Origin of the sequence: Streptomyces sp. NBC_01622, from assembly GCF_045209635.1 — a bacterium.
GTDB lineage: Bacteria > Actinomycetota > Actinomycetes > Streptomycetales > Streptomycetaceae > Streptomyces.
Map to the genome: position 1 here is coordinate 10120355 of NZ_CP109293.1, position 230686 is coordinate 10351040.

The window sequence follows — 230686 nt, forward strand, 5'->3', positions numbered from 1 at the left end:
GACCAGGAGTGACGTCCATGAGCACGACCTTCCGCAACTACATCGACGGTGCGTTCGCGGACGCCTCGGACGGCCGCACCCTCGATGTGGTGGACCCCACCACCGGTGACGTCTACGCGACCTCCCCGCTCTCCGGGGCGGCCGACGTCGACGCGGCGATGGCCGCCGCCGCAGCGGCGTTCCCCGTCTGGCGCGACACCACCCCGTCCGTACGGCAGCGCGCGCTGTTGAAGATCGCCGACGCGATGGAGGCGAGGGACGACGAACTGGTCGCCGTCGAGAGCCGCGACACCGGCAAGCCGCTGCACCTCACCCGCAGCGAGGAACTCGCCCCCGCCATCGACCAGATCCGCTTCTTCGCGGGCGCGGCGCGGATGCTCGAAGGGCGTTCGGCAGGCGAGTACATGGAGGGCATGACCTCGATCATCAGGCGCGAGCCCGTCGGTGTGTGCGCACAGGTCGCGCCCTGGAACTACCCGCTGCTGATGGCCGTTTGGAAGTTCGCGCCCGCGCTGGCGGCCGGCAACGCGGTGGTCCTCAAGCCCTCGGACACCACCCCGGCCTCCACCGTCCTGCTGGCCGAGATCATCGGCTCGATCGTTCCCAAGGGCGTCTTCAACGTGGTCTGCGGCGACCGCGACACCGGCCGGCTGATGGTGGAGCACCCCACCCCCGCGATGGCCTCCATCACCGGCTCGGTACGCGCCGGCATCCAGGTCGCCCAGAGCGCGGCGAAGGACGTCAAGCGCGTCCACCTGGAACTCGGCGGCAAGGCTCCGGCGGTGGTCTTCGAGGACGCCGACCTGGACAAGGCGGTCGAGGACCTGGTCGTCGGCGGCTTCTTCAACGCCGGCCAGGACTGCACGGCCGCGACCCGGGTCCTGGTCCACGAGTCGGTGCACGACGAGTTCGTGGCCGCGCTCGCGAAGGCGGCGGCGGAGACGAAGACGGGCCTGCCGGACGACGAGGACGTGCTCTACGGCCCCCTCAACAACGCGGGCCAGCTCGCCCAGGTCAGCGGCTTCGTCGAGCGCCTCCCCGAGCACGCCAGGATCGAGACGGGCGGCCACCGGGTCGGCGACAAGGGCTACTTCTACGCCCCGACCGTCGTCTCCGGCCTCCGCCAGGACGACGAGATCGTCCAGAACGAGGTCTTCGGCCCGGTCATGACCGTCCAGTCCTTCACCGACGAGGCCGAGGCCGTGCGCTACGCCAACGGCGTCGACTACGCGCTGGCCTCCTCGGTGTGGACCAGGGACCACGCGCGGGCGATGCGGATGTCGAAGAACCTCGACTTCGGCTGCGTCTGGATCAACACCCACATGGCACTCGTCGCCGAGATGCCGCACGGCGGCTTCAAGAAGTCCGGCTACGGCAAGGACCTTTCGGCCTACGGCTTCGAGGACTACACCCGGATCAAGCACGTCATGACGTCACTCTGACCTGAGGGCGGCCAGAGCCTGCCAGCGGTCCTCCCGCGCCGGATCGACGCTGCTGCGCCACACCAGCGTCCCGCCGATCAGCCCGGGCTCGTCCCGGGGCGCGAGGGCCGGGGCTTCGAGCGCGTCGGCGATCTCTTCCAGGTAGGTCACCAGCGTGTCGCGCTCGTCGTCGGCGTGGTCGTCGTAGCGCGACCACCGCCCGAGGAAGCCGGTCTCCGTGTCCAGGTAGAGCCCCGAGACACGGTCGGCGGGACTGTCCGCGGCGACCGGAATCCAGCCCGGCCGCCACACGGTGATCCGCTCCTCCTCGGGACGACCGGCGTTCGCGGTGTCCAGGTGGGCCTGGGCGTCCGTCTTCATCCGGTGTACGGCGGCCACCGCGTCCAGGGGCAGCAGCGCCCGGTTGCCCGGCAGACAGCCCCGACCGTCGGACCCGTCGTCGCCCGCGCTCAGCAGCCACAGGACGGTCAGCTCGACCGGTATCCGCACCCCGAGCTCACTCTCCAGCGCGGCGACGGCGGCCGGTTCGGCGCCGGTGCGGAGGGCGGCGTAGGAGTCGGGCGCGTTGTCCCGGAGCCACAGCGTGATCCGGCGCCAGGCATCCGCGACCTCCCGCACGGTGACCGCGGTGACATCGGGACCGGCGGGCAACTCCCGTTCCTGCTCCGCCTCTTGCGCGTCATAGGGTTCGGCGGACGGAGCCAGGGCGACGTACCGGATCTCGATCCGGTCGGGTTCGTGGAGGTAGCCGACGGTCAGTGCGGGACAGTCCTCGAACAACTCGCCGTCGACCAGCACCGTACGGATTCCGGGCAGGTGCGAGGGCACCCCCATCTCCGGGTCGTCGGCGAGCTGCCCCGCCACGGCTTTCAGCGCGTAGGGAGCACCGGCCCCGAACCGGGCGGCGGCGTCCCGCACGAGTGCGGGTATCTCGATGTCCACGGCCTGGGGCTCCTTGCGGTCGGGGGGAAGAGCGATGCGCCCCACACCCTAGGACGCCGCCGGCTCCCGACGGCTGCGGGTCATGTCCTGCGGGGTCGCCCGCAGGGCGAGGGCGCGGGGGTAGATCGCCTGGAGGAGCGGACCTGTCATGGCGGTGGTCAGTACCGCCATGACCACCATCAGCGAGTACAACCGCTCGTCCAGGATGCCGAGTTGGCGGCCGACGCTCAGGATGATCAGTTCGGTGAGACCTCGGGTGTTCATCAGGACGGCCAGGGCGGACGAGATGCGCCGGTCCAACCCGTTGGCGTAGGCGCCCGCGTACGCGCCGGCGAGCTTGCCGCCCACCGCCACCAGCAGGATCAGCGCCAACTGCCCGAGGTCGGACCAGTCGAGTCGGGACAGGTCCACCTGGAGACCGGCGACCAGGAAGAACACCGGGAGCAGCAGCACGTTGTTCACCGGCCCGACCCGTTCGTGCAGATCGGCCCGCAGCCGCTCCGACCCCGAGCGCGGGACGACCGCCCCGAACAGGAACGCCCCGAAGATGAAGTGCAGCCCCATCCACTCGGTGGCCGCCCCCGACACCAGCAGCCCGGCGAACGCCGTGGCCAGCAGCACCGCGGTCGGCTGTGCGACAACCCCCGGCCGCTTCAACAGCCGCCCCAGCAGCCACCGTACGGGGTAGCGCATCAGCAGCAGAAACGGCAGGAACAGCAGCGCCCGTTCGGGGTTGCCGCCCGGCGCGACGATGGCCACCACCACGGCCAGCAGCGACCAGGCCAGTACGTCGGCGAGGGCGGCGCAGCACAGCGCCAGTGCGCCCAGCGGGGTGTGGTCCAGGTTCCGGTCGGTGAGGATCCGGGCCAGCACCGGGAACGCGGTGATGGACATGGCGGCGCCCATGAAGAGGACGAAGCCCAGATGGTTGGGGCTGGGATGGTCGCGCAGGAGGTACGAGCCGAGCGCCATGCCCAGGCCGCACGGCAGCAGCAGTGAGGCCAGCGAGACGGAGGCGGCGATCCGGCCGGTGCCGCGCACCATGCCGCGGTCGAACTCCAGGCCCACCAGGAACATGAAGACGGCGACCCCGACATCGGCCAGGGCGGTCAGGAACGGCCGGATGCCGTTCGGCAGCAGCGCGTGCGAGACGGCGCCGTCGAACAGGGTGGGGCCGAGCAGGACGCCGGCCAGGATCTCGCCGACGACCGGGGGCTGCCCGAGTCTGCGCGCGAGCGCGCCGAACAGGGCTGCCGCGACGATGACGACGGCGAGGCCGGCCAGTAAGGCGGATGCTTGGGAGGAGGTCATGGCGCGATGGACTCCTTGTGCCGGGGGGCGCCGCGACGGGTGCCGGGGGTGCCGCGACGTGGGGGTCCTCGTTTGGCCCGGACGAAATCGTGCCACCTCGGGCCGAAGCTACGGTGCCGGTCCTCCGACGGCATCGGTACTGCGTTAACGGGATGGCGACGCGGTGGGACGGGCCCGACCCGATCGAGGAGCCGACCTGTGCATGAATCCGCGATTGAGGATTTCGTCGGCGACACCTCGCTCTTCCTCTTCGAAAACCCTGTGCAATTCACCGACCGGCATAGAGAAGTGGCCGGCGATTGGGTCAGTGCGATTGTTCGCGGGCGCGGCTCCGTGTCTCCCTGAGATGACAGTCGACGGAACGGGCCATGATCAGCCCGCTCTTCGGATCGTCGGCCGCCAAGCTGAAGCGGCGGATCAGGGAGACCCTGTCCAGCGCGACGCCCTCGCGGGCGAGGACGAAGACGAGGGCGAGGAAGGCGGAGCGGGCGTTGCCGTCGTCGAAGGGATGGAAGAAGCACACGTCGAGACAGGCGCGGGCGGCACGGGCCGTCAGCGGAAGGGGGCGTTCGCTGTCCCGCGCGCTCTCGGCCAGGCAGGCGTCCAGGAGTTGACGGGTGTCGGGGCCGATGCCGTAGCGCTCCCTGCCGCTCTTGGCGAAGGCGGGCAGGGTGCGGAACGACGGGGGTCGGGGTGTGCCGAGGACGTACTGCTGCCAGCCGCGCAGCAGCTCGAAGTCGAGCGCGGCACCGCGCGCCGCTTCGGCCCGCACCAGTTCCAGAGCGGCGAGCAGTCCCTCCCCGCGCGCGGTGTCCACGGCGCTGTCGAAGGTACGTACGCTCTCCGCGGCCCCGTCCCGCGACGGGACCACCGGCTCGTCCCCACCACCGTCCGGCACGTCCTCCCACGCCGTGGCCGCACGCACCGCGAGCCACCTCCGCAGATGGTCGGGCAGGGGCCCGAGGGCGGCCGCCCCTACGACGTCCTCGGGCCGCAGGGATTCCGCGATCCGTTCCGCTATGTCGTCGAGCAGTACCCGGTCGGGTGCCGTCCAGCTCTGGAACCGTCCGCCGACGGCCTGCGTGACCAGCCGCTGCGCCGCCTCGGGGTCGACGTGCCGGCTGGCGAGGAACCAGGTGAGGACCTGATCGCAGTGCCCGTACCAGCCGCTGCCGGCGCCGGTGCGGTCGGTCACGTGCAGAATCAGGTTCCGGGCGGTGGACTCCCACAGGATCCGCTGGTCCGTCAGGGCGGACAGGTCCAGCGGATACGCCTCGAACCAACTGGCCAGCTGCTCAAGCCAGTTCCGCCACTCGCACAGCCCGGCGACCACCCGGTCCAGGGTCGCCTCCGGGGTGTCCACCGAGTGCGAAGGACAGCACCAGCTCCCGACCGGCCCGCCGTCGAAGTCGCCCTCGTCGTGCGCCCACCGCCAGCCCACGGCCCAGCCGCCGTAGCGCTCATCGAGGGCGTACGACATGGCGTCGGCCCAGGGCCCGGCCACGGTCCGGTTCCAGTCGCGCAGGTCGGGGTCGCCGTAGGGGAGGTTCGGGCGGACCGGTACTTGGCGGGCCGGTCCGAGGGAGCGGACCACCCGCGCCGCGGACCCGCTGTCGAAGGGATGACGGGCCGGGTCCACCTCGTCCCAGCTCAGGGTCCTCGGGTTCAGGTCGGTCGGCACCGCGCAAGCCTGCACACCCGCCCGGCGCACGTTCAACCGAATTAGCGGCGGGCGCTGCCGGTCAACGCGGCCTCGCCGACGGCTCGTTGGAGAGGGCGGCCCTCGGCGGCCGGTCGGCGGTCGCGCGCAGCGTGGGTTCGTTGCGCAGTCGTACGAAGGTGATGGCCAGGGCGACCGCCTGGACGGCGGCGCAGCACAGGACGGCCGTGCCGAGGTGGGCAGGCGGGGTGAGGGCGACGAGGATGCCGGCCACCGGGAACGGCAGCAGCAGGAGCAGCATGGTCAGGGAGAGCGTAGTGCCGAAGGCCGTGGCCGGGATGACCAGGGAGCGCAGGGTGCGCAGTACGACGGTGAGGCCGCCGTCGCCCGCCATGAACAGCGCGACGAGGACCGTGTAGGCGGCGTAGGACGGGGCCTGCGGGAGAGCCAGGCAGGCCGCCGAAGCGAAGGTCGCGCACACCACCCCAACACCCCACAGGTCGAGCCGGCTCAGCGCCAGCCGGCAGCAGGTGACCGCCAGCAGGGTCGCCGCGGCGGCGGCGGACCACAGGGTGCCGACATCGGCGGAGGAGCGGCCGAAGTTCTCCACCACGATCACGGGGCTGGCCGACTGGAGCAGTCCGAGCGCGAGATTGGAGCAGGCCAGACCGGCCACCAGCCAGCGCAGCGCGGGCAGTCTGCGCAGCATGCGCAGCCCGGTCCGCAGCCCGCCCGGTGTCCGCTCGCCGTCCGGTCGCGCGGAGCGCAGCGGGGTGGGCGGGGTCTGCAGACCGAGCACGGCGGCCAGCAGGGACAGCGCGGTCAGACACCCGAGCATCCAGCCGGGTCCCACCAGCAGCAGGAAGCCCGCGAGCAGGGGACCGACCAGCATGGCGGTCTGGTCGATGCCGATGAGGACCGACTGCACTCCGTGCGGCCGGTGTTGGGCCCGCCGGGTCACGATCGCGCCCACCGCCTCGTTGGCGACGAAGCTGAACTGGGTGAGCGTGCCGGTCACCGCGGCCAGCACCAGCACGGTCACCGTCTCCGCGGTGCCGCGTGGCAGCACGGCCAGCGTGACCGCCGCCCCGGCCAGCACCAGGGACCGCAACAGCGAGGCCAGGAAGCACACGATGGCCGCGCCGCGCCGGTCCACGACATTGCCGGCCAGTACGAACGCGGCGATCCGGGGCGTCCACTCCAGCGCGAACGCCAGACCCGTCAGCGACGGGGACCGGGTGATCGCCAGGACGAGGAGCGGCATGGCGTACGTCGACATCGAGAACGCCAGGGCGTCACTGGTGCGGGGTGCGTAGATCCGTCGGAAAAGGCTGCCGGACGGAACGGCTGCATGGCGACCGGCGGGCGGCCGGTCCTCGTGCAGGGTCATGGCCACGGAGTGGAGGGCTTTCGGTGAGGCGTATCACGGAGGGGAAACGGGCGGCCCCCGCCCACGGCGAAAGGAATTCGCGGAGGGCGGGGGGCAGGGTAAAACGCCTACGGGCAACGGCAGTTGGGGCGTGAAATATATCGCAGCCGAGGGGTTGGGCATATCCCGCGCGCACATCTCCGCACCTTCTGTGCAAGGGATTCGCGGCATTCCCGATGCCGATATCGGAAGTGTCCGCAGATTCGTGGCCCGGGGACCGAAAGGGAAGTCGTCGCGCTCGTGTTTTCGTGGCTCCGCAGGTCTGACAGAGTCCGGAACGGAGTCTCTCCCGTTGGGCACCTGTCAATGGAGTGATGAAATCAAGACGTGCGGGTCTGTGAGCAGGGAATGAGCCTTGTTCCCCGGCCCTGGACAGTGGTTGCGTCACCTGTCAATATGGACACGTGGATGAGTTCGTTTTTGTGAGCGGGCGACTGTGTCTCGACCTGGCGGGCACCAGGCTGTGGCGCCGCAGTCTCCGTACCGAACTGCTGGGCTCTCCGGACGACCTGCGGCGCTGGATCGGCGCGGCGGGGCTCGTGGACGATCCCGGTGCCGTGGACGCCCGGGCGCTGGAGCGGGTCCGTCGGCTGCGCGAGGACGCCTACACGCTGGTCCGCAACTGGCCCCTGGGCGACAGCCCGGACAGTGCCGTCGAGGAAGCAGTCGCGGAGGTGAACGAAGCGGCTCGTCTTCCGCTGCCCAGGCACCAACTCGACGCGTCGGGGCGGGTGTCGCGCACCGGTGGCGTGGACGAGGTGCTGGGCGCGGTCGGCCGGGACGCCGTGGACCTGGTGGGTTCGCCCCAGTTCTCCCGGATGAAGGAGTGCGCCAACGACGAGTGCACGCGCCTCTTCGTGGACCTGTCCCGCTCCGGCGCCCGGCGCTGGTGCGGAATGGCGGAGTGCGGCAACAAACACAAGGCGGCCAGCTACCGGCAGCGGAAGAAGGAGCGGTCCGGGGAGTGACCCGGCGTCAAGCTCCACCGGCAGTCCGGCGGGAAGTCCGACGCGTGGGACTCGGGGACGACGGCGGTCTTCGTGGCCGGGTGGTTCACGGCGCGTATTCCTTCCGGGGCTGCTGCGGGGCGAGCGCGAGGGCCCGGGTGAGGCCGGTCAGGATGTCCTCCAACACGGCATGGGACGTGGCGAAGTTGAGCCGTAGGAAGCCGTCGGCGCCGGGTCCGAAGGGGCTGCCGCCGTCGAGGAGGACGCCGCCGGTCTCCAGGACCCGTTCCACGGGCGGTTGTTCGAGCCCCAGCGGGCGGGCGTCGATCCAGGCGAGGTAGGTCGCCTCCGGCAAGTGGTGGCGCAGGTGCGGCAGTCGGGTGTGCAGCACCTGCTGCACCCGGCGGCGGTTGCGGTCCAGGACGGTCAGCAGGTCACGCTGCCATGCGTCGCCGTCCCGCCACGCGGCCTCGGTCGCGACCACCCCGAGCGGGGACACCGTGCCGTACAGGTCCGGGGGTTGGGCGTCGCGCAGCGCGAGGAGCCGGTCCGGGCCGTAGTGCGTGACGGCGCAGCGGATCGCGGCGAGGTTGAACGACTTGGTGGCGGACGTCAGTGTCACGGTCCTGCGGGCCGCGTCGGGAGAGAGGCTCGCGAAGGGGATGTGCCGGTGCGGGGCGTGGACCAGTTCGGCGTGGATCTCGTCGCTGACGACCAGCAGGTCGTGCCGCCGGGCGATGGCGGCGGTCTCCTCCAACTCGGCGCGGGTCAGGACGCGGCCCGTCGGGTTGTGCGGGTTCACCAGCACCAGGACCTTGCAGCCCGACCGGGAGACCGCGGCGTCCAGCGCTGCGAAGTCCATCCGCCACCCCTCGTCCGTGTCCTCCATCGGGACGGGCACGGCGACGCGCCCCATGGTCGTCAACGTGGCAAGGAACGGCGGGTAGTTGGGGGTCTGGATCGCGACCGCGTCGCCCGGGCCCGTCGCCAGGTGGAGGACGAGTTGGAGGCACTGGATCAGGTCGGTCTGCTCGCGTACCCGGTCCGCGTGCGCCGTCCAGCCGTAGCGGTCGGTCATCCGCCGGGCGAAGGCGGTGCGCAGCGGGCTGCCGTCGGGCCAGTCCGGGTAGCCGAGGTCGCGTCGCTCGACGGCGGCGCGCAGCGCGTCGGTCACGGCCGGCGGGACCGGGAAGTCCATGTCGGCCACCCAGGCGGGCAGTACGTCCGGCGCCGGTCGGTGCCACTTCACACTGGAGCGGGCGCGCAGCCGGTCCCGGTCCAGGTCGTCGAAGCCGGGCAGCCGTGGCGTCCCGGTGCTCACGTCGGTGCTCGTGTCGGCGCTCATGAGGAAGCTCCCTGCTTCAGCAGATCGCGGGTGATCTGTATCTGGCCGTGGTGCTGGGCGAGTTCTTCGAGGACGTGCAGTTGCACGCCCGCCACGCTCAGGGGGCGGTCCGGTCCCTCGAATTCGGCGGGCGGCGTGTTGCGCGGCACCGAAGTGGGGGTGACCGGAGCGAGATCGGCCGCCAACTGCTCGCACAGCGCGTCGACCTGCTTGCGCAGGTCGGCGGCGCGCCCCGTGGCCGTGAACTCGGCGGCGCGGTCACGGTCGACCTCGCGCCCCGCGACGACATGGCCGGTCCAGTAGTCGGCGACCGCCGCACAGTGGTACGCGATCGCGTAGACGGAGTTCGCGCCGGGCAGCGGCGGGCGGGTGTTCCCCAGGTCGTCGCCCAGCTCCTCCAGCACGCCGAGCATGCCGTCGAAGGCGCGCCGCAGGAAGTACAGGTACTCGTTCTGATCTTGCACGGCAAGGATTCCTCATCGGTGGGCCGTGTCACCGTTCTGTGTGGTGACGTCGCCAGAGTGATGCACGCCGCGTCACCTGTCAACGAGGTAACAGCCCTGAGGGAAATGCAGACCACAGCCAGGAAGGCGGAGCGTCACTGTGCGGGAGGGCGAGAAACGCTCACCCCATGGACAGGTGATTTTCGGGCTCCGTCGGACATGCCCGGTGTGACGGTGCGGCCCGGGAGCGGCGTGCCCTGGATGAGCCGGCGGAGGTGCGGCCGGCGCATCGCCCAGGACCGGTAGGCGAGGGCGAGGCGGTGCTGCCGGGCCCCAGGGTGGGTCTGAGCCCGGACGATTCGCCGGACGCGAGTTGTCGCAGCGCGAGCTCCTTGATCTCCGACCGTGTCTGTTCCCTGAAGCGCTCCCGGGGCGTGGGGATGCGTGTCGTCACGGTGACCTCCTCTGTCGGTCACGGCCGTGCCGGTCGTGGCCGATGGGCGCTACTGTGTACCTCGTTAGTTATTGCATGTAGCGAACATTAGTGACGATCCCAGGAGGATGGGGCATGGCAACCCAGGCGCGCAGTCCGCGGGAGCGGTACCGGGAGCAGACCCGCTCGGAGATCAAGGAAGTGGCCGTACGCCAGCTCGCCGCCGGTGGTGTCGAGAGCGTGGCCCTGCTGCGGATCGCCAAGGAGATCGGGATGTCGGGCCCGGCGCTCTACCGCTACTACGCGAGCCGGGACGACCTGCTTGCCGAGCTGGTCCTCGACGCCTACACGGATGCCGCCGAGACCGTCCACGCGGTGGACATCGAAGGCGGCGGACGCGCGGCGCTGCATGCCCTGACGAGGGCCTATCGGGCGTGGGCGGTGGTGAATCCGCATCTCTACCTGCTCGTCCAGGGCACCCCGGTGGCGGGCTTCACCACTCCGCCCGAGACCGTGTTGCGGGCCCGGTCCGTCCTCGGGCCGTTCCTGCCGGTCTTCGCGGAGGGCCGGCCGCTGGCCGGTCTCGACCCGCTGCTGGCGGAGTTCCAGGTCTGGCTGCGCGAGGAGCGGGACGTGACGGCGTGGGTCGCGCAGTGGACGGGCCGGGACCCAGCCGACCCGGCGGCGGCCGTCGCGCTGACCGGCGCCATCATGGCCTGGCCGCAGATCCACGGCACCGTGGGCCTGGAGACCGCGGGCCAGTTCACCGGCATGGGGCACGACCCCGCCACGCTGCTCGACGTGCAGACGACGATCCTGGCGGACGCCTTCCAGCTCCGCTGACACCCTCGCCCTCGCGGGCGCAGCACCACTGACCAGCTCTTTCGAGCCCTGTCGGCCATCGCCGGCAGGGCTCTTTCGCGTTTCGCCCCGGGGCATCTCCAGGAGCATCTTGCTAGATACAGTCGTGACAGTTACGCTCTATAACGGAAGCGTCGATGTGTCGCGCAACAACATGCGTTTTGTGTGTGCGTCACGCCGTGCCACCCCTCGCCTCATCTCGCCCATAGGAGGAGCCCACCGTGATCGAAGCAATCGGACTCACCAAACGCTACGGAGAGAAGGCCGCCGTCAACGACCTGTCCTTCACCGTGCGCGCCGGGCAGGTCACGGGCTTCCTGGGCCCCAACGGCGCCGGAAAGTCGACCACTTTGCGCATGCTGCTCGGCCTGGACCGCCCGACGTCCGGCACCGCGCTCATCGACGGCCGGCCCTACGCCTCGCTGACCCGACCCCTGCACACGGTCGGCGCACTGCTGGACGCCTCCGCCTTCCACCCCGGCCGCTCGGCACGCAGCCACCTGCGGGCCATCGCCCTCTCGAACGGCATCGGCGCCGCCCGCGTGGACGCCGTTCTCGACGAGGTCGGGCTGTCGAGTGTCGCCGGACGCCGGGTGGGCGGCTTCTCCCTCGGTATGAAGCAGCGGCTCGGCATCGCCGCCACCCTCCTCGGCGACCCCCAACTCCTCATTTTCGACGAGCCGGTGAACGGCCTCGACCCCGAGGGCGTGCACTGGATCCGCACCCTCATGCGGGACCTCGCCGCGCGGGGCCGTACGGTCTTCGTCTCCTCGCACCTGATGAGCGAGATGCAGTACACCGCCGACCACCTGGTCATCGTCGGCCGAGGCCGGCTCATCGCGGACAAGCCGCTCACGGACCTCATCGACTCCGCCGCGGGCACCCACCTGACCATCCGCACCCTCCCCGCGCGACGCGGCGAACTGGCCGCCGCCCTGGAGGCCATCGAGGCCCGGGTCGAGACCCGCGCCGACGACGCGCTCGCCGTCCGCGGCACGACTCCCCAGGAGGCGGGCATGCTCGCCCACCACCGCGGTATCCCACTCACCGAACTGTCCATCCAGCGCTCGACGTTGGAGGACGCGTACATGGCCCTCACCGACGACGCCGTCGAGTACCGGGCGAAGGAGACAGTGTGATGCGTGACGTGATCGCCTCGGAGTGGCTCAAACTCCGCTCGGTACGCTCGACCTGGTGGGCGCTGGGCGCCGCCCTCGTCCTGATGCCGCTGACCGGTCTGCTCATCGGCATGAACACGAGCTCCGATCAACTCGGCAACCCGTCCTACGACGCCCTCGACACCCTGACGGGCACGGCCATCGTGCAGTTCGCCTTCGGCGTCCTCGGTGTGCTGGCCATCTCTCCCGAGTACGGCACCGGACTGATCCGTACGACCTTCGCCGCGGTGCCGTCGCGCAGTCGGGTGATCGCGGTCAAGGCGGGCCTGCTCGCAGTGGTGTTCGCGGTCTCGGGCACGGTGATCTCGCTGGTCACGTTCCTCGTCGGACAGGCCGCTCTCCCCACGGGGCTGGGTGTCTCGCTGGGCGACCCGGGCGTCCTGCGGGCCGTGTTCGGAGCCGCCTTGTACATGGTGTTCATCGGGATGTTCGGCTTCGCGCTCGGCGCGTTGATCCGGCACACACAGGGCGCCCTGTCCGTATTGATGGCGGTGGTCTTCGTGATCATGGGCATCCTGCCGTCCCTGGTACCGCAGTCCCTCCAGGACAGCGTCGCCGCCTACTCGTTCACCGGAGTCGGCCGCTCCCTGATCGTGGTCAAACACGTCGACGGCGTGACCACTCCGCTCACCGCGCTGGTGCTGTGCCTGGTGTACGCGGCCGTCGTCCTCGTCCCCGCCTTCATCCTCACCAACCGACGCGACCCCTGAGATCCCCCAACACACTTCCCCTGTACAGCACTTGACGGAGGCCACCATGTCCCACACCACCTACAGCCAGCAGCGGTCCGCAGTGAGCGTCGTCCTCGACAACCGTCTGTCGTACGTCAGTTTCGGCCTCGCCTGGCTCGTCGGGCACGGCGTGAACGCGCTCACCCACGGCGACGATCCCGTCGTCGACCTGCCGTCCGCGCTACCGGTCTCGCTGCTCGTCGTGGGCCTGCTCGTGGGCGTGGTCGTCACCGGCGTCGTCACCTCCAAGGCGCTGCGCGGAGTCCGCGGCCCCGACGCGCTGGCCGGGAACCTGCTCGCCGCGTCCTGGCCGATCGGCTTCGGCGCCCTGTTCCTGATCATCACCGCGCTCAGCGCGGCCCTCGACGAGCAGAAGGTGCACACCCTGATGTGGCCCACGGCGTCCGGGCTCGTCGTGGGGCTCCTGTACCTCGCCGGGGGCGCCGTCTACCGCGACCGGCTCCAGTACATACTCGGCACCTGGCTCGCCCTCACCTCCTCCGCCGCGCTCTTCCTCCACGGCGCGCCCCTGTACTGGGTGCTCGCCCTCGCGGGCGGTGGCAGCTACCTCGTGGCGGCGGCCCTGGAACCCCGCCGCCACGCCAAGGCCCTGCTCGCCAGGGCGAGTTGAGACGGCGCCTGCGGACGGCGGTCACCGGCACCACGCCGGTGGCCGCCGCTCCGTGTTGTCGTCCTAGTAGCCGTGCCCGGACTTCCTCACCTTGCGGGAGACCGTGAAGCGGTCCACCTCGGCGCCGGTCGCGGCCGGCGCCCGGACCGTGAGGGTCGTCGTACGGCCCGGTGCTGCGGGGGCGACGTCGACGCGGATGAACGAGTAGCCGGTGTAGCGGGCCCGGGACCAGTCGACGTTCTCGGTGACCTTGCCGTCCTTGCCTGTCCAGTACGTCGGCACCGAGTCGATCGCGTCCTCGTGGCCCTCGTAGCTGTCGGCCACCGGGAAGCTGTACACGCTCTCGCCGCCCGCGCCCGCCGTCACGTATCCGTACGGGCCCGCAGCTCGCCGAGCCGCTTGTCGAGCCAGGCTGTCTGCTTGCCGCCGGTGTAGCCGATGTTGGCGGGGATCTCGTACGACACGTCGTTCGCGTCGACCGAGACCACGCCCACGTTGCCGTGGACGAAGGAGTAGACGCCGGGAGCTGACGTGGCGTCAAAACCGTTGCCGGGCAGGGTGAACCGTGCCTCGTTGCCGCCGTACCCGTTGGGGGAGTACCACGACTCCATGTCGTGGTTGCCGAACGCCACCATCCACGGCACCCGGCTGGAGAGCGGCTCGATCTGCGCAGATGGAACGCCGGACTCTGCGCCTGGACAAGGGCGTTGAGGCCGATCGAGGTGTAACTCGGGTTCTGGTGGTCACCGAAGGCGGTGAACGTGAACGGCCGGGTGCTGTGCGTACGGGGCGCGGTGGTGAAGGAGTAGATGGTGTGCGCCGCGCCCGGGTCGGCGGGGTCGAAGCCGTCGTGGCCGACGCCGTAGTAGTACGTCGTGTCGGGGCTCAGGTTGTCCAGCGCCGCGTGCACGTAGTACTGGTCGATGTCGGCGCTCCTGCCGATCCCGGACGGTGTGAACAGGTCACGCACCTCCGCCGGTATCCGGTGGCTCAGGTCGAGGGGACTTCTGCCGATCCGCAGGAACGGCTTGCTCACCGGCAGCGGCACCTGCCACGACACACGCATCTGGGTCCGGGGATCGGCGCCGTAGGCCAGGTGCCGGCCGAACGGCGCCACCAGCGAACCGTGCACGGTGGACGTGGTGGACGCCGGCACCAGCGTGGGCGTCGCCGCGGCCGCGACACCCCCCCCGCGCCCGCGAGGGCGGCACCGGTGGCGGCGACCGCGCCACCGCGCAGCAGACCGCGACGGGAGAAGGCGCGGCGGAGGTACTCGTGTTGCTCGGGCATGCTCAGGGTGTCGGCGAGCCGGTTGAACGACCGATTGCCGCCTGCCCATGGACTGGCCATGTCCCGCCCATCGCCTGGCTTGTCTCCTACGCCCCCGATGTCCCCAGCGGCCGGGTGAAGTGCCGGGCCCCGGCCAGGACGAGCAGCGCCAGGGCTGCCGGTGCTGCGTACGCGAGCCGGAACTCGCCGGTGGAACCGAGCAGTCCGCTCACCGCGCCACCGGTGACGACGCCCGCGTAGTTGAAGAGGTTCAGCCGGGCCAGGACCGCTTCCGAGGCGGCCGGGCGCAGCCGCGCGGCGGAGGCCAGACACAGCGGGGCCAGAACCGACGCCCCCAGGCCCACCACCCCGGCCGCGAGCACGGCGAACGGCCAGCCCGGAGCCATGGCCATGCCCGCCAGAGCAGCCGCCACCACCAGGGCTGCCGTGCGGACGACGGCGACGGTCCCGACCCGCTGCACCAGCCGGTCCACGCTCGCGCGGCCGACGACCGTGCCGGCCTGGTACGCCGCGTACGCCATCGGCGCGACCGTGAGGGACGCGGCGAGGGTCTGCCGCAGATAGACCGCCGACCAGGCGGAGACCGTCGAGTCCACGACGTAGACGACGAGCAGGACCAGCCCGAAGGGGAGCAGTCGCAGCCACAGCCGACGCCCCAACGGCGGTTGCACCGACGGCTCTTGGGAGGAGGGAAGGACGTGCGTGCGCAGACAGCCGGCGACGAGCAGCAGGATGCCCGCCTGCACGGCAAGGCCGTCGCCCACGGGCCGGTCGAGACGGGCCGCCCCGGCGGTGAGCAGGGCCGCGAGCACACCGCCCACGCTCCACGCCGTGTAGAAGGAGCCGAAGACGCTACGGCCGTAGGCATGTTCGATCGCGGCGGCCCGGGTGTTGATCCCGACGTCGAGGCCGCCCACCGCGAGACCGAAGAGGACGTACGCGCAGACGGCGGTCTGCGGACCGGGCGCCCGTCCGATCAGGGTGAGCGCCAGCGCGGCCGTGAGCAGGGCGCCGCGCATCGTGGCGACCGGACCGGTGACACGGACCGCGACCAGCCCGAGAAAGCTGCCGAACCCGGCTGCCAGGGCGACCGCGACCAGCGTGGTGGTCGTCAGGAGCGTGGACAGCCCCTGGTGCTCGGTGACCGCGGGGACGGTCGTGTACACGGCGGCGACGGACACACCCTGAGCGGCGAACGCGAGCGTCGCCACCCTCCGGGCGCCCGCCCTGGCGGCGCGACGCCCGCTCTCCGCCCGGTCTGGAGCGCTGACTGACATGCACAGACCGTAGTCGGGCGGTGCGGGACGGACGCAGGACGCCGGGGGCCGTTGAGGGGACCTCGGCGGCCAGCGACTTCGACCGGTGAGGCCCGGGTGCTTACGGTGGTCGCCCACGAGGAGGTGAGTGCGATGTTCCCCGACCCTGCCCCGGCGGACCCGCACGGGACCAGCCGCAGCACATCGGCGACGATCCAGCCGAACATCCTGCGCTATCTCGTCACCGTCGCCGACGAGCGCGGCATCGACCTACGGCCCCTGCTGAGCCAGGTCGGCCTGGACGAGACGCTCATGCGGTCCGCCGCGCTACGGGTGTCGTACCGGCAGGGCAGCGCGGTGATCCGGCGTGCGGTGGAGCTCACCGGGGACGAGCGACTGGGCCTGAGGGTCGGCGCGGCGCAGCACCTCACCGCGTGGGGCCTGCTCGGCTTCGCGCTGCTGGCCGCCGACACACTGCGCCACGCCATCGAGACCGGTGTGAAGTACCAGAACATCTCCGGCGCGATGACCGTGTGGTCGACCGGCGTGGACGAGGACGGCGCCTTCGTCCTGCGTGCCGACCTCCCCGATCCCGCCGTCGACCCGAGCGTGGCCTCCTTCCTCATCGAGGAGGGGCTCGCCTCCGTGGTCACCGTGTCCCGACTGGCCATCGGCCCGGACTTCGCCCCGCGCGTGGTGGAGTTCTCCGCCCCGCCACCCCGTCAACACGACCTGTACGGCGCCCTGTTCGGCTGCCCGGTCCGCTTCCGTGCCCCGGCCGACCGTATCGTCATCGACCCCGCGTGGGCCCGCGCCCCGATGCCCGGCCGGGATCCGGTGACGTACGCCTCGACCCTGGAGACACTCGACGCCCAACTCGCCTCCCGCACCGGGCAACAGGACCTCCTCGAAGTGCTGGAGGTGTCCGTCGCGCAGAGTCTCCCGGTGATCCCGTCCTTCGGTGAACAGGCACGACGGCACGCGACCAGCGAGCGGACGCTGCGCCGTCGGCTGGCCGACTGCGGCACCACCTACGAGGCACTGGCCGAAGGCGTACGCCGGGAACGCGTCGAACAGCTGCTGCTGCGCCCGGAGTCGACCCTGCGTGACATCGCCCACCGGGCGGGCTTCTCCGACGAACGCGCCCTGCGCCGCGCGGTACGCCGCTGGCACGGCACCTCCCCGGTCCAGTTGCGGGAGCAGCTGCTCAGGGCGGCTGCGCACCGCGAATGACCGGTCAACGGGTGCGGATCCAGACCGTCTTCTCCCGCGTCCACTGGTCGAAGGCGTTCGTCGACTTCTCCGCGCCGCCGAACCCGGACTGCTTCCAGCCGCCGAACGGGGTGGTGATGTCCCCCTCGCTGTAGGCGTTGACGGAGACCACGCCCGCCTCGATGCCACGGGCCAGCCGCAGCGCGGTGTCGAGATCGCGGGTCCACACGGAGGCGGCGAGCCCGTACTCGGTGGCGTTCGCCATCCGTACCGCCTCCTCCTCGGAGGCGAAGGTCTCGACGGTGACCACGGGACCGAACAACTCCCTTGTGAGTACGTCGCTTTCGACGGGGGCGCGGGTGATCACGGTGGGCGGGTAGTAGGAGCCGCGCGCGGGGAGCCCGTGGGGGAGTCCCGCCGTGTGGATCTGGGCTCCGGCCGCGCGGGCGGCGTCGACGGCGCCCGCGACCCGGTCGAAGGCGGCGCGGTCGATGAGCGGCCCCTGCTGGGTACGCGGGTCGGCCGGATCGCCGACGACGAGGTCACGTGCCGCCGCGGTGAACCGCTCCACGACCTCCTCGGCGATGCTCCGGTGCACCAACACCCTTGAACCCGCGGTGCAGTTCTGCCCCATGGTCAGGAACGCGGCCTCGATCATGTCGCCGATCAGCTCGTCGCCGTAGGAGAGCGCGTCGGCCATCAGCACCTGGGGGCTCTTGCCGCCCATCTCCAGGGAGACGCGTTTGAAGTTGCTGTCGGCGGCTGCCCTGAGGATGCGGCGGCCGGTGGCGGTGGAGCCGGTGAAGGAGAGCGCCCGGACGAGGGGGTCGTGGGCGAGGGCGGCGCCGGCCTCCTCGCCGTAGCCGGGCAGTACCGTGAGCACGCCGTCGGGCAGGCCGGCCTCGGTGGCGAGGGCGGCGAGACGGAGGGCCGAGCGCGGGGTCGCCTCGGCGGGCTTGACGAGGAGACAGTTGCCGGCGGCCAGCGCGGGACCGACCTTCCAACTGGCCATCGCCAGCGGGTAGTTCCACGGGAGGATCGCCGCGCCGACACCGACCGGCTCGCGGCTGACGAGACCGAGCGCGTCGGCCCCGCCCGGCGCGACCCGGCCGAAGACCTTGTCGGCGGCCTCCGCGAACCAGCGGATCGACTCGACCGCCCCCGGCACGTCCCCCGTACGGCACTCCGTGATCGGCTTGCCCGCGTCCTCGCTGTCCAGCCGGGCGAGGAGTTCGGCGTCCCGTTCCATCAGGTCGGCCAGCCGCAGCAGTACGGCGCTCCGCTCGCGGACCGGCAGCCGCGACCACACCCCGGAGTCGTAGGTGAGTCGGGCCTGTTCGGCGGCCTTGGTGACGTCGTCGGCGCTCGCGGCGGGCAGGGTGGTGAGCGGCTCGCCGGTGGCCGGGTCGACGACGGTCAGCGTCTCGTTCCTGGTCATGCCTCCTCCACCAACTCCCAGCGCCCGTCGGTCTGTCGGGCCAGTCCGCGACGGCGGAGCTCCTCCAGATAGCGGGCCATGCCGCGGTCGCCGCGCTTGCGGAACAGGGGGAAGATCCTGGGCAGCAGGTTCGGTACGAGCATCGCGCACCGGACCAGACGCGACTCGCCGGACCGGGGGTAGGCCTCAAGGCGTGGCCTGTCCAGCAGGCTCACCACGGCCGCGACGACGTTCGCTGGCTGCTGCGGCCGGTCCTGGAACTGCATCGAGTTGCCGCCGTCCACGGCCTCCTGGCGCAGCATCCGGGTGTCCGTCGCCGAGGGCAGCACCGACCCGGCGAGGATGCCCCTGCCGCGCAGATCCAGGCCGATGGCGAGCATCGCGCCGCGCAGCCCGAACTTGGACGCCGTGTAGATCGGGGTCTCGCCCAGCGGGAAGATCCCGCCCAGGGAGACCGTGGTGACCACCCGGGCGTCCCGCGAGGCCTTCAGCAGGGGGATCGCGATCCGGGTGGCGACCAGCGGGGAGGTCAGGTTGAGGGTGATCTCCTGCTCGATGCTCTCGACGCTGCGCGCGTCGAAGCGCTCCGAGCTGGTCATGCCCACGTTGTTCACCAGTACGTCGAGCCGGCCGTGGACCTCGGCGACCCGCTCGAACAGCCCCTCCAGCTGGGCGCGTTGGGTCAGATCGCAGCCGATGCCCGCGTGCCCGGCACCCGGCAGTGCGGCGGCCACCTTCTCGGCACGGACCCCGTCGATGTCGACGACGACACAGCGCGCGCCGCCCGCCGCGAAGCGCCGGCACAGCGCACTGCCGATACCGCCCGCGCCACCTGTCACCAGCACGACCTTGTCGGTGAAGTCGAACCGCCTCATGCCGCCGTCTCCACCCGTCGCGGGGACCGCACCGGCGGCGCCTGGCCCTCGGTGCGCCAGCCCATCTGCCGGGCCACCCGGCCGAGGTACTTCACGAACGCCCCGCTGTCGACGTAACCGGTGTGCCGGGGCGAGGCGACGAACTTCAGCCCGCCGGACAGATCCGGCCGGTCGGCGCGGATCATCTGGGTGAACCGCTCCGCGTTGGCCAGACCGTGACGCGCGTCGTGCAGATACCCGGCGATCAACTGCGCCTGCATGTCGAAGAGTTGGTACGCCCCGGCGTTGGTCTCGACGAACCCGATGCCGAACAGGCCCTGGTGCTGGCGCGAGAACGACGACAGATACAGGTCGGGATGCTGTTCGTCGCCGAAGTACCGCTGCGCGACCGGGACTTTGTGGACGAAGCCGGTGGCCAACAGGATCAGGTCGAAGTCGTCGCTCGTGCCGTCCGCGAAGTGCACGGTGCTGCCCTCGGCGCGGGCGATGCCGGGCCGGGCGGTGATGTCGCCGTGCTGGAGGTGGTGGATCAGCATCGAGTTGATGGCCGGGTGCGTCTCGAACAGCTTGTGGTCCGGCTTCTGCAGCCCCAGCCGTGTCGGATCGCCGTTGATGATCCGCAGCAGACCGCCGAAAACCCGCTGCGCCAGCCACATCGGCAGATGCGGACCGCTGCTGGCGATGGTGTCCACCGGCCGCCCGAACAGATGCTTGGGGATGAACCAGTACCCGCGCCGCATGCTGATCACCGCACGGTCCGCCGCCCGGGCCGCGTCGCACGCGATGTCACAGCCCGAGTTCCCCGCACCCACGACCAGCACCCGCCGGCCCCGCAGCTCCTCCGCGCTGCGATAGCCGACCGTGTGCCGGACCTCGCCGCTGAACTCCCCGGGGATGTCAGGGATGTTGGGGTGCCACTGGGAGCCCGTGCACACCACGACCTGCCCGTGCAGGCTCTCGCGCCCGTCGGTCCGGACGACCGTCCAGGTGCCGTCCGCGTTCTTCTCGACGCTCTCGACCCCGACGCCGAACTCGATCCGGTCCGTCAGCCCGTAGGCGTCGGCGAAGGACCGCAGATACGACAGGACCTGCCGGTGCGGCGGGTAGTCCGCGAAGTGATCGGGCATGGGGAAGCCGCTGAAGCCGGACAGGGTCCGGCTGGAGATGAAGTGCGCCGACTCGTACATCGGCCCGCCCGGATTCTCGATGTCCCAGATCCCGCCGACCCCGGTGTGCCGCTCCAGATGCGTGTACGGCAGCTTCCGCTCGGTCAGTGCCCTGGCGACCGCCAGCCCGGCGGGCCCCGCCCCGATCACACACGTGTCCAACTGGCTTTCCGTCACGAGCCTGCCTCCTCGGTCGTCCCGATTCACGGGTGGTGGAGGAAACGTATGCACCCGCTGTCCTGCCGGAACTGACCCGCGCGGCCAGGGACGGGACCTCAGCGGCCGCGCCACGGCCGCCGGCGTCCAGCCGGGCGAGGACCGACTTGTTCGGACGACTTGTTCGTAGGACTCAGTCGCTACACTGGTGTCATGGCTCACGTGTCCGCGGCCGAGCGCCGCCCCCAGCTGATCAAAGCGGCCATCGACCTCATGACGAGGGAAGGGGTCGCGGCCGGCAGCACACGGGCCATCGCCGCCGAGCTGGGGGTCGCCCAGGCCACCGTGCACTACACCTTCGGCACCAAGGAAGGACTGTACCGAGCGGTCATGGACCAGCTCACGCAGGATCTGGTGGCCCAGGTCGAGCGGGCGGCGCCGACCGACGGCGGTTTCGAGGAGACGGCGAGCGTGTTGGCCGCCGCGCTGTGGCGGACGGTGCGGGAGCAGCCCGCGAGCCATCAACTCCTGGCGGAACTGACCATGTTCGCGCTCCGCTCGCCCGCTCTGAAAGAGGCCCTCGAAACCCACTACCGGGGGTGGACCGAGGTGACCGCGCGACTGATCACGGAGGCGGCCGAGCGAACCGGCCAACCCCTCGCCCAGCCCGTGGACACCATCGCGCGATTCTTCCTCGCCGGTTTCGACGGGCTCACACAGCAACACCTCGCGCTCCCGGACGAGGAGGCCGAACACACCTGCCTCCAGGCCTTCGTGTCCGCCGTGGTGGCGATGGCCGGAGGTCGGCTGGAGCTGGTGGCGGTACCTGCGGACTGACAGCAGCACGGGCGCGCCCCCCAGGGCGCGCGAAGCGAGCATCGAGCGTTTTGAAGGCGACCTTGTCAATCGACAAGGTCGCCTTATTTTGTCATCTGCGTATAGGGCTTGAGCTGGGCTTATGGAGTAGATGGTGGGTATCACGGTCGAGAGACTCGGTCGCTCGACTTGAGCGGGTGATAAAGTCGGCCCACCGCCAACCGTTCGAGGGAGTTCGTCATGGCCGTCCTGCTTCACCGGCTGGGCCACAGCGCCTACCGGCACCGCAAACTCGTCCTGGGTGTCTGGCTCTTCGTGCTGGCCGCGCTCATCACCTGCGTCGGCGTCTTCGGCGGCAAGCTCGACGACCGCTTCTCGGTGCCGGGCACCGAGTCGCAGCGGGCGTTGGACAGCCTGAGCAAGAACCTTCCGGAAGCCTCGGGAGCGAGTGCCCAGATCGTCTTCACGGCGCCCGAGGGGCACCGGATCACCGAGGCGCCCTATACGGCGGCCATCGCCCGGGCCGTGACGGAAGCCAAAGAGGCGCCCCAGGTCGGCGAGGTCGTCGCCCCGCAGTCCTCCGGGGCCGTCTCGACCGACCGGACGACGGCGATCGTCCAGGTCCAGTACCCCGTGCAGAACGCGGAGGTGCGCACCTCGTCCGTGGACGCGATCAAGAACGCGGCCCGCGCGGCGGAGCAGGACGGGCTGCGGACCTCGGTGGGCGGTTCCGTCTTCAACAGCAACGGAGTCCACATCGGGCCGTCCGAGATCATCGGGGTGGCCGTGGCGCTGCTCGTGCTCGTCGTCACGTTCGGTTCGCTGCTCGCCGCCGGCATGGCACTGCTGCCCGCACTGATCGGTGTGGCGGCCGGACTGACCGGGCTGCTCGCCCTCGCGCCCGCGGTGAGCATCTCCTCCACGGCCGTCACACTCGCCCTGATGCTGGGACTGGCCGTCGGCATCGACTACGTCCTGTTCATCCTCTCGCGCCACCGGCAGCAACTGGCCCGCGGTACCGACCCGAAGGAATCCGTCGCGCTGGCCGTCGGCACGGCCGGAAGCGCCGTGGTCTTCGCCGGCACCACCGTGATCATCGCGCTCGCCGCGCTGAGCGTCATCGGCATCCCGTTCCTGACCACCATGGGTCTCGGGGCCGCCGGCGCGGTCCTCGTCGCCGTACTGGCCGCCATAACCCTCGTCCCCGCCATCGCGGGATTCGCCGGCACGCGACTCGCCCCCAAGCCCGGCACCCGCGCCGCCCGGCGGGCCGCCGACGCCGAGGGAACCACCGGCCGCACCACCCTGGGCACCCGCTGGACGAAGTGGGTCATAGCCAAGCCGCTGCTGACCGTGCTCGCCGTCGCGGGCATCCTGGTCACCCTCATGCTGCCCGCCGCCGACCTGCGGCTGGCCCTTCCCGACAACGGCTCCGCACCCCAGGCCTCCACCCAGCGCACGGCCTACGACACGATCAGCGCCAAGTTCGGCCCCGGCTTCAACGGCCCGCTGCTCGTCCTGGCGGAGACCAACGACGGGACGGCTGCCGCGAGTTCACGGGCCGGTGCCCAAGTGGCCGCGAAACTGCGGACCATGAAGGACGTCAAAGCCGTCCTGCCGCCCCAGCCCACCGACGACCCGACGCAGAGCGTCATCACCGTGCTCCCCGCCTCCGGCCCCGACAGCGTGCGCACCGGCCAACTGGTCCGCGCGATCCGGGACATCGCACCCGACCTCCGTTCCACCACCGGCGCGTCCATCGCGGTCACCGGCACCACCGCCGTCAACATCGACGTCTCCAACCGGCTCAGCGACTCCCTGCTGCCCTTCGTCGCCATCGTCGTCGGCCTCAGCCTGCTCCTGCTGACGATCGTCTTTCGGTCGCTTGTCATCCCCGTCAAGGCCGCCGTCGGTTTCCTCCTGTCGGTGGGCGCCTCGCTCGGCCTGGTCGTCGCCGTCTTCCAATGGGGCTGGCTGGCCGACGTCCTCGACGTGCCGCACAGCGGTCCTGTCGTCAGCTTCCTGCCGATCATCCTGATCGGTGTGCTGTTCGGACTGGCCATGGACTACGAGGTGTTCCTCGTGTCCGGGATGCGCGAGGAGTGGGCCCACACCGGCCGGGCCCGCCAGTCGGTCGTCGACGGCGCGCGGCACAGTGTGCGGGTCGTCACCGCCGCCGCACTGATCATGTTCACCGTCTTCGCCGGGTTCTTCCCCCTGGACGACTCCCTCATCAAGCCCATCGCGTTCTCCCTCGCCGTCGGCGTGGCCGTCGACGCCTTCGCCGTCCGCATGACGCTCGTACCGGCGGTGCTCGCGCTCGCCGGCCGGGGCGCCTGGTGGCTGCCCGGCTGGCTGGACCGGATTCTGCCCGACCTCGATGTCGAGGGAAGCAGCCTCCGGAAGGCGGTACCGGCGGACCGCGGGGAACCCGAGCCCGCGGTTGTGGGTGGGGCGGGTGGGAACTCCGGGCCGTGACGGGCCGTTGCCCAAATGCCGAGCCTTGGCGTGGAGTTGAAGAAGATTTCACCCGAGTCCCAGGGCTCGCCCGAGTCGCCGAGTTCGTCCAACCGCACCCTCACCCCACTCGTCCCCGGAGGCCCGAACGATGACCCGGAACCATCCCCGGCCCAGCCGGCGCGCCGCCTTACTCGGCGGCGCCGCCCTGACCGCCCTCGCCGTCACGGCCGGCACCGGCACGGCACGCGCCAACTCGGCCACCCCAGTGGCCAGTTGGCCGACGGAGTTCCCGCTGCCCAACGGCTGGCTCCCCGAAGGCATCGCCATCGGCAGCAGGCCGTACGCCTACCTGGGCTCCCGCTCCAACGGCGCCATCTACCGCACCGACCTGCGCACCGGCGAGGGCAAGGTCCTCTCCGAGGGCGCCACCGGCCTGGTCTCCGTCGGCCTGAAGCTCGACCACGACGGCCTGCTGTACGTCGCCGGCAGCACCGGAGCCGCACGAGTCGTCGACTCCCGCACCGGCGAGATACTGACGACCTATCAACTCACCCCCACCACCGGCCACTTCATCAACGACATCACCCTGCTCGGCGACCGTGCCTGGTTCACCGACTCCCTCGACGCCGTGCTCTACGGCGTCCCCCGCGGCCGTACGGGCGAGGTCACCGCCCTGCCGCTCACCGGCGACTGGGTGCAGACGCCCGGGGTGAACAACGCCAACGGCATCGTCGGCACCCCGGACGGCCACGGCCTCATCGTCGTCAGCAGCACCCCCGGCAAGCTCTACCGGGTGTCCCTCAGGACCGGCGCCGCCACCGAGATCGTCCTCAGCGGAGCGTCCGACGTGGCCAACGGCGACGGTCTGTTCCGGATCGGCCGGACGCTGTACGTCCTCCAGAACCGCCTGAACCGGATCAGCGTGTTCGACCTCGACGCCGAGGTCACCACCGCGACCCTGCGCAGTACGATCACCGACCCGCGCTTCGACGTCCCCACGACCGCCGCCCGCTTCGGCAACCGGCTCTATCTGGTCAACGCCCGCTTCACCACCCCGCAGACGCCCGACACGACGTTCACCGCCGTCGCCGTGTCGATCTGACGCGACAGCGGGCGGGGCTCCCTTCGCGAAGAGGTGCGAAGGGAGCCCCGCCCGCAATGAATCAAGGGTGCGGCGTCGGCTCAACTGCCGCTGCGACAGCCGCCGTTGCTGCACCAGTGGTGGTCGTGCCGGCGACCGGAGCCGTCGTAGAAACGGCCGTCTGGCGCGGGCGGAGCAGGAGTACGCAGACCAGCGCCGCGAGGAGGGTCAGCGACCCGGCCACCACCAGGCACAGCCGCATGCCGTCCAGGAAGGAGTCGCCGAGTGCGCCGAGCGCCCGCCCGGTGTTCACGCCGAGGTTCATGTGGGCGACGGCACCCAGACCACCGGCGTCGGCTGTCGCGACGATGCTGTGCTGCGTCGCGCCCGTCACCCCGGCGTCGGTCAGATGGCCGGGCAGGGTGTCGAGCGCCTTGGTGGTGAGCAGGGCGCCCAGGACGGCCGGGCCGAGCGCGCCGCCGACCTGCCGGAACGCGTTGTTGCCGGCCGCCGCCATCCCCGCCTGCTGATACGGCACGGAGGCCACGGCGGTCGCGGTCATCGGCGTCAGGACGGTCCCGATGCCCAGCCCCAGCAGCGCCAGCCGCCAGGCGATGGACCCGAACGAGGTGCCGGCGTCGACGCCGGTCAGCGAGAACAGCGCGCCGGAGATGACCAGCAGACCACCGGTGATCAGGACGCGCGGGGCGACCCGGTGCATGAGCCGCCCGACCGGCTGGCCGACCACGATCGCCGCCGCGGTGACCATGAGCAGCCGCCAGGCCGCCTGCAGCGTGTCCAACTGCTGCACCAGGCCGAAGTAGAGGCTGAGCAGGAAGAAGAAGCCGATCAGCGCCAGGAAGGTGATCATCGCGACCAGGGTGGTGGCGGTGAACGCCGGGCTGCGGAACAGCGTCAGATCCAGCATCGGACTGTCGCTGCGCCGCTCCGCGAACACGAAGGCGACTCCGCCGACCACGGCTGTGAACAGGGCGACCATGACCTTGCCGTCCGTGAAGGAACCGGCGCCGCCCTCGATCACGCCGTAGACGAGTGCGGTGATGGAGAGGGTCGCGGTCAGCTGGCCGGGCCAGTCCAGCTTCCGGCCGTGCGGGGCCCGTGAGTCGGGGAGCAGCCGGGCCGCGACGACCAGCGCGATCAGCGGGACGGGGACGGACAGCAGATAGATCCAGCGCCACGAGGTGTGGTCGAGGATGACGCCGGCTATCAGCGGGCCGATGGCCAGCGCGGCCATGAGGGCGGTCGCCCACAGGCCGATGAACTTGCCGCGCTCCCGGTGGTCGGGCACCGCGTGGCTGATCAGCGCGAGTGTGGTGGGCAGCAGGGTCGCGGCGCCGAGACCGGCGAGCGCCTGGCCGATCCAGAGCACCTGCACCGACTGCGCGCACAGCGCCACGGCGGCACCGGCGGCGGCGAACAGCAGGCCCGCCTGGAACACCTTCTTGCGTCCGTGCACATCGCCGAAGACACCGGCGGTGAGGATGAACGCGGCCATCGGCAGCACGAACGCGTCCTGGACCCAGGACAGTTGGGCGGTCGAGGCGTTCAGCGCCGCCTGGATGGCGGGCAGGCTCACGGCGACCGTGGTCACCGGCAAGTAGGCGACGAAGACGCCGAGGCAGGCCATGACGAGGGTGGCCGCCCGCCGGTCGGCCGTCCCGCTCGCCGGGGTCGTGACGTTCACGGAGAACTCTCCTTCTTGACTGCGGTGCCCTCGAACGGGCACGCGCCTCAGGATCGGCTCCGCCATGGACAATCACCAACGCTCGACCGGAAAGCGACCGGAAACCTCCAAGCTGGTCCAGATGGGTGCCAGACTTTCCCCATGACAGACGCAGTCGACGGAAAAATCCTCCGTGCCCTGCAGTGCGCGCCACGCGCCTCGTTCCGGCTGATCGGCGAGGTGGCCGGGGTCTCGGAGCAGACCGCGGCCCGGCGTTTCCACGCGCTGAGGCGGGCCGGGGTGATGCGGGTGGTCGGCCTCGTCGACCCGGCCGTCCACGGCGACGCGCGCTGGGTGGCCCGGATCCGCTGCCGCCCCGACCGGGTCGGCCCGCTCGCCGACGTGCTCACCCGTCGGCCCGACATCGCCTACGCGGGACTGGCGTCCGGCGGTTCGGAGATCATCTGCGTCATCAGCGCACCGGTCCACGTACCGCGCGACGACGTCCTGCTCCGCCAACTGCCCAAGTCGGCATCGGTGTTGGACGTCAGCATCGACCTGCTCATCCATCCCTTCGGCACGACGGGCAGAAGCGACTGGACGGGCTACGGCGGCCACCTCACACCGGAGCAGATCCAACTCCTCGCCGGCGAGAGGCCGTTGGTTCCCGCCGGCCCACCTGTACGCCTCACCGACGAGGACACCCCGCTCCTCGACGCGCTCGCGGAGGACGGCCGCGCCACCCACACCCAGCTCGCCGACGTCACCGGCTGGTCCACGGCCCGCGTGGCCCGCCGCCTGGACGCGCTGGAGAGCTCGGGGGCTCTCGTCTTCGACGTCGAACTGCTCTCCGCCCGCCTGGGGTTCGCCCTCAACGCCACCCTGTGGCTGCGCGTCGCCCCGGCCCGGCTCGCACACGTCGGCGAGGAACTCGCGGCCCACGACGAGGTCGCCTTCGCCGCCGCCATCAGCGGGGAGTCCAATATGATGGTCGTCCTCATCTGCCGCGACACCGAGGACCTGTACCGCTACCTGACCACCAAGGTCGCCGCGGTCCCGGGCATCGACGGCTACGCCGTGAGCATCCACGTCCACCGCCTGAAGCAGGCCACCTCGCTCATCTCGCGCGGGCGGCTGGTGCCCTCGGCGTTCGCGTAGGTCGGCCGGAGCGCACCGGGCCGGATCACCCGCGGCGGCGGGTGATCCGGCGGACGGGACCCAGGCGCTACGGCGGGTCAGCGCTTGGTGTAGATGAAGCCGACCTTGTCCAGCTCGTCTCCGGAGCGTCCGTGGAAGCCGGCGATCTGCCAGCCGGACGGGGCGGTGCGGGTCACGCAGTCCGAGGTGGTGGTGCCACCGGCCAGGGTGTTGCCCAGGTTGGTGGTGAACTTCGCGTAGAAGATCCGCGTGGTGTCGTTGTACTTGCTCTCGCACAGGTACGCCGACGTCACGTACTCGCCGCTGCCCAGCGTCAGAGAGGACGCGGTGCCGCCCGTGCCGCCGTGGGTGAGTGTGGTGCCGTTGGCCAGGGTGATGCCGACCTGGTCGACACGGGAGCCCGAGCGCAGCGAGATCGTGGTGGCGCGGGCGGCGGCCGGGACGCTGGGGAGGTCCTGGTAGTAGTCGCCGTGCGGGCCGCCGAACTGGTCGCTGAGCTGGAAGTCCGCGCTCTGCGACCAGGTGAAGCCGACCGTGATCGGGTCGTGGTCGGAGAGCATCAGCCCGTCCGAGGTAAGGAACTTGGCGTGCTCGTTGTTGTACGAGGTCGCGTTGAGCGTCACCAGTTTGCTGCTGCGGTAGAGGACCTTGTCCACGACCTCGCAGGTGTTGGGCACCGTGGCCCCGGTCTGGTCGCACACCAGCGCGTCGCTGCCCTTGGCCGGCGCGACGCCACCGCGGATCACCTTGACCCAGGCGTCGGTGAGCCCGTTGGCCGCGCCGAACTCCGCGATCGTGTCGGCGGTGCGGGTGTAGCGGGTGTTGGTGTCACCCATCACCACGACGGCGTTGCCCGCCGAGTGGGTGTTGATGAACGAGGTCAGCTGGCTGAGGTTGTCGGCGCGGGAGGCCTCGTCGCCGTCGTTGGTACCGGCGTTGGTGTGCAGGTTGTAGAAGTCGACGTACACGCCCTCGGAGAGGCGCTCGCGCATGAACGTGAAGCCCTTGGGGGTGAGGCAGTCGCCCGAGTCGACCTGGCAGGAGTTCCAGTGGACGCGCTCGAAGTCGTCCCCGTCCCAGGCGTAGTTGGAGACGGTGTTGAGCCCGCTGCCGATGCCCGCGCCGCCGCTGGTCGCGGTGCGGTAGGGGTGGGTGTCGGTGGAGTACAGGTAGGCGTGGTAGTTGAAGTCCTCCTGCACGTTCACGATGTCGTACGGGGCGATGCGCGTGCCGATCGCGGTGGTGCTCGTGTCGCGCGGCGTCGAGGCGCTGGACAGCGACTCGGGCAGCCCGGCGATGTTGTAGCTGAGCACACTGAAACTGCCCGAGGTCGCGGCGGCGGCCGGTGTGGCGGCGGCCACCGTGAGCCCGCCCAGGGCCGCGGCAGCGGTCGCCAGACAGGCGAGGAGTCTGCGCATGGGGAAGTGCCTCCTGCGGAGTGACAGAGGGGGAGGGTGGTGCGGCGGTCATGTCAAAATGTAGCGACAAGCGCTTGCTGTGACTCCCCTCCGGCCGCACCGAATCGGGAATTCCGCGTGACGCCGGGATGGCCAAGTCCCCTTGTGTGCCCGTTTGTTGACGGTGCGGGGGGATAGCGTCCCGGGTGCGGGCCATCAGTAACCGCTCAACCGGCCGCCCCGGCTGCTACGGCCGCGCCAAATGCCGCATCGTCAGCGCCAGTTGCAGCCGCAGCCGCCCCTGCGGAGTGCGTACCGGCCAGCCCAGCAGGGACTCCGCGTGGGTCAACCGGTCCTGGAGCGTGGAGTGATGGACGTTGATCTCGGTGGCCGCAGCGCGCAGGCTCGTCGTGGCGGCGACGGCGTTCAGAGTGGCCAGCAGCCAGGGCGCGTTCGCCGCCGCCGCTTCCAAGTCGTGGACGTCGGGCGGCGGTTCGGCACCCGGTGCGACCAGGCCGGCGAGGAGCGCGATGCCGCCGAGCGCGTCGGCGTGCACGATCCGCTCGCCGGGGTCCTGCGCGGTCCCGTCGGCGGTGAAGCGGAGGGCGGTGCGGGCGGCGGCCCAGGAGCGGGGCAGGTCCAGTACGGGGACGGCCGGGCCGATACCCAGCCGGCCGGCGGGCAGCCCGGCGTCCGTCGGGACCCCGAGCGCGTGCGCCGGAGTCGGCTGCGGGCCGCCGTCCGGGTGCGGGGGGACCGACACGGGCCGCCCGCCGCCGCCCGTACCGGTGTCCCGCGGTGCGGCGACGACCTGGGGCGGCCGGTCGAGCGGGGCGACGACACGGGCCCGGGTCGCGGGGTCGGCCACGTCCAGGCCGAGGCGGCGGGCCGCGTGCAGCCGGGCCGGCTCCGGGGCCGTGGCGTCGAGCAGCGTCTCCACCAGCTCCGGGTCGTCGGCGGGTACCCGGCCCCGGGTGCGGTCGAGCACGAGCCGTACAGCGCCGGCCGCCCGCTCCAGGATCACCGCGTCGACGACACTGGGCGCCGTCTCCGCCGTACGCTCCAGCCACAGCGCGGAGGCCCCGCCCGGTGTCAGCGCGACGGACGGCCAGGAGGGATCCGGCGGTGACTCGCTGTCCCTGCGCCTGCCGTCCGCCTCGACCCGCACCCGCACCCGCCGTTCGGCGTCGACCAGCCGCGCGGCACACCCGGCCAGCACCGCCGCCCCACGCACCAGCGCCTCAAGACCGGCCCGCGACTCGGCGAGCCGATCGAAGTAACCGATGACCTGGACGGCGGCACCGGCGTCCGGATCCAGCGCGGTCAGGCGTCCGGCCAGCTCTTTCATATCCCCATGGTGCGTCATGGAACGGGTGTGCAGGAGTTCGCGGACAAGGTTCCGTCGAGGGCGTGGGGCACGGGGGTGGCACGAGGGTGTTTCCGGCCGGAGCGTGCCGTCCCGTCCTCGGACTCAGGGAAACGCGGACCACCCGCCCCGACCGGGACGACCCGGCACCGTACGCGCCGACAGCGGCCACCGCTCGCCCCCGCGCGGCCTCGTACGCAAGCCGCCCGAACCCCCTACGCCCCCAACAGCCGCCGCAGCCAGGTCAGATGCGCGGCCCGGGCCGCCTGCGACAGGGCCGCCTGCGGAGCGAAGCCGTCGAAGCCGTGGAAGCCGCCGGGCCAGACGTGGAGTTCGGCGACGCCGCCCGCCTGCCAGAGGCGGGACGCGTAGGTGACGACCTCGTCGCGGAAGGTCTCCGCCGAGCCGACGTCGAGGAACGCCGGGGGCAGTCCGGTGAGGTCCTCCGCGCGGGCCGGTGCGGCGTACGGGGACACGTCGGGGCCGCCGCGGCGGTCGCCGAGGAGCGCGGTCCAGCCGGTCTCGTTGGCCGTGCGGTCCCAGACGCCCACGCCGACCATCTGGTGCGCGGACGGGGTGTCGTTGCGGTCGTCGAGCATCGGGCACAGCAGCAACTGGCCGATCGGCTGCGGACCGCCCCGGTCCCGTGTCAGCAGGGCCAGCGCGGCACACAGGCCGCCGCCCGCGCTCGCGCCCATGACGATGATCCGCTCCGGGTCGCCGCCGATCTCCTTCGCGTGCTCCGCCGTCCACAGCAGACCCGCGTACACGTCCTCGATCGGCGCGGGATGCGGATGCTCGGGCGCCAGCCGGTACTCCACCGACACCACCACCGCGTCCAGTTCCCGCGCGTACTCCAGCGCCCCGCTCACCCCGACCCGGTTGTCGCCGATCACCATGCCGCCGCCGTGCACGTGGTAGATGACGGGCAGCGGTCCGGCGGTCGCGGGCGCGGTCGGGCGGCAGATCAGCATCGAGATGTCGGGCTCCCCGACCGGCCCCGCCACCTCGCGGTCCTCGACGGCGAAGGCCCCGTCCAGCGTTATGTCCAGCTGTCCCAACTGCGTGATGGCCGGTCCCTGGCGGATCTCGGCGATGTCCTCCAGCGACATCCCGGGCGAGATGAACTCCTTGATCAACTCCAGTGCTGCGGCGAGTTCGGGGTCGAACGGGGGCGGCGGGACGGACGTCATGCGCTTCTCCTCACGCTGGGCGCGGCGGCTCGTACGGCCATACTCCGCGCGGTTACCCCCGATCCGCCCGCCGCCGTCCGGCGGAACCTCCCCGCCGGACGGCGGGTGCCCTACCGTCCCGTCCGCCGTACAGCGCTTGACTTCGAGAGCGCTCGAAGACCTACCGTCACGAAAGACGGTGAAGGTCCGGGCGAACTGTGAAACGGAGTCGGACATGCGGGTCGGCGTACACATCAACCGGTTCAACCATCCGGGAGGGCCGGCGGCGGTCGGGCCCGAGCTGGCCGCCGCGGGCGCCGCGGCCGAGGCGGCGGGCGTCAGCTGGCTCTCGGTGATGGACCACTACTTCCAGATGGAGTTCAACGGCGGCGCCCAGGACGCCATGCTGGAGGCCTACACGACACTGGGCTTCCTGGCCGGCCACACCTCCACGGTCCGGCTCGGCGCGCTGGTGACCGGTGTGACGTACCGGAATCCGGGGCTGCTCGCGAAGATCGCCACCACGCTCGACGTGCTCTCCGGCGGCCGGGCCACCCTCGGTATCGGGGCCGCCTGGTACGACCGTGAGCACCACGGTCTCGGCGTGCCCTACCCGCCGGTCGCGGAGCGTTTCGAGCGGCTGGAGGAGACTCTGCGGATCTGTCTGCAGATGTGGGACCCGGAGGCCAACGGCCCCTTCGAGGGCAAGCACTACCGGCTCGCCGAGACCTTGTGCGTGCCCGCGCCGGTCAGCAGCCCCCACCCCGAGATCATGATCGGCGGCGGCGGTGAGAAGAAGACGCTGCGGCTGGTCGCCCAGTACGCCGACGCCTGCAACCTGATCGTGTCTACGCCGGACGAGCTGCGGCACAAGCTCGAGGTGCTGCGCGGGCACTGCGACAGGCTGGGGCGCGATTACGACCGTATCCGCAAGACGATCGTCCACACCGGAGAGTCGGTCACCACGGGCGACCTCGACGCCTTCCTGCGGGAGATCGACGGCTTCACCAAGCTCGGTGTCGACACGGTGATCCTGGGCCCGCGCACCGGGGAGCCGGCTGAGTGGATCGAGCGGTTCGTGGCCCCGGCGGTGCCGCGCCTGGCCGAACTGGACTGACGTGAACTGACGTGAAAGGGGCCGGAGTTCATATGAACTCCGGCCCCTTTCACGGTGAAGCAAGGTGCCTCGATCAGGCGGCGACGGCCTCGCCCGCGTGGCCCTTCAGCTGGGAGAGGACCTCGGTCAGCTGGGCGACGACCTCGGCGTCCTCGGACGGGTGGGTCTCGGCGAAACGGGTCACGGAACCGGGGATCGAGAGCTTGATCTCCTCGATCACCTTGCCGCCGGCGATGCCCACGGCCTTGCGGGCCTCGTCCTGCGCCCACACGCCGCCGAACTGGCCGTAAGCGGTGCCGACCACGACGACCGGCTTGCCGCCGAAGCCGCTGGCGCCGTAGGGGCGGGACAGCCAGTCGATGGCGTTCTTCAGGACGGCCGGGATGGTGCCGTTGTACTCGGGGGAGAAGAAGAGGAACGCGTCGGCGGCACCGGCGGCGGCGCGCAGCTTGGCGGCGGCGGCCGGGACATTGCCCTCGACGTCGATGTCCTCGTTGTAGAACGGGATGTCGGCGAGACCCTCGAAGATCTCGATGTCGGAGCCCTCGGGCGCGAACTTCACGGCGGCCTCGGCGAGCTGGCGGTTGTGCGAGCCGGCACGCAGGCTGCCGACGAGCGCGAGGATACGAACAGACATGGGGACTCCAAGGGGGGCTGAAACACTGCTGTAACGATCCGGACCGAGGTCCGCTTAAAAGTTGTACCAGCCTAAGCGGACCGCGGTCCAGTTTTGTTCCTGGTGCTTTACGCTGTCTTCATGTCCAGCGCCCTGCCGCCCTTCCCGAAGCCCGAGGAGTCCATGGAGGAGTCCATGGGCGAACCCCAGTTGCTGGAGGTCCGCTCCTTCGGCGACGAGCCGTGCCTGCGTGCCGACGCGGCCCGCAACCGGGCCAAGCTGCTGGAGGCCGCCGCCCGCCTGATCGCGGAGCACGGGGTGGCCGGCGTCACCATGGAGGCGGTGGCCACCGCGGCCCAGGTCGGCAAAGGGACCGTGTTCCGCCGCTTCGGCGACCGTACCGGTCTGCTGATGGCCCTGCTGGACCACTCGGCGAAGACACTCCAGGCCGATTTCATGGGCGGACCGCCGCCGCTGGGCCCCGGGGTGCCCCCGGTCGAGCGGCTGCGGGCGTTCGGTGTGGCGGTTCTGTACCGCTCGGCGGAGCAGCTGGACCTGCAACTGGCCGCACAGCCGGACCCGGCCCGCCGGTTCTCCCACACCGCGCTCCTGGCGCTGCGCACCCACGTCACGATGCTGCTCCGGCAGATCCTGCCCGACGCCGACTGCGAACTGCTCTCCCAGCCGCTCATGGCGTATCTCGACCCCGCCCTGATCAACCATCTGACCAGGCAGTGCGGGATGCCCATGGAGCGTCTTGAGGCCGGCTGGATCGACCTCGTCGCCCGCCTGACCGCTACGCCCCCGCCCTGCTGAGTCCGCCTCAGGCGTGGCCGGCGAACATGTCGAGGATGCCCTGCGGGGCGTCGGCCCGGAACATCAGCTCGCCGTTCGCCGCCGAGTCCGCCGCCGACTCCTCGCTGCGCGGGAACAGCTTCTCCTCGTAGGCGGCGAGCGCGGCCTCGGTGTCGCCCGGGTGCGCGGCCAGCGCGAGGCCGAGTTCGGCCCCGTCGAGCATCGCCAGGTTGGCGCCGACGCCCGCGAACGGCGACATCAGATGGGCCGCGTCACCCAGCAGCGTGACGCCGGGCATCCGGTCCCAGCGGTGCCCGATCGGCAGCGCGTGGATCCGCCGCGGGGTCAGCGGCCCGTCCGCGTCGCCGAGCAGCGCCCGCAGGCTCTTGTCCCAGTCGGTGAAGTGCCCGAGCATGTACGCCTTCGCCGCCTCGGTGTCCGTGAAGTCGACGCCGTCGAACTCGTCCTCGGGGACGGCGAGCGCCACATAGATGTGCAGGCTCCCGTCGGTCTCGCGGTGGCCCAGGAAGCCCTTGCCCGCGCCGAGCGCCATCAGCATGCCGCCGCCGACGACCTCGGCGCTCAACGGATGCCGTAGGTCGGCGTCCGGCAGGTCCACTTCGACGAACGAGATGCCGGTGTACGCGGGCCGCGCGTCCGAGAGCAGGGATCGCACCCTGGACCAGGCGCCGTCCGCGCCGATCAGCAGATCGGTGGTGAAGGAGGTGCCGTTCGCGAACGTCACCTCGTGCCGGCCGTCGTCCAGCGGGCGGGCGCCGGTGACCTTCGCGCCCCAGCGGACGGTGCCCTCGGGCAGGGAGTTCAGCAGCAGGTCGCGCAGTTGGCCGCGGTCGATCTCGGGGCGCCCGCTGGTGCCGTCGTCGGGATCGTCCAGCAGGACCGTGGCGGCCTTGTCGAGGACGCGGGTGGCCTCGCCGCCCGGGTGGACCAGCGCGCGGAACTCCTCGTACAGGCCTGCCGCGCGCAGCGCCGGCTGACCCGAGTCGTCGTGGATGTCGAGCATGCCGCCCTGGGTGCGCGCGGCGGGGGAGGCGTCCAGGTCGAAGACGGCGGCCTCGATGCCGTTGACGTGCAGGACCCGGGCGACCGTGAGCCCGCCGAGTCCGCCGCCGACGACGGCGACGGGGTGGTGGGGGGTGGTCATGATGAGCCTCCTTGAAGTGGCCGTGAAACAAGGTCAGTTGGGGACGGCGGTCCGCTCGATCCCGTTGATCAGGGCCTGGAACCGCCAGGACAGGCGGGCCTCGTGCGCCCCGGACAGGAGTTCGCCGGAGCGGGCCGCGATGTGCGGGTGGGTCCGGTCGGAGACGTTGCGCAGGGCGTCGGTCAGGGCGTCCCAGTCGTCCTGGGTGGTGTCCTCGGCCGAGTGCTCGGCGGCCGTCGCGGTGGCCTGCTGGAGCAGCAGGTCCACACCCCACGCGGCCTGCGCGGGCGGGACGCCGCCCTCGTCGAGCAGGGCGAGCAGGGTCTCGATCAGGTTCAGGTAGTGCGGGCCGCTGGGCCAGGCCGTCAGTGCCGAACGGGCGAGGCTCGGGTGCTGGAAGAGCATCGCGGTGTACGCGGTGAGGACCTGCGCCAGGCGCTCGCGCCAGGAGCCCTCGGCCGGGACGGGCCCGATCGTGCCGAGCAGTTCGTCCAGGACCGCCGCATGCAGCTCCGCGGTGTTGCGGACGTACACATACAACGAGGCCGGACCGGTGTCGAGCTCTTGGGCCAGGCGCCGCATGGTGACCTTCTGCAGACCTTCGGCGCGCAGTACGGCCACGGCGGCGGCGACGATGGCCGCCCTGCTCAGGGCGGGTTTCGCCGGGCGTTCACGGCGGCTGCGCGGGGTGTCGGGGCGAGCTGTCATGCCTTCACGGTAACGAACATGTTCGCTCCGAACAAGTTCGTGACGAACATGTTCGTAAAATCCCGGACCATGTTGCTGTTGTGACGACCGTTCCCCCGCCGCGCTGCCCGCCCCCGGCTTCTGCCAAGATGCCGTACGTCATGGTGCAGATACCGAAAACGCCCGCAGCCCCGTCGCCCGCACCGCGCTCCGTTCCCACGAGCGCCGATGTGGCCCGCCTGGCCGGCGTCTCACGCGCGACCGTCTCCTACGTCCTCAACAACACCAGCGCCGTCCGGATCAGCGAGCCCACCCGCCGCCGCGTCCACGAGGCCGCCAAGGAACTGGGGTACGTCCCGCACGCGGCGGCCCGCAGCCTGCGCGCCGGACACACCCGGATGGTGCTGATGCCGGCGCCGCCCATGCAAGTGGGGCTCCTCTACAGCCAGTTCATCAACGAACTCCAGTGGGCGCTCAGCCGCCTCGACTACACGGTCGTGCAGCACGGTTCCGTCGGCCTGCGCGGCGACGACGCCGCCCGCGCCTGGGCCGAACTCCGCCCGGTCGCCGTCCTGGTGCCCGGCGCCGGACTCGGCCCGCAGGGCGTCGCGGTCCTCAAGCGCTCCGGGGCGCGGGCCGTCCTCACGCTCGGCCCCGAACCGATCGAGGGCGCACACGTCCTGCTCCTGGACCACGAGGGCGTCGGCCACTGCGCCGGCACGCACCTCTACGGCCGCGGCCGGCGCCGGATCGGCGTGGTCGTGCCCGAGGAGCCGGGCATGGGGATCTTCTCCCGGCCCCGCATCGAAGGAGTGCGCCGCGCCCTGTTCGGCACGGACGCCACGGTGACCGAACTCCCGCTCGCCTACAGCGAGGAGAGCGCCGCCAAGACCGCCGCCCAGTGGCGCGCTCTCGGCCTCGACGCGGTGTTCGCGTACAACGACGAGTACGCGATGCTGCTGATGCGCGCCCTCCAGGACGAAGGCATCCGCATCCCCGAGGACACCGCCGTGGTCGGCGCCGACGACCTCATGATCGGCCGGCTGCTGCGACCGCGCCTGAGCACCGTCCACATCCAGCTTCCGTCCGGCCGCGATCTCGCCGAACTGGTCGACAACGCGGTGCGTGACCCCGGCACGGTGCCGGCCGTGCACGAACTGCTCGGCGCCTCGGTGGTGCACCGCGACTCCAGCTGAACCGGATCCGCCGAGCGCGGGCCGGGGCGAACCCGCCGTACGCGACTAGAATGTTGCGGGCTCAACCAGACGGGGGTGCGTTCGATCCCGGATGCGGTCCAGACGTCTGCGCCGGATCACCGCATCCCGTCACGCGAACGCCCCGGGACTCCCACTACCCGCGCGGGTCCCGCCGTTGACGGATCGGAGAGCCGCCATGCCCCTGCTCGACCCCAAGATCTGGCAGTCCCGCCCCCTGTCGGGCCCCGAGTATGCGGTCACCGAGCCCGCCACCGGCGACCCGCTCGCCACCGTCACGCTCGCGGCGGCCGAGGACATACGCCCCGCCGCACAGGCGGCCGGAGCCGCGCAGACCGAGTGGGCGCGCGTCCCGCACTTCGTCCGGGCCGGCGTGCTGCGCAGGGCCGGCGACCTGTTCGCCGCGCACGCCGAGGAGTTGCGCGAGTGGCTCGTCCGGGAGTCCGGGTCGATCCCCGGCAAGGCGGACTTCGAACTGCACGTCGCCGCCCAGGAGTGCTACGAGGCCGCCGCGCTCGCCTCCCGCCCCGCCGGCCAGGTCCTCCCGTCGGAGGCGCCCCGGCTGTCGTACACCCGGCGCGTCCCGGTCGGCGTCGTCGGCGTGATCGCGCCGTTCAACGCCCCGCTGATCCTCTCCATCCGCTCGGTCGCCCCGGCGCTCGCGCTCGGCAACGCGGTCGTCCTCAAGCCGGACCCGCGCACGGCGGTCTGCGGGGGACTGGCACTCGCGGCGGTCCTCGCGGAGGCGGGTCTGCCCGACGAACTCCTCCAAGTCCTGCCCGGCGGCGCCGAGGTGGGGGCCGCACTGGTCGCCGACCCGCAGGTGCCCGTCATCTCCTTCACGGGCTCAACTGCCGCAGGGCGCGCGGTCGGTGAGGCGGCGGGGCGTCATCTCAAGCGCGCGCACCTGGAGTTGGGCGGGAACTCGGCCCTGATCGTGCTGGCGGACGCCGACCTGGACGCGGTGATCTCCACGGCGGCCTGGGGTTCGTTCTTTCACCAGGGCCAGATCTGCATGACGACGGGCCGTCATCTCGTCCACGAGTCGCTCTACGAGGAGTACGTCGAACGCCTCGCCGCCAGGGCCGACCTGCTCACCGTGGGCGACCCGCACCGCGCACAGGTCCACCTCGGACCGATCATCGACGGCGCCCAACTGGCCAAGGTGCACGGCCTCGTCGAGGCCAGCACGGCAAGCGGCGCCAGGCTCGCGGCGGGCGGCACGCACGAGGATCTCTTCTACCGGCCGACCGTCCTCGCGGGCGTCGACGACGACACCCCCGCCTACGCGGAGGAGGTCTTCGGCCCGGTGGCGCCGGTACGGTCCTTCGCCACCGCCGAGGAGGCGGCGGCACTGGCCGCGACCGGACCCTACGGTCTCTCGCTCGGCATCGTCACACGCGACGCGGCCCGCGGCCTGGACCTGGCGGAACGCATCCCCACCGGGATCGTCCACATCAACGACCAGACCGTCAACGACGAGGCCGTGGCACCCTTCGGCGGGGTCGCCGCGTCCGGCACCGGCGCCCGCTTCGGCGGCGAGGCCAATATCGAGGCCTTCACCGACGTGCGCTGGACGACGGTGCGCGGAGACGTGGCGTCGTACCCGTTCTAGGGAGTGGTCGAACGGCGGTGCTTACTGACTGTTCTGCTCGGCCTGCGCCTGCTGTTCGGCGACCGACTTGCGGACCTCGTCCATGTCGAGCTTGCGGGCCTGGCCGATGACGTCTGTCAGGGCGGCCTCCGGCAGCGCGCCGGGCTGGGCGAACACGGCGACGCGGTCACGGACGATCATCAGCGTGGGGATCGACTGGATGCCGAAGGCCGCGGCCAGCTCGGGCTGGGCCTCGGTGTCGATCTTGCCGAAGACGAGGTCCGGGTTCTCGTCGGCCGCCTTCTCGTAGACCGGGGCGAACTGACGGCACGGCCCGCACCAGGACGCCCAGAAGTCGATCAGGACGAAGTCGTTGTCCGTGACCGTCTGGTCGAAGTTCTCCTTGGTGAGCTCCACGGTGCTGCTGCTCATGACGTGATTCCCTCTTCCTCGATGTGGGGCGAAGCCGTCCCGGACAACACGGTCGTCCGGGCCCGTATTCCGCGCCCCTACCCGTGTGGCCTCCGCGCACACCACCCAGCAGACTGACCCCATGACGGAAACGGAATCCATCGTGTACGACGTCGTGGTGGTCGGGGCCGGGCCCGTGGGGGAGAACGTCGCCGACCGCACCCGTGCGGCCGGTCTCTCCACCGCGATCGTGGAGAGCGAACTCATCGGCGGCGAGTGCTCGTACTGGGCCTGCATGCCCAGCAAGGCCCTGCTGCGCCCGGTGATAGCCCGCGCCGACGCCCGCCGCGTGCCCGGCCTCGGCCATCTCGTCCAGGGCCCCCTCGACACCGCCGCGGTACTCGCCCACCGCGACTACGAGGCCTCGGGCTGGAAGGACGACGGCCAGGTGCGCTGGCTCGACGGCATCGGCGCAGACCTCTACCGCGGCCACGGCCGCCTCGACGGCACCCGCCGGGTGACGGTCACCGGCCCCGACGGCGTGCGGCACGTCCTCACCGCCCGGCACGCCGTCGCGGTCTGCACCGGCACCCGCGCCCTCCTCCCCGACCTGCCCGCACTCGCCGACGTCCGGCCCTGGACCAGCCGCGAGGCCACCAGCGCCAAGGCCGCGCCCGGCCGGCTGATCGTGGTCGGCGGCGGGGTCGTCGCCGTCGAGATGGCCACCGCCTGGCAGGCCCTCGGCTCCCGGGTCACCCTCCTCGTCCGCGGCAAGGGCCTGCTGCCCCGCATGGAGCCCTTCGCAGGCGAACTGGTCGCCGACGCGCTCACCGAGGCCGGCGTCGACCTGCGCACGGGCACCTCCGTCACCTCGGTGACCAGGGAGAACGGCACCGTCGTCGCCGTCACCGACGGCGGCGACCGCATCGAGGCCGACGAGATCCTCTTCGCCACCGGACGCGCCCCGCAGACCGACGACATCGGCCTCGACACGATCGGCCTGGAACCGGGCTCCTGGCTGCCGGTGGACGACTCCCTGCGCGTCCAGGACAGCGACTGGCTGTACGCCGTCGGCGACGTCAACCACCGCGCCCTCCTCACCCATCAGGGCAAGTACCAGGCACGCATCGCGGGCGCCGCGATCGCCGCCCGCGCCTCCGGAGTACCGCTCCTGGAGACCGACCCCTGGGGCGCCCACGCGGCCACCGCCGACCACGACGCCGTACCCCAGGTCGTCTTCACCGACCCGGAGGCGGCGGCCGTAGGCCTCTCCCTCGCCGAGGCGGAAGCGGCCGGCCACCGCGTCCGCGCGGTCGACGTCGAGTTCTCCTCGGTCGCAGGCGCCGGCCTCTACGCCGACGGCTACCGGGGCCGCGCCCGCATGATCGTCGACCTCGACGACGAGACCCTGCGCGGCGTCACCTTCGTGGGCCCCGGCGTCGGCGAGCTGATCCACTCCGCGACCATCGCGGTAGCCGGCCAGGTCCCGATCAACCGCCTGTGGCACGCGGTCCCGTCCTACCCGACGATCAGCGAGGTGTGGTTGCGGTTGCTGGAGGCCTACCGGGGCTGAACACCCCTGATGTCCTACGGCAGTTGAAAGCCGAGCGCAGCCGACGCCTCGACCGGTGTCGGCTGCGCCCAGCGCTCCGCCATCGCCTCGTTGGACGACAGCGAGCGGAGCTCGGCCCGGTCCAGGTAGAGCATGCCGTCGAGGTGGTCCGTCTCGTGCTGCACGATCCGCGCGGGCCACCCGGTGAACACCTCGTCCACCGCCCGCCCGTACTCGTCCTGCCCGGTCAGCCGCACCTCGGCGTGCCGGGCCACCACGGCCTGCCAGCCCGGGACGCTCAGGCACCCCTCGAAGAACGCGACCCGGCCGTCGCCGACCGGCTCGTACGCCGGATTGACCAGCACCCGGAACGGCTGCGGCACCCGCCCGCGCACCAACCGCACCTCGTCCGGCACCGGCGCCGGATCCTCGATCACCGCGATCCGCAGCTCCACGCCGACCTGCGGGGCCGCGACGCCCACACCCGGCGCCGCGTGCATGGTCACGCGCAGCGCCTCGACGAACCGGGCCAGCAGCGCCGGCTCCAACTGGCCGTCGAACGGGTCGGTTCCGCGCCTGAGCACCGGGTCACCGGCCGAGACGATGGGCAACGGACCGCCGGCGGCGAGGAGTTCCTCCACCCGCTCGGCCAGGGGCGCGCGATCACTGGGAAGTGCCATCGCGCCAGGATGCCATGGCCTCCACCGCGGCCCGAACGTGACGCACGCCACTCCAACCCGCGGGAACTCGGCGCCTTCACCCGCCGACTACTGGACCACTACGGCTACGACACACCCCCGCCCGCCTCCTCGTCCCCTGCCTCCCGGAGAAGCCCGCCCATGTCCACCGCTCCCTCGACCGCCCCGGCCGAGGTCCCGCAGGAGCCCGCCCCGGCGCCGTCCCCCAGCCGCTGGGCCCCGCTCCGACCACTGATCCTGCGTCTGCACTTCTACGCCGGAGTGCTCGTCGCCCCGTTCCTGCTCGTCGCCGCGACCACCGGCTTCCTGTACGCCGGTGCCTTCCAGGCCGAACGGATCGTGTACGCCCATGAGTTGACCGTTCCCGTCGGCGACCGCGAGCTGCCGATATCGGAGCAGGTGGCCGCCGCCCGCAAGGCACACCCCGAGGGCACGGTCTCGGCGGTCCGGCCCTCCCCGGAGGCCGGCGCCACCACCCGCGTCATGCTCTCCGGCGTCGAGGGCGTCCGCTCCGACCACACCCTCGCGGTGTTCGTCGACCCGTACACCGGGAAGGTGCGCGGCGCGCTGGAACAGTACGGCTCGACCGGCGCGCTCCCGCTGCGCACCTGGGTCGACGACCTGCACCGCAATCTGAACCTCGGCGAAACCGGCCGCCTGTACAGCGAGTTCGCGGCCAGCTGGCTGTGGGTCATCTCGGCCGGCGGCCTGGTGCTGTGGTTCTCCCGTCGCCGTGCCCTGCGCAAGCTGCGCGGCACCAGCGGACGGCGCCGCACCCTCGGACTGCACGGCACGGTGGGTGTCTGGGCCGCCGCCGGTTTCATCTTCCTGTCGGCGACCGGACTGACCTGGTCGACGTACGCGGGCGCCAACATCGACGAACTCCGCACCTCCCTGGGCCAGTCCACGCCCTCGGTGTCCGCCGCGGCGAGCGGTGAGCATGCGGGCCACGGCGGCTCCACCGCGCCCGGCGACGCGGAACACGGGGTGGGCCTGGACAAGATCCTCGCCGCCGCGCGGGCCGAGGGGCTGGGCAATCCCGTCGAGATCGTCCCGCCGGCCGACGCGAACTCGACGTACGTCGTCAAACAGGTCCAGCGCAGCTGGCCCGAGAAACAGGACGCGGTCGCCGTCGACCCCACCACGGGCAAGGTGACCGACGAACTCCGCTTCGCCGACTACCCGTTGCTCGCCAAGCTGACCCGCTGGGGCATCGACCTGCACACCGGCGTCCTCTTCGGGCTTGTCAACCAGATAGCCCTGATGCTGCTCGCCCTCTCCCTGATCCTGCTGATCGTGTGGGGCTACCGCATGTGGTGGCAGCGCGGCCGGGGCTCCTCCTTCGGCCGTCCGATCCCGCGCGGTGCCTGGGCCCAGTTGTCCCCGCTGGTCCTCGTCCCGTGCCTGGCGGTGATCGTCGTACTCGGCTATTTCGTCCCGCTGCTGGGCATCCCGCTGGCCGCGTTCATCGCGGTCGACGTGGTGCTGGGCGAGGTGGCCCACCGCAAGGGCCGCCGGACCTACGCGAAGTAGCGGCACGCGCGAAGGGGCCCGGTTCCGTCACGGAACCGGGCCCCTTCGCGCGTGTTGCCGCGTCTCAGACCTGTTCGAAGTCGCCCGCGAGCGCCGAGGCGATCCGCAGATGCGAACCCGCCTCCTCGTGCCGGCCCTGCCGCTCCAGCGTGCGGCCCAGCATCAGCCGCGCGTAGTGCTCGACCGGGTCACGCTCCACGAGGACCCGCAACTCGGTCTCGGCGCGCCGGAGTTGGGCCGAGTGGTAGTAGGCGCGCGCCAGCAGCAGGCGCGGTCCGGTCTGCTCCGGCACCTCCTCGACCAGTCCGCCCAGCACCCGGGCCGCGGCGGCGTAGTCCTTGGCGTCGAAGAACATCTGCGCGCGCTCCCAGCGCTCCGCCGGTGTTCCGTGGTCGTAGTACGTCATGTCCACTTGACCTCCTTCGACGCCCTCAACGGACCCAGTTGGTTGAATATTCCACTACCGTGCTACGGCGGCCAGCTCGGCGTTGGCCCGTTCGGTGATCAGGGTCAGCACCCGGCCGGTGGTGGCGAGGTCCTCCTCGGGGATGTCGCCCCAGATCCTGGCGCTCGCCGCGCTCGTCTCCTTCGTGATCCGCTCGAACAGCTCCCGGCCCGTGTCCGTGATCCGCACGTCGGACGCGTCCGTCCCGAGCAGCCCGGCAGTGATCAGTTCGTCGATGGTGCCCTGCACGGAGTCCTCGTCGACCTTCAGGCCCGCCGCGGTGTCCGCGGCGAGTTGCCCACGGTCGACGGGCCCGGCCGCGAGGGCGACCGGCCGCAGGGTGATCTGCTGCTGGAAGCCGATGCCGTGGCGGGTGAGGACGCTCTCCAGGACGGCGCGGGCGGCGTAGTGGGCCAGGCCGAGTATGCGGGCGTTGGCGGGGGTCGTGGTGGCGGTGGTCATGACTGCTCCTTCTCGTGCTCACTCGCGGGGTTGAGGGGGGTGTCGAGCAGAATCGCCAGGTCCCGGCTGAACTCCCGGGTCCGTTCGCTGCCGAGGCCGCCGAGCGGCTCCAGCAGTTGCTGCAGGAGACCGTGGACGACCTTGATCGCCTGCCGGGTCACATCGCGGCCCTCGTCGGTGAGGGCCAGTTGGACCGCGCGCGGATCGCGGGGGTCCCGGGTGCGCTCGACGAGGCCCGCCGACTCCAGGGCGCGGGCCAGCTTCGACACATAGAGGGCTTCGAGTCCGGTCTGGTCGGCGAGATGCCGCTGGCTGGGGCGCAGCCCGGAGCGCTGCATGCCGTACAGCGACGCCACCAGGGAGTACTGCGCATGGGTCAGTCCCAGGGGTGCCACCGCGCGGTCGACCGCCACACGCCACTTCATCGACAGTCGCCAGACCAGGAAACCGGGCGTCGCGCCCTCGGATACCGTACTCATGACCAATACGGTACATGGCTACTATGTCCATGGCTACTATTTTTGGAACGGAGCGCCAATGGCGGAGGAGAGGCCCCGGGGGACGGACCGGCGGTTGACGGACTGACGGAACCGCCTCGACGGGACTAGGTTGTCGCCATGAGCAATCTTGATCGCGAAGCGGTTCCGGCCCTGTGCGGCGGCCGCGGTTTCGTGGTGGCGGAGCCCGTCCGTGAACTCCTCAGCCCTCGCAAGGTCCAGCTCGGCGAGTCCACCGAAGTCCGCCGGCTGCTGCCCAACCTGGGCCGCCGCATGGTCGGCGCCTGGTGCTTCGTCGATCACTACGGCCCCGACGACATCGCCGACGAGCCCGGCATGCAGGTGCCGCCACATCCCCACATGGGGCTGCAGACCGTCAGCTGGCTGCACGAGGGCGAGGTGCTGCACCGTGACTCGACCGGCAGCGTCGCCACGATCCGCCCGCGCGAACTCGGCCTCATGACCTCAGGCCGCGCGATCAGCCATGCCGAGCAGAGCCCGAAGACGCACGCCCGCCTTCTGCACGGCGCACAGCTGTGGGTCGCCCTCCCCGACAGCGACCGTCATGTCGAGCCGCACTTCGAGCACCACGCCGAGCTGCCGGTCGTCACGGCGCCGGGCCTGCGCGCCACGATCGTCCTCGGTGACGTCGACGGCGCGGCCTCGCCCGGCACGACGTACACCCCGATCGTCGGCGCGGACCTGGCGCTCGCGGCCGGCGCGGACGTACGCCTGCCGCTGGAACCGGACTTCGAGTACGCCGTCCTGGCCATGTCCGGCGAGGCCCACGTCGACGGCGTCCCGGTCCTCCCGGGCTCGATGCTCTACCTCGGCTGCGGCCGCACCGAACTCCCGCTGCGCGCCGCGTCGGACGCGGGCCTGATGCTGCTGGGGGGCGAGCCGTTCGAGGAGGAACTGATCATGTTCTGGAATTGGATCGGACGGTCCCAGGAGGAGATCGTACAGGCGCGTCTGGACTGGATGGAAGGGCGGCGATTCGGCGAGGTGAAGGGGTATGAGGGTGATCCGTTGCCCGCGCCGGAGTTGCCGCCCGTGGGGTTGAAACCGCGCGGGCGAGTGCGCTGACCTGCGGAAACCTTTGAGTGCGGGTGGTGTTGTCGGCTGAGAGACGTCTGGGTGGCGCTGCTCGTGCGGAACGGCTTGCCGGAAGGCGGTCGGGCGGGTCAGTGCCTTGCCGGGGGATGGCCGACGGTTCCAGTGTGTGGCTCGCTGTGGTCGGTTGTGGCAGAGCTCTTGCTGACTTTTGCTGACTTTTCTGATGGGTCGTCAGAGGTGTGGTGAAGGTCCTTGCGAACTCGGCTGATTGTGTGAGGTGCCGGGGGAGTGAGGTCGTGGACGAGGCGATGCTGGCGTGACTCGTGGTTGGTCGTGCACTGTTGTGCATTGGCGGTCCTCGTACGGCTGCCTTGTGCAGGGTCTACAAAGCTAGGTTCACTGCTGCTCGTTACGCTCTTTCGACCCGAGGGAACTGCGCTCAGCCGGACGAGCATCAGCGGTTTCTTGGCACGCTGGTCGCACACCGCAAGCGGCGCCCTCGCCAGCGTGAATGCAGTGTTCGAAGAGGAGCCAGGGAAGTTTGGTCCCTGTATGACCCAGATCTTGGTCGCAGCTGAGTAACGGACGTATGCACTCCGCCCGTTCGGGGTGTGGATGTCCGACCTGGCCTGGCACGTCGTGTGATGGTGTCGCTCCGAGCGGATCGTGCTCGTCTGACTGCGTCTCGGACGGAGCTCGGCGTACAGCCCGGCTCGTCCTGCCGCACACCTCCTGCCCGGGCCGGAGGGGGATGCCCTCTTCCCGATGCATCCGGGGTCGTATCGGGCGAGTTGGCCGTTCCACGGGTCCAACTTGCCCCTCGGGCCTCGATGGTTAGCCTCGTTGAGTCAATGGGTCTTGCACAGCAAGGCCGCCACCAGGCGTTTCCTGTCAGAGCGCCATATTCCCTCGGCGTGCTCCTACCAAGCACAGGGTGCTGAGGAGGCGATGGAGATCGCCCCTGGCTTGGGCTCCCCCGTCGTCGTCAAACCGGCGGCGGAGCGGGAAGTACAGGAGTCCTGCGTGCCGACAGCGACGACAATGTACGTGGACCTTTTCATCGGGCCCTGGTGGACAGCATCCCTGGCTTGACCGGGCTTTATCGAAACCACCACGGTGTCAGGGTATGCAGGTGTGCCCGGACGGCATCGATATAGGCGGTTTCGAGGGGCTGCAGCGCACTGAGGTCGATCACGGCCGGCGGGATGTTCACAGCGGTGTCGGTCTCGATGGCCGGCGCTTCCCAGGCGGCATGCATGGCTAGCCCCGCTGTCCTGCGCAGCTCCTGTATGAGCTCCGCATAGGCGGCACCCACGGTTTCTGACTCGATTTTCGTCCAGGCAAGGTGATATGAGAGGTTGGACTGGATGTCCCGCAGGGCTTCCGACAGCCGCACCCTCTCCTCGGCGGGGACATCAGAGCGTCGACGCCGGATGGCGTACGGCATTTCCTTGTAGGCGCTGTGGGCCGCGAATGCTTCGGAGAACGCGGTCCGTAGCCGGTCAAGTTCTTCTTCACGGCTTTTGCGTCGCGCGAGCCAGATGTTGATAGTCGCCGTGATCATCGCGGCGAGGAACGCTCCGGACAGTACGGCCGACAGGACGACGCCGGATTCGAGCGAGGAGGTGTTGGAGCCCGTCGCAGGAGGAGCCGAGGGAACGACGGTGGTCGCCGACGTGGTGGGAACCGGTGACGGCACTGCCATCTGCGCGGACGTCATGCGGCCCTCCAAGTCGTCATGCGGCACTACGTTCTACGTGCCGTGTGGAGCCTCCTCCCCAGGCCACTCGCCAGTACGGCGCCACCATTCTTCGCGCAACAGGTGGGCCACGACATGCCCCAGCAAGGCAGCAGGTCCGTTGCTGCGGATCCACCGCTGTCCGGGAGGATCGTACGGAAACCACATACACAGCGCGCCATCGGAGTACCGGTGAGGAGACTCGGACGGCCCGTCGGTGTACACATACGGCACCTCGGGCGCCCCGGGGCTGAAGACGATCGAGACCGTCTGTTCCGTGACATCCGGTACGCGCAGCCGGACTACCAGGGCGAAGCCGCCGCGGTGCCGATGCGGCGGACGGGTAACGCGGACCTGCTGGCCACAGGCGGCGAGCCGGTGTTGGAAGGCGATACGGGCCGCCGGCCTGGCGAACCAGGCCGGCCTGCGCCACGCGGGGCGGCGTGTCACGCGTGATGTCCGGTTTCGCCGTAGGCACGAGTGGGCCGCACGGCGGCCGCCGCACCGCCGAGCCCGAGGGCCACCGTCGTGACGGGGGAAGGCTGGCGCAGCGCGGAGATCTTGCCCGCCAGACTGTCGGACGCCGGGGCATCGACGTACCGGTAGAAGACCCGCGCCAGCGCCGACAGCACCGCTTCGCGGTCGTTGTCGTTCGCCAGCGCCTCGGCCACGCCGTCCGCCGCGATACGCAGTCGCCGGGCCGCGACGTCGCGTCCCACCAGCAGCTTCACGTTCGGCGAGACCCCCGCCGGGTCCCGCGTAGCTCCACCGGTCTCCACCCGGAGTGCGGCCTTGGACAGCACGGTGCTCAGGGCCTTCGCCATGCCCATCCCGGGCTCGACGAACTCCCACGCCCAGACCGTGAGGTTGTGGGAGGAGAAGCCCGGCTGACCGTACTGCTTGTTCCACGCCTTCAGCAGACGCACCACGCGCCGTCGCGTACGCCGAAGCGACTCCTCCCCACCGGTGAAGAGCACCACGTGGTGCTCGGGGTCGGACGCCTCCCAGCTGTTGGTCTCCAGGTTCGGGATCCACAGCCCGGCACCCTCCTTCCGGGTGAGGGCGACGACCAGGTCCACGGTCGGGTCCTGGTCATCGACGGGCTGCCCGAAGGTGATCTTCGGGCCGCGCTTGGAGGTGCCGCAGCGGGCCTTCGGATAGACCTTGCGCACCGCGGGGCCGAGCAGAGCGCACAGGTCATCGGTGATGTCGGCGGGCGTCTCGCCGCCTCCGTCGGGGCCGAGCTGCGGGTACACGCGGCGGTCGAGTACGACTCCGCCGTCGCCGTCTCCGACGGGGTGGATGAAGGTGTGCTGGGGCAGCGAACCGCTGCGGTAGGTCCGCTGTGCGCCCCTGAAGCCGATGGCGCTGGAGCGGACCAGGTCCAGGCGCGTCCGGGCCTCCGCCAGGGGCTGCGGGTGGGCGTCGATCTGGCTGCGGACGTCGTTGAGGATGTCTTCGGTGTGTCCCACGGTGGGGTTCCCTTCGAGTGAGAGGCGCCGAGCGCCACGCGTCGCCTGGGACTTCCCCGGGCGGAGCCGCCACTTGGCGGCTCACCCTCCTCTGACGTCACACCGCTGAGATCGTCCGGACCGCACGGGGATCTTCGTTTCGGGGAGTATCCGAACAGCTCAGGAGCAGTCGAGGCAGGTCATACTCGCGCCCTCGAACCGGGACGGAGCCAGGACCATGGAGCAGCGCTCGCACGTACGGTCACTCCGGGTCCTGGCGGTCGTGCACCCGCAGTGCTCCTGTCCGCACCGCGGCTCGCCGCACTCCCCACACGCCGACTTAGTGACCTTGAACGCGTCCCCGCACGTCTCGCACTCCCACCAGGAACCGAACCGGGAGTTCTGCGTGTTCGGGCGCGACGGGGTGAAGGCCCGCCATGCCACGCTGTCCTCGGCGAGCACCGCGATCAAGTAGTCCTCGTCGCACCATGCCGCCTGCCCATACAGCAGATCGCTGTGCCCGCCGGACCGGTAGACGATGAACGTCTTGTCGCGCTGGATTGTGGCTCGGGTGCGTAGGGCCGCGGAGACGAGCGGCGTCCGGGACTGGTCGGAACCTCGGGCCGGCGGGATCATGCCCCGAGGCGCAGCGAAGAGGACCTCACCCGTGATGTCGAGCAGTACGACGGCGCCACCATCCGTCAGATACTGCGCCGCTCGCACGCAGCACGCCTCACGTGATGCCTGGGACGTACCAAACATGGTGACGACGTCGTCTGCGGACGGACCTCTGCGGCGTACTTCCTCAGAAATCCGGTCATCGGGTACGAGGATGCGTGCTGCGAACGCGTCGCACGCCGCTTCCTCGAAGGCCTCCGAGTCCTCCCAGTCGAAAAGCCGTTGGCCCAGCGCTGGGTCGGTCTGCTGGAGATGGTGGCCGAGTTCGTGCAGCCCCGTGAATCCCCGGCGACGAAGTGAGCGTGCTGCCCCGACCACGAGGGTCGGGGGATCGGAGTCCGGCTGATAACTGCCGGCGACTGAACAGCGGCCGCCGTCGCCCACCTCGGACTGCATCGACACCCGGATATCCGTCCAGCGGTGCAGCTCGGCCAGCGGATCCGCGCGCAGTGCCTCCAGCGCACCGGGGTGGAGGCGCTCGACGGTTGAGATCATTGCCTCCGCTTGACGGGGCGACTCCTCGATAAACCGGTGACGTGTCATCTGTCCTCCGCTCCGTCTTCGCCCTGGAGAAACTGCCTCAGGCGGGCGTCCCAGGCGGCAGGCTCGCCGCCCGTCTGACGAGCAGCCAGCGCGAAGGCGCCGTAGCCACCCGTGAGCCGGGCCTGCGTTTCGCTGACCCCCAGGCGCTGGGCCCGGCGTACCCAGACAGAACGCCACCGTGGGTGCTCTGCGACGAGCACAAGATCAGCAGGCAAGGGGCGAACCGTTTGGGCGATCTCCGCCGAGGGCAGCCCTGTGGCCGACGCGACCGTGTCGATCTGGTCTGGTGACAGCGGCGTCTTGCCTCGCAGTAGTTTCATGACCTGCGGCTGCGGCAGATGCAAGGCCGCGCACAGCGTCCCCAGGTCCAGCCGGTCACCAAGCAGCGACGCCAGGGTTCCAGGCGGTTGCCCGTCCTCCTCAACAGGCAGGCCAAGTGCATGCTGGAGAAACTCCAGATCATCGGCGAGGGCGGCGCGCACCTCCGCGGCCGGCTCCAAGGCGGAACGGATCGGCAGCCCCTCGCGTACTCCCGTCGGAACCGGCCTCGACTGGCCTCGGGCCCTCATTACGGTGAACTCCACGAGGTCCTCACCCCAAGCGTCGACCACGCGTTCCAGCACCCGCATCGGGATGCAAGAGGCCAGGCTCGCCCACACCGTGGCGTCGACGCCGAATGCAGTCCGCGAACCGGCCACCACCACGCTGATCTCGTCCTCACCCGGCGGATCGATCGTGACCGGCACCACGCCTACTTCATGGGACTCGACGTTCAGGACCAGCACGAGCATGCTGGTGTCCTCCCAGCGAGCCCGCCACAGCTGACCGACCCCAAGCTCAACCTGAGCCGGATCACCGAACCGCTCTCTCAGCCCTGCCTCCGACAGGGCTTGCGGCCCACCAGTCCGCTGGGCCAGATCCAGGAAACGCTGCGGTACCCCCTGGTCACTCATGGTGTCCTCCTGCATCCATCGACTGAGCAGGTCTCCACCCTTGACTGACGTCATAGCGCTCACGGTGTCCGGCCCTGGTCCTGCTCATCGTGTCTCCGCTACTCCGCTGCAAAACCGGATCACCTCCGCCCCCACGGAAAGTACATCGTCGCCGTCCCCGACGAGCTGACGCAGCTTCTCCCGCAGACGTGCTGCACGGTGATACGCCTGGGAGCGACCGCAGCCCAGAAGCGTCTGAATCTCTCCGGGAGCGTCCAGATACGGCACCATGCGCTGTTCCTCGGGGCTAAGCATGCTCACGACCTCTTCCGCCCTTGACGCGGTCTCGGCGTCGTCAATGCGTGCAAAGACGATCTTTTCCGGAGAAGACTGAGCATTTTCCGTGATCTCTGACCCGGCGTCGGCCGGGAGTGAGACCACAACGGGATCCAGCACCGCGGGAAAGCGAGCGGTGAACACCTCGACCAGCTGGGCGACCTCCATCGAGCCAGAGGCGGCGGTCAGAACCGCAATGATTACAGCTTCTATCGATGCCCTGTCGGCGACTGGGGCACGGCGCGTTTCGCTGCTCCACCTGGGAATCTTGACGTTCGGTACGGCGTACGCGGCCTCGACCAGCGGTGTGACGGGGCCCGACCACGGTTGTGCCGCGGTGCCGGCCAATCTCCACCTGCCAGCGCCCGCAGTGCCCAGAGGTACTGCCTCCAAGGCATCGCTGTCGGTCAGCACCTTCTCCAGCGCACGGCCCACCGATACGACCGCAGTCTTACGAGAGCAGTCGATCAACCAGTACCGGATGGACGTGCGCAGCAGCTTGCCGACAGAGTCGTCATCCCTGGCCAGAGCGAGCAGTTTAGCCGTGACGGGCTCGATTCGGTCTGCCAGGAAATCACCTAGCAGATTCTCCAGGTCGGCCTCCTGCCACCCACTCGGCGGAGACAGAACCGGCAGCCGCCGCGCTTCCTCCCGGATCAACTTGTAGATCAAAGACAGACAGACGGGACCGATGTGCCCAAGCTCGTGCAGCTCATCGAACGTGGAAATGGCCGGTACCTCCCTTGACAAGCAAACCGTATGCCGGGGAAGTAGGTGTGAGTGCGGGTTTGATGCATTTTCACTCTGTGCCATCAGGCTCTGAGGCGTTCACGCGGACACCCTGGAAGAAGGCTGAGAGCGGCGGAATGTCTGCCGACTTTCACACGACAGTTAAGCGGGAGCACCTGGCCTCCGCAGCATGCCCACGCTGTTCGTCGCCGCATGGCACGGCGCTGCCCCGCGTCACCCGAACCTGGAGGCGACCGGCCTTCCAGCTGTCGACCCGGCCGGCAGTGCTCAACTGAAACCGTGCATGACAAGTATGGGTCGTCGCTGACTTTTGGTGCCCATTACAAATGGCGGTCGGAACTGGGTCGCCTGCGGCACGGGCGTCGCGTGGAGTTGCATTCTCTAGCCGAATGCTCTCGGTGCGGAGTTGGCGGAGTGGCGGCCCGCTGACTGTTTGTCGTCAACGGGCCGCCGGCGCCTCAACGGCGGCTGGGTGCGGACTCAGAGGGGTCTACGGGTGTCGGCGCTCCCAGTATCGAGGTGGGGCGGTACTGCGGTGTGGGACTTTTTGATATGGACTGCCTTGCTGCCCCTTTCGCCTCGGTCGCCGTTGTTTCGCCTGACGCTGTAGCCGCATACACCAAACACGGTATGCATGCAAGCGCGATCAAGGATATAGCGACTCTATTTCGCGTGTTCAAGTTCTGGTCTCGCTTCTTTCCGCTTCCGATTGAAATGATCAACGATTTCTAGTCGAACTGATGCGTTTATGCAAGTCGCTTGACGAGTGCCCTGGATTCCCGTAGTGGGGTGAGTGCTGTTGATGCGCGTAGAACTCGTCTCAAGCGAGGCCGTGCGTCTCAAATTCGAGATAGAGGCTTAGGGCTCGCAGAGAATCAACATGCGGGTTTGATCTTCTTCGGGGGGTGTGTTCCGTACCGGTCGAGGTGGACGGCCACATCAGTAGGGGTGCGGAATCTGGCAGTTGAGGGGTGGACCGCGTGATCGTGCTCGGCCAGTAGCGGGCGCGCTTCCTGGACGGCCCGTGTGAGAGTGCTTCCGGTGACGCCAAAGAGCCGGGCGAGCAGGTCGTGGGTGCCGATCTTGCGGAGGCAGAGCACGGTGGCGAGGATCCGGTCTGCGTCGGAGAGCTTGTCCTTGGCACCCGCGCCTCGCCGCCGTCGGCGCTCGCCGCCCCGGCGCTCGTGGCGGATTTGCTCGCGTTGTTGTGCGAGCGCCGGGATCAACGCACTGACCAGAGCGTCGAGTTGGGCAGTGGTCATGCCGGTCAGCTCCGGGTCGCGGAGAGCTTGGGTGTCAACGCCGGCCGGGTGGGCGGTTGTGGCGGTGGCGGCTTCGGATTCCGTCTCATGGTGTGGGGCCGGGCGAGGACCAGCAGGGCGGAGCGTGTAGTTCCAGTCGCCGTGGAAGCGGTGCCGGCTCATTGCCAGTGCATCGATCTCGGCGTCGGTGACCTTCACACCGGTGTCGTAGGTGCCGGTGTCGAGTTCAGCTTCCACTTTCAGACCGGTGCGGGTCGTGGTCGCCGCGATGCTGTCCACGATGACTTCATGGCTGGTCAGCGGTCTGCCGCGCCAGTTCATGGAGATGTGGGAGAACAGCCGGTGCTCGATCTTGTTCCACTTCGAGGTCCCGGGCGGTAGGTGACAAACAGTGATCTTCAGACCAGTTCCGGAGGCGAGAGCGGCCAGTTCACTCTTCCAGGCCCGGGTGCGGTAGCCATTGGAGCCGCCCGCGTCCGCGGTGATCAGAAGACGGGTGGCGTGCGGGTAGTCGTGACGGCCGCGGGCCTGCCACCAGCGGCGGATCGAGGCGACAGCGAATTCGGCGGTGTCGTGGTCGGTGCCGACACTGACCCAGCCGGTGTTCGCCGCAAGGTCGTAGATGCCGTATGGGATCGCCTTGCCCGGTCCCTGCCGGTCCAGGAAGTCATGCGTTTTGACCAGCACTGGTTCGCCCGCCGGCCGCCACTCACGCCCGGCATTCTTGTAGTCGCCGACCAACTCCTTCTTCTTGGTGTCCACGCTGATCACCGGGTCCCCGGCACCGATGTGTTCCTTGGCCCGGTCGTTGATATAGCGGAACTGGGCATCACGGTCCGGGTGCTGTGCGCCCTCGATGGTCTTCGCGTTGGCCTGCAGGCTGAAGCCCTCCTCCCGGAGCAGGTCCCCGACCGTGTCCGCGCTCACCTTGTGCCCCTGGCGGGTGAGTTCGGCGGCGAGCTTCCTCGTCGACTTGGTTGTCCAGCGCAGCGGCGATATCGGATCCCCGCGTACGTCCGGCTCGACCAGTGCGAGCAGGGCCGGCCGCAGCCCCGGGTCTACCTCGGCGGCCTTCTTGCGCCCGCCGCCAGGACGGCGAACCCGCCCCAGCGGTCCCTCGCCCGCCTCCAACTCGTCCACGCCCTTGCGAACCGTGGTCTCGCTGACCTGAGCCGCCTGCGCGACCACCCGGATACCGCCGTGTCCCAGGGCCCGGGCCTCGGCTCCCATCAGCAGCCGACGCTGCCGCTCGTCCAGATGCGGGAACAACACCCCAAACTTGACGGCCAGTTGGTCACGAGTCGCGTCAGGGATGCCCATACCAGGTGAACGAGCCCGGATGCGGGAAGCAACACCTTGATTCTCTGCGAGCCCTTACGACCTCGTGCTCGGTTGACCGCGGGACGTCGAGGTGCGCGACGTTGTCTGGGTCCACGTTCGAACGGTGCCGCAGGGCGGGGGCGGTGTGTTGGTGTGAAAGCAGACCGGCGACGGCCTCGACGATGTTGTTCGGGGCGGGATCACCACACGTCCCGCGGTCTGCGCTCCCATGCTCTGGTAGCTGGTATCAGTGAGGATCTCCAGGAACGGACCGTCGTCCAGGAGCTGAGCCCGTCCCAGCTGTCACGCCTGGGTTGTGTCGGTGCAACTGCCCTGCTGTATCGCACTGCAGAACAGCACTGCCGTTCGGCATCGGTGAGGGCCATGAACTTCACGGCGTTCTGCTTGGTCGGATTCGGAAACGAACTTGTTCCGGTCCTTGCGCCCTACGGTCGCGAGCCGCACACGGATCTCCGTGTTGTCGATGGCCCCGGTCCGACGACCCGCGCCCAGGTACTCGACGACGCCGGCAGGAGCGCGAGCATGCAGCCGGAGGTGGGGGGGCGACCATGCGCCCCCGTTGAGCGAGCAGGGCCGCACGCCTTTTGATGGCGCGCGTGATGGCGGAGCCGTTCACACCAAACCAGCAGGCCAGCACACCGTGAGCGGTGTCATGGTGCACACTGATCCAATCGCAGGCAGCCGGTCGGCGTACACGAACCTGTGCTTCGCCCCGGCACCTACAACCCGTCGCCGCGGCCGGGCCGCCAGGCGTGCCTGATGTTGTTCGTGCAACAACGGCCTCACCTCAGCGACGAGTTCCGCACTCACCTCGGCGACGTCCCTGTGGTGCGATACGACCCCACGATCAACTCACGTGCCCAGTCCAACCATGTCGAGTGCAATGCGCTACCTGGGCACCGAACCACTATCAACCGTGCACGAGGCCGCTGGGCCAGTTCGGGATGGTCCTGGCCGCACACAGACGTTGCTGTCACCCTATGTGCAGATCTCCGCCCACGTTGCCCGGCGGGTGACCGGTCGGTGAGAACCGGCGCCGCTGATTGTGTTGCGCATGAAGTCTGAGCCAGAGCAGGTCTCGGCGATGAGCTTGTCCAAGGCGGTCTCTGTGGAGGGGCTGTCGTGCAGCAGCCGGCGCAGCCGCGTCCGCCAGACGGCCTCTATGTCAGCGACGGCGGCCATGTCGCCACTGTCCCGCGCCGCGACTACCTCGCGGCGCTCCAACTCCAACTCGTGCTCGATGCGGAGCGCATCCTCCTGAGCCCGGTCGCCTTGCCGCAGAAGCGCGACGACGCGTGGCCTGACGGCGTTCCACGCATCGGTGGCCATCAAGCCGACCACCGTTGAGGCTCCCCGCGGCACGACCGGCGTCAATTCGCTCTCCATGTCCCCTCCTTGGAGGCCACACCGGGCTCCTGACCCTTCCGAGACGTAAGTGCTTCCTCTGCACAGAACATCTGGTGGGCCGAGAAGGTGAGTGGTGGGGGTGAGCGTACTGTGCCTCCGTCGTTTGCCGCTGCTGTCTTCTCTGTCTCCTTCACGGAGGACCTCGCTTTTCGGCCAGGTGTCCTCGATTGCAAGGTTTCTCCAAGGCCGGTGCAAGCCTTTCGTTTTGTCCCCCGGGGAGTCTCGCCCCCAGGTCGCTTCGCGCGACATCGACGCTTGATCGGTTACGGGGAGAAAGATGACTGGGTCTGGAAGAGACCTTGAGCAGTGGGCAACGCTGCCCGGGTGCAGGAAGGTGCTGGTGATCGTCCACTCCGAGGTCTACGGAAAGCGGCTGGAGGATGTCCTCCCGCTGATGGAGGCGGATTTGCGGTTGCAGGTGGTGTTCACAGTGGCGCCGCATCCGTTCAATGACGGCGCGGAGCGGTTGGTGCGTCGGCTGGGCGGGTCGGTCCTGCCGTGGGCGCAGGTGGTCCGCGAACGGTTCGATCTGGCACTGGCAGCCGGGGCACGGGGCATAGACCAGGTACGGGCACCTGTGGTGCTGCTCTCGCACGGGGCGAGGCGCATGAGACTCGAAAGGGCGGTCGAGGGCGTCCTGCCGCCGATGCGCAAGGTCACCGGGCTCAGTCCTCGGTACCTGACGCGGGAGAATGAAGTAGTGCCGGTCTCGATTGCCCTGGCTCACGATGAGGAGCGCGACGAACTAGCGCGATCGTGCCCGCAGGCTGTGCCTCGGGCCGAGGTGGTCGGCGACCCCTGTCACGACCGGATCGCCGTCAGCTTGTCGTCCCGGGACCGCTACCGTGCCGCGTTGGGCCTGGAGGAGCGGGAGAAACTGGTCCTGGTGACCTCCGCGTGGGGCAGACACTCCGCATTCAGCCGACTGGACGGTCTGCTGCCCCGCCTGATGACAGAACTGCCGCGGCCGGAGTATCGGGTGGCCGTCCTCGTCCACCCGAACGTCTGGGCCTGGCACGGGAAGTGGCAGGTTCGGGCCTGGATGGCGGGTCAGGAGCGGTCGGGAATCACGTTGTTGTCGCCCGATCAGGAGTGGCGTCCGGCGCTCATCGCGGCGGACTGGATAATCGGCGACTACAGCAGTGTGACGCTCTACGGCACGATGACGGGAGCGCCGGTGCTGTTGTCGCGCTACCCCCAGGAGAATGCCAATCTCGCGTCACCAGGTGCGGCGATGGCACTGACGGTGCCTTCCTTGTCGGCGCACTATCCGCTGACCGAGCAGCTGGCGTACGCGGCCGAGGAGTACAGGCCGGAGGAATACGCGGCGCTCGCGGCACGCATCTGCTCCGGGCCGGGAGAGTTCAACCGCCGTTTCCGGCGGGTGATCTACCGGATTCTCGGCCTCGGCCAGCCTGCGTGCAGGCCGGAGATCCTGCCGTTCCCGCTTCCGCCGTCGTTGTCCGCGCTCGCTGTGGCGGTTCCTGGATGACTACTGCCGGAGCGATCGCGGTGACCGTGGAATGGCAGCTCGATGACGGTACTGGCTGGTCCACGGGGCAGTGCGGCTGTCAGCCGGCGACACTGCTCTGTGGACGGTACGCGGCCCTGGTGCACGAGGCGGACGTACTCCGGCCGGTCCGCTGTCCTCGGTCCCTTCGCCACCTGGACGAACACGTTCGGCTGTACGTTGGGGGCGGCGCCGACCGGGCATGGCACACGTGTGCCGACGTGGTGTGCGGCGAGGGCCTGATGGAGCCGGAGGCGGCAGCCCGGTTGGTCCCGCGGTTGGTGCGGGAGACGGGTTGCCTGGTGGCCGGAGTGCGGTTGGCGAGCGGCGGGTGCCTGGTGCTGGCCCGTGACGGGCGGTGTGTGATGGCAGCCGGGGCGGTGCTGACTCCTCGTGAGCACGGCTGGGTGGCTTCTCTCTGGCATGCTTGGGCGGCTGCGGGTGTTCAAGCCGGTGCCGGAGGCTCACGCAGGCTGCTGATCCGGTCGAGCAGCCGACGGGTGTCCCTGGGACTGATGGAGGCGTAGACGGCAAGCGACCGCTCGAGCCATGCCCGGGCGGTTGCCTGCGCACCACGGTCCAGCGCCGTCAGCCCAAGCATTTCCATGGTGCGGCCCTGCCAGTGGACGGATCCGATCGAGCGGAATTCGTCCAGGGCTGCTTCGAGGTGTGATTCGGCAGCGGTGAAGTTTCCACGCGCAGCTTGGGCGCGCCCGAGGAAGGCCAGCGCCCGTGCCGCGTCGTGAGGGTCTGGTAAGGCCGCCAGTTCACGATGCGCTGTGGTGAGCTCGGTGACGGCTTGGTCCGAGCGGCCCTGAGCAATCGCGATCTCGCCCAGGCACACCCGAGTGAGTGCGGCGCCTCGTACGTACCCGATGGCCTCGCGTCGAGTCAGAGCGCGAGTGAAGAAGGACGTGGCCTCGGACAGGTGCCCCAGCATGTGATGGGCCCGGCCGATGCCGTGCAACGACTGTGCCTCGGCCTTTCGGTCCTGATCCGCGCGGGCGTGGTCGAGGGCCTCGGCGTACCATGCCAGTGCTTCTTCGGGCTGGCCGGAGTTGAGGAGTGCGCCGCCGCCGCTCGTCAGCATGCGGCTCAGCGCGCCCGGGCGCCCGTCCCGGCGGGCTGCGGCCAGTCCCTTGTGGTGGGCTTCGAGCCACAGATCGTACGGGCGCAGTCGGTGCCATAGAGGCCACAGCGCGTCCGCCAACTGCCAGACGGCGGCGTGCCAGTCGTTGTCGGCGGCGGTCCTCAGGGCCGTTGCCAGCTGGCCCTGTTCTCTGCTGAGCCAGTCCAGCGCAGCGTTGGGGTCGTCGAAGGAGAGCGGTGGCGGCGTACCTCGGGGATATTCGCGGGGCAGGTTGCGGTGGCTGGGGGTGAGCAAGGCCTCCGCGGCAGTGGCGGTGGCCAGATACCAGCCGACGGCGCGTCGAGTCCCGTCCAACGTCGCGACGGACTGGTCCTGGGAGGCCCGTTGGGCGGCATGCAGGCGGACCAGTTCATGGAACCGGAAGCGGTTCGCTCCCAGGTCTTCCAAGAGGTTGACCTCGATCAGTCCGTCGGCCACAGCCTCCGCCTGTCGGATCGGCAGGTCACAGGCGGCGGCGATCACCTCGGTTCCAAAGACGGCGAACGGCAGGCCGCCCAGGCAACGGTATCCGTGGGCCATGTCCGGTGGGAGCGAGGCGTACGACTCGTCGAGAGCGGCTTGTACCGCCGAGTGGCCGTCTGCGTGGAGTGCTGCCAGCCGGCCGCCCTCGCGGTTTAGTGCGTCCACCAGGGAGGCGACGGTCCGTCGGGGCCGCGCCGCCATCCGGGCACCAGCTAGACAGAGCGCGAGAGGCAGCCCCGCACACAACTCGGCGACGGCGGTGACGGCGTCACGTTCGTGCTCTGCACGGTGGTCGCCGATCCTGCCGACGAGTAATTGCACGGCAGCGGCCGGCTCCAGGAGACCGAGTTCGTGGAAGGCCGCGCCGTCGGCAAGCAGACCGCTGAGCTTACGGCGGCTCGCGACCACGGACAGACTGCCGGACCCACTCGGCAGCAACGGCCGTACCTGCGCCGCGCTTACCGCGTTGTCCAACATCACCGCGATCCGCAGGTCGCCCGCGACCGAGCGCCACAGTGCCGTCTGCTCGGCCTGGTCGGACGGCAGGTCGGTAAAGCCGTAAGCACGCAGGAACTGGCCGAGGGCTTCCTGCGGCGGGACCGGTGTACCGGTTGCAGTGACACCTAGGTCGGCGTAGAGCTGGCCATCGGGAAAATCGTCGCGTAGTTGACGCAGCCAGTGCGAGACGAATGTCGTCTTTCCCACCCCAGCGGGTCCACTGACCACCACGAGATGGGTGCTGTGAAGGGAGTTCAGCGCGGTGATGTCCTTTTCGCGGTCGACGAAACGATTCGGCACCGGAGGGAGTTGGCGAGGCACCGGGAGAGGGCGAAGTGGTCCACGAGTGGTGAGGTGGACACCTCCGGAGATGGTGTGAGCCTGGATGCTCGGTCCGTCGATCCGGGCCGACCCGCCTATCGTGTTGGAGTGATCCGGCGTGGCGTCGCTGTGCGCGTGGATGCCGCGCCCGGTGGGGCCCGAACGGGTCACTACCGTGTCCTGAGCTGCCATCCAGTGATGCAGTCGCGCGGTCACTTCGGGCTGTCCGTGTGCCGCGTCTAACAGCGACCCAGCCAGCGCCCCGGCCAGCGCGCGATCGGCGGGTGCTGCCTCCAGTGCCGCCAGGGCTCGGTCGACAGCGCTGTCGGGCTCGGATCTTGCTCCGAGGGCTGTGACAGCCTCTCGCGGATCGGCGCAAACGAGTAGCGCGGCGGCTAGCAGCGCGACCGTCACCTCAACCATCGATCGCCCCCGTCAGTCGGCCCAGGCTTGAAGGTCCGCACCCGGATGGCCTGTTGGATACCCGGCACCTGGCTTCTTAAGACCGTTCGCGCAGATAAAGAAAGCGTTTTCAGTCATTTAAGGACGCTCCTGTTGACCGAAGTTGACAATATGTCACCCTATTTTGAACGGCACCTTTGTGCGCTGCTGGCGAGGGGAGAGCGCTGGTGGACTGCAGGATTCTCGGCCCTGTCGAGATCGGCCACGATCGTCGTGTTCTGGCACTCGGTTCCACCAAGGAAGCCCTGCTTCTTGCGGCGCTGGCTTACGACGTGGGTCGGCCGGTCGGCCTGGACACCCTGGTCCGCCGAGTGTGGGACGGTGACCCTCCGGGCAACCCGCTGAACAGCCTGTACGCCAATGCGACCCGATTGCGTAGACATATGGAGGAGGTCCTGGCGGGCGACGGAACGGTTCCCACGATCAAAAGACGGTCGCACACCTACACACTGGAGGCAGCTCCCGAGGCCGTTGACTGGCACCGCTTCCAACGGCTGGTGGGCGAGGCGCGTGCGCTCTCGGAGGATGAAGACGACCCTGACCTCCATCAGGCACTCGACCTTTTCCAACAGGCGGAAGCACTCTGGCGGGGAGAGGCACTCGCCGGACTGGGCGGTCTGTGGGCCGAGGGGCTCAGGACCACGTTGCGGGGAAAGCGTGTCGAGGCCGCCGTCGCAAGGATCGCCCTCGAACTCAGGTTGGGGCACTTCGCCGACGTCATGGGAGAACTGACGGAACTCGTGGCCCGGCGTCCCACTGACGAGATCCTCGTCGGACAACTCATGATCGCTCGTCACGGACGTGGTCTGCATGCCGATGCGCTACGGCTCTACGCGGACCTGCGTCGGCGTCTGCGCGAGGAACTCGGCTCCCAGCCCGGACCCGAGCTGGCGGGAATTCATGAACTGATCTTGTCGCACGCTCCTGTCAGCGCCCTGCTCCCTAGGGGGCGACGCCCGGTCGACCGCACCCCAGCCCCGCAGGTTCTGCCCCAACATGCCCAACTCGTAGGGCGGGAAGACGAGATGGGCACGCTGATGGACCGGATTGACAGGTCCGCCTCCGGCTCTGCATCGACGGTCACCGTCGCAGCCATCTCCGGCATGGCCGGCGTAGGCAAGTCACTCATGGCCTGGACCGCGGCAGAACGGCTCGCTGGTCGATTCCCCGACGGTCAGATCAGTCTGGATCTGCGTACCCACGGAACGGCCCAGGAGCCAGTAACGCCGCAGTCTGCCTTGACACAACTGCTCCGCACCTTGGGCACCTTGCAGAGGCCCTTACCGGGCAGCTTGGAGGAGTTGACCGCCCTCTGGTACGGAACGTTACGCCAGCGTCGCGTGGTCGTCGTCCTCGACGACGCATCGAGCCCGGAGCAGATCAGACCGCTCCTGCCGCCGAGCTCGCCCTCGCTGTTTCTGATCACCAGCCGTCGTCGTCTTTCCGGCCTGCCCGGTGCGTTTCCGATCGTTCTCGACGTGCTCCCGCAGCACGACGCCGCCGTGCTGTTTCGGCGGATGATCGAGGACGACCGCGCCGACCATCCCGAAGAAGTCGAGAAGATCGTCTCCTTGTGTGGGCAGCTTCCACTTGCTGTGGAGATCGCTGCAAGTCGGTTAAATTCACGTCCCAGTTGGAGTCTGCAGTATCTGATCGAGCGCCTGTCGCGTGAGCATGCGCGTATCGAGGAACTGCATGACACCGACCGTGAGATAGCGGGCGTCTTCCGTCTCTCCTACGCAACCCTGGGCATTGAGGACCGTACTGTCTTCCGGATGCTGCGCTTGCATCTCGCGCCGGAATTCGGTCCGCACAGTGCCGGCGCGCTCATCGGTCTTCCGTTGTTTCGCGTCGAACGGGCCATGGATGCTCTGGTGGATGCCCATTTGCTGCAGGCCCCTGCGGCGGAGCGGTACCGCTACCACGACCTCCTCGGCGATTTCGCGGAGGGCCTCGGATCTGCCGAGGACTCGGCAGCGGACCGGAGCGCCGCGCTGCGCCGCCTCGTCGACTTCTACATCGTGGCCGTCGACGCTGCCGATCGCCTGATCCGTCCTGAACGCTCCCGACTCGACCTGATCGACACCGGCACGGACACGGGCGGCCTCCCTTCGTGGCGGGATGCCGCGGACGCAGAGAACTGGCTCATGACGGAACACCTCGAACTCATCAATGTCGCCCGCTACGCTCGTCACCACGGAATGTTTCGGCAGGCCGCAGTCCTTGGTCATGTCATGGCGGGGTTTCTCGGCGCCGGTGGATTCTGGGCCGAGGCCGAGCGGATTCACCGGCACGCCGTCCACTACTGGCACGAGACCGGTGAACAGGCGGCCGAGGTCCGGGCCCGCATCGACCTTGGGACCGTATACAGCAGCTCGGGCCATTACGAGCGGGCGATGGCCGCGCTCAGCTCCGCAGCCGCTATAGCCGCGGACGCCGGCGACGTTGACGCGGAGCTGGAAGCCCTGCATCAACTGGCCACCGTTCACTGGCACCAGGGCCGACTCGACGCCGCTCGCGCGGTCCAGCGTGACGTACTCGCCGTGAGAGAGAAGCAGGGCGACCGGCGTCAAGTCGCCCGTTGCCTGAACAATCTCGGCATTACCTCCCTCTATCTGGGCCAGTACGGCATGGCACGGATTGCACTGAGCGAGGCATTGCGAGAATTTCGGGCGATCGGTGACGGAGTGGACCAGCGACGTACTTTGAACAACCTCGCCGATCTCAACGTTCGTGTCGGAGAGAAAGAGGCTGCGCGTCAGATCCTGAAGGAGGCCCGGAATATCAGTCCTTTGAATGTCAACAAGTCTGATCTCGCGGTTATCGATATCACGCTGGCCGGCGCACTGCCCATTCCGGGACAATCGGACGAAGCTCTGCGTCTTCTGAGGGATGCGCTCGAATCATTCCGTGAGCTCGGCGATCTGCGGAACCAGGTCATCTGTCTGAACGAGACAGGCAGGGTTCACCGCGAATCTGGTCACGCGGACGATGCGGTGAGGCTGCACGTCAGCGCGCTTGACCTCGCTCGATCCATCGGCGCAATGATGGAGGAGGCGCAGTCCCTGCTTCTCCTCGGAACAGCGGAGCGTGTGCTCGGCCAATACAGGTCGGCCATCGGGCATCTGGATTCTGCGCGCGTACTTGCCCAGAGCATCCACCTTCTTCCCGAAGAGTCGGAGGCGGCCGCAGAACTCGTGCGTGCCCGAGCTGGAATGGCAACTGGGCTGGGAGAGCAACGTCCTGACGCGAGACACACGCCGCCGACACGGCGGATGAGGCTGGGCGGTGAAGGGGAACCAGGAGCAGTCGGGTGAACGCCCGCCCAGTAGCAGGTTTCCTGCCTCTGATGGTTGGGATGTCCAGCGAGGACACGTCAAAGTCTGCGTGCGGGCCGCCCCGGTGTTCAGACTGTTCGGTCCGGAGGAGTGCGTCCGGGGGTACCGATCGTCAGACTCGTGAAGGTGTGGCCCTGGATCACCGGACCTTGCTGTGTGCCGCCAGTGATGCTGTTCTGAACAGTGCCCGGTGATATGGGTGGGACTGTTGGGGCGAACTCGTCGACGAGACGCCGGAGTTCGTCTGCCGCGCCGGGCTCCTGTTCCAGGAGGCGGCGCAGTTGGAGGCGTAACGCCGCTGTCAGGTCGGCCGTGAGGGTCTCCTCGTCGGTGGTTCCGGCCACCGCGATCAGGGAGGCGCGGGACTCGGTCAGCTCCGCGACCACGGTGTCGGTCTCGCGGCCGCGCGCGAGGAGACGCGTCATGTGCTGCTTCGCGCCTTCCCATGCGTCGGTGGCCATGAGGCCGACCATCGTGGTCGCGCCGGTTCCGATCAGCGTCACCAGTTCTGCTTCCACAGGCTCCCTCGCTCCTTCCGGGCTGCGACCTACTGGGGGTCGGCTGTCCCCACGGTATGCCGCGATCCGAAGCCGGTGTGCCAGGACTCATTCCTCGGGCCGGACCGCTGGTCTAGGCGGCAGGATCAAGATCCGTGATCTTCCCGGAGCCACTTGCAGCTCGGAGACCAAATCGACTCCATCGGCCGGCACGCGGCGGCTCGAGTCCCACCCCTCCAGTCGCTCCTACTCGTCCTGTACCTGCCGAGAATGCTGGCCGTGCTTGAGGCAGTAGCGGCCGTCAGCAGTGACCACCGGATGTACCGGCTCCGCGCCAAAGGAGTCGTGTTCTGTGAGCTTGCGCCAGGACCCCGAGGCCTGGACTCCGTTCGTGCCGTGCGCGACGGAACGTGCGCGCCGCCTCATTCCCCAGACCGGCGAATTAGGACGGCGAGCTGGGCCTGAACGGAAGTGTTGGTCAGTTGACAGCATGGGACGCAGGCTGACGGACGGTACTGACAAAGGGTTTGAGGCGCGCTGCCTCCGCGCCTGATGTCTGGTCAGCAAGGGGCGTGCCGTGGCTAGAACAGGGAATCGGTGGAGGGAATGTCCCAGCGGGTCCGGGGAGTAGACGGCCTCCCCGTCGTGGTCATGGCCGCCGTCGGACCATCCCCGCCCCTGTCTCGCCCGACACAATGCTCACCCTGAGACACGTCACCGTTCTGTCGCTCCGCGGCCCGGATCGCCAAGGACCAGCGCTGTTCCTCTCCCGAGGGCTTCGCGATCTTGACCCTGTGTTCAGCGTTTGGCCCGGGCGCTGGGCCGAGGGAACCGGTCCCGGGACGAGGGGTGTCGATAGTCAATCCGCGATACGTGCTTGCGGCTGTCGTCTTGAAATTGAACGCTCAACCGTCCGTCGCCGATGGAGGGAACTGCCTCTGTAGTGAAGCCGGGCCCGATCCTGGTGTGTTCACCACGAACGCGCACTTTCGATGAAAGAAGGACTGTAGCGCAGGGGGTGTCTGGCAGTATCTGAGGGACTCGATGCGCTTTGTGACGTGGGGGCGGGGGTGGCGCACGTGGCCGCGTTCGGCGGACGTATGGAGATCGTGGCTTACCTCAACCACGAGAAGGCGCTGTTCTACCGCCTGGTCCTGGACGTGCTGCTGGAGGAGGAGGCCCGACTCGGCGTCCATCTCAGTACGGAGCAGATACGACAGCGGGTACAGGACGAGCTCGTCGGTGAACCGGAACTGCTGGAGACGCTTCCGGCGGTCGAGAGGCTGCTCGAGGACTTGTATGACTGGCGGAACGTGGACCGGATTCAGAACACCCGGTACACCACCACGCCCGAGGAGTACCTTCAGCGGGACTTCCTGTACCAGCTGACCTCGGCCGGCGCTCGGGTCCATCGTGAGATGACCCGGATCGACGAGGACATGTCTCATGCGGGGTCGCTGCAGACTTCGATGCTTCCGGAGATTCTCGAATCCCTCGCGGCATTGTTGCGTGCCATTCGCGAGGAGGATGGCGACCTCAGCAGCGCGCTCGGCGCTTTCCGGCGCACGACGGAGGGATTCGCGCAGCTGTCGGAGGATGCCAAGCTCTTCGTCCAGGGTCTCAACGGCTCGCTGGCTTCGAAGGAGATCCGAGATCCCGAAGTGTTCATCGCTTACAAGAATGTCGTGGTGGGGTATCTGCAGTCCTTCACCGTCGTCCTTCACGAGAGTGCTGCCCCGATCGCGAAGCTGATCATCGGGCTGGAGCAGGCGGGGCTCCTGACCCGGTTCACCGAGCTGGCGGCGCTGGAGGCCGCGCCGGTCCTGGGCGTCAGCCATGAGGAGGTCGTCGTCCGCGAGGCAGAGCGGATGGGGGAGATGTGGGAGGGCTTGCGCCGCTGGTTCGTGGCCGCCGGAGACCGCCCGCCCGTCGCCGAGTTGCTGCTCGACCGGGCTTCCGACGCGATCGCCTTCATCGTCATGACCGTCGGGCACATCAACGACCAACGGTTCCGGCGAGCCAGCCGGACGGCGGACCTGGTGGCCCTGGCCGGCTGGTTCGAAGGGTTCGACATGATCGGCGGCGGGCGCGCGACCATCGCCTTGTGGCGTACGGCTTTCGGCGCCTACTCGTCCCGGCACCTCGGCCATCCCGCTGTGTACGAGGATGACGACGATCCCCGGCCGGAGATCGGCTGGTGGCAGAGCGAACCGGCTCCGGTGTCGGCGGAGCTGCGCGCGCGGGGGCCCCGGGCACACACGGGATCCCCGCCGCGCATTCGCGACCCGCGCCGAGCCAAGAGTCTGCTGGCAGCCCGGCAGAAGCAGGAACACGCCACCGTGGAAGCCGCTGAACGGTCGCTGGCGGACAGAGGGCCTGTACGGCTGTCCGAGCTCGGCCGGCTGGATTCTGCCGAGGCCGAGGTGTTCCTGACCTGCCTCGGACTCGTCCTGTCGGCGCGGGCGCGAAGCGGGGGTGTCCGGCGCACCCGTACCCCTGACGGCCGTCTGCTGATCACGTTGCGTCCTGCGGTGGACAGGACGGCCGCCGCCGCTGTGGAACTGCGGGGCGGTGTGGTGAGCACGCGGGACTTCGAGTTGACGCTGCTGGTGGAGGAGCGTGGGCGCCGGTGAAGGGCTGGACCGGACAGGAAGGCCACGAATGCCGCGAGGTGGTCCGGGCCCTGCTGCGCACTCCCGTGCTCCGGCGTGAGGGTCGGCACAGACGGCTGGTGGATCAGGCCCGCCGGCACGAGGAGCAGCTGCGCATCTGGTTCGACCGGCAGTTGGGATGGCCGCTTGTGGTCGAGCGTGACGTGATACGGCTGCTCAAGATCCCTGAGGATCCCGGTCGCATTCCCGATCCGGCCGTTCCCAGTTCACGGCAGTGCGCCCTGTACTGCCTGCTGCTGGCGGTCCTGGCCGACTGCGACCGGCAGACGGTGATCAGTGAGCTCGCCGAACGTGTCACTGCCCTCACGACCGCGCACCGCGGTCTGCGCAGGTTCGACGCCACCTCGACCCGGGAGCGCCGTGATCTGGTCGCGGCGCTCCGGCTCCTCGCTGCGGGTGGTGTGCTCCGGTCTCCCCGGGATGCGGGCGTCACCGCCGACTCCGAACAGGCTTACGTCGCGGGCCTCGGAAACGCCATCTACGACGTCGACCACCGCCTGGCCACGGCCGCCGTCGTCTGTCCGGTCCCGCCCAGCCAGGCGCACGGCCCGGAAACGCTGCTGCGCGTCACCGAGGGCGAGATCGGGGGTGGCACCAGGACCGACACCGAACTTCGGCAGGCACTCATGCGCCGTCTGGTCGACGACCCGGTCGTCTATCTGGAAGACCTGCCGCCGGACCAACGGGAGTACCTGTCGGTTCACCGGGAGGAACTGACGGCGGAGCTCGTCCTCGGACTCGACACCCGGGTGGAGGTGAGGGCCCAGGGCCTTGCGATCGTCGACTCTCGCTTCTCCGACATCGAATTCCCGGCGGCCAGCGCCGTCTCGATGGCGGCGCTCGCACTGGCCGACCTGCTGGCCGGAGAAGCAGATCCGGCGCAGACGGACAGCTTCGTGGTGGAGCACGACCGACTCTTCGAGCTGGCGAGTCTCGTGGCGAAGCGGATTTGCCGCGTCGTGCCGAACCTCGAACGCAAACCCGTGGACGGCTCTGTTGTGCTGAAGCATTCCGTGCCCGTGCTGATGCAGTTCGGACTTGTCGATCCTCATGAGGACGGCATACTCGTCCGCCCTGCTCTCGCACGCTACCGCGACCCTTCCGGACGCGGGGTCCGTGTCACCGGGCAGGCATTGCTGCTCTTCGGCCAGGATCTCGACGCGTCGCCCCGCCAGGACAAGCCGCAAGCTCGTCCCACGTCGATCTCGGAAGGCCGGGCCGATGGCATCGTCGACTGACCGAACCCCGACGCCCGCTCTTCAGCGCATACTCGACGGGGAGCTACCGGTACCGGAACGGGAACGGTTCCAGCAGCTGCGCCTGGGTCTCATCGGGATGTGGGAGTACGAGGAACAGGAGTTCGTCTCCTACCGCAACGGGCTGATCCTGCGCGGACGCAACGGCGCCGGCAAGACCAAGGTGATGGAGGTCACCAGCCCGCTGCTGCTGGACGCGCGGCTGACCGCTCGGCGGCTGGACCCGTTCGGCTCGACCGCACGACCGATGCGGGACAACCTGCTGCACCGGGGGCGCGGCCACCGCGTCGGGTACACCTGGTGCGAGTACGGACGCGTGACCGAGGACGGCAGCTACGAATTCATCACCGTCGGTATCGGGATGAGAGGCAGTACGTCTGCCAAGGGAGGCGTCCACAAACCCTGGTTCTTCGTCACTGCCAAGCGGATCGGCGAGGACTTCAACCTGCTGGACGAACGGAGACAGCCGTATTTGCGCAAGCAATTGGCGGCGCGGCTCGATCCCGGCGACGTCTTCGAGGAGCGGCGCGCGTACCGGACAGCTGTCGCGGAGCGCCTGTTCGGCTTCGGCGTCGGGAAACTGGCGGCTCTGGTGGAGCTCCTGCTGGTCCTGCGCAAGCCGAAGCTGAGCGAGAACTTCAACGGCGAGCGGCTCAGCCGGATGCTGACCAACGGTCTGCCACCGGTCAGCACGGCATTGTTGGACGGTTTGGCCGTCCGCTTCGACCAGCTGGCCCGTGACCGCGCCGACCTGGAGCAGCAGGAGCGGCATCAACTCGGCATGTCCACCTTTCTGTCGGTGTACTCCCGCTACGCGCGCCGGTGGACCAGGAACATTGCCGAGCGGTTGACCGAGGCGGACGCTCAGCTCACCGAGGCACAACGCGGTCGTGAGGAGGCTGTTGAGAAGACCGACGGGGCCAAGAAAAGGCTGGAGGAGGGGAAGAAGGCGCGCCGATACTTCCTCGAAGAACGCGAGACGCTCCGGATCGCCGTTGAGGAACTTCGTGCCGACCCGCTGATGGACCAGCACGAACTCCTCAAAAAGCTTCAGGAACAGGCTGAAGAGGCGGAAGAAAAGCTCCCCGGGTTTCTGGAGCGTCTGGATACTGCAGTAACCGCTACGGGCAAGGCGGAAGGTGAGGCCACCGAGCAGACCCGGCTTCTCGAAGGAGCTGCCGCTGTTCTCCTGGCCGCCGAAGAGAAGGCGTTGGTACAGGCTGCCAGGACCCGCATCGGGGATGCTCACATCGAACTCGCCGCTGCCGTCCGCGAGGACCCCGAGCGGACGGAGAAGATGCTCCTGGGCCATGTGGAAGCCCGCGCGAACGTTCTCCGGCGTGCGGTTGACCTGGCCAAGACGACGCAGGACGCCAAAGCCGTACGCGATCAAGCAGACGAGGTCCTCCAGAGGGCATTGGGGCTGTGTGAAACGGCGAAGCGGGCCGTGGACGACCGAGGGCAACAACTCGCCGACGGGATGGACGAGTTGCGCATCAGACTCGTCGACTGGAGTGAGCGATGCCAGGAGTTGCGATTGAGCGACGTTGAACTGGAAGCACTCCAGTCACTGGTGCCGACCTTCGGCCTCAAGGGCGCCACCACCCTCTCCCAGGAGGTGGAGAGCCTTTCCCGCCCCCGAGGGGCCCTGCTTGTCCAGCAGGCATCCGACCTGGTCGCCGAACTCCGTGGTCTCCAGGAGAAAAGAGACAAGACGGCCGCCCTGCGGTCGAGTGTCGCCGACGAGAAGGATCCCCTGCCTGCGGCCCCGGTGCATCAGCGGCGAGATCGGAGCAGTGCTGCCGATGGTGCTCCACTGTGGCGGCTGCTCGACTTCGCACCGGGCGTCGACGACACGACCCGAGCGGGCCTGGAAGCCGCCCTGCTCGGTTCGGGAGTGCTCGACGCATGGCTCACCCCCGAGGGATCTCTGCTGGACGGAGACACGCTCGACAGCCTCCTGGTCGCCGACCGGGAACCGGTTCTCGGCCGATCTCTCGCCGACGTTCTGCACGCGGTCGATCACGAGATGGTCCCGTCGCGAGTGACCACGAGCCTCCTGGCCGCTGTCGCGCTCGCCCCCGCCGAGACGGAGCACCATCCGGGTGACTGGGTGTCGACCGACGGCTCGTGGCGCATCGGCCCGATCCACGGCCGTACCACGGTCACGCAGGCTGCCTACATCGGTGCCGCCGCCCGCCAAGCCGAGCGCCGCCGTCGGCTGAAGGCGCTGGACGATCAGCTTGTCGAACTGGACGGCCGGATCGTACGGCTCAATGAGCGGCACCAGCGCCTCACCGAGCGGCAGGGCGACCTGCGGGCCGAGTGCGAAGAGGCTGCTGCCTTCGACCAGCCAGTGCGTGACTGCCAGTTGAGTCTTGCGCAGGCCAGGAGCCTGTTCCAGACGTACGTCCTGGCAAGCCAGGAGGCCAAGGCCACGCTGGACGAGCGAGAGATCACTTGGAAGGAGGCGCGCGCGGAGCTTGAGCGATACGCCAGGCAACGCGCGACCGCCACTGGGCTGGAGGCGCTTGCCCAGGAGCAGCGGGTACTCGCGGAATACGGGTCGAGTCTCGGCGATCTCTTCCGACGGCTGGGCACCTGGTCGAGCCGGGTGGAGCAACGCAACGGTGCCGACGCACTGTTGACCACCTGTCGAGGACATCAGAAGCTGGCCGAGACCGACGTGGACAGTGCCGCGCGCGATGCGAAGAGAAAGCGCCAACAACACGATGTGCGCCGCAGCGCTGTCGGGGCCGATGTCGACGACGTGTTGAAGAGACTCGGTGTCGCCCAGGCCGGCCTCAAGAAGAACGAGGCCATGGAGGAGAAGAGCCTCGCTGCCTTGGAGGGGCTGGTCAAGGAGGAGACTCGCGCCCAATCCGCTTGCACGCAGGCCCGTGAACTCGTGGGGCAACGAGAACTCGTCCTGGAGGAGCGACGAGGACAGTACCGGGAGCTCGACCGGCTCGGGCTCCTCGCGCTGGTCTCCGGAGACGAGACAGATGCCGACACTCTCGACGCGGTCGCCGCCGCACAGGCATTGATCCGGCAACTCGTCGACGATCCTTCGGATCCGCACGCCCTCGACCAAGCACGCGATGACGTGGACCGCGCCCGGCAGGTCCTTGAGGAAGTACTGGCAGGTCCGGACTGGAAGGTACGGGCCGGAAACGAGAACCGCCTCGTCTCTGTCCGTTTGTTCCACAACGGTCAACACCTCACTGTCGCTGAAGGACTCGCGATCGTGCAGAGAGAGGTCCACGAACGGAACCGCCTGCTCGACGCGAATGAACACGACCTGTTCACAGAGGTCTTGCTCGGACAAGTGGGCGACCATCTACGCCGTCGCCGTGCCCGGGCCAAGGCGCTCATCGAAGAGATGAACAGACTTCTCGCACTGCGCCGCACGGCCTCCGGGCACGTCATGCGCCTGGTGTGGGAGCCGGACCCCGGCAAGGGCGAAGAGACCCGGGAAGCCCTGGCGACACTGGACCGGCAGGCCAGCAGGTTCCTGCCCGACGAGGCCCGTGAGCACTTGATCGCTTTCCTCGGCCGCCAGATAGCCGTGGCCAGGGAGGCGGAGGGCGGAATGGACTGGAAGAGCCACCTGCGCATCGCCCTCGACTACCGGACCTGGAGCCGGATCCGTGTCCAATACAAGACCGGCCCGCAGCAGAGATGGACCGACATCGACGCTGGCATGCACGGCAAGGGGTCCGGCGGTGAGAAGGCCGTCATGCTGCAACTCCCGCTCTTCGCCGCCGCGGCGGCCCACTACGCGGGAGCCGCACGGACCGCTCCACGCCCGGTCTACCTGGACGAGGCGTTCGCCGGAATCGACGCCGAGATGCGAGGCGAGTGCATGGGACTACTCGTCCAACTCGACCTCGACTTCGTCATGGCGAGCCACGACGAATGGGGTTTCTACGAAGAAGTCCCTGGCGTGGCCACCTACCAGCTGTTCCGCGACCCACAGGTGGAGGGCGTACTCACCACCCCCATCGTCTGGGACGGCGCCGAGCGGCACCTCATGCTCGACCCGGCGCTGCTCGGCGGCAGCGGCCTCGATTTCGACGCCGACGATCAGCTCGGCGACGACGAACATGCTGACGACGAAATCGACATCGACGAAGAAATGGACGAAGGACGGGACGACGAGCCCGAGGCCGAGGAGGAGTACGAGGAAAGGGACGTGGACGCCACCACCCATGGCCGGGCCGGTGGGCTGCTGGATGACCTGGACCTCGACTGACATGGGACATCGCGTCGCCCTTCACCCTGATCTCGCGCAGTGGGTGGTCAGCCCGGGGGGAGTCCTGTTCTGTACCCGAGTGCGTGAGCGTCTCGCCAACGGGGGAAAGCTGAACCGGCGTCTCACCCTGCGCATGACCGACCGTGAACGCGCCGATCTCATCGACCTGTTCGGTGACGCCGTCAATGCGAAAGGCATCCACCTTGCACGCGCCGATACCGTGCTGCGCGCCAGTCGGCACACTCTGCCGCTCCGCATGCTGATCATCGGATCCGGCGGGCCGATCCGGACGAAACGCGGCCAGGCCCGGTACCGGGCCATCGTCAAACGCGACCGCCTGATGCGAGAGCGTACGGAGACTCTGGACGCCATCGCCGATGTGCCCGAGCTGGCATTCGAATACGAGCTACTCGCGGCGCTCCCTGATGACAACAGGCGCGTACCTCCCGACGGTTCACGTGCCGCCACTTCTCACTGGATCACGTACTGTGCCGCGTTGCGGGCGGCAGCCGAGTGGTTCCGCACCGAGAGCCGCGGCTGGAGATGCAGCGAGCGTGAACTGGCAGCGCTGGCCCTCGGCGGAACCAAGACGTGGACCGATGCCGCCAAGGCCGCCTTCTCCAACCTGATCGGCCGCCCGTTCACCGAGGCCGTCCACACCAGTGACACAGGCCTGAGGATGACCGGCCCGGCCGAATGGCACCGGCAAGGCCTCGTGGCGGACCTCGCCCTCGCTGAACCCTTCATCGAACTCCCAGGCTGGACGGTCACGAGAGACGGTAGGTTCGACCTCCAGGCCTGTGGCGTCTTCCTCATCGAAAACCAGGAGACTTTCGAAGCGGTCGCCTCGCGCACCACCGTCCCCAGGAACTGGCTCTGTGTCTGGACCGAAGGATTCGCCTCCGGGGCGCTGGTTCACTTCCTGGGCAAGTGTGTGCCCGAGTCCCTGCCGATCGCAGCCTGGGGAGACCTCGACCCGCCAGGAATCGGCATCATCCTCGACCTCGCGGAAAAGAGCGGCCGCAGCATCCAGCCCATCGCCATGGACGCGGAACTGTACCGCCGCGGACGCAAACTCATGGAGGAGCCGTCGCAGCTCGAAAAGTGGTTAAACGAGGCGACGCGGCAGGCGGAAACCGTCCCGGATCACTTCAAGGACCTGGTGGCCGCGATGATCGAGCACGGAGGACTCCGCTGTGAACAAGAGGGCATGCATGAACAAGTCCTCCCGAACCTGCACCTCTGGCTGGCCGAACTGAAGTCGCTCTGAGGCTGTTCGGTTCGCAGAGGATCACAGGGCTTGAGTCAGTCTTGTGATCCTCGTTGCGCTTCGACAGGCCGACAAACTCACGACTGTGCTCGGCGCCTCCCTCACCTTTCCCGATCTCCTGACACAGGTCGGTGCCTGGCTGGCCGACACCGAGCAGACCGAAAGGACCAAGGCGGGCGCGTGACAGCCACCCGGGGGCGAGCGCGCCGTGCTCGTCCTGCGGCGTGCCGCCCCCCTCCAGTCCTGGGGTGGTCCCGCCCGATACAACCGGCGTGACACGCTGTCCCAGTCCGCCAAATCCGACATCCTCGGCCTGTTCGCCGCAGCCCAGGGCCGTCCCCGCGAAGCATCCCTGACCGACCTGCTCGGCCTGCACCTTGGCACCCGCGTCGACCAGCCCGGCACGCTGCTGCGTGACTACCACACCGTCGGCGACCACCGCGAACTTCCCATGGCCTCCGCCGAAGTCGAAGGCAAGGGCAGCAAAAGAGGACCAGCCCGCCCAACCCCTCGCTGAAGCGCTGGACCAGGCGGTCCGTCACCCCCCCGTTCCCGCTCTTCCCGGGCCGCCGCTCCTGCCCGCCCACCGGCCCCCTCAGCCTTGGCCTGCGCTCCGACGCCGACCTGCCGCAGATCCTCGGCGCCATCGACTGGCAGGCCGGAAGACACCACCGCGACCAGATCAGCACCCCCACAGTGGCGCTGGAAGCCACTGTCGAGGACTCCACCGGCGGCCACCTGGTCGACGACGTCCCCGACAGCTACGACCTCAAGACCGGCACCTTCTTCGGCCGACGCGCCTTACGACACCTGTGGATCGACATTCCCAGCGGCCACCCGGCGACCGAGAACCCGCCCGGCCTCGACCCTTTCGCCCTCCTGGGCTGGTGACAACATGCCGCATCTCTCGAAGATCGCCCTCAACCCGCGCCGCCGCAGCGCTCGGCCTGCTCGACGGGCTTTGAGGCCCCGCGCACTGACTTCGCCGCCCGCTTCCGTTTCCTGCGCAAGTCCGCCGACCTGCGATTCCGGTTGCTCGGGCCGAATCGCTGGGGGGCTTCAGTGAACTCACGGTCCGCGCGAATGAGTTCACCGTGCCGCCGTCAGGCATCCCAACCACGCGAGTGCGGGGAGCCGTTCGAGTCCGTCGTGAACAGGTCTGACTCGGCGGGAGCAACCCGGCAGGTCAAGGCGCTTGCCCTGACTGTTGAGTGATGTATCTGGGCTATGGCATCCCGGTCTGCCAGCGGTGTCTGTTGCTGTGCAGGGCCCAAGGGAAGAGAGGCGACCAACTTCAGTCTGTGGTCCATCCGGCGTGCTGCAGTTGCACGTTGCGCGCCTCGATCGTGGGGTGTTGTGACGAGTGCCGGCGGCGGATGGAAGGCATGCGGCGACGAATTGACCGCAACGGAAACCTCGGCGACTAAAACCGCCAACTAAGGGCAAATCGCACTCATGGGTGACGACTAGGATGCTGACTTTTGCTGACTTTGAGGGACTCGCACGCTTCTGACCTGCGGAAACGCCCGATGATGCAATGGTTCTGGAATTGGATCGGACGGTCCCAGGAGGAGATCGTACAGGCTCGTGAGGACTGGATGACAGGGGCACGGTTCGGTGAGGTGAAGGGGTATGACGGGGCGCCGCTTCCGGCTCCTGAACTGCCTCCGGTGGGGTTGAAGCCGCGGGGGAGAGTGCGCTGACCTGCTGGGATGCGCCGATGAGGTTGGCCAGGGCGGGAGTGCGTGCACTTCCGTCTTCGTCGCCCGGGCGGTGCCGGCGGTTACGCGAGAGCCGGGGCTAGAGGGGTCGGCGTGGGCGAGGCCTCGATTCCGTGTTGTGGCTGTGTGTGGGCGGCTGTGGCAGTCCGCTTGCTGACTTTTGCTGACTTTCCTAACGGTGCGTCAGTTATTGTCTGCTGTCTGTGGGTGGACGCCGGTGGCGGCACATGTGGCAAGTGGCTCTCTCGGCGCCTGGCTGGGTGGGAGGGGCTTCGGGGGCCTGATGGTTGGTTTGGTCGGGGACTGAGCCTGGCTGTCTCGCAGTTGGCGAGTATTAACAAGATGCGAGAACCAGGCAGGTTTCTTGGCTTGGCAGTCCTCTGACCGGCATTGAGCTTGCAGCGGGCACCTCCAGGCCCCTTGGAGACCCGGGCCTGCCGACCGCCCGAAGCCAACGCTCGACGCCATCGGTTCGCCGACATCCGAGTCACTCTGAACCGCCGGGCCACCTCCCTGTCGCTCGCCCCTGCCTCGATCAAGTCAGCTGCCGCGAAACGGGCTTGCCCGCGCCGAGCCCATTCCTGGGCCGTCAGACCACCGCCGTCGGGATGCTTCGTCCCTCCGGCTTAGCGCGGCCCACCCCAACCGCCACGAGCCGACGTATCCCACACTCTTAAAGATCTCTAGAGGGCGTCTGAAAAGCTTGTCAGCGGGCTGGGCTTGCGAGGCGGCGCACGAGGAGCATGGCCATGGACAGGTAGATGGCGTTCTCCGAGCAGACGCGCAGGTACTCGTAGTCCTTTGACAGGCGACGGCACCGACCCAGCCAGGCGAACGTCCGCTTCACCACCCAACGGCGCGGGACCACCGCGAAGAGGGGCACTGCCGGTGGTGGTGTCCCTAAGGGCTGTCCCGTAATTGATCTTGTGCGCTCCTGGTTGCCGGTCGGCCGTCCGATCAGCGGGCCTGGCGAAGATTGTGGGGCGAGCTGCCGCAACGTCAGGTTGGTCCGCCAGTACGCGGTGACCAGGAGCACCCGCTCTTCCAGCGGCAGTGACCAGGGACGCCCGCGGCGAGTTCGATCGGCGCCTTCTCGGCGCAACAGCGTGACCAGCTTTCGAAAGTCGCGCGAGCGCAACCCGGTGAACGGGGGTATCCAGGACGGCTCCGCTGCCGTGATCATTCCAGCCACAGCGGGATCTTCTCAAGGCGAACCACGCCCTGACCGCTCACATGGCCAGCGCGGCTTGCCGCGTCGACGCGGCGCTCAGGTCGTATCGCGCTTCGCGGCCGACGGAGAGGGCGGTTGCTCGTCGCGGCTCTCCGAGGTGAAGGCGTCGCGGCGAGCGAGAGTCACCGACAGAGGCAGGCCCAGCCGCTCGGCTGCGCGGCGCCGGACACGCACCTGAGCTCGGGTCCGGGGTCGGAAAGAGGGGAGCCGTGAGCAGCCGCAGCCGGGGCGGTGATCGTAGGTGAGCCCCTCCGCGAGCACAGTCGCAACGACTGACCATGCCTTCGTGTCGCGTCGCCGGGGCGCAGCAAAGTCGTAGCCAGCGAAGACGAGCTGTTCACGACAGCCAGGACAGATGCGCTTCCGGATCGGCCATGTGCTGCCTTTGAAGGAGAGCCGGCACGCGATGCATACGTAGTGCCGGAAGGCGCCGTTGAACGCGTGGTAGCACATGGTCCGAGAGGATACGCATCGTCCGCGGGCGGGCCCAACCGGATTCATAGAGCCCGATCTGGCCAGTCGGCCGCCCAGTCAGCGTCGCTCCACCACACGATGGGTGCGGACGCACAAATAGCGGGACAACCCTTACCTTCGACCAGGTCGAGCGGAATCCTCCGTCGCGGCGCTGCACGACCTCCACGGTGATGCCGGTGGCTTCCCGGGCCCAGGCGTGGAAGTCGGCGCCTCGGTAGCCCTGGTCCGCCCACCCGTGCCGAAGGCGCGGAAAGGCATCGGCGGCCCGGGAGAGCAGCACCACGGCACCGTCTCGGTCTCCGACGCTGGCCGGGCTTACGCAGGTGACCAGGACGGTGCCACGGGTGTCGACGAGCAGGTGACGCTTGACGCCGCTGACCTTCTTGCCGCCGTCGTACCCGTGCAAGCCGCCGCGTTCACTGGCCCGGACGCTCTGACTGTCCACGATGGCGGCACTGGGCGTGGGATCCCGGCCGAGCTGCGCCCGCTCGCGTTCGCGCAGCGCCGTCAACATCCGCTCCCACACACCTTCTTGCTGCCATTGCCGCCAGTAGTGATAGACCGTCTGCCACGGCGGCAGGTCATGCGGCAGCAGTCTCCAGGCACAGCCGGCCCGCAGCCAGTAAGCCAGCGAGTTGAGGATCTCCCGCCGGGCGTGTATCGCCGGTCGACCACCGGGCCTGACCGCCGGAACCAACGGACAGAGGATCTCCCACTCCGGATCGGAAAGATCCGTCGAGTAACGGGTACGCAGCCCGCACACCCCAGCCCCCGAAAGTGCGACGCCACCCCGCTACCAGGCAACTTGCCCGCTGACAGGCTTTTCAGACGCCCTCTAAAGCCTGTTCGAGAAGTCCGTGAGCGGGCATTTCCCTTGTATGTGTGGGGTGTTGAGGGCCGAGCCGGTGTGGATCGAGGTGTTCACCGGGTTGCGGGCGGAGCGGTTCGCCCGGCTGGTGCGGGCAGTGCGGGAGCGAGGTGGTGAGCACCCGAGGATGGGGCGGCCGTGGCGGCTGCCGCTGACCGAGCGGGTGCTGCTGGTGGCCGTGTACTACCGGACGAACCTGACCATGCGACAGCTGGCGGTGCTGTTCGGGGTCTGCCCGGCAACCGTGTGCCGGACCATCCAGCAGGTGGGCCCGCTCCTCTCGCTCGAGCCGGCGCCCCGCCCCGAGGGGGCGGTGGAACGGCTGTGGATCGTGGACGGCACGCTGATCCCGGTGCGCGACCGAACGGTCGCCGCCTCCAGCCGCAACTACCGCTTCTCCGCGAACGTGCAGGTCGTCATCGATGCCGACACCCGCCTGGTGGTCGCCACCGCACCCCCGGTGGCGGGCAACATCGCCGACGCCCATGCCTTTCGGGACACCGGCCTGGCCGAGGTCTGCTCCGGCACCACGGTCCTCGCCGACGGCGCCTACTGGGGCACCGGCCTCGTCATCCCGCATCGCCGCCGCGGCAAACGGCCGCTGCTGCCCCTTCAGGAAGCCGACAACGCCGAGCACCGCAAGGTCCGCGCCCGCGTCGAGCACACCTTCGCCCGGATGAAGAACTACAAGATCCTCCGTGACTGCCGGCAGCGCGGCGACGGTCTGCACCACGCCGTCCAGGCCGTCGCCCGCATGCACAACCTGGCCATGACCGCGTGATCGACAAGGACGTGCCAGTGCATCGCACTGCCCGCTCCCGGACTTCTCGAACAGGCTTTAGTCCAAGAGGGGCAACGATGGGTCTGCTGGGACTTTGTGTTCGACCAGCTGTGAGTGCAGATGCGACGCCCGTCGATGACGGGGTGCTTACCGGACGGTCTCATTGGGCTGTTCAAGGATGTCGGTGCCCGTCGGTCAGGACAAAGAACACGTCGTCGAGGTCGGGGGTGTGCACGGTCAGCTCGTCCGCGTCGATGCCGGCGGCGTTCACCCAGTCGAGGATGGCGCGCAGTTCGCGCTGGCTGCCGCCGCTGGGGATCCGCAGCGCCAATGCCTCGTCGTCCGGAGTCGCTTCGCGCAGGGCAGCGGCGGCGGACTGGTAGGCGTCCGGGTCGGTGAAGCGGAGCCGTACGTGCCCGCCCGGGATGAGTCGCTTGAGCTCGGCGGCGGTGCCCTGGGCGGCGATCCTGCCGTTGTGGAGCACGGCGATGAGGTCGGCGAGTTGGTCTGCCTCTTCCAGGTACTGGGTGGTGAGGAAGACGGTGGTACCGCTCGTGACGAGTTCGCGGATGATCTGCCACATGGTGTGGCGGCTGCGGGGGTCGAGGCCGGTGGTGGGTTCGTCGAGGAAGATGATCCGTGGGTTGCCGACCAGGGTCATGGCGAGGTCGAGGCGGCGCTTCATGCCGCCGGAGTAGGTGGAGGCGGGCTTCTTGGCGGCTTCGGTGAGGTCGAAGCGTTCGAGGAGTTCGGCGGCGGTACGGCGGCCTTCCTCCTTGGAGAGGTGGTGCAGGTCTGCCATGAGGAGCATGTTCTCCTCGCCGGTGATCAGGCCGTCGACGGCGGAGAACTGACCGGTGACACCGATCGCGGCCCGCACGGCCTGCGCGTCGGTGGCCAGGTCGTGACCGCCGATCCGCAGCTCGCCGGCGTCGGCGGTGACGAGCGTGGAGAGGATCTTGACGGCGGTGGTCTTGCCGGCGCCGTTGGGGCCGAGCAGGGAAAAGATGGTGCCGGCCGGGACGGCCAGGTCGATGCCGTCGAGGACCGTCTTGTCCCCAAAAGCCTTGCGCAGCCCGGTGGCTGAGATCGCGAGTTCCTCGGTCGTTGTCGTCATCCCGCAGAGCGTGCGGCAAGGCGCATTCAGCTCGGTTTCACCATGGTTTCAGCGCCCTAGAACTGGGCTTCGGAGGGCAATTCCTCGTTGCTTCCCTGCTGTTGCGTCTCAGGACGGCCGTCGCCTTGTTGGCGTCTTCGACGAATATGCAGAAGCTATCCTCGCCACTGACCCGTCTGCTGCGTCTGCGCTCTGGCGCAGTCTCGCGGCCAGGCAGCAGTAACCTTGACACATGTGCGGGCAGGGACAGCTTGGCGGACAATACAAGGCTGCAGATATTTAGCCCGGTCAGTGCTGGCGTCGTAGGCTTGAGTGGCATCGGCCAAGGCCAGGGCGGTGCTTCGTGGATCAGCCGTCGGCGGACTCCGTAGTGGCGGAGAAGGTCTCTGACGAACACTCAAACTCAGAGATCAAGCCCCAGGGAGCCAGGGCACCCGTTCTGCCGGGCCTGGACGTCGTTCATCGCTACGGGGGTGGCCGGCATTGTTGGCAGGGTTGTGGCCAGACGAGGCCACATTGAACCGCCTCAGGGTCGTCGGAGACTTCGGATTGTTCTGAGAGGGTGTTAAGTCCCTGCCCCTCGGTTCGTGATCTCTCGTCCGCGGTACTGAGCGGCACACGCCGGCCGTTCGGCATGTATGTGCCGGGGTTCGAGGCGTGGCGTGAGCACCGCATCCGAGCGACTTATCGGACGAGCAGTGGGTGCTGAACGAGCCGATGATCACGACCTGGAAACAGGATCGCGTGAGCCGGTCGGCGAAAGGATCCCCCGGGACCTGTGCTCTCAGGAGGTCGTGAAACGCGATCTTCTACCAGAACTGGATGGGTTGTCATCGGCGCGAGCTGTCCTATGGTCTGCTAGCCGGGTCGGCGATAGCAGATCAGAGTGCAGGCGACGGCGACGAAGGCAAGGAAGTGTTCCGACTCGCGTTCGTACCCTGGTCAGACCATCAGCGGGTACAGGCCTTGGTGATCTCTCCGGTCGCGCTGATGGCAGGTGAGAGGTCGGGGGTCTTGTCGCCGTTGTCCACGGATTCTTTCACGTTGTCCAAGGCTTTCTCCATATCGTCGATGGCTTTGAGTACGTCCTTGTCATGGTGCTGGGCACGGATGTCGTCAAGATTTTTTCTGATCCTCTCGATCGACTTGTCGGCATTCTTCGGATACAGGACTGCGTCCTTTACGGCTACTCCGAGAGTGCCGACGCTTTCAGACAATGCATCGGCGGCCCGTGCGCAGCCCACGGCATCATCCGGGCCACATGCAACAAGACCAAGCATCGCTGGGGCGCTGATCAGAGCGGCGCTGATGGCGATGAAGATGCGGTGCCTACGCACGACCATGAGAGGTTCCTCTCGGATGCAGTGGATGAACGCGCGGAAGACCTGGCTCTCGCACTCCTGAGAACGCGGGCTACCACTCCCAAGGTTGCCTGCGTCTTCCCAACTCTGCTGTGTCAGCCAGAACTTGGCCGATTCTCACGTGACCGTGGCCGGTGTGCCAAAGTGGATCCCGGCGTCCGGTGCTGGAATTCCGGCATGTCCACCGACTCACGCTCCATTCGAAGGCGTGTCCGCCGCGTTCCTCCACGAGTTCTCCGAACGGTCTTCGCCCACGCTCCAAATCTCGGCATTCACATGCAGGACTGACGGCCCGTAGGGCGATCTGTACCACCAATGATCGATCGGTGAGCCTTTTCCGAGTTGGCGGTGCTGACGGTCGGACGGCTGCTCTGGGCATTACCCGCTCTGCCCGGCTCGACTCACGACCTGACCGCCGCACGACAGCACGGGATCATCAAAGGCCTCGCTGATGCGGGACTCAAATGCAGGACGAACGAGTCATATCAAGGCGGCGACGACCCGGGACCTGTCCCGGTAGGCCAGTCTCACATGGCACGACTGCCGAGCTCAGCTGGCCAGTTGGTCCTTCCATGGCAGGCCCGTCGAGGCCGATGTCGTTCAGCAACCGCAGCGATGTCCGCGCAATGACCCCATAGTTGATCTTCACCCGCCTTGCCCCCTCTCATTTGGCGCCCTGAGACATGCCGAAGGTCCTCTGACGGTGTCAGGGGATGTAGGACTGTCCCGCCGGCGGGACAGTCCTACAGGCAAGCTCGCTGTGAACTGCCCGTCCTGGCACTGGCGTTGTCTTGACCGGCTGATCCGCTTCCGTGAACGTGGAGGTGATTCAACGACGTCAGAGGCGCAGTTGACCGAGGGGGAAACGACGTGGGACACGCCGGCATGGACGCGGACGTGGTGATCGCCGGCGCCGGGCCGACGGGCTTGATGCTCGCCTGTGAGCTGCGGCTGGCGGGTGTCGACGTGATGGTGGTCGAGCGGCTCGCAGAGCGGACCGGCGAGTCGCGAGCCGGCGGGATACATTCCCGCACCCTGGAGGTACTGGATCAGCGAGGGGTCCTGGACCGTTTCCTGGCGGTCGGCGAACTGACGCCGGTGGCTCACTTCTCCGGGCTCTGGCTGGATCTCGACGGATTCGAGTCCAGATACCCCCACCCACTGATGCTCCCTCAGTCCTCCATCGAGCGGCTGTTGGAGGAGTGGGCCGCCGAACTCGGTGTACGCGTGCGCTGGTCGTCCGAGGTGAGTGGGATCCGCCAGGACGAGGCCGTCGTAGAGGTCGAACTGCGTACGGCGGAGGCGGCGCCTGCGACGCTGCGCGCCCGTTACCTCGTGGGCTGTGACGGAGGGCGCAGCACGGTGCGCAAGCTGTCAGGCATCGACTTCCCCGGCACTCCGGCGACGATGACCGCGCTGCTCGGCGACGTCGAACTCCCCGATCTGCCCGAGGAGTACATCTTCATGCGGCGCTGTACGGGCGGCCACTTCTCGGCGATCGCCTTGGAGCCGGGCTGGCACCGGGTGTTCACATCCGAGTACGACCACGTCGCGGATCGCGACGAACCCGCGACGTTCGAGCAGCTCCGGGAATCGCTGGTCAGGCTCGCGGGCACGGACTTCGGCATGCACAACCCCAAGTGGATCTCACGGTTCGGCGACGCCGCACGGCAGGCTTCCCGGTACCGGGAGGGCCGAGTGCTGCTTGCGGGCGATGCGGCCCACATCCACTACCCGGCCGGCGGGCAAGGGCTGAACGTGGGAGTGCAGGACGCGGTCAACCTTGGCTGGAAGCTCGCCCTGGTGGTGCGCGGCCAGGCGCCGGAGAGCCTGCTGGACAGTTACCACGCCGAGCGTCACCCCGTCGCGGAGCGCGTTCTGCACAACACCCGGGCACAGGCGGCTCTGGTCCGCCCCGGCGCTGAGACGGACGCGCTGCGCGATGTGTTCGGCTCGCTCCTCGAGTTCGACGACGTCAACCAGTTTCTCGGCGGCATGATCACCGGACTGCACATCCGGTACCCGGTCGACGGCGACCATCCGCTGGCGGGCCGTCGAGCCCCCGACGTCGATCTCAAGACGCCTGATGGCGACACCTGGGTCTACGAGCTGCTGCACGCCGCCCGTCCCGTGCTGCTCGACCTGCGCGGCAGCGCCGAAGTGGCGGCGGTCACTGACGGCTGGGCCGATCGCGTCGACCTCGTGGAGGCGCGGAGCGAAGACGACAGCTGGCCCGTCCCTGTCGTCGGGGAGATCCCCCCTCCCGCCGCGCTCCTCATCCGCCCCGACGGCCATGTCGCCTGGGCGACCGCCGTCGGCGACGCACCCGACATCTCAGCGCTCCGGACCGCCCTCGCGACCTGGTTCGGCCCCGCCCAAGAGGGGTGAGGGATCGCCTGAACTGACGGGTTCACGATGCCGGCGGAGATGCTGTGGTCGTCTCGGCGCCCGGAGCGTGCCCCAGTGGACGAGGCGGGCTCCAGTGAGTTGGAAGCTGTCCGGCGTGGCCGTTCCCTCGGGCCGCCCGGTCCTGCACCGGCTCAGCCTCTTCGACTCCTGAGCCGGTCGGTCACGGCGCTCGCGCGTACCGTCGGGCGTGCTTCTGTTCGTTTGTTCGGGCCGGTCAGAGCGGGTTCACGCGGTACATCGGGAAGTACGACCCGATCCTGCCGTTCGCGTAGTCGTCGGCCAGCTCGGGCACCCGGTCGAAGTCGTAGACCACGTCCGATCCCTCCGGCGCTATCCATCCCTCGGCCTCCATGAAGTCACGGATTCCCGGCGAGTCGGGCAGTCGCCACACGTGCGTGTTCACATGGATGTGCCGGGCAATGGATTCGGCTCCCCGCAGATGCGAGAGACGCATCCCCGCCTTCCAGCCGCACGTGGTGACGACCCCTTCGCGGGCCAGGGCACTCAGGGTGACGTCGTACAGAGGCTCGCCGATGTTGTCCACGAGGATCGCAACCCCGTAGCCGTCGCTGAGGTTCTTGACGACGTCCAGGAAGTCCGCGACCGACGTCCGGCGCCGCTGGTGCCGGTCCCGGTCCGTCCGTTCCTGCCGGGTGGGCAGCGAGAGGTCGGGGAAGCGGCGGCGATCCACCGGAGTGATGCCGTTCTCCCGCAGGAAGGCGACACGCTCCTCCGAACCCGCCGCCATCGCCACGCGGAACCCGGCCCGTTTGGCCAGCATCAACTCGGCGAAGGCGACGCCGCCGCCCCACCCGAACACCAGGTGGTTCGCCGGATCGTCGTCGGCCACCTGCGTCCGCCAACACCCGTACGCCTTCTGCCAGTTGTCCCAGGCAGTGAAGTACCGCCCGTATGCGGCCCATTGAGGTAGCGAGTACGCCGTGTCGTCCGGGAGCCGCAGGAGCAGCCGTACGTCCAACTTGGTCCGCTCGGCCAACAGGCCGATGGTGCCGGGACAGTCGTAGGCGTAGGCGAGTTCGGCGTACTCGAAGCGGTCGAGCCTCCCGAACGGCATGAGCAGACACAGGTCCCCTTCCCGGACCTGGACGTCCTGCCCCGCGTTCACCTTGAGGACGCGCACCACACCCAGGTTGCCGAGGACCACCGCGTCCTCACCTCGACTGCTGCACACGTCGATCGGCGAACGGGTCAGCGCGTGATCCATGTTCGCCTCCCAGGAGCCGATGATCGGCTCCACCAGTGCTTCACCCTCGTCCAGCGGGCCGAAGGTGAAGCGCTCGCGTTGCAGCGTGCCGGCGGTTCCGCCGTCGTGAGGGCCGGCGAGCGCACCGGAGCGCAGGACCCAGGCTTGCGGTGAGTAGATGACAACCTCCGGTGATCGAGCGCGTTCGCGGATTCAGGCGAGGTCAGGGGGCCGTGACGGCCGGTACCCGGTAGTCCACCGAGACACCGCCCCACGCCTCACCGGCGCCGTAGGCCACGGCCCCGAGCCGTCCCGCGGCGGGGAGGGAACCGGCGTCCAGTTCCTCGGCGAAGGCTAGCGGGATCGAGGCGGACGACGTGTTCCCGGAGTTCTCGATCCGGTTCACGAAGGGCACGCCGAGATGGGTGGTGAAGCCGCGGATCTGTTCCAGGATGCGGCCGTTCGCCTGGTGCCCGACCAGGACGGTCGGTGCGGGTCCGTTGTCGAAGAGGTACTGCGCAGACTCTGACATGCGGCGCACGGCGCGGTCGTACACCTGCATCCCGTCCAGATGGATGCCGCCCGCGTCCGTCTCCCGCATGAGCGCCTCCTGAGAGCCGTCGCAGCCGGCGACCTGGCGGAAGCCCGAGAACTCCGCGCGGTGCTCCAGCAGGACGGCCGCGGAGCCGTCGCCGAAGATGCACGCCGTCTGCCGGTCCGTGCGGTCGACCATCCGGGACATGGCCTCCACCGAGCAGACCAGGACCGAGCGCGCCTGTCCGACGTCGCAGAGCGAGAGCCCGGTGACCAGCCCGTAGACGAAGCCGCAGCAGGCCGCGTTCATGTCGAAGGCCAGCACCGAGGGCCCCAGTCCGGCGAGTTGTGCCACTTTCTGCGCCATGCCCGGGATGCGCTGCTGCCCTGAGGTGCTGACGACGACCAGGGCGTCGATCGAGGCGGGGTCGTCCATCCTGGTCACGATCGGCGCGCAGGCCTCCGCAGCCACCTCCGTCAGCGGGGTCTCGTCCGGCAGCCAGGAGCGCGCCGCGATACCACTGCGGCGTCGGATCCAGTCGTCCGTGAGACCGATCGACGCGAAGTGGTCGTTGTCGATTCTCCGGCCCGGTTTCGCGGTGGCGATGTCGACGATGCCCGCGCTCATCCCTGGCTCGCCAGCTTCACGAAATAGGTGCTGAAGTCACTCAGGAAGGCGAAGCCCGCGGTCTCCCTCAGATCGCCCTTGACCTGAAGCTCGCGCTCCAGCTGTTGGTGCAACTCGACCAGGTCGAGGGAGTCGAGGTCGAGGTCGGCGACCGGCCGGGCGAGGTCGTCGGGGCCCAACGACGGGTCGCGCTCGCGCAGTTTGGCCAGCATGGCGTCCGCGATACGGCTTTCGATGTCGCTCATGTGCCTTCTCCGTTCACGTGACGGGATCTGTGGATCGCGGGGCGAGGGGAGGCTGGTCGGCCGCCAACTGGTACAGCACGTCACCGGACTTGAGGATCGTGCCGGCCGTCGCGGAGTGGGCAGTGACCCGTCCATCGCGCTCCGCCACGATCTCCGTGCTGGCCTTGTCGGTCTCGACGACCGCGACGACGTCTCCCCGCTCGACCCGGTCGCCGACACCGGCGACCCACTCGATCAGCAGGGCCTCACCGAGGCCGTGCCCGAAGCCGGGAACACATATGTCCACGGGGGAGTCGCTCACTTCGTCATCACCAGCACCTCGTCCTTGATCTCCTGCACACCGATCATGTAGTCCTTCTCGAAGTTCGCCGGGGGCTGGGCACGACGCTCGGGCGCCAGCCGGTGGACCGGGCCCCGGAGCGCGTCGAAGCCGCGCTCGGCCACCGACGCGGCGATCTCCGCACCGATGCCGACGTCCTTCGCCCCCTCGTGCACGATCAGCAGCCGCCCGGTGCGGGCGACGGACCTCAGGACCGTGTCCATGTCGAGCGGGGCCACCCAGCGCAGATCCACCACCTCGACGTCGACATCGGGGCCGAGCGAGTGCGCCGCCTCCAGCACCTCGTGGGTGATCGCGCCGTACGTGGCGATCGTCAGGTCCGCGCCACGCCGTACGACCCGGGCCGCGGTCGGTGTCCTCGCCGGCTCGGGGTCCCGTGAGGGTGTGTCCCGCCGCCAGTACAGGCGGATGGGCTCGTACATCACCACGGGCGAGCCGAGCGTGACCGCGTACCGCAGGACCTGGGCGGCGTCCTCGCCCGTGGAGGGACACGCCACCGAGATCCCGGGGACACGTGCGAAGAGCGCCTCGTTGGACTCGCTGTGGTGCTCGATGCCCCGGAACCCGCCCGCGGTCGGGATCCGCACCACCAGACTGGGGCTGACCTGACCGTTCCACCGGACACCGATCCGGGCCGCCTGGGTCACCAACTGGTTCACCGCGGGATAGGTGAACCCGTCGAACTGGATCTCGCACACCGGCACCAGCCCGCTCATCGCCATGCCGACGGCCTGGCCCACGATGGTGGACTCGGCCAGCAGCGAGTCGCGCACCCGGTCCGCACCGAACCGCTCCCTGAGACCGCGGGTCACCCGGAACACGCCGCCCAGACGTCCGATGTCCTCGCCGAGCAGCAGCAGCCTCGGATCCTGTTCGAGCAGGTCGGCGAGGGTCGAGTTGATCGACTCCGCCAGGCCGACGGACCGCACAGTGCTCATCCCACGTACTCCTTCGTCAACCGCTCGCCCGACTCCCGCACTTCGGCGTCGACGGCGTCGAACCATGCCGTGTCCACCAGGCCCAGACCGCTCAGCCTGGCCGCGTACGCGGTCACCGGGTCCGCGGCCCGGGTCCGCGCGATGTCGTCGGCGCTGCGGTACAGCTCCTGGGCATCAGACGTCGTGTGACCCTGGATGCGCCCCACCTGGATCTCGACCAGATAGGGTGCCCGCTCTCCACGGATATGGGCGGCCGCCCGGGAGCAGGCCGAGAAGACGGTCTCCGGGTCGCTGCCCGGGACCCGCACGGACTCGATCCCGAAACCCCGGGCGCGCTCGGCAACTGAGGTGCGCATCTGCTCCTCGGCCGGTTTCGAGATGGCCCAGCCGTTGTTCTGGCAGACGAACAGCACGGACGCCGACTCCACGGCGGCGAGGTTCATCGCCTCCGACATGTCGCCCTCACTGGTGGCGCCGTCGCCTATGTACACGACGACGAAGTCCTCGCGTCCCTGCAGCCGTTGCCCGATCGAGTAGCCGACCGCGTGCAGTGTCTGTGCGGCCAGGACCATCGTGTAGGGGAAGAACCGCAGCCGGTACGGGTCCCATCCGCAGAACGTGCGGCCGGCCCACTGGGAGAACAACTCCTCCGGTGTCACGCCACGAAGGAGGGCGACCGCGTGCTCGCGGTAACTGGGAACGACGGTCGGGTCCGGGCCCACGGCGAGCGCGGAACCCACCTGTGCGGCCTCCTGCCCCTGGCAGGACGGCCAGAGGTCGAGCGCGCCCTGTTTCTGGAGCCGACGGGCTTCCTCGTCGATGCCGCGCGCCACCAGCATGTGGCGCAGCAGCAGCCGTCGTGTGTCGTCGTCGGGTTCTGTTTCACACCCATACTCGGATGCGTACTCGGATTCTGACTTCAAGACCATTGATCACCAGTCGCAGGTTCGTCGATGAGCTTTCTGTCGTCATGTAATCGACTGCGCGCGCTCTCGATTGCCTAGGCGGCGAGGATATTGGCTGAACCCGAATTCGAGCAGACTTATTCACGGGTTACTGGCTGGGTCATGGTGGCACAGAACTCCAATGGGACACAGGCTCGGACGGGCGCCCAGGAGTTCAGCGATTCTGCTGCTCTTGCGGCATTGACGGTCGCGTCCTACGGTCCCCTACCGTGGCATCAGCGATCCAGGGTGTCCGCGGATGCCGGGTGTCCCGTCGACGGGACAACGCCGATCGGCGACCTGTCCGGCCCTGGCGATTTCCCATCTCGAGTCACCCCGTTTTCCCATCCCGAGTCACCCCGTGACCGTTAAGGACGGTGGCAGTGAGCACGAACCCCTTCGACGACGAGAACGGCCGCTTCTACGTCGTGGTCAACGACGAGGACCAGCACTCCCTTTGGCCGGTATTCACCGAGGTACCCGGAGGCTGGCGGGTGGTCTTCGGCGAGGCGGGCAGGGCCGAGTGCCTTGAATACGTCGAGCAGAACTGGACCGACCTGCGCCCGAGGAGCCTGCGGGAGGCCATGGCGGCGGACTGAGCGCCGGCCGGAATCCTCGGAGGAGTGGATCACGTTGTCCGTGCCCCACATGTACCGAGAGTTCGATGTGTACGCAGACGAACGCTCTGGTCGGGAGACGAAGATTGTGGGGGGCGTCCTGTGAGGACCGTGAGCAGTCACGAGACCGGACCGGTGGGAACCACTGGTGAGGCCACGCGGAACGATGTGGTTCTGCCCTTTGTCGGGAACCAGGCAAAGGTGCAGAAATCGGGAGTGATCTTCCCGCGGGACCTGTCGCAGCAGTCCTGGGAGCGGATCGGGGCCAGCCTGCGCGAACTCACGAACTCCACGGCCTGGTGGCTCGCCGACTGGTTGATCTTCGGTGAGACCACCTACGGGTTGCGGCGCTACCGGGAGGCAATCGAGAGAACAGGGCTCGACTACCAGACCTTGCGCAACTACGCGTGGGTGGCTCGGCGGTTCGAGCACCACCGCAGGCGGGACAGCCTCAGCTTCGCCCACCACGCCGAGGTGACCCGCTTGTCGCCACCGGAGCAGGACTACTGGCTGCGCAAAGCCGAACAGGAGAAGTGGTCGCGCAACGAACTCCGCAGAGCGGTTCGCGCCGGCCTGGCCGAGCAGGGTCACCAGATCGACATCCCCCCGAGCAGTGGCGGCGATGAGCAAGAGACATCCCAGCTGCCGGAGCCGGCCGGAGCGGACAAGGGTCGGCGGAAGGCCACCACGCTCACCATCGAACTGTCCGACGGCCAACTGGACTACTACTCGAAAGTGGCTGCCGCGCACGGTCTGCCCGTCGACAAGTGGGTGACCCAGGTGCTCGACGCCGCCGATCGGCACACCGCCTAGAAAGCACACCGCCCAGAGGTGCCGGACAAGCCGCGTTCCCGTGGTGCGTCGACGGCTCGCCCGATCGGACCCCCGTCATATCGGAGTCAGTAGATGATCCTTCAGGGAAAACGGGTTGACCTGCCCTCGACGCCCGTCGTCCACAAGCAGTTCGAGGCGCACGCGCAAACGACCCCCGACGCCGCTGCCGTCGTTTGTGCCGGACAGCGAGTGACCTACGCGGAGCTGGATGCGAAGGCCAATCGGTTCGCGCACTTCCTCATCGCGCGTGGACACGGCCGAGGTGCCAAGGTCGGCATCTGCCTCGACTACTCGATCGACATGGTCGTCACCGTCCTCGGCACCCTGAAGGCGGGCGCGGCCTACATACCGTTCGACCCCACCTACCCGACGGCCCGCCTCAAGCTGCTGCTCGGGCAGATCCCCGACCTCGCCCTGATGGTGGCCTCCCCGACAACGGCCGCACTGGTGGAGTCCGCGGACGTCGACGTCGTCACCCCGGACGAGCTCTCCGGCGAACTCGAAGGTCTCCCGGTGACTGGTCCCGACGTCCCGGTCGCCGGGGACGACCTGTGCTACGCGGTCTTCACGTCCGGCTCGACCGGTACCCCGAAGCTCACAGCGATACGGCACGAGGCCTGGTACAACCTGCTCAACTGGCTGGTGCTCGAATACGGCCTGCACAGCGGCTCGCACAACCTGGTCGTCAGCGCGTTCGGCTTCGACCTCTCCCAACGCAGCCTGATGACACCGCTGTTCTGCGGCGCCACCCAGTACTTGATGGCGAGCCGCAACTTCGACGCCGCCATGGCCTACCGGATGCTGACCCGGCACGAGATACGCACGGTGCACTGCGCGTCGAGCACGCTCTACCTGCTCGTGGACTGGGAGACCGCACGCGGCGGCGAGGCACTCACAGGGCTGGACTACGTACTGTTCGGCGGGGAACCGCTGCACGTCGAACGGATCGCGGACTGGGCCCGACGCGAGGGAAACAGGTGCACCCTCCTGCACCAGTACGGTGTCGCCGAGTGCACGGACGTCGCCTCGTCGTACGACCTCGCCGGCCACCGGCCTGGCGAACACGACATCGCACCCGTCGGCAGACCCGTCCACAACACCGACATCCACGTCCTCGACGAGCGGATGCAGGGCGTCGGGGCGGGGGAGTACGGCGAGATCTGCATCTCCGGCACCAGCGTCGGCGCGGGCTACCTGGGCGCCACCGGCCCCGAGTCCGAGCGGTTCACCACCTTGATGGTCGACGGCTTGCCGCGCCGGCTCTACCGCACGGGCGACCGAGGCCGGGTGACCGAGGCCGGTGACCTGGTCGTCGCCGGCCGGATGGACGCGCAGGTGAAGGTGCGCGGCATGCGCATCGATCCCACCGACATCGAGCGCGCGCTCGGCCGACTGGCCGGGGTCCGGCAGGCCGCCGTGGTGATCCGGTACACGGACTCCGGCGAGGCCGAGCTGATCGCGTTCGTCGTCCCGGCGGGGGAGCGGCTCGACGAGACCGACGTGCGCACCCGCCTCCTGGAGACGCTGCCGCGGAACATGGTTCCGGCCAGAGTCATCAATATCCCGCTGATTCCGTTGAGCCCGCACGGGAAAGCGGACCGCGCGGCTCTCGTCGACACATTCCGGAAGCAGTACGCCGACAGTGCCGCATCGGGATAGCCGACGAACCTTGATGAAGAACGAAAGGACTGTGATGATTGCCGACGGGGTGCTCGCCATCTGGTGCCGGGAACTCCAGAGCGACGACATATCGATGGACGACAACTTCTTCACCCTGGGCGGCCATTCCGTCATCATGGCCAAAATCCAAGGTGCTTTCATCGAGGAACTGGGCGTCGAAGTTCCGATGGATCAGTTGTTTCTCAATCCGACGGTGGCGTCGATTTCCGCGTACATCGAATCCGAGGGCACGGTCCCCCGATAGTAAGAGAGGGCCATGTACGACGTAGTTGTCATAGGTGCCCGTTGTGCGGGTTCGCCGGCGGCCATGCTGTTCGCTCGGCAGGGTTATCGAGTGCTGCTCCTGGAGAAGGCGCGGTTCCCTCAGGACACGCTGTCCTCGCACTACATCCACCAGCCGGGCGTCGCGCTGCTCGACCGGTGGGGACTCCTCGACGAACTGCGCGCCGCGGGCTGTCAGCCGATCGACCACCAGAGCTACGAGGCGCCCGGTGTCCGGCTGAACGGCTTCTCCCTGCCGGTCGACGGCCACCGAACCACGTACGCGCCGAGGCGGTACGTTCTCGACCCGATCCTCGCGGCCGGCGCCGTCGCCTCCGGAGTGGAGTTCCGGGAGGGCTGCGCGGTCAACGACCTGCTGGTCGAGGACGACCGGGTCGTAGGAGTCCGGTACACAACCCCCGGCGGCGCCGAGGCGACGGAACGGGCGCGGCTGGTCGTCGGCGCCGACGGCATGCGATCACTGGTGGCCCGCAAGGCCGGTGCCCAGAACGTCGTCGAGCACCCCCGGATGACCTGTACCTACTACACCTACTGGGCCGGGGTTCCCGCGCACTTCGAGCTGTACGAGCGGCCGGGGCGCTGGGTCGGTGTCATCCCCACCAACGACGACCTCAAGCTGATCATGTGCTACTTCCCGCAGGGCGAGTTCGCCCGGGTCCGCACCGCGGTGGAACCCGCCTTTCTCGAAGCCGTCCGCACGACGGTCCCCGAGCTGTACGAGCGGATGGCGGCGGGCCGCCGCGTGGAGCAGCTGTACGGCACCGGGCATCAGGAGAACTACTTCCGCAAGGCCTACGGCCCCGGTTGGGTGCTGCTCGGTGACGCCGTGCACCACAAGGACTCCATCACCGCTCGCGGTATCACCGACGCCTTCATCCAGGCCCAGTCGCTCACCGACCACATCGGCGACGGACTGTACGACGACGCCGCGCTCAAGACGGCGCTGAAGCGCTACGAGAACGAACTGACCGACGTCTTCCTCAACTTCTACCAGGGCGCGCTCAACGTGGCCGAGCTGAAGCCCGAGGGGCGGGCGGAGATGCTGCGGAGCCTGGCCGGTCATCAGGAGCTGGTCGACCGGTACTTCTCGACTCTGTCGGGCGCGTGTTCGTTCGACGACTTCTACAACGACCAGCTCTTGGCAGTGCTCGATCAGAGCTGAGTGGCGGACGACTCCCTGCTGGTTCTGCCGATTTGGAGACACAGAATGATCCCGTTGTCGTTCGCGCAGCGCCGACTGTGGTTCGTGGACCGGTTCGAGGGCCCGTCCCCGACCTACAACGCCGCCTTCGGCCTGCGGCTGACCGGTGAACTGGGCGTGGGCGCGCTGGAGTCGGCGTTCCGCGATGTCGTCGACCGGCACGAGATCCTCCGAACGGTGATCGTCGAGGACGACGAGGGCGTTCCGCACCAGCAGGTGCTGACGGACGACGAGAAGCCGTTCGGGCTGCCGGTCGTCGAGGTCGGGGCGGAGGAACGGGCCGCGACCGTCCACGAACTGGCCGCGCGGCCCTTCGACCTGGCCGGCGACGTACCGATCCGGGCGAGGCTCGTGCGGTGCGGACCGCAGGACCACACCCTGGTGCTGGTGGTGCACCACATCGCGATGGATGGGGAGTCCCTCGGGGTGCTGCTGCGCGACCTCACCACGGCCTACGCGGCCCGCAGGGACGGCCGGGCCCCGGTCTGGGAACCGCTCCCGGTGCAGTACGCGGACTACACGCTGTGGCAGCGGGACGTACTCGGCGACGAATCCGATCCGGACAGCCTGGCGGCCGCGCAACTGGCCTACTGGCGAGAGAACTTGGCCGATCTCGCCCAGCCGCTGGCCATGCCGACGGACCGCCCGCGCCCGAGGGCGATGAGCCACCGCGGCGACCTGGTCGAGCTGTCGGTCGACCCCGAACTCCTCGGCGCCGTGGAGAGGTTGGCCGCCGAACAGGACACCACCGTCTCGATGATCATGCACGCGGCGCTGGCGGTGCTGCTGCACCACCTCGGCTGCGGTGACGACGTGCCCCTAGGCGCGCCGATCGCGGGCCGCACGGACGAGGAACTCCGCGACCTCGTCGGGTTCTTCGCCAACACCTGGGTCCTGCGCGTCGACCTCTCCGGGAACCCGGCCTTCCTCGAACTCCTGGGCCGGGTACGGGACCGGGCCCTCGCCGCCTACGACAACCAGGACATGCCGTTCGAGCGACTGGTGGAGCTGCTCAACCCGGACCGCTCCACGGCCTATCACCCCTTTTTCCAGGTGATGCTCGCCTGGCAGGAACCCGTCGGGGCGCTGGAGCTCCCCGGCCTCCACGTCGAGGCCGAAGCCCTCGAAACCGGAACGGCCAAGTTCGACCTGTTCTTCAACATGGTGCCCAATGCCTCGGGCGGGGCGGGCGGCCATCTGGAGTACGCCACCGACCTGTTCGACCGGGATACCGCCGAAGGCCTCGCGCACCGCTTCGTCCGCGTGCTGGGCCGGCTCGTGGCCGACCCGGGACGCGGGATCGGCGGTACCGACGTGCTCGACGCGGCCGAGCGGCACCGGCTGCTCACGGAGTGCAACGACAACGCGACCGCGGTGTCCGATGCCACGGTCCCGGAACTGTTCGAGAGCCAGGCGGCCAGGACGCCGGACGTCCCGGCGGTCGTCTGCGAGGACCGGACACTGACCTACCGGCAGCTCGACGAGCGGGCGAACAGCGTCGCTCGGGAGCTGATCCGGCGGGGTGCCGGGCCGGAGGACCTGGTGGTGCTGGCTCTGCCGCGCACCGAGGACCTGGTGGTCGGCCTGCTCGGGATCCTCAAGTCCGGTGCCGGATACCTGCCGATGGACCCCCTTCATGCCGGCGGGCGGGCGCAGAGCGTGCTGTCCGAAGCGGCGCCGCGTTTCGCCGTCACCGACACAGAGACGTGGCAGGACCTGTCGCGGGACGGCATCTCGGCTGTCGACCTCGACCGGCGCGCGGAGTGGGACTCGCTCCCGGAAACGCCCGACGACACGGCCTGGTTCTCGCCGGCCGCTCCGGACAACCTGGCCTACGTGATGTACACCTCCGGCTCGACCGGCACGCCGAAGGGCGCGGCGATCACCCACCGCAACGTCGTCAACGGAGTGCGGGAGTTGGCCCGCGTAGTGGGCGCACGGCCCGGGTGGCGGATGCTGGCCGGCACCTCGGTGAACTTCGACGTCTCGGTCTTCGAGCTGCTGACCACCCTGTCCACCGGCGGCACGGTCGAGGTGGCGCCGAACACGCTGGTGCTCGGCGAGCGGGACACCTGGCACGGTCAGGTGATCAGCGCGGTCCCTTCAGTGTTCGGGGAACTGGTCGGCCACTTGGAGAGGACGACCGGGGTGCGCGCGGTCGTCTTCGCGGGTGACGTGCTCCCGGCCCAACTGGTGCGGCAGGTACGCGAGTCGCTGCCCGGGGTGCAGATCGTCAACGGCTATGGGCAGAGCGAGAGTTTCTACGCCACCGCGTTCTCCCTCCCGGCGTCCGAGGAATGGGCGGCCGGCGAGGTCGCGCCGATCGGCACCCCGCTGGCGAACATGCGGGCCTACGTGCTGGGCCCGGGACTGGCCCCGGTGCCGCAGGGCGTGGTCGGTGAACTGTTCGTGGCGGGGCGCTGCTTGGGCCGCGGCTACCACGGCCGCCCGGGCCTGACGGCCGAGCGCTACGTGGCCGACCCGTTCGGCCCCGCCGGTGAGCGGATGTACCGCACGGGCGACCTGGCCCGCTGGAACGCGCAGGGTCAGCTGGAGTGCGTCGGCAGGGCCGACGGCCAGGTGAAGGTGCGTGGCTTCCGCATCGAGACCGCCGAGGTCGAAGCGGCCTGCCTGGCGCACCCCGGGATCAGCCAGGCGGTGGTGATCAGCCGGGAGGTGCCCTCGGGCGGACGGCGGCTCGTCGCCTACGTGGTGCACACCGGCGAAGGAGCGGTGGGCGACGACGGCGCCGGCGGTATCGGCGACGTGGACGTGCAGTCCGGTGCCTCCGCCGCCGAACTGCGCAAATTCGTCGCGGCCCGGATGCCCGACTATATGGTGCCCTCGGCCTTCGTGGTCCTCGGCCGGCTGCCCCTCGGGCCCACCGGCAAGCTGGACCGCTCGGCCCTGCCCGAACCGGAGTTCCTGCGCGAGACCTACCGGGAGCCGCGCACGGAGGCCGAGAAGATAGTCACCGCCGCGTATGCGGACGTGCTCGGTGTGGACCGGGTCGGTGCCGATGACGACTTCTTCGCTGTGGGCGGGGACAGCCTGCGGTCGATCCAGGTGGTCGCCCGAGCCCGTGCCCTGGGCCTGCACCTCACCACGCGGGAGATCTTCGAGTGCCGTACGGCGACCCGGCTGGCCGAGGTCGCCTCCGCCCGCCGGGAACGGCTGCCCGCGCTCGCAGAGGACGAGGACGGCGGCATCGGACGGATGCCGCTGCAACCGGTGGCCCGGCAGGTGTTCCAACACGGCGGCGGGACGGACCGGTTCGCCATGTCGATGGTGCTGGAACTCCCCGCCGGCATCGACGCGGACGGCCTTGCCAGCACCCTGGACGCTGTGTTCGACCGGCACGACCTGCTGCGCGCCCAACTGGTGCGCGGCGCCGAGCCCTCTCTCGTCGTCCGGCCGCGAGACGCCGTACGGGCGGCGGACCTGATCCACGAAGTCCTCTGCGACGGCCGGTGGGACGAGCCGTCCTCGGTGGCGAAGGCGCAGGCGGAACTGGACGACGCCGTCGGGCGACTCGCCCCGGAGGCCGGGATCATGGCGGCCTTCGTCCGGTTCACCCCGGCCGCAGGTGCGGGCAGACTGCTGGTGGTGTTGCACCACCTCGTGGTGGACGGTGTCTCCTGGCGGATCCTCATGTCGGACCTCGCCGAAGCCTGGCAGCAGATCCGGTCCGGCGGGACCCCCGAGCTGGCCGCCGTCGGCACCTCTGCCCGTCGCTGGGCGGCGGCGCTGGAGACCGAGGCGCTCTCCCCCCGGCGCGAGGCCGAACTGCATTACTGGCGCGACCTGTTGGAGGCCTCCGACCCCCCGCTGGGAATGCGGGCGTTCGACCCCGCGGTGGACGTGATGTCCACGGTCGACAGCGTGCGGGTGCAACTGCCCGTCGACGTCACCGATGCGGTGCTGACCAGGCTTCCCGCGGCGTTCAAGGGCACTGGGACCGACGTGCTGCTCGCCGCCCTCGCCCTGGCGGTGGCTCGGTGGCGTGGTGCCGACCGCTCAACGCTGATTCGGCTGGAGGGACACGGCCGCGAGGAGGACGTCGTCCCCGGTGCCGATCTCTCCCGGACCATCGGGTGGTTCACCAGCATGTACCCGGCTCGGATCGACGTCGGCGGGCTGGACCTGGCCGACGTAGTGACCGGTGGCCCCGCGGTCGCGCAGGCCGTCAAGCTCGTCAAGGAGCAGCTGCGCGGGATCCCGGACAAGGGCGTCGGGTACGGACTGCTGCGCCACCTCAACCCCGAGACCGCCACGCAGCTCGCCGACCTGCCGGCCCCCCAGCTCGGGTTCAACTATCTGGGCCGGATCTCCGACACCGACGTGCCCGAACACCTGCGCGCGAACGGATGGGGACCGGCTTCCTGGTCGGCCGAGCTGTTCCCGGCACCCGACCCGGACCTGCCGGCGCTCTCCGCGCTGGAGGTCGGCGCGGCCATCACGGACACCGCCGACGGCCCCCGGCTCCAGGCGGCATTCATGTTCCCCACCGGGGTGCTGTCCCGCGAGCGGACCTCCGAACTGGCCGCGCTGTGGGTCGAGTTGCTGCACGGCATGGCCGCGTACGCGGTACAGCCGCAGATCGGCGGACTGACCCCCTCGGACGCCCCGCTCGTCCCGGTGCGGCAGGACGAGATCGAGGCCTGGGAGGCGCGCTACGGCCCTCTGGTCGAGGTGTGGCCGCAGGCCCCGGGCCAGTTCGGGATCCTGTTCCAGGCCGCGCTCGCCGACGGCTCCTTCGACGTGTACCACATGCAGTTCGTGCTGCATCTGTCCGGGCACGTGGACCCCGCGCGCATGCGGGCCGCCGGACAAGCGCTGCTCGACCGGTATCCCAACCTGCGCTCCGCGTTCCTCACCGGAGCCGGCGGTGATCCGGTGCAGGTGGTGGCCGAACACGTCGCTCTGCCCTGGCGGCACATCGACCTGACCGGCCACGGCGAAGCCGATCCGGACGCGGCACTCGACGGGTTCCTCGCCGAGGACCGGGCCGACCAACTCGATCCCACCAGGCCTCCGTTGATCCGCCTGGCCCTGATCACCGTCGGCCCGCAGCGGTCGAAACTCGTCATCACCGCCCACCACGCCCTGTTCGACGGCTGGTCGTCCCCGTCGGTCATCACGGATCTGATCCGGCTGTACGCAGGCACTGAGGAACTTCCCCCCGTCCGGGGCTACGGCGACTACCTGGCCTGGCTGTCCGCGCAGGACCGGGAGGTGTCGGCCGCCCGGTGGGCCGCCGAACTCGCCGGATTCGAGCAGCCGACCCTGGTGGCCCCGAACACGCCCCTCAAGGAGACGGCGTCCGCGGTCGGGCGGGTGGAGGTACCGCTGTCGATCGACCAGGGACGCGAACTCGCCCGGCGCGCCGCGGAACTCGGCGTCACGCTGAACACACTCCTCCAGGGCGCTTGGGCGATTCTGCTCTCGAAGCTGACCGGACAGCAGGACGTCGTGTTCGGGGCTGCCGTCAACGGCCGCCCGCCGGGCCTGATCGGTTCCGACGAGATGGTCGGCCTGTTCATCAACACGCTGCCGATCAGGGTGCGTTGCCGACCGGACCGCAGCGTGGCAGACGTCGTCACCGAACTCCAGGAGCGGCAGACCGCACTGCTGGACCACACCTACTACGGGCTGGCCGACATTCAGCGCGGTGTCGGGATGCCCGCCCTCTTCGACACGATCGTCGTGTTCCAGTCCTACCCGATCGACCGCGCGGGCATCGTGGAGGCGAACACCTCGGCGGGGTTCACGATCGACGGCATCCGGCCCTTCGCAGGCTCGCACTACCCCCTCACCCTCAACGCCTCCGATCCCTACCTGCGGCTCTCCCTCGACTACCGGAACAACCTCTACGACCGTGACGCCGCTGGGACGATCGCCGCTCGGCTCGTCCGGGTGCTGGAACAGGTGCTCGCCGCCCCGAGGGCACCGGTCGGTGCCATCGAGGTGGTGTCGGCGCGGGAGCGGGACCGGCTGCTCCGGGACGTCAACGACACGGCACATCCGGTGGCCGAGACGACTCTGCCGGAGGCGTTCGAGGCGCAGGTGGAGCGCGATCCCGAGCGGGTCGCGGTGATCGGCGAGCAGGAGCGGCTGACCTACGGCGAGTTCAACCAACGTGCCAACCAACTCGCGCACTGGCTGGTCGAGCAGGGCGCGGGCCCCGAGCGGGTCGTCGCGGTGCGGGTCCCACGGTCGGTGGACCTGATGGTGGCCATCTACGCGGTGGTCAAGGCGGGCGCGGCCTATCTGCCGGTGGATCCCGACCTCCCCGAGGACCGGGTACGCCAACTCCTGGACAGCGCACGGCCGTTGCTGCTCCTCGACGAAGAACTCCCGGACGGGACCGGGTATCCGCGCACCAACCCTGTGCGGGAGCTGGCGCCGGACAACGCGGCGTACGTCATCTACACCTCCGGCTCCACCGGCGGCCCCAAGGGTGTGCAGGTGTCGCACCGGTCGATCATGAACCGGCTGGCGTGGGGCCTGGCCCACTTCGACGTCGGAGCCGAGGACCGGGTGCTGCTGAGCACCTCGGCGAGCTTCGACGTGTCGGTTCCCGAACTGTTCGCCCCGCTCCAGGTGGGCGCGGCCGTGGTGGTCGCCCGTGCGGACGGGCGCCGCGATCCGGCCTACCTCGCCGAACTGGTCCGCCGGGAGCGGGTGAGCGGCGCGGACTTCGTGCCCTCCCTGCTGGAGGCGTTCGTCGCCGAGCCCGCCGCGAAGGAGTGCACGAGCCTGCGCTGGATCGAGGTCGCGGGGGAGGCGTTCCCGGCCGCACTGGCCAACAAGACGGTCGGCCTGCTGCCCGGCTGCGGCGTGCACAACCTTTATGGCCCCACCGAGGCTGCCGTCGAGGTCACCGGATGGCAGCACGTGCCGGGCGCGGACACCGTGCCCATCGGCACACCGGTTTGGAACACCCAGGTCTACGTCCTCGACGCGGCCCTGCGCCCGGTCGCACCCGGAGTCGCCGGCGAGCTGTACCTAGCCGGCACCGGCCTGGCCCGGGGCTATCTCGGCCAGACCGCCCTGACCGCCCAGCGCTTCGTCGCCTGCCCCTACGGCAGACCCGGAACCCGCATGTACCGCACCGGGGACATGGCGCGCTGGAACGACGACGGCCAGGTCGAATACATCGGCCGCTCCGACTTCCAGGTCAAGATCCGCGGGTTCCGGGTCGAACTGGCCGAGGTGGAAGCGGCGTTGACCGCGCACCCCGACGTCGACCACGCGGCTGCCGTGGTCCGCGAGGATCGGGCCGGGGACCAGCGGCTGGTCGCCTACGTGGTGCCCGGCGGCGGGACCGGCCCTGCAGGCCTGGAGGTGGAGGCCCTGACGGACTTGGTCCGGGAGCAGCTGCCGGAGTACATGGTCCCCTCGGCGATCGTGCCGATCGCCGCACTCCCGACGACACCGAGCGGGAAACTCGACCGCGCCGCGCTCCCCGCGCCCGACCACGCCGAAGCCGCGACCGGGCGGGGGCCGCGCAACCACAGGGAGGAAGTCCTCTGCCGGTTGTTCGCCGAGCTTCTCGACGTGGACGAGATCGGTATCGACGTCGACTTCTTCAGCCACGGCGGGCATTCGCTGCTGGCCACCCGGCTGATCGGCCGCATCCGCAACGAACTCAACGTCGACGTGAAGGTCACGACGGTCTTCCGTAATCCGACCGTCGCCCAGTTGGCGGTTGGGCTCGACGAGTCGGCCGTGTCGAAACGCCCCCAGCTGCGTCAGATGACCGTTTAGGAGAAGCGTCGATGATCCCGTTGTCCTTCGCCCAACGCCGGCTGTGGTTTCTCTACCGTCTGGAAGGCCCGTCCCCGACCTACAACATCCCGTTCGTGCTGCGCCTGGAGGGGACGCTGGACATCGCGGCTCTGGCCGCGGCGGTGCGGGATGTCGCGACCCGGCACGAGAGTCTGCGCACCGTGTTCGTGGAGGACGCCGACGGCACGCCGGAGCAGCGGGTCCTGTCGCCGGAAGAGGCCCCCGTCCCGTTCCGGGTCATCGACGTGGACACGGACACGGTGGACGCGGTGACGCACGAAATCGCCTGCGAGGGCTTCGACCTGGACCGGGAGCCGCCCTTTCGCGCGGCCGTGCTCCGCCTCGGTCCGCAGGAACACGTGGTGGTGTTCGTGTTCCACCACATCGCCGCGGACGGGGCGTCGATGGCACCTTTCCTCCGCGATCTGGTGTCCGCGTACTCGGCCCGTCATCGGAACAGCGCACCGGGCTGGACACCGCTCCCGGTGCAGTACAAGGACTACACGCTGTGGCAGCGCCAGCTGCTCGGCGACGAAGCGGACCCCGAGAGCATCGCCGCAGGCCAACTGGACTACTGGCGCGCGGAATTGGCAGGGGTACCACAACCCGTGCAGCTGCCGCTGGACCGGCCGCGGCCGACACCCGCCGGCCATCACGGCGGCTATGTCTCGTTCGAGCTGGAGCCCGAACTGCTCGCCGGGCTCGGCAAGTTGGCCGCCGACCGCGGTGCCACACCGCCGATGGTCGCCCAGGCCGCGCTCGCGGTGCTGCTGCACCACCTCGGTGCCGGTCACGACCTGACGATCGGCAGCCCGATCGAGGGACGCGCGGACGAGCAACTCGACGATCTGATCGGGTTCTTCGCCAACACCTGGGTGCTGCGCGCCGACCTGTCGAAGAACCCGTCGTTCGGCGATCTGCTGGACCAGGTGCGGGACAAGGCCCTCGCCGCGTACGACAACCAGGACGTCCCCTTCGAGCGCCTGGTCGGCATGCTCAACCCGGAACGCTCCGTGTCGTACTCCCCGCTCTTCCAGGTGATGCTGGCCTGGCAGTTCGTGTGGCAGGGGATCGAGATGCCGGACCTGCGGGTCACCCCCGTCCCGGCGGGCACCGACACCGCGAGGTTCGACCTGTTCTTCAACATCATTCCGGACGGATCCGGCCGTGCCTTCGGCCAGTTGGAGTACGCGACGGAACTGTTCGACCCCACCACGGCCGAGAGCATCGCCGAACGCTATGTGCGCGTGCTCCGGCAGGTGGTCGCCGATCCCGGCACCCGGCTGGGTGCGGTGGATGTGCGCAGTGAGGCCGAACAGGACTGGCTGGCACGGCTGAACGAGACCGAGGCGCCGGCGCGCGGGGCGACACTGACGGAACTCGTCACCGCCCAGGCACTGCGCACACCAGGTGCGACTGCGGTGGTGGCCGGCCAAAGCGAGCTGTCCTACGCGGAGTTGACCGCCCGCGCTGGCCGACTGGCCGCGGTGCTGCGGGACCGAGGAGTCGGCCCGGACGTGCTGGTGGCCGTGGCGTTGCCGCGGTCCGCGGACCTGGTGGTCGCTCAGCTGGGCGTGCTCATGGCCGGCGGCGCCTATCTGCCGATCGACCCCGATCATCCGGCCGCGCGAGTCGACCTCCTGCTCAACACGGCCGATCCGGTCCTGGTGCTGACCAACGATCAGGTGGCGCCGGCACTTCCGGAGTGCCGACCGCCCGTACTGCGCCTCGACGACCTGCGTCTCGACGACGCCGACGCCCCCCTGGTCGTAGCCTCCGACATCCGTGTCGAGCCGGACCATCTGGCGTACGTGATGTACACCTCTGGCTCCACGGGCAGGCCCAAGGGCGTCGCCATGACCCACGCCACCGTGGCCAACGGGGTCTGGTACTCGCGGCAGATCGCCCAGGTCGAGGCGGGATCCCGCATGCTCGCCGCGACCTCGGTCAACTTCGACGTCTCCGTGTTCGAGATCTTCACCGCGCTCGCGGCCGGGGCCACCGTCGAGATCGTCCGCGACGCACTCGAACTCGCCGAACGCGACAGCTGGTCCGGTACCACCATCTGTGCCGTGCCCTCGGTGTTCACCGCACTCCTCGGCCCCGTCCTCGCCAAGGAGCCGGGCGCTCTGAAGCTCGACCTGAGCACCGCGATCCTCGGCGGCGACCCCCTCACGGGCGATGTCATCCACCAGGTCCGCCAGGCACTCCCGGACGTCCGGGTCGTCCACGCCTACGGCCAGACCGAGAGCTTCTACGTCTCCGCCTTCCCGGTCCCGCAGCGCTCGGCCGAGACCGGCGTGACACCGATCGGCCGCCCGCTCGCCAACATGCGCACCTACATCCTGGGACCGGAACTGACCCCGGTCCCACCCGGCGTGATCGGCGAACTGTACGTCGCCGGCCCGCTCGCCCGCGGCTACTACGGCAGCGGCGGAGCGACCGCCGAGCGGTTCGTCGCCTGCCCCTTCGGCCCGGCCGGTGCCCGTATGTACCGCAGCGGCGACCTGGCCCAGTGGGACAGGAACGGTCAACTGCGCTACGAGGGACGGGCCGACACCCAGATCAAGGTGAACGGCATCCGGGTCGAGCCGACCGAGATCGAGATCGTCCTGGCCCGGCATCCCGCGGTCGGCGAGACCGTCGTCACGGCATGGGAGGACCACCACACCGGCACCACCCGACTCGTCGGCTATGTGACGCCCGCGGCCGACGCGCAGTCCCCTGTGTCGGTGCCGGATCTGAGGCGCTTCGTGGCAGAGCGGATGCCGGACTACATGGTGCCCACCCTGCTAGTGGTCCTGGACCGGCTGCCGCGGACGGTAACCGGAAAGCTGGACCGGGCCGCGCTGCCCGAGCCCGAGTTCGCCGGTGTCGAATACCGGGCGCCGCGCGGCGAGACGGAGCGGGTCCTGGCCGAGGTGTACTCCGATGTCCTGGACGCCCAACAGGTCGGCGTCGACGACGACTTCTTCGTCGGCGGCGGGGACAGCATCCGCTCCATCCAGGTCGTCGCCCGGGCCAAGGCACGCGGGATCGTGGTCAGCACCCGGGAGATCTTCGAACACCGGACGATCGGCCGGCTCGCGGAACTGGTGGACGAACGGGCGGACGAGGAACGCCCGACCCTGGCCGAACTGCCGGGCGGCGGCATCGGCTGGGCTCCGCTGCCGCCGACGGCGGCCCACGTCCTGGCGCGCGGTGGTGGCGTCGACCGGTTCTGCATGTCCGCGATGCTGACCCTGCCCGACGGCATCGACCGTGCGGGACTGGTCGCGACCCTGCAAGCCGTCCTGGACCAGCACGATGCCCTGCGCTCCCGGCTCGACCGGGCACGGCCGGGCCTGTGGACGGAGCCGCCTGGCAGCGTCGACGCCGACACCCTGCTACGGCAGGTCCCGTACGGCGACGCCGACCTGACCGCCGAACTGGACGCGGCCGCCGGCCGACTGGCCCCGGACGCGAGTGTCATGGCGCAGTTCGTGTGGTTCACCTCCCATGTGGGAGAGAACCGCCTGTTGATCGTCGTGCACCACCTAGCCATGGACGGCGTGTCCTGGCGGATCCTGGTCCCGGACCTGGTCTCCGCCTGGCAACAGGTACGGGACGGCCGTACTCCGGCTCTGTACGGCGTGGGCACCTCGTTGCGCCGATGGACACACGCCCTGGCCGACGAGGCCACGGCCCCGGAGCGGGTGGCCGAACTCCCCGTGTGGCAGCGGATCCTGCGCGAGGACGAGCCCGTACTGGGAGCACGGGAGCTGGACCGGACGCGCGATGTCGCGGCCACCGCCGACACCGTGCGCGTCCACCTGCCCGCCGATGTCACCGAAACGCTGCTGAACACGGTGCCCGCGGTCTTCCGCGGCAGTGTCGACGACGGACTGCTGACCGGCCTGGCCCTCGCCCTGACCCGCTGGCGCCGGACGCGGGGCGTGTCCGCCACCTCGACGCTGGTGAGGCTCGAAGGGCACGGCAGGGACGAGCAGTTGGCACCCGGCGCGGATCTGTCCGGCACGATCGGATGGTTCACCGCGATGTTCCCGGTGCGCCTCGACCTGGCCGGCATCGACGAGGCGGACGCGTTCGCGGGCGGCCCGGCCGCCGGCCGGGCGGTCAAGGCGGTCAAGGAGCAGCTGCGGGCGGTTCCCCACAACGGCATCGGCTACGGCCTGCTGCGCCACCTCAACCCGGAGACCGCGGCCCGACTGGCCCAACTCCCGGAACCGCAGATCGGATTCAACTACCTCGGCAGGTCCTCCGGCGCGGACATCCCCGAGGCACTGCGCGGCCTGGGCTGGGCCCCCGACACCACGCACCGGGACCTGATCGCCGCGCCGGACGCGGACATGCCGGTGGAGTCGGCGCTGGAGATCAACGCGGTGGCCGCCGCGGGCCCCGACGGCGACGAACTCACCGCGTACTTCGGCTTCCCGACCGGGCTGCTTGCCCGCGACGAGGTGAGCGAGCTGGCCGCACTGTGGGTCCAGGCGCTGACCGCCCTGGCCCGGCACACCCTTACCCCCGGAGCCGGTGGCCTGACCCCGACCGACGCCCCGCTGGTCGACGTCGACCAGGACGAGATCGACGCCTGGGAGGCTCGCTTCGGCAAACTGTCCAAGGTGTGGCCGGCGACCCCGGCGCAGTCCGGGATCCACTTCCACACCCTGCTGGCCGGAGCGTCGTCGTACGACCCCTACCACGTGCAGCTTGCCTTCCAGCTCTCCCGCGATGTCGACCCGGAACGGATGCGCCGGGCCGGACAGGCGCTGGTGGGGCGCTACGCCAGCCTCCGCGCGGCGTTCGTCGACCGGGCGGACGGCGATGTCGTCCAGGTGGTGCCGGAGGCGGTGACCCTGCCGTGGCAGTACCTCGACCTGACCGCGCTGGCGGAGCCGGAGCGCACCGAGGCCTTCGAGCGGTTCCTGGCGCAGGACCGCGCCGCCCACTTCGACGCGGCCACCCCACCATTGTTCCGGCTGGCACTCGTCGTCCTCGCACCCGACCGGCCCGAACTCGTCCTGACCGCCCACCACATGCTCTTCGACGGCTGGTCAACGCCCCTGCTGATGCGGGACCTGCTCCTGCTCTACGCCTCCGGCGGCGACCCGGCCGGCCTGCCCGCCACTCGCGACTACGGCGACTTCCTGTCCTGGCTCGCCCACCAGGACCACGAGGAGTCCGGACGGGTATGGGCGGCCGCACTCGAAGGGATCGAGGGGCCGACCCTGCTCGCCCCCGACTCCGCGGGCACGGACGCCGAGGACCGCGACCAGGTCGACATCACGTTCCCGCCCGAGGAGACGCACGAACTCCGCCGCCGTGCCGCCGAGTTGGGCATCACCGTCAACACCCTGATCCAGGGCGCCTGGGCACTGCTGCTCGGTCGGCTCACCGGCCGCGAGGATGTGGTCTTCGGCGCCACCGTCTCCGGACGCCCGCCCGCGGTGGCCGATGTCGAGTCGACGGTCGGAATGTTCATCAACACCGTTCCCGTACGGGTCACTTACGCGCCCGGAGACACCGTCGCCGAGGTCCTCACCGGACTCCAGAGCCGACAGGCCGCCCTCGCGGACCACTACTACTACGGGCTCGCGGAGATCCAGCAGGCGGCCGGACTCCAGTCCCTCTTCGACACCCTGGTCGTCTTCGAGTCGTACCCCATTGACCGGGAGGGCCTCAGCGCGGCCAGCGACGCCGCGGACGGGATCACCTTCACCGGCTTCCGCCCGTCCGCCGGCAACCACTACCCCCTGTGCCTGGCGGCGGCGGTCGACCCGCACCTCGAACTGATCCTCCAGTACACGCCCGGCGCCTTCGACCGCGACACCGTGGAGACGTACGCGGCCCGTCTCGTGCGCGTCCTGCGGCAACTGGCCGCCGACCCGGAGCTGAAGGTCGCGGGACTCGACGTCCTGGAACCGGCCGAACGCAAGCGGATCCTGGCCGACGCCACCGACCGGGGCGTCCCGACCGCAGACGGCACGATCACCGCGCGGGTCGATGCACAGACGGCGCGCACCCCCGACGCCATCGCCGTGGTCGCCGACGGAGAGTCCCTCACGTACGCCGAACTGGACGCCCGTGCCGAACGGCTCGCGGTCGAACTGGTCGCGCGCGGGGTGGGCCCGGAGACCGTGGTGAGCGTGGTCCTGCCCCGCACCGCGACCATGACGGTGGCACTCCTGGGCATCCTCAAGGCCGGCGGAGCCTATCTGCCCGTCGACCCCGCCTACGCCCGCGCCCGCCTCACGCGCATCCTCCCCGTCGCCCGTCCGCACCTGGTGCTGGCCGACGGCGACACCCGCGCACTCGTCCCCGCCACCGACATCCCTGTCCTCGTCCTCGACGACCTCGACCTGAGGGCCGCCCCTCAGGACACCGTGCCGCGCCCGACGGCCCGCCCCGAGAACCTCGCCTACGTCGTCTACACCTCCGGCTCCACCGGCGTGCCCAAGGGCGTGAGCGTCACCCACGCCACCGTCGTCGACGCCGTGGACGCCCTGGCCGAACACGCCGGCATGGAATCCGGCCGGCGGGTCCTGCTCGCCGCCTCGTTCGGCTTCGACGTCGCCACCTTCGAACTGTTCTCCGCGCTTACCACAGGCGGCAGCGTCGAGATCGTGCGCGACGTACTGGAACTGGCCGAACGCGACACCTGGGACATCGACGTCATCTGCTCGGTGCCGTCGGCCTTCGCGGAACTCGTCGACCAACTCCGCGACCGCATCCGGCCCACGGCACTGAACATCTCCGGCGAAGTGCTCACCCCGGCCCTCGCGAACCGGGTGCGCGCCCTCTGGCCACAGGCCCGCGTCATCAACAGCTACGGCCCCAGCGAGACCTTCTACGCCACCGCCCACCTCCTGGACCCCGACCGGCCCTACGCCCCCGACGTGCCCATCGGCCGTCCCTTCCCCCGCGTGCGCGCCTACGTCCTCGGCCCCGGCCTGACACTGCTGCCCCCCGGCACGCCGGGCGAGCTCTACCTGGCCGGCGCCGGGCGCGGCTACCAGGGGCAACCCGCCCTGACCGCCGACCGCTTCGTCGCCGACCCCTACGGGCCTCCCGGCACCCGCATGTACCGCACCGGCGACCTCGCGAGCCTCACCCCCGACGGCGAACTGCACCACCTGGGCCGCATCGACACCCAGGTCAAGATCCGTGGCTACCGCGTCGAACCCGGCGAGGTCGAAGCCGCCCTGACGGCCCATCCCCACATCGCCCAGGCCGCCGTCGTGGCCCGGCAGGCCGGCGACACCCGCTACCTGGCCGCCTACCTCGTCCCCGTCGACGGCGAGAGCGAACCGAACCCGGCCGACATCGCCGACCACCTGGCCGACCGGTTGCCCGACTACATGGTGCCCACCGCCTACATCCCGCTCGACCGGCTGCCGCTGTCACCCAACGGCAAGCTCGACCACAAGGCCCTGCCCACCCCCGACCTCACCCCCACCACGCCCTTCCGGGCACCCGTCACCGCCCGCGAGAAGGCCCTGGCCAAGCTGTTCGCCGAGGTCCTCGGCGTGGACCGGATCGGTGTCGACGACGGCTTCTTCGCGCTCGGCGGGCACTCCCTGCTCGCCACCCGGCTGATCACCCGCGCCCGCGCCGAGCTGGAGATAGAGATACCCATCCGCAAGATCTTCGACCTGCCGACCGTCTCCGCGCTCGCCGCGTGGTCGGAGGAATCCGCTGTTCCCCTTCGTCCCAGCCTGCGCAAGATGATCGTAGAGGAGTGACCCGGTGATTCCGCTGTCGTACGCACAACGCCGTATGTGGGTTACGAACCAACTGGAGAGGGGGGCGGAAACCTACAACATATCCCCGACGTTCCGGCTGACCGGACTACTGGACGAGGCCGCCCTCGTCGCGGCGATCCGCGACGTGGTCGCCCGGCACGAGATCCTGCGCACCGTCTACGTGACCGACGAGGACGACGAGCCCCATCAGCGGATCCTGCCGGCGGCGGAGGCGTCCGTGAAGGTGCCGGTGGTCGACGTGGCGCCCGACAAGCTGTCCGGCGCGGTCGACGAGGCCATCGCCCACCACTACGACCTGTCGACCGAACTCCCGCTGCGGGCAAGCCTGTTCCGCTGCGCCCCCCAGGAACACCTCCTTGTCCTGGTGATCCACCACATCGCCTCGGACGGCGTTTCCGGTGCGCCGCTGGCACGGGACCTGACCACCGCCTACACCGCCCGCCGGGACGGCCGGGCGCCGGAGTGGGAGCCCCTGCCCGTGCAGTACAAGGACTACACGCTGTGGCAGCGCGCGCTGCTCGGCGACCCGGCCGACCCGGACAGTCTGGCCGCGCGGCAGACCGAGTACTGGCGCGAGGAACTCGACGGGGTGCCGCAGCCACTGAGCCTGCCGCTGGACCGCCCGCGGCCCGCGGAACGGAGTCTTGAGGGCGACACGGTCGGCTTTGCGGTGAAGGCCGAAGTGGCGGCCGGGCTCCAGAAGCTGGCCGACGAACGCGGCATGACCATGTCGATGGTCCTCCAGACCGCTCTCGCGGTGCTGCTGCGCAAGCTCGGCGCCGAGGAGGACGTGACCATCGGCAACCCGATCGCCGGGCGTACCGACGAAGCGCTCGCCGACCTGGTCGGGGTCTTCGTCAACACCCAGGTGCTACGGGTCGATCTCTCCGGCGATCCGTCGTACGCCGATCTGCTCGCCCAGGTGCGGGACAAGGCGCTGGCCGCCTACGAGCACCAGGACGTGCCATTCGAGATGTTGGTCGAGCTGATCAACCCCGACCGCTCCGCGGCCTACCAGCCACTGTTCCAAGTGACGTTCGCCTGGCAGAACTTCACGAAGCAGGACTTCGAACTCCCGGGACTCAAGGTCGAGTTCGAGCAACACCTCGTGTCGGCCGCCATGTTCGACCTCTTCTTCAGCATGACCATGGACGAGTCGGGGGCTCTCCAGGGTGACCTCATGTACGCGACCCAGCTCTTCGACCGCGACACGGTCGAGGCGATCGCCGCCCGGTTCGCGCGGGTGCTGGAGCAGCTGGTCGCCGCCCCGCTGGCGCCGGTCGGCGCGATCGAGGCGGTGTCGGCGGCGGAGCGGGAGTGGCTCCTGCGGGGTGTCAACGACACGGTTCACGCGGTGGACGCGGTGACCCTGCCGGAGGCGTTCGAGGCACAGGTCGCGCGCGACCCCGAGCGCATCGCGGTGATCGCCGAGCGGGAGACGCTGACCTACGGCGAGTTCAACCGGCGCGCCAACAGACTGGCCCACTGGCTGCTCGAACAGGGCGCGGGCCCTGAGCAGTTGGTCGTGGTGCGTATTCCCCGCTCCGTCGACCTGATGGTCGCCGTCTACGCGGTGGTCAAGGCGGGCGCGGCCTACGTACCCGTCGACCCCGAACTGCCCGAGGACCGGGTGCGGCAGGTGGTGGACAGCGCGAAACCGCTGCTGGTGCTCGACGACGAGCTTCCCGACGTGTCCGGCTACCCGGAGACCGACCCGGAGCGTGTGCTGGCGCCGGACAACGTTGCGTACGTCATCTACACCTCCGGATCCACCGGCGGCCCCAAAGGCGTGCCGGTGTCGCACCGGTCGATCATGAACCGGGTGCAGTGGGGCCTGGCCCACTTCGATGTCACGGTCGAGGACCGGATGCTGCTGAGCACCTCGGCGAGTTTCGACGCGTCGGTGCCGGAGCTGTTCGCCAACATGCAGGTGGGTGCCGCCGTTGTCGTCGCCCGCCCGGACGGACGCAAGGACCCCGCCTACCTGGCCGAGTTGATCGCACGGGAGCGGGTGACCGGCGCCGACTTCGTACCCTCCCTGCTGACGGAGTTCGTCGCCGAACCAGCGGCGCGGAAGTGCACCACCCTGCGCTGGATCGAGGTTGCGGCCGAGGCGTTCCCGGCCGCACTGGCCAACAGGTTCGTCGAACTCCTGCCGGGCTGCGGCGCGCACAACCTCTACGGCCCCACCGAGGCCACCGTCGAGGTCACCGGATGGCAGCACGTACCGGGCGCGGACACCGTGCCGATCGGCGCACCGATCTGGAACACCCAGGTGTACGTCCTCGACGAGGCGCTGCGACCCGTCCCGCAGGGAGTCACCGGCGAGCTGTACCTGGCCGGCGCCTGCCTGGCGCGCGGCTACATCGGGCAGACCGCGCTGACCGCCGAGCGGTTCGTCGCCTCCCCCTACGGCGCGCCCGGCGCCCGGATGTACCGCACCGGGGACCTGGTGCGCTGGAACAAGGACAGCCAGGTCGAGTACCTCGGCCGAACCGACTTCCAGGTCAAGGTCCGCGGGCTCCGCATCGAACTGGGCGAGATCGAGCACGTGTTGACCGAGCATCCAGCTGTGGCGCAGGCGGCGGTCGTAGTGCGCGAGAACCAGCAGGGCGACAAACGCCTGGTGGCCTATGTGGTGCCCGACCCGGAGGCCGCCGTCGCCGACGAGGGCGTCCAGGTCGACGAATGGCGCCGGGTCCACGAGGAGACGTACGCCGACTCCGCCCACGAGCCGTGGGGCGAGGACTTCCACCTCTGGAAGTCGGCCTACGACGGCGAGCCGATCCCGCGTGAGCAGATGCGGGAGTGGCGCGACACAGCAGTGGCGCAGGTATTGGATTTCGCACCGGGGCGGGTGCTGGAGATCGGGGCCGGCGCGGGTCTGCTGCTGGCGAGGATCGCCGGCGAGGTCGAGGAGTACTGGGCCACCGACATCTCGGCCACGGTGGTGGACCGCGTCCGGGAGCAGACCGAACACGCCGGCCTCGGCGGCCGGGTCAGGCTGAGTGTCCAGGCCGCCGACGACGTCTCCGGGCTGCCCCGCGCCGGGTTCGACACGGTGGTGCTCAACGCGGTGGCGCAGTACTTCCCCAGCGTCGACCACCTGGACCGCGTACTGAGCGAGGCCATGGAACTCCTCGCGCCCGGCGGCCGGTTGATCGTCGGTGACGTCCGCAACGCCGCGACCCTCCGGCTGCTGCTGACCGCGGTGCAGCGCGCGGCACGACCGCACGCCTCGCCCGAGGAACTCCGGGCCATGGTGGAGCAGGCGCTGCTCGGCGAACGGGAGTTGGTGGTCGCTCCGGAGTGGTTCGCGCAGTGGGCGGCGGACCACTCCGTCGGCGTCGACATCCGGCTGAAGCCGGGCCGGGTGCACAACGAACTGACCCGGCACCGCTACGAGGTCGTCCTGCACAAGGAGCCGGCCGACACACTCGACCTGACCAGCGTTCCCGCAGCCGCGTGGGGCCGGGAGGTGACCGATCTGGCAGGCCTGGGTGACCTCGCGGCCCGGACCGGCGGCCCGGTGCGGGTGACCGGGATACCCAACGCACGCCTGACGGAGGAGGCCGCCGCGGCCACGGCGGCCGGTGTGCTGAGCGGGGCCGTCCCCGTCGGCCGGCCGCTCGATCCGCAGGACCTCGCCGACTGGGCGCGGGAGCATGGCCTGGACGCCGTCCTCACCTGGTCGGGCGAGACCGTTCAGGGCTTCGACGTGGTGCTCCTGCCCGAGCGGCGGACCGTCTCCGGGGGATTCGTCCCCAGCGGAGTGGCCGGCCGGACCAGGGCCAACGCCCCGGCTCTCGCCAAGGCGATCGGCCCGCTCACGGTCGAGCTGCCCGAGTACCTGCGTGGGCGGCTGCCCGACTACATGGTCCCGGCCGCGGTGGTGCCCCTTCCGGAGCTTCCGCTGACCCCGGCCGGAAAGCTCGACCGGCGAGCGCTGCCATCGGAGTCCACGACCACCACGAACAGCGGTGAGCCGCGCAACTCCCATGAGGAGAAGCTGTGTTCCCTCTTCAGCGAGCTGCTCGGTGTGGAGAAGGTCGGTATCGACGACGACTTCTTCGTGCTCGGCGGACACTCACTCCTGGCGACCCGGCTCAGCGCCCGTATCCGCAAGCAGTTCGACGTCGACATGCCGGTCCGGACGATCGTCCGCTACCCCACGGTCGCCGAGCTGGCCTCGCTGGTACTCATCGGCGGCATCCCCGACGAACACATCGACTCCTTCGCGGTCGTCCTGCCGTTGAACCGGGACCCTGGCACGGGGAAGCCCCCGGTGTGGTTCTTCCACGGAGGAGGCGGACTGGGCTGGGCCTTCTTCACCTTCGCACCGTACGTGCCGGACCGGCCGGCCTACGCCCTTCAGTCGCGCGGCTCCGGCGGCACGGACTCACTGGCGGGGTCGGTGGAGGAGATGATCGACGACTACCTCACCCAAATCCTCGAAGTCCAGCCGGAAGGCCCCTACAACCTGGTCGGCTGGTCCTACGGTGGCCCGCTCGCGCACGCCGTCGCGGTGGAGCTGGAACAGCGCGGGCACGAGGTCGACATCCTGGCGATCCTGGACTCCAAGCCGGCGAGCGGTTTCAGGAACCTGACGGGCACGGTGCCGGCGGTGTACCGGAAGGAAGTCGAGGAAGTCTTCGGCCAGTTCATGAACACCGACAACATGGACCTCTTCCTGGACACCATGTCGAAGGTGGGGGCCAATAACCTCTCCAAGATGGAGCACTTCGACTCGCCGGTCTACGGCGGCGACCTGCTGTTCTTCAACGCGAAGCTGGACAAGGACGAAGAGGGGTCGTGGGCTCCGCACTGGCCGCCCCACGTCCTCGGCTCCATTGAGGAGTACGACGTGGACGCCACCCACCACGACCTGCACATGCCGAAACCCGCGGGCCAGATCATGAAGGTCATCGCCCGCAGGCTGGCGCGGTGACGGGGTCGGCCGCCGTGACCCGCCCCGGCATGTCTTCGGAAGACCGCGAGCGGCCCGCACTGCTGTGCGTCCCGTTCGCGGGAGCGGGGCCCTCCTTCTTCCACCCATGGCGGGCGCTGTCCGCCGGGCGTTGGCGGGTGGTCCCGGTCGAACTGCCCGGCCGGGAGCGGCGGATCATGGAGACGCCGTACCGGAATGTCGTCGAAGCGGCCAAGAACTCCGTCGACGACGTGGTTGCGGAGCTCGGCGAAGGGACCCGAACCGTGCTGTTCGGGCACAGCCTCGGCGCCGTGCTCGCGTACGAGCTGGTGCATCTGCTGAGCACGCGCGACGTGCGCGTCGAGCGGCTGGTCGTCAGTGGCTCGCCGGGGCCGTGGACCCAACGGGAGCGGCGGGCCACGGGACTTCCGGACGAGGAGTTCCTCGCCCGGGTCGAGGAGTTCGCGGGGTTCAGACACGAGGCTCTCGATCACCCGGAGATGCGTGAACTGATTCTGCCCGTGCTGCAGGCCGACTGCGAAATGCACGAGAACTACGTTCCGAGCACCGACGAAAGGGTGTCGGTGCCGATCTGCTCGATCCGAGGCGGCTCCGACGGCCTGGTCGGCGCGGAACAGGCGCAGGAATGGCGGAGCGCGACCACGGGTGACTTCAGCTATACGGAGTTCCCGGGCGATCACATGTACCTCGTCGATCACGCCCGGGAGGTACTGGACCTGATCGAGGCGGAATCCGCCTTCGGTCGCGGACGTCAAGGAGACGACGAACATGGCTGAACCAATCGTAAGCCTGCTGAACCCCGAATTCGAGGACGACCCCGTCGGCGCCTTCGGGCGCCTGCGGGAGCAGGCCCCGCTCGTCCGTATCGGATTTCCCGGCGGGCCGCCGGTCTGGCTGATCACGCGAAGTGAAGAGTTCAAGGCGGCGTGGAGCGACCCGCGGCTCGTGACGAACATCAGCAATGTGCCGGGCCAAGAGGGGCCGAGCATCGCGGACCAGGCGCTCGCGTCGCTCGACGTGCCGGACGAGCTCCTGCGCTACTTCACGTCCAACCTGATGCTCCAGGACGGTCCGGTCCATTCGCGGCTGCGTCGCCTCGTGGCGCCCGCGTTCTCCGTGCGGCGCATCAAGGCATTGCGACCGCGAATCGAGGAGGTCTCGGCCCGGCTCCTCGACGCCTTCGCCAAGAAGGGGTCGGGTGACCTTCTCCGGGAGTACGCCACGCCGTTGACCGGTGCCGTCATCTGCGAACTGGTCGGCATCGACGAGGAGGACCAGCCGCAGATACGGCAGTGGATGGACGAGTACGCCAACATCGACCGCGACTTCACTACAAGCGCCCTGAGCCTGTTCGACTACACCAAGAAGCTCATCGAGCGACGAAGGGCCGAGCCCGCGGACGACATGATCTCCACTCTGGTGCAGACGATGGACGAGGACGGTGACCGCCTCAGTGAGGACGAGATCATCTCGATGGTGGGTGTACTCGTCAACGGCGGATATCACTCCACGGCGCACTTCATCCCCAACGCGGTTCTCACACTCCTCGACAATCCGGATCAGCTGGCGCTGCTGCGCGCGAGGCCGGAGGCACTGCCGCACGCCATCAACGAGTTGATGCGGATCGCGAACCCCATCCCGAGCGCCGGACCGCGGTACGCGAGCGAGGACATGGAGGTCGCCGGCGTCCCGATCTGCAAGGGGGACGCCGTGACGGGCTCCCTCCAGTCCGTCAACTACGACCCGCGTGTCTTCGCCGCGCCCGAACAGTGCCAGGTGGACCGGGTGTTGAAGCGCGGGGAAGGCCACCTCGCCTTCGGTGCCGGCCCGCACCGCTGCATCGGCGCGGCGCTCGCCGAACTCGAGGGCGAGATAGCCATCGACCACCTCTTCCTCAAGCACGACACTCTGGAACTCGCGGTAGCGAGCCGCGAGTTGAGGTACCGCGAGCTCATTCCCGGCGGTGCTCGGTTGTTCTCCAAGTTTCCAGTGCGCCTGTGAGGACCGGACCCGGCGACGCATACGGGCGCCCCCGAACCATCGCGTTCGGGGGCGCCCGTATGCGTACGAGGCGTTCAACGCCCTGCTGTATCTCCATCATGCGGGAATCGTTTGGAGCGGGTGTGCCGGTTGGCGGCTGCGATCAGCGCTTCACGGTGCCTTCGCGCAGACGGTCGATCATGTACCGGGTGGTCTCGATCGGGGTCTCGTCGGGAAGGTCCCGTGAACGCGGCGGCAGCGCCTCGTTGAGCCTGGCCACTTTGTCGCCCCACTCGCCCTGTCCGGCGAAGGGAATCGTCTCGCCGTCCAGGTAAGCGGGGAACGGGCGGTAGCTGTTGAGGCCGTTGGTGTCGGCTCCGCGTACGAGCAGTGGGTCGAGGTACAGCCCTTCACTGTGGAGCCGCGTGGCCGTCGAGATGTAGCCGATGTCGAGACCGCACCGTCGCTTGGCGGAGGTGTTCGCCTTCGAGCAGTGCAGCAGATGGGGATGGTGGATCGAGACGTCGCCCGGCTGGAGTTCAATGGCCACGATTCCGCGCTTCTCCACCCACTCCTGCACCAGGGTTTCGTCGGCGGCGGAGAACAGCATGTTGGGCTCGTCCGTGCGAACCGACGGTTTGTGCAGCGGCAGTTCGTGACTACCGGGGATCATCCGAAGGCAGCCGTTCTCCGTGGTGCTCTCGTCGACGGCCAGCCACACCGTGAGCGCTTCCATCGGACTCAGGGTCCAGTACGCGCCGTCCTGGTGCCACAGCACGGGCTGTCCGTCGTACGGGGGCTTGCAGATGTAGTGGGCCGTGAAGCACGCCACGTCAGGGCCGAGGAAGAATTCCGCGACGTCCACCAGACGGGGTTCCGAGACCAGGCGTGCCCAGAAGGCGTCGTTACGGATCAGAGGGTGGTGGAAGTGTTCGGGGCGCAGATCCGGATACTTGCGGGTAAGCCAGTCAACGTGGGTACGCGCCTCGGCCACGAGATCCGATGGCACGACGTTGCGGATGATGGAGAAACCCTGCTCGGCGTATTCCGCCGCAGCCTTCTCCAGAACGCCATCGCCGAATGTGTTCATGCGTCGGCTCCTTCTCAGGTCTGCCAGGTGCTTGCCGTGCGGAACGAGTTCGTGGAGCCGCCACGGCTTACCGTCTGCCAGCTCCTGGAGTTCGGCATCGGACACAACACGATTCCAGTGGCACGTCTGCGTGTAGAAGCGACGCTCACGCCCAACAGCGAGCCGCCGGGCCGGGCCGCCGGCCAGCCGCACCAGCGCGGCCTGGGCCATTTCCATTTCCATAGTTCCTCGGCAGTTGAATACTCTGCCCGTTCGGCAGGGGAGGTGTCAATCGCCATCCGCCCGGCATATCTGCGTCCATCTGTCGATCTCCAAAAGCCATTAACGCTTGTCGACGAAGCGAATAACTGGACTATAGTTGGCTCTTGTGTGCTTCGATCCGGACATGCCATTCCCGTGGTCGGGCACCGGCACCCGTTCGGACGTCGCCCCCTGTCCCGCCGGCGAGACAACCCGCAGTCGTCGACTAACCATGACTGGCACCAACAGGAACGCGAAGAAAGTCAGTTGTCCTGCTGACGGGACAACCACGGCTGCGTTTCGGCGTACACGCTGTAGACCGCCTCGGCAGCGGGACGGCAATGGGCCTTTTCGATTTATCCCACGGCCCGACATTTCACGCGCGTGCTGTACGGCGACGGCCGACCCGCGCTCTCCGGTAGCTCGAACAGGCGGCCGGGTGCGGTCCGAGGGACTCCGGAGTCGGTTTCAGAATTCTCGATGTTTATCTTGCCGAAGGGAGCCAAGGTGACGGAAACGCAGTCGGAACGGACGGCGCTCGATCAGCGAACGGCATTGACCCGGCACTATCTCATGTGCCGCCCCAGGTACTTCGACGTCACCTATTCGATCAATGCGTGGATGGACCCGGATCGCCCCACATCGACGCAGACCGGACTGGCCCAGTGGAAAAGGCTGTTCGATATCCTCGTCGGTCTGGGTCACGACGTACGGCTGATCGAGCCGGTACCGGGCCTTCCCGACATGGTCTTCGCCGCCAACGGGGCTCTTGTCGTGGACGGCAAGGCGCTCGTCGCGCGCTTCCGGCATCCTCAGCGCAGGGACGAGTCCGCGGCCTACCTGGAGTGGTTCAGCCGCGGTAGCTGGTCAGAGGTACGGCAGGCAGAGTACGTCAACGAGGGGGAGGGGGATTTTCTCTTCACAGGCGCGGAGATCCTGGCCGGCACCGGATTCCGCTCGGAATCGCGAGCTCATGACGAGGTGCGCGAGTTCTTCGAGCGTCCCGTGATCAGTCTGACCCTCGTCGATCCTCGGTTCTACCACCTCGATACGGCACTGGCGGTGCTTGAGGACGGCGAAATCATGTACTACCCAGGGGCGTTCTCCCCGCAGAGCCGGGCAGTGCTGGCCGAGCGATTCCCGGACGCGATCCTCGCCGAGGAAGCCGACGCCGCCGTGTTCGGCCTCAACGCGCTGTCCGACGGCCGCAACGTCGTCCTGCCCCGAGGAGCCACCGGCATCGCGGGGCAGCTGCGCGAGCGTGGCTACCATCCCATCGGTGCCCACCTGACCGAACTGTTGAAGGCCGGAGGCAGCGTCAAGTGCTGCACGCTTGAACTCCGGGAATGAGGCCTGGAGTCGGGCAAGTGCCGGCCGGGTTACGGTCGGCACCATCCGTTTTCCGCGCTCGTACGTTCCGCGCAGCGCGAGTTCGTTGTGGAACTCCGCTTTGTGCGAGGGCAGTTGGGCGCAGGAGCGTCAGCGGGCTGCCGAGCGCTTCAGCTGGTGGGACCCCGCACACTGTGGCTGCGGCTTGAGGATCCATGTCGAGCGATGTTCACTCGTGGGTCGCGATCGGGCCGCGTCTGTTCTGTCGCGGTGGGGGAGTGCTCGATTTGGTCAGGATTGAACCCACCTTGGCATCTGCGGTGAACCCGGGAGGCTGCGCTCGGCAACTCCCACTACCGGAGAGCCGGCGTCGAAACGGGCCTCCTTCGCCTGCGCGTCGACCGAGACGAGGGCGGGATCGGCTGTACCGGCTGTTGGACCGTCGCCGCGATGTTGGGCGCCCTCAGTACCGACGACTCCGTCAACCCCGCCGTCGACGTGTGCCGCGAACTGGACATCCGGTGCGCTGGAGGCCACTGATCCTCTGGGCTGCGGTGCCGGTGGGGAACCCACGCTCGTGGCGAACCACGCCATGAGCGGCTCTGAGCACGGGCGGGCGATCCGTCAGCAAGCCGGCGTTGACCTGACCCAGATGGAGTGTCGAGAAGCCTCGCAGTTCTGCCCGAGCGGGCTGTTGGGTACGTGGCCCTGGGGCTGATCGCCCTGCAGACCGAGCCCTCCGTCCGGCCCGAAGGCGGAGTCCTACGAGTGCGGTCGAGCGTCCGCGCAGCGATACACCGAACACGCCCCCTGGCTGCCTGCTGTAGGGACCGGCACAGAATCGACAGCCGCTACACATGAGTTGATATGCAGGAGGGCGACACACCTGCACGACATCGTCTACGCGAGTCAGCTCGCCTTGGGCGCAGAGTCCAGCCGCACTGCAACGGACAGATAGCTCGATGCGAAAGAGAAGTAACGGAACTCGATGTCGAACGCGTCGACGAACTCGGTGAAGGCGCGGTACTCGTGCTGACGCCAGCCTGGGTAGTTGAGGAACTCGTCGAAAACGATGATCGAACCCGCCTGCAGTCGTGGGGCAAGTCCGAACAGTATTGTGCGCGCGCTGGAGTACAGGTCCGAGTCAATGTGCAGGAGGGCAACCGGAGCGTCGGTGCCGGCCAGGTACTTCGGCAGCGTGTCCTCGAACAGGCCGATGTGCAGCTTTGTATTCGACGGAAGGTCGGTCGGTATCCTCCCCTGCGTGCTGTACGTGCCGCTCGGACTGTCGTGGGTCCAGTCCTCGGGCAACCCCTTGAACGAGTCGAAACCGTGCACAGTGAGATCCTGGAACTCGTCACAGAGGATGGCCAAGGTCTGCCCACCCATAACACCGAACTCGAGTACGTCGCCGTCCATCTTCACCGAGCAGCAGGCATGCCGAAGGAGGTTCTCCCGCCCTCCAAGGTTCTGTGCCGACGCGAAATTCTCTTCCATGAAGCGGGCGGCGTCTATTACTGACACGATTTTCGCCATTCGAGCGTAGTCGGTCAGCAGGCTTGTGATGTCCGTGCCACGAAGGTCTGGTAGCAGGCCACTGAGCTCTGGTAGCACTGGTAGCAGCCCTTTTGCAACGTCGTTGTCCATGTTCCTCCTCGACTCGATTCGCTGAATAAGACCGTACAGATGGCCGTTCCGCGTGACAACGGTGAGCAAGTAATGGTTCGTACTCGGAAGAAATTCCCGTCATTGTAAACCGCTCTCGCGTCGGAGTAGCCGAAAATAGCTGCGAGAATTTCACTGGCCGTGAGGAGATTCTTGAGCGTCTGCGGCACAGTAGGTCCCCATGCCGACGTGCCGGTCAAGTCAACGCCAGGTCCGGGACGGCAAGCCGCTGTCGAACGTGCCCGTCCCGTCGGCGGGACACTCTTACGCGATCCTGCGCTGCCCTCGGACGCGTTCCCGCCCAGCGGAGCGGCACCTTCCGCTCTGGGCGTGCGGTGTTTGGACGCAAGGTTCTCTCCCGGTAAAGGGTCCTGCGTTTATTCGGTCCTTTCACGTGGCGCGTGTACTAGATCAACCGAGGTTGAAGGGTGGGATTCCAGCCAAGAACGCCGATGGGGCGGCGTATGCCGACGCGGTGTCGGAGTACGCCGCCCTGGGGCGGGACGAGTCGCGGGAGGTGGCCCGTACGTTCGGATTTCCTACTTCGGGTCGCGGTTGAACTGTGACTGCGACCAGCGGTAGCCGAGGGCGGACAGGCCGACGCACCAGGCGATCGCGATCCACCAGTTGTTGCCGATCTCGGTGCCGAGCAGCAGGCCGCGCAGGGTCTCGATGGCCGGGGTGAACGGCTGGTACTCGGCGATCGGCTGGAACCAGCCCGGCATCGTGTCGGCCGGGATGAAGGCGCTCGAGATGAGGGGGAGGAGGATCAGCGGCATGGCCATGTTGCTGGCCGCCTCGGCGTTCGGGCTGGCCATGCCCATCCCGACCGCGATCCAGGTGAGCGCCAGGGAGAACAGGGCGAGCAGCCCGAACGCTGCGATCCACTCCAGGACCGTCGCATCCGTGGACCGGAAGCCGATGGCGACGGCGACGGCGCCGACGAGGACCAGGCTGGCGAGCACCTGGAGCACGCTGCCGACGACGTGCCCGATGATCACGGAACCGCGGTGGATCGCCATCGTGCGGAAGCGGGCGATGACGCCCTCGGACATGTCGGTGGCGACGGACACCGCGGCCCCGATCACGGTGCTGCCGATGGTCATCATCAGGATGCCGGGGACGATGTAGGCGATGTAGTCGGAGCGATCGGCGCCGCCGCCACCGATGCCGGCGCTCATCACGTCGCCGAAGATGTAGACGAAGAGCAGCAGCAGCATGATCGGTGTGAGCAGCAGGTTCAGGGTGAGGGACGGGTAGCGGCGCGCGTGCAGCAGGTTGCGGCGCAGCATCGTGTTCGAGTCGCGTACGGCGAGGGAGAGGGCGCTCATCGGACATCCTCCTTGGACTGGGTGGGCACGTTGGCTGGGCCGGTGAGAGCGAAGAACACGTCGTCGAGGTCAGGGGTGTGCACGGTCAGCTCGTCGGCCTCGATGCCGGTCGAGTCCAGCCAGTCGAGGATGGAGCGCAGTTCGCGCTGAGTGCCGTCGCTGGGGATCTGCAGGGCGAGGGCCTCGTCGTCGCGGGAGGCCTCGCGCAGGGCGGTTGCGGCGGACTGGTAGGCGGACGGGTCGGTGAAGCGGAGCCGGACGTGTCCGCCGGGGATGAGTCGCTTGAGTTCGGTGGCGGTGCCTTGGGCGGCGATCTTGCCGTTGTGGAGGACGGCGATGAGGTCGGCGAGTTGGTCCGCTTCCTCCAGGTACTGGGTGGTGAGGAAGACGGTTGTTCCGCCGGTGACGAGTTCGCGGATGATCTGCCACATGGTGTGGCGGCTGCGGGGGTCGAGGCCGGTGGTGGGTTCGTCGAGGAAGATGATTCGTGGGTTGCCGACCAGGGTCATGGCGAGGTCGAGGCGGCGCTTCATGCCGCCGGAGTAGGTGGAGGCGGGCTTCTTCGCGGCTTCGGTGAGGTCGAAGCGTTCGAGGAGTTCGGCTGCGGCACGGCGGCCTTCCTCCTTGGATAGATGGTGCAGGTCCGCCATGAGGAGCATGTTCTCCTCGCCGGTGATCAGGCCGTCGACGGCGGAGAACTGCCCGGTGACACCGATCGCGGCGCGGACTGCTTGGGGGGCTGTGGCGACATCGTGGCCCGCGACCTGGGCCTGGCCGCCGCTGGCGGAGATGAGTGTGGACAGGATGTTCACGGCGGTGGTCTTGCCGGCGCCGTTCGGGCCGAGCAGAGCGAACACGGACCCGGCCGGGATGCGCAGATCGATGCCGTCGAGGACCGTCTTGTCTCCGAACGATTTGCGCAGACCGACGGCGGAGATGGCGGCGGGTGACGGGCGACCGTCAACCTGACTGGATGTGGGCATGACAGATGAAGGCATGGGCCCTCCCTTTAGAAGGCTGGAGTGACATGCGAGCGGAGGAGGTGTGGCTGGTGCGGAGGGGCGGCGTCGCTCAGGCTTTGGCGCGGAGGATGTCGATGTTGCCCCAGTTGGTCCGTACGCGGACCTTGACGCTGTCCTCCGTCTGTTCCGGAGCCTCGGTCCCGTCGAGTGTGTTGCGTACCTGCCCGTGGTTGGTGCTGACGTCGAGCCAGGCGGCGGCGCCCTCGCGGATGCCGACCTCGACGTTGCCGTTGGCGGTCTCCAAGTGGATGCTGCCGCGGGCGACGTCGCCGATGCGAAGAGTGCCGTTGGTGGTGGTGCCGGTGACCGACCCCTCCACGCGCGCGATGTCGATGGCACCGTTGGCGCCGTTCACCCGCAGCTCGCCGGTCACGGCGCCGATGGTCGTGGTGGCGTGTGAGTTCTTCAGGACAGCGGGGCCGTCGATGAGGCCGACGCGCATGTTGCCGGTACTGCTGGTGATCTCTGCCAGGCCCTCGACCCGTTCCACGTTGATCGAGCCGTGCGACGCCTTCAGCTGCAGCGGGCCGGTGGTGTCGAGGCGGACGTCGCCGGCCGAGGTCTTCACGTGGACCTCGCCGAGCCGGCCCTCGCCGATCACATGGGCCCCGGCGCCGTCCAGGGCGATGTTCGAGTCCGTGGGCAGTTCGACCGTTACGTCGACGGTGCCGCCGCGCCCGAGCAGATTGGCCTTGGGTGTGGCGATGGTCAGTCCGCCGCTCGCGTAGGTGACCTGGGTCTGCTCGGCCGTCCGTACGTCCAGGTCTTTCTTCGGGTCGCGGGGGCGTACCTCGACGACGGTGTCGAGGCGGTCACCCGCGCTGAACCGGATGGAACCGGCATACACGTAGGCGGTGACCGAGATCGGTTCGGGGGTGTCGAAAGAAGGCATGGTTGTCCCGTCCTTGTGAGTCCCTGGGCCGTCCCCACTGGTGGGACGTGGTGTGGATGAAGTGGTACGGGTTGGGTGCGGCTAGCGCACCCAACCCGTGTAACTCTGTCCGAGGGTGCGGGTCCTCTCCGTCGTACGCGGCCGAGTGCCGCCATCGACCGCGGCCGATACGGTGCGCACCAGCCACGCGTTGACCGACAGACCCTCGTGGGCCGCGGCCTCCTCGGCGCGCGCCTTGAGGTGGGCCGGCAGGCGCAGATTGACGCGCGCCGTTCCGCTTTCGTCACCTTCGACGGGCGGGTGCGTCCTGAGTGGTTCGACGGGTTCCGTCGGCTCCATGGGGCCGGCGTCGACGGGCGGCGGCGTTACCACGAAGTCGGGGTCCAGCCCGCGCAGCCGTACGTCGACTGAGCCAGGGGCGAGCTCGCGGGTGATCTCGTCCATCGCGGCGGAGAGCACGTTGAGCAAGGTCAGCCGAGTCGCCGACTCCAGGGGAGCGGTGAGCCGATCGGCCAGCTCGCGGGCGTCTTCGCCGCCGGCTTCGGCGGCCACCGCGAGTTCCCGCCGCAGGGTGTCGACATACGGAGTGAGGTCCATAACGCCATCATGGCACCACTCTGGCGCTATGTGCAAGCCTGAATGGTGCCGGGTGTGGAGTGAGCTTATGGGCAACCGCCTTGAGCTGCGAAAATCGGGAAGAGGGCCACTTGTGTCATCGTGGCGCCATGTGTTCCTGACTGGCTTCGAGGGCGTGGAAAGACGCCGAAGTGACAGCGGGGTAGCGTCACACGGCGACACTCGGCGTCATCCGATGGCTTGGGTGCTCGACCGATCGTTGACCCGGACGCCGGCACAGTGACCTCGGTGGCAACTGTCTTGTGCCGGGGCTCGCCTATCGGCATCAGCAGGTTCGGTCTTGTTCGCCCCGACCCGTCAGGGGGAACCGTAGGAACTTGAGCGGCCCCAGCTTGCCCCTGGCCCGGGCGCGGCAGTGCGCTCGACGAGGCCGAGGGGCTGTCGTTCATTCCTGTGCGAGGACGCCTCCTGTGGACGGGGGTATGGGAGGCTCCAGGACGGGAATGTTGCGACCCTGTGCCGGCGCGGCAGCGCGCAGGGGCTGGGTGGGATCGAGGAGCGGTCGCCAAGGCCAAGACGCAGTCGTCGGCAACGGGGTCATAGGGCGCGACAGGTTTGTCCGGCAGGCCGGTGGAGCCGACGGCCCGGTCCTGGTCTGCTTCCCCTGGGCCGAAGGCTCGGCATCGACGCACGTTCCTTTTCCCGAAGGGGCGTCTGCCGCGGCCGAGGTGCTGATCGTGCAGTGTCCGGGCAGACAGGAGTGGCCGACGGGGCCCGCCCTGCTTGCGACGCCGCAGACGCTCCTGACCCTCGGCGCATCATCAGTGCAGGTGAGACCGCAGGATGTCCGGGGCGCCGCCGGGACAACACCTCAGCGGCTGTGCCGGATCGGCGGCGATGGAAAACCTGGCCGCTCAGGGGCATCGTCGTTCGCCGCTGACGGAGCTGCTGTGCGGGGGCCGGCCTACGAGGAACTGGCGGTTCGCCGCGACTCGATCCGTCGAACAGGCACCAAGTCAACTGCGAGCTGGTTCGCGGGACCCTGTCCTGGTCCGTGGCCCCTCACCAGTCGAATGTCTCCCCGTCAGCCCGGCTGTCGACGCAGTACCTGCGGAAGGCCTGGGCCTTTGCGAGCACGTCGGCGTCCCCGCTCCGTCGCGCGGCCTCTTCGTACCAGTCGAACGCCGCGACGGCATGCGTGCGCCGCTCGAAGTGAAGCGCGGCGAATCGACGGAAGTCCGACCGCATGGTAGCTGTGGTCAACGTCCGGCCGGAGCCTGCGAGTTCTTCGAGCTCCGCTTCTGTCGCCTCAGGCCGTTCGATGATGCGGATCGGCTCGGTCGCGGGTATGTCGTTGCGGATCGCGACGGGCTCTTCGGCGTCCGAGAAGTCGAGACAGAGGGAGAGTCGGGCAGTCTCGGAGGAGCTGCGTGCGGAATGAGGGACAGTCGTGTGTATCTTCCACACCTCCCCGCGACGGAGGTGGTAGACGACATCATTCTCGGAATGCAGGGACTCTTCGCTGGTTCGCAGCGGAATCTGTAGCCTGGTGCCTGGTTTGGACCATTCGAGAAAGTCCACGTGCGGAGCCATGATTCCGTCACGCAGGCTGAAGATGCGTACCCACTGCAACCGGTCCAAGGAGAAATTCTCGGTCACCAGGGACATGACGCCTGGCAGCTGCTTGCCCAGCTCAGTGAGGGTCAGACGGCCATCGTGGGGGCGGAAGGCGATATCGGAATCGGCTCCGCTGCTGTTGGCCAGAACATGGCACGACCACGACCCGAAGGTGAGAGCATCGTACTCGCCTCCGTACTCGTGGCTGTCCACGATGGACAGCTCGGAATCCAGATCAAGCAAGTCGATGGGCAGCACCGCAAGCCGTTGCGACTTAAGCAACGAAATCCCCTTCAATGCATGATTGTTTGATAAGCCCGGAAAGTGCTGGGCATTCCTCCAAGCCGTCACCATAATTCTTCGTAAATGTGTTGGCAATGATGTGGCTGGTCACGAGGTCGTGAGACCTCGGTCTGTCCAGGGGTGTCGCAGGCGGACTGGAGCGGTGTCGGCCTGCATCTCTCAGGCGTCGCGAGTCGGATCGGCCGTCGGTCCGGTCAGGGCGGAGGCGCGCATTACTGTCCTGTCGGCGGGACAACGGGTGCCGGCGGGGTGTCTGTACCGTCATCAGTTGCGCGAGGTTTCCAAAGAGCCACGACGTGGTCGGCATCGGATTCGGAGAGGCTCCGGAATATCCTCCCTGGAACCACAATATGACGCCGCCGGTGAACATTCAGATGTATTTCCTGAAGGGCATGGATGCCTTGCGTAATCTGTCGTCGAGCTTTAGGTTCGTCTTGATTATTTGCGCGGCGCCCGCTGGCGAACCTTGCGAGCGCGTAGCGTAGGTGGTCATTTCCGTTCGACGGAGAATGAAAGGCTGGCGATGGAGTCGGGGCCGCAGGTCCACCAGCGAGGTGGACACGATGAGGCGTCAGAAAGACAAACCGCGCCTGTGAATGCTCCAGTGTCACTCGTTCATGAGATCTCGGTGCTGTGGGGGGAATACCTCAACGGTTGCGAGGTTGGGGCGGATGACGATTTCTTCGCGCTCGGCGGGAATTCCTTGATCGGAATCCAGATTATCGACCGAGTTTCTCAGGACTACGGCGTCGAGTTGTCTGTGCGTGCCTTCTACCTGGCGCAGACCCCGGCTCGGGTCGCCGAGCTGATCGCCCGGGGGAGGTCGCTGCCGTGAGGTTGACACCGGGTACCGGGAGCGACATCGACCTCGGCCGCGTCGACCTGTTCGACCTGGATCTCTACACCTCGGGCGATCCGCACGCGATCTGGGACGTGATGCGGGCGAAGGCACCCCTGCATCACCAAGTCCTGCCGGACGGCAGGGAGTTCTGGTCGGTGACGCGCTACGACGATGTCTGCCGCGTGCTCGGCGACCACCGGGACTTCACCTCGGAGCGCGGCACGGTGGTCACCCACCTCGGGGAGGACGACGTCGCGGCGGGCAGGCTGATGACGTCCACAGACCCACCGCGGCACACCGAGGTCCGCAGGGCGATCGGCTCCAAACTCACCGCGAGGGCCGTGGCCTCCTGGCAGGACCGGATCCGGAAGGCGACCGTGCACTTCCTCGAACCGGCGCTCGACGGCGGCACTTTCGACCTGGCCGAGCAGGCGCTGCTCCTCCCGGCGATCGTGACGGGCCCTGTCCTGGGGATCCCGGAGCGGGACTGGGAAGAACTCGTGCAGCTGACCGCGATGGTCACGGCCCCCTCGGACCCGCACTTCCAGCACGGCAGCGAAGCCGCGACGCTGGCCATTTCCCACCACGAGCTCGTCACCTACGTCACTGACTGGGTCAAACGGCGACGGAAGACCGGAGGTGAGGACGGGAGCCTGCTCGACCACCTCATGAGCGTCCGCGCGGGAGACGCACCACTGACCGACGAGGAGATCGCCCTCAACGGTTACAGCATCCTCCTGGGCGCCAACGTGACGACGCCGCACACCATCTCGGGCACGGTGCACACGCTCATAGAGGGGCCTGAGCAGTTCGAGAAGGCGCAGGCCGACCCGTCGCTGGTTCCGAACCTGGTGGAGGAAGGACTGCGCTGGACATCGGCCGCGTGCAACTTCATGCGGTACGCGGTGAACGACATTCAGATCGGCGGGGGCACGGTCCCGGCCGGCGGGGCGGTCGTCGCGTGGATCGGGTCGGCCAACCGGGACGAGTCCCAGTTCCCCGATCCGCACGAGTTCGACATCACGAGGAGCGGCGCGAAGCGCCAGGTCGCGTTCGGGTTCGGGCCGCACTTCTGCATCGGGGCACCGCTGGCCCGGCTGACCCTGCGCATCTTCTTCGAGGAACTGCTCCAGCGGTTCGCATCGATCGACCTCGCCGGCGAACCGCAGCACCTGCGGTCGTACTTCATCGCCGGGATGACCCACCTCCCCATCGTCGCCCAGAAACGAAAGACGTCATGACAACCGGCTCCACCACCGACATTTCGCCGTGGTTCGTCCGGCCACCATCCACCGACCACCCCGCCCGGATCTTCTGCTTCCCCTACTCCGGGACCGGGGCGTCGGCCTTCAGCGCCTGGCCGGCCATGATTGCCGACACCGCGGTCTGTCCGGTGCAGTTCCCTGGCCGCGAGAACCGGCTGGCCCATCCCCACTACGGCACCTACGAGAACCTTGCCGACTGCCTGGTCGAACCCCTGATGCCACTGCTCGACCGGCCGTTCGCCTTCTTCGGGCACTGCGCGGGCGCGCTGCCCGCGTACGAGACCGTGGTACGGCTCGCCGAACTCGGTCTGCCCGGGCCGGACTGCCTCTTCGTGTCGGGCCAGCCGGCACCGCACGACGCCTCGCGTGACCGGATGCTCACCATGACCGAACCCGAACTGCGCGCCGAGGTGGAGTCGTTCGTCCGCGGTCGGGGCATCGAACCACGGCCGGACATGGTCGATGTGGGCCTGTCCGTGCTGCTTGGGGATCACGCCGCCGCGCGTGCGTACCGGCGGACGGAGCCGGTCGAGGTGCGATGCCCCATCGTCGTACTGCACTGGCGGGACGACCCGGAGACGAGCCTCGATCAGCTCCAGGGGTGGCGTCGGTACTCGGATTCGGTCGACTTCCAGGTTGTGGACGGCGGGCACTACGACTTCGCGAACGCGCCCGACAAATTGCGGGAGTTGTTGACCTGTTGGCGGTGAACGCGGTGCAGCTCTCAGCAGCCGTGTGGCGGGAGAACCGGAAGGGGTTCGCATGAGTGGAGCAGCTGCCGATATCGCCGTCATCGGGATGTCGTGCCGCTTCCCCGGTGTGCAGAATCTGGGTGAATTCTGGCGCTTGCTGCTCGACGGGAGATCGACCGTCGGGAAGTTTCCCGCGCATCGGTCGGTCGCCTCGACCCCCACCTCTCACCCGGACATCGTCACTATGACATCGGGTTCGTTCTTCGATTCCATCGACGGATTCGATGCGGAGTTCTTCGGAACGGGTTCAGCGGAAGCGACCGCGATGGACCCCGCGCAGCGGCTGGGACTGGAACTCGCCTGGGAGGCTGTCGAAGACGCCCGCATTTCGGCGAGCGCGCTCGCGGGCCGCGAGATCGACGTCCTGGTCGGTGCCGGACCTTCCGGATACGACGTGCTGCGCAGGCTGTCCGGCAGCGACCGGGACGACCACTACGCCGCGCTGGGTTCGAGCGGTGCGTTGATAGCCAACAGGATCTCCAGCCTGTTCGACGTACGCGGTATGAGCTTCTGCGCGGACTCGGGCCAGTCCTCGGCGCTCGTGTCCTTGGCGCTGGCGTGCGAACGGATCCGCAGCGGCGCGGTCGACATGGCGCTCGTGGGCGGCGTGAACCTGATCGTCGATCCGGAAGAGGGACTCGGCCTGGCGAACCTGGGTGCCTTGTCGCCTGACGGCCGCTGCTTCACCTTCGACGAACGGGCCAGCGGTTTCGTCCGGGGAGAGGGCGGCGGATTCGCCCTGCTCAAGCGGCTCGACCTCGCGGTCGTTGACAGTGATCACATCTACGGGGTGGTCCGTGGCTGGGGTGTTGGCAGCGGTGGTGCGTCCTCGCGGATGCCGGATCCCAGCCCTGGTGCCCAGGCGGCGACCGTGCTGTCCGCGCTCCGACGCGCGGCCGTTTCGTTCGTGGGCGTCGACTACGTCGAGGCCCACGGCACCGGAACACGGCTCGGCGATCCGGCCGAAATCTCCGGCCTGCGTGAGGTGTTCCGGAAAACTGGACGCCGTCACCCTCTGGTGATCGGCTCGGTGAAGACGAACGTCGGGCACCTGGAGTCGGCCGCGGGGATCGTCGGCTTCATCAAGTCTGTGCTCTGCCTTGACCGCGCTCACCTGGTTCAGAGTCTGAACTTCAGGTCTCCGAACCCCGCCATCCCGGACTTCCAGGAGGACTTCGAAGTCCTCAGCGCCGCGCGGCGCTGGCCCAGTGCGCAGGGCCGGCCACGGCGGGCAGGGGTGTCGGCGTTCGGGATGGGTGGCACGAACGCGCACGTGATCCTCGAAGAGGCACCCCAGGAACAGACGGAATTCCGTGCATCGAGTGAGGGCGCGGCCTCCGTGGATGTCTCCGGGGTGGTGCCGTGGGTGCTGTCGGCACGGTCGGAGCCCGCACTGCGGGAGCAGGCGGCACGACTGCGGGATCGCGTGGCTGCGGACGCATCGCTGTCCACGGCCGACGTGGGGTACTCCCTGGTGTCGACGCGGTCGTCGTTCGCACACCGGGCGGTATTGCTGAGCGGTGGCCGTGAGGAGTCGCTGGCCGGGCTGGACCTCGTGGCGGCAGGCGAGAACTCGGTGCGGGTGATCCGTGGTGTGGCCGAAGGACCACCGCTGGGTCCAGTGGTCTTCGTGTTCCCTGGTCAGGGCTCGCAGTGGGCCGGTATGGGGAGGCGGCTGTACGCCGAGTCGGCGGTCTTCGCTCGCGGCGTCGACGAGTGCGCGATGGCCTTGGCGCCGTGGACGGACTGGTCACTGGTCGATGTGCTGACCGGAGCGGAGTCGGCCGCGTCGACGGACCGGGTGGACGTGGTGCAGCCGATGTTGTTCGCGGTGATGGTGTCGCTGGCGCGGGTGTGGCAGTCGCTGGGTGTGGTCCCCGAGGCCGTGGTGGGGCACTCGCAGGGCGAGATCGCCGCCGCGTGCGTGTCGGGTGCGCTCTCGCTCGACGACGCGGCGCGAATCGTTGCCTTGCGCAGCCGGTCCCTGACCGAACTGGCCGCCCTGGGCGGTGGGATGAGTGCGGTGTCCGCGTCCCCCGAATGGGTTCGGGACCGGCTGGGGGCGTGGTCCGGGCGGCTCTCCACGGCCGCAGTCAACGGGCCCGAATCGGTAGTGATCTCCGGGGACGACGACGCGCTGGAGGAGTTCGCCGGGAGGGCGGCCGGTGAGAGAGTCCGGGTGCGACGGGTCAACGTGGGCTACGCGTCGCACTCCAAGCACGTCGAACGCATCCGTGATCGTGTGCTTGTGGACCTCGCGGGTATCTCGCCGAGGAAGACGCCGGTCGAGTTCCATTCCACTGTCACCGGCGAGGTGCTCGACCCACACGCTCTCGACGGACCGTACTGGTACGACAACCTCCGCTCGATGGTGAGATTCGGCGAGGTGGTCGAGAACCTGATGCGAGACCGCGGTGGTGTGTTCGTCGAAGTCAGTCCTCATCCTGTGCTCCAGGTGGCGATGGAGGAGGCCGCCGACTCGCTGGCTGCCTCACCGGTGGTGGTGGGCACGCTGCACAAGGACGACGGGAGCGCGGGCAAGGTCCTGGCGTCGCTGGCCGAACTGCACGTGCGTGGTGTGCCGGTGAACTGGGAGGCGACGTTCCTCGCGCACCGGCCGCGCCGGATCGACCTGCCGACCTACCCGTTCCAGCGGCAGCGGTACTGGCTGACAGCACCCGAAGAGAGCGACACCACTCCCGTTGTCGCCGGTATCAGGACAGCCGACCTGGGCTCGGAAGCATCGATTCTCCATCTCGTGTACGCCGAAACCGCACTGGTGCTGGGCCAGAAGGACGCGGATCTGACGGGTGTCGACCTCGCGGCAAGGGGGACCGACACCTTCAAGGAGCTGGGTTTCGACTCCTCGATGGCGGTGCGGCTTCGTAACCGGCTCACCGCGGCGGCCGGTGTGCGGCTGCCGGCCACCGTCGCGTTCTCCTACCCCACTCCGCAAACGCTCGGGCATCACATCTTCTCCCTCCTTGAGCCGGAGGCGCCCGATGTCCCGGAAGCGCTCAGGGAATCGAGTCCGGAGAACCACAGCGATGACGAACTGTACGAATTGATCGACCGCGGATACGTGTAGCAACCCGTTCGTCCAAGTAACAGTCGGGGAGGCCTTGGTGGAGGACGTCGACAAGCTGCGGTCCTACTTGCGACGCGCCGTCGGCGATGCGCAGGCCCTGCGCCGGCGGGTGCGCGAGTTGGAGGAGTCCACTCGCGAGCCCATCGCGATCGTGGGCGCGGGGTGCCGCTTCCCGGGCGGGGTGATGTCCCCCGAAAAGCTGTGGGGGGTCGTGTCCGACGGTGTGGACGCGATAGGTGACTTCCCACTGGATCGTGGGTGGGACCTGGAGTCGCTGTACGACCCGGACCCTGAGGAGCATGGCAAGACGTACACCCGCTCGGGCGGGTTCCTCCCCGATCTCGCCGAGTTCGACGCGGCCTTCTTCGGGATCAGCCCGCGAGAGGCGCTGGCGATGGATCCGCAGCAACGGTTGATGCTGGAGACGTCGTGGGAGGCGTTGGAGCGGGCGGCCATCGACCCGGCCGGGTTGCGGGGTTCGGCGACCGGGGTGTTCACCGGGATCTACGGGGTCGACTACGGCCCGCGGATGGGCGGCGGCGCGGCCGGCGAGGCGGAGGGTTTCGCGATCACCGGCACGTACACCAGCGCGGCCTCGGGCCGGGTGGCGTACGTGCTGGGCCTGGAGGGTCCCGCGGTGTCCGTGGACACGGCGTGCTCCTCGTCGCTGGTCGCCATCCACCAGGCCGTGCGGTCCCTGCGCTCCGGGGAGTGCACGCTGGCGTTGGCCGGCGGGGTGTCGGCGCTGCCGACTCCGGGGCTGTTCGTGGAGGTCGCCCGGCAGCGGGGTCTGTCGGCCGACGGGCGGTGCAAGTCGTTCGCGGCGGCGGCCGACGGCACCGGCTGGGGCGAGGGCGCGGGCGTTCTGGTGTTGGAGCGGTTGTCGGACGCACAGCGCAATGGGCGTCGGATCTGGGCGGTGATCCGTGGCTCGGCGATCAACCAGGACGGGGCCTCCAACGGCTTGACCGCGCCGAACGAACTGGCCCAGCGGCGGGTCATCCGAGCAGCCCTGGCCGACGCCGGGCTGTCACTCGCCGAGGTGGACGCGGTGGAAGCACACGGGACCGGCACGAAGCTGGGAGATCCCATCGAGGTGGAAGCACTGCTGGCTACCTATGGGCAGGACCGGGAACCCGGCAGCCCGCTGTGGCTGGGCTCGCTGAAGTCGAACATCGGCCATACGCAGGCAGCCGCGGGCGTCGGCGGGGCGATCAAGATGATCATGGCGATGCGTCATGGGGTCCTGCCCAAGACCTTGCACGTGGACCGCCCGACCCCGCACGCCGACTGGTCGGCCGGGGCGGTGGAGCTACTGACCGAAGCTCGGGACTGGCCCGGCACACCGGGGCGGCCCCGGCGCGCCGGCGTGTCGTCCTTCGGGGTCAGCGGCACGAACGCGCACCTCATCCTTGAGGAGGCACCTGAGGCGGAGCCGGCCGTGGCTCGTCCGGCCGGGGATTCCGGCACCGGTCAGGTATTGGCCGGCGTTCCCCGAGCGGTGCCATGGGTGCTGTCGGGGCGGTCGGCGGAGGCGCTGCAGGAGCAGGCGCTGCGGCTGCGGGAGAGGGTGGCCGCAGACTCGGACCTGCCTGTCGCGGCGGTCGGGCATGCGCTCGTGGCGACGCGATCGATGTTCGGGCACCGCCAGGTGGTGATCGGTGCCGACCGGGACGAGCTGCTCGCCGGCCTGGCCGCCGTGTCCGAGGGAGGCAGGAGTCCCGCCGGTGTGGTGTCCGGCGTCGCGAAGCCGACGGGCAGGACGGTGTTCGTGTTCCCCGGCCAGGGCTCGCAATGGGTCGGTATGGGACGGGAGTTGTGGGAGTCGAGCCCGGTCTTCGCCGAACAGTTGCGTGCGTGCGCGGAAGCGCTGGAGCCGTGGGTGTCCTGGTCGTTGACCGACACCGTGTGCGGGGGGCCGGAGGCGGCGGACCTAGACCGGATCGATGTCGTCCAACCGGTGCTGTTCGCTGTGATGGTGTCGTTGGCGGAAGTGTGGCGTTCCCTCGGGGTGACACCGGACGCCGTGATCGGCCACTCCCAGGGCGAGATCGCCGCGGCCTGCGCGGCGGGCGCCCTGACCCTGGAGGACGGGGCCAAGATCGTGGCACTGCGGTCCCGGATGCTGGCCACGACCGCCCAGGACGGCGGCATGGCAGGCATCGTGGCACCGGAAGACCGGGTGCGGGAGCTGCTGGAGCCGTGGGAGTCCCGGGTCGCGATCGCCGCGATCAACGGACCGTACTCGACGAGTGTCTCGGGCGAGGCCACTGCCGTCAGGGAGCTGGTGGCGGCCTGCGAATCCCAGGGCGTTCGCGCGCGCTGGATCCCGGCGAGCGTCCCAGGGCACTCGCCGCTGATGGACCGGTTCGAGGACCGGCTCCGGGACGAGCTGGGCCACATCGCACCGGTTGCCTCCCCCGTGGAGTTCTACTCGACGGTGACGGGTGGACCGATGGACACCGCGGAGCTGAACGCGGCCTACTGGTTTCGCAACATGCGTGAACCGGTCCAGTTCGAAGCCGCCATGAAGCGCCTCCTCGAAGCGAAGTACGGCGCCTTCGTCGAAGCCAGCCCACACCCCCTGCTCACGATCAACATCCAGGTGATGCTCGACACCACCCCCGGTGCCGACGGGGTGGTCGTGGGTTCACTGCGCCGTGGCGACGGCGGGTCGGCCAGGTTGTACCGGTCGGTGGCCGAGGCCTTCGTGGCGGGCGTCGAGGTCGCGTGGGAGGCGGCCTTCCCTGGCTGGGACGGCCGGTGGGTCGAGTTGCCCACGTACGCATTCCAGCGGCAGCGCTACTGGCTGGACACGGCGGACGAGAGCACCACCCGGAGCACGTCGGACCACCCACTGCTCGACGCCGTGATCGATCTGCCCGATGACGGAGAGCGCGGTGGAGTGGTGGGCAGCGGGCGCCCGTCGCTGAAGCGCCACCCGTGGCTCGCCGACCACATGGTCCACGGTGCCGTCCTGGTGCCGGAGACAGCGCTGGTGGAGATGGCGGTGTGGGCGGCGCACAAGGCGGGGTGCGACGTCGTCGACGAACTCACGCTGGAGACACCGCTGTTGCTCTCCCGGACGGCTGACCGTGAGATCCGTGTCGTTGTTGACGACAAGTGGGTGATCGGTGTGCACTCACGCGTCGAGGGCGAAGCCGAGTGGACGCGGAACGCCGTCGGGGTCCTCGGGGTCGACACCGGAGGCACCCGACGGGAGACGGACCTCACCGCGTGGCCTCCGGCGGGCGCGGTCGAAGTGCCCTTGGAGGACGCCGGGTTGTCCGTCCTCGGGTTCGACGACGGGCCCCTGCGTCGTGGCCTGAAGGAGGTGTGGCGCCGCGACGACGTCCTGTTCGCGGAGGTGGAGCTAGCCGCGCTCGACGGCACCGGTTCGGGCGGGTTCCGGATCCATCCGGCATTGTTCCAGGCCGCGTTGCTGCCGATCGGCCTCGGGCCGTTCCTCGACGCCTCCCGGCCCGAAGGATGGCTGCCGTACCGCTGGACCGGGATCCGCCTGAACTCCGCGACGGTGACCGCGCTGCGCGTCCGGCTCGCACCGGCGGGGGAGAACACCGTGTCCGTGACCCTCGCGGATCAGGATGGAGCGCCGGTCGGCGGTGTCGCCTCCCTGATCCTGCGGCCCGCTGACGTAGGGCAGTTGACCGAGCTGAGCTTCGACCGCCGGGACTCGCTGTTCCGGGTTGAGTGGGCCCCGATCCGGGTCCCGTCCGGCGCCGCCGCGGGCCGGTACGCGGTGATCGGAGCGCCCACCGAGGTCACCGCGGCCCTCGGACGAGGCGGAGCGGTCTTCGAGGGCCTCGATCAACTCGCCGCCTCCGACCGGGCGACACCGCCCGTCGTCATCGCTTGCCTCGACCCGGCGCACGCGAGCGACGACGACACACCCGCCTTGGCCGAGCGGAACGTCCACCGTGTGCTGCGGTGGACACGGGACTGGCTCTCCGACGACCGGTTCGCCGAGTCGCGACTGGTCATCGTGACGCGGGGTGCGATCCACGACGACCGGAATCCCCGCACCGACCCTGCGGCGACCGCGGCCTGGGGATTCGTGCGCACCGCACAGACCGAGAACCCGGGCCGGTTCGTGCTCGTCGACACGGACGATCAGGTCGCTTCGTGGGCCTGCGTTCCGGCGGTGGCGAGGACCGGAGAACCTCAACTCAGGATCCGGGCAGGTGCCTTGACCGTTCCCCGACTGGCCCACGCCCGCGGGTCCCTCGGCCGGACCGATCGCGTCTCCGATCTCGGCTGTGGGACGGTGCTGATCACGGGAGGCACCAGCGGCCTCGGAGCGCTGATGGCCCGACACATCGTGGAACGGCACGGAGTGCGCCGGCTGGTGCTTACCAGCAGGCGTGGGTCTGAGGCTCCTGCGGCGGCAGAGCTGAAGGCGGCGCTGACCGCGGCGGGTGCCCAGGTCGAGATCGTGTCTTGCGACGTCACGAACCGGGAGTCCGTCGCCGAGCTGATCGCCGCGGTGCCGGACGAGCACCCGTTGACGGCAGTGATCCACTGTGCAGCCGCGCTGGACGACGGAGTCGTCGAGGCGCTGACCGACGACCGCGTGGACTCGGTACTGGCGCCGAAGGTGCGTGGCGCCTGGCACCTGCACGAACTGACCAAACACCTGGACCTGTCCGCGTTCGTGCTGTTCTCCTCGATCGCGAGTGTGCTCGGGACGGCAGGGCAGGCCAACTACGCGGCGGCCAACGCGTTCCTCGACGGGCTGGCGGAAGCCCGCCGAGCCGAGGGACTGACCGCCGTCGCGCTGTGCTGGGGCTACTGGGCCGAACGCAGCGAACTCGGCACAGATGTCGGCGAGTTGGACATCGAGCGGCTACGGCGGCAGGGCGTGCGGCCGATGTCGTCGAGCGAGGGGCTCGCACTCTTCGACGCGGCGATCGCGCGCGACGAGCCCGTGCTGGTGCCTGCACGGCTCAACCTCCTGCCATTGTCCGGGCCGAGCGCCAGTCACGAGAGCCCCCCGCTCCTGCGCGGTCTGATCGGCGAATCCGCCGGTCCTGGGAGCGGGGACCGTACCGACGTCGGAATCGCGCGCCAGGTGAGGTCGCTGTCGCAGGCCGACGCGGAGGCGGTGCTGCTCGATGCCGTCCGGGCGCAGACCGCGCTCGTCCTCGGCCACGCCGACACCGGCCGGATCGGTCCCGCAACGGCCTTCAAGGACCTGGGGATCGACTCGCTCATGGCGCTGGAACTGCGGAACAAACTGGCGGCGGTCACCGGCCTGAAGCTGCCCGCCACCCTCGCGTTCGACCACCCGAACCCGAGCGCCCTCGCCCGGTTCCTGACCGCGGGCATCAACCCCGGCTCCGGGAGTGAGCAGGAATCTCCGGCCGGCCGTCTGGTCAAGGAGATCGAAGAGCTGGGCGCCCGCCTGGAGAACGCGTTCCTCGATCTCGCGGACGAGGACAAGGCCGCCATCTCCACGCTGCTCGGCGGGTTGCAGGACCGGGTCCGTTCGACGGTCGGCGACGGATCACCGGTCGGCATCGTCGACCGCATCACTGCCGCATCAGCTGGAGAGCTTCTCTCGCTGCTGGACAAAGAGCTCGGCTAGGGGAGAGCGATGACGAACGACGACAACGGCGATGTTCTCGACTACCTCAAGCGGACATCGATCGAACTGATCGAAACCCGCCGGCGCCTGAAGGAGCTGACGGAGGCCGCTGCCGAGCCCATCGCGATCGTGGGTGTCGCCTGCCGTTTCCCGGGAGGGGCGACCTCCCCGGAGGAGCTGTGGGACATGGTGCGGGCGGGCCGGGACGCGATGTCGGATTTCCCTGACGACCGAGGTTGGGACCTGGACGCTCTCTACGACCCGGACCCCGACCGCCCAGGCACCTGCTACACGCGCTCGGGCGGATTCCTGCACGACGCGGGCGACTTCGACGCAGACTTCTTCGGGATGAACCCGCGCGAGGCGTTGGCGGCGGACCCGCAGCAGCGGTTGCTGCTGGAGACCTCGTGGGAGTCGCTGGAGCGAGCCGGCATCGACCCGCAGACCCTGCGCGGCAGTGACACCGGCGTGTTCGCCGGAGTCGCGTACTTCGGGTACGGCAACCACTCCTTCACCCCAGAGGCCATCTCGGGCTACGGGCAGACCGGTTCGCTCCTGAGCATGGCGTCCGGACGCATCTCGTACGCGCTGGGCCTGGAGGGCCCGGCGCTGTCGACCGACACCGCGTGCTCGTCGTCGTTGGTGGCGGTGCACCAGGCGGTGCAGTCATTGCGGCAGGACGAGTGCGCGCTGGCACTGGCCGGAGGCGTCACCGTCATGGCGACGACACAGGTGTTCCGGGAGATGTCGCGGCAGCGGGGCCTGGCGGCGGACGGCCGGTGCAAGGCGTTCGCCGACGCGGCCGACGGCACCGGCTTTTCCGAGGGCGTCGGGGTCCTGGTCCTGGAGCGGTTGTCGGACGCGCGGCGCAACGGGCGTCGGATCTGGGCGCTGATCCGTGGCTCGGCGATCAACCAGGACGGGGCGTCCAACGGGCTGACCGCGCCGAGCGGGCTGGCCCAACAGCGGGTGATCCGGGCGGCGTTGGCCAACTCGCGGGTACAGGCCACAAACGTGGATGTGGTGGAGGCCCACGGCACCGGCACCATGCTGGGCGATCCGATCGAAGCACAGGCGGTGCTGGCGACCTATGGGCAGGACCGGGACCCGGATCGGCCGCTGTGGCTCGGGTCGTTGAAGTCGAACATCGGCCACGCGCAGGCGGCCGCGGGTGTCGGCGGGATGATCAAGATGATCATGGCGATGCGGCACCGGACGATGCCCAGGACCCTGCACGTGGACCGTCCGACGACACATGTGGACTGGTCGGCCGGAGCGGTGGAGCTGTTGACCGGGTCCATGAAATGGCCGAGTGCCCCGGGACGGCCCCGGCGCGCGGGCGTGTCCGCCTTCGGGGCCGGCGGCACCAACGCTCACCTGATCCTGGAGCAGGCGCCAGAGGACGAGGCGGTGCCCGACGCAGTCGGTCAACTGCCCGGCGGTGCGGACGGGTTGGTGCCCTGGATCGTCTCGGCGCGGTCGGCCGGGGCGCTGCGGGCCCAGGCGGAGAAGCTGAGCGACTTCGTCACAGCCGACGCGGACCTGGATGCCGCGGACATCGGCCGGTCGTTGGTGTCGAACCGGTCGCTGTTCGAGCATCGCGCGGTGGTACTGGGGCGCGGCCGGGACGAGTTGCTGAACGGCCTGGCGGCAGTGGGCGAGGGCACGGAGTCGGCCCGGGTGCTGCGCGGCCTCGCCGGGGACCTCGAGGGAACGGTCTACATGTTCCCGGGGCAGGGCTCTCAATGGGCCGGTGCCGCACGGGAGTTGTACGAGGCCTTCCCCGTCTTCGCGCGGAGCCTCGACGAAGTCTGCGAACGATTCGACGCCCAACTGCCCTTCGCGCTCAAGCCCCTTCTCCTCGCCGACGCGTCCCCGGAAGCCCGGGCCCGTCGGACCGACGTCGCGCAGCCCGCGCTATTCGCCCTGCAAGTCGCCCTATACCGCCTCATGGTGGAGTTCTGCGGGCCGCCCGACCATCTGGTCGGTCACTCGGTGGGCGAGATCACCGCAGCTCATGTGTCCGGCGCCCTCGACCTGGACAGCGCGACCAGGCTGGTGGCCGCCCGCGGGCGAGTCATGCAGACAGTTACCGAGCGCGGCGCGATGCTCGCCGTGCGTGCCTCCGAGCACGACGTGAGCGCTTTCCTCGGCCCGTACGACCGCATCGGCATCGCCGCCGTGAACGGCCCCGACTCGGTGGTGGTCTCGGGCAGCCGCGACCAGGTCGTCGAACTCCGCGAACTCCTCGTGGCCGACGGCACCTCGGCCAAGCTGCTGGAGGTCGACCACGCGTTCCACTCCCCGCTCATGGATCCCATCCTGGACGAGTTCGCGGCATCGATCGGCAGGTTCCCAGCGGGCGGGATATCGATCCCGGTCGTCTCGACCAGGCTGGGCCGCGAGGCCACGCCGGAGGAACTGACCTCCGTCACGCACTGGGTGAACCACGTCCGCGAACCCGTCCGCTTCTACACCGCGGTGGAATGTGCCCGTACGGCCGGCGCGCACGTCTTCCTCGAACTCGGGCCGGGCTCCACCCTCACCAGCATCACCAGAGAGGCGTTCGCCGTCGCGGGCGTGGACGACGCGCTGGTGCTCGCGTCGTCGCGGCGCAACCGCGGAGCCGTGGAGACCCTGCTCGGCGCACTGGCCCAGTTCCACGTCCGGGGCGGGGACGTCGACTGGGGAGCCCTGTTCGGCTCGCGCCGCTCGGTGGACCTCCCGACGTACGCGTTCCAGCGGCACCGGTACTGGCTGGACTTCCAGGCGGAGGCGGGCGCCAGGAACATGGCCTCGGCCGGACTGTCCACGGCGGAGCACCCGCTGCTGGGCGCCGTGGTGGATCACCCCGGCACCGACGAGGTGGAGTTCACCGGCCGGTGGTCCCTGCGGACCCACGACTGGCTCGCAGATCACACCGCGTTCGGCGAGGTCGTCGTGCCGGCCACGGCCTATCTGGACCTCGCGCTGTGGGCGGGCGACTTCGTCGGGTGCGCGGCCGTGGCGGAACTCTCCCTGGAAGTCCCGCTGATCCTTCCCGCCTCGGACGACGTCCGGGTGCGCGTCGTCGTCGGCGCGCCGGAGGAGACGGGACACCGCTCCCTGGACGTGTACTCACACTCCACCGGAGACGACCCGACGACCGGCGGCTGGACGCGCCATGCGACGGGGAGCCTGACACCGGGCACGGCACGGAAACCTGACGCACCGTCACTCGCCGTCTGGCCGCCGCCCGGAGCGAAGCGGCTCGACATCGACGGGCTTTACGACACGTTCGCGGATGCGGGGTTCGACTACGGGCCGACGTTCCGCGGACTGCGCGAGGTGTGGCGGCGCGGCGACGAACTCTTCGCGACGGCCACGCTGCCGACGGACGGTGACGGCTCGCTCGGTGGCGGATTCGCCCTGCATCCGGCACTGATCGACTCGGCGCTGCACGCCGTGGTGGCCGGCGGCGTCATCGCGGTGGACGGCGGCCAGGCTTGGATGCCCTTCTCCTGGTCCGGTGCGGAGCTGCTCGGGGAGTGCGGCCCGAGCGTGCGGGTCCGGATCTCCCCGGCAGGTGAGAGCGCCGTGGCCGTGACGATCGCCGACGACCACGGCCACGAGATCGCCCGCGTCGGGGCGTTGACGTTCCGGCCGGCGAGCGCCGAGCAGCTGCGCTCGGCGCGCGGCGCACACGAGCAGTCGCTGTACGAAGTGGGATGGCGACCGGTCCAGCTGCCGGAGCGGCCAACTCCTCCCGGACAGTGGGGTGTTCTAGGCAATACGAACGGCCTGGCCGCTCGGCTCTCCGGGCCGGGTGGTGGCGAGAGCGCTGTGTTGTACGCCTCCATGGACGACGCCGTCGCCGGGGAGGCACCGCGGCACCTCGTGCTCTGCCTCGACGACCTCGTCGCCGACGACCCCGACCTGCTCGCCGCGGTCGGCCGCGCGGACACACGGGTGTTGGAACGGGTCCAGCGGTTCCTCGCTGAGGAGTCGCTCGCCGGATCCACGCTGGTGGTCCTCACCCGCCTGGCCCTCGCCACCGGCGGCGGGGAGCATGTCGAGAGCCTGCCTGGTGCGTCAGTGTGGGGCCTGATCCGGTCGGCCCAGACGGAGCACCCCGGCAGGTTCCGGCTGGTGGACGTCGACGACGAGGAGGCGTCCTGGGCGGGTCTGCCCGAAGCCCTCGCCCTCGACGAGGACCAACTGGCCCTGCGCGGGGGCGCGTTCCTCGTCCCGCGCATGACGCGGACCGCACCGGCGGCCAACCGGATCGAGCCACCGGCGGTCGGCGCCCACCGGCTGGGCATCTCGGACAAGGGGACGCTGGAGAACCTGATCTGGGTCCCCTGCCCGGAGGCGGAGGCGCCGCTGACGAGCGGACAGGTCCGCGTCGCCGTGCACGCGGCGGGCCTCAACTTCCGGGACGTCACGATCGCCCTGGGGCTGGTGACGAGGACCGCCATCGACGCAGGCATCGGCAGCGAGGGCGCTGGCACCGTGATCGAGGTGGCGGACGACGTCACCGGCCTCGCACCGGGCGACCGCGTCATGGGCATCTTCTCCGGCGCCTTCGGCCGCGTGGCCGTGGCCGATCACCGCATGCTCATGCCCATCCCGGAAGACTGGAGCTACGTCGAGGCCGCGTCGGTGCCGGGTGCCTTCCTCACCGCCTACTACGCCCTGTTCCGTGTGACCAACCTGGAGAAGGGCCAACGGATCCTCATCCACGCCGCAGCCGGCGGTGTGGGAATGGCGGCCGTACAACTGGCGAAGCACGTCGGTGCCGAGATCTTCGGAACCGCGAGCCCGGCCAAGTGGCCCGCACTGCGCGCTCTGGCGCTGGACGATGCGCACCTTGCGTCGTCGCGGGACCTGGAGTTCGCGGACACGTTCCTGGAATCCTCGGGCGGTCGCGGCGTGGACGTCGTACTGAACTCGCTCGCGCACAGCTTCGTCGATGCCTCGCTGAGGCTGCTGCCCGAGGGCGGGAGCTTCGTCGAGATGGGCAAGACGGACATCCGCGAGCCCGGGCAGGTGGCGGCCGACCATCCGGGCGTCGACTACCGGGCCTTCGACCTCTACGAGGCCGGCCCGGACCGGATCAGTGAGATGTTCCGGGCCGTCATGGAGCTGTTCGCCGACGGGCGGGTGCGGTTCAACCCGATCGCCGTCCGGAACATCCGCGACGCACGCACGGCGTTTCGCGAGATGAGCCAGGGCCGCCACACCGGGAAGATCATTTTCGATCTGGGCAGCGGCTACGGCGGCGGGACCGTTCTGGTCACCGGCGGAACCGGGGGAGTGGGTTCACTGGTGGCCCGGCACCTCGTCGCCGAACACGGCGTCCGGAGCCTGGTGCTGGCCGGCCGCCGGGGAATGGCGGCCGACGGGGCCCCGGAGCTGGTCTCGGACCTGGAGAAGGCGGGCGCACGCGTCAAGGTCGTGGCATGCGATGTCGCGGACCGGGCCGCCGTGGCGGACCTCCTCGCCGACATGCCGCCCGCGTACCCGTTGACGGCGGTCCTGCACGCTGCAGGAGTGCTCGCGGACGGCACCGTCGAATCGCTGACCGCCGAGAGCCTCGACCACGTACTGCGTGCCAAGGCCGGCGGCGCGGTCAACCTGCACGAACTGACCAAGGAACACCACCTCTCCGCGTTCGTCCTGTTCTCCGCGCTCGCGGGCACACTCGGCACCGGAGGACAGGCCAACTACGCGGCGGCGAACGGCTTCCTGGACGGTCTGGCGGCGCGGCGCAGGGCGTCCGGCCTCGTCGGCACGTCCCTGTGCTGGGGCTGGTGGCAGCAGCCGAGCGGCATGACCGGGCACCTGAACGACGTCGACCTCTCGCGGGTCCGGCGGCTGGGCGTCGCCGAGATGCCGGCACCGGAAGCCCTGGCCCTGCTCGACTCGGCACGCGCGATCGACAGGCCCGTGCTCATCCCGGCCCGGCTGGACCTCCCCGCGCTGCGCAACAGGACCGGAGCCGAACTGCCGCTCCTCCTGCGCGATCTCGTCGACACCGGCCGCACCCGGCGGAAGCCGACGGGCACGAGCAGGGGCGGTTCCCCCCTCGGCCTGCCCGACGGGCTGGCCGCCCTGGCGCGGGATGAGGCGGAGACCGCCGTACTGGACTGGATCCGCCGGCAGTCCGCCCTCGTGCTCGGACACCCGTCCGGCGCGGTCGTCGACGCCGACCAGGCGTTCACCCACCTCGGATTCGACTCGCTGACCTCCGTAGAGCTGTGCAACCGCCTCGCGTCCGCGACCGGACTGCACCTGCCGACCACGCTCGTCTTCAGCTACCCGACACCACGCGACCTGGCCCGGCACCTGCTCGGCCTGCTGCGTCCGGTGCCCGACAGGAGCACGGCCGAGGACGCGGAGATCCGCGAAGCACTGCGGACCGTCCCGATCGACAGCCTGCGCAGGGCGGGGCTACTGGAGCTGGTCATGGCCTGCGCCGAACCACGCCGGCCGGACGCGGACAGCGGCGCGGACGAACTGGGGGCCATGGACCTGGAAGCACTCGTCGACCTGGCACTGGACGAGAGGGGCAAGTGACATGAACAACTCCGCGGAGCGTACGGCGGAGGGCGGGGACCGGGTCGAACGGGCGCTCCGCACACTGCTGGAGGAGCGCGACCGCCTCCGGCACGAGAACGAGGCCCTGAAGGCGGGCCGGGGCGAGCCGATCGCCGTCGTGGGCATGGCGTGCCGCTACCCGGGAGGCGTGTCGTCGCCCGAGGACCTGTGGAACATGGTCCGCGACGGCCAGGACATGGTGCGGGAGTTCCCGGCGGACCGCGGCTGGCCGGAGGTGTACGACCCGGATCCCGACACGGTCGGCGGCTCGTACACGCGTCACGGCGGATTCCTGACGGACGTGGCCGACTTCGACGCGGACTTCTTCGGCATCAGCCCACGCGCCGCGCTCGCGATCGACCCGCAGCAACGCCTGCTGCTCCAGACCTCGTGGGAGGCCTTCGAGCGGGCGGGCATCGTCCCCGCCTTGGTGCGCGGCACCGACGTCGCCGTCTTCACGGGGGCCAGCTCGTCGGAGTACGGCGCACGCTTCCTGGAGGGCAGCAAGAACGAGCTGGAGGGCTACCTGCTGCACGGCAGCGCGCTGAGCGTGGCCTCCGGCCGGGTCGCGTACGAACTGGGCCTGACCGGGCCCGCGGTGACCGTGGACACGGCGTGTTCGTCGTCACTGGTGGCCCTGCATCTGGCCGTGCGGTCACTGCGCTCGGGGGAGTGCTCCCTCGCGCTGGCGGGCGGGGCGTCGGTGATGTCGACGCCTTCGATCTTCGTCGAGTTCTCGCGGCAGCGCGGTCTGTCGCCCGACGGCCGGTGCAAGTCCTTCGCGGAGGGCGCCGACGGCACCGGTTGGGCCGAGGGGGTGGGCGTGCTGCTCCTGGAGCGGCTCTCCGACGCCCGCCGCAACGGCCACCCGGTCCTGGCCGTCGTCCGCGGTACCGCAGTGAACCAGGACGGGGCCAGCAACGGACTGACCGCGCCCAACGGCCTCGCTCAGGAGAAGGTCATCCGGCAGGCACTGGCCAACGCCGGGGTCACGCCCGCCGAGGTGGACCTGGTCGAAGCCCACGGCACCGGAACGACATTGGGCGATCCCATTGAGGCAGGCGCACTGCTGGCCACCTACGGGCAGGGCCGCACCGAGGGCAGGCCCCTCTGGCTCGGATCCCTGAAGTCGAACATCGGCCACACCCAGGCCGCGGCCGGAGTCGCCGGTGTCATCAAGACGGTGATGGCCCTGCGCCACGGCTTCCTGCCCAAAACCCTGCACGCGGCCACCCCCTCACACCACGTGGACTGGTCCTCCGGTGCGGTCGAACTCCTGGCGGAGGGGCGTGCCTGGCCCCGGACCGACGGACCGCGCCGGGCCGCGGTGTCGTCGTTCGGAGTCAGCGGCACCAACGCGCATGTGATCCTGGAGCAGGAATCGCCCCTGGAGCGGACGGACGCACACGGTCCGGGCCCGGGCGTCGTCGGTGGACTGGTGCCCTGGGTGGTGTCCGGCAGGAGCGCGGCGGCCCTGGAGCGGCAGGCGGCGGCACTGCGCGACTTCGCCGCCGCAGACGAGGGTCTCGATGTCGTCGACGCCGGCTGGTCGTTGGTGTCGAGCCGGTCGCGGTTCCAGCATCGCGCGGTGGTGCTGGGGCGCGGCCGGGACGAGTTGCTGAGCGGCCTGGCGGCGCTGGCAGAGGGCACGGAATCCGTCGGTACGGTCCGCGGCGTGGCGGGGGACCTCGGTGGCACGGTCTTCATGTTCCCGGGGCAGGGATCGCAGTGGGTCGGCATGGGCCGGCAGCTGTACGACGCCTTCCCGGTCTTCGCCCAAAGCCTCGACGACTGCGCGGCCGCACTGGCCGAGTGGGTCGACTGGTCCCTGCTCGATGTCGTGCACGGCGGGGAAGGGGCACCGACACTGGACCGGGTGGACGTGGTTCAACCCGCGTTGTTCTCGGTGATGGTGTCCATGGCCGCCCTGTGGCGGTCCTGGGGTGTGGAACCGGCCGCGGTGGTGGGGCACAGCCAGGGCGAGATGGCGGCTGCCCATGTCTGCGGTGCGCTGTCTTTGCGCGACGCCGCCAAGATCGTGGCGCTGCGCAGCAGGGCCCTGGTGAGTCTGGTCGGGCACGGCGGGATGGCCTGGGTCGCGGAGTCCCCGGATCTCGTGCAGGCACGTCTGACTCCCTGGAACCAGCGGCTGAGCGTCGCCGTCGTCAACGGACCCCGCTCGGTGGTGGTTTCAGGAGAACCGGACGCACTCGACGAATTCGTCGAGAAGATGAAAGCCGAAGGCGCACAGGCCCGGCGCATATCCGTCGACTACGCCTCGCATTCGCACCAGGTGACGCAGGTCCGCGACCAGGTGATCGGACCGCTGTCCGACGTCGACCCCAAAACCTCGGCACTGCCCTTCTATTCCACCCTGTATGGCGAGAAAATCGATACCACGGACCTGAACGCCGCCTACTGGTACAACAATCTGCGCGAGAAGGTCCTCTTCGAGTCCTCCGTCCGACGCCTGGTCGACGACGGCTTCCGGGTCTTCGTCGAGATGAGCCCGCACCCCGTGCTGGCCGTCCCGGTGCAGGAGATGGTCGAGGAGGTCGACGACGCGCTGGTCCTGTCGTCGTCGCGGCGGGACCGGGGCGAGGTCGAGGCCGTGCTCGGCTCACTGGCCCAACTGCACGTCCGGGGCGGGTCCGTGGACTGGGACACCCTCTTCGGCGCGCGGAGGCGGGTGGACCTGCCGACGTACGCGTTCCGGCGACAGCGGTACTGGTTGACCTCCGCGCCCACGGCGACCGCACCGGAGGTGGCCGCCACGGAGCCTTCCGCGGACGATGACCAGGCCGTTCCCATAGCGGAGCGCCTGTCCGGGCTTCCCGAGGGCGACGCGCGGGCACTCGTGCTGGCCCACGTCCTGGAAAGGGTCGCGGTCGTGCTCGGCCGGCCTTCTGATGAAATCCTCGACCCCGACCTGGAGTTCAAGGACAGCGGATTCGACTCATTGCTCTCGGTGGAACTGAGTAAGCGCCTGGCGGCCTCGACCGGGCTCAAGTTGCGGGCCAATCTGGTGCTGCGATACCCGTCACCGAGACTGGTCGCCGCGTACATCGCGACCTCGATGGCCGAGCGCGACCGGCAGTGATCCCACCGCGCTCCGGGTTCCTTCCACCCCCGTAGGGCCGTCCCGTCGACGGGACACTGCGAGTTCTTCGTTGAGGAGATGATCCGTGTGCGTTCGTTCAGTACGTCGTCCGCGCAAAAAGGGCTGTGGCTGGCGCAGAAAATGTCTCCCGACACGCTGAACCACGCGATGTTCCTGTGGGACGTGGACGGCGAGTTGGACGCCGGGGCCATGGAATCCGCATTCCGGCACGTGCTGGAGGAAGCGCAAGTACTGCGCGTCAACTTCGTCGAAGAGGACGGCGAATTGCGGCAGGTTCCCCATGAACTGGGCGACTGGCGGCCGTTCTTCATGGATGTCGGCAACGCGGCAGATCCCGAGCAGGCGGCCCGGGAGGTGCTCGCGGACCTGGTGGGCCGACCGTTCGACCTGGAGCGCGATCTGCTGTTCCGGCTGGGCGTGGTCGCCCTCGCGCCGACACGCTCCCTCGTGGTGATCGCCTACCACCACCTCGTGTCGGACGGATACGGCGCGGGCGGTCTGCTGTCCGGGCGCCTCGCCGAGGTGTACACGGCGTTGGTGCGGGGCGAGCGGATACCGGAACCGCCGCACCCGTGGGACATCGAGTCGTTCGCGGCCCAGGGGGCCGAATACCTGACCTCCGAGACGTTCACCGACGACACGGAGTTCTGGCGCACCTACCTGACGGACCCGCCCTCGCCGGCCCAGCTCCCGCGCGTCGCCCTGTCCGACAGCACGCGGTCCGTGCTCGGCGAACCCCTGAGCAGCGCCGACCGCTGGTCGCAGCTGGCCGACTCCATCGGCATGGCGAGCCGCACGCTGACCGTCCCGCGTGCCGAGGCGGACACTTGGACCGAGGCCGCGAAGTCCATGGGCGTGTGGATGTCGTCGCTCCTCGCCGCGGCGGTGGCGGTGCTCGTGCGGCACCGCTGCGAGCAACCGGAGTTCCTCCTCTCGCTGGCCGTGGGCAATCGCGCCGGAGCGGCCGCCGAAACGCCGGGCGTGGCCGTGAACGTGGTGCCGATGCGGGTGCGGGTGCCGCTCGACGCGACCTTCACCGGGATCGCCGACGCGGTGCTCGACGAGACGTACGAGATCTTCGGTCACACCGCCTGCCACTACTCGGACATCCAGCGAGCCGCCGGAACCGTCCTCAATGGCCGCGGCAGCTTCGGCACTGTCATCAACGTCGTCGACTTCGCGGAGCAGCTCCACTTCGCCGGCCGACCGGCGCGGCACATCGGCGCGACGATCGGGGCCTTCGACGAGCTCTCGGTCGGCGTGCACACCGACGGGAGCGCCGACAGCGACCTGTTCCTCCGGCTCGACGCCCCCGCGCTCCTGTACTCCGGCGCCGAACTCCGCTTCATCGGCACCGAGTTGATGGCGTACCTCCGCGCCCTGCTGGCTGCCGACCCACAACTGCCGGTCGGTGCGCTGGACGTGGTGAGCGGTGCCGAACGGGACCGGGTGCTGAGGACACCGGACGACATCGACGTCCCGGGGCTGACGGTGCCGGAGCTGTTTGCCCGTCAGGTGGCGCGAGCCCCCGAAGCTGTCGCGCTGCTGTCCGGCGAATCGGCGCTCTCGTACCAGGAGTTGGACGAGCGATCGAGTCGGCTGGCCCGGGTGCTGCGACGCCGGCGGGTCGGACCCGAGACGGTCGTGGCGGTGGCGCTGTCTCGATCGGTGGACCTGGTCGTGGCCCTGCTGGGGGTGGCGAAAGTGGGCGGGGCGTACCTGCCCATCGACCCGACGCAACCGGTGACGCGGATCAGGCCCGTGGTCAAGGACGCTGGGGCACGTCTGCTGCTCGCCGACGCCCTGACCGCCGACGCGCTCTCCGCCGAGCTGGAGGTCCCGGCGGTTGTGTTCGACGACATCCGGTCGGACACCGGCGACGACGGCGACGGCGTGCGGGAGACACCGGTCCCGCCGCACGCGGACGGCCTGTTGGCCGTGCTGTACGGCTCCGAGGCGACGGGCGCGGCCATCGGAATCGGGGTGACGCACCGGAACGTGCAGCGGCTCGTCATGGAGCACACCCCGCTCGAAGGCAGGCCCGACACCGTGCTGTGGCATGCGCCGCCCACCTCCGAGGCGCTCGCCCTCGAAGTGTGGCTGCCGCTCCTGAGCGGCGGCCGGGTGGTCGTGGCTCCCCCGGGCGAGCCGCACCTCGACACGCTGACCGAGCTGCGAGCGGCGAACGAGGTCTCCGCGATGTGGCTGCCCCCGGGCCTGTTCTCGGCGATCGCGGCGGAACGCCCCAAGTGGATCGCCGGGTTGCGCGAGGTGTGGACCGGCGGGGACCGGGTGTGCGCCGCCGCCGTGCGACGGGTTCGGGAGGCCTGCCCCGAGGTGACGATCACCAACGGCCACGGTCCGACGGAGACGACCGTCTTCGCCGTGTCCCACCGTCTGGACCCGGACGAACCCGTCCACCCCGGCGCGGTCGCCCGCCCAGCGGACGGCACCGCCTGCTACGTGTTGGGACCGGGACTGGCGCCGGTCCCCGAGGGCGTGACCGGAGAACTGTATGTGGCCGGACCAGGCGTGGCACGCGGCCGTCCCGGGCGACCGGGGCCGACCGCGGAGCGTTTCGTGGCCTGCCCGTTTGGTCCACCCGGTGGGCTCATGTACCGGACCGGCGACCGGGCGCGATGGCGCACCGACGGCCTCGTCGCGTACGTGGGGCGGGCCGACGTACAGGCCGAGAGCCGTGGTGTCCGGGTCGAGCCGGCCGAGATCGAGGAGGCGCTGTCCGAGCACCCCGGGCTGGCACAGGCAGTGGTGGTCCCCAGGAAGGACGACACCGCACAGCGTCGGCTGGTGGCCTATGCGGTTCCCGTGCGGGACCGCGAGACCGCCCTCACGGCCGCGGAACTGCGCCGGTTCGCCGTGGAACGCCTGCCCGAGTTCATGGTCCCCTCGGCGTTCGTGCTGCTGGAACGCTTGCCGGTCACGGCCGGTGAGAGGGTGGACCGTGCGTCGCTGCCGGCGCCGGTGTTCGACGGCGGGCGGTACCGGGCACCACGCAACCACACGGAACGCGTCCTGGCCGAGGCCTTCGCCGACGTCCTCCAACTGGACCGGGTGGGCATCGACGCCGACTTCTTCGACCTCGGCGGCAACTCGCTGCGCGCGATCAGACTGGTCGGTCTGATCCGGGCCGAGCTGAAAGTAGAGGTGTCCATCCGCACCCTGTTCGCGGCCCGCACCATCGCCGGTCTGTCGGACAGGTGGAAGGACCTCACGAAGTCGAGCAGGCCGACCCTGCGCAGAAGGACGAAAGGGGGCGAAGTCCTCTGAGCATCCATCGCGCGGCAACGAAGTCGCAAACAAATGTCTGGTGTACGTATGCATTTGTGTCCCGCCGGCGGGACACAAATGCACTGACCGCACGGACGTACCTTGAATTACTCGCCGTGCCGGGTCTACGTTGGCGGCGCGACCGATGAAAATGCCAGCCCGTCTGGACGTGGGAGTTTCTTGGAGCGGAAGATTACCGGTCGAAGATGCGAACAGTGCACCGTGCAGCCATGCCAGCGGGAGAATTCTCTATGGGTAATCGTGAACACGAGATCTACGACGTGGTCGGCATCGGGTTCGGTCCGTCCAACCTTTCGCTCGCCATCGCTCTCGAAGAACACGCGGCGGCTGATCCGGACAACGAGATCAGCGCCCTCTTCTTCGAGCGGCAACCCACTTTCGGCTGGCACCGCAACATGCTGCTGCCGACGACGACCATGCAGATATCCTTTCTCAAGGACCTGGTTACCTTCCGCAATCCGACGTCGAGTTTCAGCTTCATCGCCTATCTGCACGCGTCGGGGCGGCTCCCGCAGTTCGTCAACAACCAGGATTTCTTCCCCACCCGCCAGGAGTTCCACCAGTACCTGGAGTGGGCGCAGGCCCGGGTGGCCGACCGCATCGCCTACGACTCGGACGTGACGTCGATCCGGCTGCCGCGCGGCGCCGTCCCCGAGCTGTCGGACCGGCTGCGGCTGGAGGTCGCGGACGCCAACGGCAGGGCCGGCCGCGTGGTCGAGGCACGGAACGTGGTCATCTCCACCGGCCTGGTCCCGAGCATGCCCGAGGGAACCGAGCGCGACGAACGCGTTTGGCACAGCTCCGAGTTCCTGGAGAAGTACCGTCGGATGGACCCCCGGGAGCTGCGCCGGGTGGCGGTGGCCGGAGCGGGACAGAGCGCCGCCGAGATCACCAGGTTCCTGTACGACGAACTCCCGCACGCCCAGGTCTGGTCGGTCATCCCGTCGTACGGCTACTCCGTCGCGGACGACACCCCCTTCGCCAACCAGGTCTTCGACCTGGAGGCCGTTGACGACTACTACTTCGGCACCGAGCAGACCCGCGAGGCGTTCTGGCGGTACCACCGCAACACCAACTACTCGGTCGTCGACGACGACGTGATCAGGGATCTGTACCGCAGGTCGTACGACGACGAGGTACGGGGCGTCAGCCGGCTGAAGTTCCTCAACCTGACGCGGATCACCGGCGTCAAGCGCGTCGGCGCCGAGACCCGGGTCTCCCTCCAGGGCGGCCCCGACGCCGAGGTGTCCGAACTCGACTTCGACGCCCTTGTCTGCGCCACTGGCTACGAGGCCATGGAGCCCACAGGCCTGCTCGGCGATCTCGACCGCCTCTGCCTGCGCGACGAGGCGGGCCGGTACCGGGTGGAGCGGGACTACCGCATCGTCACCGCCCCCGAGGCCCGGTGCGGCATCTATCTCCAGGGCGGTACCGAACACACCCACGGCCTGACCTCCTCGCTGCTGTCGAACATCGCGGTACGCAGCGGCGAGATCGTCGACTCGATCGCCGCCCGGCGCGCGGGACACGACGTCGAGCAGGCCGTCCTCGCCGAGGTCGGCGGGGACACCCGTTGAACACCCGCACAGCCCGCGACGGAAAGGGGGCCTCTCGATGAGGAGCCCGGTGGAAGAGCGGTGGGTACGCCGCTACCGCGACGACGACGGGTGCGAGACGAAACTCGTCTGCTTCCCGCCCGCCGGCGCCGGAGCGAGCGCGTTCCGCACCTGGGCTCTGGGACTGCCCTCGGACATCGGCGTGCTCGCCATCCGGTACCCGGGCCGCGAGGACCGGTTCGGCGATCCGTTCCCGCCCAAGCTGGAAGCCCTCGCGGACGAGATCGCCGAGGCGCTCGGCGAACTGACGCGGCACCGGCTGGTGTTGTTCGGCCACAGCATGGGGGCTTCGGTGGCGCACGAGGTGGCGCTGCGGTTCCAGCAATGGGGCTGCCCGCCGGCCGCACTGTGTGTGTCCGGCAGACGGGCCACCCACGCACTGGCCGGCCGGCAGATGATCTCCGGCACGGACGAGGAGATCATCGCCCATGTCGTGAGCTTCGACGCGAGCCGTGCCGCGGTCTTCGCGGACTCCGACCTGAGGGAGATCGTGCTCCCTGCAGTCCGCGCGGACTATCACCTGGTGGACGACTATTCCGGCGGCCCCCGGCCCATGCTCGAATGCCCGGTCTACGGCTACACCGGTGACGAAGATTCCGAAGTCACCCCGGAACAGATGCGCCGCTGGGCGGAACTGACACACGGCGACTTCCGGTTCCGGGTATTTCCCGGCGGGCATTTCTATCTCAGGTTCGAAGAGGCCACACTGCTGGCGGACCTGAGCGAGATACCGGAAATGAAGAGTTCCGCACAAGGACCACCTCGTGACGCCTTCGACGCCATGGGGAAATCGGTCTGATCATTCTACTCCCGGGAACCCACCTGCACGGCGGTTTCACGAGCGACCTTGGCCTAGGGATGGCAGATGGCAGATGGCAGGTAAATCGACAACGGCGACCGTGTCCCGTCCGCACTCCTCGCTGTGGGGCGGCCCGGCGGATCCGCCGTGTCTGCTGGAGGCATTCGCCGTGACGGCGGCGGCGCGGCCGGGCGCTGTCGCGGTCCGCGACGAGGACCAAGAAGTGACGTACCACGACCTGACCCGGTGGATCGGGCACATCGCCACGCTCCTGGTGGACCACGGAATCCGTCCCGGCGACCGGGTGGCGATCACCGGCTCACGAAGCGCCGCGATCGTGGCCGCGATGCTCGCCACCGTGCGTCTGGGCGCCACGTATGTGCCGCTCGACGCCGACTACCCGGTGCGGCGCCTTGAGCACATGAAGACCGACAGCGGCGCCAAGCTGCTGCTGTTCGCCGGCCCCGAGCCCGAGTTCGCGACCGGCGTGCCGTCCCTGCCCATACCGCCGGCACCGGACCGGACGACGGCGACCACGCCCGACGACACAGCCGTGCCGCGGCACGCGTGCCAGGCCGACCTGCCCGTCTACATCATCTACACCTCCGGGTCCACGGGCCTCCCCAAGGGCGTCGTACTGCCGCACCGCTGCATCGACAACATGGCGGAATGGCAGCGGAGCCACTCGGTCCGGCCGGACCTGCGCACCGCCCAGTTCACGCCGCTCAACTTCGACGTGTGGTTCCAGGAGGTCCTCGGCACACTGGGCGGCGGGGGAACGCTGGTGATCATGCCGGAGCCGCTGCGCCGCGACCCGATCGCCCTGCTCGACTGGCTGGCGGAGCAGCGGATCGAGCGCCTGTTCCTGCCGTACGTGGCCCTGAACATGCTGACCGCTGTTGCCGCAGCGGCCGAGTCGCTGGACGGTCTCGCGCTCCGGGAGGTCAACATCGGCGGCGAGCAACTCGTCTGCACGCCGACCGTAAAGGACTTCTTCCGGCGCCTGTCCGGCTGCCGGCTGAACATCCACTACGGCCAGAGCGAGTCCGCCATGGTCACCGCGCACACGCTGACCGGGCCGCCCGAGGAGTGGCCGACGCTGCCGCCGATCGGGAGCCCGCTGCCGGGCTGTGAGCTGATCGTCGAGCCGGTCGACGAGGCCGAACCGGCGGTGGGGGAGCTGCTGGTGGCGGGCCTGCCACTCTCGGCCGGCTACCTCAACCAGCCCAACCTCACAGCGTCCCGCTACATCCCGGTCGACCTCGCCCACCCCGGCCTCAACCGGGCCTTCCGTACCGGCGACCTGGTGCGTGTCGAGGACAACGTCATCCACTACGTCGGTCGCGCCGACAACGAGGTGAAGATCCGCGGAATCCGGGTGAACCCACTGGAGGTGGACGCCTGTCTGCTGGCACAGCCGGGTGTCACGGAAGCGGTGTGCGTGCCGCTCCAAATAGCCGAGGGTTCACGGCAGTTGCGCGCCGCCGTCACGGTCGACGGCGAGGGAACGGCCTTCGACGCCGACCGGGCGTTGGCCGACCTGACCGCACTGCTGCCCAGGCAATCGGTACCGATCTCCATCACCGTACTGCCGGAACTGCCACGTACACCGAGCGGCAAAGCGGACCGCAAGGCGGTCGCCCAGACCCTCGCGGACCTTCACCTGCAAGGCCATGGACAGCACAACCGCCAGCGCGGAAAGGGGTAGGCAATGGAAGGCGACTTCGAGACGGAGACGGAACGTCAGCTCGCGACGATCTGGGCCGACGTCCTCAAACTGGACAAGGTCGGGCGCGACCAGGATTTCTTCAGTCTCGGCGGGGACTCTCTGCTGGCCACCAAGGTGGTTCTGGAGGCCCGCCGGTTCTGGAAGATCGATTTCACGGTCCGCGTCCTGATCGACACGCCCGTTCTCGCCGGCCTGGCCGAACGCATCGATCTGCTGACCGACCAGGCCGGGACGCCCGCGTCCTAGTGCCCGGCAGGAACGCGCACGGATGTCTGTGAAACGGCAGGCCGGAGTCCGCGAGAAAAGGCCGTTGCACCTTTCGTACCCACGTAAATCGACAAGCTGACGGCACAGGATTCGGGGCGGAGGTCCGGAATGCTCATCAAAAACATCCCGATAAGGACCGGGAGTAGCCACCAGGAGCGCAGGAAAGTCGTGCTCGTGGAGATTCCCACCTACGAGAACATCCTGCCGCTCGCGTCTGGCTACATTCAGGCGTGTGCGCAGGAGGACGTCGAAGTCGGATCGACCCATTCCTTCGAAATAGTTTCCTACCCGGTGACCGATGACCGGCACAAGCTGCTGGAGGAACTGGCCGGGAAATACGCACAGGTTTATACCTTCAGCTGCTACATCTGGAACATGAAGCTGGTCAGCTGGCTGCTGAGGGAACTGCGGGAACGGCAGCCGCAGGCCCACTACCTGCTCGGTGGACCGCAGGTGATGAACCACGCCGCCACCTACCTCGCGGGCGAGCCGGAGAACGTCTACGTGTGCAACGGGGAAGGGGAGCGCACCTCCGTCGAGTTCCTCAGGCAGCTCAACAGCCCGACGCCCGACATGCACCAGGTCCCCGGTCTCAGCTTCTGGTCCGCCGGCGAGCTCGTCACGACGGAACCCGCACCGCGGATCAGCAATCTCATGGAAATTCCCTCGCCCTTCCTCACCGGCGTCTTCGACGGCCGCGAGTTCAGCATGGGGATCCTGGAGACGAACCGCGGCTGCCCCTTCCGCTGCACCTTCTGCTACTGGGGTGCGGCCACCAACTCGAAGGTGATCAAGTTCGAGGAGGAACGGATCAGGGCCGAGCTGGACTGGATCGCCGAGAACGGGCTCTCCGGACTGTTCATCGCCGACGCCAACTGGGGGCAGTCACCCCGTGACGTGGAGATGACCGAGCACATCGTGAAACGCAAGAAGGAAGTCGGCTACCCGTTGGTCGTCTACATGGCGGCCACCAAGAACCGGCCGGAACGCATGGCGCAGATCACCGAGATCTTCGTACGCGGCGACCTCATGGTGACGCAGCCCATCTCGCTCCAGACGCTGAACCCCGAGGCCCTCAAACTCATCGAGCGGTCCAACATCCGCGAAGAGACCTTCGTCGAGCTTCAGCGCACGCTCAGGGAAAAGCAGATCAGTTCCTATGTCGAACTGATCTGGCCGCTTCCGGGCGAGACCCCCGAGTCGTTCAAGGACGGGTTGACGAAGTTGTGCCGGTCCTACGCCGACACCGTCATCGTCTATCCGCAGCTTCTCCTGCACAACACTCCCATGTACAACCAGGTGGAACAGTACGGCCTGACCACGGAACCCGTTCCGAGCGAGGTGGCCGAGGCGGAGGTCGTGGTAGCCACGAACTGGGTGTCGAAGGAGGAGTGCCGCGACGCGTACTGGCTCTACCACGCAATGCACACGATCTACAACATGCGTGGCCTGTTCCTGCTCTCCGGTTATCTCGATGCCGCCGGCATCGTCTCCTACGGCGATCTGTTCGACAGTGTCGCGCGTTTCATGCGGCAACAGACGGATTCCGAGGTGCTTCACCTCATCGCCACGTCATTGGCCGACCTGACGAATTACGACGTGCTCCTCAGCGGAAAGATCGGGCACATGATCCTCAGCACCCATCGTGAGGAGTTCGACAGGGTGCTGGTCGACTACGTCACGACCCAGAAGTGGTGGTCGGACCCGATGGCCCGGCAGGCGTTCGAGATGGACCTGCTGGCACGGCCCTACATCTACCGCGAACCGGTGAGCGTCCCGGACTACGAGTTCACGGAGGTCACTGTGCACGGCCTGGGCGATGCGGAGACCTTCATCGTGGAGGTCTCCGCTGAGCTGGCCCGGCTGCTGACCGAGCGCGAGATGCTCGACGCCGACGTACAGGGCGACGCCGTATCAGGACGGGTCGAGCTGCGGATCAACCACCATGCCCGGCAGAAGATGCCCTACATGCCGCAGCGGAGCCTTGAGCACAACGCCAACTATTGTCACGGCACCGTACTGCGCTTTCGCGAGATTCTGCCTTTCGTCGAGGCTCACGCACCTGACGCCGTGGAGGATGCGGTAGTTGGCTGACCTTGCTGCCATGGTCGGGTCGGGCATGCGGGGTCATGTGCTCCGGCGGTGAGGTCTTTCAAGGCCACGCTGGTGACGCTGATGGTGCTGGACGTGCCCGATCGGAGTAGGCGGAATCGCGGGCGTTCGACTGCTCCGAGTCACCCGGCAGAGCCACTCGGCCGTGATCCTGTGGGGCACGAACTGCCGGGTCGTGCCCTCGGCCTGTAGGGCCGTCGAATGGATCATGGCTGGACGGCCGACGGGCCGTGATCATCGCTGGGCCGTCTTTCGACCGCGCGGGCCCAGCTGCTGACAGGCAGTCACCCGCGCAGGATGCGCTTGGTCGTGCCCCCGCGGAACCTGTCGGCCTGGCACGCCGATAGGTTCCGCGGAGCTGTCCCACCCGCAGTGCGCTCCCGAACTGCGGCGCCCTTGCACGGGCCAGCCATCGACTTCAAGCTCGTCTTCCGAGGCCGGGACGCCAAGTTCACCGGTGCGTTCGTAGCCGTGCTCGCGGCGACCGGGATCCGAATCCTCAGGGCGCGAGTCCGGGTCCTCGCACGACCGCCGTCACGGAACGCCGGACGCGCCGTCGGCATCGGGAGTTACAGAAGCCACCGCCTGCCGGGCCCGGCATCTGCCCGCTTCAGGGAAGAACGCCCGGGTTCTGTGCCGGGACCGACTCGGCGTCCTGATCCATGAAAATTCTCAGGTCGGATGTGATGACGTGAGTATTCTCAGGCTTGCAGTGGTTACTGCGATATTCCGACGCTTTCGGCGCGCATGTCGTCGAGCGCCGCCGCGATGACCTGGACTCCGGCAGCGATGGTGTCCGGATCGGGAGTGATGCTGATGCGGAAGCACTGCTGGGCGTGGCGGCCGAGGCTCTGGCTGTGCTCGGCGTCGGTGAAGAAATGTCTTCCCGGTACGACGAAAACGCCCCTGCGCTTGAGCGTCTCGTACAGACGCAAGTCGTCGAACCACTCCTCGTCCACCCAGACCCAGCAGAACATGCCGCCCTCGGAGGCGTGCAAGTGCCAGGCGATGTCCTCCGGCAGGGTCTCCGCCAGCAGCGACTCGACGAATTTCCTGCGCTCGGCGTAGAAGGGACCGATGACCGATGCGACGAGCATGTCGAGGACGTCGGACCGCAGCGCGTGAGTCAGCGTCGACTGGACCAACTGAGGGGCGTGCAGCGCTGAGTTGGACAAGAACGAGACGATCGGGTCGATGTGTTGCTCATCGGCGATGGCGAAGCCCAGGCGCTCTCCTGGAAGTCCGGCCTTCGAGAGGGAGAAGACATTGATGACGTGTTCGTCCCGGATCGGCGCTGTCGACGGTCCGCCGATGGCGGGGAACGGAGCGCCGTACGCGTTGTCGACCACGAGCGGTACATCGTGGCGGTGGGCGGCCGCGACAAGCCGCTGTATCTCGTCGTGTGATGCGCAGCGGCCGGCTGGGTTGCTCGGGCTAGACAGCAGCATGAGCCCGACGTCTGTCAGCCCCTCAAGGCTTGGCATATCAAATAGATAGCGGAACGACCGGTCGTCCTGAAGGTGTAAGACGGGCTCAACTCCCGTGATTCCACCGGGCGTTAGGGAAAGGCCCTGGTAGCCCGTGTAGTCGGGTGTCATCGGCAGGACAAGCTTGGTGTCGCGGGTCGCGCCCGCCCCGGTGAAGAGCGCCGCGGCGATGAAACAGAGCATCTGGCTGCCGGGCCCCACCACGATGTTGCGCGGCTCGATAGTCCAGTCGTAGCGCTTGTTGAAATAGTCGGCGATCGCGTCGACGAGTTCCGGCAGTCCGCGCGACGGCCCGTATCGGCAGCTGACATTTCCGAAGGAGGCGACCAGCGCTTCGGTGGTCATCCGTTGCCAGGTGTCCATCACCTTGGGTATGGCTGCGGGATTACCTATGCCGAGGTTGAGCCACTCCGTTCCACTGGCGGAGCCAGTGGTCGTGGCGATGTCATCCATGATGAGCCGAAGCCCTGACAGACTGGCCATTTTGGTTCCGGACCGGGACAACTCCACGGGAGGCATCCTTTCCTGTCACTGCCGGCGGCCGGCGAGCGAGGCGGTTGTGGCGCAAACGGTTAAGGGCTCGACGTTGTGCCAACGCCTCCTGGGCGTGGTGGGAGGTGCATCCCGCCGGCGCGGCGCCCCTGTCGGCGTGTCCCACGTCGTTTCGTCCTCACTCCGCTGCGCCTCTGACGTCGTGAAAGCACCCCCACGTTCACGGAAGCGGATCAGCTGGTCAAGACAGTGCCGGCACCAGGAGGGCAAGCCGCTGGCGAACTTGCCTTGTCCCGCTGGCGGGACAGTCCCACGGGTCGGGAATTGTCCCTGACACCGGCGGAGGATCGTCCAACGGGGGAGCGGATTCCGGTCGGTGCGTGCTCTTGAGGACGAAGAACAACAGGAAGAGCGGCACCACGGCGAAGCTCCCCTTGGCCACTCAGATGCCACCCAGCCGGGCCGGCTCAGCAGGCACCTCTCTGGCGGCCCATCAGTACCATCCCGAATGACCTGCCGAGGCCGTCGAAATGACGGGCACGGTAACGCACTCTGCTCGACGGCATGGAAGCCACTGTCCGGACTACGACGCTGCGGTCCTTCAGACTGCGGCCCTCGAACCCGTCCTCCGCAGCCGAACCACCCGATCCAGCCGACTGCGGGCACATGATGCGGACGTCCACGCCGTACTCGACCAGGGAATGGGCCTGCGGCTCATTCCCTGCCGGCTCTCGGCCTGGCCCGCAACGCCGCCGCTGCTTGGCGCACGTGGCCACCGCGGACGAACTGCTGGTCGGGCGGTCGACCGGCCTGCCCAGTGTTCTCGATCCGTTCGAGCCCCTTCTCCACCAGCGGAGGGCCGCACCGCCGAAGTCCGTCCGCGTGGGAGGCGACCGGCGCGCTCATGCGTCATTCCGACGGACTCGACGAGGGCCGGAACGGCAAGGTGAAGCCGTTCAAGCGGCAGGTGCTCGGCTGGGTCGACACTGACCGGCTCCGTAACGGAACGCAGGCTGCCCCGACTTTGGCGTCATCTCATCGCCCGAGAGCGTCCCAGGGGTCCGTCCGCTTCTTACGAACTTGGCTGCGCGTGATATTCGCGGGCAACCGACTGTTGGGCTACCGAGGCCTGTCGGTGCGGTTCCGGTCTGATGCTGGACTGCCCTTTGTTGGTCCTCACTGGGGATGACGCTCCCCATGTCGTCCCGGGGAAGCACATTGCTTCATCTCCTGCACCACGTGAACGTACCGAACTTGCGGGCGTCTCGGGCGGGCCATTCCATCTCGGCTGTCATGGTGGCGCCCGAGCATCCGTGGCCGATTCCGCTTGTTGCTACCTGGAGTTCCAGGCCTCTGCCTGCGTGAACGTTCCGTTGTGGGGCTACCGTGTCATCGCGTGGTGTCGGAAGGCATTCGCGCCCGAACGGTGGGGTGCCCCATCGACGTTCTCCGGGCCGGTGCCTGAAGAAGCCTGCACGGCAGACGGATTCCGGACGCGCAGTCCGACGCGATGCGCGCACGGCGAGGCCGAAGGACGAGGTGTCCGACGTGTTGAGGGCGGGTCAGGATCCACTGCAATACCCGGCAGTACGGGCCCGTGCCCCGGTAGCTCGCGCCCCGGGGACGGAAGTGAGCACCCCCGGCGAAGCGAAGACCTGCGTCGTTCGGGCTGCCGTCTGCACCAGGCCGGCGGCCGCAGACATCCCGAAGGCGGCCCGCTATGCCGACGTACAACACCCCCTTACCTGTCCGGGTGGCGCTCAGGCTGGCGTTCGGCCAGGTTCGGATCGTTGCGAGTGACCGCGCGGAGACGTTGGTCGAGGTGTATCCGTGCGACAGCGACGACCAGGACGATGTACAGACCGCGGAGCAGTTGCGTATCGGCTACGCCGACGGTCGGCTGCTCGTGAACGTCCCGGAGTTGGCTGGGAACGTCGGCGCGGTCATCGTAGTGATAGCTGTGCCAACTGGATCAAGCGTGCACGGCCGGGGAATTGTGGCGGACTTTTTCGCGGTGGGAGAGCTGGGTGAGTGCCGGCTCAGCACGGGCCTGGGGCGCATCAGGCTCCACCGCACTGGCAGTCTGCAACTGGCCGCCGCCCTCGGTGACATCGCGGTCGACTGTGCGTCCGGTGCTGTCGAGGCAACGGCGGACCGGGGCGACGTCAACCTGGGCCTGGTCGAGGGCAGGACCACGATCAGTGCGAAGGGCGAGGGCGACGCGACCGTGGAAGAGGCGCGCGGTGTCGCCCGTCTGCATGCAGAGAAGGGGGCCATCAGGATCGGCCGAGCGTACGCCGACGTGGAGGCCCGAACCACCCAAGGAGATATCGATGTCGGGGAGGTGGCCCAAGGAAACGTGGTCGCCTCCACCACATTCGGTAGCATCCGGGTCGGCGTGGCCGAGGCCAGCGGTGCACGCCTGTCTCTCGATTCCGTCGCAGGCACCGTCTATACGGCACTGTCACTCCTGAATGCGTGCGAGCAGGCCGAAGAGGTCGTGTGCGTCCAGGCCCGGACCGTGATCGGCGACGTCGTGGTGAAACATCCCGACGGGGAATGAGCCCCGTCGCAACCGACGACTGACGTCCCGGTGTTCGTGACCGTATGAGAAGCGTTGTCGCGCAGTCGATCAGGCTCGCCCTCCAAGGGGCCAGTGGAGACTGACGTAGTGCCACATCGCCACACTCATGGCGTCAGCGTTGCTTCGATTCCGCTCGGCTGCGTTCATCCGATCAGGGCTTTGTCCCCCGCTAGTGCTTGGCAAGCACCAGGCTTGCGCGAGAGCCAATGTGGTGCCATGCTGGCGCCATTGGATTCACCGCCATACATGGCAATCTGAGTTCGCGTCCCCATCACGACTGACGTGCAGAGCGAAGATGACGCTCCCTCTGAACGGCTGGCGCCCAAGTTCCGGTCCTCCACATCACGCTGCCCACCACCGGTGAGCGCAGACGGTGTCGGGATCAGGCGTGACAGTTGAAGGCACCACGAACTGGGCGCAAGTCACGATCGCGGTACCGATGCCGTCCCCCGTCGGTTCATCGGTGCCGTCCGCGCGGGCTCCGGAGAGGAAATCCCCCGCTCTCCGGGGCCCGCGCCTCTGCAAAGGCGCGTGTTCGAGCTGGGGGGGTGTAGTCATTCGCCGGGTCTGTTCGGCGTTGGCCGCCCAGTTCGGGGAGCGGGTGGCGACAACGCCTGCCCACCCCTGGTGGACACCCCCGCGGTAACGAAGACGTATCTCCAGAACCACCCGAAGCGGGACCGGCTGACCAGCGCCATCGGCCGCACCGGCGCTCGCCGGGCGTCGCAGACGTGTCACCCGCGTCCGCCGCAGCACCGTGACCTCCAGCGCAGTCCGTAGCAGTCCACAGCCTCCTCCACTTTCGCCACATGTCCGCAGGAGTTGGATCATCTTGGCTACTTTGCTCTACAGGGTCGGCCGCTTAGCCGCCCGGCGACGAGGTCTCACCGTCCTGCTGTGGATCCTGGTTCTGGGCGGGGTCGGATTCGCCGCCTCGTCCGCACCGCCCCCTCCCACCGACACCTTTTCCATGCCAGGTACGGAGTCCCAGAGGGCCCTCGACCTGCTGAAGGAGAAGTTTCCGGCCGCGAGTGCCGACGGCGCCTCGGCCCGGGTCGTGGTCCGCGCGCCGGCGAACGAGAAGATCTCGGATCCCAAGCTGAAGAAGAACGTGGCCACTCTTGTCGCCGAGCTGGCGAAGGCCCCACAGGTCGTTGCGACGTCCGATCCGTTCACAACGGGCGCCGTCAGCAAGGACGGCACGTCGGCCTACACGATCGTCACGTACAAGGTTGCCGCCCTGAAGATGTCCGACGACGCGCACAACGCCCTGAAGAAGGCGGCCGACGACGCTCGCGCGAACGGGCTCGTGGTCGAGATGGGCGGCGACGCGGTCCCCGTGAAGCAGGCGGCGAGCGGCACGTACGAAAGCATTGGCATCGGCGTCGCCGCGCTCATTCTCCTGACGACCTTCGGTTCGCTGGTAGCGGCGGGAATGCCACTGCTCACGGCCGCGGTGGGGGTCGGCATCGGCGTCTCCGCGATCGGCGCCCTGGGCAGCACGCTTGGCCTGTCCTCGACCACCACCACCTTGGCCCTGATGATCGGCCTGGCCGTGGGGATCGACTATGCCCTGTTCGTCATCTCTCGCTATCGCGCCGAGATGGCCGAGGGCCGGGAGCGGGTGGAGGCCGCCGGCCGGGCGGTGGGCACCGCCGGCTCCGCCGTGGTTTTCGCCGGCCTTACAGTCATCGTCGCCCTCGCCGGGCTCGCTGTCGTCAACGTCCCGATCCTTACGAAGATGGGCTTGGCGGCGGCAGGAACCGTCGCGATAGCCGTTCTGGTCGCGGTCACCCTCGTGCCTGCACTGCTCGGCTTCGCCCCGTTCAAGGTGTTGCGCCGCAGGGACCGTAAGCGGATCGCGGGTAAGCCGCTGTCCGGGCGTCAGCGTCGCAAGGCGGCGAAAGAGGCCGCCCGGCAGCGGCCGAATCTGGGTGCTCGGTGGGCGGCCTTCGTCCTGCGCCGCCCCGTCGTCGTCCTAGTGTTCGGGGTGCTCAGCCTCGGAGTCGTCGCCGTTCCCGCGACCCGGCTGGAGCTCGGCCTGCCCAGCGAAGGCACTATGGCCCCCGACACCACCCAGCGCAAGGCGTACGACATGTTGTCGGAGTCCTTCGGCCCCGGCTTCAACGGGCCTCTGATGATTACCATCGAGGCCCACGACGCCAAGTCCGTGGGGAAGGCTGTCGTCGCCAAGCTGTCCGGCGAGCCCGGCGTCGCACAGGTGGGTGCGGTGACCCCGAACAAGGCGGGCGATACCGCTATCGTCAACGTCGTACCGGACAAGGGGCCTGCGGACGATCAGACGAAACAGCTGGTCAAGAACCTGCGTGGCGACCTCGCCCCGGTCGGGCGTGCCCATGACGCCGAGGTCTTGGTGAGCGGTCAGACAGCCATGTTCATCGACTTCTCCAACACCCTCACCGACGCGTTGCTGCCCTACCTCGCCCTCGTGGTTGGTCTCGCCTTCCTGTTGCTGATCCTTGTCTTCAGGTCGCTCCTCGTGCCGTTGAAGGCAGCTCTCGGATTCCTGTTGTCGGTGTCCGCGGCGCTCGGCGCCCTTGTAGCGATCTTCCAGTGGGGCTGGCTCGCCGACATCGTGGGGGTCGACCAGCCGGGTCCAATCATCAGCACGCTGCCGATCATCATGATCGGCGTTGTTTTCGGCCTTGCCATGGACTACGAGGTCTTCCTGGTAACTCGGATGCGTGAGGCCTACGTCCATGGGGAGTCGACTCGCCAGGCGGTCGTCACCGGCTTCCGGCATGGTGGCCGCGTGGTCGCTGCGGCCGCACTCATCATGACCAGCGTCTTCTCCGGCTTCATCGTGCAGGACAACGTCTTCGTGCGGATGATCGGCCTCGGCCTCGCCCTGGCGGTCCTCTTCGATGCTTTCGTCGTCCGCATGGCTGTCATCCCGGCACTCTTCGCCCTCCTCGGCGACCGCGCGTGGTGGCTGCCGAAGTGGCTCGACCGGATATTGCCCGATATGGATGTGGAAGGCGAGAGGCTGTCGCGCCGACCTGTGGTCCAGCGCGGCCCGCGGCCACTGCGCGAACCCAAGTACACCCGCTGACGTGTGCCATGGGGGCCGGTTCAGATCGTGCAACCGGCCCCACAATCGGTGAGAAGTCGTGCGCCGCGTCGCTACCGCGCCTGTTGAGCCGTGGTGCGGGACGACGTCGAGGTGAACCCGTGCAGGCGCCGAAAGGTGTACGCGGCGGAGACGAGGGCCATGTGGTGGTACCAGCCGAGGAACGAGCGTCCCTCGAAGTCCAACAGCCCGAAGTCCTGCTCCATGGAACCGACCACGGCCATCGTCTCGTTCTGCAGCGCGGCGATCGAAGTGATCTCCGTGACAGGCTGATGGGCGAGGCTGGTGAGCCACAGTGGGCCCGGCACACGGTTGGGGCCCTGTTCGGTGAAGAGCCGGTAGAGGGGGCCGGGCGAGCGCCCATGGGGGTTGTCCGGCAGATGGACGAGCGACGTCTGGATGGGTGTTTTGCGCTGCTGCCCGTCCGTGGGGGAGACGACAGCCGTCTCTGCCCCTTGCGAGAGGATCAGGGTCCTTGCGCTTACAGGAGCTACGGCGCTCTCGCCGGCGTGCAGCACCGCCAGGTGGGGTGGCACCGTGACGACGAAGTCCCTGCGGCGCTTGGCGAGTCCGTGCAGCAGGTACCCCACGTCAGGTTCGTCGCTCATGTCGACGAGGACGACGGAGGATGCGGAGTTCGTGCGGGCCGACAGCCGGTCGACGAGCCCGAGTACGTGCGCCCACAGTGGCCGGTACTGCTCGGAGTCCGGTATACGTGCCTCACTGCGCCGTCTGGGGTCCTGCGTCCAGGTCGTCGGCAAGTACAGGCACCAGTCGACGGGAACCTGAGCGGTTCCTACGCACAGGAAGGAGCCCAGTCCCAGTTGGCAGTTGAGCGTACGGGCCGAAGGCAGATCGAAGTAGCGGTGGACACCCACCGATCGGTCACCGCGCTTCGGCAGGACGGCCCGACCGATGGACCAGACGGGGGCCGGTTGATGGTCCGTCACCAACTGTGTGAGTTCCCCCATGACTTCGTCGAAGTCCCATGGACTGAGGCTGACGAACTGCCGTAGAGACTGCACGGCGGACGGGTCGCGGGAGACTGCGGTGGCGAGCCGGCGTACAGACTTCTTTCCCGACGTGACGAGCAGCCCTCTCAGATAGGCGTGCGCCCAGTTGCGTTGATCAATTCGACGTAAGCTCTTGAAGATCTTCCGACTGTAATGGTCCAGAGTTAATTCGGAACCGTTGGCGTAAGTCTCGTCTTGTGAAGTCGGTGAGGTGTCTGATTGGACAGTGTTCATGCCGCAATAACTCCCCCGATGTTACTGAGCGTTGGGGGGAGTCTAGGGGGTGTGCCAGTGTGGCGCCACTCTCTGGAGTTGTCTGATTGGTTCTGGCGTCTTGAATGGCATGTAGTCCTGGGGAGTGATGAGGCGAGGAAGTGGCTGGATTCGGCTCATACCTTCTGGGCCGGCCTTCGTCACTCCTTGGGAGGGTGCCTGTCAGTGATTGTCGGCCGTAGGGCTCGGACGCTGCGGTCACAAGGCTATGACCTGCAAGAATGTGAGACCTGCCTCACCTGATGAGGAGGATTGGGGGTGGACTCGGGGCGAGTTGTGATCGGTTGCGGCTGCCTCCTCTAGGTGTTGTAGGCTCTGCCTGCGTACTCAAATCACGCCATTCGGCAAACTTGGCCGCTAAGATTTCATTAAGAGGTTCGAACTCTGCAAAGTAGTGTTCGATGGCGCCAAGATCCTTGAAGTTGGCATCGTTGTCGGGATTTACTCGGGGCCGCGGCGGTTGGCCATCTCGACCTTGGCAGGGAACCGTGCAACGGCTGGTTCAAGCAGGTCGTCCGTAGGTATCTGCGGGCGGTGGTCACCGCGCTGGGCATGTATGTGCAAAGAAGGGGGGTGAACGCTTTCTGCATTCCATGGAGAGCCACCGCGAACCCGACCGGTTTATACGCGCGTTACCACGGAGGCGTGATGACGAAACAGGTCGACGACTACAGAGAATCCAAGGCGCTCAAATTCGGCAATACCGAAGAGTGCGTGCCGAAAACCCGCAGGGCCGGCGGGGTGGAATCACGGTGCGATCAGGTACTCACAACGAAGGTGGGGCTGCATATACCCGAAGGGCTCGCCTTCGAGGAGTGGGAACGCGCCGGGCGTCAGCTCTCCGGGCTGCTCAACTCGTCGTCCTGGTGGCTCGGGGACTGGCTCATCTACGGTAAGGACCAATACGCCGACCGCTATGAACGCGGCATCCGTGCGGCTGGCCTTCAATATCAGACGTTGCGCAACTATGCCTGGGTTTCCCGGCGGTTCGAACTACACCGGCGGCGGTCCGCGCTCAGCTTCCAGCACCACGCCGAACTGGCTTCGTTGCCCGTTGATGAGCAGGAGACCTGGCTCGATCGTGCCGAGAGGATGAAGTGGAACACCAAGCAACTGCGCAACGCCATCCGGGCCGAACGCGAGGGTAGTGCGGAGCAGACGAACGCCGTGGCGGCGACACGTCGGCTCGCCGTGCCCGACAGCAGGCTCCAGTGGTGGCACAAGGCGGCGGCCCATTCCGGCACCGAGCTGGAAGAGTGGGTGACGGCCACGCTCGACGCCGCCGCCAGTCAGGTGTTGATGGAGGCCGACCAGCATCTGCCTCTCGATTGACCCACCACCGGCCTGTACGACGGTCACGTCGGAGGCCGGCGGACGTGACCGTCCGGCGCGGTGAACGTTGCGGGGTTCGCACAGCAAGGGGTGCGGACCCCGCGTCATGGAAAAGACTGTTACGACAGGCGGTCCATGAGATCCGCCGTCTGTGCGTGCCGGGTACATCCGCGCTCGGCGAACGACTGCACCACCCTCTCGCGAACCTCGGGGCGCTGTTCCTGGCTGAGTTTGAACATTCCCTCGGCCTTGGTCACCCGGACACGGAAGGCTCCCACACCCGGCACTATCTTCCGGAAATAGTCGATGGATTCACTCATGTCCCAGCTGTCGCCGAATTCCTTCTCGAACGCTCGTACCGTCGCCTGTACGACGCCCAGCGTCTCCTCCGTCGACTCGACCTTTTCTACCTCTCCGTGCACGTGTACCGAGGTGAAATTCCAGGTAGGGGCAGCCGGAGTTATTCCGTAAACAGTGGGGGAGACGTAAGCGTGCGGTCCGGTGAATGTCAGCAGGACCATCGACCCGGTGTCCAGTGCCGCCCAGTGCGGATTGGCCCGGTTCATGTGACCCAGCAAAGGCATCCCGGACAAGTCCGCGGCGGGTAGTCCCTCCCATCGAGGGTCGGTGATGACCGGAAGATGGGTGGCGATTGGTCCTTCGCCGGGAGTTCCGTTGCTGGCCATCAGCGCCAGAGGGTTTCCGCGCATCAGGTCGACCATCCATGAAACGTCCGGTTCCCGGTAGTGGTTGGGGACGAACATGCGGCACTCACCCTTCGTGGTGTGACGGGAACAGGAACTTTGCGACGTTGAGTCCGCGAGACGCTGCAATGACGCGGTGAAGGTTCGGCTATTCGACGAAACCGTATTACTGTCCTGTCGGCAGGACAACCGGGCTCTCCAGCATGGCCTACGGTCGTCGTTGAAGCAATGAAAGGGAAGGCCGACACCTGCGAAAAATGCATCAGAATCCGAAAGATGGATGCCGAGTGCATTGATTCAAATTTTCGGCTGGTTTCCACGCGGCAGCCAGTACATTCGTTGGAGGCTCAGGTCCGCCCTCAGGGAATTCAAGGCAAGCGGTTACTGACCTTGGACTCGGGTTGTCCTTGGTGTGAGTGATGGTTTTCGGTGAGGCATCCGTCGATGTGATGGGGCGGTGCTGGACAGTCGCCTGCGCCGTAGCATTGACCAAGATGGCCTCGGCCAGATGGAGATCCGGTGGGTAGGGCTCGTAACACGATCATGATCGGTGTTTCTTCAGGCATCTCCAGCCGATGAGTGCGCAGGCGAGGGATACGAATGCGTCGTGCAATTCGGTGCGGCGTTCCCAGCGGAGGGCGAGGCGTTCGATGTGGTGGAGCAGGGCGAAGCTCTGCTCCACGACGTAGCGGAGTTTGCCCAGGCCCTGCAGGTTCGGTGCTCCTCTGCGGGGAATGACGGCAGGATCCGGCGCTTGCCCAGTTGGCGGCGGTTGGCCTTGGAGTCATAGCCCTTGTCGCCGAGCAGGCCGTCGGGGCGACGGCATGGTCTGCCGGGGATGCCGTCGACGAGGGCGAGGGTCTGGGTGATGTCGTTGACGTTGACTGCGGTGGTGATGACTTTGAGTGAGGAGCCGCGTCCACCACAGATCAGGTGGTGTTTGCTGCCCGTTTTCCGCCGGTCGACCAGCGACGGACCGGTGTCGGGCCCCCTTTTTCGCGCGGATGTGGGAGCCATCCACGCACGCTCTCGACCAGTCGAGCTCGCCGGCGGCGTTCAGTTCAGCGAGCAGGATGCGGAGCAACTGGTCGAAGACATCGGCCTGCTGCCATCGCTCAAGCCTGCGCCAGCAGGTCTGCCCGGAGCCGAATTCCAGTTCCAGGGGCAGGAGTTGCCAGGCCATGTCGTTATAGAGGACATACAGGACGCCCTGCAGGCAGAGCTGGTTCGCCACCGGCCGCGGCCCCGGCGACCGCTCCGGCCAGGGCGGCAGTAGGGGTTCGATCGGTGCCCACAAGTCGTCATCGACGATCCACGGCCGAGTACTCGCACCATCCCGAACGGCCGAATCGGTCAGGCCCGACCAGGACACATCAACAAGATCGTGCTACGAGCTCATAGAGGCGAATCAGGGGAGTGGGGAATGGTCATACGCAAGAGATCAAGGACCGGCATGGTCGGTCTGGCGGTACTCATGTTGACGGTCACCGCTTTCACGGGTTCAGCGCAGGCGTCGCGGAACGCGGCCTTCACGGCGGTTGAGCATCCTGCGACCCAGGGGGCGATGGACGCGGCTGTGAGGGCGGGCGTCCCCGGTGTCACCGCGGAAGCACGTGACGTCGAGGGAGACTGGAAGTCGGCGTCGGGTGTGGGGGACCTGAGGACGGGTGTGCCGCGGGGTAGCAACGACCGGTTCCGCGTCAGCAGTATCAGCGATACGTTTGTGGCGACGGTCCTGCTTCAGATGGAGGCGGAGAAGCGGCTCGACCTTGATGATGCCGTGGCACGTCACCTGCCCGGCCTGTTGTCGGGTTTTGGCAATTACGGCAGCGAGATCACCGTGCGGCAGCTTCTCAACCACACCAGTGGTCTGTTCGACTACCTCGCCGACCCGACGTACGCACAGACGTACCTGGAGGGAGAAGGCTACCTCCGGCACCGCTTCGACACCCTGACGCCGGAGCAACGCGTGAAGGTGGCACTGTCCCACGTGCCGTTGTTCGCACCTGGTGCTAGGCACTCGTTCTCCACGACCAACGATGTCCTGGCGGCGCTGATCGTCGAGAAGGTCGCCGACAGGTCGTATGAGGACGAGGTGCGTGACCGTATCCTCGAACCTCTGGGGCTCAGGGCGACCTCTTTTCCCGGGAACAAAGTCCGTCTGCCGCGGCCGGCTAGCCGCAGTTATTCCAGGCTTTTCGCCTCGCAGCCGGATCGGATCGACGATGTCACCGAGGTGAACGGATCACAGAACTGGGGCAGCGGCGACATCATCTCCAGTGCGGCGGATCTGAACCGGTTCTACGCGGCCCTGATGCGAGGGAAGCTGCTGCCGCCGCGGCAGTTGAAGGAGATGAAGACGACCATCGACAACCCTGATTTCCCGGGCGCGTCCTATGGCCTCGGCATCGAACGGTTTCAGCTGAGCTGCGGCACCACTCTCTGGTATCACGACGGGGGCATGGTGGGGTGGCTGACACTGGCCGCCACTACAGAGGACGGCCGTCACCAACTCACGCTCGACTACAACGCGAACTGGGGGGCGGAGACCATCCTGCCCATCGTGAGCGCCGAGTTCTGTCCCTCGCCTTCTTGATCCGGGCTGGCGACTGGACCCCAAGGCGACAGTTCTTGAGGAGCTCTTACTGTGCGACTCGGGGATCTTGGGTGAGGGATCACTTTCCTTGACGCCACCACAAGGGGCGGGGGAAGCCATGCGACACAAGGTATTGCTGAAACGCTCTCGGTCGGCGAGGGCGGTGGGTCGCGTTCTGGGGATCCTGTTCGGTAAGGCGTTCGATGTTCACGGCGATCGCGGTCAGGACGTGCTGGACGTGAGTCTTGGGAAGGCCGTGGTAACGGCAGCGGCGCGCCCGGTGGCCAAGGGCCAACTCGGCGATTGTGCCTTCGACTCCGGAGCGCACGGCGTAGAGCCGGCGCCAGGCGGGGTCCTGCTGGTCGGCGCGGTCCCAGGAATGGATCGATCCCCAGTTGTGTCCGACCAGGTGCACCGGGCGGTCGGGGCTCACGGCGTCGAGCACCGCCTCCAGGTCGGCTTCCAGGCGGGACATCCGGTAGGCGCGCAGACCCCTGGGCCGGTGGGAGGCACCGGCTCCCCGCACGTCGAAGGCGGTGACGTGGAAGCGGTCGGCCAGGCGTTCGGCGACCGGGTGCCACACGGCGCTGGTGTCCGGATAGCCGTGGACCAGCACCACCGCAGGAGCCGTGGACGCTCCCCATTGGTAGGCGGCCAACTCCACGCCGTCCGCGCCGTCGACGACGATTCGGCGGGCGGCCGGGCCGGTCATCGGCCACCACCGGCAGGGGTCAACTCGCCGTAGTCCAAACCGCCGTGGAAGAAGCTGGGCAGCACTGGCCAGTGCCGCTTGAAGGGGGCCAGCTCCGAGGAGGGCAGGATCTGCAGCCAGCGCGGATCGCGCCGGCTGGGGTCGGCGAGGGTCTTCTCCTTGATCATGGAGTCGTACTGGTCGAGAGAGTCCTCTTCAGTCCTGGCGGATGGTGATCGTCGTCCAGAGTCCGACGTGTATGTGGTCGCCGTCCTTCAACGGCACCGGCACGTAGGGGGCGATGGGGTCCTCGGCGCCGTTCACCGTGGTGCCGTTGGTGGAGCCGTTGTCTATGAGGGACCAGGTGGAGCCGGGTTGCTGGACGAGGAGGGCGTGTTCGTGGGAGACGCCCGGGTCCTTGGGGCCGCTGTCGAGGTCGATGAACGGGGTCTCGCCTGTGGACTGATGGCGTCGGCCGATGGTGATCACGGTGCGGGTGAGGGGGATGTGGAGGTCGGGGGAGTAGGTGGGGACGTGCAGTCCCTGGTCCTCGGGCTCGCTGTGGGCCATCACCCTGGCGAAGTAGTCGTGGTCGACGCGGACGGTGGCGGTCCAGGTCGGCGAGCCGGTGGGAACTTCCGCGCGAGGGGAGGGCTGCGAGGGAGATGGCTGTGGGACGGTGACGGCGCCGGCGCGCGTGAAGAAGTTGTAGCGGCATCCCTCGCAGAACTGGGCGAGATCCTCGCGGGGCGTACCGCAGTTGGGGCAGAGTTCGGCTGCGGACGGGGCCGGTGCGGCGGACATGCGGTGGCCGCACACCTCGCACCAGTCGTTGGTTTCGGACCGGTGACCGTTCGGGCAGTTCGACATGGCGCTCTTTCTCTCTTCGCCCCTCTACGTGCGGCGTGAGCTATTTCTTGTTCTTGACCCGTACGGTTTTCGTCGAGCGCGTCTCCAGTGTCATCTCGTCCGCGTCGGCCACCCGGGCCTTGAGCCGGACGGTGCCGCTCGCGACGTCGACGACATCCACCACCTTGGCCAGCAGCTTCGAGGTCTCGTCGTTGCCGGAGGCGCCCGCGAGCTGGACGGCGCGGCCCAGCTTGGCGGTCGCCGCGTCGAAGTCGCCCTGTTTACGGGCTTCCAGGCCCTCCTGGATGACCTGGGCGAGTTCGGCCTGCCCGGTGTAGTGGGCGACTTGGGGGTTGATGCGGGTGGAGGCGGCCATGTCGTCGGTCCAGCAGGCACGTACGAGGCCCTGGGCGACCGCCTGCGCCGTGCCTTCGGGCTGGGGGACCACGAGGGAGATCCGGGCGGCCAGCATCTCCTCGCCGACCTCCGAGCGGGGAACCCTGATGCAGACGTGGTAGTCACGGGACTCGTCGCCCCAGGAGCCGGTGGGATAGTCACCCGCGCGGGGGCCGGTGTCGGCGCGGCGGAGCGTCAGGTCCTCGAGCGTGGGGGCGACCTGCTTGACCCACTTCACTTCGGAGCCCTGCGGGGTCCAGACGCGCAGCGCCACATCGGCGACGCCCTTGCCCATCGCGTTCTCCATCATCAGCCGGAAGTCCTCGGCCAGGCCGGAGGGGTCGGCGACGATGTCCACGGAGCCCAGCAACGCCGAGGCGACATCGGTGAGTTCCTTGACCTCCCAGTCGGTGCCGACGCCCCGGGCGTCACAGGTGAAGCGTCCGGCGCAGGCGTCGAGCACGGCCCGTAGCGCTCCGGGTGCCTCGTGCTCGTTGCGGCCGTCGGTGAGCAGGATGCCGTGCCGTATCGGGACGTCGACCGTGGCGAGCAGCTCGTCGGCGAGCCACAGCCAACTGCCGATCGCGGTGCCGCCGTCCGCGGCGAGCTTGCCCATGGCCTGCTTGGCCTGGTGACGGGTGGCGGGATCGGCCACGGCAAGCCCGCCGTCGGCGGGGTAGACCTCGTAGGCCGCGTGGGTGCCGGCGATCACGGCGAAGGCCACGCCGTCGCGGATGGTGTCGATCGCGGCGGCGGTCGCGTCGCGGGCGTTCCGCATCTTGGTCGGCGGATTGTCCATCGAGCCGGAGCAGTCGACCATGATGACCACGGCCGCGTCCGGAGCCGTCCCATACATCCCGGCCGGGCTCCCGGCTCCCAGCCGCCGGCCGCCGAGGGTGCCACCGCCGGTCGCGGTCACGGTGACGATCGCGTTGACTTCACGGCCGCCCTCGGGAAGGTACTCGTTCTGGTAGATGTCGACGGCGAACTGCGGCACGTTCGACTTGGAGAAGACAGCCATCGATTGCGCTCCTTAGCGTGCTTTACGCAGGGTCGTGTTCGGTCGGCCCGGCAGGCACCGGGACCGGGAGGACCGCGACCGTCACGTTGTCGCGGCCGCCCCTGTCGAGCGCCACTTGCAGCAGAACTCGCGCGCACCGCAGGGGGTGCGTGCCGGCGTCCGCCGGTACCGCCGAGGCCAACTCCTCGGCGGATTCGGCGTAGTTCCACAAGCCGTCGGTGCACACCACCACTACTCCTGGTCCGTCCGGCTCGAAGGATGTGGTGTGCGGATCGAGTTCGGCCGCGTCCGCGCCAAGCCAGGCGGTGATGGCATGCGCGCGGCTGTCCGCGTATGCCTCCTCCTGGGACATCAGGCCCGCCGAGACCATCAGGGTTGCCCATGAGTCGTCCTCGGTGAGGCGGGAGGCAGGGGTGTCGCGGTCGTCCGGGATCCAGTACGCGCGGCTGTCGCCGATCCAGCCCACGGCGAAGATCTTGCCGGAGACGATGGTGCTCACACAGGTGCAGGCCGGGGCGTTGTCGTGCGGGGACTGGTCCTCTCCGGGGTCCTCGGAGGCGAGGTCGGTAACGGCCTGGCCTGCGCTGAGCAGCGCCTCACGTAGCGCGTCCTCGAACCGGGTGCCGCGCCGGAGTGCTTCGAGCAGTGACCCGTTGGCGCGCTCGGCGGCCGTGGCCGACGCGTCGTCCGGGCGGTACGCGGACGACACCCCGTCGCACACCACGGCCACGACGGCGGGGATGCCGTCGGGGAGTGCTGTCGTCGACAGCGCGAAGGCGTCCTCGTTGCGGTGGTGCCGCAGCCCCCGGTCACTGACCGCAGCCACGCCCTCCAACTCCTGCTCGTGGTGGTCGCGTTGGCGCGGTTCCTCGAAGGTCGGCCCGGGGGGCCGGCTCGCCGCCGAACTCCCCCTGGAGAGCGTGCCGTTGGAGGTCAGTTCCGTGCCGCACACGCCGCAGAACCTGTCGTCGGGCTCCAGGGGTTCTGCGCAGCAGGGGCTGGCGGTCGGTTGCGGCATGTGTCACACCCACGTCCAGGGGCGGAAGCGGTTGGCCCGCTCCACCAGTTCGACCGCTGAGCTGTCCTGCTGGGCGAGCCGGGCCAGCACACGGTAGGAGCGCTCCATGCCGAAGCGCAGCCCACGCTCGGTCAGGTCGCAGTCCAGCAGTCTGACCCCGATGGCTTCCGGGCCGGCGCCGGGGCTGCCGGAGAGCACCCAGTCGAGTGCGCTGCCCAGTACTTCGGTGGCGAGCTGTTCGCGCCGTTTGGCGTCGATACCGAGCTGCCGTAGCTCCTCCACCTGGACGGCTGACGCCCGTAGGTCTTCCAACGGCAGTTCCTGCGGCGGTCGTTCGCGCAGCCGGGCACGTATCGCGGCGACCCGGGCCGCGGTGAAGTGGATCGAGGCTTCCGGCACCGACTCCAACGCCGCTACGGCCCCGGCCCGTTGGTGCGAGGCGAGCAGCACGCGGGCGAGGCCGAACGCGGCGCTGACGTAGCGCTCGTCGGTGTTCCACACCAGCCGGTAATAGTCGGCGGCCTTGTCCAGTCGGCCCAGCGTCTCGGCGCAGATGCCCAGCGCCAGCTTGGGCGCGGACTCGCCCGGGAAGGCGTCGTACACGGCGTCGAAGGCCAGCGCGGCACTCTCGTGGTCGCCGGTCGCCAGCGCGGTCAGTCCCCGGTGCCACACTACGCGCCAGTCGTCGAGGTCGTCGTCGGCCAGCGCTGTCAGCATGCGCGTTGCCGCGTCGGTGTCGTCCGTCTCCAGCCGTGCCCTGAGGTCCCGCAGCCGTATCTCGACGGAGTCGACGGGCGCTGACCGCAAGGCCGTGATCAGTTCCGCCGGTACCGCGGCTGCCAGGCCCGCCAGGAACTTGGCGTTGGGGTCGGTCGGGTCCACCAGCGGCACCGGTAGGGCGAGGGCGGCGGCCCGCGCGTCGAGCCGTGCGACGGTGAGCGGGGCTCCTGTGCCGGCCTCGCCTGCCGGGCCGGAACCGGACGTGGTTGCCTTGCCCGCAGGGCGACTTGGCAGGGCGCCGGGGGACCCGTTCGCCGACCGACGTAGGGCAGCGCGCCGTACCGCGAGCGTGTGCGCGCCGAGGGTGGAGGTGTTGCCGGCCAGCGGTTCGACCAACTTGTCCTCCACGACCCGCAGTTCCTGCCCGAAGACGCTGGACAGGGCGGGGCGGGGCTTGCCGGTCTGTGAGGCCACGATCTCGCGGAGGACGCCGAGGAGTTGGTCCGTCATTTCCTCGGCGGAACCGAAGCGCTTGCCGGGGTCGGGGTCGGTGGCCCGGACGAGGAGCCGGTGGAAGGACTCGTACCGCGAGAAGACGGGGATCTTGTCGGGGTCGGGGAGGCTGTCGACGAAGACGGTCGTGTAGCCCTGGAAGTCGAAGGTGAGGATGGCGAGGGCGCGGGCCACTGTGTAGAGGTCGGAGGTGACGGACGGGCCGAACTCGGCGACTTCCGGTGCCTGATAGCCGATCGTGCCGTAGATCGCGGAGTCCTCGTCGTCCATGTGCCGGACCGCGCCCATGTCGATGAGTTCGAGCCGGTCCTCCTGCTGGATGGCGTTGTCGATCTTGAAGTCGCAGTACAGGAGTCCGCGCTTGTGGAGGTGGCCGAGGGCTTCCAGGGCCTCGACGGCGTACGCGATGGCCTGGTCGACCGGCAGCGGCTCACGCCGGCCGTCCGGGTCGCGCCGTTCGTCGGCGATCTCCTTGAGGGACTTGCCGCCGACGTACTCCATGACGATGTAGCCGTCGAGCGAGCCCGTGCGCTCGTCGAGATGCTCGACGAAGTTGTAGATGCGGACGATGTTGGGGTGCTCGATCTCGGCGAGGAACCGTCGCTCCGAGAGGGCGGCGGCCAGCGCGTCCTCGTCACCGGTGTCGAGCAGACCTTTCAGGACCACCCAGCGGTCGCTGACCGCGCGGTCGACGGCGAGATAGATCCAGCCGAGCCCGCCGTACGCCAGACAGCCCACGACCTCGTACTGGCCGTGGACGAGATCGCCCGCCCGCAGCTTGGGCGTGAAGGAGTACGGATGGCCGCACTTGCCGCAGAAGCCCTCCGCGTGCGCCGGGTGGCCACCACGGCTGCGACTGACCGGCAGGCCGCAGTCGCTCTTGCCGCAGTACCGGTGCCGCTCGGGGACCTGAGGGTTCTCCAGAACAGAAGTGGCCGGGTCGGGACGCGGGATGGGCGGTATGGCCACCAGGCCGGCGCCGAGCCTGGCGCGGGTCGGTCCACTGCCGCCGGAACCGGAGCGGCGCACGGTCACGGAGGCGCCGCCGATGCTGCCGGTGAGGGCGTGGGACAGTCGGCTGAGTGTGGAGCGGGGCGAGGCGCTGGGCGAGGGCGAGGAGTTCGCGGAGCTCTTACGGCTCAGGCCCCCGCTCGCGGATGATGCCCCGGTACGCCCGGCGCCCACCCGTTGGGGCACTGGGGCGCGCCCGCAGATGTCGCAGTACAGTTCGCCGCCGCCGACGTCCTCGATGGTTCCGGTGCAGCCCGGGCGTTGGCACTTGGTCATGGTGTCCACCTTGTTCCCCGTCTGATGTTCATGCGCAGGTTCACCGCCTCTCCCGGGGTCCCCGGGTCTTCTGGATGGCGGGGTGGTCCCAGTGGGTCCGCAGCAGGGAGATCACCCCGCAAGCCGATCTCAGGCACTCTCTCGCCCGAACGGGGGGAACTCGGCCAGCTGGCGGCGTAGGCCGATGACGGCGAGGCCGGCGATGACGACCACGGCGCCCGAGAGGCCCAGCGGTCCGGACAGCGCACTGCCGGCGCCTCCGGCGGCGGACTTCTCGTAGGCATCGGTGTTGATTTTGATCAGTTTCTGCAGTGCGGTGTCGAACTGTCCGAAGGCCCAGTTGGAATCGCCCGGCTTGTAGCTGACGCAGTACGCGATCGCTCCGGTCACGTCCCCGGAGGAGGCGAGGGCGCGTATACGGCGGTCGTCCTTTTGGTACACCTGGTAACGGGCGACGACGTCTTCCGCTTGCGCGCGCTCGCCCTTGAACGTGATGTTGCGGAACTCGTCGCCGAAGAAGCCGGTGAAGGGCAGGTCTTCCTGATTGGCCCGGTAAGCGTTCATGGCGGCGCCGGCCCGGGCGTCCCAGTCGCGGATGGTGGAGCCGGGCAGATGCATGAGCTGCTGGGTCTTGTCGAAGAAGTGCTGTTCATGTTCGGCGGCGAGCGGCTGGTCCAGCAGGTAGCGGGACTCGTCGGCGTTGGCGTCGTAGGCGACGGCGCGGGCACGGGTGAGAGCGACGACGGAATCGTAGGCGTCACGGCGAGCGCCGTGCAGGTACTCCTGCTGGCCGGAGATCTGCACGGTCGCGGTGATGGAGACGCCGATGGCGATGAGGACCGCAGCCGCCAGGGCCGGATTCACCAAGCGCCGGAACCGGACGGTGAGGAAGAGCTGTAGGACGACGAGTACGACGATCAGCAGCAGGCCGGCGGCGAGGACGGCGATCCGGGCCGAGGACATCTTGTCCGTGGTGGTGGCGTAGGTCGTGTTGAAGGCGATGTTGTTCGCCGTGACCAGTTGGTCGGCCTCCGGCAGGAGACGGGTACGCATCAGGTCGGTGGTGGACCGGTAGGCGGCCAGCGTGCCCGGGTCGGTCTTCCCCGCGGCGTAGCCCTTCTGCTTGCCGAGGAGCAGCGCGTGGGACGCGCCCTCCTCGTAACTGCCGAAGTCGGCGATGGCCTGCGCGACGGACGCTTCCGCCACCGGATCACCCTGGGCCGAGACCGAGAGGTCACGGAGGTAGACGCCGGCCTGGTTGCGCCGCTGGTTGTAGATGTGGGCGGCGGTGCCGCGGTCGTCGGCGAGGTCCGAACTGGTGCCGAACATCAGCTGGTTGGCCAGCTGGGCGTCCATGTCGTTGAGCGTGAAGTACAGGCCGGTGGCGCTGGTGATCTGGGGTGCGGAGTGGTTGCGGATGTCCGACCAGGAGGAGCGCGCGAACAGGCCGGTCACGACGAGCGCGATGACGAGCAGCGCCGAGGCGCTCAATGTGGCACCGCGCAGCAGTCTCAACCATTTGGGGACGGTTGTCGGGAGACGGCCGCGCCACAGCTTCGGCGGTCTGAGGCGCGGCCGACGTATTCCGCGGAGCGGCCGGCGTATTCGGCTGTTGGGGGAGACACGCGGTTCGCGGTGCCTTCCCCGGGAAGGCCGGGGGGAGTTGGCCCCCGTCGGAGCCGACGCCTGGGGCGGTGCCGCAGGGCGCTGTTCCGTGGCGGCGCTGGTGTCCGGCATTGCGTTGAGTCCCCTTCGCGCTGCGGAGCGGCCTGCGCCGCGCTTTCCGCGGGGCCACTCTTGCGTCTCGAACGCGGGATAACCCTGTCTTGTCGCGACTTTGACGCCGCATCAACGGGACCTTGACGCGGTGCTGACGAGGTGGGTGGGACGGGGGAGTTGGGGGCGGGGCTGTTCGAACAGCGGGCACGTACCTCCCGGGAGAACGAAGGCGGCACCGGTGCCCGCCGCACGGCCCGCTCGTGTCCGCGGGTCAGTTCGTGGTGGATCGCCGCTCGGCGAGGCCCCAGCGCCCTCACGGCCACGACCTCAAGCGCCCCATCGCGGTGGTGCGCCGACTATCCGAGGAGCAGGCCCGCGCCCAGGAGAATGAAGACGGCGCCCACGCCCGCCATCGAGTACTCCCATGCCGTGCGCTCGTGCCCGTACAACACCAACTCGCGGGGATCTTCGGGGTCGTATCTGACGAGCACATGGCTGCCTTCGGGCAGAGGATGCCGCTTGGACGCGGGTACGGGTGAGCCGACCTCCATGACCCGCCCGTCCCCAGTCGTGTACCGCAGTACCGGCCGTGGGTTGTCCTCGCCACCGACCGCGCCGGTGCGTTTCACCAGCGCCCACACATCGACGCCCGCGCGGCGCAGTCGACGGATCCGGCGCAGACCGACGAGGCCCGTCAGCAGTGCCACCGTGCCACTCACGCCGGTGAATCCGGCCGTCGTGATGACGGCTCCCTGCGACATCCCTGGTCTCCCTCCGCTGTGCGGGGTCCGCCCTCGCACGGTGAGTGTCCGTCGTGCGCGGGGCCTCAGCGCCGGGCGTGGCGGATCTTCAGCCGTCCGTACCCCATGACCCCGGAAACCCGGATCCTCGGCCCGCCAGGACGTGAGGGTCGCCGAGGCTTGTATCTCGGGTCCTTCCACTCGGTGCGCAGATCTTCGATCTCGACGATCGCGTCGCGGGGCACCGTGATCCTGGCTCTGCCGTACGGGAGTTGCAGCTCGATGTCGACGACAGGGTGCTCGAAGACCGCCCGGGACAGGTCCAGGTTCACCTTTCCGTATGCGGACTCGACCTTGAGGATCCGCGGCACCCGCCATGCGCCGCGTCGCCGGATCCACCCGCTGGCGGCGGCAATCGTGGACGTGGTGGCAGGCTTCTCCGCCGGGAGCGGGGCCATGGCTGACACGAGCTCGCCGCGCGTCGCGACAGCGAGCACCTGGTGGAGGAGTTCGTCCATCTCCTCGTGGGAGATGTGCCCTTCGGCGTACGCCTCCTGAAGGCGCTGTACGGCCGTGTCGCGGTCGTCTTCGCTGATCCGTGGCGGCGGGTATTCCGGCAGGGACGTCACCGTTTCACTCTAGTGCCGTGCCGGTGCTGCGAACGCGCCGAGGCCCGCAGTGGGCAGTGCATCCGATGGGGAGGCCGACCGCTCGACACCATGACCGCGGCCTGAAGCGCGGCTGCGGCGGCCGGTCGGATGCTCAGTCCCGCTGGCCGTCAGCCGGTGCCTTCAGCAGCCGTTCCAACTCGCTCCCGGCCTCGTCGTACCCGGCGTCCGAAATCCGTTGCAGCTCGCGCAGGTCGCCGGCTGCGGCTGCACGTCGCGTGAGCAGGAACCCGGCGCGCATGGACCCCTCATCCAACAGCTCGCTCAGCTCCCCGAGGTCGCCGGCCGCGTCGACGAGGTCGGCCAGCCGGTCCAGGGCGGTCTCGTTGCCCTCGTCGGCCAGCTCGCGCAGGGTCTCCCGGTCGATGTTCGTGTTCGCCATGCCCCCATGCTGCGACCCTGCCCCAGGGGAAAGGTCAAGTGGGACGATGTCCGGGTGATCACGATCGGGCAGTTGGCCAAGTACGTAGGGGTGTCGACCAAGACCATCCGCGTCTACCACGACAAGGGACTGCTTCCCGAACCCGACCGTGATGCCTCGGGCTACCGGCGGTACGGCGCGGACCACGCCGTCGACCTGATCAAGATCCGCACCCTCGCCGAAGCCGGCGTTCCCCTGGCGCGTATCCGGTACCTGCGGTCGGCGACCGACGAGGAGTTCCAGCGGGCGCTGCGCGAGATCGACGACGACCTCACCGCCCGTATCCATGGCCTGCGGGCAACGCAGGGACGCCTGCGCCGGCTGGCCGCCGGGCGTCTGGCACCGCTGCGCACCGAGGTCGGTGCCCATCTGGCGGACCTGGCCCGGTGGGGATTCACTCCTCGCTGGGTGGACCTGCAACGCGATCTGTGGATCCTCGTGTTCGCCACCCACCCGGACCACGCGATCACCTTGTTCCACGACCAGGCCGAGAGCCTCGCCGACCCGGCGCTACGGAAGCTTTTCCTCGCCTACGATCACGCGCACGACCTCGACCCCGACGATCCCCGCATCGACGACCTCGCCCACCGGATCGCCGAGGCACATCGGGCACGCTACGGACCCGACGAACCGCCCCGGTTGGACACAGCCTCCGAGATCCCGGCGCTCATCCAGGGCACGGTCAACGCCTCGTCCCCGGCGTGGCAGCGACTCGACGCACTCATCCGCGCACAACTGGACGCGTAACTCGACGTGTACGGAGGCAGGTCCGGGCTGCGTGCGGAAATCAGTCAGTGCACTCTCGTGATGTCAGGAAAGTCCCGACTCCCGTAGGACCGCCTGTGCCGTCTCGTCGTCGATGCGCCGGCCCAGTCGGTCGAGGACGTCCGCTCCGTGGCGGAGCGTTCCGCGTTCCAGGGAGCGGCGGACGCCCGTGTCCAGTTCGTGCCAGAGCAGGGGGTTGGCGGCGAGGACCCGGGGATCGAGTTCCAGGCTGTGGCCGTGGACGTCCCGCAGGACCAGGTGGGAGGAGACGCCCTCGTACTGTCGTACGGCTGCCAGGGCGTCCGTGCGGACCATGTGCCGGCGCCAAGGGGTGCGCACCGCGACCCAGCCGGGGCCCGCACTCACCCGCTGCGGCAGGAGGATGACGCATACAGCGGCCGACATGGTGACCCAGAGCACGGCGCGGAGCGGCGTCAGACTTCCCGCGTCCCAGTCGACCAGCAGGCTCATGGCGCAGAACAGCAGGGCACAGGTCACCGCGAGCCGGGCGCTGCCACGCCAGTGGCGGTCGCCGGCTTGGACCACCGGTCTGTTGTGCCTCATGACGCTGACGCTAGGCGCGTGTGTGCACCTGAGGGGCCGGCACTGACGGGCTCCTGACGGCGTACCGGCGAATCTTGACGGGATCCTGACGGCGAGGGCCGCTCAGCCGGTGTGGACGCGCGGTCGGCGGGCCCGGTCCGGTTCCGCCTCGCGCAGGACCTCCCGGGTGACCGGGGCGACCTCGCCCTGGCCGAAGAGGAAGAACCGCAGGAAGTTGGCGAAGGGCCCGCCCTCGGTCCACTCGAAGTAGATGTGCGGGATGCAGCCTGTCGTGTCGCGGACGTGGAGGAGCAGCGCGGCCAGGGCGTTGGGGATGGAGGAGGACTCCAGGGTCAGCACCCGGTAGCGGTTGTGCAACACCTCGCCGCGCACAGTGAGGCCCGACTCGAACTCGGAGGCGTCGAGGACCGTCACCTCGACGAAGACGAAGTCCTCCTGCTCGGGCAGATCGTTGTCGTTGCGGATCTGTTCGATCTTGTCCCGGTACTCGGCCTTGTCGCGCCGGTCGGGCTCGTTGGCGAGGAAACGGATCTTGCGGCTGGAGATGTCCCGGATGAATCGTTCCGCCATGGGGTCCAACTGCACGCTGGTGACGCGGAGTTCGAAGGCGCGTGCCAGTCTGGACAGCAGGGAGACCAGGATGATGCCGGCGATGAAGCAGGCGCCGATCTTGACTCCGTCGGGGCGCTCGACGACGTTCGCCCCGGTGACGTAGAGGAGGACCGCCGAAACGATGGCGAAGCCGATGGTCAAGCCCTGCTGCGCGGCACGGCGAGCGGCAATGGTCACCGCGATCGCCGCCGAGGACATCAGCACCAGGACGCCGGTGGCGTAGGCGCCGCCCTGGGCGTCCACGTTCGCGTCGAAGATCCAGGTGACCAGGAAGCCGATCAGGGTGAAGACGATGACCATCGGGCGGACGGCGCGGGCCCAGTGCGGGGCCATGCCGTAGCGGGGCAGATAGCGCGGCATCAGGTTGAGCAGGCCGGCCATCGCGGAGGCGCCGGCGAACCACAGGATGGCGATCGTCGAGACGTCGTAGACCGTGCCGAAGGCGCCGCCCAGATACTGGTGCGCCAGATAGGCCAGGGCGCGGCCGTTGGCCTGGCCGCCGGTCTTGAACTCCTTCTCCGGGATCAGCCATGTGGTGATGAAGCTGGTGGCGATCAGGAAGACGCTCATGATGAGCGCGGCGGCGGTGAGCAGCTTCTTGGTGTCGCGGATACGCCCCTTGGGGTTCTCCTCCGTGTCGCTGTCGTCGCCCTTCACATGGGGCATGACGGCGACGCCGGTCTCGAAGCCGGACAGGCCGAGCGCCAGCTTGGGGAAGACCAGCAGGGACACACCGATCATCGCGAACACGTTTCCGTGCTCGGCTGTCAATGCGCTCGACCAGTCGGTGACCACATGGCCCGCGGCGCCGACGTGCCACAGGCCGACGATGACAACCACGACGTTCAGCGCGAGGTAGACGGCCACGAGGACGACCGCGACGCCGATGGCCTCCAGGAAGCCCTTGAGGAACACCGCACCGAGCAGGGCGACGAGGACGAGGGTGATCAGCATCTGCTTGTCGTGCAGGGTGCTGGTCAGGTGCGGGTTCTCGACCAGGTGTGTTGAGGCGTCGGCGGCCGACAGGGTGATGGTGATCAGGAAGTCGGTCGCGGCGAAGCCGAGCAGGGTGAGGACGAACAGCTTGCCCTTCCAGAACGACAGCAGCCGTTCCAGCATGGCGATGGAGCCCTCGCCGTGAGGGCTCTCCTCGGCGACCCGGCGGTACACGGGCAGGGCGCCGGCCAGCGTGACCACGACGAGCACGATGGTCGCGATCGGAGAGAGCAGTCCGGCCGCGAGGGCCGCGATGCCGGGCTGGTAGCCCAGGGTGGAGAAGTAGTCGACACCAGTCAGGCACATCACCCGCCACCAGCGCCGGCCCTTGTGCGGAGGCTCCGGTTCGGCATGGGGTCCGGTGTGGCCGCCGGTCCTGCCCATGTCGGCCAGGCCCTCCAGCATCCACGCACGCATACGACGCGGTGGGCGTTCGGTGGCGACCATCGGTGTGCTCCTGGTGCGCGGGTCGGTGTGGGGTTCCGGCCATCACGCGGACGGTGGCACCAGCGTAGGCAGAGAGTGACGCCTGAGCACACGGGGAGACCGCTGCACGAGCGTTAGGACTCCGTTAAGAGAGGCTGGTGCGTGCCGACGGAACATCGGGACTGGGAGGTCGGGGCCGAACACCCAACGTTATTTCGTTGTGGGGTCGGCTACCTGCCTCATACCGGCCGCACGCATACGCCACCCTTGGCCGTCTGCGAGGTGACACTGTGCACCCCCGCGCCCGAGGTACGGATGAACCACGGCTTCTTCACGCTCACCAGGGAACGCGGACTGAACGCCGTGGGCGAAGCGGACACCTGGTCGCACCCGGGCGTCCGGGCAGGGCCCCTGGCCCATCATGCGTCGGCGGGCGCGGAGTTCCCGATCTGCACGGCCATCCTGCGAAATGGGTACCGCATGGGCGAACGCCTGCTGCGATCGGCGGTGGTGAAGGTGCCGGGGCCGCCGCTCTGAACCGAACCGCCTGGCGCGGCGTCGTTGCGCGAGGGTCAACTGCCGTAGAACCAAAGGACACTGCCCGAAGAGACAATTCCGCCCCCGTCACGTCCCCTCTTACGCTCCATGGCGTCAACATCGACAACCCATGCGAAGAGGGGGCTCCCCGCGTGACCATCAGGACCGCGATACGCAGGACCACAACGCTTGCTCTGTTCAGCTCCGTCCTCATCGGCAGCCTCGCCGGAACCGGCGTCGCCGCCCCGGCTGCCTCCGTCCCTCAGTGCAAGGGCGAGTTCAAGCACGCCGTCTCCAACGTGAAGTTCTCCCGTATGCCCAACGGTCGGCTCACCTGGAGCTTCAAGCTGACCGCCGCGGCGAAGAGGAACCTCGGCTCCCTGGTCAACGTCTCGATGCCGCAAGCCTTCGTCTCCGGCCATGAGATCAACCCGCCCTACGGCCCCCACACTCGCGCGAGCAGCTACGACTTCCACTCGAGCATCAAGACCTACCAGCGCAAGGGCAGCGGTCACAACTACACCATCAAGACCAACGACGAGATCAGCTTCTACTGGCTGATCAAGAGCATCAGCCACCCGAGGTCCGGCGCCTACCGCACGATCACGTGCAAGGTACCCTCGGCCTGATCCCGCACGTGGGGAAAGAAGGGGAGATGAGCCGGGTGAAGAACGTTTCCGTTCTGGGCGGACGCCACGAGCTGACCATCGAGGGCTTCGCCACCACCACCGAACACATGGAGCTGCACTACCGCCTTACTCCCCCTCTTCCTCAGAGCGAATCCGACGAGGAGAACGAGGCCGGCAACGACGAGCCGTACGTCTTTCTCGCCGTGGAAGCGCTCGACGACGTCGGCAACGAATACCTCGATTCGGGAGGAGCCTTCGGCCTCTCACCCGATGGCAGCGCCACCGAGGGTTCCCTCTCGGTGCAGCCCGGACCGTATGAGGATGCCCGTTCGGTCACCCTGCACCTCATCCTGTTCGACGGCACACGTGAGGAGACCCACGACTTCACGTTCCCGCTCGAAGCCGCCGCCGGATAACCCGACGAGTACCTGCGGCTCAGCGGCCCTCCCGCCGGGGAAGGCCGCTGAGCCTCGCAGGGCCGTCGGTCACGCGGCGGACGGCAGTGGTGGATCCTCGGCCGCCGTCGCCGCATGTCGGCATGCGCAGTGCGTGTCGGTGCACAGCGCGTGGTGAACGAGTACGGAGAGCACCGCGGCCTGCAACCGCGTCTGCTGACCCAGCTTGTCCACGATCCGCGCGACGTGGGCCTTCACCGTCCGTTCCGCGATGCTCAGCTCGCGGGCCAGTTGCCGGTTGCCCAGGCCCGTGCCCAGCAGAAGAAGTACTTCCTTCTCCCGCTCCGTCAGACGATCCAGTTCGAAGATCCCCCGCACCGGATCGGCCCCCGTACGGCGATAGGCGCAAGTCGACCTGTTGGTCATGGCAGGTCCTTCCTGATACCGCCGTCCAAGCAGAGCCCCGTGCCCCGGTGCGGCGGTGGTCATGGTCAACTTAGCGCCAGCAACTGACAAAGGCACACCGGCTTTCGGCGGCTCATCCTTGCCGCTCACCGAGCCCACATGCAGCCACAAGCCCGCGTCGCTCGCCGCCTTCGCCATCACCTCGAACGTCGGCCCCTCGAAGGACTAGCCGGGGCGGACGACCGAGAGCAACGCTGCTCCTCGTCGCCCACCCCTCGGCAGACGGCGTTCCGTCAGTGCTGGCCGGCCTTGCCTCCGTGGTTGGCCTTCTTCTTGCGACGCGCCTTCTTCTTGCGGGCACGCTTGGACACGGACGTCAACTCTCCTTCGGGTAAGGGCGGTTCAGGCGGCGCTGCGGCCGACGAGCAAGTCCGCCAGCTTGTTCAGGCGCTTGACGGTGCGGTCCTCGGTGGCGGCCAGGGCCGGTTCGATGCGGGCGTCGCGGTCGTAGTACGCGCCGTTGACGGTCTCGACGGCCGGGTCGCACAGCCGGATCACGTGCGCGGCACCCTCGGCAGGCGACATGCCCTCGTGCGAGTACAGCGGCAGCATCGCCGTGTCGCAGACGCCGGGGTGCACGGAGACGGCGGTGACACGCGGGTCGGCCGCGAAGACCGTCAGGGCCAGTTGGGACTGGGCGTAGGCGGCGAGCCGGGAGTAGCGGCGGGTGCGGTTGGGGTCGGACCAGTGGATGGAGCCCGTGCGGTGCAGGGCCGAGGAGACGTTGACCACGCGGCCGCCGGGGTCGCTGGTGAGCGCCGGCTCCAGCAGACAGGTGAGCAGGTAGTGGGCGAGGAAGTTGACCTGGAAGGCGATCTCGTTGCCGTCGGCGGTGACGGTGTGCCGTTCGGGGGCGGCGATGCCGGCGTTGTTGACGAGCACGTCCAGGTGCGGATGCTCGGTGACGACCTTGCGGGCGAGGGTTTCCACCTCGTCGAGGCGGGCGAAGTCGGCCGCGTACGGGCGGAGTTGGTCTCCCGTGATGCCCGCCGTGGCGATGAGCGCGTCGGTTGCGGCGCGGGCGTCCTCGGCGGTACGGCCGTGCAGCAGCACGGTGGCGCCGCGCTCGGCGAGTTGGCGGGCGGTCTCGTAGCCGATGCCGGAGGTGGCGCCGGTGACGAGCACGGTACGGGACGAATGAGTGGAGTCGGGCATGATCCAATCCAGGGTTGATGGCACGCGAACGAGGCCCCGGCGAGGGGCGGTTGGCGTGCGGATACGAAAACGGGCGGGGCGCCGGACAGGAGTCACGGCGCCCCGGAGGGATGCGGAACGCGTCAGTGGGACACGGACGCGGGCATTTCCGCACAGCGCGGCGCAGGACTGGACGGCCGAGCGGGACTCGGCGGCCGGTCGAAGAGGAGCCAGGCGCTGTTCACGTCATCCATGGAAGCCGTACCGCAGGCCGCGGGCAAGCCTGGCCGCAGTTCTCTGACGAGCTTCTGACGTGCGCATACGTGTTTTTGACGGCTGGGGCCGAGCGGCAGAGAGCGCGGTTCAGCCAAGGCCCGGCACCCCCGAGATCAGCAGGTCGATCAGCTTGATGCCGACGAAGGGCAGCACCAGCCCGCCGAGGCCGTACAGGAGGAGGTTGCGGCGCAGCAGGTCGTGCGCCGACGAGGGTGTGTAGCGCACACCGCGCAGCGCGAGCGGGATCAGTCCGACGATGATCAGGGCGTTGAAGATGATCGCCGAGGTGATCGCGGAGGTCGGGCTGTGCAGGCCCATGACGTTCAGCGACTCCAGGCCCGGATACGAGCCCGCGAACATCGCCGGGATGATCGCGAAGTACTTCGCGACGTCGTTGGTGATGGAGAACGTGGTCAACGCGCCCCGGGTGATGAGGAGTTGCTTGCCGATCTCGACGATCTCGATGAGCTTGGTCGGGTTCGAGTCGAGGTCGACCATGTTGCCGGCCTCCTTCGCGGCCGACGTGCCGGTGTTCATTGCCACGCCGACGTCCGCCTGCGCGAGCGCGGGGGCGTCGTTGGTGCCGTCGCCGGTCATCGCGACCAGCTTGCCCCCTTCCTGCTCCCGTTTGATCAGGGCGAGCTTGTCTTCGGGAGTCGCCTCGGCCAAGTAGTCGTCCACGCCTGCCTCTTGGGCGATGGCGCGGGCGGTGAGCGGGTTGTCGCCGGTGATCATGACGGTGCGGATGCCCATTCGGCGCAGTTCGGCGAAGCGTTCGTGGATGCCGTCCTTGACGACGTCCTTGAGGTGGATCAGGCCCAGGACGCGCGGCCCGTCCCAGTCGTGCACGGCCACCAGCAGGGGTGTGCCGCCCGAGGCGGCCACCGAGTCGGCGAAATACCGTGCCTCGGGCGGGACTTGCCCGCCGTACCTCTGCACCCAGTCGATCACCTGTTGGGCGGCGCCCTTGCGGATGGCGCACACGGCTCCGTTGTCCCAGCACAGGTCGACCCCGCTCATGCGGGTCTGTGCGCTGAAGGCGACCCAGCGGGCGTTGCTCAACTCGCCCTCGGCGGGGGCTCGTAGGCCGTATGCGTTCTTCGCCAGGACGACGACCGAGCGGCCCTCGGGTGTCTCGTCGGCCAGCGAGGAGAGCTGTGCGGCGTTCGCGAGCTGCCGCTCGTCGATGCGGGGGAGCGGGACGAACGCGACGGCCTCGCGGTTGCCGAGGGTGATGGTGCCGGTCTTGTCGAGCAGCAGAGTGTTCACGTCACCGGCCGCCTCGACAGCCCGGCCCGACATGGCGACCACGTTGCGCTGCACCAGCCGGTCCATGCCCGCGATGCCGATCGCGGACAGCAGCGCGCCGATCGTCGTCGGGATGAGCGTGACGAGCAGGGCGACCAGGACGGTCGTCGACTGGGCGGCGTCGGCGTACTCGGCCATCGGCTGGAGGGTGACCACGACCAGCAGGAAGATGATCGTGAGCGACGCCAGCAGGATGTTGAGGGCGATCTCGTTCGGGGTCTTCTGCCGGTTCGCGCCCTCGACCAGGGCGATCATCCGGTCCAGGAAGCTGTGGCCGGGGCGGGCGCTGACCCGCACCACGATGCGGTCGGACAGGACCGTCGTACCGCCCGTGACACCGCTGCGGTCGCCGCCCGCCTCCCGGATCACGGGCGCCGACTCACCGGTGACCGCCGACTCGTCGACCGCGGCCACACCGTCGACCACGTCGCCGTCCGCCGGGATCATCTCGCCCGCCTCGACGAGCACGACGTCCAGCGGCTTCAGTTCGGTGGCGGCGACGGCCTCGATGCGGGCGCTGAGCAGGTTGGTGCCCCAGCGCCAGTCGAGCAGCCGCAGCGCCACCGTGTCCGTACGCGCCCTGCGCAGCGACTCGGCCTGCGCCTTGCCGCGGCCCTCGGCGACGGCTTCGGCGAGGTTGGCGAATACGACGGTCAGCCACAGCCAGGTGCTGATCACCCAGGTGAAGACGGCCGGGTGGAGCAGCGCGGACAGGGTGGTGAGCGCGGCTCCCACGGACACCACGAAGAGCACGGGGTTCTTGACCAGGATTCGTGGGTGCAGTTTGCGGAGGGCCTCGGGGAAGGAGCGGACGAGCTGGGCGGGTTCGAAGAGCCCGCTCCGGGCGCGGCGTCCCGTTCCTTCTCCCGGTCCGGGCCCCGAGGCGCGCTGGGGGCGGGACGGCGGGGCCTGCTCGGGCGCAGCGGGATACATGACACCTTCGTGGCTCGGCGCCGGCGCGCGTCAGGGCATGCCGGCGGACTGGTCGGTGGGCGGGAGAGCGACCGCGGGGCCGTGCGGTGCCGGGGCCCCGGCACCGCACGGCGGTACGCGGACGTCGGCGCGGGAAGGCGACGGGACGCCACACGCCGGTGCCTGCCGTTCGGTGGCACACACCAGGCCGCCGCGAGCCGGTTCGGAGTGGGGACTCCGGAGCGGGTGAGGCGAGGCCGTTGACGCCCCGGCTCCGGCGGCGGACCACAGGAATCTATCCGCGACCAGTGGTCGAACAACCCTGCTCAGCAAGGAATTTGCGGCTTTCATACGGGTCTGGCGCGAGCGCCGTCAAGGCCCCGTCAAACAATGCCGACAAGCCGTCAGGAGGGCGTCAACGCAGTCCGTCCGTGGCCTGATCCGCTCGCAGACTGAGCGGCAACGGGGGGCGGGGTCACCGTCCTCGGCATGGCGGGGGAGGGACCGTGACCATCACGGCCGGTACATCGCACAGACCTCAGCCGGAGGCCGGTGCGCAGTCATCGCAGCCAGCGGTCACCCCGCCAGGGGGCAGCCCCGGACCGCAGCGACACGAGGCGTCGCGGACGGGCGGTCCGGGGCAGCACCAGGGGCAGCAGATCGTGGCCGCGTGGGCCGCTCTGCGCCGCCGCTACTGGGCCACCGTGCCCGCGCGGCTGCGCCTCCTGCGCGCGGCCACGGTCCTGCTCGCCGCCGCTCTGGCACTGCTGCTGACGCTCGCCGGACTCGCGGCCATGGGCACCTGGAACAGCGTGGCCGACCGCGACGCGCCCCGGACCACCAGCGCCGCCGACCTCGACCTCGCCCTCAACGACATGGACGCGCAGGCCGCCAACATCCTGCTGTCCAACGGCGACGCGGGCAAAGGACGCCTGCAGACGCCGTACCAGAAGGCCGTCGGCTTCTACGGTGACGCCCGGGACGAGATCGGGCACGATCTGCGCACTCTCGCGGTCGCGGCCCAGGGCGATCGGAGCGACGAGAAGACGGTTGAGTCCCTCACCGACGGCTTCGCCGAGTACCAGGAGCTGATCGGCCGGACCCTGGAGAACGACGGTCACCGCGGCGGCAAAGCAGCCGCGCTCGTCGACTACCGCAAGGCCACCGACCTCCTGCAGCAGCAACTCGTCCCGGCAGCACGGACGTTGGTGTCCTCCAACGACAAGGCGTTCGACGCGGAGTACAGCTCCGCCCGATCCACCCTGTCCGCCCAGCTCATCGCCGTCGTCGCGCTCGGTGTGCTGCTGCTGGCCGTGCTCGGCGCCCTGCAGTGGTTCCTCGCCCGCCGCTTTGGGCGCAACCTCAACCCAGGCGTGCTGGCCGCCACCGTCTGCACTCTGCTCGCCGTGATCCTCGGCGCCCAACTGCTCACCGCCACGGCCGATGACCTGCGCGGAGCCCGGCGCGACGCCTTCGACTCCGTCGTCGCGCTGTCCCGCGCACAGGCCATCGCCTACGACGGCAACGCCGACGAGAGCCGGTATCTCCTGGACCCAGGGCGCCGAGACCAGTACGCCGCCTCCTTCCTCACCAAGTCGCAGGAGCTGTACGGCATCAAGGGCGCGACCCTCGCGACGTACGACGCGGAACTCGCCACCAGCTGGCAGGCGTACGCGTCCGACCATCACGACCTGGGCTTCACCGGCGAGTTCCGGCGCGAGCTGGACAACATCACCTTCGCGGGGGAGCGGACGGCGGCCGAGAAGACCGTGGAGACCTACGCCGTCTACCAGCGCGACGACCGGAAGATTCGCGCGTTGCTGGCCGCGGGCAAGGAGGACCAGGCGGTCGAGTTCTGCATGGGTTGGGAACCGGGCACCTCCAACGCGCACTTCGGGGCGTGGATGGCCGCGCTCGACAAGGTGACCGACATCAACCGCGCCCACTTCACGGCCTCGACCGACGAAGGCCGCTCGGCGGTGACCGGCTTGCTTCCCTGGGCGGGAGGGCTGTTGTTCGCAGCGATGGCTCTCACGGCCCTCGGGCTACGGCCCAGGCTGGCCGAGTTCCGCTAGGGGAGCGGTCCGGCGGATCCTGCCCGAGAAGGGCGCTGGAAGTGCCCTTTTAGGGGCGCGGGGAACTGCGCGACCAGCCACGACGTGGCCGCACCCAACCAACGACCCCTCCCGGCACCCCCAGCGGACCCCTCACACATCCGCCAGCCGTGTCTCCTCCAGGTCCAACGACCGCTGCAGCCGACGCCGGGTGGTGTCGCTGATGGCGTGGCCGTCGTACAGGCGCTGGAGTTCGCCCGTCTCGACAGCGATCAGGTCGCGGCGCAGCTGACGGTAGACCAGGTCGGCGGACTCGGTCGCGGCCGTCTCGCTGTCGCTGTCCTGCTCCGCGAGGCGGTCGCGGGCGTCGTCGAGGCGGGCGGCCAGGCCGCGGCGCAGCCGGTCGAGGACGACGTCCGGTACGACCTCCAGCTCGGCCAGTTCCTCCAGGCGGGCCAGTCCCGCGTGAGCGAGGTGGGAGCGGGCCTCGACCTCCTCGCGCGCGGTGTGCGCGGGCTCCAGGGCGATGCCGGCACGGTGGACGACGGGTGCCAAGGTGAAGCCCTGCACGACGAGGGTGACGACCACGACCGAGGTGGTCAGGACGAGGACGAGCGGCCGTTCCGCGAGGGCGGTGCCGTTCCGCGCGACCTCGGGGATGGACAGGGCGGCGGCCAGCGGCATCACCCCTCGGGTGCCCGCCCAGGTCAGGACCACGGGGATCCGCCAGTTCATGCGGGTGATGCCGCCCTTGCGCTGCACCACCGCCGACAGCGGGGCCAGCCACAGCATGCGCACGGCGACGAGCGTGACGGCGACCGCGAGCGCGTACAACGGCCAGGCACCGTCGCCGTCGGCCAGTGCCCGCACCTGGGCGGGCAGGGCAAGGCCGATGAGACTGAAGACCACGCTCTCCAGCAAGAACACCACCGTGCCGTACACGGCGTGCAGTTGGAGCCGGATGCGTGCGTTGGTGAGGCGGTCGCCCCGGCCGCCCAGGACGACACCGGCCACCACGCACGAGGTCACGCCGGAGGTGTGTGCAGCCTCCGCCAGCAGGTAGGCCGCGTACGGAGTGACCAGGGCGATCACCGTTTCGAGGACCGGGTCCTCGGTGCGCCGCCGGATCAGGGCGATCACGCCGGCCACCGCCGCACCGATCAGTGTGCCGCCGCCGGCCAGCAGCAGGAACTCGCCGCCCGCCGCGCCCCAGTTGGCGGCCGTGGACGCCACGGCGATACCCGCCGCCACCCGGACCAGCACCAGGGAGGTCGCGTCGTTGAAGAGGCTCTCCGCCTGCACGAGGACCTGGACCTTCGGCGGCAGGGCGAGGCGTCTGCCCAGCGCTGTCACGGCGACCGGGTCCGTGCTGGCCAGGATCGCCCCCAGCACGAACGCCATCTGCCACGACAGCGGCGTCACCAGCGCCGCCACCGCGCCGACCGCCGCCGCGGACGCCAGAACCAGGCCGATGGAGAGGATCCCGACCGGCTTCCACACCGCGCGCAGCTCACGCCAGGGCATCTCCTCCGCGGAGGCGTAGAGCAGCGGCGGGAGCACGACGAGGCCGATGATCTCGGGGCTGATCTCGATCTCAGGGGTGCCTGGCAGCAGCGCCACGCCGAGGCCGGCGACCACGAGCAGGGATGGGGCGGGGATACGCCACCGGCGCGCGAAGGTGGCCACCATCGTGGCGAGGACCACGAGGGCGAGAACCGTACCTACGCTGCGCATGCCGCCTCCTGGAACTACGAGGAGAGCCGCTTTGGCTCCCCTGCCGACCAGGCTTCCCGGCACACCGCGTTCACCCTATCCGCTGCAGGTCACGTCAAGACAGTGTCAAGGTCCGCGGGACCGGCGCCAAGGAAGCGCTAACACGCGTACCTCCCGGCCCTCAGAGGGGCTTCCTTAGGAACAGCCCCCTTCATGAGAGGGGGAGTTGAACCAGTGATTCAGTGATCCAGTGATGGAGCGCGTCGGCGGCGATGAGTGACGTACGGCCCGGACGACTGAAGGTCTACCTGGGGGCAGCCCCCGGAGTCGGCAAGACCTACCGCATGCTCGACGAGGGACGGCGCCGCGCCGCCCGCGGGGCGGACGTGGCGGTGGGATTCGCCGAGTGCCACGGCCGCCCCGGTACGGAGGCGATGCTCGACGGCCTGGAGGTCGTCCCCCGTGCCCGCTGCTCGTACCGTGGCGGACAGTTCCAGGAGATGGACCTGGCAGCGGTGCTCGCGCGCCGTCCGCAGGTCGCGATCGTCGACGAGTTCGCCCACAGCAACGTTCCGGGCGATGGCCGCAACGCCAAGCGCTGGCAGGATATCGAGACACTGCTCGACGCAGGCATCGACGTCGTCACCGCGCTGAACGTCCAGCACCTGGCCTCACTCAACGACGTGGTCGAGAAGATCACCGGGGTGCCACAGCACGAGACGGTCCCCGACGAGGTCGTACGGCGTGCCCATCAGGTCGAGTTGGTGGACATGCCGGCCGAGGGGCTGCGCCGCCGGATGGCGCATGGCAACATCTACACCCCCGAGAAGATCGACGCGGCGCTCGCGAACTACTTCCGGCCCGGAAACCTGACCGCGCTGCGGCAGCTGGCGCTGCTGTGGGTGGCCGACCGGGTCGACGAGGCGCTCCAGGAGTACCGCTCCCAGCACGGCATCGGTGGGGTGTGGGAGACCCGGGAGCGGGTGGTCGTCGCGCTGACCGGCGGCCCGGAGGGCGACACGCTCATCCGGCGGGCCGCCCGTATCGCCGCCCGGTCGGCCGGGGGCGATCTGCTCGCCGTGCACGTGGCCCGCAGCGACGGCCTCGCGGCCGGCGTCTCGCACGCCTCCCTGGCCCGGCAGCGGCGGCTGGTGGAGGACCTGGGCGGGAGCTACCACTCGGTCGTCGGCGACGACGTGTCCACCGCGCTGGTGGACTTCGCCCGTGCCGAGAACGCGACCCAGCTCGTCCTCGGCACGAGCCGCCGAGGCCGCTTCGAGCGGTTCCTGACCGGGCCCGGCACGGGGGAGACGGTGACCGCTCTCTCCGGCGACATCGACGTCCACCGGGTCACGCACGAGCGGGCCGGCCGCGGGACCCTGCTGCCGTCCCGGCGACGCACACTGTCGACGCGGCGGCTGATCGCGGGTCCGGTGGCCGGACTGGTGCTGCCGGTGCTGCTCACGGCTGTCCTGGCGCAGGTGCGGGGGACGGTGAACCTGACCAGCGAGGCGCTGCTGTTCCTGCTCGCCGTGGTGGGGGTGGCCTGCATAGGCGGGGTCACCTCGGCGGTGATCGCGTCGTTGACGGCGTCGCTGCTGCTCAACTACTGGTTCATCCCGCCCATCGGCGCGTTCACCCTGGACGACCCCAACGCGTTGCTGGCCCTGGGTGTGTTCGCGGTCGTGGCGGCGACCGTGGCCGCCGTCGTCGACCGCTCCCTGCGCCTGTCACGCCGCTCGGCGCGTGCCACCGCCGAGGCGGAGACCATGTCGTCCCTGGCCGGCACCATCGTGCGGGGCGGCGCGACCATTCCGGCGCTGCTGGAGCGCACGCGGGAGACCTTCGGCATGGAGTCGGCGGAGCTCGTGGACGAGCCGCCCGATGCCGACGGCGTGACAGCCGTGCCGGCCGGTCCCGGCGCGTATCTCGTTCTGTCCGGCCGTACTCTGTCGTCTTCTGAGCGGCGGGTGCTGGCCGCCTTCGCCGCGCATGTCGGCTCCGCCGTCGAACGGGCCCAACTCGCCGAAGCGGCAGCCGAGATCGAGCCGGTGAAGGCCGCCGACCGGATGCGTACGGCGCTGCTGCGGGCCGTCGGCCACGACCTGCGCACGCCGCTCGCCGCGGGCTGGGCCGCGGTCACCTCGCTGCGCAGCCGGGACGTCGAGTTCTCCGCCGAGGACCGCGACGAACTCCTCGCCACCGCCGACGAGTCCATGGCCAAACTCAACCGGCTGGTGGAGAACCTCCTCGACCTCAGCCGCTTGGAGGCCGGCGTCCTTACCCTGAACCTCCGCGCCACCACGCTGGAGGAGGTGCTCCCCATGGCGCTCGCGGACACGACCGGCGTCGAAGTGACGGACACGCAGGGGATCCCTGCGGTACAGGCCGATCCACCGCTGCTGGAGCGCGTGATCGCCAACCTGGTCGGAAACGCCGCCCGCCACACACCTGAGGGGCAGAAGGCGCTGGTGACGGCCAGTGCACTGGCCGGCCGGGTCGAGTTGCGTGTTGTCGACCGGGGGCCCGGACTTCCCGCCGACAGCCGGGAGCGGCTCTTCGAGCCGTTCCAGCGGCTCGGCGACACGGACAACACCACCGGACTCGGCCTCGGGCTGGCCCTCGCCCGCGGCCTGACCGAGGCGATGAACGGCACCCTCACCCCCGAGGACACTCCCGGCGGCGGCCTGACGATGGTCGTGTCGCTGCCCTTCGCCGAACAGACGGATCAGACCGGACGGACCGAATCGTCGCAATACCCGCACCCCCGTGGTGCGCAGAGCGTAGGAGGTGCCTGATGAGCACCGAGACCGGCACAGGTCGGCTGCCGCACCGCACGACGGGACCACGCGTCGCGTCGGCGGGCGCCTGGCCCCTGCGGGACCGGCTCGCCCTGACGGCGGGCCTGGCCGCCCCGTTCCTGGTGGCCCTCGCACTCGTCCCGTTCCGCACGGACGTGTCCCACACCAACGCCGCCCTCATCCTCGTCGTGGTGGTCGTCGCGGTCGCCGCGCTGGGCAGCCGTACGGCGGGTGCGCTCGCGGCGCTCTCCGCGGCGGCCTGGTTCGACTTCTTCCTCACCCGGCCGTACGAGACCTTCGACATCACCGCGTCCGCCGACGTCGAAACGGCCGTACTCCTGCTGCTCGTCGGCGTCATCGTGTCCCAACTGGCCGCCCGCGCACGCCGCTTGGAGGTCATCACGGTGACCGACGCGGACCACCTGTCCCGGATCCACCGCACGGCCGCCCTCGCCCAGTCGGCCAACTCCGCAGACACCGTGGTCGACCACGTCCGCCAGGAACTCACCGACCTCCTCGGCCTGAGTGCCTGCCGCTTCGAGTACGGCACCCTCATCGGCCGCCCGCCCCGGCTGCTGAAGGACGGCAGCCTGACGGGGACGAGCGCCTGGCCGCAGGACGAGATCGAGCTGCGGACCTACGGCAACGGTCACTACCTCGGCCGCTTCATGCTCACCGCCGGCCCGGGCCCCGTACCTCCGCTCCAGGCACGCCTGGTGGCGGAGGCCCGGGCTCCGTACCTCCGCTCCAGGCACGCCTGGTGGCGGTCACCCTGGCCGACCAGACGGGCGCGGCGCTGGACACGGCGGGGCCGGTGCGGGAGGGCTGACAGCGGTGGCTACTCCAGGCCGGAGACCCTGAACACAGACTCGGCGGTCTCGCGGTCGACGCGCTCCGAGACACGGCGCAGCGCGGTCGCGCCGCACACGAGCGTGCCGACCTCCACCGACTTCCGTGCGTCCTCGTCCAGGCGATACCACAGCTGGGGATTGGTCACGAGGACGTTCGGGTCGATCTCGACGTGTCCACCGAACGCGTCCCGCAGCAGGAGCCGTTGCGAGATGCCGTCCAGGCAACGGACGGACACCAGCAGATCCGTACGGACCCTGTGCTCCCGCAGTATCCGACGCGAGGACAGCCAGCCTTCGCCGGCGGACACCCGGGCGGGATACAACGTGACGAACAGCAGCCCTGCCAGGCCCAGCCACAGCGCGGCACGCCAGGGGGCGAGCCGGGCAGCCGCGTGGTGTCTGTTCGCCGACGCCGGTGGTGAGGGGTGGTCAGCGGGCTGGGCGCAGGGCGGGATTGAGGGTGAGACGGTTGTCGGTCGGGTGGTGGCCTTCGGGGCTGAAGGGGGGTACCTGTGCGGGCAGGCAGTCGGCAATGAACAGGCAGTCGTGGTGGCGGTCTTCGGCGGTGGCGGCGATGAGGGGTTCGCCGTCGGGGGCCCAGATGCCGGAGTTGCCCTGGTACTGCCAGGCACCTGCGGGGACCTGTTCCCAGCCGCGGCGGTTGGCGTAGGCGATGAACAGGCGCCAGATGCTGGCCATGGCGGGGATGATGTGGCGGGTTGCGTCCTGGTAGGGGACCTGGCTCATGGTGCCGTCGGCCAGGCGGAAGTGGCCGTCCGCCGCCGTGGGCCCGAAGACGATCTTGGCGCCCTGCCCGGCCAGGTACTGGTACAGCGGCGGGAACTCGCACTCGTAGCAGTTCAGTACGCCCACCCCGATGCCGTTCAGGTGGACCACGGGCGGCAGATCCTGCCCGAAGGAGTAGTTGCGCCGCTCGGCGGCCCCGTACAGGTGGGTCTTGCGGTAGTTCGCCACCACCAGACCGTCGGACCCGATCACGCTGATCGAGTCTTAGAACGCGCTCTCGTCCCGCTCGGGGTAGGGCAGGACCACGGCCAGTCCGTGCTCCTTGGCCGCCAGCCTGGCCCGCTCGACGGAGGGGCCCTCGCGGTGCTCGGCCAGCTCCCGCACTCCTCGGGGCCGATCGCGTAACCGGTGGTGTACTTCTCCGGGAACACCACCGCCTGGCAGTCGTAGCCCGCCGCCAGTGCGGTCACCTCGACCAGGCGCTCCAGATTCCTTTCCACCGCCTCCCGGCTGCCGACCGGGCCCTGCCCCTGGTACAGGGCCACCCGCAGTCCTTCACCGAAGGCCGGCGCAGTGCGCCGGGCGGAGCGGAATACAACACGAACAGGCTGCGACATCCGTCAGGGATCTCTCTACGACTGGCGGTCCGGGCGACCGCCACACCGCAGCGAGAACGATGCACCACACCATCGGACACCACGCCAGGGCCGTACGGGCAAGATCCCTGCTTGGTCAGCGACGAGCGCCGGCCATGCTCCGCTCAGTGACCATCCGCTCCGAGCATTCGGCACCCGACACAGCTCCTGCGACATCGCCCCTGACGACGGCACCACCGATCACGTGGTCGACCGGTTCGTGTCGCCAGTCGTCGCGGCGTCCCATACCGGTGACGGTAGAGATCCGGAGAACCCGATCGGCACACTTTGATGAGCCTCTGACGGATATTCGCTACTTCTTGACGCTCTGACCGCGGTACATGGGAGTCCCAGCGGCGGAACGGCAGTTGCGCAGGTCACACGGCCGTCAAGGTCTCGTCAAGGTCTGGCCCCTCGGCGCGAAGATGCCGCAAGGAGCGGTCGGAAGCGACGGGATTCGGACAGAACCTGGAGTGCACCGCGCACTCTTCAGCCCCCTGTGCGTGGCCCTGGAAGAAGGAGCACGCACCCATGTCCGTCCTGACGACCGAGCCGGACGCCGTCCCCGCCGGTGAGGAACCACCGGATACCGGCGAACGCCACCGCCTGACCACGTTCACCGGCCTTGCCGCGCTGTCCCTGGACGCCATGGCATCGGTGGCGTATGGACCCGAGGCGATCGTCCTCGTCCTGGCCGCCGCGGGTGGGCACGGACTCGGCTTCACGCTCCCGGTGACGCTGGCGATAGCTGGCCTGCTGGCGGTGCTGGTCGCCTCGTACCGGCAGGTGATCGCGGCCTTCCCGGACGGCGGCGGCTCGTACGCCGTCGCGAAGACGCACTTGGGTGCCCGTACGAGCCTGGTCGCGGCAGCCTCTCTGGTCCTGGACTACGTCCTCAACGTGGCCGTCGCCGTCACGGCCGGCGTAGCCGCCCTGACCTCCGCTTTCCCGTCCCTCTACGACGACCGGCTGTGGCTCTGCCTGGCGGTGCTCGCCCTGATCACGGGTGTGAACCTGCGGGGCATCGTGGAGTCGGCGAGGGCGTTCATCGTACCGACGGTCGTCTTCGTCGGCTCCATCTTCGTCCTCATAGCGGTCGGCCTGTTCCGGTCCGAGCCGGTGAGCACCGCCACCGCGGCGGGACACGCCTCGGCGCTCGCGGACAACGCCTCCACGGTGGGCGCACTGCTGTTGCTGAAAGCTTTCGCCTCCGGTTGCGCCGCACTGACCGGAGTGGAGGCCATTGCCAACGCCGTCCCGTCTTTCCGTCGCCCGCGCGTGAAGCGGGCCCAGCGCGCGGAGGTCGCCCTCGGTGCGGTGCTCGGCGTGATGCTGATCGGTCTGTCGGTCCTGATCTCCCGCTTCCACCTCCAGCCGGTCCAGGGAGTCACTGTCCTCGCCCAGCTCGCGGACGCTTCACTCGGCCACAACTGGGCTTTCTACGTCATCCAGTTCGCGACGATGATCCTGCTGGCGCTCTCCGCGAACACGTCCTTCGGCGGGCTGCCGGTGCTGCTGAAGCTGCTGGCCCGCGACAACTACGCGCCGCATGTGTTCGCGCTGAAGGCCGACCGCCAGGTCCACCGGCACGGCGTCCTCGCCCTGGCCGTGGTCTCGGCCGCGTTGTTGGTGTTCTCCGGCGGTGACACCAACACTCTGGTGCCGCTGTTCGCGATCGGTGTCTTCGTCGGCTTCACCATCGCCCAGGTGGGCATGGTCAGACACTGGCGGTTGGAGCGTGGACCCGGCTGGAGGGGCAAGGCGCTGCTCAACGGGTTCGGCGCCGTCCTCACCGGCATCGCGACCGTCGTCGTCACGGCGTCGAAGTTCGAGGAGGGCGCCTGGCTGATCGTGATCACCCTGCCCCTGCTGGTGCTCGCCTTCGAGGCCGTCCACCGCGCCTACGCGCACATCGGCGAACGGCTCGGCCTCGGCCGCATCCCCGAACACCCGCACCGCGACCGGTCGGTGGTGATCGTGCCGGTCTCCTCGCTGTCCCGGCTCACTTCGGAGGCCCTGACCGCGGCCACCTCGCTCGGTGACGAGGTGCGCGCGGTCACCGTCTGCTACCCCGACCCGGAGGACCGGGCCCAGATGCATGCCCTGGAGCGCGCGTGGGCGGAGTGGGACCCGGGCATCCCGCTGGTCCGGCTGACGTGCGAGCGCCGCTCGCTGGGCCGCCCGATCGCCGCCTACATCCGCGAGGTGTCGGCGTCGGAGCCGGCCACGCGTGTCACCGTTCTCATCCCGGAGACCGAGCCGGAGCGGCTGTGGCAGCGGCTGCTACAGAACCAACGGGGAGCCGTCGTCGCGCACGCGGTGCGCCAGGAGACCGACGCCGTGATCTGCAGGCTGCGCTTCCGGCTGTCCTGACGCCGCCTGACGCGCGCTACAGCGGCTCCTTGCCACAGGTCGGCGCAGGTGCCGTAAGAGTTCCGTCAAAGGTGTACGACACGCCGTAAGGGACCCGTCAACGGCGCTCGAATCCGGCCAGAGACGGGGTTTCCTCTATTCGTCCGATCCGCTCGCGGACGATTCGCCTGCGGATTCCAGAACCTCCTCTAGGAGCTCGCGATGGCCGATCTGGCCTTCGTCGTCACCACGATCGCGGTGTTCGCGTTGGTGGCCCTCGTCGCCAAGGGGGTGACGAAGCTGTGACCGCCGAGAACATCGTCGGCCTCGTCGTGGCCGTCGCCCTGCTGGGCTATCTCGTCCTCGCCCTGATCTTCCCGGAGAGGTTCTGAGCCACGACATGGGTCCCGTACTTGCCGGCTTCCTCCAGTTGCTCGCCCTGATAGGAGCACTGGCGCTCGCCTACGTCCCACTTGGCAACTACATGGCCAAGGTCTACTCCTCCGACAAGCACTGGCGGGTCGAGAAGTGGATCTACAAGGGCATCGGTGCCAACCCCGACACCGAGATGCGCTGGCCCGCGTACCTGCGCGGCGTGCTCGCCTTCTCTGCGGTCGGTGTCCTCTTCCTCTATCTGCTGCAGCGGATCCAGGGCATCCTGCCTGGCTCGTTGGGCTTCTCCTCGGTCAATCCGGCGCAGTCGTTCAACACTGCCGTGTCGTTCGTGACGAACACCAACTGGCAGTCGTACTACGGCGAGCAGACCATGGGTCACGTCGTGCAGACCGCCGGTCTCGCCGTGCAGAACTTCGTCTCCGCAGCTGTCGGCATCGCCGTCGCGGTGGCTCTCGTACGGGGCTTCGCGCGTTCGCGCACCGGTGAACTCGGCAACTTCTGGGCCGACCTGGTGCGCGGTGTCATGCGCATCCTGATCCCCGGCTCGATCATCGCCGCGATCGTGCTCGTCGCCTGCGGTGCGATCCAGAACTTCTCCGGTATCCACGAGGTCGGTCAGTTCATGGGCGGCCACCAGCAGTGGAACGGCGGTGCGGTTGCCTCGCAGGAGGCGATCAAGGAGTTCGGCACCAACGGCGGCGGTTACTTCAACGCCAACAGTGCCCACCCCTTCGAGAACCCGACCCCGTTCACGAACCTCTTCGAGATCTTCCTGCTGCTGGTCATCCCGTTTTCGCTGACCCGCACGTTCGGTGTGATGGTCGGTTCGATCAGGCAGGGCTACGCGATCCTCGCCACCATGGCCACCATCTGGGTCGGCTTCGTCGCCCTGATGATGTGGACCGAGTTCGCCCACCACGGCTCGGCGCTCCAGATCGCCGGCGGTGCGATGGAGGGCAAGGAACAGCGCATCGGCGTAGGAGCTTCCTCGATCTTCGCGGTTTCGACCACGCTGACCTCGACGGGCGCGGTGGACTCCTTCCACTCCTCGTTCACCGGTCTCGGCGGCGGAATCACCATGCTGGGCATGCAGTTGGGCGAGATCGCGCCCGGTGGTACCGGCTCCGGTCTCTACGGAATGCTGATCATGGCGGTCATCGCGGTGTTCATCGCCGGTCTGATGGTCGGCCGTACGCCCGAGTACCTGGGCAAGAAGATCGGCACCCGTGAGATGAAGCTCGCGGCCTGCTACATCCTGATCACCCCGGCCCTGGTGCTGATCTTCGCGGCTGTCTCCATGGCGCTGCCGACCCCGCCGCACTCGATGCTGAACTCCGGCGCGCACGGCTTCTCCGAGGTGTTGTACGCCTTCACCTCCGCCGCGAACAACAACGGCTCGGCCTTCGCCGGTCTGAACGCGAACACGGACTGGTTCAACACCATGACCGGGCTCGCGATGGTGCTCGGCCGCTTCCTGCCGATGGTGTTCGTGCTGGCTCTGGCCGGCTCGCTCGCCGAGCAGAAGCCGGTCCCGGCGACGGCGGGCACCCTGCGCACCGAGAAGCCGTTGTTCACCGGTCTGCTGGTGGGCGCGATCCTCATCATCACCGGTCTGACCTACTTCCCGGCCCTGGCGCTGGGGCCGCTGGCCGAGGGGCTGGCGTCATGAGCACCCGTATAGAGAACCAAGAGGACTCGATGTCCACAGCCACTCCGACCAGGGCGCCGCACAGCGATGTGCCGACCGGTCACAAGGAAGAGGGACGTGTCGGCGCGGGTCTGTTCGACCCGAAGCAGTTGCTGAAGTCGCTGCCGGACGCTCTTCGCAAGCTCGACCCGCGGGTGATGGTCAAGTCCCCCGTCATGTTCGTGGTCCTCGTCGGCTCGGTGCTGACGACGATCTTCTCCTTCAAGGACCCGGGCGACTGGTTCGGCTGGGCGATCAGCGCCTGGCTGTGGCTGACCGTGATCTTCGCCAACCTGGCGGAGGCGGTGGCCGAGGGCCGCGGCAAGGCGCAGGCCGACACCCTGCGCAAGGCCAAGACCGACACGGTGGCGCGCCGTCTGGGCAAGGACGGCAAGACCGAGGAGCAGGTGCCCGGCGCCGAGCTCACGATCGGCGACCTGGTCGTGTGCGAGGCTGGCGACATCATCCCCGGCGACGGTGACGTCGTAGAGGGCGTCGCGAGCGTCGACGAGTCGGCCATCACCGGCGAATCGGCTCCGGTCATCCGCGAGTCCGGCGGTGACCGCTCCGCGGTTACCGGCGGGACGAAGGTTCTCTCCGACCGCATCGTCATCAAGATCACGACGAAGCCCGGCGAGACCTTCATCGACCGGATGATCGCCCTGGTCGAAGGGGCGGCACGCCAGAAGACGCCCAACGAGATCGCGCTGAACATCCTGCTCGCCTCGCTCACGATCGTCTTCCTCCTCGCGGTGGCGACCCTGCCCCCGTTCGCGGACTACGCGGGCACCCACCTCACGATGATCGTGCTGGTGGCTCTGCTCGTCTGCCTGATCCCTACGACGATCGGCGCGCTCCTGTCCGCGATCGGTATCGCGGGTATGGACCGACTGGTGCAGCGCAACGTCCTGGCGATGTCGGGCCGTGCGGTCGAGGCCGCCGGCGACGTGTCGACGCTGCTGCTGGACAAGACCGGCACCATCACCCTCGGCAACCGCCAGGCGTCGGAGTTCGTGCCGGTGACCGGTACCACCGAGGCCGAACTGGCGGACGCCGCCCAGCTCTCCTCGCTGGCCGACGAGACGCCCGAGGGCCGTTCCATCGTCGTCCTGGCGAAGGAGAAGTACGGTCTGCGCGAGCGCCACCAGGGCGAGTTGGCCCACGCCGAGTGGATCGCCTTCACCGCCCAGACCCGCATGTCCGGTGTGGACGTCGACGGACGCAAGATCCGCAAGGGCGCGGCCGGTTCGGTCATCACCTGGGTCAAGGAGCAGGGCGGCACGGTGGCCGAGGACGCGGACACGCTGTCCAACCGGATCTCCGAAGCGGGCGGCACGCCGCTCCTGGTCGCCGTCGAGGACGACAACGGCGCCCGGATCCTCGGCGTCATCCACCTCAAGGACGTCGTCAAGGAAGGCATGCGCGAGCGGTTCGACGAGCTGCGCCGCATGGGCATCAAGACGATCATGATCACCGGCGACAACCCGCTGACCGCCAAGGCGATCGCCGAGGAGGCGGGCGTCGACGACTTCCTCGCGGAGGCCACTCCCGAGGACAAGATGGCGCTCATCAAGCGGGAGCAGGCCGGCGGCAAGCTGGTCGCGATGACCGGTGACGGCACGAACGACGCGCCGGCGCTGGCTCAGGCGGACGTCGGCGTCGCGATGAACACGGGCACGTCGGCCGCGAAGGAGGCCGGCAACATGGTCGACCTCGACTCGAACCCGACCAAGCTCATCGAGATCGTCGAGATCGGCAAGCAACTCCTCATCACCCGGGGCGCGTTGACGACGTTCTCCATCGCCAACGACGTCGCGAAGTACTTCGCGATCATCCCGGCACTGTTCGCGGCGGTCTACCCGGGCCTGGACAAGCTCAACATCATGAACCTGTCCTCGCCCGACTCCGCGATCCTGTCGGCGGTCATCTTCAACGCGCTGGTCATCATCGCGCTGGTCCCGCTCTCCCTGCGGGGCGTGCAGTACCGGCCGGTCAGCGCGGACAAGATGCTGCGGCGCAACCTCACGATCTATGGCCTCGGCGGGCTGATCGCGCCCTTCATCGGCATCAAGATCATCGACCTGCTCATCTCCCTCATCCCCGGAATCGGCTGATCGGCTATGAACAACTCGGTTACGAACACCGCCCGGTTGCTCTGGGCCGGTCTGCGGGCTCTCCTGGTACTCACCGTGGTGACGGGCGTCATTTACCCGCTCGCCGTCACAGGGATTGCCCAGGCACTGTTCAACAACAAGGCGAACGGCTCGGAGATCAAGTCGGACGGCAAGGTCGTCGGCTCGTCCCTCATCGGGCAGTCGTACAACCTGCCGTTGAAGAAGGGCCAGGAGACCCCGGACCCGGACCTCAAGTGGTTCCAGGGCCGCCCGCAGAACGGCCTCGGCGCCAACAGCGTCAACACCCAGTACAAGCTGATCCTGTCCGGAGCCACCAACCTCTCCGCCGACAGCAAGGTCCTCGTCCAGCAGGTGAAGGACGCCAAGGCCGCCGTCATCAAGGACAACTCAGTGCCCGGCTACACGGTCAAGGCCTCCGAGGTGCCCGCCGACGCGGTCACGTCCTCCGGCTCCGGCCTCGACCCGGACATCTCCCCGGCGTACGCGGACCTCCAGGTCCACCGCATCGCCGAGAAGAACGGCCTGTCCGTCGCCCAGGTGCAGAAGCTGGTCGACGACCACACCGACGGCCGTACCCTCGGCTTCATCGGTGAGCCCACGGTGAACGTGCTGGAACTCAACATCGCGCTCAAGTCCCTTGTGACGAAGAGCTGATGGCGTTACGCGACGAACCGCGCGGGAGTCGGCGGCCGGGGAGACGTCCCGGATCCGCCGACTCCCGTCGCATTGAGGCCGGTTGTGCTGTTCCCGGACTTCACGACTGCCCGTACGACACGAAAGGCGCACACCCATGACCAGGGTGTTGGTGGTGGAGGACGACCCGCAGCTGGTACGGGCCCTCGTGATCAACCTGCAGGCACGTCAGTACGGAGTGGACGCGGCGCCCGACGGTGCTACGGCCCTCCGGCTGGCGGCGTTGCGCCAGCCCGACGTGGTGATGCTGGACCTCGGGCTGCCCGACATGGACGGGGTCGACGTCATCAAGGCGCTGCGCGGCTGGACCCGGGTCCCGATCCTGGTGCTGTCGGCCCGGCAGGCGTCGGACGAGAAGGTCGCCGCGCTCGACGCCGGCGCGGACGACTACATCACGAAGCCGTTCAGCATGGACGAACTCCTCGCTCGCCTGCGAGCCGCTGTCCGCCGTAGGGAGGACACGCCGCTCGTTCCGGAGTCGACCGTGGTGGAGACCGACGAGTTCACCGTCGATCTGCGCGCCAAGAAGGCCACCCGGGGCGGACACGACATCCGCCTCACCCCCACCGAGTGGCACCTGCTGGAGATCCTGATCACCAACCCCGGCCGCCTGATCACCCAGAAGCACCTGCTCCAGGAGGTCTGGGGGGTGTCCCAGAGCAACAAGACCAACTACCTGCGGGTCTACATGGCCCAGTTGCGCCGCAAACTGGAGACGGACCCCGCCCACCCCCGCTATCTGATCACCGAGCCCGGCATGGGCTACCGCTTCGAAGGATGAACATGGGACGCGGCAAGCTCCGGATCTACCTCGGCGCGGCACCGGGCGTCGGCAAGACGTACGCGATGCTCTCCGAGGCACACCGGCGCGTGGAACGCGGCACCGACTGCGTGATCGCCTTCGTCGAGCACCACGGCCGGCCGCGCACCGAGGTGATGCTGCACGGCCTGGAGGAGATCCCGCGCAGGGAACTGGAGTACCGGGGCACGACGTTCACCGAGATGGACATCGACGCCGTCCTGGCCCGCAACCCCCAGGTGGCGATGGTCGACGAGCTGCCGCACACCAACGTCCCCGGCTCCCGCAACACCAAGCGCTGGCAGGATGTCGAGGAACTGCTCGCCGCAGGGATCGACGTCGTGTCGACCGTCAACATCCAGCATCTGGAGTCGCTCGGCGACGTCGTCGAGTCGATCACGGGTGTACGGCAGCAGGAGACCGTGCCAGACGAAGTGGTGCGCCGGGCCGACCAGATCGAGCTGGTCGACATGTCGCCGCAGGCGCTGCGCCGCCGTATGGCGCACGGCAACATCTACAAGCCGGACAAGGTCGACGCGGCTCTGTCCAATTACTTCCGGCCCGGAAACCTCACCGCCCTACGGGAGTTGGCGCTCCTCTGGCTCGCCGACCGGGTCGACGCCTATCTGACTGAGTACCGCAGTGAGCACCAGGTGTCGACGATCTGGGGCTCGCGGGAGCGGATCGTGGTGGGCCTGACCGGCGGGCCGGAGGGACGGACACTGATCCGCCGGGCCGCGCGTCTCGCCGAAAAGGGGGCCGGCGGCGAGGTGTTGGCCGTCTACATCTCCCGCAGTGACGGCCTGACCTCCGCCTCGCCCAAGGAACTGGCTGTCCAGCGAACCCTGGTGGAGGATCTGGGCGGCACGTTCCATCAGGTCGTCGGCGACGACGTCTCGGCCGCGCTGCTGGACTTCTCCCGCGGGGTGAACGCGACCCAGATCGTGATGGGTGTCTCCCGGCGCAGGAGCTGGCAGTACGTGTTCGGCCCCGGCGTCGGCGCCACCGTGGCCCGTGAGTCGGGTCCCGACCTCGACGTCCACCTCATCACGCACGACGAGGTGGGCAAGGGACGCGGACTGCCCGTCAACCGGGGCGCGCGGCTCGGCCGCGTCCGGCTGATCTGGGGCTGGCTCGCGGGCGTGGTGGGCCCCGCCCTGCTCACCCTTCTGTTGACCAGCGCCACCCCGGCTGTCGGTCTCGCCAACGACATGCTGCTGTTCCTCACCCTGACCGTCGCGGCGGCCCTGCTCGGTGGACTCCTCCCCGCGCTGGCCTCGGCGGCGGTGGGATCGCTGCTGCTGAACTGGTACTTCACCCCGCCCGTCCACACGTTCACCATCGCCGACCCGAAGAACATCGTCGCCATCGCGATCTTCGTCGGTGTTGCCGTGTCCGTGGCCTCGGTGGTGGACCTAGCCGCCAGACGCACCGAACAGGCGGCCCGGCTGCGCGCCGAGTCGGAGATCCTGTCCTTCCTCGCGGGCAACGTGCTGCGCGGCGAGACCAGCCTGGAGGCTCTGCTGGAGCGGGTGCGGGAGACCTTCGGCATGGAGTCCGTGGCCCTGCTGGAGCGGGCCGGCGAGCTGGATCCCTGGACCTGCGCGGGCAGTGTCGGCCCGCGCCCCTGCCAGAACCCCGAGCACGCGGACGTCGACGTGCCGGTCGGCGACCACATGTCCCTCGCCCTGTCCGGGCGCGTACTGCCGGCCGCCGACCGGCGGGTGCTCGCCGCGTTCGCCGCCCAGGCCGCCGTCGTCCTGGACCGCCGACGCCTGCAGCAAGAGGCAGACCAGGCCAAGGAGTTGGCCGAGGGCAACCGCATCCGCACCGCCCTGCTGGCCGCCGTCAGCCACGACCTCCGCACCCCACTGGCCGGCATAAAGGCGGCCGTCACCTCCCTGCGCTCCGACGACGTCGACTGGTCGGAGGAGGACCGGGCGGAGCTCCTGGAGGCCATCGAGGAAGGCGCCGACCGCCTCGACCAACTGGTCGGCAACCTGCTCGACATGTCCCGCCTGCAGACCGGCACGGTCACCCCGATCATCCGCGAGACGGACCTCGACGAGGTCGTCCCGATGGCACTGGCCGGGGTGCCGGAGGACAGCGTGGAACTGGACATCCCGGAGACGCTGCCCATGGTCCACGTGGACCGGGGACTTTTGGAGCGGGCCGTCGCCAACATCGTGGAGAACGCGGTCAAGTACAGCCCGCCGGAGGAGAAGGTCCTCGTGTCGGCGAGCGCCATCGCGGACCGGGTCGAGGTGCGCGTGGTGGACCGCGGACCGGGTGTCCCCGACGAGGCCAAGAACCGCATCTTCGAACCCTTCCAGCGCTACGGCGACTCTCCGCGCGGCGCCGGAGTCGGCCTTGGCCTGGCCGTGGCCCGCGGCTTCACGGAAGCCCTGGGCGGCACCCTGAGCGCGGAGGACACACCCGGCGGCGGACTCACGATGGTGCTCAGCCTGCCGACAGCACCGGAGCGCCGGCCGGAGCAGCCGGATCTGCCGGCCGCGGCCATGCCCTGAAGGGCGAGGCCCGACGGACTCAGATAGTGGGCGGGACGGCCTCAGGCATCGGGCGGTACGGTCTCGAACCCTTTGTCCAAGTGCCCTGTGTCCAGCCGCAGCCGCCAGGCGTTCCGGCGGTGCGCGGCGGCCAGTTCGGCCTCCAAGGGCGACGGCGGCACAGCGAGGACGGGACAGGCGGCGTGCGCGAGGCAGTAGCGGCCGACCGACGGCCACAGGGCGCGGTGCAGGCGGCCGCGAAGTCCGGCGCCGACGACGAGGAGGTCGTCCTCGCGGTCGGCGATCTCGACCAACGCCCGGCCCGGGGAACCTCGGACGACTAGCGCCTTCGCCGCAAGTCCCGTGCCCGTGCTGCCGAACACGTCAACGAGCGCCGTGACCAGCCGCTCCCGCGCCAGCCGCTTCCACTCCTCGACCAGGAGGGACGCAGCCAGCGAACGACGTGCGGCGAGATCTCCGCCGGGAGGCTCCCAGGCCAGCACCGGCCACAGCTCGGCACCTCTGTGCCGTGCTTCGTCGGCGGCCCGGCACAGGGCGGTAAGACTGCTCACGGAGCCGCTCACTCCGACCACGACACGAGCGGCTGAGGGGGAGTCAGACTCGGACATCGCTTCACCGTTCTCCACGCGTCGGCGGTCGATTCCCGCCGACGATCCTCATCGGAACGCCTCCCATCCCACTCCTCGGCGAGGCATTCGAAAAGCCCGCGGACCACTTCTTGGCGCCCCTCTGACGGACGCCGCCCGGGCCGCTCACCAGGCACGTCAGCATCTCGTCAACGTCGTCCCGCTCACCGTCAGCATCCCGTCAGGAGAGGTCCGCCGACCCCCGTGGGCGGGCATAACGTCGTTGTCGAGCCCCGGTCCGCCTCCCCGCGTCCGGGGCACTTCAGCTCCTCCTGGAGGTATCCCATGAAAGAACTCGCCTACGGCGAAGACCCCGAGCCCTGGGATCGGTTCCCGGCCGGACTCCTGCTCGTCCCGGTCCGGCCGGGCCCCTCACGGTGCGCGGCCCGCCTCTTCCGCACACCCCTCGGCGACCGCACGGCCGTCGGCTTCACCTCCCTGCGGAGGCTGACCGCGACGCTCGGTCCCGACCAGGCGTGGATCCGCCTCGCCGAGCCCGCGCTGCGCGCCCTGACCGCACCGCTCGGCGTCACCACCGTCACGGTCGACCCCCAGTTCACCGCCCCGGCGCCCACACCGGTCGGGTCGGCTGTCCCCGAAACGGCCCCGACTGCCCCGTCCCTGCGAGTCGGTTGAGAACCGGCTGCGACCGGCTGAGAAGAGAGCACCAGTCGATGACCACCCTTCACGAACCCGCCGTCCCTTCCACCTCTGTCGAACTGTCGGTATGGCCGGCCTCGACCGCCGAGCCCCGACCGGGCGACCTGGCCGTCGGCGGCGTACCGCTCGCGGAGATCGCCGACCGCTTCGGCACCCCCGTCTACGTCCTCGACGAGAACGAGGTCCGCGACCGCTGCCGCACCTACCGGCACGCCTTCCCCGACGCCGAAGTCCTGTACGCGGCAAAGGCGTTCCTGTGCCGAGCCATGGTCCACTGGATGGACGAGGAGGGCCTCGGCCTCGACGTCTGCTCCGCCGGCGAACTGGAACTCGCGGTCACCACCGGCTTCCCTCCGGAGCGGATGGTCCTGCACGGCAACGCCAAGTCCCCACGGGACCTGGAGACAGCCCTCCGCCTGGGCGTCGGCCGCATCGTCATCGACAGCCCCTCGGAGATCGCACGGCTGGCCGCCGCCGTAGGACCCGGGGGCCACCAGAAAGTCATGGTCCGTGTGGTGCCCGGCATCAGCGCCGGCGGCCACGAGAAGATCCGCACCGGCACGGACGACCAGAAGTTCGGCCTGTCCATCTCCGACGGCTACGCCCAGCACGCCATCGTCCGCGTACTCGATCAGCCTCAACTCGAACTGACGGGCCTGCACTGCCACTTGGGCTCGCAGATCACGAGCGTCAAGCCGTACCTCGCCGCCGTACGCCGCATGGTCGGCCTCATGGCCAGACTGCGCGAGCAACACGGCCTGGTCCTGCCCGAACTCGACCTGGGCGGTGGCCATGGGATCGCCTACCGCCCCGGGGACGAGGCCCTTGACCTGACCACGCTGGCCCGCAGGGTACGCACCGAGCTCGCCGAGGCGTGCGCCGCGGCCAGGCTCCCCGTGCCGCGCCTGATCATCGAACCGGGACGTGCGATCGCCGGCCCGGCAGGCATCGCGCTCTACCACGTGCTGGCAGTGAAACGTACGGGAGACAACGTGTTCGTCGCGGTGGACGGCGGCATGAGCGACAACCCGCGCCCGGCGCTGTACGGCGTGCGGTACGCGCCACGCCTCATCGGTCGGCACAGCACCGCCGACCCGGCCCGAGTGACCGTCGTGGGCCGGCACTGCGAGGCCGGAGACATCCTGGCCGCCGAGGTCGAACTCCCCGGCGATGTACGCCCAGGAGACCTGCTCGCCGTGCCGGTGGCCGGCGCGTACCACCTGTCCATGGCGTCCGGCTACAACCTGGTCGGCCGCCCGCCGGTGGCCGCCGTACGCGACGGCCACGCCCGTCTCCTCGTACGCCGCGAGTCCCTGGACGACATCCGCAGCCGCGACGTGGGCCTGTAGCTCGCAGTGCTTCCCGCGTCGGGCTGTGGACCGCGGAAGGGGTTCAACGGTGCTCCAGTTCCCCGATCCGGGCCACCGTCGTTCCGCTCTTCGGGCACACCCACACCGCCGTGTCCGCCACGACCGTCGCCGCCAGCGGATGCGTGTCTGGGTGGGCCGGGCAGTGCGGCCAGACCGCCGGTGCGCCCTCGGACCACAGCGCCTCGACCGCCCATTCCTGGACCTGATCCGCGAGGTTCGCCAACTGCTCCGCGGCGGTGCCGCCCAGCGGCGAGGCGAAGCCCTGGCCCGTGCCGTCCGGGGCGTGGAGCATGATCCCGTAGCTGTTGTCCACGCGGATGCGCGGCTGCACCGCGCACTGCGCCCGGAGATCCCGCAGGACCGTCTCCAGGGCTTCGGAGAATTCCACGTCTGTCACGGCCTCCACTATGCCGCCGACCGGACGGGCGAGGGACGCCGAGGCGGGGAAGGAGCTGGTCCGGCGGCCTGTGAGGATGGGGCGGGGCTGCTGACCGGCTGCCCTTGATGCGTACGAAGGAGCAGTTCGGTGCCGCAGCAGCAGCGACCGTAGCGCCTGGTCGAGCGGATGGAACACCATCAGGTCGCGATCTACCTCGCGGCGATGGCCGTAGGCGCGCTGCTCGGCCGAGTCGCCCCCGCGGGGGGCCCGGGACTGGAGCACGCCATCAACCCGGTGCTCGGGGCGCTGCTGTTCGTCACCTTCCTCCAGGTCCCGGCCGCCGAACTGGTCCGCTTGTTGCGCGACGGCCGGTTCCTGTCGGCGGCGCTGGTGGTGAACTTCGTGGTGGTGCCGCTGGTGGTCGCCGCGATGTTCGCGTTCCTGCCCGCCGACCAGGCCGTACGGCTCGGGGTTCTGCTGGTGCTGCTGTGTCCGTGCGTGGACTACGTCGTCGTCTTCTCCGGGCTGGCCGGCGGCAGCAGCCGTCGCTTGCTGGCCGCCACCCCGGTTCTGCTCGTCGCGCAGATGTTGCTGCTGCCTGGGTTCCTGTACCTCTTCATGGGTTCGGAGCTGGCCGACATCGTCGAGGCCGGGCCGTTCCTTCAGGCGTTCCTGATCCTGATCATCATCTCGCTGGCACTGGCCTGGGCCCTGCAGGCATGGGCGGCGCGCTGTCCGACCGGGCAGAAGGTCTCCGACGCGGCGACCACCGCGATGGTGCCGCTGATGGCCGCGACCTTGCTGGTCGTGGTCGCCTCCCAGGTCCCCAAGCTCGGCGACAGCCTCGCCGACGTAGCGTCGGTCATTCCCTTCTACGTCGTCTTCCTGCTGGTTATGGCGTTCGCCGGCAAGGCGGTGGCCCGCGTCTTCCGCCTCGGAACCCCGGCCGGCCGCGCGATCGTCTTCACCGGCGCCACCCGCAACTCCCTCGTCGTCCTGCCGCTCGCCCTCGCCCTCGTCCTGCCCGACGACCTGGCCGTCGCCGCCGTCGTCGTGGTCACCCAGACCCTGGTGGAGGTCGTGGGGATGGTCACCTACGTCCGCCTGGTGCCCCGGCTGGTCCCCGAACGGACCGGGCAGCCGGACGAGTTGCCCGCCCCCTCTCGCAAGTGATTGGGCGGTGAGCCGTGCAACTGGTGCCGGCCACGAGCAGGCGTGCCTGGCGGGCTTCGTCCTGCCGGAGGCCGACGCACCCACCTTATTTGCGCATTGACGCAACAAGGGGCACACTCTTGGGGTCGGGTCCTGTGCGTGCGCTGAGCGTGGCCAGGGCACAGTCACATCACGGATCGGAGGCAGCCATGGGTGCCGACCCTCCTAGTCCGCGCTGCCTCCTGGGTACTCGCTGACTTTCGTACACCTGGGCCGTCGGCCCTGGTTCTCCCGCGCCAGTCGCGGCCCCCGTCCCGATGAGGCGGCAGTCGACCCGCAGGCGCACACCCCTTCCTTACCTGTCTTTCCCATGCTGCGTGGGTGAGCCCTGCCCTGCCGTCGGCGCGTCCGCCGCGGCCAGGTCATGGCGGCGTGCCCAGAGTGTGGGCGGAGGTCTCCCGTGATGTCGTTCCGTACGGACACCAAAACCCCTGAGACGTTGCCGACGGCGACGCGCCCGCCCCTGGTCGCGCGGCTGCCGGGGCATCTGTCGCAGTTCTCCTGGGTGGACGCGGCGGTCGCCGCAGCAGTCCTGGTCCTTCTCTACGTCGTGCTGCGTGTAGGCCACGGGACCACCGTCGCCTTCAGCACCCACCAGAACGTCCACATCGACACCGACCCGGCCAGGCTCCCCTACGACGCGGCCCGCTCCCTGCTGCGCATGTTCGCTGCGCTCGCCCTGTCGATCGTGTTCACCTTCGTCTACGCCTATGCCGCGGCCAAGAGCAGAAGGCTGGAGCGGATCCTGATCCCGGCGCTGGACATCCTCCAGTCCGTCCCCGTGCTGGGCTTCCTGACCGTGGCGGTGACCGGGTTCATCGCCCTGTTCCCCGGCTCGATGCTCGGGCTGGAGTTCGCGTCGATCTTCGCGATCTTCACCTCGCAAGCGTGGAACATGACGTTCGGCTTCTACTACTCCCTCACCTCCCTCCCGCGCGAACTCGACGAGCTGTCACGGTCGTTTGGCTTCACGCGGTGGATGCGGTTCTGGAAGGTGGAGGTGCCGGCCGGGATGATCGGCCTGGTCTGGAACGGCATGATGAGCTTCGGCGGCGGCTGGTTCTTCCTGGTCGCCTCGGAGGCCATCAGCGTCAACAACCAGCAGTACGCCCTGCCCGGCGTCGGCTCCTACGCAGGCGCCGCCATCACCGACGGCGACCTGGGCAAGGTCGGCTGGGCCATCCTCACCATGGCGGTCATGGTCATCGGCGTGAACTTCCTGTTCTGGCGCCCGTTGACGGCCTGGGCGGAGAAGTTCAAGAACGAGCAGTCCGAGGCGAGCGAGGTACAGCGCTCCGTCGTCCTCGACTTCCTGCGCCGCTCGCACTGGCCGCAACTCCTCGGCCGGGCGCTGCGCCCGGTGGGTCGGGGTCTGAGCGCGGCGGGCCGCGTCCTGGGCCGCGACGACCGCCCGTTGACGGTGGACGCCACGCGCCGTCGTACCGGCGACATCGTCTTCGCCCTCGTCGCGGGCGGGTTGATCCTGTGGGGCCTGGCCGACCTCGGCCGCTTTCTCTACGACCGCACCGGCCTCGGTGTGTTCGGTGAACCGCTGCTGCTCGGACTGGCCACCCTCGCAAGGGTGTTGGTGCTGGTCGCGTTGGCCACGGTGATCTGGGTACCGATCGGAGTGAAGATCGGCTTCTCGCCCCGGCTGACCCGCATCGCCCAGCCTGTCGTACAGGTCCTCGCGTCCTTCCCCGCCAACTTCCTCTTCCCGCTTGCCGTGTGGTTCTTCCTGCGGACCGGCCTGTCCATCAACGTCGGCGGCACGCTGCTGATGGCCCTGGGCGCCCAGTGGTACATCCTCTTCAACTCCATCGCCGGCGCCATGGCCATCCCCTCCGACCTGCGCGAGGCCATGGACGACCTGGGCGTCACCGGGTGGCAGCGCTGGGAGCGGCTGATCATCCCGGGGATCTTCCCCTCGTACGTCACCGGCGGGATCACCGCCTCCGGCGGCGCCTGGAACGCGTCGATCGTCTCCGAGGTCGTCACCTTCGGCGGTGCGACGCTCACGGCCACCGGCCTGGGCGCGTACATCGCGAAGGCCACCGAGAGCGGCGACTACCCGCACCTGATCGCCGGAGTCGCCGTGATGAGCGTCTACGTCGTCGCCCTGAACCGGCTGCTGTGGCGCCGCCTGTACCGGCTGGCCGAGGCCCGCTACTCCCTCTGAACTTCCCTCTTCCTGAACGTATTTGGAGCACGTCATGGTGCTGAACAACCTGCGCGCCGACCGGGCCGCCCGGGCCAGCCTCGCCCACCTCACCGCCGAGCGGTCCCGTCCTGCCGACGGCGAACTGCTCCTGGAGGCAGTCGGGTTGACCAAGTCCTACGCCGGCGCCGACGGCGAACTGCCCGTCCTGTCCGGCATCGACCTCCAGGTCCGCGCCGGTGAAGTCGTCGCCCTGCTCGGCAAGTCGGGCTCGGGCAAGTCGACGCTGCTGCGCTGCCTGGCCGGTCTGCTGCCGGTCAGCTCCGGCACCGTCACCTACAAGAACACCCCGCTCACCGGCGCCAACCCCGGCACCGCGATGGTCTTCCAGACCTTCGCCCTGCTGCCCTGGCTGACCGTGCAGCAGAACGTCGAACTCGGCCTGGAAGCCAAGGGAGTTCCCGCCGCCGAGCGCGCGGACGCCGCCCGGCACGCCATTGACCTGATCGGTCTGGACGGCTTCGAGTCGGCGTACCCGAAGGAGCTGTCCGGCGGAATGCGTCAACGCGTCGGCTTCGCACGGGCGTTGGTGGTCGAGCCGGACGTGCTGATGATGGACGAGCCGTTCTCCGCCCTCGACGTCCTGACCGCCGAGAACCTGCGCGGCGAGCTGATGGAGCTGTGGGAGTCGGGGCAGTTCCCCACCCGCGCCATCGTGCTGGTCACCCACAACATCGAGGAAGCCGTACTGATGGCAGACCGGATCGTCGTCCTCGGCGCCCGCCCCTATGGCACGATCCGCGAGGTCTTCGAGGTCGGTCTAGACCGGCCGCGCGACCGCAACTCGGCGGCCTTCGAGGATCTGATCGACCGCGTCTACCGCACCATGACCGGACGGCACAAGGAGGGCCGCACCCCCGGGCGGGCAGAGCCGATCGAACTGGAGAAGCGCACCGCGGCCAACACCCCGCTGCCCACCGCGAGCGTGGACGGGCTGTCCGGCCTCGCGGAGATGATCGCCCACAGCGGCGGACGGGTCGACCTGGCGGACCTGGCCGACGACCTCGGCCTGGAGATCGACGACATCCTGCCCCTCGTCGACGCCCTCGACCTCCTCGGCTTCGCCGCCGTGCACGGCGACGACCTGCTGCTGACCGACACCGGCACCGAGTTCGCCGGCGCCGACGTACAGAAGTCCAAGAGCATCTTCGCCCAGGCGGCACTCAACGCGCCGCTGGTGAAGCTGATCACCAGCAGCCTGCGCCAGAACCCCGACGGCACCCTGCGCGCCGGCTTCTTCCGCGACGTCCTGGCCCACCACTTCACCAGCGAACAGGTCACCCGCCAGCTGGAGACGGCAACCGACTGGGGCCGCTACGCCGAGCTGTACTCCTACGACGCCGAGCCGCAGGAGTACCGCCTCGACGAGAACGACACCGCACGGTCTGTACGGAAGGGGTAGACCGATGAACACGCCGCACTTCGCCACCGGCCTTGGCGCCGGGTTGTCCTCAGGCGCGCTCATCGGCATCGAGCGGCAGTGGCGCCAGCGGATGGCCGGTCTGCGCACCCACACGCTCGTCGCGACCGGCTCGGCGCTCTTCGTGCTGCTGTCCAGCTCCTTCGGTACCGGCGACCCCAGCCGCGTGGCCGCCCAGGTGGTCTCCGGCATCGGCTTCCTGGGCGCCGGCGTCATCATGCGTGACGGAGTGAACGTCTCCGGTATCAACACCGCGGCCACGCTGTGGTGTTCGGCCGCTGTGGGTTCACTTGCCGGGGCCGGACTGCCCGGCTACGCACTCGCCGGGGCGGCCGCGATCGTCGCCGTCAACACCGCCGTACGTGGGCTCGCCCAGCGCCTGGACCGCCAGCCCGGCTCAGGCGACGAGGTGCCGACCCCGTACTGCGTGGAGGCCGTGGTGTCGGCCCGCGACGAGGCCCACGTCCGCACCCTGCTCGTGCAGTCCCTGGCCGGTTCCGACAGCCGCCTGCACGCGGTCGCCTCCACCGGCGACGGGGACGACGGCCAGGTCCTGATACGTGCCGAGATCACCTCCGCCGGCGCCGACAGCACGCCGGTGGAGAGCGCGGTCGCCCGCATCAGCATGGAACCGGCCGTCGTCTCCGCCCTGTGGCGGCAAACGGCCGTATGACGACAGGGAGTTCAGTGCTCGACGACCGGACGGCGCCGGGTCCGTGCCCCGGCCGGGCGTTCCTGTGCGACGGCCGCGGGCACCTCGTCCGCCTCCACCGCGTCCTCCGGAGCTCCGGCGGCGTCACCCGCCAGCACCGCGCTCTCCAGCAGAGCCCGAACCTGCCGCCCGGCGGCTCGGTAGTAGATCCGCGTGCCTTCCCGCCGCGAGGTGACCAGCCCGGCCGCGCGCAGCCTCGCCAAGTGTTGGGAGGTGGCCGCGACGTGCGCGCCGATCAGCTCCGCCAGTCGGCTGACCGGCAGTTCCTGCTCGCTCAGCGCCCACAGCAGCCGGTACCTGGACGGGTCGGCCGCGGCCTTCAGTACGGCCACCGCCTGCTCGGCCGCACCCGCGTCCCAGGCTCCTCCTTGCGTATCCATGCAACTATGGTACCGGCGGCACGCGCCATCGGGCCGCGCCTGCCGCGAGGGGTCGGAGGACAGCCATGACGGCTGAGAGCACTTCGCAACAGCCCGTCCCTGTGGTCGACTGCGCCCTGTACGAGTACGGCCGCCGTCGGCCAGGACACCTGCCGCTCGACGAGGCGCTGAGCGCCGCCCGCACCACTCCCGGCGGGTTCGTCTGGATCGGTCTGCACGCGCCGGACGCCGACCAACTCCAGGTGGTGGCACGCGGCTTCGGCCTGCACCCCCTCGCCGTCGAGGACGCCCTGGAAGCCCACCAGCGCCCCAAGCTGGAGCGCTACGACGACACTCTCTTCCTCGTCCTGCGCACCGCCGTCTACCTCGAACACGACGTACTGACCCCCACCACCGACATCGTCGGCACCGGCGAGATCATGGCCTTCGCCGGCCGCGACTTCATCGTCGTCGTCCGCCACGACCCCGCCCAGCACCTCGGTCCTGTGCGCCGCCGTCTGTAGGGCGACCCCGAGCGCCTCGCCCACGGACCCGTCGCCGTCCTGCACGCGATCGCGGACACGGTCGTCGACCAATACCTCGATGTCGTCACCGCCCTGGAGACCGACGCCGAGCAGGTCGAGAACGACGCCTTCTCCCCGGCCGTCGGACACGACATCGGCCGCGTCTACCAGCTCAAACGCGAACTCCTCGAACTCCGGCGCACCGTCGCCCCGCTGGCCCAGCCTCTGCGCGACCTGGCCGAACGCCGCGTCCCCGGTGTGGACCGGGAAATGGCCGCCTATTTCCGCGACGTCGCCGACCACCTCGCCCAGGCCGCCGAACGTGTCGGCGTCCTGACCGAACTCGTCGACAACGCCCTGTCCATGGCCCTCGCCCAGACCAGCGTCCAGCAGAACCACGACACGCGCCGCATCAGTGCCGCCGCCGCGCTCATCGCCGTACCGGTCGCTGTGGCCGGTGTGTACGGCATGAACTTCGACCACATGCCGGAACTGCGCCAGCACTTCGGCTACCCGGCGATGCTGATCTCCACCGCGGTCCTCGTCACCGTCGTCTACCTGGTCTTCCGCCGTAAGCACTGGCTCTGACGCCCGTCTTACCGCTGTTTGGCACACTGTCCGGATCCGAACCCGTTGGATGGAGAAGAAACACGTATGTCGATGGTCGGCAACCTGCGCAAAGTCGCGGACCTGGCGCGACGCAGCCGACGCCGGGTGGACCTCAGCCACCCGGCCCGCTCGCCGCTCGGCTCGACGGTGGTCAACTGCGTCGTCTACCGCGATGGCATCCGCCGGCCCGGCACTGGCAAGGAGTCGGTCGCCGAGACCGTTCGGTACGCCCGCAAGCACCGGGGCGCCCTCGTATGGCTGGGCCTGCACGAACCCGGCGAGGAGGAGTTCGCCGGGGTCGCCGAGTTGTTCGGCCTGCACCCGCTCGCTGTCGAGGATGCCGTCCAGGCCCACCAGCGACCCAAGGTCGAGCAGTACGACGACGTCCTGTTCGCCGTCTTCAAGACGGTGACGTACGTCGAGCACGCCGAACTGACCGCGACCAGCGAGGTGGTGAACACCGGCGAGATCATGGTCTTCACCGGCCCCGACTTCGTCGTCACCGTCCGCCACGGCCGCCACGGCTCCCTCGGCCCCCTGCGAGAGGACCTCGAAGCCGACCAGCACCAGTTGGCCAAGGGGCCTTCCGCCGTCCTGCATGCGATCGCCGACCATGTCGTCGACGACTACGTCACGGTCGCCGACGCCGTCCAGAACGACATCGACCAGGTCGAGACCGACGTCTTCTCCCCGGACACTGCCCGAAACGCCGACGCCGGCCGCATCTACCAGCTCAAGCGCGAACTCCTGGAACTGAAGCGGGCCGTGGTGCCCCTCGAACGCCCTCTCGACCGGCTCGCCACCGAGCCCAGGAGCTGCATCGACAAGGAGATACAGGCGTACTTCCGGGACGTCGCCGACCACCTCACCCGCGTCACCGAACAGATCACAGCCTTCGACGCCCTCCTCGACTCCATCCTCCAGGCCCACCTCGCGCAGGTCGCCATCGCCAGAACGACGACGCCCACAAGATCACCGCCTGGGCGGCGATCATCGCCGTCCCCACCATGGTGTGCGGCGTCTACGGCATGAACTTCGACCACATGCCCGAACTGCGCTGGCGCTTCGGCTACCCCCTAGTCCTCGGCGTCATCGCCACCGCCTGCCTCCTCCTCCACCGAGGCTTCAAACGCAACGGCTGGCTGTAGCCCACGACCACCGGACTACTGGGCCACAGAGACCCATCACAATCCATGATTTCCTGAATTCAGGATTCCGTGTACTGTCGTGGTGTGCTGACTGTTGCCTCCGAGATCGAAGTCCTGGCCCGGTTCGGGCGTGCGCTCGCCGACCCGACCCGCTGCCGCGTCCTGCTCGCCCTGCGCACGGCCCCGGCCTACCCCGCAGACCTCGCCGAAGCACTCGGGGTCTCCCGCACCCGGCTGTCCAACCACCTTGCCTGCCTGCGCGACTGCGGCCTGGTCGTCACCGTGCCCGACGGTCGCCGTACCCGCTACGAACTCGCCGACGAGCGACTCGGTCACGCGCTCGACGACCTGCGCACCGCTGTGGTCGCTGTCGAGACCGACCGTACGTGCGTCGAGGCCGACGAAAAGGGGTGCTGCTGATGACCGCGGTATCCCTCGGCCCCGCCCCGGCCCGCCGGGACGCGCTCGCCCACCGGATACGCCTGCTGGTCGCCGCGACCATCACGTACAACGTCATCGAGGCGGTCGTCGCGATCACCGCGGGGACGATCGCTTCCTCCACCGCGCTGGTCGGCTTCGGCCTGGACTCCGTGGTCGAGGTCTCCTCCGCCGCCGCGGTCGCCTGGCAGTTCTCCGCCCGCGAGCACGCCGTACGCGAAGCGCGCGAGAAGACCACCCTGCGCATCATCGCCCTCTCCTTCTTCGCCCTCGCCGCCTACGTCACCGCCGACGCCGTACGCTCACTGACCAGCACCGGAGAGGCGGAGCGCTCAATCCCCGGCATCGCGCTCGCCGCGCTCTCCCTCGCGGTGATGCCGTTCCTGTCCGCCGCCCAACGCCGCGCGGGCCGCGAACTCGGCTCGGCCAGCGCGGTAGCCGACTCCAAGCAGACCCTGCTCTGCACCTACCTCTCGGCCGTACTCCTGGTCGGCCTCGTCCTCAACGCCACCCTCGGCTGGTCCTGGGCCGACCCGATCGCCGCCCTCGTCATCGCCGCCGTCGCCGTCAAGGAAGGACGCGACGCCTGGCAGGGCAAGGGCTGTTGCTCGCCTTCAGTTGCGCCCGCCGCCGATGCCGAGGCAGGCGGCGCATGCGGCTGCCGGCCCGGCTGCGACTGTTGCTGAGTGTCTCTGGACGCCAAGTGGGTCGGCCGTCGAGAGGCGAGCTGATGCAGACGGCTCGTCTGAAGCCGATCTCATTTTGTGGGACGTATGTGGGATCAAGCAACCCGTGGGACTTCTGGGGCAGCAGCGCGTCCCAGTGGCTCGGGCGTAGCCTCTCACACCATCTTCACGCGCTCGAAGGCGATCGTGGAAACAATTGCACCCCTCCCCGGCGTTGTCGATCTTCGAGCCGAGGAGGGGTAGGTGTCGGGCCTGAAGCTGTTCCACACGACGAATGGTGGCGTGACGGAGGTCGTGCCGCGACTTGCCGATGCCGAGGCGGATGTGCAAAGTCTCGTCGAGGCCAACATGGAAGCACTGCTTGGAGTCCGCATCCTGGCGACCGAGTACAACACCGGTCCGGTCCACGGCGGCCGGATCGACTCGCTGGGGATCGACGAGAACGGGGCACCGGTGGTCGTGGAATTCAAGCGCGGCACCGACGCGGGGGTGATCCATCAAGGTCTCTTCTATCTGAGCTGGCTGATGGACCACCGAAGCGAATACCAGCACCTGGTCCGTGACCGGCTCGGGGTCACGGCCGCAGCCCAGGTGCTGTGGAGCGCGCCCAGGCTGATCTGCGTGGCCGGCGACTTCACCCGCTACGACGTGCACGCCGTACGTGAGCACCGGCGCTCGATAGACCTGGTGCGCTACCGGTACTTCGGCAGCGATCACTTCGGCCTTGAGACGGTGGCCTCGGTCACGGGGCACTCGGCTGAGGCCAAGCGGGTCCGCCGCCGCGTGGCCGGGGCGTCGTCGGTTCGGCACCAGGGCGGTGCGATGGCCGAGCTGGCTGCCGCGGTCGACGAGGTACTCGTCGGCCTCGGGGACGGCGTCGCCCGGGTGCAGCGTAAGCAGTACCGGGCCTATCAGCGGCTGCGGAACTTCGCCTGTCTCATCCCGCCCCAGCAGACCAAGGTGCTGGTCTACCTGAAGGCGGATCCGACGGAAGTGGATCTGGCGCCCGGCTTTACCCGGGACGTGACAGGGCTCGGCCACCATGGCACGGGAGACCTGGAGGTTCAGCTGCGCACGGAGCGGGACCTGCAGCGCGCCCAGGACCTGTTCCGGCTGAGCTACGCCGCGGCGTGAAAGGGCAATGGCCGCCATGGCCATGTGCACTTCCCCGGTGAAGTTGTGGTTTGTCGTGATGCTGCCTTTCGACGTGGCAGCCAGGTCGTGGCGGTGGAGTTACAAGTATTCGGTGGATCCCCGGTTTCGGTAGCCGGGGATCCACCGCTATATTGCCGCCCTCTCAGAACTCGGCGTACTCACGCAGGGCTGCGAGGAACGCCGTTGTGTCGGCGAGCGCGGGTCCAAGGCCCTTGCGGATTCGGGTGCTCTGCTGGATCACGAACGCTCGCTGCTCGTCGGGAAGATGGTCCAGCACGGTTCGGTGCGGACCGCGGCGAGGCGGCTGCGGGAGCCTGCCCAGCACCGGCATCCCGTGGCGAGCCAGTTCCATGTCCACCGTGGCGTCGAAAGAATCCGGGTCGAGCTGATCGTGTGCGCACCGAAGGAGCAGGCCGGTCAGGGGGACATCGGCGAAGGGGATTCTCGCCAGGCGTTGGTGAAGCCAGGCGACTGCGGACTCAGCAGGAGTAAGCGCGATGCTGCGGCGCTGAAGTTCCCCGGCGTGCACCGTGGTGCTCTGGGTCGTTCTCGGAAAGTGTCCGTCGGCGACGATGAGGTGATCATCGGCCAGAGGGGAGAATGCCAGTAGGGGCAAATCCACCCAATGGCGTTTGACCATGATGATGTGGTCGAATGCCGCGCGCGCACGAGTGATGTCGGCTTCGAGGTCGCCGTGCACGTAGTTGGCCTCGCCCTTGAACATGGTGCCGGCGCCGCCGGTCAATCGTGCGCGTTGCCACGCGGCTGTCGCATTTCTGTCCTGATTCCGGTTGCTGTCCACCCTGAGTACCAGCGTATTCAGGCCGTGGTGAGCCCAGGCAGCGGCGAGCTGCTCAGCGGTGTCCAGCGGGCCGTCTCCCCAGGGATCGATCAGCTGGAGGACGTGCCCAGTACGGCCATCACCGCCGGCGTCTGCCGAGGGGAAACGTTCGCTGAGGAACGTCGCAAGGACGTGAGCACGGGCGCGGCCCGGGCGCCGGGCGGGGCGGGCGTCCTCGCCGTACACCGTTTCGACGGTGAGACTGCCCGAATCGAAGGTCTGGACGCATTGCCGCTGGCTGCAGAGGTGTCCGTCGAGGTCCGCTGTCAGTCCTGGTCCAGCTACCGACTCCGCGAGTGCCGTGGCTACGTTGTCATCGTGCAGACGGGCGTGCTGCGTCAGGCATCGCTGCACTGTCCACATCAGGCCCGATCCGTGCGGCTCGCTGGTGAACGTCACCTTGCTGCCGGTGGCCATCGACTCCCACAGATACAGGCGGCGCAGCAGCGCACTGGCCAGGCGGGGGCGCACGGCGTGCGGGTCGACGGGCTTGGCCGCCTTGCTCCTCGTTTGCGTGGTGCGGCTGCGGCGCCATGGCCGAGGCATTGGATCGTGCGGGGTGTCTTTGGTCCACAACGGAACGTCCTGACGGCCCTCTACCGCTTCGCGGTGCGCCTCCAGCGCGGCGGCGAGATCGCAGCCCTGGGGGCCCAGAAGGGTCACGCGTCCGGCTCCGGTCATGCCCAGGAGTAGCTCGATACCCCGGCGACCGGTGAAGGCCCGCAGGTCCAGGACGCCGTGCCGGGACTTGCGCCTGTCCCGGTAGGGAAGCAGGGGCAGCAGCGAGGCGAGAGGCTGAGCCGATTCCAGTCGTAGCACCAGGTGGTCGGCGTAGGGGGCGACTTCACTGATACCCAAGGGGTGGTGGCCTTGTCCCTCGCCGAGGGCTTGCAGCAGGTGGGATTCCAGTCGTGCCTGGTCGTCGGCCTTGGCGACAGGCAGCGGCTCGGACCAGTCCCGAAGTTCGCCCAGGCGGCGCCGTGTTGCGGCCAGCGACTCGCCGGTGTGCTGGCGTCGGACATCGACGATGTACTGCTCGATGAGCATCACGCTCTCCTTGTTTTCTGCCCCGACCCGGCAGAAGGCGCGTGAAGATCAAAATCTGAGGCTGTGTGCGTGCAGTACGCCAGGAGGTGTTGTCCGTTGGCGTCAGGGTCGGTTCGTGGCGCCCGGAACTGGCCGCCTCGTACAGCCAGATAGGAAGAACGGAACCGTACCGGCCGCTGCTCATGCAAGCTCGGAGTGCGAGATGAAGGAATGTCGCCCCGAAGGGATTACGTCTGGTCGACTCGAACGGCGGGACGGGGCGGAGCAGGCCGCTGACTGGGTCATGCGGTTGGCCGAGTGCGGCTCCGCTCCGTGGACCGGCGGAGTCGGCGGGGTGACTGAAGACTGCTGATCCCTAGGGTGCTCCCAGGTCGCAGAAGCCGGCGAGGACGCTCGGGGACAGGCCACTGGTGAATCCCGCGCGGGGCATGCGGCGGACGATGGCCTGCCAGAGTTCGGGCGCAAGGCTGGAGGGAGGTTGTTCCACCGTGGCCCGGAGGTCGAGTACGGCCGTCTTGTCGGCGTCTTGGAGGACGAACTGCTGGTCGCTGCCGTAGTTCTCGTCGGTGTCTCCGCGGAACCTCTTGAGGTGGAGCGGTAGTCCGCACAAGGGGTCCACCAGGGCCGCCACGATGTTGTGCGGCCCCGGTCCCTGCTCGCGGGCATGAGAGGACTGCAGGACCATCCGTGCCACGTCGAAGACTGCGCTGCGATGGCCGTCGGCCATGAAGGTGTTGGCGACGGTGTGGAAGAGAGCAGCGCGCCGGAGCAGACCGCTGCCCAACCAGGCCCCGCGCCGTGTCACCTGTACGTAGTGGTCGTTGGCGTCTTCCCAATGAGCGCGGTGCGCCTGCTCCGTCGACGTCCATGTGTGTGGCGAGGACCGCCAGCACAACTGCATGCTGTCCGGATCGATCCACTGGGAGAGCGCTCGTGCTTCGGCTGCGTGCCAGACGGTGGCCGGGAGCCCGGTCAGCCGCAGGCGGGCCGGCTCTCCCAGGATCTGTAGTTCGATCGCGGTCCGGTTCCGGCGTGTGATGCGCAGGCCGGGGACGCCGTGGACTTCGTGATCGGAGACGTACGACGGCAGGAGGTTGAAGAGGATTTCAGCCGCTCGTTCTTCGCTCTCCACACCGAGGGCGATGCTGGCCGGCTCGGGGCGGACCGCGGTGATCCCCAGGGGGTAGCGGGTGTAGACGTTGCGGAACTCCAGGAGTGCGACGAACACGCGGGCCTCAAGGAGTTGTTGGGCCGATGACGCCGCTGGCGGAATCGGGGATTCACCGGCTTGTAGTGCATCGATTGACCGGCGGGCCTGTTGGACGCTCTCGCCGGTGTAGTGGCGTCGGAGCAGGGCGACGTCTTGGTGCAGTGCGCTCATGGGTCTCCTGCACGTCTCGGCCCAGGACGTACCGAATCGAGATCCAGTGGGATGCGCGCAGGTTCGATGGAATGGATGACCGGTTCACCCGAGCCTGGAGATCAGGGCCGAATCGTTCTCCGGGGAGCGGTGGTCGAGCCGCGGTTGCATCGTAGATGACGCGCGAGTTTCCGGCGCTGTGTGGGCACGTTGCTGGGCAGCGATCACCTGGAAGGAGGACGGGGGCGAACACTTGGGCCTACGCCCTGTTGGATCTTCTGCCAGGGGTGGAGGTCACGGCGGGAACTGTGGGAGTCACTCGGCCATGGCGGCTTCTACGTCATCGGCGTGCAGCGCGAGAGCCTGTCCGAGTGCTGATCGGCCCTGGCTGCCGGGCTCCGAGGTGTACAGGACGGCTTGGGCGTGTTGAACGATGACGGGCATCCGGTAGTTGTCACAGTTTTCGGGCCTGCTGACCAGGGGCAGTAGCTTCGTCAGGATCTCGCGAGTGTCGGGAGAGTGCGGGGTACGCGCGGCGCGGTCCGCGACGCGGTCGGGAAAGCTCACGTCCGGGTTGATCGTGACTGTGCGCAGTGTGTACTGCAGCCATTGATCGTGGTCGAGACCTTCGGCGAAGGCGAAGTGCCCGGCTCCGCGCAGGTGGCCCCCGGGTGTGTCGGCCGTAAGGTTCAGGACCTGCTCCCAGAGTGCCAGTCCGCGTGTATGCAAGCTGTGTTCGCTGGGGTCGGCGGGGAGTGCTCGGGCGATGTCTCCCAGTAGCTTCGACACGGCTTCGGGGCCGCCGTTGCCGTTGGACAGCTCGGCGAGGAACGTCAGATCGAGTGTTTCCGGGGAGTGAAGCAGTGTCATTGCGAACCGGTTGAAGATCGGCTGTGGCGCATCCGTGCGCAGATAGTGCGTGGTTTTGGCGGTGCCGATGTCGCCGATCACGACGCAGTCGTGGGCGGAGAGTCGTTGGAGGTACAGCAGCCACGACCGGACGGGGGCGTTGCCGGAGGCGAGGTCGAGGAGCGTGTCCTTGTGGGCGGTGTACCACTGCTCGGCGTACAGGCGCAGCGGGGTAAGTGCGGCGCCGATGACTGCCAGGGCCCGGTCGTCGGCATGCTCGGTGAGGATTTCGGTCATCAGATCGGCGGCGGCCGTCGGTAGTTCACCGTCGGACGCGGCCCGGTATACGGCCCATTGGATGAGGGCTGCCAGTGCCATGCCCCCGGATGTCGCGGTGGCGGTGACGTAGGGGTCCTCCGGTTTGTGGGTGGGCTGGCTCCATTCCCGGGCGGAGGTCACGAGCCAGGTGACGGTCTCGGTCTCGTCGAGGCCGGGATCGATGCCGAGGGACCAGGCGTCCTTGAGGAGTTGGCAGGTGGTGCGGCGTGCCCGCTCGTCGAGGTCGGGATCGGTGCTGCCGGCGCCTCCGCGCAGCTGAGTGATCAGCTGCCAGGCGGCGGCGCTGGCAGCTGCGGCGCGCGGGCCCTGAGGGTCGGTAAGGCCAGCGGCTTGGCGGGCCGTACTGAGGGCGCCGAGGAAGACGGTGCGCAGGTCGAACGTGTCGAGCGCTTCCACGACGGCGCCGATGTCGGCGGCCCACGCATCTGCGCCGGCGTTGACCGCCTCCTCCAGCAGCCTGAACTCGGTGCGCTCGAAGTAGTTACCTGGTGTGGGAGGACGCGAGGCGAGTACGGCTGCTCCGTGGATAGGGCCGTGCTGTTCGCACATGGTGCGGAACTCAGCTGAGGCTTCCGCGTCGTCGTCCGGGAGCGCGAAGATTGAGATCACCGGTTCGCTGATGGTGTGCGGCGGCCCGAAGTGCTCGGTCAGTAGATCGACCACGGGCTGCCACGGCGTCAGGGCGGCGGCGGGCAGCACCCTGGACAGTGCCCAGATGGTCCGCCACACGGAGGGCACCTGCGACTTCCACTCCGGGAGGTCGCCTCCCGATGTGAGTGCGTCGAGCACTCGCGCGAACCGGTTGTCACGGTCGTCGAGCTCTGCGCGTGCGGCTTGGAGGGCGGCGGCGTCGGGGACCGGACCGAAACCGTCGCGCAAGGCCGCAGCGAGATCGTCCTGGTGTTCCGGTCCGTACCTCTCGACGACCGTCCGGACGAACGCGGCAACGTCTGGGGTGGGCACCGGCATGGCGTCGAGCCGGGCGAGAACACTGAATGCAGCCGCCCACCACTGTGCCTCGTCGGGCTCGTCGCCGGCGACGTCCAGCAGATGAACGGCCATCAACCGGTCACGCTCCCACCCGCCCAGGGCGTCAGGTGTCCATGCGCTTGTTCGCGCTGCCAGGTCGACACCCCGGTCACGCTGGGCACGTGCGACCTCCAGGCAGGCTGCGGCGGCCAGCCAGGCGCCCGTCAGCGCGCGGCTTCCCGAGAGGCTGGGAGAGCGCAGGTCGTCCCTGATCTGCAGATCGCCGCGGGTCCCGTCGACCGCGAGATGGACGGACAGCACGTCGATCAAGGCATTGCCCACCGTGGCGGCCAGAGTGGTGGTGGCGCGGGCTGTCTCCTGAAGCTGCTCCAGGCCGCTGCCGATGTCCCAGGAATCGATCGGGGACGTCCCGGCGCCGGCAACCAGGACCTGTCTGACCAGATCCACCCACTGCGCGTCGCGCTGCTGCAGGTCGACATCCAGCGCCCAGAAGAGCACCTCGATGCGTAGGCCGTCGACCCCCTGCTGCTGGACGATGCGGGCGACCAGCGGCGTCGCATGCCCGGTCAGATACCGGCAGAGTCGCATCAGCCTCACAGCGGCCCGGGGTCCGTTCTCGCCGATCTCGTCCAGGCGCGGCAGGAGCCACTGCGTCAGGCGGGCCGGGTCCTCGGTGGCCAGGCGCTGGAAGTACGGTGCGGCCGGCCAGCGGTCGGCTTCCGGCAGGAGGCGCGCGGGAGCGAGCTTCTCCAGCCACCCCCACCCGGTGAACCTGCTGAACAGGTAGGTCGTGGCCGACGGATGGTGCAGCTGGTCGACCTCCCGCACCTGCTCGTCGGTGGGCGAGGTGACGGTGGCGAGTACGACCCAGCGGGCTGCCTGGTCCGGAAGGGTGAAGACAAGCTCACGGATGACCATGAGGACGTCGTGCAGCAGCTTCACCGCATCCGACGCCCCGGTACGGGTCGCCGCATGAATGATCTTGGAACCGCTCTGGTAGTAGTCGGACCACGCCTTGAATGCCTTGAGCTCACCGGCCCCGGGCTCCCGGCCAGTCAGCTCCCGGACCAGTGCGGTGACCTGCTGGATGCGCTGTGACCCTTGGTCGTTTTCCATGTCCAACAGGCGCGCGTACGCAGCGCCCACCGCTGCCAACTGCTCATCAAGGACCGCGTTCTGGCGGAAGCCCGGGGCGACGCGAGCTGTGTGGAGTTCCCGCAGCGCCGCGGAGAGGGGTTGCTGCCCAGTGAGGTGCGCCGGTACCTGCTCCAGTTCGTCCAGCGCGTTGACAACCCGTCTCAGCGCCTCCGTGTGTGGCGCAGGGTCGTGCAGCGCGGCCTGGTAGTGGGCGCGGGAGCGGTGCAACGAGACCAGCGCCTTGTTCAGGTCACTGTCAGTAGGTAGCTCGTCGGGGTAGGCGGAGAGTGCGTCCAGGGTGGCGAGCAGGCGATCCAGAGGCTTGGTGACCTTGCGTGCGCCGTCCGGCTGGAAGATCTGCTTAAGCGCCCTTTTGAGGTCGTTGCGCGCCGCCAACAGTGCCTTGTGGTTGGTGCCGCCGAGGTTCATGAGGCACTCGATCGCGGTGCGGCAGGTGGCCTGCGCGATCACATACGGCCGGTGGTAGCGATCGGGATGGCAGAGCATGTCGTGGGTGTCGCGCAGCAGGCCCAAGGCCAGGACCCCCTCGCCTTCCGAGCCGAGACCGTGCAGACGTTCTGCGAGCAGAGAATCCTCGGCCAGGAGAGCAGTGTCGTCTGCCGAAGGATGGGCCGGTTCAAGCTCATGGGAATCCACGTCGGGCACGGTAGCGAGCCCGGATGCCGGGAGCTATCCGTTTCGTTCGCGGCCACCGCCACGGGGATGCGGAGAGCGGTGGGTGCCGCACTCACCTTCCGCCGTCCGTCGGTCCCTTGGCGAGATCGCACTCTGCTCACGTGGGGCCATGCCCAGGTCCTCCCAGTCGGACATGCGGACGTTCGGCACCTGGGCCCGAACGGCGGAGCGGGCCATTGAGGATCCTGGTGTTGCCACGCGAAACGACTGTCGGTTCTGCCGGGGATCTTCTTGGGCGCTGGCGCGGGGCGTAGACCAAGAAGTGCTGGGCGGCCGGGCGCGCGATGGTGACAGGCCCGTACTTCCCCTGCCGCCGAGAAGGTATTGCTTACTTCTTTTTTCGCGTGCAATGTAGGGCCTTAAGAGTCAAGTTATATGCGCCGCCCCGGTGGGGACCCCACAGCGAGCAGTGCCCATACCTGAAGGCATGGGCACTGCGCTTGGCAGGCGGTCGCGATTCTCTGGCCTCCCCTTCCCGGATGGGTTGAACATCCGGGAAGGGGTCAGAGGAGACTGACGAGCTTGTTGATCAGCACTGTGACGACCGTCGTTACGACGGCCGTTCCTATTGCTTGGCACCAGCGGCTGCGGAGGATGTCCGCGAGCCGTCGGCTTAACCCAGCCGTCGGTCTTTCGTGATCTGCCTGACCCTGCAGGAGTTCCGGCATGTCATACCTCTCTCGTGGTCTCGCGTGGAGCCCTGGCCGTGTTGCCGGGGCGCGTGAGGGAGAGAGCGTGAACGGGCCGATACGCTAGGGGTCATCATAAGGGCCGCATGCCAGTAGGACAGCTGTCTTACGGGAATTGGCGACAGGCAGTCAACGAATGGGGAATGGGCGGAAGTTCGGGCGGACGGCTTTGCCTGCTATCCGCTGTGGTCAGTCCATGGCCCGCTTTCGAGACCAGGGACGTGGTGCTGGTGGAATACGCCGGTGCGTGAGCTGGTCAGTGTCGGGATGCCGACGGTTGGGGCGGGGGTGGGGCCGGCGGGAGCGC

General features: G+C 68.8%; 155 protein-coding genes and 10 pseudogenes (2 of these 165 cut by a window edge). 85 read left to right on the top strand and 80 right to left on the bottom strand.

Annotated elements, in window-relative coordinates:
* Together OH768_RS46875 and OH768_RS46880 are read left to right on the top strand one after the other, a co-directional pair.
* On the top strand, window positions 1-2 hold a 2-nt sliver of the coding sequence (locus tag OH768_RS46875; RefSeq protein WP_406463075.1) for a nuclear transport factor 2 family protein. Its footprint begins 397 nt before the window's first position; only 2 of the gene's 399 nt are visible here; the start codon falls outside the window, past its left edge; the stop codon is cut by the window's left edge — 2 of its three bases fall inside, at window positions 1-2.
* Between the two features lie 15 nt (window positions 3-17).
* Entirely contained in the window at window positions 18-1442 is a 1425-nt protein-coding gene (locus OH768_RS46880) for a gamma-aminobutyraldehyde dehydrogenase (RefSeq protein ID WP_406463077.1), read from the top strand.
* Here the strand turns inward: OH768_RS46880 and OH768_RS46885 are convergent.
* The 4 genes from OH768_RS46885 to OH768_RS46900 all read right to left on the bottom strand — a co-directional run bounded on the left by OH768_RS46885 (window position 1434) and on the right by OH768_RS46900 (window position 6745).
* Window positions 1434-2384 carry a hypothetical protein gene (locus OH768_RS46885; RefSeq protein ID WP_406463079.1) on the bottom strand — a complete coding sequence of 317 codons (951 nt, stop codon included), beginning with the start codon at window positions 2382-2384 and terminating at the stop codon, window positions 1434-1436. The two genes, OH768_RS46880 and OH768_RS46885, sit on opposite strands and share 9 nt — an antisense overlap.
* A gap of 48 nt (window positions 2385-2432) precedes the next feature.
* Complete coding sequence (locus OH768_RS46890) at window positions 2433-3695, bottom strand: cation:proton antiporter (RefSeq protein ID WP_406463081.1); 1263 nt, start codon at window positions 3693-3695, stop codon at window positions 2433-2435.
* 304 nt (window positions 3696-3999) lie between these two features.
* Window positions 4000-5376, bottom strand: coding sequence for a Fic family protein (locus OH768_RS46895; RefSeq protein WP_406463083.1), 1377 nt, complete (start codon window positions 5374-5376; stop codon window positions 4000-4002).
* A 61-nt stretch (window positions 5377-5437) separates the two neighbouring features.
* Window positions 5438-6745: an MFS transporter gene (locus tag OH768_RS46900; RefSeq protein WP_406463085.1), complete on the bottom strand. Its 1308-nt coding sequence runs from the start codon at window positions 6743-6745 to the stop codon at window positions 5438-5440.
* A gap of 461 nt (window positions 6746-7206) precedes the next feature.
* On the opposite strand from OH768_RS46900, the gene OH768_RS46905 reads away from it, so the two are divergent.
* Complete coding sequence (locus OH768_RS46905) at window positions 7207-7752, top strand: CGNR zinc finger domain-containing protein (protein ID WP_406463086.1); 546 nt, start codon at window positions 7207-7209, stop codon at window positions 7750-7752.
* 85 nt (window positions 7753-7837) lie between these two features.
* Here OH768_RS46905 and OH768_RS46910 read toward each other — a convergent pair whose 3' ends face one another.
* Window positions 7838-9076, bottom strand: a complete 1239-nt coding sequence (locus OH768_RS46910; protein WP_406463088.1) for a MalY/PatB family protein — start codon at window positions 9074-9076, stop codon at window positions 7838-7840.
* A complete protein-coding gene (locus tag OH768_RS46915; RefSeq protein WP_406463090.1) occupies window positions 9073-9540 on the bottom strand; it encodes a DinB family protein in 468 nt (155 codons plus the stop codon). The genes OH768_RS46910 and OH768_RS46915 overlap by 4 nt, the downstream gene beginning before the upstream one ends.
* Before the next feature lie 547 nt (window positions 9541-10087).
* On the opposite strand from OH768_RS46915, the gene OH768_RS46920 reads away from it, so the two are divergent.
* From OH768_RS46920 to OH768_RS46935, 4 genes are all read left to right on the top strand, one after another.
* Window positions 10088-10795 carry a TetR/AcrR family transcriptional regulator gene (locus OH768_RS46920; protein WP_406463092.1) on the top strand — a complete coding sequence of 236 codons (708 nt, stop codon included), beginning with the start codon at window positions 10088-10090 and terminating at the stop codon, window positions 10793-10795.
* A 239-nt stretch (window positions 10796-11034) separates the two neighbouring features.
* Window positions 11035-11952, top strand: a complete 918-nt coding sequence (locus OH768_RS46925) for an ABC transporter ATP-binding protein (RefSeq protein ID WP_406463094.1) — start codon at window positions 11035-11037, stop codon at window positions 11950-11952.
* A complete protein-coding gene (locus OH768_RS46930; protein ID WP_406463096.1) occupies window positions 11952-12701 on the top strand; it encodes an ABC transporter permease in 750 nt (249 codons plus the stop codon). The genes OH768_RS46925 and OH768_RS46930 overlap by 1 nt, the downstream gene beginning before the upstream one ends.
* Window positions 12702-12747: 46 nt before the next feature.
* On the top strand, window positions 12748-13353 hold the full coding sequence (locus tag OH768_RS46935; protein ID WP_406463097.1) for an ABC transporter permease: 606 nt from the start codon (window positions 12748-12750) through the stop codon (window positions 13351-13353).
* 63 nt (window positions 13354-13416) lie between these two features.
* Here the strand turns inward: OH768_RS46935 and OH768_RS46940 are convergent.
* A pseudogene (locus tag OH768_RS46940) lies at window positions 13417-14703 on the bottom strand (purple acid phosphatase family protein).
* Window positions 14704-14729: 26 nt separating this feature from the next.
* The gene (locus OH768_RS46945) at window positions 14730-15920 is read right to left on the bottom strand and encodes an MFS transporter (protein ID WP_406463099.1); all 1191 of its coding nucleotides are present in this window, start codon (window positions 15918-15920) and stop codon (window positions 14730-14732) included.
* Window positions 15921-16052: 132 nt separating this feature from the next.
* Between OH768_RS46945 and OH768_RS46950 the strand changes: the two genes are divergently transcribed.
* The gene (locus tag OH768_RS46950; protein WP_406463101.1) at window positions 16053-17132 is read left to right on the top strand and encodes an AraC family transcriptional regulator; all 1080 of its coding nucleotides are present in this window, start codon (window positions 16053-16055) and stop codon (window positions 17130-17132) included.
* A gap of 4 nt (window positions 17133-17136) precedes the next feature.
* Here the strand turns inward: OH768_RS46950 and OH768_RS46955 are convergent, their stop codons facing one another.
* From OH768_RS46955 to OH768_RS46965, 3 genes are read right to left on the bottom strand one after another with little or no spacing between them, the layout of a single operon-like run.
* Complete coding sequence (locus OH768_RS46955; RefSeq protein ID WP_406463103.1) at window positions 17137-18549, bottom strand: aldehyde dehydrogenase family protein; 1413 nt, start codon at window positions 18547-18549, stop codon at window positions 17137-17139.
* Window positions 18546-19424 (bottom strand): SDR family NAD(P)-dependent oxidoreductase, encoded by an 879-nt coding sequence (locus OH768_RS46960; protein WP_406463105.1) that lies wholly within the window; start codon window positions 19422-19424, stop codon window positions 18546-18548. Before OH768_RS46960 ends, OH768_RS46955 begins: the two co-directional genes overlap by 4 nt.
* Window positions 19421-20767 (bottom strand): flavin-containing monooxygenase, encoded by a 1347-nt coding sequence (locus tag OH768_RS46965; protein WP_406463106.1) that lies wholly within the window; start codon window positions 20765-20767, stop codon window positions 19421-19423. Before OH768_RS46965 ends, OH768_RS46960 begins: the two co-directional genes overlap by 4 nt.
* A 192-nt stretch (window positions 20768-20959) precedes the next feature.
* On the opposite strand from OH768_RS46965, the gene OH768_RS46970 reads away from it, so the two are divergent.
* The 3 genes from OH768_RS46970 to OH768_RS46980 all read left to right on the top strand — a co-directional run bounded on the left by OH768_RS46970 (window position 20960) and on the right by OH768_RS46980 (window position 25124).
* Window positions 20960-21583, top strand: a complete 624-nt coding sequence (locus OH768_RS46970; RefSeq protein WP_406463108.1) for a TetR/AcrR family transcriptional regulator — start codon at window positions 20960-20962, stop codon at window positions 21581-21583.
* Window positions 21584-21802: 219 nt separating this feature from the next.
* Window positions 21803-24040, top strand: coding sequence for an MMPL family transporter (locus tag OH768_RS46975; protein ID WP_406463109.1), 2238 nt, complete (start codon window positions 21803-21805; stop codon window positions 24038-24040).
* A 130-nt stretch (window positions 24041-24170) separates the two neighbouring features.
* Window positions 24171-25124, top strand: a complete 954-nt coding sequence (locus tag OH768_RS46980) for an SMP-30/gluconolactonase/LRE family protein (RefSeq protein WP_406463111.1) — start codon at window positions 24171-24173, stop codon at window positions 25122-25124.
* A 61-nt stretch (window positions 25125-25185) separates the two neighbouring features.
* Here OH768_RS46980 and OH768_RS46985 read toward each other — a convergent pair whose 3' ends face one another.
* Window positions 25186-26808 carry an MFS transporter gene (locus OH768_RS46985; RefSeq protein WP_406463113.1) on the bottom strand — a complete coding sequence of 541 codons (1623 nt, stop codon included), beginning with the start codon at window positions 26806-26808 and terminating at the stop codon, window positions 25186-25188.
* Between the two features lie 141 nt (window positions 26809-26949).
* Between OH768_RS46985 and OH768_RS46990 the strand changes: the two genes are divergently transcribed.
* Complete coding sequence (locus OH768_RS46990) at window positions 26950-27945, top strand: Lrp/AsnC family transcriptional regulator (RefSeq protein WP_406463115.1); 996 nt, start codon at window positions 26950-26952, stop codon at window positions 27943-27945.
* A 77-nt stretch (window positions 27946-28022) separates the two neighbouring features.
* On the opposite strand, the gene OH768_RS46995 is transcribed toward OH768_RS46990, so the two are convergent.
* The 3 genes from OH768_RS46995 to OH768_RS47005 form a co-directional block, all read right to left on the bottom strand.
* Window positions 28023-29363 carry a jacalin-like lectin gene (locus tag OH768_RS46995; protein WP_406463116.1) on the bottom strand — a complete coding sequence of 447 codons (1341 nt, stop codon included), beginning with the start codon at window positions 29361-29363 and terminating at the stop codon, window positions 28023-28025.
* A 226-nt stretch (window positions 29364-29589) separates the two neighbouring features.
* Complete coding sequence (locus OH768_RS47000) at window positions 29590-30690, bottom strand: helix-turn-helix domain-containing protein (protein ID WP_406463118.1); 1101 nt, start codon at window positions 30688-30690, stop codon at window positions 29590-29592.
* 233 nt (window positions 30691-30923) lie between these two features.
* A complete protein-coding gene (locus OH768_RS47005; protein ID WP_406463119.1) occupies window positions 30924-31901 on the bottom strand; it encodes an alpha/beta hydrolase in 978 nt (325 codons plus the stop codon).
* 214 nt (window positions 31902-32115) lie between these two features.
* On the opposite strand from OH768_RS47005, the gene OH768_RS47010 reads away from it, so the two are divergent.
* Window positions 32116-32997: an LLM class F420-dependent oxidoreductase gene (locus tag OH768_RS47010; RefSeq protein WP_406463120.1), complete on the top strand. Its 882-nt coding sequence runs from the start codon at window positions 32116-32118 to the stop codon at window positions 32995-32997.
* A 73-nt stretch (window positions 32998-33070) separates the two neighbouring features.
* On the opposite strand, the gene OH768_RS47015 is transcribed toward OH768_RS47010, so the two are convergent.
* A complete protein-coding gene (locus OH768_RS47015) occupies window positions 33071-33634 on the bottom strand; it encodes an NAD(P)H-dependent oxidoreductase (RefSeq protein ID WP_406463122.1) in 564 nt (187 codons plus the stop codon).
* A gap of 102 nt (window positions 33635-33736) precedes the next feature.
* On the opposite strand from OH768_RS47015, the gene OH768_RS47020 reads away from it, so the two are divergent.
* The gene (locus OH768_RS47020; protein WP_406463123.1) at window positions 33737-34429 is read left to right on the top strand and encodes a TetR/AcrR family transcriptional regulator; all 693 of its coding nucleotides are present in this window, start codon (window positions 33737-33739) and stop codon (window positions 34427-34429) included.
* Between the two features lie 7 nt (window positions 34430-34436).
* Here OH768_RS47020 and OH768_RS47025 read toward each other — a convergent pair whose 3' ends face one another.
* Together OH768_RS47025 and OH768_RS47030 are read right to left on the bottom strand one after the other, a co-directional pair.
* Complete coding sequence (locus OH768_RS47025; RefSeq protein ID WP_406463124.1) at window positions 34437-35573, bottom strand: FAD-dependent oxidoreductase; 1137 nt, start codon at window positions 35571-35573, stop codon at window positions 34437-34439.
* Window positions 35574-35606: 33 nt separating this feature from the next.
* Window positions 35607-36281 carry a TetR/AcrR family transcriptional regulator gene (locus tag OH768_RS47030; RefSeq protein ID WP_406463126.1) on the bottom strand — a complete coding sequence of 225 codons (675 nt, stop codon included), beginning with the start codon at window positions 36279-36281 and terminating at the stop codon, window positions 35607-35609.
* A gap of 140 nt (window positions 36282-36421) precedes the next feature.
* On the opposite strand from OH768_RS47030, the gene OH768_RS47035 reads away from it, so the two are divergent.
* Complete coding sequence (locus OH768_RS47035) at window positions 36422-37456, top strand: LacI family DNA-binding transcriptional regulator (protein WP_406463127.1); 1035 nt, start codon at window positions 36422-36424, stop codon at window positions 37454-37456.
* Between the two features lie 196 nt (window positions 37457-37652).
* A complete protein-coding gene (locus OH768_RS47040; protein ID WP_406463128.1) occupies window positions 37653-39089 on the top strand; it encodes an aldehyde dehydrogenase family protein in 1437 nt (478 codons plus the stop codon).
* Between the two features lie 21 nt (window positions 39090-39110).
* Here the strand turns inward: OH768_RS47040 and trxA are convergent, their stop codons facing one another.
* Window positions 39111-39500, bottom strand: coding sequence for a thioredoxin (gene trxA, locus OH768_RS47045; RefSeq protein ID WP_406463130.1), 390 nt, complete (start codon window positions 39498-39500; stop codon window positions 39111-39113).
* A 121-nt stretch (window positions 39501-39621) separates the two neighbouring features.
* Between trxA and OH768_RS47050 the strand changes: the two genes are divergently transcribed.
* Window positions 39622-41052: a dihydrolipoyl dehydrogenase family protein gene (locus tag OH768_RS47050; protein WP_406463132.1), complete on the top strand. Its 1431-nt coding sequence runs from the start codon at window positions 39622-39624 to the stop codon at window positions 41050-41052.
* Window positions 41053-41066: 14 nt separating this feature from the next.
* Here OH768_RS47050 and OH768_RS47055 read toward each other — a convergent pair whose 3' ends face one another.
* Window positions 41067-41711 (bottom strand): peptide deformylase, encoded by a 645-nt coding sequence (locus OH768_RS47055; RefSeq protein WP_406463133.1) that lies wholly within the window; start codon window positions 41709-41711, stop codon window positions 41067-41069.
* Between the two features lie 159 nt (window positions 41712-41870).
* Between OH768_RS47055 and OH768_RS47060 the strand changes: the two genes are divergently transcribed.
* Complete coding sequence (locus OH768_RS47060) at window positions 41871-43262, top strand: PepSY-associated TM helix domain-containing protein (RefSeq protein WP_406463134.1); 1392 nt, start codon at window positions 41871-41873, stop codon at window positions 43260-43262.
* Between the two features lie 64 nt (window positions 43263-43326).
* On the opposite strand, the gene OH768_RS47065 is transcribed toward OH768_RS47060, so the two are convergent.
* Genes OH768_RS47065 through OH768_RS47075 form a run of 3 tightly spaced genes read right to left on the bottom strand, consistent with a single transcriptional unit; the run spans window position 43327 to window position 44648 of the window.
* Window positions 43327-43674 carry a tetratricopeptide repeat protein gene (locus OH768_RS47065; RefSeq protein ID WP_019068407.1) on the bottom strand — a complete coding sequence of 116 codons (348 nt, stop codon included), beginning with the start codon at window positions 43672-43674 and terminating at the stop codon, window positions 43327-43329.
* Between the two features lie 48 nt (window positions 43675-43722).
* Window positions 43723-44169: a MarR family transcriptional regulator gene (locus OH768_RS47070; protein WP_406463135.1), complete on the bottom strand. Its 447-nt coding sequence runs from the start codon at window positions 44167-44169 to the stop codon at window positions 43723-43725.
* Window positions 44166-44648, bottom strand: a complete 483-nt coding sequence (locus tag OH768_RS47075; RefSeq protein ID WP_406463137.1) for a MarR family winged helix-turn-helix transcriptional regulator — start codon at window positions 44646-44648, stop codon at window positions 44166-44168. Before OH768_RS47075 ends, OH768_RS47070 begins: the two co-directional genes overlap by 4 nt.
* Window positions 44649-44786: 138 nt before the next feature.
* Between OH768_RS47075 and OH768_RS47080 the strand changes: the two genes are divergently transcribed.
* The gene (locus OH768_RS47080; RefSeq protein ID WP_406463138.1) at window positions 44787-45752 is read left to right on the top strand and encodes a pirin family protein; all 966 of its coding nucleotides are present in this window, start codon (window positions 44787-44789) and stop codon (window positions 45750-45752) included.
* 1069 nt (window positions 45753-46821) lie between these two features.
* Here the strand turns inward: OH768_RS47080 and OH768_RS47085 are convergent.
* The 7 genes from OH768_RS47085 to OH768_RS47115 form a co-directional block, all read right to left on the bottom strand.
* Window positions 46822-47442, bottom strand: a complete 621-nt coding sequence (locus OH768_RS47085) for a hypothetical protein (protein ID WP_406463139.1) — start codon at window positions 47440-47442, stop codon at window positions 46822-46824.
* A 464-nt stretch (window positions 47443-47906) separates the two neighbouring features.
* Complete coding sequence (locus tag OH768_RS47090) at window positions 47907-48932, bottom strand: hypothetical protein (RefSeq protein ID WP_406463140.1); 1026 nt, start codon at window positions 48930-48932, stop codon at window positions 47907-47909.
* A 159-nt stretch (window positions 48933-49091) separates the two neighbouring features.
* Window positions 49092-50084 carry an ImmA/IrrE family metallo-endopeptidase gene (locus OH768_RS47095; protein WP_406463142.1) on the bottom strand — a complete coding sequence of 331 codons (993 nt, stop codon included), beginning with the start codon at window positions 50082-50084 and terminating at the stop codon, window positions 49092-49094.
* 44 nt (window positions 50085-50128) lie between these two features.
* Window positions 50129-51139 (bottom strand): hypothetical protein, encoded by a 1011-nt coding sequence (locus OH768_RS47100; protein WP_406463143.1) that lies wholly within the window; start codon window positions 51137-51139, stop codon window positions 50129-50131.
* A gap of 30 nt (window positions 51140-51169) precedes the next feature.
* Window positions 51170-52150 (bottom strand): hypothetical protein, encoded by a 981-nt coding sequence (locus OH768_RS47105; RefSeq protein WP_406463145.1) that lies wholly within the window; start codon window positions 52148-52150, stop codon window positions 51170-51172.
* Window positions 52151-53025: 875 nt separating this feature from the next.
* Window positions 53026-54732 carry an ISAzo13 family transposase gene (locus OH768_RS47110; protein ID WP_406454146.1) on the bottom strand — a complete coding sequence of 569 codons (1707 nt, stop codon included), beginning with the start codon at window positions 54730-54732 and terminating at the stop codon, window positions 53026-53028.
* Between the two features lie 999 nt (window positions 54733-55731).
* Window positions 55732-56139, bottom strand: a complete 408-nt coding sequence (locus OH768_RS47115) for a hypothetical protein (RefSeq protein WP_406463146.1) — start codon at window positions 56137-56139, stop codon at window positions 55732-55734.
* Window positions 56140-56494: 355 nt separating this feature from the next.
* Here OH768_RS47115 and OH768_RS47120 point away from each other — a divergent pair, with 355 nt between their 5' ends.
* A complete protein-coding gene (locus tag OH768_RS47120; RefSeq protein WP_406463148.1) occupies window positions 56495-57652 on the top strand; it encodes a hypothetical protein in 1158 nt (385 codons plus the stop codon).
* Between the two features lie 463 nt (window positions 57653-58115).
* On the opposite strand, the gene OH768_RS47125 is transcribed toward OH768_RS47120, so the two are convergent.
* Window positions 58116-60524, bottom strand: coding sequence for a tetratricopeptide repeat protein (locus OH768_RS47125; RefSeq protein WP_406463149.1), 2409 nt, complete (start codon window positions 60522-60524; stop codon window positions 58116-58118).
* Window positions 60525-60730: 206 nt separating this feature from the next.
* Between OH768_RS47125 and OH768_RS47130 the strand changes: the two genes are divergently transcribed.
* Window positions 60731-63880 (top strand): BTAD domain-containing putative transcriptional regulator, encoded by a 3150-nt coding sequence (locus tag OH768_RS47130; protein ID WP_406463150.1) that lies wholly within the window; start codon window positions 60731-60733, stop codon window positions 63878-63880.
* A gap of 89 nt (window positions 63881-63969) precedes the next feature.
* Here OH768_RS47130 and OH768_RS47135 read toward each other — a convergent pair whose 3' ends face one another.
* Window positions 63970-64419: a hypothetical protein gene (locus tag OH768_RS47135; protein ID WP_406463151.1), complete on the bottom strand. Its 450-nt coding sequence runs from the start codon at window positions 64417-64419 to the stop codon at window positions 63970-63972.
* Window positions 64420-65477: 1058 nt separating this feature from the next.
* Here OH768_RS47135 and OH768_RS47140 point away from each other — a divergent pair.
* From OH768_RS47140 to OH768_RS47175, 8 genes and pseudogenes are all read left to right on the top strand, one after another.
* Window positions 65478-67031 (top strand): TIGR02677 family protein, encoded by a 1554-nt coding sequence (locus tag OH768_RS47140; RefSeq protein ID WP_406463153.1) that lies wholly within the window; start codon window positions 65478-65480, stop codon window positions 67029-67031.
* Window positions 67028-68308, top strand: a complete 1281-nt coding sequence (locus OH768_RS47145; RefSeq protein WP_406463154.1) for a TIGR02678 family protein — start codon at window positions 67028-67030, stop codon at window positions 68306-68308. The genes OH768_RS47140 and OH768_RS47145 overlap by 4 nt, the downstream gene beginning before the upstream one ends.
* Complete coding sequence (locus OH768_RS47150) at window positions 68292-72581, top strand: TIGR02680 family protein (RefSeq protein ID WP_406463156.1); 4290 nt, start codon at window positions 68292-68294, stop codon at window positions 72579-72581. Before OH768_RS47145 ends, OH768_RS47150 begins: the two co-directional genes overlap by 17 nt.
* Before the next feature lie 79 nt (window positions 72582-72660).
* Window positions 72661-73851 carry a Wadjet anti-phage system protein JetD domain-containing protein gene (locus OH768_RS47155; RefSeq protein WP_406463158.1) on the top strand — a complete coding sequence of 397 codons (1191 nt, stop codon included), beginning with the start codon at window positions 72661-72663 and terminating at the stop codon, window positions 73849-73851.
* Between the two features lie 43 nt (window positions 73852-73894).
* On the top strand, window positions 73895-74035 hold the full coding sequence (locus tag OH768_RS47160; protein WP_406463160.1) for a hypothetical protein: 141 nt from the start codon (window positions 73895-73897) through the stop codon (window positions 74033-74035).
* A 24-nt stretch (window positions 74036-74059) separates the two neighbouring features.
* A complete protein-coding gene (gene cas5e, locus OH768_RS47165; protein WP_406463161.1) occupies window positions 74060-74368 on the top strand; it encodes a type I-E CRISPR-associated protein Cas5/CasD in 309 nt (102 codons plus the stop codon).
* Window positions 74365-74742, top strand: a complete 378-nt coding sequence (locus OH768_RS47170; RefSeq protein WP_406465720.1) for a hypothetical protein — start codon at window positions 74365-74367, stop codon at window positions 74740-74742. Before cas5e ends, OH768_RS47170 begins: the two co-directional genes overlap by 4 nt.
* Before the next feature lie 650 nt (window positions 74743-75392).
* Window positions 75393-75554: pseudogene (locus OH768_RS47175) on the top strand (pirin family protein); the annotation flags it as partial.
* Window positions 75555-75634: 80 nt separating this feature from the next.
* Here the strand turns inward: OH768_RS47175 and OH768_RS47180 are convergent.
* The 4 genes and pseudogenes from OH768_RS47180 to OH768_RS47195 all read right to left on the bottom strand — a co-directional run bounded on the left by OH768_RS47180 (window position 75635) and on the right by OH768_RS47195 (window position 78040).
* Window positions 75635-76165: a helix-turn-helix domain-containing protein gene (locus OH768_RS47180; protein ID WP_406465722.1), complete on the bottom strand. Its 531-nt coding sequence runs from the start codon at window positions 76163-76165 to the stop codon at window positions 75635-75637.
* Between the two features lie 113 nt (window positions 76166-76278).
* The gene (locus OH768_RS47185) at window positions 76279-76569 is read right to left on the bottom strand and encodes a transposase (RefSeq protein ID WP_406465724.1); all 291 of its coding nucleotides are present in this window, start codon (window positions 76567-76569) and stop codon (window positions 76279-76281) included.
* Window positions 76552-76764: pseudogene (locus OH768_RS47190) on the bottom strand (IS5/IS1182 family transposase); the annotation flags it as partial. The pseudogene OH768_RS47190 and the gene OH768_RS47185, both read right to left, overlap by 18 nt.
* Window positions 76765-77140: 376 nt before the next feature.
* Window positions 77141-78040: an IS5 family transposase gene (locus OH768_RS47195; protein WP_406463163.1), complete on the bottom strand. Its 900-nt coding sequence runs from the start codon at window positions 78038-78040 to the stop codon at window positions 77141-77143.
* 115 nt (window positions 78041-78155) lie between these two features.
* Here OH768_RS47195 and OH768_RS47200 point away from each other — a divergent pair, with 115 nt between their 5' ends.
* Window positions 78156-78926, top strand: coding sequence for a transposase (locus OH768_RS47200; protein ID WP_406463165.1), 771 nt, complete (start codon window positions 78156-78158; stop codon window positions 78924-78926).
* Between the two features lie 172 nt (window positions 78927-79098).
* On the opposite strand, the gene OH768_RS47205 is transcribed toward OH768_RS47200, so the two are convergent.
* Both OH768_RS47205 and OH768_RS47210 read right to left on the bottom strand, forming a co-directional pair.
* Window positions 79099-80043: an ATP-binding cassette domain-containing protein gene (locus OH768_RS47205; RefSeq protein ID WP_406463167.1), complete on the bottom strand. Its 945-nt coding sequence runs from the start codon at window positions 80041-80043 to the stop codon at window positions 79099-79101.
* Window positions 80044-80993: 950 nt separating this feature from the next.
* Window positions 80994-81386 carry a hypothetical protein gene (locus OH768_RS47210; RefSeq protein WP_406463169.1) on the bottom strand — a complete coding sequence of 131 codons (393 nt, stop codon included), beginning with the start codon at window positions 81384-81386 and terminating at the stop codon, window positions 80994-80996.
* A 378-nt stretch (window positions 81387-81764) separates the two neighbouring features.
* Between OH768_RS47210 and OH768_RS47215 the strand changes: the two are divergent.
* Window positions 81765-81896, top strand: a pseudogene (locus tag OH768_RS47215) (IS5/IS1182 family transposase); the annotation flags it as partial.
* Window positions 81897-82274: 378 nt separating this feature from the next.
* Window positions 82275-83792, top strand: coding sequence for an FAD-dependent monooxygenase (locus tag OH768_RS47220; protein WP_406463170.1), 1518 nt, complete (start codon window positions 82275-82277; stop codon window positions 83790-83792).
* A gap of 235 nt (window positions 83793-84027) precedes the next feature.
* Here OH768_RS47220 and OH768_RS47225 read toward each other — a convergent pair whose 3' ends face one another.
* The 6 genes from OH768_RS47225 to OH768_RS47250 all read right to left on the bottom strand — a co-directional run bounded on the left by OH768_RS47225 (window position 84028) and on the right by OH768_RS47250 (window position 88625).
* On the bottom strand, window positions 84028-85071 hold the full coding sequence (locus tag OH768_RS47225; RefSeq protein ID WP_406463172.1) for a zinc-binding alcohol dehydrogenase family protein: 1044 nt from the start codon (window positions 85069-85071) through the stop codon (window positions 84028-84030).
* A 169-nt stretch (window positions 85072-85240) separates the two neighbouring features.
* A complete protein-coding gene (locus OH768_RS47230) occupies window positions 85241-86179 on the bottom strand; it encodes a ketoacyl-ACP synthase III (RefSeq protein ID WP_406463173.1) in 939 nt (312 codons plus the stop codon).
* Window positions 86176-86424 (bottom strand): phosphopantetheine-binding protein, encoded by a 249-nt coding sequence (locus OH768_RS47235; protein WP_406463175.1) that lies wholly within the window; start codon window positions 86422-86424, stop codon window positions 86176-86178. Before OH768_RS47235 ends, OH768_RS47230 begins: the two co-directional genes overlap by 4 nt.
* Before the next feature lie 13 nt (window positions 86425-86437).
* Window positions 86438-86725, bottom strand: a complete 288-nt coding sequence (locus tag OH768_RS47240; protein WP_406463177.1) for a biotin/lipoyl-containing protein — start codon at window positions 86723-86725, stop codon at window positions 86438-86440.
* The gene (locus OH768_RS47245) at window positions 86722-87702 is read right to left on the bottom strand and encodes an alpha-ketoacid dehydrogenase subunit beta (protein ID WP_406463178.1); all 981 of its coding nucleotides are present in this window, start codon (window positions 87700-87702) and stop codon (window positions 86722-86724) included. Before OH768_RS47245 ends, OH768_RS47240 begins: the two co-directional genes overlap by 4 nt.
* Window positions 87699-88625 carry a thiamine pyrophosphate-dependent dehydrogenase E1 component subunit alpha gene (locus OH768_RS47250; RefSeq protein ID WP_406463180.1) on the bottom strand — a complete coding sequence of 309 codons (927 nt, stop codon included), beginning with the start codon at window positions 88623-88625 and terminating at the stop codon, window positions 87699-87701. Before OH768_RS47250 ends, OH768_RS47245 begins: the two co-directional genes overlap by 4 nt.
* Before the next feature lie 404 nt (window positions 88626-89029).
* Here OH768_RS47250 and OH768_RS47255 point away from each other — a divergent pair, with 404 nt between their 5' ends.
* The 10 genes from OH768_RS47255 (at window position 89030) to OH768_RS47300 (ending at window position 115763) form a co-directional block, all read left to right on the top strand.
* Window positions 89030-89245, top strand: a complete 216-nt coding sequence (locus OH768_RS47255) for an MbtH family protein (RefSeq protein WP_329263138.1) — start codon at window positions 89030-89032, stop codon at window positions 89243-89245.
* 234 nt (window positions 89246-89479) lie between these two features.
* A complete protein-coding gene (locus OH768_RS47260) occupies window positions 89480-90076 on the top strand; it encodes an LmbU family transcriptional regulator (protein ID WP_406463182.1) in 597 nt (198 codons plus the stop codon).
* 93 nt (window positions 90077-90169) lie between these two features.
* Window positions 90170-91756: an amino acid adenylation domain-containing protein gene (locus tag OH768_RS47265; protein WP_406463184.1), complete on the top strand. Its 1587-nt coding sequence runs from the start codon at window positions 90170-90172 to the stop codon at window positions 91754-91756.
* A 34-nt stretch (window positions 91757-91790) separates the two neighbouring features.
* Window positions 91791-92021, top strand: coding sequence for an acyl carrier protein (locus OH768_RS47270; protein WP_406463185.1), 231 nt, complete (start codon window positions 91791-91793; stop codon window positions 92019-92021).
* Window positions 92022-92033: 12 nt separating this feature from the next.
* Window positions 92034-93221, top strand: coding sequence for an NAD(P)/FAD-dependent oxidoreductase (locus OH768_RS47275; RefSeq protein WP_406463186.1), 1188 nt, complete (start codon window positions 92034-92036; stop codon window positions 93219-93221).
* A gap of 45 nt (window positions 93222-93266) precedes the next feature.
* The gene (locus tag OH768_RS47280; RefSeq protein ID WP_406463187.1) at window positions 93267-101030 is read left to right on the top strand and encodes an amino acid adenylation domain-containing protein; all 7764 of its coding nucleotides are present in this window, start codon (window positions 93267-93269) and stop codon (window positions 101028-101030) included.
* 11 nt (window positions 101031-101041) lie between these two features.
* The gene (locus OH768_RS47285; protein ID WP_406463189.1) at window positions 101042-108793 is read left to right on the top strand and encodes an amino acid adenylation domain-containing protein; all 7752 of its coding nucleotides are present in this window, start codon (window positions 101042-101044) and stop codon (window positions 108791-108793) included.
* Window positions 108794-108797: 4 nt separating this feature from the next.
* On the top strand, window positions 108798-113762 hold the full coding sequence (locus OH768_RS47290; RefSeq protein WP_406463191.1) for an amino acid adenylation domain-containing protein: 4965 nt from the start codon (window positions 108798-108800) through the stop codon (window positions 113760-113762).
* Window positions 113763-113791: 29 nt separating this feature from the next.
* On the top strand, window positions 113792-114538 hold the full coding sequence (locus OH768_RS47295; RefSeq protein ID WP_406463192.1) for a thioesterase II family protein: 747 nt from the start codon (window positions 113792-113794) through the stop codon (window positions 114536-114538).
* Window positions 114531-115763 (top strand): cytochrome P450, encoded by a 1233-nt coding sequence (locus OH768_RS47300; protein WP_406463193.1) that lies wholly within the window; start codon window positions 114531-114533, stop codon window positions 115761-115763. The genes OH768_RS47295 and OH768_RS47300 overlap by 8 nt, the downstream gene beginning before the upstream one ends.
* Before the next feature lie 142 nt (window positions 115764-115905).
* Here the strand turns inward: OH768_RS47300 and OH768_RS47305 are convergent, their stop codons facing one another.
* Window positions 115906-117042, bottom strand: coding sequence for a phytanoyl-CoA dioxygenase family protein (locus OH768_RS47305; protein ID WP_406463195.1), 1137 nt, complete (start codon window positions 117040-117042; stop codon window positions 115906-115908).
* A gap of 537 nt (window positions 117043-117579) precedes the next feature.
* On the opposite strand from OH768_RS47305, the gene ddaH reads away from it, so the two are divergent.
* Window positions 117580-118422, top strand: a complete 843-nt coding sequence (gene ddaH, locus OH768_RS47310; RefSeq protein ID WP_406463197.1) for a dimethylargininase — start codon at window positions 117580-117582, stop codon at window positions 118420-118422.
* A gap of 888 nt (window positions 118423-119310) precedes the next feature.
* Here ddaH and OH768_RS47315 read toward each other — a convergent pair.
* From OH768_RS47315 to OH768_RS47340, 6 genes are all read right to left on the bottom strand, one after another.
* Window positions 119311-120048, bottom strand: coding sequence for a TylF/MycF/NovP-related O-methyltransferase (locus OH768_RS47315; RefSeq protein ID WP_406463198.1), 738 nt, complete (start codon window positions 120046-120048; stop codon window positions 119311-119313).
* Between the two features lie 557 nt (window positions 120049-120605).
* The gene (locus OH768_RS47320) at window positions 120606-121397 is read right to left on the bottom strand and encodes an ABC transporter permease (protein WP_329263170.1); all 792 of its coding nucleotides are present in this window, start codon (window positions 121395-121397) and stop codon (window positions 120606-120608) included.
* The gene (locus OH768_RS47325; protein ID WP_406463200.1) at window positions 121394-122395 is read right to left on the bottom strand and encodes an ATP-binding cassette domain-containing protein; all 1002 of its coding nucleotides are present in this window, start codon (window positions 122393-122395) and stop codon (window positions 121394-121396) included. Before OH768_RS47325 ends, OH768_RS47320 begins: the two co-directional genes overlap by 4 nt.
* Window positions 122396-122468: 73 nt before the next feature.
* On the bottom strand, window positions 122469-123311 hold the full coding sequence (locus tag OH768_RS47330; RefSeq protein ID WP_406463202.1) for a DUF4097 family beta strand repeat-containing protein: 843 nt from the start codon (window positions 123309-123311) through the stop codon (window positions 122469-122471).
* An 81-nt stretch (window positions 123312-123392) separates the two neighbouring features.
* Window positions 123393-123908 carry a toxin-antitoxin system HicB family antitoxin gene (locus OH768_RS47335; protein ID WP_406463204.1) on the bottom strand — a complete coding sequence of 172 codons (516 nt, stop codon included), beginning with the start codon at window positions 123906-123908 and terminating at the stop codon, window positions 123393-123395.
* 1041 nt (window positions 123909-124949) lie between these two features.
* A complete protein-coding gene (locus OH768_RS47340) occupies window positions 124950-125801 on the bottom strand; it encodes a putative nonproteinogenic amino acid hydroxylase (RefSeq protein ID WP_406463205.1) in 852 nt (283 codons plus the stop codon).
* 610 nt (window positions 125802-126411) lie between these two features.
* On the opposite strand from OH768_RS47340, the gene OH768_RS47345 reads away from it, so the two are divergent.
* From OH768_RS47345 to OH768_RS47405, 13 genes and pseudogenes are all read left to right on the top strand, one after another.
* The gene (locus tag OH768_RS47345; RefSeq protein ID WP_406463207.1) at window positions 126412-126642 is read left to right on the top strand and encodes a phosphopantetheine-binding protein; all 231 of its coding nucleotides are present in this window, start codon (window positions 126412-126414) and stop codon (window positions 126640-126642) included.
* A complete protein-coding gene (locus tag OH768_RS47350; RefSeq protein ID WP_406463208.1) occupies window positions 126639-127889 on the top strand; it encodes a cytochrome P450 in 1251 nt (416 codons plus the stop codon). The genes OH768_RS47345 and OH768_RS47350 overlap by 4 nt, the downstream gene beginning before the upstream one ends.
* A complete protein-coding gene (locus OH768_RS47355) occupies window positions 127886-128623 on the top strand; it encodes a thioesterase II family protein (protein WP_406463209.1) in 738 nt (245 codons plus the stop codon). The genes OH768_RS47350 and OH768_RS47355 overlap by 4 nt, the downstream gene beginning before the upstream one ends.
* 52 nt (window positions 128624-128675) lie before the next feature.
* Complete coding sequence (locus OH768_RS47360; RefSeq protein ID WP_406463211.1) at window positions 128676-131753, top strand: type I polyketide synthase; 3078 nt, start codon at window positions 128676-128678, stop codon at window positions 131751-131753.
* Between the two features lie 46 nt (window positions 131754-131799).
* Window positions 131800-137358 (top strand): annotated as a pseudogene (locus OH768_RS47365) (type I polyketide synthase); the annotation flags it as partial.
* 9 nt (window positions 137359-137367) lie between these two features.
* Window positions 137368-143916 (top strand): type I polyketide synthase, encoded by a 6549-nt coding sequence (locus OH768_RS47370; protein ID WP_406463212.1) that lies wholly within the window; start codon window positions 137368-137370, stop codon window positions 143914-143916.
* A 1-nt stretch (window position 143917) separates the two neighbouring features.
* Window positions 143918-147037: a type I polyketide synthase gene (locus tag OH768_RS47375; protein ID WP_406463213.1), complete on the top strand. Its 3120-nt coding sequence runs from the start codon at window positions 143918-143920 to the stop codon at window positions 147035-147037.
* Between the two features lie 78 nt (window positions 147038-147115).
* A complete protein-coding gene (locus OH768_RS47380) occupies window positions 147116-150346 on the top strand; it encodes an amino acid adenylation domain-containing protein (RefSeq protein ID WP_406463215.1) in 3231 nt (1076 codons plus the stop codon).
* Between the two features lie 251 nt (window positions 150347-150597).
* A complete protein-coding gene (locus tag OH768_RS47385) occupies window positions 150598-151944 on the top strand; it encodes a lysine N(6)-hydroxylase/L-ornithine N(5)-oxygenase family protein (protein WP_406463216.1) in 1347 nt (448 codons plus the stop codon).
* A gap of 37 nt (window positions 151945-151981) precedes the next feature.
* Complete coding sequence (locus OH768_RS47390) at window positions 151982-152782, top strand: thioesterase II family protein (protein WP_406463218.1); 801 nt, start codon at window positions 151982-151984, stop codon at window positions 152780-152782.
* A 100-nt stretch (window positions 152783-152882) separates the two neighbouring features.
* Window positions 152883-154490: an AMP-binding protein gene (locus tag OH768_RS47395; protein WP_406463219.1), complete on the top strand. Its 1608-nt coding sequence runs from the start codon at window positions 152883-152885 to the stop codon at window positions 154488-154490.
* A 3-nt stretch (window positions 154491-154493) separates the two neighbouring features.
* Window positions 154494-154757 carry a phosphopantetheine-binding protein gene (locus tag OH768_RS47400; RefSeq protein WP_329263208.1) on the top strand — a complete coding sequence of 88 codons (264 nt, stop codon included), beginning with the start codon at window positions 154494-154496 and terminating at the stop codon, window positions 154755-154757.
* Window positions 154758-154952: 195 nt separating this feature from the next.
* Complete coding sequence (locus OH768_RS47405; protein ID WP_406463222.1) at window positions 154953-156872, top strand: B12-binding domain-containing radical SAM protein; 1920 nt, start codon at window positions 154953-154955, stop codon at window positions 156870-156872.
* A gap of 734 nt (window positions 156873-157606) precedes the next feature.
* Here OH768_RS47405 and OH768_RS47410 read toward each other — a convergent pair.
* Window positions 157607-158896, bottom strand: coding sequence for a valine--pyruvate transaminase (locus tag OH768_RS47410; RefSeq protein WP_406463223.1), 1290 nt, complete (start codon window positions 158894-158896; stop codon window positions 157607-157609).
* A gap of 1693 nt (window positions 158897-160589) precedes the next feature.
* On the opposite strand from OH768_RS47410, the gene OH768_RS47415 reads away from it, so the two are divergent.
* On the top strand, window positions 160590-161432 hold the full coding sequence (locus OH768_RS47415) for a DUF4097 family beta strand repeat-containing protein (protein WP_406463225.1): 843 nt from the start codon (window positions 160590-160592) through the stop codon (window positions 161430-161432).
* Between the two features lie 853 nt (window positions 161433-162285).
* Window positions 162286-164526: an MMPL family transporter gene (locus tag OH768_RS47420; protein WP_406463226.1), complete on the top strand. Its 2241-nt coding sequence runs from the start codon at window positions 162286-162288 to the stop codon at window positions 164524-164526.
* Between the two features lie 71 nt (window positions 164527-164597).
* Here the strand turns inward: OH768_RS47420 and OH768_RS47425 are convergent, their stop codons facing one another.
* The gene (locus OH768_RS47425) at window positions 164598-165791 is read right to left on the bottom strand and encodes an IS701 family transposase (protein WP_406463227.1); all 1194 of its coding nucleotides are present in this window, start codon (window positions 165789-165791) and stop codon (window positions 164598-164600) included.
* Window positions 165792-166478: 687 nt separating this feature from the next.
* Here OH768_RS47425 and OH768_RS47430 point away from each other — a divergent pair.
* Window positions 166479-167162: an LmbU family transcriptional regulator gene (locus OH768_RS47430; RefSeq protein ID WP_406463229.1), complete on the top strand. Its 684-nt coding sequence runs from the start codon at window positions 166479-166481 to the stop codon at window positions 167160-167162.
* 119 nt (window positions 167163-167281) lie between these two features.
* Here the strand turns inward: OH768_RS47430 and OH768_RS47435 are convergent, their stop codons facing one another.
* Window positions 167282-167926 (bottom strand): FMN-binding negative transcriptional regulator, encoded by a 645-nt coding sequence (locus OH768_RS47435; RefSeq protein ID WP_406463230.1) that lies wholly within the window; start codon window positions 167924-167926, stop codon window positions 167282-167284.
* Window positions 167927-168407: 481 nt separating this feature from the next.
* Window positions 168408-169178: pseudogene (locus OH768_RS47440) on the bottom strand (IS5 family transposase).
* Between the two features lie 141 nt (window positions 169179-169319).
* On the opposite strand from OH768_RS47440, the gene OH768_RS47445 reads away from it, so the two are divergent.
* On the top strand, window positions 169320-170462 hold the full coding sequence (locus OH768_RS47445) for a serine hydrolase domain-containing protein (RefSeq protein WP_406463232.1): 1143 nt from the start codon (window positions 169320-169322) through the stop codon (window positions 170460-170462).
* Window positions 170463-170541: 79 nt separating this feature from the next.
* On the opposite strand, the gene OH768_RS47450 is transcribed toward OH768_RS47445, so the two are convergent.
* The 10 genes and pseudogenes from OH768_RS47450 to OH768_RS47495 all read right to left on the bottom strand — a co-directional run bounded on the left by OH768_RS47450 (window position 170542) and on the right by OH768_RS47495 (window position 180466).
* Entirely contained in the window at window positions 170542-171174 is a 633-nt protein-coding gene (locus OH768_RS47450; protein ID WP_406463234.1) for an alpha/beta fold hydrolase, read from the bottom strand.
* On the bottom strand, window positions 171171-171341 hold the full coding sequence (locus OH768_RS47455; RefSeq protein ID WP_406463236.1) for a hypothetical protein: 171 nt from the start codon (window positions 171339-171341) through the stop codon (window positions 171171-171173). The genes OH768_RS47450 and OH768_RS47455 overlap by 4 nt, the downstream gene beginning before the upstream one ends.
* Window positions 171342-171369: 28 nt before the next feature.
* Window positions 171370-171957 (bottom strand): FHA domain-containing protein, encoded by a 588-nt coding sequence (locus tag OH768_RS47460; protein WP_406463237.1) that lies wholly within the window; start codon window positions 171955-171957, stop codon window positions 171370-171372.
* Window positions 171958-172063: 106 nt separating this feature from the next.
* A complete protein-coding gene (locus OH768_RS47465) occupies window positions 172064-173419 on the bottom strand; it encodes a VWA domain-containing protein (RefSeq protein WP_406463238.1) in 1356 nt (451 codons plus the stop codon).
* A gap of 22 nt (window positions 173420-173441) precedes the next feature.
* Window positions 173442-174434: pseudogene (locus tag OH768_RS47470) on the bottom strand (PP2C family protein-serine/threonine phosphatase); the annotation flags it as partial.
* Between the two features lie 6 nt (window positions 174435-174440).
* Window positions 174441-176957, bottom strand: a complete 2517-nt coding sequence (locus tag OH768_RS47475) for a tetratricopeptide repeat protein (RefSeq protein WP_406463240.1) — start codon at window positions 176955-176957, stop codon at window positions 174441-174443.
* Window positions 176958-177086: 129 nt separating this feature from the next.
* Window positions 177087-178472, bottom strand: a complete 1386-nt coding sequence (locus OH768_RS47480; RefSeq protein ID WP_406463241.1) for a hypothetical protein — start codon at window positions 178470-178472, stop codon at window positions 177087-177089.
* A gap of 560 nt (window positions 178473-179032) precedes the next feature.
* The gene (locus OH768_RS47485) at window positions 179033-179437 is read right to left on the bottom strand and encodes a DUF3592 domain-containing protein (protein WP_406463243.1); all 405 of its coding nucleotides are present in this window, start codon (window positions 179435-179437) and stop codon (window positions 179033-179035) included.
* A gap of 65 nt (window positions 179438-179502) precedes the next feature.
* On the bottom strand, window positions 179503-180045 hold the full coding sequence (locus OH768_RS47490) for a DUF1707 domain-containing protein (protein ID WP_406463245.1): 543 nt from the start codon (window positions 180043-180045) through the stop codon (window positions 179503-179505).
* A 133-nt stretch (window positions 180046-180178) separates the two neighbouring features.
* On the bottom strand, window positions 180179-180466 hold the full coding sequence (locus OH768_RS47495; protein ID WP_406463247.1) for a hypothetical protein: 288 nt from the start codon (window positions 180464-180466) through the stop codon (window positions 180179-180181).
* A gap of 54 nt (window positions 180467-180520) precedes the next feature.
* On the opposite strand from OH768_RS47495, the gene OH768_RS47500 reads away from it, so the two are divergent.
* Window positions 180521-181252, top strand: a complete 732-nt coding sequence (locus OH768_RS47500; protein ID WP_406463249.1) for a MerR family transcriptional regulator — start codon at window positions 180521-180523, stop codon at window positions 181250-181252.
* A gap of 63 nt (window positions 181253-181315) precedes the next feature.
* Here OH768_RS47500 and OH768_RS47505 read toward each other — a convergent pair whose 3' ends face one another.
* On the bottom strand, window positions 181316-181834 hold the full coding sequence (locus OH768_RS47505) for a hypothetical protein (RefSeq protein ID WP_406463250.1): 519 nt from the start codon (window positions 181832-181834) through the stop codon (window positions 181316-181318).
* Between the two features lie 102 nt (window positions 181835-181936).
* The gene (locus OH768_RS47510; RefSeq protein ID WP_406463252.1) at window positions 181937-183889 is read right to left on the bottom strand and encodes an amino acid transporter; all 1953 of its coding nucleotides are present in this window, start codon (window positions 183887-183889) and stop codon (window positions 181937-181939) included.
* Between the two features lie 261 nt (window positions 183890-184150).
* On the opposite strand from OH768_RS47510, the gene OH768_RS47515 reads away from it, so the two are divergent.
* The 3 genes from OH768_RS47515 to OH768_RS47525 all read left to right on the top strand — a co-directional run bounded on the left by OH768_RS47515 (window position 184151) and on the right by OH768_RS47525 (window position 185450).
* Window positions 184151-184405: a hypothetical protein gene (locus tag OH768_RS47515; protein WP_406463253.1), complete on the top strand. Its 255-nt coding sequence runs from the start codon at window positions 184151-184153 to the stop codon at window positions 184403-184405.
* Between the two features lie 152 nt (window positions 184406-184557).
* Window positions 184558-185034, top strand: coding sequence for a hypothetical protein (locus OH768_RS47520; RefSeq protein WP_406463255.1), 477 nt, complete (start codon window positions 184558-184560; stop codon window positions 185032-185034).
* A 26-nt stretch (window positions 185035-185060) separates the two neighbouring features.
* Window positions 185061-185450, top strand: coding sequence for a hypothetical protein (locus tag OH768_RS47525; RefSeq protein WP_406463257.1), 390 nt, complete (start codon window positions 185061-185063; stop codon window positions 185448-185450).
* A gap of 69 nt (window positions 185451-185519) precedes the next feature.
* Here the strand turns inward: OH768_RS47525 and OH768_RS47530 are convergent, their stop codons facing one another.
* From OH768_RS47530 to kdpB (OH768_RS47540), 3 genes are all read right to left on the bottom strand, one after another.
* Window positions 185520-186032, bottom strand: coding sequence for a LuxR C-terminal-related transcriptional regulator (locus tag OH768_RS47530; RefSeq protein ID WP_406463258.1), 513 nt, complete (start codon window positions 186030-186032; stop codon window positions 185520-185522).
* 204 nt (window positions 186033-186236) lie between these two features.
* A complete protein-coding gene (locus tag OH768_RS47535) occupies window positions 186237-187049 on the bottom strand; it encodes an SDR family NAD(P)-dependent oxidoreductase (protein WP_406463260.1) in 813 nt (270 codons plus the stop codon).
* Window positions 187050-187391: 342 nt separating this feature from the next.
* Window positions 187392-189545 carry a potassium-transporting ATPase subunit KdpB gene (kdpB, locus tag OH768_RS47540; RefSeq protein ID WP_406463261.1) on the bottom strand — a complete coding sequence of 718 codons (2154 nt, stop codon included), beginning with the start codon at window positions 189543-189545 and terminating at the stop codon, window positions 187392-187394.
* A gap of 641 nt (window positions 189546-190186) precedes the next feature.
* On the opposite strand from kdpB (OH768_RS47540), the gene OH768_RS47545 reads away from it, so the two are divergent.
* A complete protein-coding gene (locus OH768_RS47545) occupies window positions 190187-191599 on the top strand; it encodes a hypothetical protein (RefSeq protein WP_406463262.1) in 1413 nt (470 codons plus the stop codon).
* Window positions 191600-191731: 132 nt separating this feature from the next.
* Here OH768_RS47545 and OH768_RS47550 read toward each other — a convergent pair whose 3' ends face one another.
* Entirely contained in the window at window positions 191732-193312 is a 1581-nt protein-coding gene (locus tag OH768_RS47550; RefSeq protein ID WP_406463263.1) for a Na+/H+ antiporter, read from the bottom strand.
* A gap of 251 nt (window positions 193313-193563) precedes the next feature.
* Between OH768_RS47550 and OH768_RS47555 the strand changes: the two genes are divergently transcribed.
* Both OH768_RS47555 and OH768_RS47560 read left to right on the top strand, forming a co-directional pair.
* A complete protein-coding gene (locus OH768_RS47555; protein ID WP_406463265.1) occupies window positions 193564-196089 on the top strand; it encodes an ATP-binding protein in 2526 nt (841 codons plus the stop codon).
* Window positions 196089-196424, top strand: a pseudogene (locus OH768_RS47560) (DUF4118 domain-containing protein); the annotation flags it as partial. The gene OH768_RS47555 and the pseudogene OH768_RS47560, both read left to right, overlap by 1 nt.
* A gap of 506 nt (window positions 196425-196930) precedes the next feature.
* Here the strand turns inward: OH768_RS47560 and OH768_RS47565 are convergent.
* Both OH768_RS47565 and OH768_RS47570 read right to left on the bottom strand, forming a co-directional pair.
* Window positions 196931-197251 carry a hypothetical protein gene (locus OH768_RS47565; RefSeq protein ID WP_406463266.1) on the bottom strand — a complete coding sequence of 107 codons (321 nt, stop codon included), beginning with the start codon at window positions 197249-197251 and terminating at the stop codon, window positions 196931-196933.
* Window positions 197252-197372: 121 nt separating this feature from the next.
* Window positions 197373-197942, bottom strand: a complete 570-nt coding sequence (locus tag OH768_RS47570) for a nitrilase-related carbon-nitrogen hydrolase (protein WP_406463267.1) — start codon at window positions 197940-197942, stop codon at window positions 197373-197375.
* Between the two features lie 914 nt (window positions 197943-198856).
* Here OH768_RS47570 and OH768_RS47575 point away from each other — a divergent pair.
* From OH768_RS47575 to OH768_RS47605, 7 genes are all read left to right on the top strand, one after another.
* Window positions 198857-200698: an APC family permease gene (locus OH768_RS47575; RefSeq protein ID WP_406463268.1), complete on the top strand. Its 1842-nt coding sequence runs from the start codon at window positions 198857-198859 to the stop codon at window positions 200696-200698.
* A gap of 281 nt (window positions 200699-200979) precedes the next feature.
* Complete coding sequence (gene kdpF / locus OH768_RS47580) at window positions 200980-201069, top strand: K(+)-transporting ATPase subunit F (protein ID WP_016434100.1); 90 nt, start codon at window positions 200980-200982, stop codon at window positions 201067-201069.
* A gap of 8 nt (window positions 201070-201077) precedes the next feature.
* Window positions 201078-202742 carry a potassium-transporting ATPase subunit KdpA gene (kdpA, locus tag OH768_RS47585; RefSeq protein ID WP_406463270.1) on the top strand — a complete coding sequence of 555 codons (1665 nt, stop codon included), beginning with the start codon at window positions 201078-201080 and terminating at the stop codon, window positions 202740-202742.
* Window positions 202739-204874 (top strand): potassium-transporting ATPase subunit KdpB, encoded by a 2136-nt coding sequence (kdpB, locus tag OH768_RS47590; protein ID WP_406463272.1) that lies wholly within the window; start codon window positions 202739-202741, stop codon window positions 204872-204874. Before kdpA ends, kdpB (OH768_RS47590) begins: the two co-directional genes overlap by 4 nt.
* A gap of 6 nt (window positions 204875-204880) precedes the next feature.
* Entirely contained in the window at window positions 204881-205549 is a 669-nt protein-coding gene (locus tag OH768_RS47595; RefSeq protein WP_406463274.1) for a potassium-transporting ATPase subunit C, read from the top strand.
* A gap of 136 nt (window positions 205550-205685) precedes the next feature.
* Entirely contained in the window at window positions 205686-206369 is a 684-nt protein-coding gene (locus OH768_RS47600) for a response regulator (RefSeq protein ID WP_406463275.1), read from the top strand.
* A gap of 2 nt (window positions 206370-206371) precedes the next feature.
* Entirely contained in the window at window positions 206372-208915 is a 2544-nt protein-coding gene (locus OH768_RS47605) for an ATP-binding protein (protein WP_406463277.1), read from the top strand.
* 41 nt (window positions 208916-208956) lie between these two features.
* On the opposite strand, the gene OH768_RS47610 is transcribed toward OH768_RS47605, so the two are convergent.
* Window positions 208957-209523: a universal stress protein gene (locus OH768_RS47610; protein WP_406463279.1), complete on the bottom strand. Its 567-nt coding sequence runs from the start codon at window positions 209521-209523 to the stop codon at window positions 208957-208959.
* Window positions 209524-209826: 303 nt separating this feature from the next.
* On the opposite strand from OH768_RS47610, the gene OH768_RS47615 reads away from it, so the two are divergent.
* Both OH768_RS47615 and lysA read left to right on the top strand, forming a co-directional pair.
* Window positions 209827-210177 (top strand): SAV_915 family protein, encoded by a 351-nt coding sequence (locus tag OH768_RS47615; RefSeq protein ID WP_406463281.1) that lies wholly within the window; start codon window positions 209827-209829, stop codon window positions 210175-210177.
* Window positions 210178-210215: 38 nt separating this feature from the next.
* On the top strand, window positions 210216-211550 hold the full coding sequence (gene lysA, locus OH768_RS47620; protein WP_406463283.1) for a diaminopimelate decarboxylase: 1335 nt from the start codon (window positions 210216-210218) through the stop codon (window positions 211548-211550).
* Window positions 211551-211593: 43 nt separating this feature from the next.
* Here lysA and OH768_RS47625 read toward each other — a convergent pair whose 3' ends face one another.
* On the bottom strand, window positions 211594-211968 hold the full coding sequence (locus OH768_RS47625) for a hypothetical protein (protein ID WP_406463285.1): 375 nt from the start codon (window positions 211966-211968) through the stop codon (window positions 211594-211596).
* Between the two features lie 168 nt (window positions 211969-212136).
* On the opposite strand from OH768_RS47625, the gene OH768_RS47630 reads away from it, so the two are divergent.
* From OH768_RS47630 to OH768_RS47645, 4 genes are all read left to right on the top strand, one after another.
* Window positions 212137-213123, top strand: coding sequence for a bile acid:sodium symporter (locus OH768_RS47630; protein ID WP_406463287.1), 987 nt, complete (start codon window positions 212137-212139; stop codon window positions 213121-213123).
* A gap of 442 nt (window positions 213124-213565) precedes the next feature.
* A complete protein-coding gene (locus tag OH768_RS47635) occupies window positions 213566-215341 on the top strand; it encodes an ABC transporter permease (RefSeq protein WP_406463288.1) in 1776 nt (591 codons plus the stop codon).
* Window positions 215342-215375: 34 nt separating this feature from the next.
* Window positions 215376-216782 (top strand): nitrate/sulfonate/bicarbonate ABC transporter ATP-binding protein, encoded by a 1407-nt coding sequence (locus tag OH768_RS47640; RefSeq protein WP_406463290.1) that lies wholly within the window; start codon window positions 215376-215378, stop codon window positions 216780-216782.
* A 4-nt stretch (window positions 216783-216786) separates the two neighbouring features.
* Window positions 216787-217473: an MgtC/SapB family protein gene (locus OH768_RS47645; protein WP_406463292.1), complete on the top strand. Its 687-nt coding sequence runs from the start codon at window positions 216787-216789 to the stop codon at window positions 217471-217473.
* Window positions 217474-217484: 11 nt separating this feature from the next.
* On the opposite strand, the gene OH768_RS47650 is transcribed toward OH768_RS47645, so the two are convergent.
* Window positions 217485-217892 (bottom strand): ArsR/SmtB family transcription factor, encoded by a 408-nt coding sequence (locus OH768_RS47650; protein WP_406463294.1) that lies wholly within the window; start codon window positions 217890-217892, stop codon window positions 217485-217487.
* A gap of 65 nt (window positions 217893-217957) precedes the next feature.
* Between OH768_RS47650 and OH768_RS47655 the strand changes: the two are divergent.
* The 5 genes and pseudogenes from OH768_RS47655 to OH768_RS47675 all read left to right on the top strand — a co-directional run bounded on the left by OH768_RS47655 (window position 217958) and on the right by OH768_RS47675 (window position 222410).
* Window positions 217958-218983: pseudogene (locus OH768_RS47655) on the top strand (magnesium and cobalt transport protein CorA).
* Between the two features lie 66 nt (window positions 218984-219049).
* Window positions 219050-220152 (top strand): annotated as a pseudogene (locus OH768_RS47660) (magnesium and cobalt transport protein CorA).
* Between the two features lie 84 nt (window positions 220153-220236).
* Entirely contained in the window at window positions 220237-220572 is a 336-nt protein-coding gene (locus OH768_RS47665) for an ArsR/SmtB family transcription factor (protein WP_406463296.1), read from the top strand.
* Entirely contained in the window at window positions 220572-221276 is a 705-nt protein-coding gene (locus tag OH768_RS47670; protein ID WP_406463298.1) for a cation transporter, read from the top strand. Before OH768_RS47665 ends, OH768_RS47670 begins: the two co-directional genes overlap by 1 nt.
* Before the next feature lie 243 nt (window positions 221277-221519).
* Window positions 221520-222410 (top strand): transporter, encoded by an 891-nt coding sequence (locus OH768_RS47675; RefSeq protein ID WP_406463299.1) that lies wholly within the window; start codon window positions 221520-221522, stop codon window positions 222408-222410.
* A 163-nt stretch (window positions 222411-222573) separates the two neighbouring features.
* On the opposite strand, the gene OH768_RS47680 is transcribed toward OH768_RS47675, so the two are convergent.
* The 4 genes from OH768_RS47680 to OH768_RS47695 form a co-directional block, all read right to left on the bottom strand.
* A complete protein-coding gene (locus OH768_RS47680; RefSeq protein WP_406463301.1) occupies window positions 222574-224319 on the bottom strand; it encodes a hypothetical protein in 1746 nt (581 codons plus the stop codon).
* Between the two features lie 355 nt (window positions 224320-224674).
* Window positions 224675-225700, bottom strand: a complete 1026-nt coding sequence (locus tag OH768_RS47685; protein ID WP_406463302.1) for a hypothetical protein — start codon at window positions 225698-225700, stop codon at window positions 224675-224677.
* A gap of 294 nt (window positions 225701-225994) precedes the next feature.
* On the bottom strand, window positions 225995-229651 hold the full coding sequence (locus tag OH768_RS47690; RefSeq protein WP_406463303.1) for a hypothetical protein: 3657 nt from the start codon (window positions 229649-229651) through the stop codon (window positions 225995-225997).
* Window positions 229652-230635: 984 nt separating this feature from the next.
* A protein-coding gene (locus OH768_RS47695) for a DUF317 domain-containing protein (RefSeq protein ID WP_406463305.1) crosses the window boundary here: on the bottom strand, window positions 230636-230686 show its 3' end. The gene runs 1329 nt beyond the window's last position; the window shows 51 of its 1380 coding nt (coding positions 1330-1380); its start codon lies off the right edge, out of view — the gene reads right to left on this strand; it ends in the stop codon at window positions 230636-230638.

Excerpts from the sequence above, each read along its gene's own strand:
- OH768_RS46880 (WP_406463077.1), top strand. The coding sequence starts at position 18 with ATGAGCACGACCTTCCGCAACTACATCGACGGTGCGTTCGCGGACGCC.
- OH768_RS47460 (WP_406463237.1), bottom strand. The coding sequence starts at position 171,957 with ATGTCCGCCGCACCGGCCCCGTCCGCAGCCGAACTCTGCCCCAACTGC.
- OH768_RS47375 (WP_406463213.1), top strand. The coding sequence starts at position 143,918 with ATGAACAACTCCGCGGAGCGTACGGCGGAGGGCGGGGACCGGGTCGAA.
- OH768_RS47050 (WP_406463132.1), top strand. The coding sequence starts at position 39,622 with ATGACGGAAACGGAATCCATCGTGTACGACGTCGTGGTGGTCGGGGCC.
- OH768_RS47235 (WP_406463175.1), bottom strand. The coding sequence starts at position 86,424 with ATGAGCGACATCGAAAGCCGTATCGCGGACGCCATGCTGGCCAAACTG.
- OH768_RS47630 (WP_406463287.1), top strand. The coding sequence starts at position 212,137 with ATGGAACACCATCAGGTCGCGATCTACCTCGCGGCGATGGCCGTAGGC.
- OH768_RS47010 (WP_406463120.1), top strand. The coding sequence starts at position 32,116 with ATGCGGGTCGGCGTACACATCAACCGGTTCAACCATCCGGGAGGGCCG.
- OH768_RS47000 (WP_406463118.1), bottom strand. The coding sequence starts at position 30,690 with ATGAAAGAGCTGGCCGGACGCCTGACCGCGCTGGATCCGGACGCCGGT.
- OH768_RS47495 (WP_406463247.1), bottom strand. The coding sequence starts at position 180,466 with ATGGCGAACACGAACATCGACCGGGAGACCCTGCGCGAGCTGGCCGAC.
- OH768_RS46900 (WP_406463085.1), bottom strand. The coding sequence starts at position 6,745 with ATGACCCTGCACGAGGACCGGCCGCCCGCCGGTCGCCATGCAGCCGTT.
- OH768_RS46890 (WP_406463081.1), bottom strand. The coding sequence starts at position 3,695 with ATGACCTCCTCCCAAGCATCCGCCTTACTGGCCGGCCTCGCCGTCGTC.
- OH768_RS47400 (WP_329263208.1), top strand. The coding sequence starts at position 154,494 with ATGGAAGGCGACTTCGAGACGGAGACGGAACGTCAGCTCGCGACGATC.
- kdpB (WP_406463261.1), bottom strand. The coding sequence starts at position 189,545 with ATGTATCCCGCTGCGCCCGAGCAGGCCCCGCCGTCCCGCCCCCAGCGC.
- OH768_RS47685 (WP_406463302.1), bottom strand. The coding sequence starts at position 225,700 with ATGAGCGCACTGCACCAAGACGTCGCCCTGCTCCGACGCCACTACACC.
- OH768_RS47510 (WP_406463252.1), bottom strand. The coding sequence starts at position 183,889 with ATGGTCGCCACCGAACGCCCACCGCGTCGTATGCGTGCGTGGATGCTG.
- OH768_RS46910 (WP_406463088.1), bottom strand. The coding sequence starts at position 9,076 with ATGAGCGCCGACACGAGCACCGACGTGAGCACCGGGACGCCACGGCTG.
- OH768_RS46960 (WP_406463105.1), bottom strand. The coding sequence starts at position 19,424 with ATGAGGCGGTTCGACTTCACCGACAAGGTCGTGCTGGTGACAGGTGGC.
- OH768_RS47080 (WP_406463138.1), top strand. The coding sequence starts at position 44,787 with ATGAGCAATCTTGATCGCGAAGCGGTTCCGGCCCTGTGCGGCGGCCGC.
- OH768_RS47550 (WP_406463263.1), bottom strand. The coding sequence starts at position 193,312 with ATGCGCAGCGTAGGTACGGTTCTCGCCCTCGTGGTCCTCGCCACGATG.
- OH768_RS47315 (WP_406463198.1), bottom strand. The coding sequence starts at position 120,048 with ATGGACAACGACGTTGCAAAAGGGCTGCTACCAGTGCTACCAGAGCTC.
- OH768_RS47100 (WP_406463143.1), bottom strand. The coding sequence starts at position 51,139 with ATGACGTCAGTCAAGGGTGGAGACCTGCTCAGTCGATGGATGCAGGAG.
- OH768_RS46945 (WP_406463099.1), bottom strand. The coding sequence starts at position 15,920 with ATGTCAGTCAGCGCTCCAGACCGGGCGGAGAGCGGGCGTCGCGCCGCC.
- OH768_RS47015 (WP_406463122.1), bottom strand. The coding sequence starts at position 33,634 with ATGTCTGTTCGTATCCTCGCGCTCGTCGGCAGCCTGCGTGCCGGCTCG.
- OH768_RS47150 (WP_406463156.1), top strand. The coding sequence starts at position 68,292 with ATGGCATCGTCGACTGACCGAACCCCGACGCCCGCTCTTCAGCGCATA.
- OH768_RS47610 (WP_406463279.1), bottom strand. The coding sequence starts at position 209,523 with ATGTCCGAGTCTGACTCCCCCTCAGCCGCTCGTGTCGTGGTCGGAGTG.
- OH768_RS47075 (WP_406463137.1), bottom strand. The coding sequence starts at position 44,648 with ATGAGTACGGTATCCGAGGGCGCGACGCCCGGTTTCCTGGTCTGGCGA.
- OH768_RS47060 (WP_406463134.1), top strand. The coding sequence starts at position 41,871 with ATGTCCACCGCTCCCTCGACCGCCCCGGCCGAGGTCCCGCAGGAGCCC.
- OH768_RS47305 (WP_406463195.1), bottom strand. The coding sequence starts at position 117,042 with ATGGCCCAGGCCGCGCTGGTGCGGCTGGCCGGCGGCCCGGCCCGGCGG.
- lysA (WP_406463283.1), top strand. The coding sequence starts at position 210,216 with ATGACCACCCTTCACGAACCCGCCGTCCCTTCCACCTCTGTCGAACTG.
- OH768_RS46955 (WP_406463103.1), bottom strand. The coding sequence starts at position 18,549 with ATGACCAGGAACGAGACGCTGACCGTCGTCGACCCGGCCACCGGCGAG.
- OH768_RS47385 (WP_406463216.1), top strand. The coding sequence starts at position 150,598 with ATGGGTAATCGTGAACACGAGATCTACGACGTGGTCGGCATCGGGTTC.
- OH768_RS47040 (WP_406463128.1), top strand. The coding sequence starts at position 37,653 with ATGCCCCTGCTCGACCCCAAGATCTGGCAGTCCCGCCCCCTGTCGGGC.
- OH768_RS47005 (WP_406463119.1), bottom strand. The coding sequence starts at position 31,901 with ATGACGTCCGTCCCGCCGCCCCCGTTCGACCCCGAACTCGCCGCAGCA.
- OH768_RS46975 (WP_406463109.1), top strand. The coding sequence starts at position 21,803 with ATGGCCGTCCTGCTTCACCGGCTGGGCCACAGCGCCTACCGGCACCGC.
- OH768_RS47055 (WP_406463133.1), bottom strand. The coding sequence starts at position 41,711 with ATGGCACTTCCCAGTGATCGCGCGCCCCTGGCCGAGCGGGTGGAGGAA.
- OH768_RS46995 (WP_406463116.1), bottom strand. The coding sequence starts at position 29,363 with ATGCGCAGACTCCTCGCCTGTCTGGCGACCGCTGCCGCGGCCCTGGGC.
- OH768_RS46990 (WP_406463115.1), top strand. The coding sequence starts at position 26,950 with ATGACAGACGCAGTCGACGGAAAAATCCTCCGTGCCCTGCAGTGCGCG.
- OH768_RS47205 (WP_406463167.1), bottom strand. The coding sequence starts at position 80,043 with ATGACGACAACGACCGAGGAACTCGCGATCTCAGCCACCGGGCTGCGC.
- OH768_RS47530 (WP_406463258.1), bottom strand. The coding sequence starts at position 186,032 with ATGGCGAAGGCGGCGAGCGACGCGGGCTTGTGGCTGCATGTGGGCTCG.
- OH768_RS47230 (WP_406463173.1), bottom strand. The coding sequence starts at position 86,179 with ATGAGCGCGGGCATCGTCGACATCGCCACCGCGAAACCGGGCCGGAGA.
- OH768_RS46950 (WP_406463101.1), top strand. The coding sequence starts at position 16,053 with ATGTTCCCCGACCCTGCCCCGGCGGACCCGCACGGGACCAGCCGCAGC.
- OH768_RS47300 (WP_406463193.1), top strand. The coding sequence starts at position 114,531 with ATGGCTGAACCAATCGTAAGCCTGCTGAACCCCGAATTCGAGGACGAC.
- OH768_RS47200 (WP_406463165.1), top strand. The coding sequence starts at position 78,156 with ATGTGTGGGGTGTTGAGGGCCGAGCCGGTGTGGATCGAGGTGTTCACC.
- OH768_RS47295 (WP_406463192.1), top strand. The coding sequence starts at position 113,792 with ATGTCTTCGGAAGACCGCGAGCGGCCCGCACTGCTGTGCGTCCCGTTC.
- OH768_RS47030 (WP_406463126.1), bottom strand. The coding sequence starts at position 36,281 with ATGACAGCTCGCCCCGACACCCCGCGCAGCCGCCGTGAACGCCCGGCG.
- OH768_RS47245 (WP_406463178.1), bottom strand. The coding sequence starts at position 87,702 with ATGAGCACTGTGCGGTCCGTCGGCCTGGCGGAGTCGATCAACTCGACC.
- OH768_RS47555 (WP_406463265.1), top strand. The coding sequence starts at position 193,564 with ATGAGTGACGTACGGCCCGGACGACTGAAGGTCTACCTGGGGGCAGCC.
- OH768_RS47410 (WP_406463223.1), bottom strand. The coding sequence starts at position 158,896 with ATGCCTCCCGTGGAGTTGTCCCGGTCCGGAACCAAAATGGCCAGTCTG.
- OH768_RS47335 (WP_406463204.1), bottom strand. The coding sequence starts at position 123,908 with ATGGACCTCACTCCGTATGTCGACACCCTGCGGCGGGAACTCGCGGTG.
- OH768_RS46930 (WP_406463096.1), top strand. The coding sequence starts at position 11,952 with ATGCGTGACGTGATCGCCTCGGAGTGGCTCAAACTCCGCTCGGTACGC.
- OH768_RS47615 (WP_406463281.1), top strand. The coding sequence starts at position 209,827 with ATGAAAGAACTCGCCTACGGCGAAGACCCCGAGCCCTGGGATCGGTTC.
- OH768_RS47275 (WP_406463186.1), top strand. The coding sequence starts at position 92,034 with ATGTACGACGTAGTTGTCATAGGTGCCCGTTGTGCGGGTTCGCCGGCG.
- OH768_RS47575 (WP_406463268.1), top strand. The coding sequence starts at position 198,857 with ATGTCCGTCCTGACGACCGAGCCGGACGCCGTCCCCGCCGGTGAGGAA.
- OH768_RS47435 (WP_406463230.1), bottom strand. The coding sequence starts at position 167,926 with ATGTTCGTCCCCAACCACTACCGGGAACCGGACGTTTCATGGATGGTC.
- OH768_RS47455 (WP_406463236.1), bottom strand. The coding sequence starts at position 171,341 with ATGATCAAGGAGAAGACCCTCGCCGACCCCAGCCGGCGCGATCCGCGC.
- OH768_RS47415 (WP_406463225.1), top strand. The coding sequence starts at position 160,590 with ATGCCGACGTACAACACCCCCTTACCTGTCCGGGTGGCGCTCAGGCTG.
- OH768_RS47430 (WP_406463229.1), top strand. The coding sequence starts at position 166,479 with ATGACGAAACAGGTCGACGACTACAGAGAATCCAAGGCGCTCAAATTC.
- OH768_RS47600 (WP_406463275.1), top strand. The coding sequence starts at position 205,686 with ATGACCAGGGTGTTGGTGGTGGAGGACGACCCGCAGCTGGTACGGGCC.
- OH768_RS47680 (WP_406463301.1), bottom strand. The coding sequence starts at position 224,319 with ATGCTCATCGAGCAGTACATCGTCGATGTCCGACGCCAGCACACCGGC.
- OH768_RS47110 (WP_406454146.1), bottom strand. The coding sequence starts at position 54,732 with ATGGGCATCCCTGACGCGACTCGTGACCAACTGGCCGTCAAGTTTGGG.
- OH768_RS47450 (WP_406463234.1), bottom strand. The coding sequence starts at position 171,174 with ATGACCGGCCCGGCCGCCCGCCGAATCGTCGTCGACGGCGCGGACGGC.
- OH768_RS47025 (WP_406463124.1), bottom strand. The coding sequence starts at position 35,573 with ATGACCACCCCCCACCACCCCGTCGCCGTCGTCGGCGGCGGACTCGGC.
- OH768_RS47115 (WP_406463146.1), bottom strand. The coding sequence starts at position 56,139 with ATGGAGAGCGAATTGACGCCGGTCGTGCCGCGGGGAGCCTCAACGGTG.
- OH768_RS47525 (WP_406463257.1), top strand. The coding sequence starts at position 185,061 with ATGAGCCGGGTGAAGAACGTTTCCGTTCTGGGCGGACGCCACGAGCTG.
- OH768_RS47380 (WP_406463215.1), top strand. The coding sequence starts at position 147,116 with ATGATCCGTGTGCGTTCGTTCAGTACGTCGTCCGCGCAAAAAGGGCTG.
- OH768_RS47035 (WP_406463127.1), top strand. The coding sequence starts at position 36,422 with ATGGTGCAGATACCGAAAACGCCCGCAGCCCCGTCGCCCGCACCGCGC.
- OH768_RS47645 (WP_406463292.1), top strand. The coding sequence starts at position 216,787 with ATGAACACGCCGCACTTCGCCACCGGCCTTGGCGCCGGGTTGTCCTCA.
- OH768_RS47355 (WP_406463209.1), top strand. The coding sequence starts at position 127,886 with ATGACAACCGGCTCCACCACCGACATTTCGCCGTGGTTCGTCCGGCCA.
- OH768_RS47605 (WP_406463277.1), top strand. The coding sequence starts at position 206,372 with ATGGGACGCGGCAAGCTCCGGATCTACCTCGGCGCGGCACCGGGCGTC.
- OH768_RS46935 (WP_406463097.1), top strand. The coding sequence starts at position 12,748 with ATGTCCCACACCACCTACAGCCAGCAGCGGTCCGCAGTGAGCGTCGTC.
- OH768_RS47095 (WP_406463142.1), bottom strand. The coding sequence starts at position 50,084 with ATGATCTCAACCGTCGAGCGCCTCCACCCCGGTGCGCTGGAGGCACTG.
- OH768_RS47070 (WP_406463135.1), bottom strand. The coding sequence starts at position 44,169 with ATGACCACCGCCACCACGACCCCCGCCAACGCCCGCATACTCGGCCTG.
- OH768_RS47465 (WP_406463238.1), bottom strand. The coding sequence starts at position 173,419 with ATGGCTGTCTTCTCCAAGTCGAACGTGCCGCAGTTCGCCGTCGACATC.
- OH768_RS47650 (WP_406463294.1), bottom strand. The coding sequence starts at position 217,892 with ATGGATACGCAAGGAGGAGCCTGGGACGCGGGTGCGGCCGAGCAGGCG.
- kdpB (WP_406463272.1), top strand. The coding sequence starts at position 202,739 with ATGAGCACCCGTATAGAGAACCAAGAGGACTCGATGTCCACAGCCACT.
- OH768_RS47210 (WP_406463169.1), bottom strand. The coding sequence starts at position 81,386 with ATGGTCGTGCGTAGGCACCGCATCTTCATCGCCATCAGCGCCGCTCTG.
- OH768_RS47475 (WP_406463240.1), bottom strand. The coding sequence starts at position 176,957 with ATGACCAAGTGCCAACGCCCGGGCTGCACCGGAACCATCGAGGACGTC.
- OH768_RS47270 (WP_406463185.1), top strand. The coding sequence starts at position 91,791 with ATGATTGCCGACGGGGTGCTCGCCATCTGGTGCCGGGAACTCCAGAGC.
- OH768_RS47360 (WP_406463211.1), top strand. The coding sequence starts at position 128,676 with ATGAGTGGAGCAGCTGCCGATATCGCCGTCATCGGGATGTCGTGCCGC.
- trxA (WP_406463130.1), bottom strand. The coding sequence starts at position 39,500 with ATGAGCAGCAGCACCGTGGAGCTCACCAAGGAGAACTTCGACCAGACG.
- OH768_RS46920 (WP_406463092.1), top strand. The coding sequence starts at position 10,088 with ATGGCAACCCAGGCGCGCAGTCCGCGGGAGCGGTACCGGGAGCAGACC.
- OH768_RS47670 (WP_406463298.1), top strand. The coding sequence starts at position 220,572 with ATGACCGCGGTATCCCTCGGCCCCGCCCCGGCCCGCCGGGACGCGCTC.
- OH768_RS47320 (WP_329263170.1), bottom strand. The coding sequence starts at position 121,397 with ATGAGCGCCCTCTCCCTCGCCGTACGCGACTCGAACACGATGCTGCGC.
- OH768_RS47390 (WP_406463218.1), top strand. The coding sequence starts at position 151,982 with ATGAGGAGCCCGGTGGAAGAGCGGTGGGTACGCCGCTACCGCGACGAC.
- OH768_RS47485 (WP_406463243.1), bottom strand. The coding sequence starts at position 179,437 with ATGTCGCAGGGAGCCGTCATCACGACGGCCGGATTCACCGGCGTGAGT.
- OH768_RS47265 (WP_406463184.1), top strand. The coding sequence starts at position 90,170 with ATGATCCTTCAGGGAAAACGGGTTGACCTGCCCTCGACGCCCGTCGTC.
- OH768_RS47635 (WP_406463288.1), top strand. The coding sequence starts at position 213,566 with ATGTCGTTCCGTACGGACACCAAAACCCCTGAGACGTTGCCGACGGCG.
- OH768_RS47370 (WP_406463212.1), top strand. The coding sequence starts at position 137,368 with ATGACGAACGACGACAACGGCGATGTTCTCGACTACCTCAAGCGGACA.
- OH768_RS47595 (WP_406463274.1), top strand. The coding sequence starts at position 204,881 with ATGAACAACTCGGTTACGAACACCGCCCGGTTGCTCTGGGCCGGTCTG.
- OH768_RS47325 (WP_406463200.1), bottom strand. The coding sequence starts at position 122,395 with ATGCCTTCATCTGTCATGCCCACATCCAGTCAGGTTGACGGTCGCCCG.
- OH768_RS47330 (WP_406463202.1), bottom strand. The coding sequence starts at position 123,311 with ATGCCTTCTTTCGACACCCCCGAACCGATCTCGGTCACCGCCTACGTG.
- OH768_RS47085 (WP_406463139.1), bottom strand. The coding sequence starts at position 47,442 with ATGACGTCCGCGCAGATGGCAGTGCCGTCACCGGTTCCCACCACGTCG.
- OH768_RS47285 (WP_406463189.1), top strand. The coding sequence starts at position 101,042 with ATGATCCCGTTGTCCTTCGCCCAACGCCGGCTGTGGTTTCTCTACCGT.
- OH768_RS46980 (WP_406463111.1), top strand. The coding sequence starts at position 24,171 with ATGACCCGGAACCATCCCCGGCCCAGCCGGCGCGCCGCCTTACTCGGC.
- kdpA (WP_406463270.1), top strand. The coding sequence starts at position 201,078 with ATGGGTCCCGTACTTGCCGGCTTCCTCCAGTTGCTCGCCCTGATAGGA.
- OH768_RS47280 (WP_406463187.1), top strand. The coding sequence starts at position 93,267 with ATGATCCCGTTGTCGTTCGCGCAGCGCCGACTGTGGTTCGTGGACCGG.
- OH768_RS47445 (WP_406463232.1), top strand. The coding sequence starts at position 169,320 with ATGGTCGGTCTGGCGGTACTCATGTTGACGGTCACCGCTTTCACGGGT.
- OH768_RS47505 (WP_406463250.1), bottom strand. The coding sequence starts at position 181,834 with ATGAGGCACAACAGACCGGTGGTCCAAGCCGGCGACCGCCACTGGCGT.
- OH768_RS47425 (WP_406463227.1), bottom strand. The coding sequence starts at position 165,791 with ATGAACACTGTCCAATCAGACACCTCACCGACTTCACAAGACGAGACT.
- OH768_RS47535 (WP_406463260.1), bottom strand. The coding sequence starts at position 187,049 with ATGCCCGACTCCACTCATTCGTCCCGTACCGTGCTCGTCACCGGCGCC.
- OH768_RS47640 (WP_406463290.1), top strand. The coding sequence starts at position 215,376 with ATGGTGCTGAACAACCTGCGCGCCGACCGGGCCGCCCGGGCCAGCCTC.
- OH768_RS46970 (WP_406463108.1), top strand. The coding sequence starts at position 20,960 with ATGGCTCACGTGTCCGCGGCCGAGCGCCGCCCCCAGCTGATCAAAGCG.
- OH768_RS47125 (WP_406463149.1), bottom strand. The coding sequence starts at position 60,524 with ATGGTTGAGGTGACGGTCGCGCTGCTAGCCGCCGCGCTACTCGTTTGC.